The sequence below is a fragment of the Corynebacterium sp. genome (genome assembly GCF_030532715.1).
Lineage (GTDB): Bacteria > Actinomycetota > Actinomycetes > Mycobacteriales > Mycobacteriaceae > Corynebacterium.
The window spans coordinates 115,344-280,406 of record NZ_JAUNKO010000005.1 but is presented as its reverse complement, the minus strand read 5'-3'; the positions used below and the strand labels follow the sequence as shown (position 1 = coordinate 280,406).

The following is a 165,063-nucleotide window of genomic DNA, read 5'->3' as shown; positions in this document are numbered from 1 at the left end:
GGCGAAACTGGCTTGTTGACCGCCCCGAGCGCCACAGGCGTGTTCGTCCACCGACCCGAGGTGGCGCGCCGACTAGGTCACCAATTCCGCAACCAACCCACACAACCTCCGGGCATACCTGGCCCAGGACCGCGCCTGTTTTGCCGCGCTTGCCGCGCCGTATGCTGCCTTGTCGCGCCTGGTTGATTCGCCCCGCATCGCACCCCGTTTATTGCGGCTGGGCACCACCTGCCTGCCCCATAGAATCGGCTTGCCCCGTACAATCTGCCTGCCTGTAGAATCTGCCTGACCGCACCACCTACCCGGCTGCCGAATCGGATTCATCCTGGGCAAACACCGCTCGTGCTGAATCTGCCTCAGGCACATTCAACACGGCCACCAACCCAGGCAAATCACGCACGAGGCACATCACGCACAGGCAGATCACGCCTGAGCCGGCCACACAAGCAACACACGCATACACGCGATAGCTACCCGATCACCCACAACCGCCACCCAAAAAAGGCAGCCGCCAACAAAGGCCGCCACCACCAACGCTCATCAACCACCGCCAACCCACACCACACACCCCCACACAATCTGCCGGACCCGCACAATCTGCCTGACCACACACCATCAGCCTGACCCCAGAACCACACACATCCTGCGAAAACACACCCCACGCAACATCTGCCTCAGGCACATTCGACATAGCCGGCGTCCTAACGCAACCTAGGAACCCCCGTAACCAAACCCCCGGCACCTTATCAAGGAGTTTTCGCAGAAAAGTAACTCGATTCGGTCCTATTTTGCTTGCTCAGTAGTTCGATGTCTTGCGGCACGGCAGTTCGGCTTGCCGCGAGTAGTCCGGTTAGAATTTAGGCCGATGTAACCTGTGCCGCCCCAGCCCCGGCACTTGCCTTGTGCTCGCCTAATCGCTGCTGGGTGTGGTGAGTTTCCGGCGGGGCGTGTGTCACCTACAACGAACCTTGCTTTGAGGATGGAGCGATTGTATGAATTTGGAGGGCTTGCGGGTCATGGGTATTGATCCTGGCCTGACGCGTTGTGGTTTGTCGGTGGTGCAGGCGGGTCGGGGTCGCGCGGTGTTGCCGGTGGCTGTTGGTGTGGTGCGTACTCCTAGTGGTGCGGAGCTTGCTGAGCGATTGTTGCGGTTGAGCGAAGCGGTGAAGGACTGGATGGGTGATTATGACCCAGACGTCGTTGCTATTGAGCGTATTTTCGAACGCGGCAATGTGTCTACGGTGATGCATACTGCCCACGCGGTGGGGGTGCTTGCGTTGGCGGCGGCGGAGCGGGGTATTCCGGTGCATATGTATACCCCCAGTGAGGTGAAGAAGGCGATTTCGGGCAATGGTCGCGCTGATAAGAAGCAGATGACGGCAATGATTACTCGTATCCTTGGTCTTGGTGAGCCACCGAAGCCTGCGGATGCGGCGGATGCGTTGGCGTTGGCTGTGTGTCATTGTTGGCGTGCGCCGTTGCTTGAGCGCCAGGCGGCGGCGTTGCAGCAGGTGGAGGCGGCGCGGCGGCAGCAGGAGGGTAAGCTTGGCCAGGCGAAGGCGCAGCAGTTGCGGGCGCGGTCGCGGGCGGCGAGTCATCACCGTGGTAGGGGTGCGGTTGCACCTGATGTGTTCCCTGGTAGTAGGAGTAGTAGATGATTGCTTCGTTGCGCGGCATTGTGCTGAGCATCGGGTTAAACAGCGCTGTTATTGAGTGTGCTGGCGTTGGTTATGTGGTGACTGCGACGCCGCAAACGTTGGGTACGCTGCGCCGCGGTGAGGAGAGCCTTGTGCTTACCACTATGGTGGTGCGTGAGGACGCCATGAGTTTGTATGGTTTTACCGATGACACGAGCCGCGAGATGTTTGGTTTGTTGCAGACGGTGTCTGGATTGGGGCCGCGGTTGGCGTTGGCTGCGCAGTCTGTGATGAATCCCGCGGAGTTGAGCAATGCGATTGCCGGCGGGGATGCGAAGGCGTTGCAGCGAATCCCCGGCGTGGGCAAACGTATGGCCGAACGCATGATAGTGGATTTGAAGGATAAGGTGCTTGCGTTTACCACCGGCCCGCAATCGCTTGCCGACGCCCCAGCTGGCGTCGCCGTGCCGCCCGCCGGCGTGGCTGTGGATCAGGTGACTGAGGCGCTTGTTGGTTTAGGCTTCCCGGAGCGTACTGCTACGGCTGCGGTGACGGCGGTGCTGTCCGCCACGCCAGAGTTGGATACGTCCGCGACATTGCGTGCCGCCCTTGCATACTTGGGAAAGAAGTAGCTTGGAGGCGGTATGGGAGATATTGAGAAAACGGAGTTTCAACTTCCTGATGGCCTGCCGGATCGGCGCCGCGGGCCGGATTCTGCTGTGGAGCCCAACCGCCAGGAGACGGATCGTGACGCTGAGGCGGGGTTGCGGCCGAAAAGTTTGGATGAGTTCATTGGTCAGCCGAAGGTGCGTAACCAGCTGAGTTTGGTGCTCACGGGTGCGAAAAACCGCGGCGCCACCCCGGATCACGTGTTGTTGTCGGGCCCGCCGGGGTTGGGTAAGACGACGATGGCGATGATTATTGCCCAGGAGTTGGGTTCTAGCCTCCGCATGACTTCCGGCCCCGCGTTGGAACGCGCGGGCGATCTCGCGGCCATGCTTTCGAATCTGATGGAGGGGGATGTGTTGTTTATTGATGAGATTCACCGCATCGCCCGCCCCGCGGAGGAAATGTTGTACATGGCGATGGAGGATTTCCGCATTGACGTTATCGTGGGCAAGGGGCCTGGCGCGACGTCGATACCTTTGGAGCTTGCGCCGTTTACGCTGGTGGGGGCTACGACGCGCTCGGGTATGCTCACTGGCCCGTTGCGTGACCGCTTTGGGTTTACCGCGCAAATGGAGTTTTACGACGTCCCGGACTTGACGCGGGTGGTCACGCGCGCCGCCCGCATTCTGGGCGTTGGGGTCGATGAGGATGCGGCCACTGAAATCGCTTCGCGTTCGCGCGGGACGCCGCGTATTGCTAACCGGTTGCTCCGAAGGGTGCGCGATTTCGCGGAGGTGTATTCGGACGGCCACATTGATTTGGGTGCGGCGAAGGCAGCGCTGATTGTGTTCGATGTGGACGAGATGGGTCTGGATCGGCTGGATCGTGCGGTGCTGGGCGCGTTGGTGAAAAACCACGGCGGCGGCCCGGTTGGTGTGAGCACGCTGGCGGTGGCCGTGGGGGAGGAACCTTCCACGGTGGAGGAGGTGTGCGAGCCGTATTTGGTGCGTGCGGGAATGATGGCGCGCACGGGTCGCGGTCGGGTGGCAACGGCGGCGGCGTGGCGGCACTTGGGGTTCGAACCTCCGGTTGGTACCCCGGGGGATCACCAGCCAACCTTGTTGTAGGCCAAAAATCTGGCACACTAAGGCAATGCCGGAAATTCTCATTCTTGTTGTTGTCCTTATTGTTTTCCTGCTGCCGCCGGTGCTGCAACTGCGGCGGCAGCAGCGGTTGCTCGCCGAGCGGCGTGCCCTGCAGGCGGATCTCAAGCCGGGGGACATGGTGGTCACCACCGCTGGTGTTCACGGTGTTGTGGCGGCGCTGGGGGATTCGACCGTGGATTTGGAGATTGCTCCGTCTGTTGTCACGGTGTGGGATGTGGCGGCGGTGGTGCGTCGTGTGGAGCGCGCCCAGGATGCGCCCGAGGGCTAAAAGCGCATGCTGTTCATGGCGTACCATGTCGTTTGGACTAGATTTGAATAAGTCTTTTTAAAGATTAAGCACACCGTTGGCGGCTGTGCTTTATCGTCCTGTACATCAATCCTCGAGGAGATAAACCCAGTGGCATCGTCATCCGCGCGCTCACGCGTCGGACTCGCCAACTGGCCCAAACTTGCAATGTCTTCGTTTGTGGCCATCCTGGTGATCATCTACGCGCTGATCTTTTTTACTGGTGACCGCACCGCCAAACCCAATCTTGGCATTGATTTGCAAGGCGGTACCCGTGTCACCTTGGTGCCGCAGGGGGAGGAACCCACCCAGGAGCAATTGGCGCAGGCCCGCACGATTTTGGAAAACCGCGTCAATGGTATGGGTGTGACGGGGGCGAGCGTGATCACTGACGGCAATACCCTTGTGATTACGGTTCCTGGTGAGGACACTTCCCAGGCGCGTGCTCTCGGTCAGACCTCGCAATTGTTGTTCCGCCCCGTGGCCCAGCCTGGCATGCCTGACACGGCTGCCTTGTTGGATACTGCCGAAGGTATGGCGAACCGTTGGGTGGAGCTGGGCGTCGTCACGCCGGAGCAGGCGAATACGTCGCTGCAGGAATTGGCCACCACAATGAGTACCACGTTTGATGAGCAGGGCAAGCCTGTGCAGGACGAGGCGAACAAGGTGGAAGCCCCCAAAGTGTCGGCCAAAGCACCGGCCGAGCCGAAAAACTCTCTCGACGCCGCGGACCGCCGCCAGAAAATCACCGAAATGTTGCGCGCCGACCGGCAATCCGACGACCCCACCTTGCAAATCGCGGCGGCGAACCTGCTGCAATGCGGCCAAGAGCTCGACCCTATCGCAGGCAGCGACGAGCCGGGCAAACCACTGGTTGCGTGCGACGCCGCCAGCGACGAAAAGTACATTTTGGGCCCCGCGCCATTGTTGGTGGGCCAAACCGACGAAGCACACGGCAAACGGCTCACCGGTAACGAAATTGATACCAATCGCCCCATTACGGGCGGGTTGAACCCGGAGACGGGCCAGATGGAAATCAATTTTGCGTTCAAGTCGGAAGGTGAGGAGCAGGGCGGCGCTACCTGGTACGAGCTCACCCAGCAATATCTGCAACAGCAGGTGGCCATCACTCTTGATTCGCAGGTGCTGTCCGCCCCGCAGATTCAATCTCCGACCCCGCCCGGTTCTGGCACGTCCATTACCGGCCAGTTTTCCCAGCAGGAAGCGACTGAGCTCGCCAATAACTTGCGTTATGGTGCGTTGCCGTTGAGCTTCGCCGGGGAAAACGGTGAGCGCGGTGGTACTGCCACGACGGTGCCCGCATCGTTGGGTATCGCCTCGTTAAAGGCTGGCCTCATCGCCGGCATGGTGGGTTTGGCGCTGGTGGCATTGTTCGCCTTCGCTTACTACCGGATTTTCGGTTTCGCGGCGGTGTTTTCGCTGTTTGCTTCCGGCGCGCTGGTGTACGGTTCGCTGGTGCTGCTCGGCCGCTGGATCGGCTATTCGCTGGACTTGGCGGGCGTGGCCGGCTTGATCATTGGTATCGGTACGACCGCGGACTCCTTCGTGGTGTTTTACGAGCGTATTAAAGATGAGGTGCGGGAGGGCCGCACCTTCCGTTCCGCAGTGCCGCGGGCGTGGGAGCGCGCCAAGCAAACCATTATTTCCGGTAACTTTGTGTCCTTGATTGCCGCCGTGGTGCTGTACATCTTGGCGGTCGGCGACGTGAAGGGTTTCGCGTTTACCCTCGGCTTGACCACGGTGTTTGACCTGCTGGTGACCTTCCTTGTGACTGCGCCGCTGGTGGTGCTGGCGTCGCGCGTCCCGTGGTTCGCTCAGCCCGGCGTCAACGGATTGGGCAGCGTGATGAAGGTAGCGCGGCAACAGCGCGCGGAGTCCCACCACGGTGTGGTGGCCGCCGACGACACAGAACAGGAGAACTAGGATGAGCTCCACCGGAGTTTTGAAACGCCTCTACACAGGCGAAGGCGGCGTGGACTTCGTGGGTCGCCGCCGCATCTGGTACACCATCACCGGCGTGGTGCTTGCGGTGAGTATCCTCATGGTGCTTATCCGCGGATTCACGTTGGGGATTGATTTCCAGGGTGGGACGAAGATCAATATGCCCGCAGGCGACCTCGATCCGGTGCGTGTGGAGCAGGTGTTTACCCAAGCAACCGATGTGGAACCCGTGATGGTACAGGTCGTCGGCGCCGGGGACTCCCGCGTTCTAGAAATCAACTCGGAGCGGCTGAGCGACGAGCAGATTTCCAAGGCTCGCGAGGCGCTGTTTGACGAGTTCCAGCCGAAGGACGGCACTGGCGGCGTTTCGCCGGACGCTATCGGCGATTCGACGGTGTCGGAGTCGTGGGGTTCCACTATTACGAACCGGATGCTGATTTCGCTTGGCGTGTTCCTTGTGTTGATCTTCGGCTACATTGCCTTCCGCTTCGAGCGTGACATGGCGATCTCCGCCATCGCCGCCTTGGGTGTCGACGCCGTGGTAATCGCCGGCGTCTACGCGCTCATCGGTTTCGAGGTCACCCCAGCGACGATTATTGGTTTGCTGACCGTGTTGGCCTTCTCGTTGTATGACACGGTGGTGGTGTTTGACAAGGTCAAGGAGAATACCGCCGGGTTTACCGCCACGACGCGGCGGACCTATGCGGAGCTGTCTAACTTGGCGATCAACCAGACCGTGATGCGTTCCATCTCTACGACGGTGATTTCCGCACTGCCGATCGCGGCGCTGATGGTTATTGCGGTCTGGTTGATGGGCGTGGGCACCTTGAAGGATCTCGCATTGGTGCAGCTCATTGGCGTGATTGAGGGGACGTTCTCCTCGGTGTTCCTCGCCACGCCGGTGCTGGTCAGCTTGAAGAGCCGGCAGCGCAAGGTGCGGGAACACACCGCCCGCGTGGAGGCGTTGCGGGCCGGCGGCCACGATACTGAGGAGGGTGGCGAACATGCTGTCGGTGAGGGTGAATTCACCCGAAATGCTGATGGCAAGCGCATTATATCCGTGCCAACAGCACCTGCGCCGCAGCGTAGCGGACAAAATGCATCTGGAAAGAGCTGGCGCCCAGGCTCTGAATAGGAATTCAATTCGATAACTAAAACGTCGCATTTGTATTACGCAAAGGCGGCGTTTTGTTTATATTTAGGGCGATGGAGCGAATGTGAGGCACGCGTGCGGGAAAAAGCCCGTATACCTGCGTTTTCTGAAAAATCCTTCATAATTGCCCCCAATTTGGGTGGCGGCAAGTACCCCCAAATTTGGGGATGCATATTTCTATATCTGTCCAATCAGTCACAATTTTCGTAGAAATCCCTTGTGTGCGAATGAAGTTTAGTGAAGTATCGCAATTAGTGCGGCTCTGGCTATTGTCCTATTCCGGTTGCTATTGCTAGTGTCGTACCGCTCAGACTTATTCAGAGTTTTCACTATCATTTTTCAGTTTTGTCTCACCCAAGGAGTTCAGAAGTTATGAAACGTTCTCGCTTACTTGTTGGTGCTGTTGCTACCGGCCTCGCGGCCACCGTAATTCCGGCACCTGCGTACGCGTGTGACTACGCGTGTGAAGAACCCCAGCCGGAGACCCCCAACCTGGGTATCCAGCACACCGACGAGATCCTTGACGGTGTCATGGGTAGCGCGCAGCTGGCCACCAACGTCCTCAAGATCAACGAGACGGTCCCAGTACTTTCCTCCGGCGGTGACACCGCTGCATCCTCTTCCGTGGTGGCCCCGAGCTCCCCGGCATCCGGTTCCAGCGCAGCGCTCGGCTCTGCTGAGCTGGCAGCAACCTCTGGTGCTGGGTCCGCATTGGGCTCCGCCGAATTGGCTGCGGGCTCCGCAGCAGGGAGTGCTGTCGGCTCCGCCGAGTTGGCGGCCGGTGCTGCACTCAGCGGCCCCGCAGGCTCCGCAGCGCTGAGCGGCCCGGCTGCCGTCGGCTCCGCTGAAATCGCTGACGGTGCTGCCATCCTCGGCGCCACCGGAGAAATCGCCGATGGTGCGGTTGTTGCGGGTTCCTCCGAAATTCTCGATGGTGCCGTCGTTGGCGCCACCGGTGAGATCATCGACGGCGCCGTGGCAGGTTCCGGCAGCGGCTCCCTGATTCCCGACATGAGCCTGGCTGTGGGCGTGCCTTTCAGCTACCAGGTTCCGTTGTCGGCTGGTTCCTCGGCTCCGCTGCTCAGCGGTCTGCCCGCTGGCCTGTCCTACGATCCCTACACCGGGTTGATTTCGGGTGTTCCGCTGTCCGGCCCGGCCCGCATCTGTGATGTCGGAATCATCGGCAACGGCGGCTCGCACTTGGGCAGCTTCTCCATGAGCCTGGCTGATTCCTCTGCTGCTGGTTCCATCGGCTCCAGCGAGCTGGCCGCTGGTTCATTGGGCTCCGGTGGCATCGGCTCCACCGCGGGCTCCAGCTCCGCCGGCTCCGCAGCGTTCGGCGGCCTCCTGTCCAGCGTGGCTGCGTTGGCGATCGGCGCGGGCGTGCTCGGCGCACTGTCTGCGGGTTCGAGCGCATCCGGCGGCGGGGAAGACACCACCGCTCCCGACAAGCCCGCTGAGAACGCTCCTGGCGGCATGGGCGGCGGGGCACCGCAAGATCAGGCCCAGCCTGGCGGCAAGGGCATCCCGAAGAACGACGGCATGGGTGGCGGCGCACCGCAAGACCAGACCCAGCCTGGCGGCAAGGGCACCCCGAAGAACGACGGCATGGGTGGCGGCGCACCTGAGGGCAAGACTCAGGCAGCGGCAGCTCCGCAGCAGCTGGCTAACACCGGTGCTGACAGCATCAACGCCTTCCTGCTTTCCCTCGTTGCATTCGCGGCTGGCGGTTCGCTATTGCTGGTTCAGCGTAAGCGTCGTTAGGTTTTAGCAAACTGGTACCAACGAGCGCCATTGTTTGTGGGCAATATTCCCGCAGGCAGTGGCGCTTTTTGTGTGGTACACATATGGAGAGGTTCGCAAACAGTTGGCGTAGCTTTCGGTTTCGTGGTGCAAGATCGGTGCCTGAGTATCGGGCGGCGTGATACCCCCGTCAGGGGGTTCTTCGTGCGCTATCGTTCCTAGTGATATCAGATACCACTTTTATCACTTGCGTAACAGGTGTTTCTGCGGAAGTATCGAAGGTGGTGCAAGTTTCCATGTGTTCATTAAATCTTCATATTGATCTTGTATCCTTCTGGCAGCGAACGAATAATAATCTCCGTGTCCGTCAACTAAGAGAAGTCCACCTAGGAGGACCTCCGCCATGAGATCTTTCCGAGTGTTAGCGGTGCTCACCGCCGCTAGCCTGACGGTTGTGTTGGTGCCTCCTGCCGGTGCAGCCGAGGCGGTGGACACCCCAGTGTTTGAGATTCAAGAGCCCCCAAGCCCGACCGCGGAGGCGATTCAAGAGCCGCTGCCAGCGCCGGAGGTTGCCCCCGCGCCAGCTCCTGAAGCGACCCCTGGGCAGAGTTTTGAGGTTTCCCCGGCCCCGGCGCCTGTGGAGGAGCCGCAATCCCGCCAGCAGCAGGCTGCGGTGCCGGATGTTCCGGACATGCAGGTGCAGGTGGGTAGGGCATTTCGGTATCACATCGAGGCGCCACCGGATACGTATGTTGCGGTGGTCAGCGGGCTGCCGGCGGGGCTGGTGTTCCACCCCTTGACCAGTGAGATTATGGGCACACCCGCGGACAGCCCCGAGGGCGAGTACGTTGTCGGAGTGACTACGTACAATCGGCGCGGGGAAATTGGCAACGGTAGTTTTGTGATGACCCTCATGCGTGCCGACGCCTCGGCATCGCTGTTGCAGGAACTCTTAACCAGCCCTCAGCGCGGCGTTGAGAAGGTCAAGGAACTCGTGGATAAAGTTCTTGGGACGAAGCTGGCAAAACCTGCTGAGCCGGTCAAGGTTGCCGAATAGACTGCGCTGTTTGCGGATGTCGCTTAGGCGGTGGGGGCGCCGGATGCGGGGGAGGGCGAGGCGTCGAAAAGCACTGGGAGTGCACCAGATATACTTTGCAGATCACTTCAAATCTGTGGAGGTAGATGTTTCTGTGTCAGGTTGGCAAAGTGTACGGCGCCGGGTGGCTAGTGTCGCCGCAGTGGTCTCCGTAGCGGGCGTAGTGGCGGCGTGCTCGACTCAGGAGCAAGCGCCAGCCGTGGAATTCGGTTATGTAGCGGCAAGCCCGTTGGCCACAACCAATGCTGGGAGCCTGTTTGGAGTATCCACGCAAGCTGAAGCGTTGGCTGGTCGCCTATACCCCTCGTTGTTTGTGGTGGGGCAGCGGGGGCAACTCATACCCAATCGGGACTTCGCAGTGGCGCAATCGTTACCTGGCAAAAACCGCCAAGTTGCGTACACAATTTCGAAGACGGCGAAGTATTCGGATGGCACGGAAGTCACCTGCGCCGACTTCCTCCTCGCCTACAAAGCCGGCGCAATGCCGGATCTGTTCGATTCCTACATTCCGCTCATGGAGCAGGTGGAGGCGTTGGAATGCCGCCCCAACAACAAACAATTCACGGTGTTTTTTAAAGACCGCGTCGGGGCACGCTGGCGGCAACTCTTCGCCCCCGGCACCGTGCTGCCTGCGCACGCCATCGCCAAGAAAGCCGGGCTGAGCCTCGAGGAGTTGACCAAGCGGCTGATGGAAAATGACCGTGAGGGGCTCCAAGACGTGGCGCAAATCTGGCGCGATGGCTTTAAACTCGACTTGTTTGACCCTGAGCTGCAGGTTTCTTCGGGTCCGTTCCGCATCGATCGCGTCGACGAAGTTGGCGCCGTGCACCTGGTACGCAACCAGCACTTCGTGGGGGACAAAAGCAATATCGGCACCATTACGCTGTGGCCGGACACGGTGAACGTGAAGGAGCGCGCGGAGGCTGGGGAAGTGGAAATCGCCGACCTTGTGGGGGTGTCCCAGCCGGAGTGGGTGAATCGTGATGATCCAGCCAACCCGTACGACATCACGCCGGTGGCGGGGGACCTCAACGAGGTGCTCATGCTGGGCACCAGCGGCGTGTTGGAAACGAAGGAAGCGCGGCAGGCGTTCGCGGCGTGCGTGGACCAACACGCGGTGGCCACCGCCTCGGCGCACAAAGCGGGAGTGCCGGTGGCCCCGATGGGCACACGCCTTACCAGTGTGGACGACCCCGCAAACGCCCAAACCGCGCATATCGCGGAGGCGCACCTGGGGGTGGATATTGCGCGCGCCGAGGAATTGCGCGGGCAGACCATTCGAATTGGTTACCGGGGTCCGGACGCGCGGAAACAAGCCATGATTGATGCGATCAAGCGTTCGTGTGAACCTGCGGGGGTAACCATCGAGGATGCGTCAGCTGACGCCCAGTATTTGCAGGATGTTCGGCATGTTCACTTCGACGGCGAGGACCGCGAATCCGTGGGTAAAGTCGACGCTATTTTGCTTGCGATAGATCCAATGTTGAACTATGGAAATAGCGATGCAACCGGTTCGAATGCGGAGGCCCTTCGCGCGACCGAGGAGTTTCTGTGGGACCTGGTGCCCACGATCCCGCTCGCGCCGCAGCCGCGCACGTTCGTGGTGGATCGGACCGTGCGCAACGTGGTGTTGAATTCTTCCGGTTCCGGCATTGGCTGGAACATGGAACGCTGGCAGGAGAGTGAGAACTAATGAGCTACACCACCGCGCGGGAAGCGCTTGCGCACCGCATGAGGTACGTCGAAGGTTTCCCCGTGGAGGGCGTGCTGTTTGAAGACCTCACCCCCGTGCTGGCAGACGCCGAAGCATTCAAACTTGTTATCGACGAACTCGCTGCGGCGTGTGAAGCGTTCGGGGCGGACATGATCGCCGGCCTCGATGCGCGCGGTTTCTTGCTGGGTTCGGCTGTGGCCTACAAGATGGGCCTTGGCATCCTCGCCGTGCGCAAACAGGGAAAGCTGCCGCCACCTGTGCATACTCAGGAATATGCGCTGGAGTATGGGACGGCGGCGCTGCAGGTGCCCGCCTCCGGCATTCCGTTGGAGGGGCGTCGCATCGTGCTTGTCGACGACGTGCTGGCCACCGGCGGCACCCTCATTGCGGCCCGTAAGCTCCTCGAACGTTGTGGCGCATCGGTGGTTGGTCACGCGGTGGCGTTGGAGGTACAGGGGCTGGGGGGTAGGCAAGCGCTTGCTGGGTTACCGCTCACCGTGATTAACTCGCAGGAAGATTCTTCACCGAGGGGCTAGAGCGCACATGAGCTTTGACCGCAAACCACCAAAGCAGCAGGTAAACATGCGTAGCATGTCCGCGCGGCTAGCCCGCAGCCTCACCGGCTCGCGGGTGAAACTTGATCCTGTGTTGAGCCCGTTGGTGAGTATCCACCGGCAGATTCACCCCAAGGCTGATATTGCGGTTTTGCAAAAAGCGTACGATACCGCGGAACGCCTCCATGACGGCGTGTTCCGCAAATCGGGGGATCCGTACATTACCCACCCGTTGGCGGTGGCAACCATCGCTGCGGAAATCGGCATGGACACCACCACGCTGGTGGCGGCGCTGCTGCATGACACCGTCGAAGACACGAACTATTCGCTGGCGGATTTGGAGGCGGATTTCGGCGCCGAAGTCGCCCGGTTGGTCGACGGTGTGACCAAGTTGGATAAGGTGGCGCTCGGGGCGGCGGCCGAGGCGGAAACCATCCGCAAGATGATCGTAGCCATGAGCCAAGACCCCCGCGTGCTGGTGGTGAAGGTGGCGGACCGGCTGCACAACATGCGCACCATGCGATTCTTGCCGCCGGAAAAGCAGGCAAAGAAGGCCCGCCAAACCCTTGAGGTGATCGCCCCGCTCGCGCACCGCTTGGGCATGGCCTCAATCAAATGGGAGTTGGAAGACCTTTCCTTTGCCATCCTGTATCCGAAAAAGTACGAGGAGATTGTGCGGCTGGTGGCGGACCGGGCGCCCTCGCGGGACCGGTACCTCCAGGAGATTATTTCCAGTGTTACCGCCTCGATGAAGGAAAACCACATTCCGGCAGAGGTGATGGGGCGGCCGAAACACTATTGGTCCATCTACCAAAAGATGATCGTCCGCGGTCGCGACTTCGACGAGATTTTTGATCTCGTGGGGATCCGCATCCTCGTGGATAACGTCCCCAATTGTTACGCCGCAATCGGCACGGTGCACGCCCTGTATTCGGCTATGCCCGGCCGGTTTAAGGATTACATTTCCGCGCCTAGGTTTGGCGTGTATCAGTCGTTGCATACCACTGTGATGGGGCCCGGCGGGAAGCCGCTGGAAGTCCAGGTGCGTACCAATGAAATGCACTATAACGCGGAGTACGGTATTGCCGCGCACTGGCGTTATAAGGAGACCAAGGGCAGCCACAGCGGGGAGCAGTCTGAGGTGGATCAAATGGCGTGGATGCGCCAATTGCTCGACTGGCAAAAGGAAGCCGCCGATCCAAACGAATTTTTGGATAGCCTGCGGTACGACCTCACTTCCAAACAAATATTCGTGTTTACCCCGAAGGGTGATGTGATTAACCTGCCGGTGAACGCCACCCCGGTGGACTTCGCCTACGCCGTGCACACGGAGGTGGGGCATCGCTGTATCGGGGCGAAAGTCAACGGCAAACTCGTGGCGTTGGAATCGCCGCTGAAGTCTGGGGATAGGGTGGAGGTGTTCACCTCGAAGGACCCAGCCGCCGGCCCTAGCAAAGACTGGCAGAAGTTTGTGGTGTCCCCGCGTGCGAAGGCGAAGATTCGCCAGTGGTTTGCCAAAGAGCGCCGCGAGGAGTCCATTGAGGCCGGCCGGGATGCGTTGGCCGCCGAGGTGCAGCGCGGTGGGCTGCCCATGCACCGGCTGTTCACCTCGCACTCCATGAAGGCCGTGGCCGCGGAATTGCACTACGCGGATGTTGATGCCTTATACACCGCCATCGGGGCTGGCACAGTGTCCGCGCAACACGTGGCGAACCGGTTGGTTGCTATGTTCGGCGGCCAGGAGGATGCTACGGACGCGCTCGTAGCACGCACCCCGTTCAGCGAGCTCGTGGGTCAGCGCCGCAAGCCCGCCGCTACGCAAGACAGCGCTGGCGTGTTGGTGGAAGGCAGCCCGGACATCATGGCGAAACTCGCGCGCTGCTGCATGCCCGTGCCGGGTGATGCGATTTTCGGCTTTGTTACCCGCGGTGGCGGGGTGTCCGTGCACCGTACCGATTGCACCAACGCCGACAAGCTCCGCGAAGAACCCGAACGGCTTATCGACGTCCAGTGGGTTGCGCAAGGCCACAGCGCATTCGCCGCGACCCTACAGCTGGAAGCGTTGGACCGTCACGGATTGCTATTTGAGCTCACCCGCGTGATCAATGAGCAAAAGGTTGCCGTGGTGGCCATGAACTCCCATTCGGCGGAAGACCACGTTGCGGTGGCGCGGTTTACATTTGAGGTTTCCGATACGAAGCAGCTTGGCTCCCTGATGACACAACTACGCAATATTGAAGGCGTTTTTGACGTCTATCGGGTCACTTCGGGCGGCTAGCCTGCACGAATAGTCGTGCGGGGGTCGGTGTGCTCCCGCAGGGACCGCGGGGCGACACTGTTGGCGCGTCGATCACACGCACCGCAATATTATGACCCATTTAACATTTTGTGGTGGGATGGTGGTTTTCTCGCGGCCGATGATGAAGCTGGCGATCGTTAGCCGATTCGGTGATAACGAGCGTAAATGCCGCATGTGTCCGTGGCACTCAAACTAGTTTGCCAACGTGACAACAAGTGTGAAAATAGTTGCCAAAATATCGCTATTTGGCGGGTGTGGGGCGGAATGTTGAGGCGTTTTCGGTAGGCTCGGTTCTGCGGGGGCGCTAAGGAAAGAGTTCTTCGCATCGCGGAATAATCCTGAGGAATGATTTGTAATGTGGCACTTTATTTCCGATCGATGGCAACAAATAGCCGCAGCGGCCTGGCAACACATGAGCCTTGTCGTACAATGCCTCATTCTGGCAACCGCGCTCGCCATTATCGTGGCCGCAGTTTGTTATCGCAGTGATCGTCTTACAGCGGCCGCAAATGGTATTTCTGCGATCGGATTAACCATCCCATCGTTCGCGCTCATTGGGTTGTTGATTATTCCGCTGGGATTCGGCGTGGCGCCAGCGGTAGCCGTTGTGACATTTTTCGCGGTGCTGCCCATACTGCGGAATGCCGTGGTGGGTTTGTCAGAAGTGGACTCGGCCATTGTTGAATCCGCGCGGGGCATAGGTATGAGCCGTATTGCCACGTTTCTTACCGTCGAGTTGCCGCTCGCCTGGCCGGTCATTCTCGCTGGCATGCGAGTGTCAGCCCAAATGACCATGGGTATCGCGGCGGTTGCTGCCTACGCCTTGGGCCCCGGTTTGGGCAGCTACATCTTTTCCGGTTTGTCGCGGCTGGGCGGGGCCAATGCTTTCGAGTCAGTGGCAACGGGTGTCATTGCCGTTGTGATATTGGCTCTTATTCTTGATGCGGCTTTACTTGCCGTGGGCCGCTTCACTACCTCAAGGGGTATTCGTGTCTGAGCAGAATGTACACATTGAAGGAGAATTTACCACCCAAGGCGCTGGCCAAGGCGGTGCCGCCATTCTGATTGAAAATGTAACAAAGCGTTATGGGAATAAAAAGCCCGCAGTTGACAATTTAACCATGGAAATTCCCGCGGGAAATATTGTGGTGTTTGTTGGGCCATCTGGTTGCGGGAAAACCACAACGCTGAAAATGGTGAATCGCCTTATTGAGCCCACCGAAGGGCGGATTGTCATTCATGGCCAAGATGTGACCAAAATGAATGGCGATAAACTTCGCCGTGGGATTGGCTATGTGATTCAAGGGGGCGGATTGCTGCCGCATTTCACCGTGGGCGCGAATATCGCCATGGTTCCCAAGATGCTGAAATGGGACAAACAGCGCATAGCGGCTCGCGTGGACGAACTCCTCGAATTAGTGAACCTTGACCCGGAAGTGTATCGCGACCGCTACCCAAAGGAACTCTCCGGGGGTCAGCAACAACGAGTGGGCGTTGCTCGCGCCTTGGCAGCCGACCCGCCGATCATGCTCATGGATGAACCCTTCGGGGCGGTGGATCCCATCACGCGGCAGCATTTACAAGATGAGCTGATCAGCATCCAGTCGGAACTGCACAAAACGATCGTGTGCGTGACACACGATTTCGATGAGGCGCTGAAACTTGGGGACTGGATCGCCATTTTTAACGATGGCGCCCGCATCGTTCAGTACGACACACCCGAACGCATCCTCGCCGAACCAGCCGATGAGTTCGTGGAAGATTTTATTGGCTCCGGTGCTGGGTTGAAGCAACTCAACCTGAAACGAGTCAAGGATGTAGCGCTGCTGTCGGCTACTGTCGGCACACCGGGTGATGATCCCCGCCAACTTACGCGCTCAGCTGAAGCTGCGGGCCATGACCATGTGGTCATCGTGGATCACAAATACCGGCCGCTGGCGTGGCTGTCCTGCGAGCAACTTCGCACTATGCGTGCGATCGCGAACCGTCGCGTGAAAGAACTGCCGGTGGTATCCACACTGTCAACGCTAAACGATGCGCTCGATACCATGCTGGTGTCGAGTAGCGGATCAGCCCTTGTGGTTGGACCCCGTCACGTGCTCCGCGGCGTGATTGATGTGGAAACAGTGATGCATGCAATCGCGGAGTTGCGTCAAACTTCGAGCCAAGCTTCCGCCCCGGTAGGCACGAATGCGGATGTGGAATCATCATGACTCGCCCAGGGAACAGCGGATGGAAGCTGTTGATTCAGCCACTGGCCATAATCGTTGCGTTGGGGTGGATCGCGTGGTGGATTTCTCGGGCTCAACTCACCTCCACGGAACAGGTAACCCTGACGGTTCCGTACCTTTGGGAACTCACCATCCAGCACCTTTCACTTACGTTCGTTGCCGCCCTCGTGGTGTTGGTAACGGCTATCCCGTTGGGAGTGTTGCTCACAAGAAGGCCGTTTCGCTGGTTCATTACGCCGGTGATGATGCTGGCAAATGTGGGCCAAGCCGCGCCTGTGATTGGGTTGGTGGTGCTGTTTGCGTTTTGGCTGGGTTTTGGTTTCCGGGCGGCGGTGTCCGCGCTCATCCTGTACGCCTTTTTGCCGGTATTGAAAAACACCATGGTGGGTTTGGATACGGTTGATCAAGGCATCATTGAAGCCGGCAGGGGAATGGGCATGAGCGCGCTCGCTGTGCTGTTTCGGATTGAATTGCCGCTTGCAATCCCCATCATGCTGGCTGGTATTCGTACTGCGTTGGTCCTCTTGGTGGGGACTGCCACGCTTGCCACTTTTGTGGATGGCGGCGGATTGGGGCTGCTCATCACCACAGGCGTGAACCTTGCATTGGATCGGGTGCTGATTACTGGGTCACTGCTCGTTGCCCTGCTGGCGTTGTTCATCGATTGGATTGCCCGCGTTTTTGAACAGGTTCTGCGGCCGAAAGGACAGTGATTTCCATGCGGCGGACTTCTGCGATGCACACCGTAGCGTTACTCATGACACTGCTTGTCGCCTTGTGTGGTTGTGGGCTGCGCCCCTCGGCAACACCGGTCCCGCCAATCAGCGAGGGCAGCCTCAAACCCGTCCCCAACGCGGCGGGGCAAACGTTGGTGGTGACCTCGAAAAGCTTTACCGAGCAACTCATTTTAGGAAAGATTGCGGTGCTCATTGGGCAGGCCGCTGGCTTTGATGTGGTGGACATGACCAATGTTCCTGGCTCACAACCGGCGCGCAATCTCATGGTGTCTGGGCAGGCGGATGTGTTCTTCGAGTACACCGGTACCGCGTGGCTGACGTACCTCAACCACGAGAATGGCATTCCGGACCAGCGGCAACAGTGGGAAGCGGTGCGGGATGAGGATGCTGAAAATGGTTTGACCTGGGGTGAGCCGGCGCCCTTGAATAACACCTACGCGTTCGCCGTCCGAGCCGATTACGCGACCGAACACGGGATCGCTACGTTGTCGGATATGGCGAAGGTGCCGGTGGCGGACCGTACCTTGTGTGTGGAATCAGAATTCAATTCTCGAACTGATGGTCTGAACCCAATGCTGCAGGCGTATGATCTGCCGCGGGGGGATACCAACGGGGTGCCGGAGGCAAACATTTCGCTCATGGATACTGGCACCGTGTATCAAGCAACCGCGGACGGCACCTGCAATTTCGGCGAGGTGTTCACCACGGATGGGCGGATCCAATCACTGAACTTGGTGGTATTGCGGGATGATAAACAGTTCTTCCCTGCCTACAACGCCGCCCCCGTGTTTCGCACCGAGCTGGTGCATACGTACCCAGAGCTGCAGCAACGCTTTGCGGAAGTTGCGGCATTGCTTGACGACGACGCTATGCGCAACCTCAACTACAAAGTCGACGTTGAAGGCGCCGACCCAAGCCAAGTCGCTGTTGATTGGATGCGGGAGCAGGGATTTATTGGTGAACCTGATACGCGATAATTGGGGTGCGTAGCGGAGGCTGTGCCACTGATAGTGGGGGCGCAGGCATTCCGGGCTGGGGATGTGTCAACAATGAATTGTAAGCGTGTAATTCAGCCAATTAAAAGAATGCTTTCCCACTGTGAACTGCACCTCCAAACCGGGGTAGCGTAATCGCTATGCGGTTTGGTTCGGGGAACCGGAACGAGCGGGAGGGTGCCCGCGGGGAGCGGGCGGACGGGGCGTCGTAAAGAAAAAACCACCCCGCATTGGTGAGCGGGGTGGCGGAAAAGTCTAGTTGTGCTAGGCGGGCGGAAATCCTAGGAGGAGCCCATGTTCTTGAAGAACTTATCGAAGTTGCCCTGCAGTTTGGTAATTCCGCCGAAGAGTCGAGCAACGAGTTCGATGGCGTCAACGATGCTTTCAAGTGCGTTGGTGTCGCCCTTGTCGCCCTTGTCGTCGTTGGTGGTGGAGCTCTGAGCAAACGCCACCGGGGCCGCAGTAACGGAGGTCATGGAGATGGCGACGGCAGCCATCGCAGCGGTGAGACCTTTGCGGGTGAGAAGCTTCATGAACGCGCCTTTCGTCTGGAATGTTTAACGAGCTGACCTCAAGGTAGTCCCGTTTTCAAGAAAAAGCAAGAAAATTTTCTGAAAACCTTGAGGGATATGTCCGAAAATACATACGCAAGCACGGATAAATTGTGCGCTACTAGCACGAGCCGCCTGAGATAATTATGAGACAAATGTTCGTAGCGCGAGTGAAGCCTACTTCACAACGGCAGTTTTGATCTTCACTTCCTTAGCGGGCGGCCCGTCCGGAGCGCCATCTTTGACGCCAGCTTCGGCGATCGCGTCCAAGGTTTTCAGGCCCTCGTCGTTGATCTGCCCGAAGTAGGTGTAATCGGTGGGCAGCGGGGAATCCCCATAGTTGAGGAAGAATTGTGAACCGTTGGTGTCTTTACCAGCATTCGCCATGGCGATAGTGCCGCGCCCGTAGTTCACAGTGGCCGCTTGCGTAGCGCTATCGGTGGGGTGCTCATTGGGGAACTGGAAGCCAGGGCCGCCTCTGCCGGTGCCGCTCGGGTCGCCGCACTGCAACACGTGCAGGCCGGAATTGGTAATGCGGTGGCAAATCGTATCGTCAAAGTACTTTTCTTTAGCCATGTGTTCGATGGCGTTCACGGTACAAGGGGACACGGACCTATCGAGCGTCATGCCAATCTTGCCCGCGCTGGTGTCCAATTCCACGTCCACGGTGCCCTTGGTGGAAATGTTCTCCGTGGCGGGTTTGCTCACCTCGCGGGCGGGTGCCTCGGCGTCGTTGTAGGTACAGGTGACGGTTTCCGGCAGTGCGGTGGGGCGTTTCGTGCTCACCGGCTCAAAGTTCGTTTCGGGGGCGGTGCTCTCGGTGCTGGAGCTGGCGGTGGTTTCCTCGTCGCCGCTGCCGCTGGTGGTAGCCCACCAGATGCCGCCGACGATGCACAGGATGACGGCTACGGAGGCGGCCACCACGCCAAGCGGCTTGGTTATTTCGGCGCGGTCGCGGGATTTGAGTTCTCGTTCGAGTTCGCGCAGTGCTTCCTCGCGGCGTTGGTTTTTGCTCACCTTGTAACTAGTCCTTATTGTTCGGTGTTGAGCTCTTACTGGCAGTTCATTGTATTGCCGAGGCTATTGTAGCGGTGGCCGCGACTCAACCTTTAGTGTGGTCTTCATGGAGATTCAGGGCTTCGCCGCCGGGCCGTTCAAAACGAATTGTTATTTGATTGTCAACGAGGGGCACGTAGTTGTCATCGACCCCGGCATGTATGCCGAGCCGCGCATTTCGGCGCTGGTGGAAGAGCAGGGTTTAGTGGTGGACAAGGTGCTGCTCACCCACGGGCACATCGACCATACGCGCGACGCTTCGAAGGTGGGCCGGAAGTTCCAGGCACCCGTGTTCATTCACGAAGACGACGCGTTTATGATTACAGACCCGGATATTGGCGTCGCCCCGCACACCGCCATGCTTTTCGACGCCGCGAACATGGCCGCCGTCGCCGACCTGCGGTACTACGCCGATGGGGACGTCATTGACCTTGTGGGTGCCGAATACGTGGTACGCCACGCCCCCGGGCATTCTCCGGGCAGCGTGCTGCTCGTTGGTGATGAAGTGTGCTTTACCGGTGATGTGGTGTTTTTAGGTTCGGTGGGGCGCACCGATATTCTGCATTCCGATCCGGAGGCGATGCAGCAAAGCCTCGCAGGTCCGGTGTGGGAACTTGCCGATTCGCTGCACCTTTTGCCGGGTCACGGCCCTGTGACCACCATGCGCGCGGAGCGCTCGCGGAATCCGTTTCTGAAAGGTTTGGCCGTATAATCTCCATTCGTGACTCAAGCCAAAAAGATTCAGCCGTTTGCTGCCCCCAAGGGGGTGCCGGATTATGTGCCCCCGACTTCGCCCGAGTTCCTAGCGGTGCGTGATGGTTTCACCCATCAAGCTCACCTCGCGGGCTACGAGCACATTGAGCTGCCCATCTTTGAGGATACGGCGCTGTTTGCCCGCGGGGTTGGTGAATCCACCGATGTGGTGAGCAAAGAAATGTACAGCTTCGCCGACCGTGGGGATCGCTCCGTCACCCTGCGCCCCGAAGGCACCGCAGGGGTGATGCGCGCGGTGATCGAACACGGCTTGGATCGTGGCCAGCTGCCCGTGAAATTGGTGTACGCTGGCCCGTTTTTCCGCTATGAACGCCCCCAAGCTGGCCGCTACCGCCAACTACAGCAAGTCGGCGTGGAATCTATTGGCGTGGACGATCCGGCACTGGATGCGGAGGTTATCGCCCTCGCGGATCGTTGTTTCCGCTCCGTCGGCTTGACTGGCTACCGCCTCGAGCTCACGAGCCTCGGCGACGAAACCTGCCGCCCCGCATACCGCCAAAAACTCCAAGAATTCTTGTTCAAACTTCCGCTCGATGAGCAGACGCGGCACCGCGCGAACATAAATCCGCTGCGTGTCCTCGATGACAAGCGCTCCGAAGTGCGCGAAATGACCGCCGACGCGCCGCTGATGCTCGACTACTTATCGGCGGAAACCCGCGACCATTTCGAAACCGTCACCGGCCTACTCACCGATCTTGGGGTGCGCTTTGACATTAACCCCCGTATGGTCCGGGGCCTCGATTATTACACCAAAACCTGCTTCGAATTCGTCCATGACGGACTCGGCGCCCAGTCCGGCATCGGCGGTGGCGGCCGTTACGATGGGCTGATGTCACAGCTCGGCGGCCAGGAACTCTCCGGCATTGGGTTCGGCCTCGGTGTGGATCGCACCTTGCTGGCTATGCAGGCGGAGGGCGTCACCGCTGGCGCGAGCAATCGCGTAGACGTGTATGGGGTGCCGTTGGGGGCGGAGGCGAAACGCGCGATGGTTCGCATTATTGATCAGCTGCGCGCGGCCGGGGTGCGTGCTGACATGGCCTACGGGAATCGAGGCTTAAAAGGCGCGATGAAGGGCGCTGACCGCGCTGGCTCTCGATTCGCCCTCGTCCTCGGGGATCGCGAACTGGAAGCAGGCGAAATCGCCGTGAAAGACCTGCTCGCCCACGAACAATCCAACGTCCCCCTCGCCGAAGTGCACACCCACATCACCGCGCGGCTCTAGCCGTCTCCGCGTCACCTGCCAGCCCCGCGGTTCGCGGACTAAAAGTCGAGCGCTTGGACGAGTTTCGGCAGTTCGGAGCGGTCGATGACTCGCATCGGGTATTGCTTTGGGCTGCCTTTGGCCGTGATGATGATCGCGCGGGGTAGGAGGCCGGAGTGGCCGGGGTCGGTGAAGTGTTGGATGGCGGTGGCGGCGCTCAAGTCTGGACGCGAGAAGTAGGCCAAGTCTGCGGGGGAGACGTAGGGGGCGAGATCGCCGACGGTGTGGGCGTTGAGGCGGCCGTCGTCGTCGAGGTCTTCGGCGACCCAGCGCACAATCATGTCCGTGGTTAAGAGGAATACGAAGTGTTTCCGGTAGACGGGTAACACGGAGAGCTGGTCGCCGTGCAGGAGTTTCAGGGCGTCGTTAATTGTGGTCCCGGTGGTAACGATGTCGGGGGAGCGTTCGCCAAGTACGCCGAGTGCACTTGGGGGTTGGGTAATCAGGTCGCGCAGTGCTTCAATCTCCGTCACGGTGTTTTCGAAGGGTTCGGCGATGGGGCGGCCCGCGTTGTAGGTGCCGTGGCTAATGGCGTTGCGGAGGTCTGCGAATGCGAAGAGGGCGTCCGCCTGGGGCTGCGGCAGCGCTTGCTCCTTCATAGCGATGCGCACTAATGTTCGGAAGCCTTCGGAGTTGTGGGTTCCGTAGTTGCGGCGGAGATATTGCTCAATATCGTTAAAGGCTGCAATGAATTGGGTGGCGCGGTTCATGCTTTTCCAGCGTAGCGCCGCCCGCTTCCCGCGGCAGTTAATGAGTTGCCTGCGATGGGAGGTGACACGCGTGCCCAGGTGCGGTTGTGGGAAAATTGGTAACCATGATTCGTGAGCAGATTCCCGCATTGTTGCAACGCGCCGATGTTGTTCTCGCGCACGCTGCGGAAGCTAGCGTTCTTTGGGACACGCTCCACCAAACCCCGGTGACCGTCGCGGCGCACCCCTGTCTTGGGGCGGCGCACGTATTGCCGCCGGGGGTGGTGCAGTGGCATGACGTGTATCTGCATGCGGAAATGCAGCGGCACCCTGGGGTGGAGGATGTGCTGCAGTCTTTCGCCCGCTATTCCCAACGCGTGGCTCGGCTGCGCGGTGAAGCCGCACAAGCCACCGCCGGGTTCTTTAAACGTTTGTTCGGTGCGGTGAGCGTTGCGGACGGTTTGGAAGCTGGCATCAAACTCGAAAAGCTGCTCGATTCTCCGGAGGCGGATCATATCCGCCCGATCCTCCAGGCGGCCCGGCAACCGCTGGGCTATTCCACTGTGGATACCTTGGGGGTGGCCGGGCACCCTGAGGAATACACCACGTTTGCCGCCCGCAGTCTGACTCGCGCGTTAGGTTTGGAAGCCGCGGATCAAGAGTCGTTGGATACGAGCATCGTGGCGGGGTTGCGGGAGATTACCCACGTGGCGTTGCAGCACCCCGATGGGGAGCCGCGCCTGCGGGCAGCGGCGGAATTGGCGTTGCGGGAGCTCACGGAACAACGCGTTACCGAACTTATGGCGCAAATGCCGGTGGAGATGCTGAAGCAAGCCACCAGCGGGCAGCTGCGTTTCGCCGGGTTGGAAAGCATCCAGGTGGCTACCGTCGCGGACGTGCTTACCGTGCCGACGAGCACGCTCACCGCGGTGCGCGGCATCGGGGAGCAGACCGCGCGCCGGATGAAAGCCGCCGCGCAGACCCTGCTCAATGAGGCGAAGTCCGCCAATTCCACCCGCATCGGGGATGTGCCGACCGCCCCGGCGATGAGTTTGGTGCGGATTCTATACCGGTTTAGTCAACTGGTGGAGCTTGACCCTGCGGAGCGGGCCCGCAAGAAGCGCATTTTGGAGTATGCGCAGGCGTTGCCTGATGCGTTGCCGGGGCAGGAACCGTGGCCGGTGTTTGTGCCGCGCGGGGACACCAGCTTTCACACGTTTCTTGATGATGCGCAGTGGGCGCTTGCCACCCCAGGGCTGTTTCGCCCGCGCGACGTTACGGATCTTGGCGACGGCGCTTGGGAGGACTACATGCGCCGCCCCGCGCATTACCAAGGGTTGCTGTCCACCCTGCTGGATTTGGACGTGGAGGTGTCCGATGACCTCCTCGATACCAGCATCATCGAACGTATTCGCGCGCTGCGGCTCGACACCACGCTGCTGCGTGAACTGCATTTGCGTGGCTACCAATCCTTCGGCGCGCGTTTCGCGTTGGTGCAACGCAAAACCATCCTCGGTGACGAGATGGGCCTCGGTAAGACCATTCAGGCGATAGCCATGCTGGCGCATCTGCATGCGAAAAGCACCACCCATAGCCTGGTGATTTGCCCGGCCTCCCTGGTGGTGAACTGGGTGCGCGAATTGCGTGCGTTTTCCACGCTTCCGGTGTTTGTAGCTCACGGGGCGGCGAAGCAGGACGCCGTCAACGCGTGGCAATCCGAGGGCGGGGTGGTGGTGTGCACGTATGACGGTGCGCGGAGCCTCCACTTTGGCACCCAGCCCCAGGCGATCATCGCCGACGAGGCGCACTTTTTGAAAAACCCCCATACCAGGCGCAGTGTTGCTGTCTCCGCGCTCATTGAGGCAGCGGAGTATGCGTTGCTGCTCACCGGTACGCCACTGGAAAATAAAGTCTCCGAGTTTTTAACCCTTGTTGGCTATCTACAGCCCGCCCTCGTGCCCAAGAGCACCGGCAGCGCGGTGGCGGTGCGGCGCGCGATCGCCCCGGCATACTTGCGCCGAAATCAAGCCGAAGTGCTTGACGAACTCCCGGAGCGCCTCGAACATATCGACTGGGTGGAGTTGAGTGAACACGATGCCGATCATTACCGGGCCGCCGTGCGCAGCGGTAACTGGATGGAGATTCGCCGCGCGCCGATGCTCACCCCACATGCGTCGCCCGCGAAGCTGGAACGCATCCGCGGCATCGTAGAACACGCCGCCGAGAATGGGGATCGTGTTCTGATTTTTTCCTATTTCCTTCCCGTTCTGGAACGTATCGCACAGGAATTCGGCGACCAGGTTGTTGGCACTATTACGGGCCAGGTACCGCCAGCTGCGCGCCAAGAACTTGTGGATGCCCTTGGGCGCACCGAACCCGGCAGCTGCTTGCTCGCGCAAATCACCGCCGCCGGTGTGGGGTTGAACATTCAGGCCGCCACCGTTGTGATTTTGGTGGAGCCGCAAGTCAAGCCGACGATCGAGGATCAGGCGATAGCCCGCGCCCATCGCATGGGGCAAACTCGCGTGGTCCAAGTGCATCGGTTGATTGCGGATGACACCGCCGACGAACGCCTTATGGAAATCCTTGCGACGAAACGTTCCATTTTCGATGCCTACGCCCGGCCCAGTGAGTCCGCCAATGTGGACGACGCGGTGGACGTGACGGAAAGCGAGCTCGCCGCGCGAATTATTGCCGAGGAACGTGCCCGCTGGAACATGGATGCTTAACACCGACCTGTTTACAAACCTGGGTGGTTGTTCTTACGGTAGTGAAGTGTTGCGCTAAGGTTGCAGTTTCGCTCTTATTGTAGTGTTTGGTGCATATTCACTTATGACGAGGAAATATTATGAATGTAGCCCGTACGGTGGCGGCAGTGGCCTCGGCGATCGGCCTGGGGGCGTTGCTCGCCCCACCAACCGTAACGGCACAACCAAGCATGGATCCCACGGTGATTGTTCTCGACGCGTCCGTGGCGATGCTCGACGTTGACGATTCGGGCCGCACACGCATCGACACCGTGAAAACCGCCGTGCGAAACTTTCTCGACGCCGCGCCTGCCGCCAGCGAACTAGGACTCGTGGCGTACGGCACGGGGACCGGTGTCAGCGAGGAGGAACGCGCCGCCGGTTGCGGGGATGCGACCGTGCTTGGCCATCGTGGTGATGATGCCACCGCGGATTTGAAGCGCGCCGTCAACACGTTGGCGCCGCGCGGGTTCGCGCCGATCGGAAACGCTTTGCTGCGGGCCGCTGAGCTGCTGCCTGCCAGTGGCGCCCGCAGCATGGTGCTGGTGGCTGGTGGCGCGGACTCGTGTGCCCCGCCGCCGGCGTGCGAGGTGGCGGCGCAGCTTAAGCAGCAGCACCCCGAATTGGCGATCCACACGATAGGTTTCTTCGCTGATGACACCGCACGGGAAGAATTGAGCTGTATTGCACAAGCCACCCAAGGCAGCGCAGTAGAAGCTGATTCTGAGGAGGGGCTGGAGGCGGCGCTGCGGCGGATCACCACCCGCGAAGACCAGCCGCGCTACCAATTTCCCGATGAGGTGGTGGAGTTCGGTAAAAACCGCACAGACGCACCCCACGTGCGATTGGGCACGTGGGAGCACCCCACCCGGATTACTGCCCGCACGTTGAGCGAATCCGAAGAAGAAGACAACCAGAATATGCTGAAGCTTTCCATCCCGAAGGGGCATCGGGTGCAGGTGGGCTACACGGCGGTACCGAAGGCCTCCGCGGGGGCCGCGCCCAGCGGCTTCGTGTTCTCGCCGAAGTTGCAATACGAGCGCGATGGTTCAATGGTGGATTGCCCGGCGCACGGAGGTTCCGGGCGAGGTAATTTCCGCGATACCCAAGCACCCACCACCGGCTATTTGGTGGGGGACCATTACGACGGCGACTCCCCGTGTTATAGCGAGGACGTGTTTTTGGATATTGGGCTCATGCGGGCGAGCGATTTCCACGATGCGGTAGACATTGATATGTCGCTTGCGGCGGTGCCGGAGCCGGAGCAGCACGGGGACGATTTCAACACCCTGGCGGCGCAACCACGCCAGGACGCTGACCTGCCGCAACTGTCCCCGCAGGAAAACGTGGTGGCGGTAACGCCGGCCACGCAACCTGACGGCGCGGAGGAGCTCGTGGGTACCACGTATGGGGAACTCGCCGACGGGCAAACCCACTTCTATGCGGTGCCGGTCGGTTGGGGCCAGGCCCTCGACGGAACGTTTGAGGTGTTGGGCGCGCCGCCGCCGGAACCACCCGCCGAACCAACGGAAGCCACGGAAGAACAGCCGCAGGAGGCGGGCGAGGAAACGTCGGGTACGGAGGCGTCGAGAATCGTGGAAATTCAGGCGATGAACGCGCTGGGGCAGTCGCAGCAGCTCATCGGCGCGGAAGAAGTCGACGTTGCGCGCGCGGCGGAACCAGCCACGTTTGGCACCCTGTACCCAGTCTCGTACGCAAACGTGGACGCTCAGGAAAGCAACGCAACCTCGTTTTGGTTGGGCGGCACCCACTACATTGCGGTGAGCTTAAGCAGCGTTTCAACCGCCGACAATCACCCCGCCCCGTTGAAATACCGGCTCACGCTGAAACCCTACGGTAAGCCGGTGGCCGGGCCGAAGTTTCCAAGCAATGCCGATGCGGAACAATCCGGCGCGAAGGAAACCGCGAACACGAAATCATCCACCAAAGCCTCACCCGTGGCGCGCACCACCGGCGCCAGCCCGGCGCTGAAAATCGTCGGCGGTACGGTGGCGGCGTCCGCGGTGCTGATCACCGCGTTCATTGTGTTAGTGAAGACGCGGAAACACTAGCGTTCTACTTGTAGGCGCCGCGCTCCAGCGTGTCACACGAGGACATTCGCCCGGTATTGTAGCCAGCCAGGAACGATTCCGCGCGCTGTGCGGATGAACCGTGCGTCCAGGTGTCGGGTCGCACTTCGCCGCCGGAGCGTTGCTGAATATTGTCGTCGCCAACGGCTTGGGCTGCGGTAATCGCGCTGCGCACCTCCTCTTCGGTGAGTTGCTTCAGCCACGCGTCCTCGCCGTCGTCCGCGTGATGCGCCCATACGCCGGCGTAACAATCTGCCTGCAATTCAATTTTCACCGCATTGGAATCTTCGCCGGGGTCGTTGTAGTTGCTCAGCCCCAGGGTGCCCTCCACTTTCTGCAAATGATGCCCGAACTCGTGGGCCACAATGTACTGCTGGGCGAAGGGCGTATTCTTCGCGCCCAGCTGGCTGAGTTGGTCAAAAAACGAGGTATCAAAATACACGGTTTCATCCCGTGGGCAGTAAAACGGGCCAGTGGCGGAGGAAGCCCGGCCGCACCCGGAATTCGTGGTGCCGTTAAACATCACTACCTGTGGCAGCGTGTACTCCAGGTTCGCCTGTTGCGGCAGCTCCCGCTGCCACACCTGGTCGAGGGATTGCGCCGTGAAGTCGATACGGCAATCCACGTTTGCATTCGCGTCCGCGCCGGTTTTACAGTGCTCTAACCCAGAGGTGCCCTCCCCGCCAGGCAGGGCGGGTTGCTCCTGCTGGTTTTGCTGCCCGAGCATTTCGTTCAGCTGCTCCGGGTTGCCGCCCATGAGCATAAACAGGGCCACTAATACGAGTGTGCCAATGCCGCCGCCGATGGCCACGGGTCCGCCAGCGCCGCGTTTCTGGGCTCTGGGCCCGGAGCTGGTTACGTCATCGCGAAAGGTCATGGGCACATTATCGCACACGTCAAATGTGAAAATGCGGGGTCGCACACTAAGAATGTTGATAAATCCCGCATGAAGTCGATCAGCACATGCATACGTTTATTTGGTTGGGTAGGGGTGGGGCGGCGCGCTGGGCGTGGTGGCAACGCGGTAGGATCGTGCGGAGAGTTTTTCATATTCCCGTTCACGGAAGGATTCAAGGAACGTGCTGCGCACTCATTTAGCGGGCGATCTGCGAGCAGAAACCGCAGGCGAAACCGTCACGCTGACTGGCTGGGTTTCCCGCCGACGTGACCATGGTGGCGTGATCTTTATAGATTTACGCGACCGTTCCGGTATCGCCCAGGTTGTGTTCCGCAACAGTGAGGTCGCAGAGCGCGCGCACCACCTGCGCAGCGAGTTTTGCATCCGCGTCACCGGCGTGGTGGAAATCCGCCCCGAAGGCTCCGAAAACCCCAACCTCGCTTCGGGCGCGGTAGAGGTAAACGTCGCCGAGTTGGAAGTACTTAACGAATCCGCCCCGCTGCCGTTCCAGATTGATGACGCTGCTTCCGGTGGCGAAGTCGGCGAGGAAACCCGCCTGCGCTACCGCTACCTGGATTTGCGGCGTACCGCGCAGGGCAATGCGTTGCGGTTGCGTTCCGCCGCGAACCGGGCGGCGCGCACCGTGTTGGACGCGCATGATTTCACCGAAATTGAAACGCCGACGCTGACGCGTTCCACGCCGGAAGGTGCCCGCGATTTCTTGGTGCCGGCGCGGTTGAAGCCCGGCACGTTTTACGCGTTGCCGCAATCCCCGCAGCTGTTTAAGCAGCTGCTCATGGTGGGGGGCATGGAGCGCTACTATCAGATTGCGCGCTGCTACCGGGATGAGGATTTCCGGGCGGACCGGCAGCCGGAGTTCACCCAGCTTGATCTGGAGATGAGCTTTGTGGACCAGGATGACGTTATCGCGTTGGCTGAGGAGATCCTGGTGGCGCTGTGGGAGTTGATCGGCTACACCATCCCCACGCCGATCCCGCGGATGACCTATAACGAGGCGATGCGCCTGTACGGTTCCGACAAGCCGGACCTGCGTTTTGATATTCAGATCACCGAGTGCACCGAATTTTTCGCGAACACTTCGTTCCGGGTGTTCCAGAACGAGTATGTTGGCGCGGTGGTGATGGAAGGCGGGGCGTCGCAACCCCGGCGTCAGTTGGACGCGTGGCAGGAGTGGGCGAAGCAGCGCGGGGCGAAAGGTTTGGCGTATATCCTCGTCGGCGAGGACGGCGAACTGTCCGGCCCGGTGGCCAAGAATATTACCGAGCAGGAACGCGCAGGCATCGCCGCACACGTTGGCGCAAAGCCGGGGGACTGCATCTTTTTCGCGGCTGGCGAAACCAAGAGCGCGCGCGCATTGCTCGGCGCTGCTCGCAGCGAAATCGCCAACAAGCTCGGCCTCATCGAGGAAGGGCAGTGGGCATTCACCTGGATTGTCGACGCCCCGCTGTTCGAACCCGCAGCCGACGCCCAAGCGTCCGGGGATGTGGCGCTCGGGCACTCCGCATGGACTGCGGTGCACCACGCGTTTACCTCGCCGAAGCCCGAATGCCTGGATACTTTTGATGAGCAACCGGGGGACGCGCTGGCCTACGCTTACGACATTGTGTGCAACGGCAACGAAATCGGTGGCGGTTCGATCCGTATTCATCGCCGCGACGTGCAAGAGCGCGTGTTTAAGGTGATGGGCATTTCTGAGGAGGAGGCGCAGGAGAAATTCGGCTTCCTGCTGGACGCGTTCGCCTTCGGGGCACCCCCACATGGCGGTATTGCGTTTGGTTGGGATCGGATTGTTTCCCTGTTGGGCGGCTTCGAATCTATCCGCGATGTGATCGCGTTCCCGAAGTCCGGTGGCGGCGTGGACCCGCTGACGGATGCCCCAGCGGCGATTACGCCCGAGCAGCGTAAAGAGTCCGGCATCGATGCCAAACCCGTGAAAAAGAAGGCTGAATCCGCGTCCTAGGAGCCGCTGTTTAATGCGCACGCCTCAAGAAATCATTTCCGTCGCCGAAGAGCTGCTTTCCCAACGCTTCGGCGGCAATCAGGTGTTGCAAGAATACGAGCAGTTGGGCGGCTCCGGCACCGCAACTGTTTTGCGGGCGCGGGTGGCGCCGTCGCCGCTGTTGCAACAACGCTCGGTGGTGATCAAGTTTGTGCCCGCGACCGGCGACCGGATTGATGACGCCGCGCTGATTCGGGAAGTAGTGTCCTACCAGTTCACTACGTCACTGCCGGAGGACGTGCGGCCCGGCCCGATCTTGCTGGCGTACGACATTGACCGCCGAATGGTGGTGATTTCCGATTGCGGCGATGGGGAGACGTTTGCGGAACTGTTGGAAAACGACGACGCGCAGCACCGGCTGCATGTGTTGCGCACCCTTGGCCAAGCTATTGGGAAGATGCACGCCGGCACTGCGCACCGCGAGCCCCATTTTGATATTTTGCTTAACCGCATGTTGGGCCGGTATCCGACGTCCGCGGACGTCCACGAACTGCGCGATACCACGCTTACCAGTTCGATTGATCGAGGGGTGACCCTGCTGGAATCCGCCGGGCTGCGCATTCCGGACGTTGTGCACGCGTTTGCGCGCGACGCCCAGCGGCGCCTGGCTTCCGGGCAGCACCGCGCGTTCACGCCGTTTGATATCTCGCCGGACAATATTTTGTTGGCGGATGGCACGCAGTTTTTGGATTATGAATGGGCCGGGTTCCGCGATGCGACGTTCGACGTGGCGTGCGTGGTTGCCGGATTCCCGCAATACCTCTCCGCGCGGCCGATCACTGATGAGGAAGCCGATGTGTTTATCGACGCATGGGTGCAGGAAGTGCGTTCGATGTGGCCGAACGTGAACAACGCTGTGCGGCTGCAAGCGCGCATTGTTACCGCCCTGATCGGCTGGGCCATGGCCAGCGTCGCATACCTGTACTACGGCTCGATGAGTCAGGCGGTGGCGGGCGCGGTTGAAGGGCCGAGCGCCGAGGAAACCGCGCTGGTGACCGCGTCACTAGAAGAAGATTTCGACGTGTTGGGCGCGGTGCTGCGCCATGCGGACGAAGCGCGACGCGATTTGTTGGAAACCTTCGAGGCGCTCGCCCGGTTTGCGGCGCGGGGTGCGGACTCGCGGTTCCCGGCAGTCGAGGAGTTCGCCGGCGCGGTGGTGGCGAGGCTTTCGCAACAGTGACGCAGGATTCCCTGTTCGAACAGCAGAAGCCGCAGGCAGCCGACTACTTTCACCCAGGTGCCCACGCCCCACTCGCCGCGCGCATGCGGCCCCGCACCCTAGACGAGGTGGTGGGGCAGCAGCATCTCCTCGGCCCGGGCACGCCTCTGCGGCGCTTAATCGAAGGCCGTGGCGAAGCGTCCGTGATTTTGTACGGCCCGCCGGGGACCGGGAAGACAACCATCGCTTCGCTCATGAGTGCGGATACGGACGATAGGTTTGTGGCGTTATCCGCGCTTGACTCCGGGGTGAAACAAGTCCGCGAGGTGATTGATCGGGCGCGCCGAGACCTTGTGCACGGGCACCGCACCGTCCTGTTTATCGACGAAGTGCACAGATTTTCCAAAACGCAACAGGATGCGTTGCTTGCGGCGGTAGAAAACCGCACCGTATTGCTCGTAGCCGCCACCACCGAAAACCCCTCCTTTTCTGTGGTTTCCCCGTTGCTTTCGCGCTCTTTAATGTTGCAATTGCAGCCATTGGATGATGCGGCGATTAGGACACTGCTCGAACGTGCATTGGAGGATGAACGTGGACTTGGTGGGCGGATCAGCGCCACCGACGAAGCGATCGCGCAACTCGTCGCACTCGCTGGGGGAGACGCGCGGCGTGCGCTGACGTACATCGAAGCAACCGCCGAAGCGATCGAAGACGGAGGCGAACTTACCGTAGAGGCGGTGCGCGCAAATGTGCACCGTGCGGTCGTGCAATACGACCGCGACGGCGGCCAACACTACGACATCACCAGCGCGTACATAAAGTCGATTCGCGGTTCGGACGTGGACGCCGCCTTGCATTATCTGGCGCGCATGATCGAAGCGGGGGAGGACCCCCGGTTTATCGCCCGCAGATTGGTCATTCACGCTAGCGAAGACATCGGCATGGCCGACCCCACTGCGCTGCAAGTCGCCGTCGCCGCCGCCCAAGCGGTACAGCTCATTGGCATGCCGGAGGCGCGACTCAACCTCGCGCAGGCAACAATTCACCTGGCTACCGCGCCGAAGTCCAACGCGGTGTATGCCGCCATCGATGCCGCCCAAGCCGATGTTCGCGCCGGCCGGATCGGCCCCGTTCCCGCACACCTGCGCGACGGGCATTATGCGGGCGCACGGGAACTCGGGCATGCTGTGGGTTACCGTTACCCCCACGACGACCCGCGTGGAATCGTTCAGCAGCGCTACCTTCCCGAAGGTTTAGATGATGCGGTGTATTACCAACCGACCACCCACGGATCCGAGAAACGCCTCCACGAATTTCTGGGAAGGCTTCGTAGGATCGTGCGGGGGAGCTAACGAGTGAGTCGCGCCGTGAGGTGCGGCAACCTGTGGCGTGCCCACTGCCAGCTGAGAAACGTTTGTGCGAGTTCTTGGGGTGGCTTGCTGTGATTGTAAGCGGTGCCTGCGCCTAGGTATTTGTCCCGCACAAGGTAAAGTGATGCGCTGGAACTGTTGACTTTACCCAAAGCGAGGGATTACTGCCGTGCAGACTCATGAGATCAGGGAGCGCTTTATTCAGCACTTTGTTGCCGCTGGCCACCAGGAAGTGCCCAGCGCGTCACTGATCCTCGACGACCCTAACTTGTTGTTTGTGAACGCCGGCATGGTCCCGTTTAAACCGTATTTTTTGGGCCAGCAAACCCCGCCTTTTCCCAGCGGAACTGCAACTTCCATTCAGAAATGCGTGCGTACTCTGGATATTGAAGAGGTGGGCATTACCACCCGCCACAATACGTTTTTCCAAATGGCGGGTAATTTCTCCTTTGGCCAGTATTTCAAGCAGGGTGCGATCGAGCATGCGTGGGCGTTGCTGACCAACCCGGTGGAAGAGGGCGGTTACGGCCTTGACCGGGAGAAATTGTGGGTGACGGTGTACCTTGATGACGACGAAGCCGCGGAAATTTGGCAGCGCGTGGCGGGGTTGCCTGCGGAGCGTATTCAGCGGTTGGGCATGGCCGATAACTATTGGTCGATGGGGGTGCCGGGCCCGTGTGGTCCGTGTTCCGAGATTTACTACGACCGCGGCCCAGCGTACGGCAAGGAAGGCGGGCCGATTGTTGACGATTCGCGGTACTTAGAAATCTGGAACCTCGTGTTTATGGAAAAGGAACGCGGGGAAGGCATCGGTAAAGATAACTTCGAAATTCTTGGTGACTTGCCAAAGAAGAATATTGATACGGGCCTCGGCGTGGAGCGCGTCGCTTGCATCCTGCAGGGCGTCGATAATGTGTACGAAACGGATTTGCTGCGACCGGTGATCGACGAGGCCGAAAAACTCACCGGGGCGACCTATGGGCGCCGCGACTCAGACGACGTGCGCTTCCGGGTGATCGCTGACCACTCGCGCACCGGCATGATGCTCATCCTCGACGGCGTGACACCGGGCAACGAGGGGCGCGGCTATATCCTGCGCCGGTTGCTGCGCCGCATCATTCGCTCCGCACGCTTGCTGGGTGCGACGGGGGAAACCATGGGCCGTTTCATGACCACCATCATGGACACCATGACCCCGTCCTACCCGGAGATTGCGACGCACCGTGAGCGCATTTTGCAGGTGGCGATTGCAGAGGAGAAGTCCTTCCTGCACACCCTCGAGTCCGGCACACGCTTGTTCGAAGAGGCGGCGGAGTCGGTGAAGGCTTCCGGCGCATCGACGTTGGCGGGGGCGCAGGCGTTCGCCCTGCACGATACGTACGGGTTCCCCATCGACCTGACGTTGGAAATGGCCGCCGAAGCTGGGCTTGATGTGGACCAAGAGGGCTTCAACAAGCTCATGGCCGAGCAGCGCGCGCGGGCGAAGGCGGACAACCAGGCGAAGAAGCATGGGCACGCGGACCTGTCCGTCTACCGCGAGTTTGTGGACGAACACCCGACCGAATTCACCGGTTTTACTGAGCTTGCTTCGGGCGCCAGAGTCCTCGGCTTGCTTGCCGACGGCCAGCAGCTCACCGAAGTCAGCGAAGGACAAGAGGTGGAGGTCATCCTCGACGTCACCCCGTTGTATGCCGAGTCCGGCGGCCAGCTTGGTGACCGCGGCCTGATCAGCACCGAAGACACGGTGCTGCGCGTCAACGATGTGCAAAAGATCGGTAAGAAACTGTGGGTACACAAGGCGACCGTAGAATCCGGTGGCCTGGCCGTCGGAGCTGATGTGGTGGCCAGCGTGGACCCGAAATGGCGGCACGCCGCCCGCCAAGCGCACACCGCAACCCACCTCATCCACGCCGCGTTGCGCGAGGTATTGGGGCCAACAGCAGTACAGGCGGGTTCCATGAACAAACCCGGCTACCTGCGTTTTGACTTTCAGTGGACTCAAGCGCTCACCCCCGAACAATTGCAGCGCATCGAAACCGTGACCAACGAGGCCGTGGACCACGACTGGGCGGTCAATACGATCGAAACGTCCCTGGACGAGGCGAAAGCGATGGGCGCAATGGCCTTGTTCGGTGAAAACTACGGCGATCAGGTGCGCGTGGTGGAAATCGGCGGCCCGTTCTCTATGGAACTCTGCGGCGGTACCCACGTCAGCCACTCCTCCCAAATTGGCCCCGTGGCAGTGTTGGGTGAAGCATCCATTGGCTCCGGCGCCCGCCGCATCGAGGCGTACTCCGGCTTGGATTCCTTCAGCTACCTGTCCCGGGAACGCGCCTTAGCCGCCGGGTTGGCCACCGCCCTGAAAGCCCCTTCCGAGGAGCTGCCCGACCGGATCGCCGCGCTGACCGAGAAGCTGAAGGATGCGGAAAAGGAAATCGCGCAGCTGCGCCGCCAACAGCTCCTCGCCGGCAGCGCGGAGTACATGGCTTCGGCGCGCACCATAGGCGGCGTGGAAGTGATCGCCACAAAGCTCCCCGAGGGCACCCCCGCAGGCGACTTGCGGACACTGGCAATGGATCTGAAAAGTCGATTTGGCAACAAACCGGGTGTAGTGGTGTTGGCAGCGTCGGCGGCAGGCAACAAGGTCCCGTTTGTGGTCGCGGCAACGAAGGATGCCATCGCCAAAGGTGTGGCATCGGGCCACCTTGTGGGCGTTTTTGGTGCGCACGTGGGTGGTCGCGGTGGCGGGAAACCTGATATGGCACAAGGCTCCGGCAGTGACGCCTCGGGCCTAGATGCCGCGTTTGCCGCGGTGGTCAAGGAACTAGAGAACCTGTAGCCTGCGCCTTATGAAAGTTTTAGCTGATACCCCTGGTGAAGATGATCCCGGGCTGGGGCGTCGCCTTGGCCTCGATGTGGGTACCGTAAGGATCGGGGTGGCGGTGTCAGACCGCAGCGCCATGCTCGCCACCCCGGTTGAGACGGTTCGCCGTCTCAGCCGTTTTAAGGGTCGAGACCAAGGCGACATTGACCGCATCGTGGAGCTTGCGAACTCCTACGAAGTGGTTGAAATTGTGGTGGGGTTGCCGCGCGATCTTCAGGGCAACGGTTCCAAAAGCGTTCGGCACGCGGAGGAAATTGCATTTCGGGTTCGACGTCGCACTGGGCTCCCAGTTCGAATGTGTGATGAGCGACTCACCACCGCTGTGGCTACCCGGGCTTTGCAGGCTTCCGGCGTAAACTCTCGTAAAGGTCGTAGTGTGGTCGATCAGGCTGCGGCGGTGGAAATCCTACAATCTTGGCTGGATGGAAGGGCTGCAAACCTCCGACAGCAGGAAGGCGATCATGAGGCTACGTAAGGAACCAACGTACGCGAAACGCCGGCAGCGCGGCATCGCAATTCTCATTGCTACGTTGATTCTAATCATCAGTGCAGTGGTGTACATCGGGTACATGCGCACCAACCCACCAAGCACACGCGATTTCGTGGGTACCGGCAACGGCGAACAGGTGTCGGTGGAGATCCCAGAAGGGTCCAGCATTTCCGAACTTGGCCCCAAACTGGTGGAACTCGGCGTGGTGCAAACCAACGGCGCTTTCCAAATGGCGGCTAATAGCAACCCCGACGCAGGCAGTGTGAAACCTGGTGTGTACCGGGTGCAGAAAGAAATGAGCGCTGAGTCCGCGGTAGCGGCCCTCTTAGATCCCGCTAACCGGGTGCCTACGCTGCACGTACCTGGCGGCGCAACACTCATGGACGTCAAAGTTGTTGGTGGGCAAACCAGGCTGGGAATTTTGCGTCAAATTTCTGATGCAACCTGTACGGAAGGCAGCAAAAACTGCATTCAGGTTGCTGAGTTGCAACGAGTCGCTGCGCAAACCCCGCCTACTGAACTCGGCGTCCCGGATTGGGCGTTGCAGCAGGTGACCGCCCGCGGCGACGATCCGAAACGACTGGAGGGCATGATCTCCCCAGGCGAGTACGTGATCAACCCGGAAGACGACGCGCTCTCGTTGCTTACCCGCCTGATTTCTGATTCGGCGAAAGAGTACAACAAGACTGGCATCGTCGAGCGCGCACAGGCGGTCGGGTTGTCGCCGTACGAGCTGCTGACCGCGGCGTCGCTCATCGAGCGGGAAGCGCCGAAAAATGATTTTGCCAAGGTGGCGCGCGTCATTTTGAACCGCCTGCACAAGCCGATGCGCTTGGAGTTTGACTCCACGGTGAACTATGACGTCACCGAGCAGGAAATCGCCACCACGGACGAAGACCGACAGCGCGTCACGCCTTGGAATACCTATGCCAAGGATGGGCTGCCGGAAACTCCGATTGCCTCGCCCTCCATCGAAGCCATCGAAGCGATGGAGAATCCGGAACAGGGTGATTGGTTGTTCTTCGTCACCATCGACAAGGACGGCACCACGGTGTTTAACAACACCTTCGAGGAGCATATCGCCGACACCGATCAGGCAATCCACAACGGCGTGTTGGACAGTAATCGATGATCACCCACCGCGCCGCAGTGCTGGGCAAGCCGATCGAGCATTCCTTGTCGCCGGTGCTGCACAACGCCGGCTACGCCGCGTTGGGCCTGACGCACTGGGATTACGGCCGGATCGAATGCGACGCAGCCGCTCTGTCGCGGGTGGTGGCCGGAGCCGACGATGCCTACGTCGGGCTTTCCGTGACCATGCCCGGAAAGTTCGCGGCCCTGCAATTCGCTGACGCCGCTACGGAGCGGGCGCGCGCCATCGGCAGCGCAAACACCCTCGTGCGAACCGCGAGCGGGTGGCGGGCGGACAACACCGATTGTGAGGGTGTTGCCGGAGCGTTCGCGGAGCTTGGGGTGAGCGCACGGGAGCACGCGATCGTAGTCGGCGGCGGCGGTACCGCCCGCCCCGCGTTGTGGGCCCTCGCACAGCTTGGATTTCGCAACATCACGGTGTTGAACCGTTCCGATAAAACCGCCGAGCTACAGCCGTTGGTGCCGGGGGTGGGGTTTGCATTGCGCCCGCTGTCGGCTGCGGCTGCTGCGCAAGTGGCAGGTGCCGATGTGGTGATTTCTACCGTGCCCTCGGCGGCGATCCAAGGCATGGAAGACGAGCTGGCAGCCCAACCCGTGCTGGATGTGATTTATGATCCATGGCCCACACCACTGGTGCGTGCCGCCCAGCGACGTGGGGTGCCTGCGGTGGGTGGGCACGTGATGCTGGCACACCAGGCGTTCTGCCAGTTTGAGCAGTTCACCGGGCATGCCGCTCCGCGGGGAGCTATGCTGAAAGCGTTGGAAGAGGCGCGGTAGCTAGCAGCAAAACCAAGGGGATGCATCGGGGTGTGGGTGGCCATCATTGTGTGGGCCGTGATCCTGTCCGGGATTGACACTTGTTTTCGTAGATTGCCGGACGTGTTCACGGTGCCGGCCATCGTGGCCGTCACGGTGTGGGCGGTCTCCGAACAACCGTGGTGGCTGCTCGGTGGTGTGGCGTGGGCGGGCATCTATCTGGTCTTGCCGGGGTTCGGTGGCGGAGATATTAAGCTGGCCGCATCGCTCGGCGTTGTTGCCGCGGCGAACGGGGTGTTGGGGTGGTGTGTGGCGGTAGGTGGGGCGTCGCTAGTCACGGTGGTGGTCGGTGTGGCCACAGGCCAGCGGGTTGTCGCGCACGGGCCGGGCATGCTTGCCGCAACGTTTGGGGTTTGTTTGTGCGGCTTTTAATTGGGGGGTCGTGTTTTATTGGGCGGTGTGTTCGTGACACAATACACAACATGCTTCGATGGACAACAGCTGGTGAATCCCACGGTCAGGCGCTCGTCGCAATGGTTGAGCATATGCCCGCGGGGGTACCGCTCACTCGTGCGGACATTTCCGCCCAGCTTGCGCGGCGGCGCCTCGGCTACGGCCGTGGGGCGCGCATGAAGTTCGAGGCCGACGAGGTGACGGTGCTCGGGGGCGTGCGCCACGGGTTCACCATGGGCGGCCCGGTAGCAATCATGATCGGAAACACGGAGTGGCCGAAGTGGACCACCCTGATGAACTCCGATCCCGTGGACACCGATGATCCCGAGGTTGCCGCGGCGTTTAGCTCCGGCCGCGGTGCCCAGTTGACGCGTCCGCGCCCCGGCCACGCCGACTTTGCCGGCATGATCAAATACGGGTTTGCGGAGGCGCGTCCCGTGCTGGAGCGGGCTTCTGCCCGGGAAACCGCCGCCCGCACCGCCGCGGCGACGCTGGCCCGTAACTTCCTGCGGGAGGCGCTCGGCGTCGAGGTGGTTTCGCACGTAGTTTCCATCGGTGATTCGGATCCTTACACTGGCCCGTTGCCCGAGTTCGCCGACCTTGAGCGCATCGACGCCTCCCCAGTGCGCGCGTTCGGCGCCGACGCCGAGGCCAGCATGATTGCCGAGATTGAAGCCGCGAAAAAGGCCGGGGACACCCTCGGCGGTGTGGTTGAGGTAGTGGTGCATGGCCTGCCCATCGGATTGGGCTCCCACGTATCCGGGGAGGATCGCCTCGACGCGCAGCTCGCGGCCGCCGTCATGGGCATTCAGGCGATTAAGGGTGTGGAAATCGGCGAAGGGTTTGCCAACGCGCGCCGCCGCGGCTCCCAAGCGCATGACGAAATGGTCCGTGATGAAGCCGGTGAGATTGCGCGGCTGAGCAATCGTGCGGGTGGCCTGGAAGGTGGCATGACCAACGGCCAGGCGCTGGTGGTGCGGGCCGCTATGAAACCGATTTCCACGGTGCCGCGCGCGCTGAAAACGGTGGATTTGGCCACGGGGGCTGCGGCCAATGCAATCCACCAGCGTTCGGATGTGTGTGCGGTGCCTGCGGCGGGTGTGGTGGCGGAAGCTATGGTTGCGCTCGTCCTCGCCCGCGCCGTCTTGGCAAAGTTCGGCGGTGACAGCCTCGCCGAAACCAAATGCAATATTGATTGCTACCTTCAACAGGTGCACCACCGTTTGGAGTTTTAATGTCGCCACGCGTAGTTCTGGTAGGGCCCCCCGGGGCTGGAAAATCCACCATTGGGCGGCGACTGGCGCACGCCCTCAACACCACGCTGGTGGATTCCGATCATCTTATTGAGGAGGCAACCGGGCGCCCGTGCGGCGAAGTGTACGCCGACCTTGGGGAAGAAGGTTTCCGCGAGTTGGAGGCCGGCAAGGTTGCCGAAGCGCTGGGCACGAGTGGTGTGGTCAGTTTGGGGGGCGGGGCGGTGGTCACCGAAGCCAACCGCGACCTGCTCGCTGAGCATTGCGTAGTGTGGGTGGACGTGTCCGCGGAGGAAGGCGTGCGGCGCACCTCGGCGGATGATTCGCGGCCCGTGTTGGCCGCGGCCGACCCCGAACAACGGTACCGGCAGCTGCTGCAGGAGCGCACACCGCTGTACCGTGAAGTTGCGGGGTACCGTGCGCGCACCGACGGGCGCACCCCCCGACAGGTGGTTACGGACGTACTGAACTACCTGGAAACGCACATGGATACCCCCGGAAAGGACACTTAACCCATGACCGTGATCTCCGTGACCGGAGCCTCCCCTTACGACGTCACGATCGATCACGGGGTGACCCCGCAGATCGTGGCTGCGGTGCGCGCCGAATGCCGCAATGTGTTGATCATCCACCAAGAGCCCCTGGCTGCCGCGGCTGACCAGCTTGCAGACGCGCTGCGGGCTACGGGCCGCTCGGTGTATGCGGCGGAGGTGCCGGACGCGGAGGCTGGGAAAACCCTCACCGTCGCCGGCGAGCTGTGGGAACAATGTGGTGAACTCGGCATGGGGCGGCGCGATGTCATCATCGGGCTTGGCGGGGGAGCGGTAACGGATTTGGCGGGGTTCGTCGCTGCGTGTTGGATGCGCGGCATTGACGTGATTCAGGTGCCCACGACGCTGTTGGCGATGGTTGACGCGGCGGTCGGCGGGAAAACCGGCATCAATACCGATGCTGGGAAAAACCTGGTGGGGGCCTTCCACGAGCCCGCCGCAGTATGCATTGACCTGGACTTTTTGCGGACCTTGCCGGCGGAGGAATTGATTGCTGGTTCCGCGGAGATCATCAAAACTGGTTTCATCGCGGATCCCGTGATCCTCGAATTGTATGAGTCGGACCCCGCTGCCTGCCTGCGTGTGGACGGGTACCTGCCGGAGCTGATCGCTCGTTCCGTCGCCGTCAAGGCTCGCGTGGTGGCCGCCGATCTCCAGGAGTCCGGCCTCCGCGAAATCCTCAATTACGGACACACGTTCGGGCACGCGGTTGAGTTGCGGGAGGCGTTCCGCTGGCGTCACGGCAACGCGGTGGCGGTGGGGATGATGTTCATCGCCGAACTCGCCAACGTCCACGGGCTTATCGACGCCGCGTTCGTCGACCGCCACCGCAACATTCTGCGTTCCATTGGGTTACCGGTGAACTATGAGGCAGGTTGCTTCGACGAACTCTTGGTTGGCATGGGGCGCGATAAGAAAAACCGGGAGGGCAAGCTGCGCTTCGTGGCGCTTACTGGCCCCGGCGATACCACCCGCTTGGAGGATCCCAGCGTGGCCAGCCTCCAGGAAGCCTACGAACGGATTAGCAAACCATGCATGTTGTAGTGTTAAACGGCCCCAACCTGGATCGCCTGGGTAAGCGGCAACCCGAAATTTACGGCGCCGACACCCTCGCCGACGTGGAGGCGAGCGTGCGCGCCAAAGCGGCGGAGTTGGGCGTGGAGGTCAGCTTCCTGCAATCCAATTACGAGGGGCAGCTCATCGAGTGGGTGCACGACGCTGCGGACCACGGTCGGCCCGTGATTATCAACCCTGGCGGCTGGACACACACCTCAGTAGCGTTGCGTGACGCCCTCGTGGAATTAGACCTGGTGATTGAGGTCCACATTTCGAACGTGCATGCGCGGGAACCTTTCCGTCAACACAGCTACATTTCCCCCATCGCGCGGGGTGTTATCGCAGGCCTTGGCGTGCGCGGATACCTGCTGGCATTAGAGTACGTGTGCGGCGAGAAGCCGGTACAGTAAAAACATGACACTTCTTGCCGATACCCGTTTTGCCACCCGCCGCCGCACCCTTGCCGCGGCGTTGGCCGGTCAGCGCATCGATTCGATGTTGATTACCCACTTAACGCATGTCCGATACTTGTCCGGGTTTTCCGGCTCGAACGCAGCGCTGCTGGTGAACAAGGATTTGAGCGCGTCGATTGCCACCGACGGCCGCTACACCACGCAAATCGCGGAGGAAGTGCCGGACATTAAGGCCATCATCGAGCGGCCAAGCGCCGCGGCGTTGCTGCAAAAAATCACCGGCCCGCGGCGAGTCGGATACGAGGCGGCGTACGTGTCCGTGGCGGAGCTCGACGCCCTGCAACAAGCGTGTGGCGAGGACGTCACCCTAGTACCAGTGACGGACGTGGTGGAAAACATCCGCCTGATCAAAGACCCCGTGGAGCTTGATCGCTTGCGTGAAGTGGCGCAATTAGCCGTGACAGCGTTTGAAGATCTCCTGGCTGCGGGGGAAATCGCCGTGGGCCGTACGGAACTCGACGTGGCCGCCGACCTGGAGTATCGGATGCGCAAGCTCGGCGCTGAACGCCCCAGCTTTGACACGATTGTTGCCTCCGGGCCGAATTCTGCGAAGCCGCATCACGGGGCAAGCCGACGGGTACTCGAGCCGGGGGATCTGGTCACCATCGATTTTGGTGCGCACATGGCTGGGTTTAATTCCGACATGACCCGCACCGTGATCATGGATCACACCACGGACTTCACCGCCGAGATCTACAACATTGTGTTGGAGGCGCAGCTGGCAGGTGTCGCCGCGGCGACACCGGGTACGGCGTTGGTGGATGTGGATCGTGCCTGTCGGGACGTGATTACCGCCGCGGGCTACGGGGAGTATTTTGTGCATTCCACGGGCCATGGGATTGGTTTGGATGTGCACGAGCCCCCAACGGCGGCGGTGACCGGCACGGGAACGTTGGAACCCGGTATGACACTGACGATCGAACCGGGTATTTACGTACCTGGTAAAGGTGGGGTTCGAATCGAAGATACGTTGATCATTACAAACGGGGCGCCGGAGATTATCACCAAAATAAGTAAACAGCTGCTTGTGGTGTAGGATTGGGGGGGGCTCAATTGCACCATTGTTATGTAGGGAGAAAGACCCAGTGGCAACCACCGCTGATTTTAAAAACGGCCTTGTGCTCAAGCTTGAGGGCAAGCTCCAGCAAATCATAGAGTTCCAGCACGTGAAGCCGGGTAAAGGTCCCGCCTTTGTACGCACGAAGCTAAAGGACGTCGTCTCCGGCAAGGTTGTGGACAAGACTTTTAACGCTGGCGTCAAGGTTGAAACCGCGACGGTGGATCGCCGCGACATGACTTACCTGTATAACGACGGCACCAACTACGTGCTCATGGACGATAAAACCTATGACCAGATCGAGGTTGCCCCGCACCTCATGGGTGCCGGTGCGAAGTTCCTCCTGGAGAACACTGTGGTGCAGGTTTCGTTCCATGAGGGCGAACCGCTGTTCGCCGAACTGCCGGTGTCTGTGGAGTTGAAGGTGGAGCACACCGATCCTGGTTTGCAAGGCGACCGTTCTACCGGTGGCACCAAGCCCGCGACCTTGGAAACCGGTGCCGAGATTCAGGTGCCGCTGTTTATTGAGACCGGCAACGTGCTCAAGGTTGACACCCGCGACGGTTCTTATATCTCGCGCGTCAACAACTAGGCAGGGGTGGCGTGAGTACTTCCCGTCAAGATCCCGCGAAACGTCGCGGCAGCCGCTACCGCGCCCGCCGCAGGGCGGTAGACATCTTGTTCGAGGCGGAGTTTCGTGATGTTGACCCCGTGGCGATCGTCCAAGACCGCATCGAACTATCGCAGCAGCCCGATCCGCTTGTAGCGCCAGTGGCGGAATACACGCAACAGATCGTCGGCGGCGTCGCCGTCGAACTGGACAGCATCGACGACACCGTTGGCCGCTACTTGGCCGACAATTGGGTGCTCGAGCGCATTCCCGCCGTCGATCGGGCAATCCTGCGCATCGCGGTATGGGAAATGCTGTTCAATCCGGATGTTCCCGTGAAGACCGCCGTGGTTGAAGGCGTGGAACTCGGCAGCGAATACTCCACCGACTTCGCCGCACCATACATCAACGCCGTGCTCGACGCGGTGGCCAAAAACATTGAGGAACTCCGCGCCGAAGCACTCGCCGCGATCAACGCCCTCGAAGCAGACGAGGCGATCGTGGTGCTTGGCGAAGAGGCCGCCGAACCTGACGGAGACATCCACGCACCGTAATCGGGGAGCATGGGTGAGATGGGGCGGCGTCGTCAAACGCGGGGGCTAGACGCCGCCCCATTCACCCGTGGGAGCTGGGCTTACATCGGCGCCAGGAATCTGGGAGCTGAGCTCATATGCGGCGTGAATCAGCCCGCCCAGGCTTCGTTGCAGTGTCAATTCCAGGAGGGTATCGCTCAGGCCCGGGTGGCAGGACAGCACGTCGGTCAGCGCAAGCACAGCGTGCTCACGTTCTGGGTCCACCGCAATTTTGATGCGGGAGTATTTTCGATGAAAATCGTTGATGCGGAAAAACAGGTCCCGTTGCAGCTCCGGCGTGTTATCCAGCTCCAAATCCCAATCCGAGGCGAGCACCAGTAGTTGCCCGGACTCCACGGACACAGCGGTAGGCAAACGCAGCTGCAAAATATTGAGCTGGTCGGGTTCCGCCTCGGTTTCCACGCCAATATTTTGAAACGCGGCGGCTACCCGGTCCAAGGTGAGCGCCCTCATGAGGTGCGCCCCATTTTGCGCAGCGCCTCCGGCTGGATCAAAAAGGGATGCGTGTTGGCCAGACCAACCTTGCCGCCGGGGAGCGTGCGCTCCGCGGTGAACATCAATTGGCGGGACACCACCCACGCCACCGCGGCAAACGCCTCAATGTTCGGCGCGGGCAGTAGGGAAGCGTTCGGTAGGGAGGTCCGCCCCCGCAGCTCCATCGTGGTGGGTGTGGGGGTTTCCAGGATTGCTATCGGTTGGAGGAATTCGAAGTTCCACTCGGCGATAAAAGTGATGAATTCTTCCAAGTCTTGGTAGCTCGGTTTCCCCTCCCACGTGCACAACGCTTTCAGCTGATCGAAGGTCGCATCATAGGAATAATCCAGATGCCACCGTTGTGCGCGCACGCGAAGGGTTTCGCCGACCATTTCAAACGGCAAATTTGCGTGGTTTAGCCAGGCAACGACACGGGAGAGAGGATTTGGGCTAAGCATTAAGACATTGAATCCACGAGTTGGGTGATGGCTTCTTGGGCTTGGAGAACGTTATCCACCGCCTCTTTCAGCGCGGCGCGCAACTGATCGTCGGTCATGCCGGCGGCCACCATGAGCTCGCATTCGGTGCGCACAACCAGGTTTTCAAGGCGGTCCATCACCACCGCCTTGCATTGAAAGTTGAACGCGTTGAAGTGGTTGCAAGCCAAAAACGTCGCGGGGTTACCGTCCGCAACCGGTTCCTCCAAGCTATGATCCGCGCGCACAATCAACACCGCGGTGTTGAGCACGGCGAAGGTCACTGGGAAACCATTGAGGTTTGCCGTGGCCACCTCTTCATGCGGGGCGAGTTCAATATCGAACTCCTGCATGGTGCTGCGAACCCGGTCCAGGGTTACGGCGCTGATCATTGTGCTTCCTTCCACGTCACGTATTGCGGGAACTCGGTCTCCAGCCATTCAAAGCACGCCAGGGTGGTTTGAATCGCGGACATGATAAACGCGCCGATTTGATTATGGGTAGCGCCGTGGCCCACATACAGCGCGCGATGCGCCCGAATATTCAGGGTGCCTTCAGAGATTTCATTGAAACTCACGCTTGGCATCACACGCGTTAAGTTCCACTCGTTCATCGCGCCGAGCACCTTCGGCGCGTCCGCGCTGGGAGGGGCGCCGCGCCAGGCGGCGTCGAAAAGCAAATGGTCGCCTTCGATGACCACACCAATCGCAGCATTGGGAAACCCGGTGCGCAACAAATCATTGTCCTCGCGGACGTATTCAAGCTTCTCAGCTTCCAAGATTTCCACGACGCGATCAAGGGTCATGGGAGTAGGTTCGGAATCAGTCACAGGTTTAGCCTATCGTGTCCGACCCGTCGCGGAAGCCTTCGCCACCCAACTCATGGGCCAGCGCACAGTCGATTGTTGGGTGTCTGAATTCGCTCGTCAGTACGGATGAGCACACATTGTGATCAGCTAACACCAATTCTTGAGCGCCCTGAGAACCAAGCAAGAGACGCGGGCCAAAACTGGGAATTGGAATGATAGAAGGGCGTCCCATCTGGGATCCGAGTTCCCGGGAAAAGGCGCGGTGCGTGATGGGGCTGGGGGCTACCGCGTTGATCGGCCCAGCCAAGGATTCGTCCAAAATTGCGAGACGATAAATATCTGTTAAATCGTCCAAAGAAATCCATGACAATCGGTGTTCCCCCGACCCAACATGGCCGCCAAGGCCCGTTGAGAACAACGTCCGCACGATCGGCAGAATGCCGCCCCAACTACTCAACGTCACCCCAGTGCGCACGTTGACCACTCGCACACCGGCGTCACTCGCGGGGGCGCAGGCCGCCTCCCAATCCGCCGTCACGTCCGCCAAAAACCCGTCGCCCTTTGGCGCCGTCTCGTCGATGGGATCCTCGGAATGCTCGTGCCCGTAGAAGCCGATCGAGGAAGCACACACAAAGGTGGCGCATGTCGACGACGCGGCCGCGCGACGCGCCAGCGCAGCCGTCGGACCCACCCGGGAAGTACGAATAGCGCCCCGGTGTTCCTCATTGAACCGCCCAACCAGGGGCTCCCCGGCGAGGTGCACGACGCAATCCACGCCCTCCAACAGATCCAACGCCGGCGACACCGGATCCCACAGGCGCTGGTCCGCAGCCGTGCGATTCACCGCCCCCGGCGTGGTGGCCGGCTCCTCCAACTCCCGCACCAAGGAAATCACCCGGTGCCCCGAAGTGGTCAGCAGCGCCCGCAGCGAGCGCCCCACCAGCCCGTGCGTGCCCGTCATGGCAATCACCTTCGGTTGCGCATTGAGCTCGCCCAAGCCGGCGAGCGTATCCAAATCCGCAGCCAGTTGGTGCTGCCGGTACGCCAACAACGCCGCCACGGACGTTGCGGGCAAATTGGTGTGCACTTCTTCAGTGATGGTGGTGCCGCCCTCGTGTGCGGCAAGCTCGTGGGTGTGCCGCCAATGTGACAGGGCCTTTAGCGGGGCCTTAATGCACTGATTGGAGTAACTTTTTCCCGGCACATAATCCACTAGGTTGTGGCGCGTCACCCACCGCAACCCCGCCGGCAGTGAGAACACGGTCGTGCCATCGGAGAGGCGGGTCGGCTCCTCAATCGGGATCATGGGCACAAATTTCGGCGCAAGGCGGACAGGCGCCCCGGGCCGGGACAACCAATCCCAAACCAGTTCTGGCGCGTGTGGAACGAAGTGTTGCGCGGTGTGACTCACGGCAATGGTCCCCTTCGGGGTTGGCGCTTCGGTGCCATTTAAGCATAGACGGTACGCCGTTACGCCCGTGCGACAGCACTCCAACAGCCCCAATGAATCCGGGGAAAATGCCAGCTTACAAGCGCCTGTGTGCGCGGTGCCGTGACGGCGGGCGCGGCGTGGAAATGCGCGGCGAGCCGGGGGAGCAGCCGGGGTAATCGCGGCGGGTAAGGGGGTAATGCTAAGGTTGTTCCCAGTTCTCGCAATGGGAGACATCCTTTAACGAGCCGCACTGAGAGGCGGAGAAGGAGGTCACGATGGATCAAGACAATTTGGCCACAACCGAACTGCTGAGCGCAGACGATGTTGGTCGAACTGTTGCACGCATCGCGCACCAGATTATTGAAAAAACAGCGTTGGATTCCGCCGCAGCCGACACCGTAGTGTTGCTTGGTATTCCCTCCGGAGGGGTGCCACTCGCGCGCAGGCTCGCGGAGAAAATCCGGGAGTTTTCGGGGGTTGAGGTCGCAGTAGGGGAGCTGGACATCACACTGTACCGCGACGATTTACGCACGCACCCACGGCGCGCATTGCGCCCCACCAATATCCCTGATTCGGGGATTGATGGTGCCACTGTCATCTTGGTGGATGATGTGCTGTATTCGGGGCGAACCATTCGCGCCGCGCTGGACGCATTGCGCGATATTGGCCGGCCGGAGCAAATACAACTCGCGGTATTTGTAGACCGTGGCCACCGCCAATTGCCGATCCGCGCCGACTATGTAGGCAAGAATCTGCCGACGTCACGGGCGGAGGAAATTACGGTGCTGTTCGACGAAATCGACGGCCGCGACGCAGTGACGTTAACCCGAAGCGAATAGGAAACTGTTGTGAAACATTTGCTGTCAATCTCGGATTTAACCAAAGACGAGATTGTTCACATCATGGACGAGGCGGACCGGTTCCGTGAGGCGCTTCTGGGCCGGGAGGTGAAAAAACTCCCTACGCTGCGCGGGCGCACAGTGTTTACCATGTTCTACGAAAACTCCACCCGTACCCGCGCTTCGTTCGAAACCGCCGGCAAGTGGATGAGCGCCGACGTGATCAACATTTCGGCTTCTTCTTCGAGCGTGAAAAAGGGCGAATCTTTGCGCGATACGGCGGCGACCTTGCACGCCATTGGGGCTGACGCGATCGTGATGCGCCACCCCAGTTCGGGCGCCGCGCAGCAGGTCGCCGGGTGGTTGGACGGGCCCAGCGTGATCAACGCCGGCGACGGTTCGCACCAGCACCCCACCCAAGCGCTTCTCGACGCCGTGACGATGCGCCAGCGCCTTGGCAGCATTGCCGGCCGAAAAGTGGTGATCGTGGGTGACTGTCTGCACTCCCGCGTCGTTCGTTCGAACGTGGATTTGTTGTCGGCGTTGGGGGCAGAGGTGGTGCTGGTGGCGCCGCCGACTCTCCTGCCCATCGGCGTGGAGCACTGGCCCGTGCGGGCGGCGTATTCCATGGATGAAGAAATCCGTGACGCCGACGTGGTGATGATGCTACGCGTGCAACAAGAACGTATGTTGGGTGGGTTCTTCCCCTCGCACCGGGAATACGCCACCTTGTACGGCCTTTCGAAGCAGCGGTTGGCGAGCCTACCGGACCATGCAATCGTGATGCACCCCGGCCCGATGCTGCGCGGCATGGAAATTAACGACGCCGTGGCTGACGCCCCGCAAACCGCGATTTTGCAACAGGTGTCCAACGGAGTACACGTGCGAATGGCCGTTCTATTTAACTTGATTATCGGTGTCGGTTCCCCCGCACTGTAATGACCGCAAACTTCCAAGGGGAAAAGATGATTGAATATCCCGAAACCGGGACGCTTGCACCGGCGGCAACTGGCACCCTCGTGATCCGCAACGTTCGCCCGTACGGGGAGGGCGAGGCCACCAACGTGCTGATCACCGACGGCGTGATCACCTCACTCGACGCGGGCGACCACGACGCCGACCGCGTCATCGACGGCAACGGTGGGGTGCTGCTGCCCGGGTTGGTAGACATCCATGTGCACCTTCGGGAGCCTGGCCGCGAAGATACCGAAACCATCGCGTCCGGTTCCGCCGCCGCAGCGCAGGGCGGGTTTACCGCCGTGTTCACCATGGCGAATACACAGCCGGTGATGGACCAGCCGGTGATCGCGGAATCCGTGTGGTACAAGGGGCAGGCGATTGGCCTGTGCGACGTGCACCCCGTGGGGTCCATTACCAAAGGGCTGGACGGCAAGGAGCTCACCGAATTTGGCATGATGGCGAATTCGGCCGCGAAAGTGCGCATGTTTTCTGATGATGGAAAATGCGTGGCAAACCCACAGATTATGCGCCGTGCAATCGAATATTCGCGCGGCCAGGATGTATTGCTGGCGCAGCATTGCGAAGAACCCCGCCTCACCGAAGGCGCGGTAGCGCACGAAGGCGAACGCGCGGCACGGTTGGGGCTGCGCGGGTGGCCCCGGGCGGCGGAAGAATCCATCGTCGCGCGGGATGCGTTGCTTGCCCGCGACTACGGTGGCCGCGTACACATTTGCCACGCCTCGACGGTGGGGTCCGTGGAGTTGGTGACGTGGGCGAAGGAGCGGGGCATTCCCATGACCGCCGAAGTGACTCCCCACCATTTGATCCTTACCGACGAGCGCCTGGAAACCTACGATGGTGTCAACCGCGTGAACCCGCCGCTACGGGAGGCGCACGACACGGTGGCGCTGCGCCAAGCGTTGCTCGACGGCGTGATCGATTGCGTGGCTACCGATCACGCGCCGCATGGGTCTGAAGAAAAATGTTGCGAGTTCGAGCACGCGCGGCCCGGGATGTTGGGGTTGGAAACTTCCCTGGCGATCATCGCCGATACGTTCGTGCGTACGGGGCTTGCGGATTGGCGTTGGGTAGCCAAGGTAATGAGCGAACGCCCATGCGAAATCGTGCGTTTGCCGGGGCACGGTCGGCCGATCGCCGTTGGGGAGCCCGCAAACCTCACCGTGGTGGATCCGGACCATCCCTGGGTGGCTAGCGGTGACGCCATGGCCTCGAAATCCGAAAACACGCCGTACGAGGGTATGGAGTTTCACACTAAGGTCACGCACACGGTGCTGCGCGGGCATATCACCTGCGCCGACGGTGTGGCGGTGCCGCGGACCGAGGCAGGTAAGTAAATGAATATTCCTTTGAAAGGCGACATTGTGACACCTTCCAGCAGCAACCAGCCGGCCGTCCTCGTATTGGCGGACGGCCGTGTGTTCGAAGGGCAAGCGGTTGGAGCGGTGGGGACTCGCCTCGGCGAGGCAGTGTTCACCACCGCGATGACCGGCTACCAGGAAACCATGACCGATCCCTCGTTCCACCGCCAATTAGTCACGTTTACCGCGCCGCAAATTGGCAACACTGGGTGGAACGACGAGGATAACGAATCCCACGGGGATCGCATTTGGGCCGCTGGCATTATCATCCGTGACCTTGCACATAGGGTGTCCAATTGGCGTGCGGCCCGCACGCTGGAGGAGGAAATGATCGCCCAATCCGTGGTGGGGATCCGCGGCGTGGACACTCGGGCACTGGTCCGCCACCTGCGTGACCACGGCTCCGTGGCCGCCGGCATTTTCTCCGGCCCGGCGGCGCTCCGCCCGCGGGAGGAATTGCTCGCCGAAGTGCAGGCGCAACCGGCGATGGCAGGCGCAGATCTCGCCCGCGAGGTGACTACCAGCACCGTGTATGAAGTCGCCGCTGAAGGCGAGGAACGGTACACCGTCGTGGTGTATGACATGGGTGTGAAAACCAATTCGCTGCGCAATCTTCGGGCCCGGGGCGTGCGCTGTGTGGTGGTGCCGGCGAACACTCCGTTCGCGGATATCGCCCGCTACCAGCCCGATGGGGTGTTTGTATCTAATGGTCCCGGTGACCCTGCCACCGCAGACGAGATGGTTGCGGTCGTGCGCGACGTGATCGCCGCGGGTGTGCCGTTCTTTGGCATCTGCTTTGGCAATCAGATTCTCGGGCGTGCGCTCGGCCTCGAAACCTACAAAATGAAGTTCGGTCACCGGGGAATCAATGTGCCCGTGCTCGATCTGGAACGAGGCAAAGTAGAGATAACTTCACAAAACCACGGGTTTGCGCTGAAAGGGGAGCGCGGGCAGCGCTTCGCCACCGATTTCGGCCCAGCAAGGGTTACGCACGTTTGTTTGAACGATGAAGTGGTTGAAGGGGTCGCCCTCGACAGCGGCATGGCTTACTCGGTGCAATACCATCCGGAGGCCGCCGCCGGACCGCACGACGCGAACCCGCTGTTTGATCGTTTTATTGAAACCATGGCCGCCGCTCACGCCGCACGGGCCGCCAAGTAGGAAGACCAGGAAAGGTACATCACCATGCCGAAGCGCACAGATATTTCACATGTCCTGGTCATTGGTTCCGGCCCGATTGTCATCGGACAGGCGTGCGAATTTGACTATTCCGGGACGCAGGCGTGCCGGGTGCTCAAAGAGGAGGGCATGCGCGTCACGCTCATCAACTCCAATCCCGCGACGATCATGACCGACCCGGAGTTTGCGGACCACACCTATGTGGAACCCATCCAACCCGAATACATCGAAAAAATCTTCGAGGCTGAGATTGCGGCGGGACACCCGATCGACGCCGTGCTCGCGACACTTGGCGGCCAAACCGCCCTCAACACCGCGATCGCGCTTGATCGCCGCGGCTCGTTGGAAAAGTACAACGTTGAGCTCATCGGCGCAGACATCGAAGCCATCGAACGCGGCGAAGACCGCCAAAAATTCAAAGACATCGTGGCGAACGTGGGCGGCGAATCTGCCCGGTCGCGCGTGTGCCACAACATGGACGAAGTCCGCGAAACCGTCGCCGAACTCGGGTTGCCGGTGGTGGTTCGCCCGTCGTTCACCATGGGCGGCCTCGGGTCCGGGCTCGCGTATACCGACGAAGACCTCGAGCGCATCGCCGGCGGCGGTTTGGCCGCCTCCCCAGAGGCGAATGTCCTCATCGAGGAATCCATCCTTGGGTGGAAAGAATTCGAGCTCGAGCTGATGCGTGATGCGAAAGACAACGTCGTCGTTGTGTGTTCGATCGAAAACGTTGACGCTCTCGGCGTGCACACCGGCGACTCCGTGACCGTCGCGCCCGCCATGACCTTGACCGACCGTGAGTTCCAAAAACTACGCACCCAAGGCATCGCCATCCTGCGCGAGGTTGGCGTGGACACCGGCGGCTGTAACATCCAATTCGCTATTAACCCGCGTGACGGCCGAATCATCACCATCGAAATGAATCCTCGGGTATCTCGATCCTCCGCGTTGGCATCGAAAGCCACTGGTTTCCCCATTGCTAAGATCGCCGCGAAACTGGCTATTGGGTACACACTCGACGAGATCACCAATGACATCACCGGCGTCACCCCAGCCGCTTTCGAACCGACGCTCGATTACGTCGTGGTGAAGGCGCCGCGCTTCGCATTCGAAAAGTTCTCCGGTGCCGATGACACCCTGACCACCACGATGAAATCCGTTGGCGAAGCAATGTCGCTGGGCCGCAACTATATCGCCGCGCTCGGTAAAGTGCTGCGTTCGTTGGAGAATAAACAGGCGGGTTTTTGGACCGTCCCCGACGAGGCCTTTGCGGGGGAGCGCGCCACCGATGTTGCCGCGATCCTTGAAGACCTCCGCCGCCCGACTGAGGGGCGCCTCTACGACGCGGAACTCGCCCTCCGGCTCGGCGCTACCGTCGAAGAAGTGTGCGAAGCTTCGGGTATTGATCCCTGGTTCCTCGCCGAATTGCAGGCACTCGTTGACTTCCGCACTGAGCTTGTCGAAGCCCCCGTGCTCAGCGAACAATTGCTGCGCCGCGCTAAGTTCTTTGGCCTGTCGGACCGTCAAATCGCGGTGCTGCGCCCAGAGTTCGCCGGCGAGGACGGGGTGCGTCGACTGCGCTGGTCGCTCGGCATCCGACCCGTCTTTAAAACCGTGGACACATGCGCCGCTGAGTTCGAGGCTAAGACCCCGTACCACTATTCCGCGTACGAGCTCGACCCCGCCGCCGAATCCGAAGTGACCCCACAGACCGAAAAGGAAAAGGTCATCATTTTGGGTTCCGGGCCGAACCGCATCGGCCAGGGCATCGAGTTTGACTATTCGTGTGTGCACGCCGCCCTCGAATTGTCGCGCGTGGGTTATGAGACTGTCATGGTCAACTGCAACCCGGAGACGGTTTCCACCGACTACGACACCGCTGACCGCCTCTATTTCGAACCGTTGACGTTTGAAGATGTCATGGAGGTGTACCACGCGGAGTCGCAGTCCGGCACCGTCGCCGGCGTCATTGTTCAGCTTGGCGGCCAAACCCCTCTCGGCCTAGCCGAACGTTTACGCGATGCGGGTGTTCCGGTAGTAGGCACCACACCGGAGGCAATCAACCTCGCCGAAGATCGCGGCGAGTTCGGTGAAGTGTTGCGCCAGGCCCAGCTTCCCGCTCCCGCGTTTGGTACCGCGACCAGCTACGAGCAAGCCCGCGATGTCGCCGAGCGCATTGGGTACCCGGTGCTTGTGCGGCCGTCGTATGTGCTCGGTGGCCGCGGCATGGAAATCGTGTATGACCAAGCCTCGCTGCGCAACTACATCGAACGTGCAACGGAAATTACGAGTGATCATCCGGTGTTGGTGGATCGCTTCCTCGACAACGCCATCGAAATCGACGTCGACGCGTTGTGCGACGGCACCGAGGTGTACCTTGCCGGCGTGATGGAGCACATCGAGGAGGCGGGCATCCACTCCGGCGATTCCGCCTGCGCGCTGCCGCCGATGACCCTGGGTGCGGAAGACATTGAAAAGGTGCGCAAGTCCACCACCGCGCTCGCACATGGTATCGGCGTTAAAGGGCTGATGAACGTGCAATTCGCACTCAAGGACGACATCCTCTACGTGATCGAAGCGAACCCGCGCGCATCCCGCACCGTGCCGTTCGTGTCCAAGGCGACGGGGACACCGCTGGCCAAGGCCGCCGCCCGCATCATGCTGGGTGCCACCCTCGCCGAGTTGCGCGAGGAGGGGATGATCCCCGCCGGTTATGACGGCGGTTCGCTGCCTCTCGACGCCCCGATCGCCGTCAAGGAAGCCGTACTGCCGTTCCACCGGTTCCGTCGCCCGGATGGCAGCATGCTGGATTCCCTGCTCACCCCGGAGATGAAGTCAACGGGCGAGGTCATGGGGTTGGCCGATAATTTTGGCGCCGCATATGCGAAGGCGGAAGCCGGTGCGTTCGGGGCCTTGCCCACGGCCGGAACTGTGTTCGTTTCCGTGGCCAATCGTGATAAGCGTACGCTGATCTTCCCAATCCAGCGCCTCGCGTCGCTTGGGTTCACAATGTTGGCTACGGCGGGTACGGCGGGCATGCTGCGCCGCAATGGCGTGCCGTGCGAGACGGTGTTTAAGCACTCCGACGTGAAAAACGAAGGCGAGGGCGTATCGATCATCGATCGCATCCGCAACGGTGAGGTGGACCTTATTTTGAACACACCTGCGGGTTCTGCCGGGGCTCGGCACGATGGTTACGATATCCGCGCCGCCGCGGTCCATATGGGCATTCCGCTGGTGACCACGGTGCAGGGTGTGACCGCCGCTGTGCAGGGCATTGAGGCGTTGCGCGCCGGCGAACTCACCGTCTGTCCCCTCCAAGAACTGGATTACACATGACCTTCGGCGAACAGCTTCTCGACGTCGCGGCCGCCCGCAGCCGCCTGTGCGTCGGTATTGACCCGCACCCCGCGCTCCTCGAGCAGTGGTCGTTGCCAGTGAATGTGCATGGCCTGGCAGAGTTTTCGCGCGTGTGTGTGGAAGCGTTTGGGGATACCGTCGCCCTGGTCAAGCCGCAGGTAGCCTTCTATGAGGCCTTCGGTTCCGCCGGCTTCGAAATCCTCGAACAGACGATCGCGGCCCTGCGCGCGCAGGGGGCGTTGGTGGTCGCCGACGCCAAGCGGGGCGATATTGGGTCCACCATGGCCGCGTATGCCACCGCTTGGTTGGACGACGATTCCCCGTTGGTTTCCGATGCGGTCACAGTATCCCCTTACCTGGGTTATGGTGCGTTGGCGCCTGCGTTAACGCTGGCTGAACGTACGGGTAGAGGAGTGTTTGTGTTGGCTGCTACCTCGAACCCGGAGGGCCGTCAGGTGCAGGATTGCGTGGACGCTTCCGGGGTGTCGCTTAGCCAACAAATAGTGGATTGCGCAGCTGCCGATAATGCTCGCCACAGTGGCGTTGGCAATGTCGGCGTCGTGGTTGGCGCGACGCTGTCCGACACGCCCGAGCTGAAACATCTTTGTGGCCCAGTGCTCATGCCCGGTGTTGGGGCGCAGGGCGCGACCGCAGCGGATGTGAGCGAACTCGCTCAAGGCATCGAACATTTGGTCTTCCCGAACATGTCTCGAGGGATTTTGTTGGCAGGCCCACATGTGGCTGACCTGCGGAAATCTGTGGCGCGGGAAGCGTTGAGCTTTCCGGGTTTTCCCAGGTAACTGTCGGCATAAAAACGTGCTTTCTCAAGGCTCGCGACGTGGGATTTCGACGCGCCCACCTTTGACTTTTCCGAGATAGTGCTATGCTGATCCCGGCTCGGTTGTCTGCAGGTGTTCTGTAGGCCGCCGAAATCTGGTAGACATTACCGAAAGAACATTGACCGTTTATTTGAATCGGAGGAACCCCGTGGCCCTTCCCAAGTTGACCGACGAGCAGCGCAAGGAAGCCCTCGCGAAGGCCGCTGAGGCCCGCAAGGCACGTGCAGAGCTGAAGGAAAAGCTCAAGCGCGGTGGCACCAACCTCAAGGAGGTATTGGCCCAGGCTCAAACCGACGAAATCATCGGTAAGACTAAGGTTTCGGCGTTGCTTGAAGCAATGCCGAAGGTAGGCAAAGTGAAGGCTAAGGAGATTATGGACGAGTTGGAGATCGCCCAGACTCGTCGCCTTCGCGGCTTAGGTGACCGTCAGCGTCGCGCGTTGTTGGAGCGTTTCGGTTTCAGCGACGAAGACTAAGACAGGGACGTCGTAATTGTCTGCAGCTAGTTCGTTGGGTCGCCTCGTAGTGTTGGTCGGCCCTTCTGCCGTAGGAAAATCTACGGTTGTTGCGCGGTTGCGCGATGAGGTTCCGGACCTGTACTTCAGCGTCTCCATGACGACCCGCGACCCGCGTCCTGGTGAGGTGGATGGTCGGGACTACTTCTTTGTAACGTGGGAGCAGTTCCAAGACACCATTGACCGTGGTGAAATGCTCGAGTGGGCGGACATTCACGGTGGGTTGCAGCGTTCTGGAACTCCTGCCGGGCCTGTGCGCGAGGCCTTGTCTGAGGGTCGGCCTGTCCTTGTTGAGGTTGATCTGGTCGGCGCCCGTAATGTGGTCCGCGAAATGCCGGAAGCTCATTCGGTGTTTCTTGCGCCCCCGTCATGGGAGGTGCTGGTGCAGCGGTTGACTGGCCGTGGCACTGAATCCGAGGACGTCATTGCTCGTCGTTTGGAAACTGCCCGCGGTGAATTGGCCGCCCAAGACGAGTTCGACCATATTGTGGTCAACGACGACATCGAACAAACGGTTGCCGATATTCGTGCGATTTTGCTCGGTGCGTAACATTTTTATTATTGAAACACTGCTGAAAAGGTGTATGTGACTAACGTGACTGCCAATAACCAGGACGTTTTTGATCCTCCGATCGGGATTACTGACCCCCCGATCGACGATCTGCTTGACAAAGTGTCCTCCAAGTATGCTTTGGTGATTTTTGCCGCGAAGCGCGCCCGCCAGATTAATAGCTACTACCAGCAGGCAGATGAAGGTGTGTTCGAGTTTGTGGGCCCGCTGGTGACGCCCGTCGGGCAGCAGAAACCACTGACGATCGCGTTGAGCGAAATCAACGCGCGCATGTTGGACCACACTGAGGGATAAAGGAACCCACACACCGCCGTGAGTAAGAACATCGTCGTCGGCGTCTCCGGCGGTATCGCGGCCTACAAGGCCTGCCACCTGGTGCGTTTGTTTACGGAACAGGGGCACCGCGTGCACGTGGTTCCTACCCCAACCGCACTGAAGTTCGTTGGTGCGGCGACGTTTGAAGCGCTGTCTGGCAACCCTGTTTCCACATCCGTGTTCGACGCCGTGGATGAGGTTCGGCACGTGAATCTTGGGCAGCAGGCGGATTTGGTGGTGATCGCGCCCGCGACCGCCGATTTGCTCGCCCGTTTGGTCGCGGGCAGGGCTGATGATTTGCTGACGGCCACTTGTTTGGTAGCGACCTGTCCCATCGTGGTGGCGCCGGCGATGCACACCGAAATGTGGCATCATGCGGCGACTCGCGCGAACGTCGAAACGCTGCGGCACCGGGGGATCGTCGTGCTGGAGCCTGCGCACGGACGTCTGACCGGCAAGGATACCGGTCCGGGGCGCTTGCCGGAACCCGAACAAATCGCCGCAATGGCGCAATTGGCTATGTCGGGGCATGCGCTGCAACGTTCGCTGGCGGGCACGCGCGTAGTAATCAGCGCGGGGGGAACACAGGAAGACCTCGACCCAGTGCGTTACCTCGGTAATCGATCGTCTGGTCGGCAGGGTTTTGCGCTAGCCGAAGTTGCTGTGCAGCGCGGGGCGGACGTTACCGTCGTGGCCGGCGCTACGGATAGCTTGCCGACGCCGCCCGGGGCCAGGATCATCCGCGTCGGATCTGCCGTGCAGATGCAGGAAGCTATCGAAGAGTCCTCCGCGGACGCCGATATCATTGTGATGGCCGCGGCGGTGGCTGATGTTCGCCCGGCTCAGGCCGCGACTGTGAAGTTGAAAAAAGGCAAGGATTCGCACGCGCTTTCGCGCTTGGAGTTGGTGGAAAACCCCGATATTCTCGCCGGGCTGGTCGCTGACCGGCGGCCGGGGCAAACCATCGTCGGCTTCGCGGCCGAAACCGGAGATTCGAAACACAGCGCCCTCGAACATGGCAAAGATAAATTGCGACGCAAGGGCTGCGACGTTCTTATGTGTAATGAGGTCGGCAACGGAAAAGTGTTCGGCCAAGCCACGAACGCAGGTTGGGTGCTGACCGCCGACGGTGACGTCATTGAGGTAGCGCCCGGCACCAAGTTTGAGGTGGCGGCGCAAATTTGGGATGTGATTGAGGCAGTGGGGCGCTGACGCGGCGCGTGGTGGGGGTGTGGTGCGCAGTTGCTCATTTAGACCGCTTAGTCTAGATTGATGTTGTCTGGCGCATCTTCGCGCGCGTTTGAAGCATAAGGATTTGAAGTAATGGAGCTACCTGAGGCGCAGTACCGCCTATTCACCAGCGAATCTGTGACCGAAGGCCACCCGGACAAGATTTGCGACGCCATTTCGGACACCATTTTGGACGCCATGCTGAGCGTGGATCCGTGTTCCCGAGTTGCCGTGGAAACCGTGGTGACCACTGGTTTGGTGCACATCGTAGGTGAAGTTCGGTGCGGTGGTTACGTAGAAATCCCGCAGTTGGTTCGCAACAAGCTGCGGGATATTGGTTTTACTTCATCTGAAGTTGGTTTCGACGGCACTACGTGCGGCGTGACGGTGGCGATTGGTGAGCAAAGCCAGGAGATTGGCGCGGGTGTCGATAATTCACATGAGGTGCGCTCCGGCGGCGAGGTTGAAGAGGATGACCGCAGCGGCGCCGGCGACCAGGGACTCATGTTCGGGTATGCCACCAACGAAACCCCAGAGTACATGCCGCTGCCGATTTCTGTAGCCCATCAACTTGCGCGCCGGCTCACCCAGGTGCGCAAGGAGGGCATTGTCCCGCATTTGCGTCCTGACGGCAAAACCCAGGTGACGTTCGCTTACACTAGCGATAATCTTCCCAGCCATTTGAACACAGTGGTGATTTCTACCCAGCACGATCCGGACGTGACTCAAGCTTGGCTGGCGCAACAGCTGCGCGAGCATGTGGTCGATTGGGTGATTGCGGAGGCCGGGCTTGAACAGTATGTCGGGGATGATTTGCAGCTGCTGGTGAACCCGTCCGGTTCGTTCATCCTTGGTGGCCCGATGGGGGACGCGGGTTTGACCGGCCGCAAAATCATCGTGGACACCTATGGCGGGATGGCTCGTCACGGTGGTGGAGCATTCTCCGGCAAAGACCCCAGCAAGGTGGACCGGTCTGCGGCGTACGCCATGCGGTGGGTGGCCAAAAACGTGGTTGCCGCGGGCCTTGCCGACCGTGTGGAGGTGCAGGTCGCATACGCAATTGGGCGCGCGAAGCCAGTGGGGCTGTATGTGGAAACCTTCGGTACTGCGGCGGACGGCTTGGATGACCAAGCAATCCAAGCAGCCGTAGCCAAGGTGTTCGACTTGCGCCCGGCTGCGATCATTCGCGAGTTGGATCTGCGCCGCCCAATCTATGCGCAAACAGCCGCCTACGGTCATTTTGGACGCCCCGATTTGGACTTGCCGTGGGAGCGTGCCAACCGCGTGGCGGAGTTGCGGCAGGCCGCCGGCCTCGACACGTGAGGCCAGCGCACACAGCTCAACCCCGAGCGGCTGCCGCCTAGATCAAATATTGACAAGCGCCTCGATGGAGGTAGTTGCCGTGGCCTTTGGAGCCGACGTATTCGTTATCACGAATGAGCACGCGCCCGCGGGAAAGCACGGTATCCACATGGCCTTGGATTTCAAAGCCTTCCCAGGCGGAGTGATCCATGTTCATGTGGTGGGTGTCATTGATGCCGATTTTGGTGTGACCATTGGGGTTGTACAGCACAATATCGGCGTCCGCGCCCGGCGCGATCACGCCCTTCTTGCCGTATAAGCCGAACATTCGCGCAGGCGTGGTTGCCGTGATTTCCACCCAGCGCTCGAGGGAAATATTGCCATTGACCACGCCCTGGTACATCAAGTCCATCCGATGCTCCACCGAACCGATACCGTTTGGAATTTTAGAGAAGTCACCAAGGCCGAGTTCCTTTTGCTCTTTGAAGCAGAACGGGCAGTGATCCGTGGATACCATTTGGATGTCGTTGGTGCGTAGCGCCTGCCACATGTGATCTTGGTGGTGCTCATGCTTGGAGCGCAACGGCGTGGAGCATACCCATTTCGCCCCCTCGAAGCCGGGCGCGCCGAGTTGATCTTCGAGGGAAAGATATAGGTATTGGGGGCAGGTTTCACCAAACACGTTGTGCCCGCCGTCGCGCGCGGCTGCGAGTTGATGCACCGCTTGCTTGGCAGACACATGCACCACATACAGCGGCGCCCCCGTGAGATTCGCAAGCATGATCGCACGGTGCGTGGCTTCTTCCTCCATTTGCCAGGCGCGGGCGACGCCGTGATAGTACGGGTCCGTTTTTCCTTGGGCGAGCAGTTCGGCCACCATCGCATCGATGGCAGGTCCGTTTTCGGCGTGCATCATGGTGAGCAGCCCGGTGTCGGCGGCTTTTCGCATCGCTTGGTAAATCTGGGCGTCGTCACTGTAAAACACGCCGGGGTATGCCATGAACATTTTGTAGCTGGACACGCCTTCATCGGGCAGACGTTCCATGGCCTGAAGGGAGTCGACGTTCACTTCGCCGATGATCTGGTGGAAGCCGTAGTCGATCGCGCATTCGCCGCGGGCTTTGTTGTGCCACGCTTCCAAACCATCAAATACGCGTTCGCCATAGCGTTGGATGGCGAAGTCGATGATCGTGGTGGTGCCGCCCCACGCTGCCGCGCGGGTGCCCGTTTCAAACGTGTCCGCGGCGGTAGTCCCGCCGAACGGCATCTCCATGTGCGTGTGGGCGTCGATGCCGCCCGGTACTACATACATCCCTGTCGCGTCGATGGCCTGGTCGGCGGATTCTTTGAGATCGTGTCCCAGCAACACTGAGTTTGGGTCGAGGACTGCGGCGATGGTCTCACCGTCGATAAGCACATCTGCGCGATGCTTGCCGGTGGCCGAAACCACGGTCCCGCCGTGAATAAACGTGGTGGTCATGCGTGCAAACTCTCCTTCGAATGGTTGGCCGTGGTGGTGGTCGCTGTGGGGTGAGGCTGGGTTAGGATTCCGTGTGGGGTTCGCCGGGCGCAACATCGTCGAGCGCCCCAGTAACCATGCGTAGGGCGATGTCAGTGAGTACTTCAACACCGGTGACCATGTCCTCATCGGTAGTGAACTCGCGTTCGCAGTGGGAGATACCGCCAATGGAAGGGATAAACACCATCACTGCCGGTACGATCCGGTTCATCACCACGGAGTCGTGGCCCGCCATGGTGCGCATTCGGCGTACCGACGCCCGCGCATCCGCGCACGCCTTTTCCGTCAATTCCATGCCTTCGACGGGGTAATGCTGAATATCGCGAATATCAAAATCCTCGGCCGTGATGGTGAGCTCGCGCCGCTGCGCAACCTCTTGAATCTGCTCTTTGAGCAGGTCGCGAGCTTTCTCCACGTCCGCGCGCTCATTGGCACGGATATCAATGACAAGGTCCACCTGGCGCGGTACCACGATCGGGGAATTGGGCAGCACATCGAATTTGCCTACAGAAGTGACGATTTGCTCGGGTTCGAAGCCGGCAACAACCCGTTCTGCAAGCAGTACGATCTCGGAGGCTGCGACGAGTGCGTCATGCCGATCCGCCATGATGGTCGCCCCAGTGTGCGATTGTTCGCCAAGCACCTGCACCACTAGTTTTTGGGTGTACCAGGATTGATCCACCGCGCCGATGGTAATGCCCTCACGTTCCAGCACCCGCCCCTGCTCGATGTGCAGCTCCGCGTAGCTGCCGATCGGCGGGGGAGTGTCCGCGCCGAGGTAGCCGATTTGTTCGAGCGCTTCGCGGACGGTAACTCCCTTGGGGTCTTTGGTTTCCAGTGTCGCCTGCAAATCCCAAAACCCCGCGAACACGTTTGAACCCATCAGCGAGGGAACGAACCGAGCGCCTTCCTCGTTAAACCAATCCACAACCGTAATGTTGTGGGTGGGGGTGAGTTCCGCGGCGTCGGCAAGCGCTTTGATGCGGGCGGCCGCGTAGAGGGCGGCCATCACCCCGTACGTACCGTCGAACCTGCCGCCCAGTGGTTGGCTATCGAGGTGCGAGCCGAGGTATACGTGATCGGCGCCCGGCACAAACTCCAAAGATGCGAACACATTTCCTATTTCATCGACCTTGATGGTGAAACCTAAATCGCGCGCGCGGGCGGTAAACCAATCGCGGATTGCGCCATGCTCGGCGGTTCCGGCTTGGCGGTCCACCCCGTTCGCGGCAGTCGCGCCGAACCTGGTGGTGTAGTGAAAGTCCGCTAAAAACGTCGCCTCGTCGAACGCGTCGGCGGTTGCGTGATGGTCGGTCATGTCGAACTCCTTTGTGCCTGGTCGGTGGGGGTGTCGCTGGCTGTTGGTGTGCTGCGTTGACCCCGTTGACACCATTGAACCGCGCGTGAAAGAAGCCAGACAAGGTACAGAATGTCAACATTGTTGGGTTTTGTGCACAGAATGCAGCTATCGGAAGTGACACTCCAATGCTTGAGTGTGACCTAAGACATAAATTTCTTCGTGTTTGTGAGGGGATGATGCCATGTTCGGCTTACCCACGTTTACTGTTGTCGCCGTCGTCGGCGTGTCAGTGTTTTGGATTCTCTATACGGCGGCCTTTTGGGTGATCAGCAAAGACTGGCACCTCGCCGACGAGGTTGAAACAGGGGCGAACGCATGAGCCTGCCGCTGGTATTTTTGATTATCTACTTCGCCGCCATGGCCGGCATCGGGGTGTGGACGGCGAAGCGTTCCTCCAGTGACTCTGAAAGCTATTTGCTCGGGGATCGCTCGCTCGGGCCGGCGGTGACGGCGCTGCGCCTGCAATCTTCCTCAATGTCGGGGTATATGTTCCTCGGGGCCGGTTCGCTCGCGTATACGCAGGGCTATTTCAGCATGTGGTACGCCCTCGGCGACATCGGCGGCGGCATCATTAACCTCTCCGTGTTGGGGCGCCGGATGCGCAAACTTTCACAAAAGCTCGGCTCGTTAACATCCATCGAATACCTCGAACACCGATATGAAAGTAAGTGGGTTCGGATCGTTGCCGCGCCAGTGGCGCTCATCTGCCTGTTTTTGTACGTGCTTTCGCAATTCATAGCGGGCGGTTCTGGGCTTGCCTCCGTCACTGGGTTTAGCTTCGAAATATCGCTGCTAATCGCTGTGGGTGTCATTGTGTTGTACACCTTTCTCGGCGGGTACCTCGCCGTGGCATATACGGATTTTGTGCAAGCGATTGTGATGTTGATCGGCATGGTGTGGATTTTCATAGCCACATTGCAACACGTCGGTGGCTTTACTTCTGGCAATGAGCAGGTGGGCAATATGAACCCGAATTTGCTCACCATGTGGGGCGCGGAATTAAGCTATCAGGGGCAATGGGGCGTGATCCTCGGCGCATTGTTGCTGTTTTCCATTGGCTATATGGGGTGGCCGCACGTGGTGGTGTCACACATGGCCATGAAACAACCTTCCGTGGCCCGCAGCGCCGGCGTGTATTCCACGGTGTTTAACCTTCTGTTTATCCCCGCGCCCTACATTATCGGGGTGTTTGCGTTGCTGATTCTGCCGAATTTGGATGATCCCCAACAGGCCATTTTTGAAACTGCGAAGATCGTGCTGCCGAGCGCGGGGGTGGGGATAGTGATGGCCGCGGTGATGGCGGCGATCATGTCCACCGCAGACGCGTTGTTGCTCCAAGCCTCTACGATCGCCTCTCGCGATATTTTCGGCCGGTTTTTCATCACCGATATGAGCGAACGCCACGCGGTGTGGATTTCTCGAATTTCAGTGCTCGTACTCGCCTTCGGGGGCATTGTACTGGCGTTTTGGCAGCCTCCTGCGGTGTTTGAACTGGTAGTTTTCGCCACCTCCATTCTTGGCGGCGCCTTCGTGCCTGCCTATGTGTGTGCGGTGTGGTGGAGGAAAGCGAACGCGGTGGGCGCGGTGGCGTCCATGCTTGCGGGCACTGTCATGGTGGTGTTGTGGCAGCAAAGCGGGCTTACGGAAAGCACCGGTTTGGACCCACTGTTGGCTGGTTTAGCCTCCTCGACGTTGGCGATGATCATCGGCTCATTGGCCACTCAGCGTAGCCATCCCGTCTCGGAGCGGGTGCAGCTCGCTATCGCGGACACCGCGCGGCTCACACCCGCGAATTTTCGTTCAGATATTTCGACCGACCCGACGTTGCTCAACCAATTTCCGCCGGAACAAGGGGCTCGATGATCACACCCGAGGAACACTTTTCCGCGGCGTTGCCGGTGCGCATTCCTGCCGCGCAGGCGGCTCAACTTGCCGAAGATGCGTGGCGGCAGCCGCTGCCGGTGGCCGACCCAATGTTGACGTATTTTCCGTTGTTCGGCGTGGTGTTTGAGGTGCAGGCCGATGGGTTGTTCGCTGGCCCGGCAAAGTCGTTGCAGGGGCGTCAGTATCAGGTGGTGGTTGATCGTAGTTCATCAACACCCTTGATTACCGCTTGGGAGGCGGCTGAATTGCTCCCAGAGATTCCGCTACCGCAGGAATTGGACGGTGTTTGTGTGCAGCTCGTAGCGCCGGAAAATCCGGCATGGCGCGCAACCGAGCAGCAGGCAATCAATATTGCACACCGCGCGGTGGTTACCGTGTTGCTTCGAAGACTCAAGCTAGGCGCGCAATTTCAATTGCGGTGTGTGCAGTCCGTTTGGCCGCTGTGGAAACCGAACTGGCGTTTTACCACGTCATCGGTCCGTGCGCTGGTCGACGCTCGCAACGGCAATGTTGTGTTTCAACGTTGATGCGTCCGCGCTGCCACGCATGCTTTTCAATGCGAGCGACAGGCTGAATATGGTTTCTCCATCGCTCAAATCCATGTCCAATAAACGTTCGATTGTGGCGATGCGACCGTAGAGCGCGGTGCGGGACAGGTGCAATCGTTGCGCCGCGGCGGTCCGGGAAGTCGGGTGTGCCAGCACCGCCGTGAGCGTTTCCACTAGGTCCCCGTGGTGGTTTTTGTCGTACATGAGGAGCGGATCGAGCGTGGAGTTGACATAGTGCTGCACGCGCACGTCGTCGCGCAAGGTGAGCAGCAGGTTTTCCAACGGGGTGCGGCTTAATGGCACGATGGTCACCCGGGCGCGCGGCATGGGGGTAGGCGTGGCCAAGGAAAGCTGGCGGATGAGTGCAGAGAGTTGCAACGTTGTCTCGCTCGCGCTTGAACAAATGATTCGCAATTTCGCGTCGTGGCTGTCGCAGATGCGCTCGGCCATGGCGTGGAGCGGTTCCGTGATGTTGTGGTGCACCGGATCCGCGGGAATGGACAGTGCCGCGATGACCAAGCGTGGGTTTGATTCCAGCTCAGTAGCCAGAAAATCCGCATCTTGAAACGTTTTTCGGATTTCCTTGCGGTACACCGTGGGTTCGATGTAGCTACCGTGGTGTTCCATCAGCAGTGCGAAAAGGTGCCTGCCTTCCATGCGGAACCCGGATGCGGATAGCACCTCCTGCACGCCGTGGACGGTGGTGTACTTATTGTGTACCAGCCGCTCAATCGCGGTTTTTTCAATCAGGTCCACCCATGAATATGGGTTTGTGGATCCAAGTCGCTCCATGGCAAGCGTGATGGCCGCCTGGCTTAAAATATGGTCGCCGCCGGCGTCGCTGAGGCTGCGACCTCGGTAGAACAAACGACCCCACGCTACGCCGCGTGCTTGCACGTCGATCATGGTCCACAATTCGGCGTCGTGGTGCTGGTGTTTGTTGGGGGTACTGGTGAGGGCGCGGACCACAGCCCGCGCGCCGATGGCGTTGTCGGCGTCCACGGTGACGCATTGCGTGAGCGTGCCGTAGTTGCCGATCGCGGCGGACCACCGTCGGGATTTCTCGCTCCAATTATGCAGCAGGGTGCTGGGCGGCATGTGCCCCTCCGCGTACGCAACCACCTGGTGGGACAGGTCTTCCAGTACCACCGGGCATTGCAGCAGCCGGCTAGCGTGCGCCAAAATTTGGGTGGTTGGGGCGCCGTTGACCATGAGCGAGGTAAACGACTCTGTAACGTCGTGGATCGCGTTGACCTGCCGAACCTTGTGTTCCAGCAACAGCGTGTGAATGTACTCCGTCAATTCCACGTATTTCACTTCGTCGTGGATGGCCAGCAGCGGAATGTCGTAGTGCTGGCACGCGTTGACCACGTCGGCCGGCACTTGCCGCCAATGGGAGCCAAGCTCGAGCACGATTGCCGCCACGGATCTTTGTGCGAATGTTGCGATCATGCCAATTCGCTCGTCAGCTCGATCGCTCCACGCGATACCGGTGGTAAGGAGCAGCTCGCTACCCTGCAAGAGGGCGCCGGTGCGCACGGCGTCGGCAACGTGCACCCACCGCACTGGCCGGTCGAGCGCTTCCGGCGGGCAGAACGCCTCTACTCGCGCTTTCGCTAAGGTGGGCGAATCGAGGACATCCCGGATGGTGAGGTAGTGCCCGTATTGCCACTCGTCGATGCGTTCGTTCGAAGCCATTGGTGTGTCCTTGTCGCCGGGTGCAGGACTGCTGCTACGATCACCGTACCAAGTGCAAGGTTAACAGTGTGTCCACTTTCCGATTCTTCGGTGACATTACGAGCCTATTGCCGCCCGTTGTGCGCCTTTAGCATGGGCGGAGAAGCTCGTAATGCCGCAGTTCAACGCGGTATTCGTACAGTACGTCACAGGAGGTTGCGATATGCTCGTACAACACGTTATCGGGGGAGAACTCACGCACGATTCCGACCGCACCGGCGCGATTATGAATCCGTCGACCGGGGTCGAGATCGGCCGCGTCGCCTTCGCCAGCCCCACCACCCTCGAAAAGGCTATCGACGCCGCGGAAGAGGCGTTTCCCGCCTGGCGCGCCACCGGCATGGCCAAGCGTGCGAACATCATGTTCCGGCTGCGCGAGATTATTTCCGCACGCGCGGACGAACTGGCACGCATTATTTCCCAGGAACATGGCAAGGTGTTGTCGGATGCCGCCGGGGAAATCACCCGCGGCTTAGAAAACGTGGAGTTCTGCGCGGGCTTGGTGCACCACATGAAAGGCGAGCATTTGGAACAGGCGGCCGGAGGTATTGACGTGCACCAAACGCGTCAGCCCCTCGGCGTGGTCGCCTGCATCACCCCGTTCAATTTTCCGGCGATGGTGCCGCTGTGGATGATTACCACCGCGATCGCCGCTGGCAATACCGTGATCCTCAAACCCAGTGAACGGGACCCGTCGGCGGCGAATTGGATTGCGCAAGCGTTTGCAGATGCCGGGTTGCCGCCGGGCGTGCTGAACGTGGTGCACGGCGATAAGGCGGTGGTGGACCAACTGCTGGATTCCCCGCGTGTTCGAGCGGTAAGTTTTGTGGGTTCCACGCCAGTGGCGAAAGCGATCTATACCCGCGCGGCGGGCAATGGTAAGCGCGTGCAGGCGCTTGGCGGGGCGAAAAACCACATGGTGGTGATGCCCGACGCGGATCTCGACGCCGCAGCCGACGCCGCAGTTTCCGCAGGTTACGGCTCCGCGGGGGAGCGTTGCATGGCGATCTCGGTGGTGGTCGCCGTCGGTGATATCGCCGATGAGCTCGTGGCGAAAATCGTGGCGCGAACCAACGCCCTCAAGGTCGGTGCCTTCGACGATCCGGACGCCGAAATGGGCCCGGTGATCACCAAAGATTCGCTCGAACGAATCACCGGATTTGTGGCGGACGCGGAGCGGCACGGCGCGAAACTGCTTGTTGATGGCAGGAGTTGGGACTTCGGGGATTCGCAAGGATTTTTCATTGGGCCGTCCATTATTGACAATGTCCGCCCCGGCATGCCGTGCTACGACGAGGAAATCTTCGGCCCAGTGCTATGCATCGCGCGGGTGGGCACCTACGATGAAGCAGTGTCGCTGATCAACGCAAATCGCTACGCCAACGGCACGGCGCTGTTTACCCGCGACGGCCGAACTGCCCGCGAATTCGAGTTCGCCATCGAGGTCGGCATGGTGGGCATCAATGTGCCAATTCCGGTACCAATCGGCGCGTTTTCCTTCGGCGGCTGGAAGGAGTCCCTCTTTGGTGATACGCACATGTACGGTCCAGAATCGTTCAATTTCTACACCCGCCGCAAGGTGGTGACCAGCCGTTGGCCGCTGCCGAACGAGTCCCAAATCAACCTGGGTTTTCCCACCCACTAATCGCCCCATCATCTCATTGAAAGTTGGATCCGATGACAACAAACGCTGACGTTGTAGGCCTTGACCGGTCTTATGTGTTTCATTCTTGGTCGGCCCAAGACCTGATTTCGCCCGTGCCGGTGGCGTCCGGCAGCGGGAGCTATTTCTGGGATCACGATGGGAACAAGTACTTGGACTTCACCTCACAATTGGTGAACCTTAACCTCGGGCACCAGCATCCGCGGCTCGTGGCGGCTATCAAACGTCAAGCCGAACGCCTTGCTACGGTGGCGCCGAGCTTTGCGGAGGAAACTCGTTCGAAGTTGGCGCAAGGCATCGTCGAAGCCGCCGGCAGCGATCATTTTGCCAATGTGTTCTTTACCAACGGTGGCACGGATGCGGTGGAGCACGCGGTGCGGATGGCGCGCCTGCACACGGGGCGACGAAAAGTTATGTCGATGTACCGGTCGTACCACGGGGCCACCGCCACCGCCATCAGCCTCACCGGCGACCCACGGCGTTGGGCGAACGAACCCAGCGACACCTCCGTCGTACACTTCTTCGGCCCGTACCTGTATCGCAGCGTGTTTTACGCCACCACCCCGGAGGAGGAATCTGCCCGCGCGCTCGCGCACCTCGAGCAGCAAATCCTGTTGGAGGGGCCGGAGACGATTGCTGCGATCATCATCGAAAGCGTGGTTGGCACCAACGGTATCCTGGTGCCGCCGCCGGGCTACCTTCAAGGCGTTCGGGAATTGTGTGACAGGCACGGCATCGTGTACATCGCCGACGAGGTGATGGCGGGCTTCGGCCGCACGGGAGCGTTGTTCGCCTACCAACATTTCGATGTGCTTCCGGACCTCGTCACCTTTGCCAAGGGCGTGAATTCGGGCTATGTGCCGCTTGGCGGGGTGTTGATTTCACACGAGATTCGCGCGACGTTTGGCACTCGCGCATTCCCCGGCGGGTTGACCTATTCCGGGCACCCGCTTGCGTGCGCGCCCGGCGTGGAAACCTTGCAGATTTTCGAAGAGGAACAAACCTTCAAACACGTCAACGACCTCGCGGAGCGAATCATCCGTCCGCGCCTGGAAGCGATGCGCGACACCTATGATTGTGTCGGTGACGTCCGTGGCGTCGGCATGTTCTGGGCGATTGAGTTTGTCAAAGACAAGGACACGCGCGAGCCATTGGTGCCGTTCAACCCAACCGCGGAACAAAACGCCCCGATGGCTGCGTTGGCTACGGCATGTAAGCAACGCGGGTTGTGGCCGTTTACGCATTTCAACCGCATGCATGTGGTTCCGCCGTTGAACATCAGCGCCGCCGAGCTTGAGGAAGGCTTAAGCATTATCGACGCCGCGATCGCCGAAGCGCTGTAGCGTCGTCCCGGTTGGCGGTTGCCACCGGCTCCGTCAACCGGAAAATATTGCAGCCAAACCTATGGATGTGAAAACAATCATAGAAATATCTTTGAAACGTTGCTAGCGTGGTTGGGGTGGCGCTTGAAGTGGCGCCTCATCACCCAAAAGCCTTGCGTCACGCCCGGAGGAACCCTCGTGTTGCTTCCATTGATCATGCCAATGTTTTCCCTATCCGCCCTGCTGCCATTTTTGATGGCAAATATTCGGGACCCGCTGCAGCGGCGGCTGCTTGCCGCCATGCTGCTCACCACCGGTGTGATCGGGTTTTCAGTGCTCACGGTGCTGGTGGAGCACAAAGACCTCCTCGGGTTTATCGCATCAATGTGCGTGGCGGTTGTGGTGGTGTCGATGCAGATTGCGCAGCATTACAATCCGTTCCTCACGGACGACCGCCGCCAGCCTAAGCGAATAATTTTTCAACCATCGCTTCATAGATAAACACCGTTACCTCGGGTGCGAGGTTGAGTTCGGTGTCGATCTTGTTCGCGGCGTCGAGAAGCGCCTCGAGGAATTCCTGCGAGCAGTCGTGGGGGATGAGCCCCGCGTCCCGCCAGCGTTGTGATTGTTCGGTGAGGAACGCCTGGAATTCGGAGGTCTCGCACCGATCGGAGCCAGCGGCTTGCAGTGCAGGGCCGATCTGCGGGTCATTCCACGCGCCCAAAATCTTGTTGCGCGCTGTCGCCTGAGAAAGCTGGGACATGAATTCGAGCATCGCCGCCCGCGGAAACCCCCAATCGATCCGCTTGGCGATGTCGCGCTTCATGCGGGCGTTTTCGGCGAAGTAAACCTCGAAAAACAGTTCCTTTTTTGAAGGGTAGAACTTGTATACGCTGCCCACCGCCACGCCCGCCGTAGCCGCAATGTCTGCCACCGAGGTCTTCTTGTAACCGTTGCGTGCGAATTGGGTGTGGGCTGCGTCGAGCAGGCGTTGGTTGGCAGCGTCCATGGGTGTCCATCCTACTATGGATCCAACCCGCCCACGACGCGAAGCTTCTGTAGTATCTGCTTGTCGTGGACGGATTGCACGAAGGCTTCCGTGGCATCTGTGCCAGCGCTGACGCCGTGGTGCATGCCTTTCGCCCACGATGGAGCGCCCGAGAGATCGTAGACCACGTTGTCGATTGCAACGTACGCTTCCGTGCCGTCGGTGCCGTTGTGCTTGGCTAGGTCTTCGATGGTGAAGCGGTTGGTGCGGATGATTTGTTCCTCCTCCGTAGTGAACGTACGTTCGAGTTTTGTGTGATCGCCGACGTGGGGGTTGGGCGACACGATCGACTTCACTGTGTAGTACCCGACGACCGTGAGGATGATGGCTGCGACGATGACGAAGGCGGTGATCAACGCTACTTTCATGGCTTCTCCTTGTGAAATTGGCCGGTAAGACGGCAAAATCCCGGCGTGAATGAATGGTTTGAATATTCATTCACAGCCTAACTCGGTAGTTTCCCTGTGTCAATGGCCTGCGCCGCGGTTGGGTACGATGGCAGCATGTCCACAGCTCGAGTGCCTGCGCCCGCGGTTCCAGTGGCCCGAGTGCTCCCGCTACTTGGCCTTCCGCACCTTGATCGGCTGTTCGATTATCGGGTGGATTCTGAGCAGCACGAGCAAGCCCAACCCGGGGTGCGTGTGCGCGTGCGGTTCGCGGGCCGACTTGTCGACGCCGTGCTGATTTCCCGCTCTTCCCACACTGACCATCAAGGTGACCTCGCGTGGTTGGAACGAGTGATCTCCCCGGATGTGGTGTATCCGTTGCCCACACGCGAACTCGTTGAGGCGCTGGCGGACCGGTATGCCGGCGTTCGAAGCGACCTCATTCGGGCGGCAATCCCCGCGCGCCATGCAGGCGCCGAGCAGTCCGATTTCGCTACCCCATGGGAGGAACTCGGGGCAGCGGAGGAACCGGACCTTTCGCAATGGTCTTCGTATGCTTACGGGGAGTCGTTTGTGGACGCCGTGCTTTCCGGCGCCAAGGCACGCGCGGCGTGGCAGATTGCCCCGGGTGAGGATTGGGCGCGGGCGCTTGCCGCATTGGCGATCAAAACGGTGATGGATGGGGGCGGTGCGCTGATCGTGGTGCCGGATCAGCGGGATGTCGATACGCTGGAGTCGGCGTGCCGGCAGTGGGTTTCCGCCAAGCAGATTACGGTGTTGGGCGCGGCGCTTGGCCCGCAGGCGCGCTATCGACGCTTTCTATCTGTGTTGCACGGGCAGGGGCGATTGGTGATTGGCACCCGCAGCGCCGCATTCGCCCCGCTGCCGAACTTGCGTTTGGCGGTGATCGTGAACGATGGAGACGAAAACTTGTCCGACCCGCGCGCACCGTATGTGCATGCCCGCGAGGTATTGACGATGCGCAGCGCCAAGCAGCATTGCGCGCTGATTATCGCGGGACATTCGCGGACCGCGGAAACCCAATTGTTGGTGGCCCGCGGCTGGATGCACAACCTCGTCGCGCCGCGCGAGGTGATTCGAACTCGCATGCCTCATGTGTTCGCGGCTGCCGATTCCAGCTTCGCCTTGGAACGGGACCCGCGCGCGGGCGTGGCCAGACTGCCAAGTGCGGCGTTTGCAGCCGTGCGCAAAGCCTTCGGCCGTGGGCAGCCCGTGCTGGTGCAGGTTCCCCGCGTTGGCTACATACCAACCTTGGCGTGCGGTTCGTGCGGTGCGCCCGCGCGCTGCCGACACTGCAACGGGCCATTGGGTTTACCCACGGGTGGTGAGGCCGCGGTGCCCACCTGCCGGTGGTGCGGCCGCCCAGATTCGCGCTACCGCTGCGGGGCGTGCGGATCGGTGAAGCTCCGCGCCGTGGTGTTGGGCGCCGGGCGTACCGCGGAGGAACTTGGGCGGGCGTTCCCCGGCGTCAAGGTGGTCACCTCGGGTGGCGCACACATTGTCGATGCCATCGACGACGGCCCGCAATTGGTGGTGGCCACTCCGGGCGCGGAGCCGCAGGGGAGTTACGGTGCGCTCGTGCTGCTGGACACCTGGGCGTTGTTGGGGCGGCCCGACTTGCGGGCAGCGGAGGAAACCCTTGCCAAGTGGACAGCTGCGGCAACCTTGGTGCGCCGGGACGGGGAAGTGGTGGTGATGGCTGATCCGGGGCTGCCTGTGGTGCAGGCGCTGATCCGGTGGGACATGATCGGCGCGGCCGCCGCGGAACTCGCGCAACGCGCGGAAGTCGGCTTTCCTCCATCCGTTCGAATGGCAGCGGTGGATGCGCCCTCGGAAACGCTCGAAAACTTTATTGAACTTTTGGAGGTGCCTGAGGGTGGGGAAATCCTCGGCCCGGTGGATCTGCCGCCCGGGGTGACACTCCCCGGGGAATACGACGAACAGCGTTACGGCCCCCCGCAGCGAATCCTTGTTCGGGTGCCGGTGGCCCAGGGCTTGGCGTTGGGGCGTGCGTTGCGGGCCGCGCAGGTTGCCCGCGCCACGCGGAAAGAGTTGTTGCCGTTGCGTGTGCAGATCGACCCGCTGCACATCGGTTAACAAATCTCGGGTTTTGTGCCTGTTCCAGCTACTATGGGTGGGATGCGCAACGCCGCGTCGTGGTTGTCAGACGGTTGTCGCGGTGTCAAGTTGTCTAGGTGTTGTCTAGGTGTTGTTCAGGTAAGGAGTGCCCCGAGGTTATGGCTGTTCGCGATGTTCGTTTGTTTGGAGACCCAGTCTTGCTTATCAAGGCAGACGAGGTTACAGAGTTTGACGCCGCGTTAGCGACCCTTGTCAGCGACATGCTCGACACCATGGACGAATTCGAGGGCGTGGGGCTTGCGGCCAACCAAGTGGGTGTTACCCGCCGCGTGTTTGTGTTCGATTGCTCGGATGAGCATGAGGTGCGGCGCGGGCACGTGGTCAACCCGGTGTGGGAGCCGATATCCGAAGACACGGTGACAGCAATCGAAGGGTGTTTATCCATTCCTGGAGTGCGGAAGGATACTGAGCGTTTCGCCCGCGTGCGGGTGACCGGTCAGGATATCCACGGCGACGACGTCGAGTTTGAGGCCGAGGGGCTGCTGGCGCGGTGCGTGCAGCATGAGACAGATCATTTGGACGGCGTGTTGTTTGTCAAACGTCTTGCGCCCGCGCTGCGGAAAGAAGCAATGGCCGAGATTCGAACATCAGAGTGGTTCCAGCAATAGCAACCTAGAGCAACAACCTAGAGGAAGAGGTCGTACACACAATGCGGTTAGTTTTCGCGGGCACCCCAGAGCCCGCCGTGGTGGCACTGGAAAAACTCCTTGCTTCCGACCATGAAATCGTGGCGGTGCTCACCCGCCCAGACGCCAAGCAGGGCCGCGGCAGGTCGCTGAAAGCCTCGCCGGTGGCGCAGCTCGCGCGGCAGCACAACATTGAGGTGCTCACGCCCACCAGTTTGAAACCGGACACGGAGGACGGGCAACTGATACGCCAGCGATTGCGGGAGCTTGCCCCGGATTGCATCCCGGTTGTAGCGTACGGCAATTTGATCACCCCGGATTTATTGGATGTGGCCCCGCACGGTTGGGTGAACCTGCACTTTTCGTTGCTGCCGGCGTGGCGCGGTGCGGCACCTGTGCAGGCGGCGATTCGGGCGGGGGATCACCGCACAGGCGCCTCGGTGTTTCGCATTGCGGAAGGCCTGGATACCGGCGACGTGCTCGCCACGGTGACGGAGGATATCGCGCCTAGCGACACCGCGGACGACCTGCTGACCCGGCTAGCCTATGTTGGCGGCGACTTGCTCGTGCACACGATGGACGGATTGCAGGCCGGTACGGTGGTTGCGACACCGCAGGTAGGTGACGCGACCTATGCCCCGAAGATTCGCAAGGAGGACGCGCGGGTTGCTTGGGCGCAGCCGGCGGAGGCGATCGAACGTGCGATCAGGGCGCACACTCCAGGGCCTGGCGCATGGACGCAGGCGGGCGAACAGCGCTTCAAGTTGGGCCCCGTCGCGCTGACTGATGGTGAAGACCTCGCACCGGGCGCGTTGCGTGTAACAAGGGACGGTGTGTTGGTGGGCACCGGCACCCAAGCGGTGCGTCTCAGTTGGGTGCAACCTCCGGGCAAGACGAAAATGCAAGCCGATGCGTGGGCGCGCGGCGCGAAGGATATTGAAGGAATGGTGTGGCAATGAGCGGTTTCCGATCCCGGAGTCGAAGGTACGTTCAAAAAGAGGAAGAGCAAGCCCGTGAGCGATCAGCACGGCAGCAAAGCGCGCAGCGCGCCGCCGCGGAACGCCCGGATGTGGATGCCGCACGGCTGGCCGCCTTCGACGTGCTCACCCAGGTGCGTGTGGACGATGCGTACGCGAATCTAGTGTTGCCGAAGATGCTGCGCGACCGCGGTATTCGAGGCCGCGACGCCGCGTTTGCCACTGAGATTACGTACGGTACGTTGCGCAACCTGGGGGTGCTGGATGCGGTGATCGATGTGGCGTCGACACGCCCGCTGGATCGCATCGACCCGCAGCTGTTGGATGCGTTGCGCCTAGGTGCTTACCAGGTGTTGTATACCCGCGTGGAGCCGCACGCCGCCGTGGATACGACCGTACGTTTGACCACCGAAAAGCTGAAAGGTTTTGCGAATGCGGTCATGCGTACGCTGACACGTTCCTCGCGTGAATCGTGGTTTGAGCAGGCGACACCGCCCGGGGAGATTCCGGCGTTGGCGTTCCGGCACTCTCACCCGGAGTGGATCGCCGAAAGCTTCGCACGCACGATCGGCATTGAGGAGCTGGGGGAGGCGCTCGAAGCTGATTCTGAACGTCCGAAAGTGCATTTGGCTGCGCGCCCGGGTGAGATGAGCGCGGAGGAGCTCGCATTGATTACTGGTGGGCAGGAAGGAAAATATTCCCCGTACGCCGTGTATTTGGATGGCGGCGACCCCGGCGAGCTCGAACCCGTGCGCGAAGGCTTGGCCGCCGTGCAAGACGAGGGCAGCCAGCTCATCGCCCGCGCCGTCGCGGAAGCCCCGCTTAGCGGTGAGGACACCGGCCGCTGGCTGGATCTCTGCGCAGGTCCAGGCGGTAAAGCCGCGCTCCTTGCCGCGCTGGCGCGGATCGACGGCGCGCACGTCGACGCCGTGGAAATCGCCCCGCACCGGGCCCGCTTGGTGGAAAACTTGACGCGTGGTTTGCCGGTGACGGTGCACATTGCGGACGGCAAGCAGTCCGGCCTTGAGCCCGGATTCGATCGCGTGTTGGTGGATGCACCGTGCTCCGGTTTGGGCGCCTTGCGCCGCCGCCCAGAAGCCCGGTGGCGCAAGCAGGAGTCCGATATCGCCGAGCTCAGCGTTCTACAATTCGAACTGTTGAGTGCCGCGTATGAGCTTGTGCGACCGGGCGGCATTGTGGTCTATTCCACCTGTTCGCCGGACCTCCGGGAAACCCGCGAGGTGGTGGACCGCGCGGTCGCCGACCTTGGTGCCACAGAGCTCGATGCTCACCCGCTGGTGCTGGGCATGGAGCGCGTGGGTACTGAGAAGTCCGTCCAGATGTGGCCGCACCGACACGGCACCGATGCCATGTTCTTTGCGGTGCTGCAAAAACCGGTGACGTAAACTCACAAGTATGTTCATCGCACCTTCTATTTTGGCCGCTGATTTCGCTCGTTTAGGGGAGGAGATCGGCGCGGTGCCCAGCGCCGATTGGATCCACGTGGACATCATGGATGGACACTTTGTTCCAAACCTGTCCTTCGGCCCGAGCATTACCGCAGATGTGCACAAGGTCACGGACAAACCGCTCGATGTGCACCTCATGATTGAAAAGCCCCAGCTGTGGGTGGACGAATACATCAAGGCCGGCGCCACAGGGATTACCTTCCATGTGGAGGCCGTTGATGACCACGTGGCGTTGGCTAACTACCTGCGTGAGCAGGGGGTGCGCGCCGGGTTCTCGCTGCGGCCGGGCACCGCGATTGAGCCGTACCTGAAGGATCTGGAGCATTTCGACCTCGTTTTGGTCATGAGCGTGGAGCCCGGTTTCGGCGGGCAGTCCTTCATGCCGGATCAATTGGAAAAGGTGCGTCTGCTGCGCGCGGAAATCGATTCGCGTGGTTTAGACACTTTGATCGAAATCGATGGTGGAATTTCCGCCGCGACGATTGAGCAGGCGGCGGCCGCTGGCTGCGACGCGTTCGTCGCAGGCTCCGCGGTATTCGGTGCCGCCGATAAGGATGCGGCGGTGCGCGAGTTGGCGGAGCTCGCTGGTCGCGCCGGCCGCCGGTGTGCTTGACAATGAATGAAACGGCTAGACTTATGCCCGTGAACGCCTCGCAACCCGCATCGGATACTGATCACCTCGCTAAGGAACACGCCCAACAAGCCAAGGAAAAGGCGACGGAACGCCTCGTCGCCGCAGATGCTGCTACCACCACGGAGAAACCGTGGGATTTGGTAGTCACTTCTCGTCGCATGAGACTCATCGCCTGGGTTGCCGCGATCCTCGTGCTGGCATTGCATGTTTTCATGGCGCTGGTCGTCGCCGTTGGGGACACGGGCGCCGCCGTGACCACGGTGGATCAGTGGGCCTTCGTGGGCGTGGGTATCGTCTTCGCCGTGGTTGCCCTCGGGTTGCAGCGCCCCCGCGTGCGCGCCAACGCCGACGGGGTGGAGGTGCGGAATTTTATTGGCACGCGGTTCTACCCGTGGGAAGTGGTGTACGGGTTGTCGTTTCCGAAGTCGGACCGTTGGGCGCGCCTCGAGTTGCCTGATTTTGAGTTTGTTCCCATGTGGGCATTTCAATCCGCCGACGGGAGCGATGTTGTGACTGCGGTGGCGAAGTTCCGGGAGTTGGAAGACCGCTACATGCCGGAGGACTAGCCGCATGGCAGATCCCGCCACCTACCGCCCGAAAGCCGGCAGCATTCCGTCGGAGCCGGGCGTGTACACCTTTCGCGACTCCGACGGGCGCGTTATTTACGTGGGGAAGGCGAAAAACCTGCGTGCGCGACTGTCCAACTATTTTCAGGACGTTACCCAACTGCATCCCCGCACCCGCACCATGGTGACCACCGCCAACCGGGTGGATTGGACCGTGGTGTCCAGCGAGGTGGAGGCGTTGCAGCTGGAGTACACCTGGATCAAACGCTTCGATCCGCGTTTCAACGTCAAGTATCGGGACGACAAGTCCTATCCCATGCTTGCGGTTTCCACCGGCCAGGAGTTTCCCCGGGCCTTTGTGTACCGCGGTCCGCGGCGGCGCGGGGTGCGCTACTTCGGCCCATATTCGCACGCTTGGGCGATTCGCGAAACGCTGGATTTGATTACTCGCGTGTTTCCGGTCCGGACGTGTTCGCAAGGCGTGTTTCGGCGCCATGAGCAGCTGGGCCGCCCCTGCCTGCTCGGCTACATTGAAAAGTGCTGCGCACCGTGCGTGGGCAAGGTGAGTGCCGCTGAGCACCGCGAATTGGTGGACGGTTTTTGTAGCTTTATGGCGGGGCATACCGACGTCGTGGTCAAGCAACTCACAGCGGACATGCATGCGGCGGCCGAGGAGCTGGATTTCGAGCGGGCCGCCCGGCTGCGGGACGATCTTGCGGCGATCACGAAGGTGATGGAGCGCCAAGCCGTGGTGTTGGGTGATGGCACCGACGCCGACATCATTGCCGCCGCCGCCGATGACCTTGAGGCAGCGGTGCATATTTTCCATATTCGCGGTGGGCGGATTCGCGGCCAGCGTGGCTGGGTGGTGGAAAATACGGGGTCGTTGCCGCGCATGTTGCAGGACTTCCTGGTGCAATTCTACGGTGATGCCAGTGAGCACGCGGCTACCAATGAGGACGCCGGCGCCACCCCGATCCCGCGGGAAGTGCTGGTGCCTGAGTTGCCCGAGGATCGGGACCACCTTGAGGCGTGGTTGTCGCAATTGCGGGGGAGCAAGGTGCGGGTGCGGGTCCCGCAGCGCGGCGATAAACGTGACCTTGCGGCGACGGTGGAGCGCAATGCCCAGGAGGCGTTGAAACAGCACAAGTTGAAGCGCGTTGGGGATCTCACGGCGCGTTCCGCAGCGCTGAATGAGCTGCAGGAGGCGCTGATGCTGGACCAGCCGATCCTGCGCATCGAATGTACGGATGTGTCCCACATTCAGGGCACGGACGTGGTGGCGTCGCTGGTGGTATTCGAGGATGGGCTTGCCAAAAAGGCGGACTATCGGCGGTACAAGATTCAGCAGGCGGCGGGCGATGGGCATTCCAACGATGTGGCGTCGATCGCGGAGGTGGTGCGGCGGCGGTTCCAGCGCTACCACGAGGATCAGCGCGCCGTGCCGGACGCGGAAGCGTTCGAAGATGAGCCCACGAAGGCGCGCTTCGCTTACCCGCCGCAATTGTTTATCGTGGACGGCGGCTTGCCGCAGGTGAACGCCGCCCAAGAAGTGTTTGATTCGCTGGGCATTGTGGATGTCACGTTGATTGGATTGGCCAAGCGCTTGGAGGAAGTGTGGTTGCCGGGGGAGGAAGATCCGCTGATTTTGTCCCGCACCTCCCCGGCGTTGTTTTTGTTGCAACAGATCCGCGATGAGGCGCACCGCTTCGCTATCACATTCCACCGGCAGCAACGGTCGAAGCGGATGCGTACGTCTGTGCTGGACTCGGTGAAGGGGTTGGGGGAGGCGCGGCGTCGAGAATTGGTGAAGCATTTTGGTTCGGTGGCGAAGATGAAGGAGGCGAGTGTTGAGGAGCTTGCCGCGGTGAAGGGTTTCGGCCCGAAGCTCGCCCAATCAGTTTTCGCGGCGCTGCATCAAAATTCTTGAGGATAGTATGGGGCGTATGAGTGAGCGTTCCATTGAAACCGCACCGGTGTTGATCACCGGCATGTCGGGCGCAGGGTTAAGCACCGCGGCCCGCGTCCTTGAAGATTTAGGCTGGTATGTGGCCCATAATCTGCCCCCGGAGTTGATTATTAGCTTCGTGGAAATGTGCGACGCGAAGACCTCCCCGGTGGACAAGATTGCGGTGGTATCCGATGTGCGCTCCCGGGAGTTTTGCGGCAGCCTGCCGGAGGTTATTTCGGTGCTGCGCGACCACGACATCAACCCCACGGTGCTGTTTATGGAGGCGCGCGACGACGTCCTGATTAAGCGTTTCGACACCGTGCGCCGCACCCATCCGTTGCAGGGGAGCGCGACGCTGCAAGTGGGCATCGAGCGCGAACGAACGCTGCTGTCCGCGATGAAGGAAATGGCCGATATTGTCATCGATACTTCGGATTTGTCGATCCACGACCTGCGCCGCGCTATCGAAACCAGTTTCGCCACCATCGCGAAGAAGCGGCAGCACGTGACGGTGCAATCCTTCGGGTTTAAGCACGGCGCGCCACGGGACGCGGACATCGTGGTGGATGTGCGGTTTTTGCCGAACCCGTTCTGGGAGCCGGAGCTGCGCCCGTTCCGCGGCACGGATAAACCTGTGAGCGATTTCGTGTTGGCCCAGCCGGCAGCCGAGCCGTTTATTGCAAACTTTGTGGACATGCTCAGCACGATGACGGCGGGCTACCGCAGAGAAGGTAAGAACTTTATTACCGTGGGCGTGGGCTGTACCGGCGGGCACCACCGCTCCGTGGCGGTGTCGGAGGAGATTGCGCGCCGGCTGGCCGAGCAGGACGGGTTGGACGTATCCATCAACCATCGCGACATTAACCGCGGTTAGCGTGCAAGGGGATAGGACTCATGATGAAAATTCGTAAGATGACTTCGCTGGGGGGCGGCCATGGGCTCTTTCAAACTTTGCGCTCCGCTCGCGTACTCAACGTGGAAACCATCAACGCGGTGGTCACGGTGGCAGACGACGGGGGCTCCTCGGGTCGCATCCGCCGCGAACTGGGGCAATCCCCACCCGGCGATTTGCGCATGGCGCTGGCGGCGCTCACGCGCGACGAGCCGGAAGGCGCACTGTGGGAGGGGGTGCTTCAGCATCGCTTCGGTGGCACTGGGGCGCTGGCGGGGCATGCGCTTGGCAATCTCCTGCTGTCCGGCCTGACCGAATTTTTTGGCAACCAGGTTGCGGCGCTGGATTTTGTGGCGCGAACGGCGAACTGTCAGGGGCGGGTGCTGCCGGTGAGCGAGCAACCCCTCGACATTGAGGCGGACGTGTCTGGGTTGGACGATGATCCCCGCATCATGCTCCCCGTGCGCGGCCAGGTGTCCGTGGCCACCACGCCGGGCAGTGTGCGCCGGGTGCGGTTATTGCCGGATAACCCGGAGGCGTGCCGGGACGCCGTCGCGGCGATTTTGGATGCGGATGTGGTGACCTTGGGCCCGGGTTCGTGGTTTACCAGCGTGATTCCGAATTTGTTGGTGCCCGGCATCGTCGACGCGCTTGCGAATACTAGTGCGAAGAAGATTGTGGTGTTGAATTTGACGGCGGAGCCGGGGGAGACCGCCGGGTTTTCCGCCGAGCGGCACATTCATATGCTTTCCCAACACGCGCCGTTGCTTCAGGTGGATCGGATTATCGTGGATGCTGCTACTATTCCCACCCAGCGGGAACGCGCGCAATTGGCGCGTGCCGCTGCTTCGCTTGGGGCGGAGGTTGCGTTCCACGACGTGCAGGACGGCAACACCCACCGGCATGATCCGGCGAAGCTCGCAGCCGCGCTCGTATCTGAGTGCGAGAAAGGATAGGCTTCCCCGGTGGCATTAACGTCGAAGGTCAAGGATGAACTCGCCCGCGTGACCGTAACTAAACAAAGCGCGCGCATGGCTGAGGTGGCCGCGCTGCTGCGGTTCGGCGGCGGCTTCCACCTCGTGGCAGGCAACTTGGTAATTGAAGCGGAGCTTGATTCCGCAGTGGTGGCGCGCCGGCTGCGCCAAGAGCTGATCGACCTGTTTCATTGCGAGGTGGCCATCCACGCCATCAGCCCCGGCGGGATCCGGAAGTCCACGCGCTACGTGCTGCGGGTGACGGAAAACACGGAGGATATTGTGCGCCGCCTGGGATTGGTCACGCGTTCGGGGCACCCGGTGTGGGGGTTGCCGCCGCAGGTGGTGTCCGGCACGGTCGTGGACGCGGAGGCCGCGTGGCGTGGGGCGTTCCTCGTGCATGGTTCGCTGACGGAGCCGGGGCGTTCGTCCTCGCTGGAGGTGACCTGCCCGTGCCCTGAGGCTGCGTTGGCGTTGGTGGGGTGTGCGCGCCGTTTGGGTATTGCGGCAAAGACGAAGGAGACCCGCGGGCACGACCGGGTGGTGATCCGCGACGGGGAAGCTATCGGCGCGTTGTTGACTCGCATGGGTGCGCAGCAGGTGCGGTTGGAGTGGGAGGAGCAGCGCATGCGCCGGGAGGTGCGCGCGACCGCCAATCGGTTGGCAAATTTTGATGATGCCAACTTGCGGCGTTCCGCTCGGGCAGCCGTCGCCGCCGCCGCCCGTGTCGAACGGGCGTTGGAAATTTTGGGTGACGACGTCCCGGAGCACCTCGCCGAAGCCGGCAATTTGCGGGTGCAGCACCGGCAGGCTTCGCTGGAGGAATTGGGGCGCCTTGCGGATCCGCAAATTACCAAGGATGCGGTGGCTGGACGGATCCGTCGGCTGCTGTCTATGGCGGATAAACAGGCTGAAGAACTCGGTATTCCGGACACGCATTCCGCCGTCACGGATGAGCTGCTCGAAGAAGAACCCTAGATTGTGTCCAATGTCACTGTTTGGCCTGGTTGTTGTGGGTAAGTGCAGTACATGTCCCTCACGTGGGGGTGTTGGGTTTCATTCAGCCCGTTGAACGCACGGAAGTGCGAACGGCGCGGCGACCGTCAGCACCCCCGATCGGACAGGTCAGATGTCCGATCGGGCGGTGTGGTGGGTGTACTACACACTGCGCGGAGGGGCGTGTCTCGGTACACTCAACAGTACTGCGGGCGAAAGTTCTTGCCCGCCAATTTCACACAGTGCCAACAACACAAGGAGAACCTCGTGACTATTCGTGTAGGTATTAACGGCTTCGGTCGTATTGGTCGCAACTTCTTCCGTGCCATCGAAGAGCGTGGCGCGGACATTGAGGTCGTGGCAGTCAATGACCTCACCGACAACAAGACTCTGGCACACCTGCTGAAGTACGACTCCATCCTCGGCCGCCTGGGCAAGGATGTGGAATTCGACGATGAGTCCATCACCGTCGACGGCAAGAAGATCATCGTTACTGCCGAACGCGATCCCAAGAACCTCAACTGGGGTGACCTGGGCGTTGACATCGTTGTGGAATCCACCGGGTTCTTCACCGACGCTGAGGCTGCGAAGGCTCACCTCGATGCCGGTGCCAAGAAGGTGATTATTTCCGCTCCCGCCAAGAACGAAGACGCAACCTTCGTCGTGGGTGTGAACCACACCGACTACGACCCGGAGAAGCACAACATTATCTCCAACGCGTCCTGCACCACGAACTGCTTGGCTCCGATGGCCAAGGCCCTCAACGATGCGCTCGGCATTGAGCGCGGTTTGATGACCACCATCCACGCCTACACCGGTGACCAGCGTCTGCACGACGCCCCGCACCGTGACCTGCGCCGCGCCCGCGCCGCCGCCCAGAACATTGTGCCCACCTCCACCGGTGCCGCCAAGGCCGTGGCCCTCGTGCTGCCGGAACTCAAGGGCAAGCTTGACGGTTTTGCTATGCGCGTGCCGGTGATCACCGGTTCCGCAACCGACTTGACCTTCACCGCTTCCCGCGAAACCACCGTGGAAGAGGTCAATGAGATTGTGAAGAAGGCTGCCGAGGGCGCCCTGAAGGGCATCCTTGCGTACTCCGAGGATCCGCTGGTGTCCACCGACATTGTCACCGACCCGCACGCCTCCATTTTCGACGCCGGCCTGACCAAGGTCATGGGCGACCAGGTGAAGGTAGTGTCCTGGTACGACAACGAGTGGGGTTACTCCAACCAGCTTGTCTCCATCACCGAATACGTTGGCGAGCGCCTCTAAGCGAGCTCGGCTAGACTCAAATCCCTGACCAGCCCGGGGTGTGCCTCGTGGCACACCGGGCTGGTTTTTTGTTGCACTACTTTTAAAAACCGCTACGTTTCCATAAATCCAGGAGAATCAATGACTGTAAAGAACTTGACGGACTTGCTCGCCGAAGGCGTTGACGGCCGTTACGTCCTCGTCCGCTCTGACTTCAACGTCCCGCTCAACGACGCCCGCGAAATCACCGACGCGGGACGCATTAAGGCCTCCCTGCCCACGCTCAAGGCGCTCACCGAAGCCGGCGCCAAAGTTGTGGTGATGGCTCACCTCGGGCGCCCAAAGGGTGAAGTCAACGAAAAGTTCTCGCTAGCACCAGTCGCGGAAGCACTATCCGAGGAACTCGGCCAGTATGTTGCACTCGCCGCGGACGTTGTCGGTGAAGACGCACACGAGCGCGCCAACGGCCTCACCGAGGGGGACGTATTGCTGCTGGAAAACGTGCGCTTTGACCCGCGCGAAACCTCCAAGGATGAGGCGGAACGCGGCGAATTCGCCGACCAGCTCGTGGCACTGGTGCCCGGCGGCGCATTCGTCTCCGATGGTTTCGGCGTGGTCCACCGCGCGCAAACCTCCGTCTACGACGTGGCCAAGCGCCTGCCGCACTACGCTGGCGGGCTGGTTGAAAAAGAAATCGAGGTGCTGGAAAAGGTTGCCACCGCGCCCGCAAAGCCGTACGTGGTGGTGCTCGGCGGCTCCAAGGTTTCCGACAAGCTCGGCGTGATCGAAGCGCTCGCCCCGAAGACGGATGCGCTCATCATCGGCGGCGGCATGTGCTACACCTTCCTCGCCGCGCAGGGCTACGATGTGCAAAAGTCCCTGCTGCAGGAAGAAATGATCGATACCTGCAAGGACCTGCTCGCCCGCTACGGCGACAGCATCGTGCTCCCCGTGGACCTCGTGGCCGCTTCCGAGTTCGCCCCAGACGCGGAAAAGAAGATCGTGGGCCTGGACGGCATTCCGGAAGGTTGGATGAGCTTGGACATCGGGCCGGAATCCGTAGCCAAGTTCGCGGAAACCCTCGCCACCGCCAAGACCGTGTTCTGGAACGGCCCCATGGGCGTGTTCGAAATGCCGGCCTTCGCCGACGGCACCCGCGGGGTAGCGCAAGCCATCATTGACGCCACCGCGAACGGGTGCTTCTCCGTGGTCGGCGGCGGCGACTCCGCGGCGTCGGTACGCGTGCTCGGTTTGGACGAGGACGGGTTCTCCCACATCTCCACCGGCGGCGGCGCCTCCCTCGAATTCCTCGAGGGCAAGCAGCTGCCGGGCGTGGCGATCCTGCAAGACTAACCCCCTCATCCACTGCAAACTCCCTGACGAAAGGACGTGTCCCCATGGCACGTAAGCCACTGATCGCTGGCAACTGGAAGATGAACCTCAATCACCTTGAGGCAACCGCAACCGTGCAAAAACTGGCGTTCGCACTGCCGAAGGAATACTACGAAAAGGTCGACGTTGCGGTCACTGTGCCGTTCACCGACCTGCGCTCCGTGCAAACCCTCATCGAGGGCGACAAATTGCAGATCACGTACGGCGCCCAAGACGTTTCCCAGCATGAATCCGGCGCCTACACCGGCGAAATCTCCGCCGAAATGTTGGCCAAACTCGGCTGCACCTGGGTGGTTGTTGGCCACTCCGAACGCCGCGAATACCACGGCGAAACCGACGCTCTCGTCGCCGCAAAAGCAAAAGCGGCTCTCGGAAAAGGCATCAGCCCAATCGTCTGTGTTGGCGAAGCCCTCGAAGTGCGCGAGGCAGGCAACCACGTCGAATTCGTAGTCGATCAAACTCGCGCCTCTTTGGCTGGTCTCAGCGAGGAAGAACTTGCCCGCACCGTCATCGCCTATGAGCCGGTATGGGCCATTGGCACCGGCAAAGTCGCTTCCGCAGCCGACGCCCAAGAAGTATGTGCGGCCATCCGGAAAACCATCCGCGAACTCGCCACTGATGAGATCGCTGATAATATGCGCATCCTCTACGGCGGCTCCGTCAAGGAAGATTCCGTTGGGGAAATCGTAGGCCAGCCAGATGTAGACGGTGGTCTCGTGGGTGGTGCTTCGCTCAACGGTGAGGCATTCGCTAAACTTTGCGCGAACGCAGTAGCGTAAAACACCCCACTACTTAACGACGCACGGTGAACATAAACACCGTGCGTTTTGTGGTTTTACGAGTGGTAGATCGATATCCAACATTGAATTGATTCAATCATTCTATAAATTTCTGTGAAACGTTCCTGAATTTACGTATGCGAGGCACTTATCGGGGTATAGGTGAAAGTATGCGTATACTCTTACATTGTGCACGTCAGTTTTTAGGGGCTGTTGTTCTAGCGCTTTTGCTGATTGGGTTGGGGGTTTCCGTGAAGGCGCCTAAGGCATCCGCGCAGGAGCAGCCTGCAACCGCAGTGATTATCGACGCCTCAGGATCGATGTTGGCTGCTGATGCTGGCGGTCAAACGCGCATGGATGCAGCAAAACAAGCAACAGAGGGGCTGCTCAACGAACTTCCACAACAGCAGAAACTTACGCTGATGACATATGGTACCGAAACCGGCAGCAGTGAAGAGGAGAAAGAAGCAGGCTGTAGAGATGTTCGCACATTGGTGCCGCTTGGTGGGGAACGCCAAGCAATGGTGGATGAGGTGAAAGGATTACACCCACGTGGATATACGCCAATCGGCGCGTCGCTACTGCAGGCAGAACGGGAACTACCAAGACAAGGTGCTCGTCAGATAGTGCTGATTTCTGATGGGATTGATACCTGTGCGCCGCCGCCGGTGTGTGAAGTTGCTAAGGAAATCAAGCAGCGCGGCGTTGATGTGGTGATTAACGTCATTGGGCTCAATGTGGATGCGCAGGCCCGCGCCGAGTTGGAGTGCATTGCGAAAGAAGGTGGGGGCAGTTATGCCGATGCGGGGGATGCAGACTCCTTAAAGCTTCAACTCGTGCAGAAATCGACCCGCACTCTCAATGCGGGTGTGATCAGTGGAGAGAAAATCGAAGGCACCCCAACTGGCAACGATGCGCCGTTGATTCACGCGGGTGGCGTGGTTGATGGCAAACCTGTGCCAAAGCACTACCAGGATGTACTGCCGAAACAGGGGGAAGTTCATTGGAAAATCAACGTGAATGAGGGCGAACAGCTCATGTTGAGTGCACTGGTTCCACCGCCGCCCTCGTCTGGCGAGGACATCGGAGCCGTGATGGAAGCAAAGATACATGCTATTGATGCCAATGGAGATCGTTGTTTTCCCGACTTCACTATGGGCCACGATTATCAAGCGAACTCTTTTGAAACTCCGCTCGCTCTGTGGGGAGTCACTGATCCTGCTGCTCACGATGGCGAATCAGGGAAATGCGAGCCTGGCTCATATGACGTATTTATAGAACGCGAACCAGGAATGTTGAACGATCGTGAATTGCCGTTCGAGTTGATGGTTTGGAAGATCCCGGAAGTAGAAAATGCTGATACTTTAGCGCCGGCGTCGGATCAACCAACTGCCAATGGCGTTGAGATTAGCACTCCGCAGGGCGAGTTACTTTACGCTTTGGGATTAGAGGAGGCCCCAATAGTGCAGCCAGGAACCTACACAACATCAATTGTTCCTGGGGAGATGCAATGGTTGAAAGTTTTGGTGAAGGAAGGCCAACGCTTGCAGGTATCAGTAAAGAATTTGCCTTACCAAGTTGAGGATCCTGATTCTGTAACTTCTGGTATTGGACGCAAGGTGCGTATCGCCGCTTTTTCACCTACGTTACAGCCGCTTGGTATGGGGAAGGTGGGTGCTTCGAGTGAAGACGAGAGCGAACCAGTGTTGGAGATGGAGGAGGACGGCGGGGCAGAAGTTGCTACTGTGAGCAAGCCAGTCCGCTGGAAGAACATTCAACAGTTAGACTCTGGTGCATTAGTTTCTGGTGAGCAGTATGTAGGTATTCGTTATGATTCTTTCTTCCGCGAAGCTGACCAGAACACACAGTCCAATCCGGTTGACTTAGAAATTGCAATTGGCACTCAAGGTGATGAGGAAACCTCCCCGAAGTTTGTCGACGCCCCCGCCTCCACAGGTGGCACCGACACGTCCGCGAGTCCAGCCGCAACGGGCGATAATGCATCACGTTCGATGCTGCTGCCCATCGGTATCGCTGCTGGTATCATGGTACTACTTGCTCTGATACTTGCTGTGATCTTCCGATCATATAAACGGCGCTAAGCTGGTACGCTGCAACCTGCAACGAGCTCACGTAGACAACGAACGCACGGTGCGTGTTTCGAATCGCCGTGCGTTTTGCGCTGTATGAAAGGAATTCAACAGTGATAGATAACCTCCGGGATGACATCCGTTACCTGGGAAGGATCCTCGGCAATGTTATTCGCGAACAGGAGGGGATTGAAACATTTGATCGTGTTGAGACTGCCCGTCGCATGTCGATTGCCGGCGAGATTGATGCGCTTGTTGAGCTCTTCCGAAACGCCGAACCGGCGAAACTCACCCCCGTGGTGCGTGCGTTTAGCCATTTCGCACTCTTGGCGAATCTCGCGGAAGACCTCCACGATGAGGCGGCAATCGAGGCCCGCGATTACGCGATTGACTCCACATTAGAAGCAACCTGGGAAAAACTCTCGCAGGCCGACGTCCAGCTTCACGACGTCCAGCGCATGCTCCGCTTTGCAGAAGTTGCGCCCGTGCTTACCGCGCACCCCACAGAGACACGTCGCCGTACAGTCTTCGATGCGCAGAAGCACATTACGGAGTTGATGAAGGAACGCCGAAACCTGCTGGAAAACCGTCCGAATTCGAAACGTCTTGCGGGAATTGAGCGGGATATTACTCGGCGAATCACCATGCTTTGGCAGACCGCATTGATCCGTGCAGTGCGACCGCGGATCGAAGATGAAATCGAAGTAGGGTTGCGGTATTACTCGTTAAGCTTGCTGCAGGAAATCCCGGCGATAAACCACGACGTGATTACCGAACTGAAATCCCGATTCGGTGATGAAATCCCGCAGGTTGCCATGTTGAAACCAGGCTCGTGGATTGGTGGCGACCACGACGGCAACCCATACGTCACCGCAACTACCTTGAACTATGCCACAACCCGTGCGGCGGAAACCGTGCTGCGCTATTACATCAAACAATTACATTCGCTGGAACACGAACTTAGCCTTTCCGACCGGCTGAGCGAAGTAACCGTAGAGCTGGTGGCGCTGGCATCGAAGGGGCACAACGACGTCCCAAGTCGCGTGGATGAGCCGTATAGGCGTGCGGTACATGGGCTTCGTGGCCGCATGATGTCAACCATGGCAACACTGGTAAGTGAAGATGCGGTGGAAGGCACCTGGTTTAAAGTCCACGAGCCATACGCGACTCCAGAAGAATTCGCGGCGGACTTGGAAACTATTGATGCCTCGCTGCGGCACTCCCACGATGACATCATCGCCGATGATCGGCTCAGTATGCTCCGGTCGGCAGTGGAAAGCTTTGGGTTCCATTTGTACTCAATGGATATTCGGCAAAACTCCGAATCATACGAAGAAATCCTTACCGAGATATTCCGTGCCGCACGAATCCACCCGAACTACGCTTCGCTCAATGAGCAAGAAAAGCGTGAACTGCTTATTGCAGAACTTGCATCACCAAGGCCTATCATCCCTGCTCGAGCGGCGAAGTTTAGCGAAGCAACCCAACGGGAGCTCGAGTATTTCGCCCAAGCAGCACGCGCTGTTGAACAATTTGGTGCGCGCATGATTCCGCATTGCATAATCTCCATGGCAACATCCGTAAGCGATGTACTTGAACCGATGATTCTGCTGAAAGAATTCGGCCTGATCCATGCAAATGGGGATATGCCTACCGGAACTGTCGATGTGATTCCATTATTTGAAACCATCGAGGATCTACAGGCTGGCGCGCGTATTCTACGGGAACTTTGGCAAGTGCCGCTCTACCGCAACTACCTGAAACAACGAGACAATGTCCAAGAGGTGATGTTGGGGTATTCGGATTCAAATAAAGACGGCGGATACTTCGCGGCAAACTGGGCATTATATGATGCGGAACTCGACATTGTTCGAGCATGCCGAGACAATGGAATCACTTTGCGATTCTTCCACGGACGTGGCGGCACCGTAGGCCGCGGCGGCGGGCCATCCTACGATGCAATCCTGGCGCAACCCAATGGCGCAGTACAAGGGGCCGTACGCATTACGGAACAAGGAGAAATTATCTCCGCGAAGTACGGAAGCCCAGCATCAGCACGACGCAACCTGGAAGCGCTTGTGGCGGCGACGGTCGAGGCCTCGCTACTCAATGTTGAAGAGCTCGCACAGCCGGAACGCGCCTACGCAGTGATGCGCGAAATCGCCTCCTTGAGCCAAGAAAAATACTCGTCACTTGTGCATAAAGAACCAGGTTTCATTGAGTACTTCACAGCATCGACGCCGCTCCATGAAATCGGTGCATTGAATATCGGCTCCCGCCCCTCAAGCCGCAAACAAACCGAAACAATTAGCGATCTTCGGGCAATACCCTGGGTGCTGTCCTGGTCGCAATCACGAGTAATGCTCCCCGGCTGGTTCGGAGTAGGTTCCGCACTCGAACAATGGATCGGAGACGATGAGACGCGCCTCGCCGAACTCCAAGAACTCTATCGGACCTGGCCATTCTTTACGTCTGTGCTTTCGAATATGGCCCAAGTAATGAGCAAAGCCGACCTTGGACTTGCCAGGCTCTACGCCGAACTCGTGGACAATACAGAAGTTTCGCAACGAGTAGCCAACACGATCGCCGAAGAATACCGCCTCACCCAAGAAATGTATCTACAAATCACCAAAGCGGAAAGCTTGCTGGCAGACAACCCCAAATTGCAGCGAAGTGTAAAAAGCCGCTTCCCGTACCTTGTGCCGTTGAATATTATCCAACTCGAACTCCTCCGCCGCTACCGCGCCGGGGACAGCAGGGAAGTGGTATCCAGCGGCATCCAACTCACCATGAACGGACTTTCCACCGCATTACGCAACTCCGGCTAGTGTATACTGAGCCAAGTTATCCAACGTCACGTAGAAGAATCTTAGGAACACAATGGTAATTGCACTGCAAATCGTCCTCGTGCTGTCTTGCCTGCTGATGACGATGTTTGTCCTCCTACACAAGGGCAAAGGCGGAGGCCTCTCCAGCCTCTTCGGCGGCGGTGTGCAATCAAACCTCTCCGGCTCCACCGTGGTAGAAAAAAACCTCAACCGCATGACCATCCTCATGGCAATCATCTGGGTGGCATGCATCGTAGGCCTCAACCTCATTCAGGTCTACGCAAACTAGAATGAGCCCCCGAACGGCTGGTACATAGCGGATCCCGCTGGTGCCAGCCGTTTCTCGTATGCCCGTGCCAAAGCACTCAGCTAAGCTGGGCCCCATGAGTACCACAATCACACCTGGCATGATAACCACCGATTGTTCAGATGCCCGAGCCCTGGCAAAGTTCTGGTCCCAAGCAACCGGCGCACCGATTTCCACTGATTACGACGGGTTTTTCGTCATGGTGGACACCACCCCCACGCTCGGCTTTCAGCTAGTAGAAGACCCAACCCCGGGCAAAAACCGCATTCATATCGATTTCCACGCCGAAGACCGCGAAGCCGCCGTGAAACGCCTCGAAGAACTCGGCGCCACAGTGAAATCCGTGGAATCCCTACCGGACGGCAGCTTCACCTGGACCGTCATGGCCGACCCCGAAGGAAACCTCTTCTGCGTCGCCGAAGAATAACCACACTGGGCACACCCTGCCAGTGTTTAATCAGCAGACCGGTGGGTGGGGTGGCAACGAGTGTTCACTCACGGCGCCGAAATTGCTGCCGACGGAGTAAAAGAGCAATTGTGTCGAATGCTCCGGAAGCGGGGAAACCAATCTAGGCCGTACTTTCAGCGGTGTTGGAGAGGTCAACTGGATTCAGGCACGAAACACCGAATTTCGCAGCGGATTTAGGGTATATCCGCGGGGTTCGTTTGATTGAATTGGAATACTGCCGCGAGTTTTGGTGCGCCGTTATGTAGTGATGCATTTGGTTAGGGATTGCTTCGGTGCTGGGCTCGACAGGCGTTAGTCGGGCTATGAGAAAAGGGCGCGTCGGGTATTATCCCGCATGATTCATTCGCGTGACCAGGCTCCGCATGATTGTCCGCGTCTGACCTGCCAGGGTTTGTAGGCGTGTTAAATCTGCCTGAGGCAGATTCAGCACGAGAGGTGTTTGCTCAGGATGAATCAGGTTCGGCGGCCAGGCAGGTGGTGTGCGGTCAGGCAGATTCTACAGGCAGGCAGGTGGTGCGCAGCCGCAGCAAACACGGGGTGCGATGCGGGGTAAATTAACCAGGCATCGCAGTATGCGTCGCGGTTGGACAGGCACAGTCTGGGGCGGTCAAGCCCGGATCCTGTTGTGGGTTGTGTGCGGAATTGGTGGCCTGGTCGGGGCGCGCCACAGATGGCAAGGTTTACGGGCAGGGCAGTGTCTGATGGTTTGTGTGCGCGGAATCCATTAACTGCCGGCGAAACCCTTATTTAGCTTAGTTTGCGCCGAGACCCATACCCGCAAACACCTGTTGCTCGCGCAGAAATCGGCACATTCGTAAGCTCTCTGGTGCTGCCCAAATTGGGGCTAGACCAGCAGCTATTCCTGTTGCTGTATATACTGACCTTCGTTACCCGCCCCACAGCATAAAGGAACAGCGCCAATGATTACAGGTTCTTTAAAGAACCAAGTTGACCGAGTATGGGACACCTTCTGGTCAGGCGGAATCTCCAACCCAATGGATGTGATCGAGCAATTCACGTACCTGTTGTTCGTCCGCCAGTTGGACGAGCGGCAGAACGAAATTGACCAAAAGAAACTCATTGGCATCAAAGTCCACGATGAGGAAAACATCTTCTCCGACCAGCAAGATGACCTCCGCTGGAAGAACCTCATGCAGATCGGCGACCCAGAGCAGCTGCACATCACCATCGCCACCCAAGTTTTCCCATTCCTGAAGACCATCGGCACCGGCACGCTTTCCGCGCTTTTCCAGGACGCCACGTTTGGAATCAGTAGCCCTTCCACCTTGCGGAAAGCAATGGAGCTGATCAACGATCTCGACATTAAAAACCGCGACATCACCGGCGACCTGTACGAATACATGCTTTCCAAGCTGGCCACCTCAGGTACGAACGGTCAGTTCCGCACCCCACAGCACATTATTGACCTTCTGGTAGAACTCATGGCGCCACAACTCGGCGAGAAAATCGTTGACCCCGCCTGCGGAACCGCCGGTTTCCTCATCAATGCTTCCGAATGGATGAAGCGCACGCACAAAGAAGAACTGTACAAACCTGCCGCCCGCGAGCAGTTCTATCGCGACACCTTTACGGGCTACGATTTTGACCGCGCCATGATTCGCATCGCCGCCATGAATAGCTACATGCACGGCTTCGACGAGCCCAACATCACCTACCGCGACTCCCTCGGCGAACTACCCGCCCACGAGCAGGAGCTTTACGACGTCGTGCTTGCCAACCCGCCGTTCGCAGGCAGCCTCGACGCCGAGCGTGTAGATCCAGTCATCCGAAAAATTGCCAACACCAAAAAGACCGAGCTGCTGTTCCTCGCGCGCTTCCTCACTTTGCTGAAAGTTGGTGGCCGCGCGGCGGTCATTGTCCCCGAGGGTGTGCTTTTCGGCTCTACCAAAGCCCACAAAGCACTGCGCAAAGAGCTGGTAGAAAACCAAAAGCTCGACGCGGTAATCAAACTCCCCTCTGGCGTGTTCAAACCCTATTCAGGTGTTTCCACCGCCGTTCTGTGCTTCACCAAAACCAACTCCGGCGGCACCGACGAAGTCTGGTTCTACGACATGCTTGCCGACGGCCGCAGCCTCGACGACAAGCGCACCCCACTCCTTCCGGAAAACCTCCTTGGACCAGCACCGCACGAAGTGGTTACGGAAGAAAACCAGTTTGCTGATCCAGTCCCAGTTCAATTGACTGCAGAACAGCTTGAGAAAAACAACCTTCCCGACCTGCTCGCTAGATTCCGTGACCGCAACACAAGCGAACGCGAACGAGGGCGCACTGACCAAAGCTTCACCGTTACCATCGACGACATCCGCGCCACCGACTACGAACTGTCGATGAACCGCTACAAAGAAATAGTCTTTGAAGACGAAGAAACCCGTGACCCCCAAGAAATCCTCGACGAAATCGCCGCTCTTGATATCGAAATCGCCGAAGCCCTCGCCAAGGTACGTAGCCTGATTGGAGGTACCAAGTGAGCAGGTGGCCGATGGTGAAGCTGGGGGAGGTTTGTGAAATAAAGTATGGAAAAGCACTCAAAAAAGAGGCAAGAGTACCTGGTGATGTACAGGTTTTTGGCTCATCTGGTGTGATCGGTTCTCACGTCACGCCAAATTTTGACGGGCCGGTTTGTGTCATCGGTAGAAAGGGCAGCGCAGGGCAGGTTTCTTGGTCTGAAAAAAGCTGTTGGGTAATTGATACGGCATTTGCGGCAATGCCGTTGTCTGATGAAACAGATTCCCGATGGCTTTTTTACATGCTGCGAACATTAGATCTTGCGAAGCTGGAGAAGCATGCGGCTGTTCCAGGAATTTCAAAGTCTGACTTAGTTCAAGAGTCGATCCCCCTTCCGCCTCTCGACGAGCAAAAACGGATCGCGAAGGTCCTGGGTGAGATTGCTTTTGCAATCGAATTGGTTTCTAAGCAGATTGGTGCGGTTGATGAATCTTTGAGGGTTGGACTATGGAATGTAAGTGAAGAAGGCGAATCGGTCTCTTTGTCGCATTATGTTCAGAAAATTACTTCAGGAAAGAGCCTCAAAGAAGGCGATTCCGATGATTGTCGAAATGCTGTTTTGAAAATTAGCGCAGTCACTTCTGGATACTTCGACGAAGCGGAGACTAAGCCGTTGCCGAATTCATACATACCTTCAGTTTTGCATCGTGCAAATTGCGGAGACATATTACTCAGTCGCGCAAATACTACGGAGCTGGTTGGGGCCTGCGCGATTGTGGAGACTTCGAAAGCTAATTTATATTTACCTGATAAGCTGTGGAAACTTCATATAAATGAAGGCGTGAACGAGTATTTTTTCTGGCATTTGTTGCAAACTAGGGGTGTTCGATCAAGGATAAGCAAAGCGTCTTCGGGAAGTGGCGGTAGTATGAAGAATATTTCCCAGAAGGCATTCCTTGGGATTTCGGTACCTAATTTTTCTGATGAAACGCAGCTTCGAGTGGGAAATTTAGTAGTGGAAAAACGGAGACTTCGCCAACTCCTTCACCAAAAACTTGCTTTGCTTCAGGAGCTGCAACGTTCACTTTCCGCACGTGCGTTCGAAGGTTCGCTGTAGGTGTTTGGGTGGTCTGTTAGGGTAGCTCTTATCAAGATGTAAGGGAGGATCGTTGATGATTGCGCCACAGCCAACGAACTTTGCATTTGTGGGGCGGGTATGGCCGGAGTTGTTGATTCATTGCCGCAATGTGGAGCAATCGGCGGTCAGCAACCCTCGCGCGGCCGGCGTCGAGGCGCGTTTTACTCTGGAGCGGCTAGTAGATCACATTATCGAGGCGTATGGTTTGCGTTCTATTGGTGGCTGGTCGCTGAATGACAAGCTCAATCATCGTTCCTTTAAGGATCGGATTAATCCGATCATTCATAGCAAGATGAATGTGCTGCGTCGTTTTGGTAACGACGCGGCTCATGGCTCTGATCATATTGATCCTGAGCGCGCGGTCCGCGCCACCGGACAGCTTTTCGATATCCTCTGTTGGGCAGTGGTGAATGTGGCGAATAGGCCAATCAATCGAGCGCAGCTACCCGAGTTTAATCGTGGCATTGTTGTAAATGCGCCCAAGCAGCGAGCCCAAAGTCAGGCGGAGATTGTTAAGCTTAATCACCAGCTGCGCCGTGCGGTGGAATCGGCTGAATCCACAAAAATGCTGCTTAGTGAGCAGGAAGAAGCCTGGCGGAAGGAACGCGAACAGCATCTTGAGCAGATTGCGGCATTCCAAGGTGAGAAAGATGAGTTAGAAAAACGCCTGGAAGACGAGCGGGCCCGTTTCGAGGCTGAGCTTGCGAAGATGCGGGAGGAGATTGCTGCTAGGCAGCAGGTGGATACCAGCGCCAGCTTTGCCATCAGCGAGGCGGAAACTCGCCGCGATCTGATTGATCCCGCGCTCGCTGAGGCGGGTTTCAGTGTGGAACGTGGGAATTTACTGGTCGAATTTCCGGTCGAAGACGGTCGAGTGGACTATGTTTTGCTCGGCGATGGTGGGAAACCATATGCCATCGTGGAGGCGAAGAAGACCAGTAAATCTATTGATGCTGGGCGTCAGCAAGCTGAATATTATGCCAATGAATTGGAAAAGCAGTTCGGCATGCGTCCGATCATTTACTATACCAATGGGTACGAAATCCGGTTGTGGGACGACGCTGCCAATATTCCGGGTGTAGGAGGTTGTCCGCCGCGAGCCGTGGAGGGATATGCCACCAAGGATGAACTTTATGCGATGATTCGGCGGCGGAGTCAGCGGCAACGGTTGGATGAGGTGGGTGTCGATAAGCAAATTGCGGGGCGGCCGTATCAAACGATCATGCTGCAAGCTGTGGGGGAGCGGTTTGGCGCCGGGCATCGGCGAGCGTTGTTGGTCATGGCGACCGGTACGGGGAAGACTCGGACGGCGATCGCGCTGGCGAAAAAGCTGATGCAGGCCGGGTGGGTGAAAAACGTGTTGTTTTTGGCGGATCGGAAATCCTTAGTCAAACAAGCAGCCGATGCCTTTAAAGAACACTTGGAGAATATTCCCGTTGTCGATTTGTTGAATAACCCTCATGGTGAAGGGCAAGTATTCTGCTCCACGTACCAAACCATGATTAATATGCTCGGTGGGGAGGAAGGCAAAGCACGGAGTTTTAGCCCGTATCATTTCGACCTGATTATTGTTGATGAAGCGCACCGTACGATTTATCGACGGTACAGTCGGATCTTTGACTATTTTGATTCGCTCTTGCTGGGGCTAACGGCGACACCTCGGCAAGAGGTGGATCACAATACATACGCCATGTTCCATTTGGAGAACGGAAATCCCACCGCGGACTATACGCTGGAGGTAGCGGTGGAAGATGGGTATTTGGTGCCGTTTAAATCCTTCCAATGCTCCTCGGTAATTCTGCGGGAGGGGGTGGCATATCGGGACCTCAGCCCGGAAGAGCAGCTCGAGTGGGAAAATCAAAACTGGGGCGTGGACGAAAACGGTGAACCAGTCGAAATGCCTGCGGAAGCAAATTCCGCGGAAATCAACGCCAAGCTGTACAACAAAGACACCATTAGGCAGGTTGTGGGACAGGTGCTGCAATACGGCATTAAAGTTTCCGGGGCGGATCGCATTGGTAAAACCATCTTCTTCACCCGCAACAAGAAGCATGCGGAGCTGGTATTTGAAATCATTTGTGAGACGAATCCACAGATCCGGGCCGCTATTATCACGCACGATGCCTACAACAGTCTTGGATTGATCGATCGATTTAGGTCCACGGGGAAAGATGCCATCGATATTGCGGTGAGCGTGGACATGCTCGATACCGGGGTGGATGTGCCAGATGTGGTGAATTTGGTGTTTTTCCGGCCGGTGTATTCAAATGTGAAATTCTGGCAGATGATTGGTCGTGGCACTCGGCTCTGCGAAAACCTTTTCGGGGAAGGGCTGCATAAAACCGAGTTCTTTATCTTTGACTATTGCGACAATTTGTCGCGTTTTAATGGGACCGATGGAGTGCCGCCAACCGAGGGCAGCTCGCAGCGGTCCTTGTCCGAGCGCACATTCCTAAGACGGTTGGAACTGGTGGAATTGCTACCGGACGATGATGAGGTGCGTACCGGGGTGGTAGACAAACTACGCACCCAATTGGAATCCGTGCCAAAACGCAGCGTGCTGATCCGCCCCGAAAACCGAGAAGCACTAGAGCGGCATTGCGGGGCACAAGCGTGGGAGGCGATTGATGTCAATTCGCTGAAAGAACTGGCTTATTTGCCTTTTGCCGATGCGCCCGAAGACGAAGAACACGCGAAACGGTTTGACTATTTAGTACTGAGTTTGCAGCTTGACGTGGCGCGAGGAGACGCGCTCGCTGAACGCAACCGTGATCGGCTAACTGCAATATGTTCGCATTTGCTGGGTAAGACCAATGTTCCACGGGTTGCGGCAGCAGCCGAGTTGTTGGAGCGCTACAGCGCGGCCCTCTGGTGGGAGGGGATAACAGTAGTGGAACTGGAAAACGTGCGCCGTCAACTGCGCACCTTAGTTCAGTTCATGGACCGAGGTTCCCGAAACGCGGTTGTCATGGATCTGCAAGACGAACTCGTTGAGCCAGAGGAGCTGGCGCTACTGCCGGAATACGCTGGACGGTACCGCAGCAGCGTCGAAGACCGAATCAGGAGGGTACTGGAGGAACACATCGATGACCTTGCGGTGCAGCGAGTGCGAAAGTTAAAACCGCTCACGGCTATCGACCTGCAAGCATTGGAAGAAATCGTTGCCGAAGCAGGACAGGAATCAGTTCCGGAAATGCGTCAACGCATCCATGGACAATCAGTAGTGGGATACGTTCGCGGACTTGTTGGGCTGGACGAGTCCGCAGTGGAGTTAGCTTTCGCTGATTTGCTAAATGGTTCCCGGTTGAACTCCGTGCAGATGGAATTTATGCGTCGAATTACCCGAGTTTTGTGCAAAACTGGGTCGCTGACTATGGATCAGCTGTTTGAGGAACCGTTTAATGAGCTGGGAACCGTAATGGACGTGTTCGATGGTGACATGGCGGTGGTGCTAGATCTGAAGGCGCGGATTGAGCAGGTGAATCAGGTGGGGTGAGGAGGTGGTTGTTTTCTGCCAGAAGATTCTGATAATCGAGTTCGTGCGGGTTACTTAGGATCCGTTGGACGTGGACGGGTACGAATGCTCCTACTATTGCAAGGGCTGATGCGGTCGATTGTTTAGTGTTTCTTTCACGGTGCTAGTGCTATGAATATGATCAGCTAATTCCGGAAGCAGCATAGCAGCCAGATCAACGATGGCTTTGTTGGCCCTAATGAGTTCTTCGCACCTAGTGGGAGAAAATTGTGGTTCGTGATGAGAAGCACGATTACGTACAAGGTTGATCAAAGCCAGTCCACGTTCGACTTGTTTGCGGTTGGTGCCTTTAGGGAACGCGTGGTTGAGGTAGGGCACCCACAGCGTCTTCTCGTGGGCCGCATTGGTGAGGTGCCGCCAGAATCCAAAAGGTAGCTCGGCTATCACTTGTCCTGGTTCTGGAGACTTACTTCGGACGCGACGCCTTGCTTCGTCGATGCTCCTCCGGTTCCTCGTATTTAGATCAAGCTGTCGCCCATTCTTTGAACGAATAAGGGGGATAACAACTGGTGAGTGGGTATCAAATAGCCAGTGGTTTTCCCCTCCCCAATAGGTTGTAAGTGTTTGGTCGTAAATGTTACGAATGCCAACCTCAATGTGTGAAATATCATGCATGACGGCTTGGGCTAGACGCAGGTTCCATTCGTACAGTTCAAGCGCCAACTTCGTATCACTATCCGCTGCTACAAGGTATGAGTTCCACCGAGGCGTAGACAACCATGTCTGCACCCATGTGGAGCCAATTTGCACGCCAACCCCCTTCGTCTCTGGAGAGAAACATCAATGCCTCGGCGAGAATACCTGCCGGATTACTCCAACAGATAGCGCTCCACCGAGGCTTCGGGATTAATAGTACCAGAACGGGAGTGGTAGAGCACGTGTGATTTAGCGCTTCCGGGTTCATCAGCAGTGGGGTGGGCCCTTGAACTGAGTGCCCACCAGCACGATCGTTCGGGATGGGGCCTCGGAAAACAACCTCGCCTTGAAGCGTGTCAGGTTGTTTGTGTGTGGGAGTTGAAAATGGGGGTAGTTCGGGGTGCTCAATGTATGGTTCGAAGCGGTCGAGGTAGGCCACTGCCATGTGGTGTATAGCCTGTTTCCATTGAGGGACTTTTCGACCTTCAACGAGTCGGCCGACGGTAGCAGCAACGCGTTGTTGTGTTCTTGTTTGTGTGGTGTGGCGCGTCGATCTTCGATAGTGCAGATCATCAGCGAAAGTGTGTTGATTGCCGAATCGTGATTGGGGAATTGCACACGATAACTTTGCTTGCTTCCGGCGGGAATTTTCAACAACGGGATGAATCGGTCCTAGGTGTGGCGCTAGGCTTTGACGGATTGGGGATATTTTTTCCCAACGCCGCTGGATTCGAACCGCTGTCACGTGGTGTTGGCTTCATCGACACTTGGGGGCGTTGTAGATTTCCCGGAGTTGCTTGGTGGCCCCTCCTGCGGTCGGTGGAGGACACCTATCGGGTGGCCGCCCGGATGAGATGGACCACTGAATGTCTGCACCATCGACTTCGGCCAGGTCGCCTCACATGGCCTTTTGTAAAGCCGTTGAGCCCATCAAAGCCAAACGATGAAGACGTCCTTTGGCTGCCTCGGTTGACACGTTTAAGCGCACACCGATGCCCAAAACCAAGCGCCCTGTTTGGGGATCCATGGTCCTAAGGCATGTGCTTTTGATACCTCCCATATTCATGCCGATGGCAATATGGCAGCCGCCATATTCATGATGCGGGTTCATCATGCGTCCGCCGTCGCGGACTTGAATCCGTAGGGCGTCGAGGAAGCTCACCGGGTGAGAGGTCATCAAGCTCACGTTGCTGGCAGACCAAGGCTCCCTCAAGCACCGCATCGGTGATTGCGGAGATGGTATCCGGCGAGATATCCACCCGCAAGCTTGTAGTGAGGTGGTGTTGGATATCTCGGACGGTCATACCGCCGGCTGCCACAAACCGACAATCATATCGTCGAAGTCAGTCAGCCGGCGGCTGCCCTCCAAAAACCATCTGCGGCGAGCACAAACCATCACGATCCCGTGGAATGTGAATGTCCAACGTACCGTCAATCGATTCGACTTTTTTCTTGGAGGAACCATTTTCGGGAATGATCCGCGTCTACCGCCGCTGTGCCTTCGCAAATCGGTTTGCTCATAGCCGACATGGGGCATCCATTTCCGCCTGCAGCCCACGGTTCATTGATGCATGGCACACAAACCCCGGACTAAATCGCCTGTGTCGTGCGTGGAAATAGCAAGATCATCAATCAATGACGCAAGTTGAAGGATTCGCCAGCAGCCACACTTCGATAGATTTGATCCGTGCAAGGTCACCCGCGTCGTGCTTCGCCATGAAGTTCATTGAAGATTTATCCTTCGGTGCCAGTGGTGGATCCCTCGCACACAAACCATCAGACACAGCCGGATGGAAGTTTAGCTGCTAATCTTTTGTTTGATGCTTGGCAAATGACTAGCCGTTTACTCGGCGAGAACGACGAAGTAGTGTTTACCAGTGGTGGGACAGAATCTATTATTTAGGGATTCTTGGTTCGCTCGAAGAGTCGTGGACCCAATCGTTAGTGGTAGTAACCGGTATTGAACACTCAGCAGCGTTGCGTATGCTTCAAAGGATGGTGTAGGCCGGCGTTGCGGAAACGTTGGTTAACCTACAATCAAATGGGGTCAGTTCTCCTAATCATGTGGCAAACGCACTTCACTCGAACACACGATAGGTGTGTATGCGGCAACCCAACAATGAGACTGATGTGATTCAACCTCTGCACAAGGTTGCAGAACTCTTTTTGGGGCGCGACGTACCTAAGTTTGTTGATACAGTTCAAACTGCAGGCAAATTGCATTTACCAAATATAGATGCGGATTTGCCGGCCGTTTCCGCACGTAAATTTAGTAGACCAAGAGGTGTGGGTGCATTACGGATTTGACCTGGTCTAGCCTTGCGTGCTTTAATCACTGGGGAATCCCATGAAAATGGTTTTCGTGCAGGCACCCAAAACGTAGGAGGTGTTATTGCTGCTGTAGCACAGCAATGCATGAATAACGAATTAACTCCAGCCAGTCGTCATCACCTTCGAAGGCTTCGAGGACATTGGGATGATAGAACTTCTCGTCTATTATTTGAGGTGCGTCGCATCTCAAATGCACCAACACTGTTTGAGCCATTGCGCATTCTAATCCCGCGGCTGCGCGAAGCCACCGTGGCAGAAAATCTTGATTTATTGGGAATCAGTGTAAGTACTGGGTCAACTTGTCACTTTTCGGAAAAGGATCGTCTCATGTATTGTCGGCTATGGGATTAGATAAAGACATTTTGATGTCAGCGATACGTATCTCGTTCGGTTGGGAACGGTAGCGGGCTTTCACTGACAAGGAACACAATATTGAAGGAGTGGTGAGATGCTCATTGCAGTAAAAAATCTCATCAATGAGCGGTCAAGATTCTTGACTTCATTATTTGGTGTAACTTTCGCAGTCATACTTATTTTAGTGATGTCAGGAATTTATATAGGGACTCTGAAACAAGTAACAACATACATCGATCACCACGACGATAAAGTTTGGGTGGTGCAGCCCGGAGTTGATCAAATGTTTCGTTCTGTTTCTTGGCTCGACGCCACAGTTGAAGACAAAATTTCAGCGCTTCCTGAGGCCGGAAGTGTTTCAAGTATTTTGGGAGTACCGTCTTCGTTTGCCCACAATGGAACGCAAACTGCTTACTACCTGATTGGTTATGATCCAAATAATTCGGACGGTGGGCCTTGGGCTCTTGCGGATGGTCGAAATATTGAAAATTCTGATGAGACAGTTCTCGACAGTGTTTTAGCGAAGAAAAATAACATTCAACTCGGCGATCGTGTGACTCTAATAGATGAAGAATTCACCGTTGTGGGGCTATCTGAAGAGACGGCTGCAGTAGGAAATTTTTATGCGTTTATTTCAGCGGATGCGGCTGCAACGCAACTACGTGCTGGTAATCGTCTTTCTTTTGTACTTGCTGAACCTTCAAGCGGAGTCAACAAGGAGGAATTGCGAGACGCTATCAACCGCAATATCGACGGAGTAGATGCATTAACTGCACAGGAATTTTCTGAAAATAGTAGAGAAATAGTCCGCTCAATGGTCGGCAGGCCGCTCATTACAATGATCCTCATTGGTGTCATAGTTGGCCTCGCACTTATTGCGCTATCGGTGTTAAGCGTTGCCAGTGAGCAAATGCATGAGTTCGGTACCTTGCGTGCATTAGGAGTGCGTCCAAAGCAGCTGTATTTTATTGTTATTATCCAAGCGCTCATATTGGGAATTGGAGGATACGTACTTGGGGTTGGGGCTACTTACTTAGTGCAGCGGTTAATTCAGGGACGGGTGGGAGATGTTGTGGTGGCAATTCCAATTGACTTAGTAATCTCTATGGCAATTGGGTCAGTAGTTATGGCTATCCTTTCATGTTTAGTGCCCGCGCGTAGAGTTGCAAGTTTAGATCCAGCCGCGGCATTTCGTCAATAAAAGTATTTTCTAGAACAGGAACAATATGTTACCGATCAATACGTGTCCTGTATGTGGTTGTTCATTCGAGGGCATTAAATCGCGATTAACTTTAAGTAAATGTCCGCGTTGCGCTCGACCGATTACCGCGCGCTTTGAAGGTCCGGTCCTCGAAGTAGAAAACCTTAAACATCAATATGGAACAGGTTCAAATGTAGTTTATGCAGTTAGGGAACTCAATTTAAGGGTAGATGTTGGCGAAATAGTCCTGGTTGTAGGGCCTTCTGGTGGTGGAAAGACAACAGCGTTGCTTTCGATGGGGTTGTTACTCACGCCGACATCGGGAGTCGTCCGAATAAATGGGGAAGATACTGCATCGATGCGTGAAGTTGATCGTGCGAAGATGCGGTTGCTTAATCTAGGATTTGTATTTCAGCACTTCAATCTTATGAATTCGCTGACAGCGCAAGAAAACGTTGCGCTGCCGATGCGTTATGCGGGAGTGAAATCTACGTTTGCGAATGCGCGTGCAGCTGAATTGCTTGCATATTTTGGGCTTGAAGATCACCTTTCTAAACGACCGACAGACCTGTCAGGTGGAGAAAAGCAACGCGTGTCTATTGCTCGTGCCCTAGCGTTAGGTCCTCGGTTAATTTTGGCAGATGAGCCTACCGCAAATCTTGATTCTAAAGCTGGTAAAGCCGTCATTAAACAAATGGTGGTAGCATCACGGAATGAAGGTGCTGGAGTCGTAATTGTTACCCACGACGTACGGCTTTCCAAAATCGCAGATAGGCTAGTCGTGCTTGAAGACGGCGTATTAAGAGTCGGCGATCAATCTGATTTCAATTCGTAGCTTGGTTGTTGATCGAATGTGAAATTTATGTGGTTTTAGGCGCAATTCAACAAGAACCCAATGTTGAAGTTTAAATTGATGGCAGGTGTGTCATCTTACTAAGCTTGAGTTGCATCAACGTGCCGGAGTTGAGGTGGTACATTCAAGTGTAGTAGCTTCGCGAGGTGAGGATTCAGTTTTGATTCGTTACCTGTTATTCGTGCGAGCAATGTAGTATTTCATCAGCGATTGATCTAGGTGTTCCATCTGTTATTGTTGGTTTGCTGAATTCTTTACGCATTGCGGCTAGGTCAACTGAAGGTACTGGTGTTAAACTCTCGCTGGTCTTGTCAGAGGAGTTTCAATAATTCGAATGGTGAAGCATGTAACAGGAGAAGATGATGATAGGATCATTACACCGCTGGAGTTTTTACTGCCGTAAATTCAAAAGATTAAAATTGCCTAAAGGTTTGCAATTGAGCTTTCAGAATACCTCGCTTCAGGTGTGAATGCGGCTTGCGGTTGGTTTTCTGACATTCCTGTGGATCACTCGCACGTAAACCATCAGACACAGCGTATCCAGACTCATTTGTGCGTCTAATCCCAAAAATCCCTCAGTCTTGTCAATCAACGTATGCAAAATCAGATCATCATGCGCAGTACCCATATGGGACAACACAACGGTGCGGCCACGGACTTTGCGCACAACTTAAAAACTCACCCCCAAAATGCACCACCGTAACAACAAACCACCAGGTCGGAAATGCGACACCCAACAATCCACAAAACAGTTATGGAAGTCAGGATTACCGCGAACGCTTCTCCGCTTTTGGATAAGATTTCTGCTTGTTACTGCTTTCAATCAGGCCGTTGAGCTCGTCTGGGTGGCCGATGCACACCGATTCGGTAGTGCGGCTGAGCGTTGACATGGCTGTTGAAGTAGGGTGAACAGGTGGCCGATGAATCATTAAGACCTGTGTCTGAGTTGCCTCGTGGAGAGTTCGGTTTCCCGGGGCCGCTTCGGGATGCTTTGGTGTCGGCGATCCTTTCTGAGGTGAAAACTGCGACCTCATCCCTCTTGGTCGAGTATCCAAGTGGTTATGACCTGCAGGATGAGGTAGGAGCCCTCGAGGCTGTTGTCGACTCATACGACAACGTAGTGTGTGTTATCCGTACAACGGAGATTCGCGTGTGCCGACTGGCCGATGTCGATGATGCCCATGCCACCGCAGAGGGCGAGGGATACACCGACGCATCCGCCTGGCGCGTCGAGCATGAGCGGTTTTGGAACTCACCGCAGTATGTCGACAGCGTTGGGGCTCTGGATATCGGTGACGATACTCAGGTTGTGTGCCAGCGTTTTATTGTTGATTCGCGCTACCCAACCTTGACCTCTTAAGAGGTTGCTTGAGTAACTGCCCTATATATCTCACCACTAGGGTGGTGCCGGAATCGTTGGTTTGCGCGCGGGCCGTTAAGACCCGATGTGGATTGTTGCCTGCTGAGCTCTGCTAACTTCTTGCTGTTTCTGCTGTATTCCAAGCTGTGAGTTGGAGGTGTCGGCCGTGCCAGTGTTCGATGAGCCAGCGGTCGTGGCTGGCTACGATGAGTGTTCCTTGCCAGTTGCGTAGTGCTTCTTCTAGGGCTTGCATGGTGTCGAGGTCGAGGTAGTTCGTGGGTTCATCAAGAACGAGTAGGGCAGGGTGGCTTGAGAGTGCGATTGCGAGTTGGGCTCGGCGTTGATTTCCGGCAGACAGGTGTGCAATTGGGGTTGTCCACAATGAAGGATGCAGTATTCCTTTGCCTTGCACACCAATACCGCTGTTCCAGATGTTTGCATTAAACCCAGGATCCTGTTCGGTGGGAAGATGTTGCGGGACGTAGCCGATTGTTTCTATACGGGTGATAGTCCCGTCGCTGTTCGTGGAACTAGGTGGAGCGCCGGTGGCAATACATTTCAGCAGGGTTGATTTGCCTGCCCCATTGCTCCCTGTAAGTAGTAGGTGTTCGCCTCGATCCAGATCGAAACTCACCGGCTTCAACCGACCGTACACAGTTGCTTGACGCGCTGTTACTGCCAGTCCTGCCCCAAAGCTTGGATCTTGGGCGGGGAATTTCAGCTGGTAGTTACGGGGTTTTCGGACTTCGTGCGCTTCGAGGCGTTTAAGCCGGACATCGTCATTGCGGGTTCGTTTTACCGATGTTGCAGCTGCTCGGTCTGCGAAGAACTTTTTCTCAATGCCTGTCGCGGTTTCTACGCGAACCCCGCCCTGGGCAATTTTCATGCTGTCGTGCCGATGTTTGCGTATCCGGCGTTTTTGTTCCTGCTGCATGGCGTGTAGTTGCCGGTGTTGTTCTTGAGCGGCTGCCTTTGCGGCTAAGTAGTCAGTGTAGTTTCCGGTGTTTTTGTATATGCCGGTAATCTCTTGGCCGTCGGCCCTTGCCAATTCCGCCCAGACTGTGATGTCCATATCGTAGATTGTGGTTGCGGTGTCTTCGATAAAGGCCCGGTCGTGGCTCGTCGCTAGTATGGGGCCTTCCCAGTTCTTGATAGTTTGGGTCAGAAAGTTGATTGCCTGGGAATCTAGGTGGTTTGTTGGCTCATCAAGTATCAGTACGTGAGGGCGCACAACAAGCATTGCGGCTAATTTCAGTCTCGCCCGTTGCCCAGGCGATAGGCTACCAAGATCCCGCTCATCATTTGATGCAGCGAGCTCCGCTAGACCGAGCCCGTTGAGCGTTGTTTTTACACGGGCGTCCAATGACCATACGTCGAGCGCTCCCATTCGCGTAAGAACTTTGTCGTACTCAGATTCGATTCCTGTCTTGCCGGCCGCCAGGGCGGCCGTAAGCTGCTCGAACCGGGCAACTAGCTGCTTGAATGGCGCGAGCGTTGCATCAAGGAATTCGCCTATAGTCCCGTCAAACGATTCTGGATCCGGAATGTACGAATCAGCTGCGCTGGAAACGATCCTCCCAGAATCAGGCGGCAAGTCACCAGAAACGATTTTTAAGAGCGTGGATTTGCCAATTCCGTTCGGGCCAATGAGGAAGGCGCGTTCCCTGTTTCCAACGTGGATACTAACGTTGTCAAGGATTGTTTGGGAACCGTATGAAAATGACGCGTTTTCGAGCACAATTGCGGGCACGGTGATCTCCGGGGCGTAGAGCTAGCTGCGGTCGCGTCTCAGCGGTGCTGAGTGGAGATCACATGAACACCGGAACCACCTTGTCATTTATCCCAACCATCAGTCGATGGTGCCATTTTTACCACACAATGCGTTTTGGCGGCTCAGTGGCCGGGGCCACGCTTGGGCTGTCGAGCTCCCGCGTGCGTTGTTGTACGAGCAATGTTCCGTTTGTGCGATCGGCTTTGAAATCGACCCGTCCGCCCAGCTTTTCGTTGAACACGAATGGTAAGGCACCGTGACCATGGGTGTGTTTGCGGTGCTAAATCGGCGAATTGAACGGGCTATTGGGTCCCGTTGTCGCCAAAATTCCCGCCTTCAACAGGTATTCGATTGTGAGTTCGGTGGAGTTCCAATTCCAACCCGAGTGCTCTTTGCGTTTAGCGTCTCTAATGCTGAAAAACCGGTGTCGCTCTCGCGGGATGAGAGGGTTTCAGGCTGATCGTATTCAGCTCAGTTCGCGTCGATAATGCTGGGGTGCGGGCAGAACGTCAGGTGGTGGGCGCGCGGCAGCACGTTCACTGATTGCACCTGCATGCAGGTCGGTTCTTGCGTCCAGCGGTCGACCAGTTTGTATAGGTTTGGCTATTTCCTGCGGATGATGATGGTAATCCCGATTCCGATCAGGGCGAGAATGAATGCCCCGATGTCAATGGGCAGTAGCCAGTTGGTTTGGTTGTTGTCCGATGCTGGCTCGGTGCGTTCGGTTGGCTCGGTGGCGGTTGCGCTTGGCCCCATTTGATGGGAACGACGAGGCATTGGGTTTCACCTTCCACAATTTCGGCCTCAATGGTGTCATCGCCAGCTTCAGTTGGGGCTGGGACTGCGGCGATGGTGAGGTCGCTTGCGCTCACAATGTCACCAGTACAGTTTCCTGCGGAGAAACTGATACCGTAATGATCCTCTAAAAATGTTTTGGTGCCAAGGGGCGGTACGGTATTAAACCCAACGTGGAGCCAGTGGCCTTCCGGAACTGTAATTTTGGCGTAGGCGTTTTCGTTTTCGGGTGTTGTAATCTCCGCGTGATAGTGGGCGGAATTATCCAAGGTGCCAACGTCTAATGATGGCGCCTTCGTTGTATCGGCGGAAAACTCCACCCGTTGCGCAGGCAACTGGAAGCTGACCGCTGTGCGGGTGGTGGCTGTGGTTAAGGATGCCGTTAAACCTTCAGAACTAGCGGCGTCTGAATAGGTGCCACCGGTTGCTTGAGCGATGCCCTGCTGCGAGTGCGGTTTCATTGTTGTTCAAATAGTAAATGGGTTCTTTTCTGGGTGTTTCAGAAAAGAACCCTTGTGTGCCTTAGTTGCTGTTACACGGCAATCTTCGGGGCGATGATGTCAAGCAGACCTTCGACGTCCACGTCGTACCACCAGTGCCAGGCGTAGCTACCGAACGGGAAATCCAAGAACCAGGACATGAAATCCTCCAATGTCAATCGATGAACAATAGCGACGCCAATTCTAATCGAAATCTAACAGTTACACAAGATTCACAGATTCTACATGTAGTGCTTTTCTCGGGGCGCCTGTTGCTGCGGAGGCGGATGGCGCCCACGGGCCACCTGTGCGCATTCACTGTACAAGCGGTTTACATTCGGGGCGGCGTGACCCGCAGGTGCCAAGGTCGGCCAAACAGGCCCACCCCTTGATGTAGTGGGTCTGTCCCTGAGTGCGCCGCAGTATGCCGGCGCCGCGGTTGATGAAAGCTGAGTGTTTCTAGCGTTGCGCGTCGGCGGCGAGGAACAGGAGTGTTTCTTGTTTGCCGTGTGCCCCGGCGGCGGGCCAGTCTTCAGCAGGTGCGCCGGCGATCACTTGGGCGGCGGCTTCGGCTTTTTCGGCGCCGCTGACGAGGAGCCACACATGGTTGGCTTGGGCGACGGCGGGCAGGGTGAGGGTGCCGCGTTCGGCTGGAGGTTTCGGGGAATCAGTGACGGCGAGGGTGAGGGCTTGTTGTTCGCGGACGGCGGCGGTGTGGGGGAATAGGGAGTTAATGTGGCCTTCTCCCCCCATGCCGAGGAAGTGTAGGTCGAAGCCTTGTGGTGCGAATTCGGCGAGGGTTTCGGCGTAGGCTGTTACGGCGGCGTCGAGAGGCAGTTCGCCGAGCTGCCAGCTGTGGATGTGTTCCTCGGGGATGCCAACGTGGTCGAGCAATGCCTCGCGGGCCTGGCCTTCATTCGAATCTGAGTGCGATGCTGGGACGTTGCGTTCGTCTCCGAAAAAGACGTGGACGCGGGACCAATCGACGTTGTCTAGTTCGCGAAGTTTGCGTAAGGTGCCGATGCCGGCGCCGCCGCCGGTGAGGACGATGCGGGCGTAGCCGTCGCCGGCGGTTTGTGCGGCGCTGATGACGTCGCGGGTGTGTTCGGCCGCGCGGGTGGTAAGTTCTTCGAGATCGGGGACGGGGATGACGGTGACCATGGGGTTCCTCAGGCGGGTTAGTGTTCGAATGCGTCGACGTAGCGGACGCGGGAAAGTCCGCGGAGGGCGCGCGCATAGGCGCGGTCGGGGTCGAGATGGCGGAGTTCTTCGGCCAAGCAATCCGCGGTGCTGCGGGGGCCGAGCGCGACGAGGGCTTCTGTATGCCCTGGTACCTGCACCGCGAGGGTTTGGGAGTCCCGGACGGTGATGGTGATCGTGGAGTTGTCGTCGCGGATTAGGTCTACGCGGAGGACGGGGAGGCATTCGTTGCCGGATTCGTCACGGGGGATCATGTCCTGCGGGGTGGATTCGCGGACGATGTTCACGTCGAGCCGATCGGCTAGCCAACCCGCGGCGAGGTCGGCGCTGGGGCTGTCCGCGGGGCCGTGGACCACTGCGTCGATGATTTTTTTATAGGGGGGTTGGTTGAGGCTGGCGGCGACAATGCCGCGCCACGGCGTGATGCGGGCCCACGCCATGTCGGAGTCGCCGGGAGTGTATTGGGTGCGCCGCCGGTAGATCGAATCTTCCGGTGGGTCGAAGCGAGCATCGGTGATGCGGCGCTGCGCGATGTGGCCGATCGGATCCACCGCGGGGTTCATGGGCGCGATCGATGGCCACCACGCCACAATGGGGGTGTCGGGCAAAAGCAGGGGGGTAGCCACCGCGGCCATGTGGTCCGCGACTTCGCCCTGCAGGCGCAGCACAACGATTTCGGCGGCGCCGGCGTCGCCGCCCATGCGGATCTGGGCGTCAAGGCGGGACTCGGTGTCGCCGTTGGTGCCGTCGGCGATGAGCAGCAGGACGCGGGACGGGTGTTCCCGCGTCGCCACCGTGAGGCAGTCGACGAGTTGTTCAATATCGTCGTCGGCGTTGGCTACGACGATGAGGGTGAGCACGCGGCCGGTGGCCACCTGGGTGCCGGTTTCCCGAATGGCAACGAGCTGCCGGGCTATTTCCCGGGTGCCGGTATCGGGGAGATCAAAGATCATGGTTGCCTTTCAAACAAGTGTTACGGGCGGCGCCACGTGCGGTCGTTGCGGGCCAGCATACGCTCCGCGCTTTCGGGGCCCCAGGTGCCCGCGGCGTAGTCGTCGGGGCGGCCGTGGGCGGCCCAGTATTCCAGGATGGGGTCCAAGATTTTCCAGCTGAGTTCCACTTCCTCGTTGGTGGGGAACAGGCTGGATTCATCGAGGAGCGCGTCGAGGATGAGGCGTTCGTAGGCTTCGGGGGATTCCTCGGTGAAGGATTCGGAGTAGGAGAAGTCCATGTTTACGTCGCGGACTTCCATGGTGGATCCGGGCACTTTGGAGCCGAAGCGCATGAGTACGCCCTCGTCTGGCTGCACACGGATCACCACGGCGTTGGGGCCGAGTGCGGCGGTCATGCCGTCTTCGAATGGCAGGTGCGGGGCGGGTTTGAACACCAACGCGATTTCCGTGACGCGGCGGCCGAGGCGTTTGCCGGTGCGGAGGTAGAACGGCACACCCGCCCAGCGGCGCGAATTGATTTGGAGGGTGCAGGCGGCGAAGGTTTCCGTTTCGGAGTTTTCATCAAAGCCGTCTTCTTCCCGCAGGCCGCGAACCTTTTCGCTGCCTTGCCAGCCGGCGGTGTATTGGCCGCGGGCGGTGGTTTTCGCCAGCGGATACATTGGGGAGGTGGCGCGCAGTACCTTGACCTTCTCGGCCTGAAGCTCGTGGGGGGTAAAGGCGATGGGTTCTTCCATGGCCACCAGCGCCAGCAATTGCAGCAGGTGGTTTTGGATCACGTCGCGGGCGGCGCCGATGCCGTCGTAGTAGCCGGCGCGGCCGCCCAGGCCGATGTCTTCCGCCATGGTGATTTGCACGTGGTCGATGTAGTGCGCATTCCACAGCGGGTCGAACAATTGGTTGGCAAAGCGTAAGGCCATGATGTTTTGCACGGTTTCTTTGCCAAGGTAGTGGTCGATGCGGAACACCGAGGATTCCGGGAACACCGAATTCACAATGTGGTTGAGGTGCCGTGCAGACTCCAGGTCGTGCCCGAATGGTTTTTCAATGATCACGCGGCGCCACGTGCCGTCCGGGCCTTGAGCCAGCCCGGAGCGTTGCAATTGGTGGCACACGTCGGCGAAGAAGTCGGGGGGTACGGAAAGGTAGTAGGCCCAGTTTCCGGCCGCCGCTTGGATGCCGGCGAGAGTGTCCGCCAGGGCATCGAAGTCGGCGTCGCGGTCGAAGGTTCCGGTGACAAACTCCATGCCTTCGGCAAGCCGATCCCACACGTGCTCGCGGAATTCCGTGCGGGCGCCGGCGGTGACGGCGGCGCGCACATAGTCTTGGAATTCAGCTTTGGACCAGTCCCGCCGCCCGTAGCCAACCAGTGCGAATCCCGGCGGAAGCAGGCCGCGGTTTGCAAGGTCGTAGATGGCGGGCAGGAGTTTTTTGCGGGCCAGGTCGCCGGTGACGCCGAAGATGACCATCCCGGACGGCCCGGCGATGCGCGGGAGCCGCTTGTCGGTGCTATCGCGGAGCGGGTTATCCGGCATGCCGAAGTGTGCGTGTGTCACGTAACTCTCTCTTAGAACTGTTCGTTAGCGTGGTAGGTTGCGCTCGTCGGCGAGGCGGCTGGTCATGGAGTCCAGCAATTCGGTCCAGCTTGCCACAAACTTTTCCACGCCTTCACGCTCCAGGACCTCGAACACATCGGCGAGGTCTACGCCGACGGTGTCCAAGTCTTTGAGCACCTGCTGGGCGCGCTCGCCGGCGCCGGTCAGCGTGTCGCCGTGGAGGCCGCCCGCGGCGAGCACCGCGTCAATGGTGGCTTCCGGCATGGTGTTCACCGTGTTCGGGCCAGCCAGCTCCGTCACGTACAGGGTGGCGGGATAGTCCGGGTTCTTCACCCCGGTGGAGGCCCACAGGGGGCGCTGGACGTTGCCCGGCGCGTCGTCGAAAAGCTCGGTGAAGGCTTGGTACGCCAGCTGCGCGTTTGCCACACCGGCCTTGCCGCGCAACGCCAAGGCTTCCGGGGTGCCAATGTCCTCGAGGCGGCGATCCACTTCCGTATCCAGCCGCGACACAAAGAACGAGGCCACCGAATGAATCTTTGAAATATCGACGCCGTTTTCGGCGGCGCGGGTGAGCCCCTCAAGGTAGGCGGCAACCACCTCGCGGTAGCGGCTCACCGAGAAAATCAACGTCACATTCACGCTGATGCCTTCGGCGGTAACGTCGGTGACCGCCTGCAGCGATTCCGGCGTGGCCGGGATCTTAATCATCACGTTGGGGCGGTCCACGCGTTCCCACAGTTGCCGCGCCTGGGCTACCGTAGCGTCCCGGTCCGCGGCGATTCGCGGATCCACCTCGATGGATACTCGGCCATCGCTGCCGCCGGAGGCTTCGTAGATATCCATGAAGATGTCGCAGGCACGGCGGACGTCCTCGATCGCCATGGCGTACACGGCGCGTTCCGCTTTCGCGCCGTCGGCACGCAGGTGGGCGATTTGCTCGTCGTAGGCGGTGCCTTGCGTCATCGCCGCCGCGAAAATCGCCGGATTGGTGGTCACGCCGACAATCGCCTTGGTGCGAATCAGCTCCTCCAAATTCCCAGAGTCCAGCCGGTCGCGTGACAAATCGTCCAACCAGCACGAAGTGCCCAATTCGCGCAGCTTCTCGAGGTGGTTCATAGCGTTACTCTTCCTGGTAGGGGTTGCCTGGTGTGCGGTTACACTGCTGCGATCGAGTCGCGCGCAGCAGCGACAACAGCATCCACGGTAATACCGAATTCGTCATAAAGCTTCTGGTACGGTGCGGACGCGCCGAAATGCTCCAGCGACACCGGCCGGCCAGCAGTACCCAGCAGGCGGTACCACGGCATGGCAATGCCCGCCTCCACGGACACCCGCGCGGCAACCTGCGGCGGCAGCACGGAATCGATGTAGGCCTGGTCCTGCTCCAAGAACCAGTCCAGGCACGGCATGGACACCACACGCGCCGCCACCCCGTCGGCGGCGAGTTCGGCGGCCGCCGCCACCGCAAGCTGCACCTCGGAGCCGGTGGCCATGAGGATCACATCCGGGGTTTCGGCGCCCTCGACGAGCACGTACCCGCCGCGAGCTACCCCTGCTGCGGCACGTTCCTTCGTGCCCTCAAGCACGGGAACATTTTGTCGGGTAAGCGCAAGGCCTTTCGGCCCGGCAGGGTATTCCAAGGCGGCCTTCCACGCGGCGGCGGTTTCGTTGGCGTCCGCGGGGCGCAGCATGGACATTTCGGGGATGGCGCGCAGCGTGGCCAGCTGTTCCACCGGCTGGTGCGTCGGGCCGTCCTCGCCCAGGCCAATGGAGTCGTGTGTCCACACGTAGTACGCGTCCGTGCCCATAAGTGCGGCCAGCCGCACCGCGGGGCGCATGTAGTCGGAGAAAATGAGGAACGTGCCGCCGTAAACGCGGGTGCCGCCGTGCAGGGCGATGCCGTTCATGATCGCACCCATGGCGTGCTCCCGGATGCCAAAGTGCAGGTTGCGGCCGTATGGTTCCGCCGTCCACGTGGCTGTGGTGATGTCTTCGGGGCCAAACGAGGGGGAGCCTTTGATCACAGTGTTGTTCGAACCTGCAAGGTCCGCGGAACCGCCCCACAGTTCCGGCATGGTGGCCGCCAGCGCCTGCAGGGTGGCTTCGGAAGCCTTTCGGGTGGCCACGGATTCACCGGCGTCCCAGGTGGGAAGCTCGTCCGCGAATCCTGCGGGCAGTTCGCGCGCCGCAAGCCGCTCGAATAGTGCCTTGCGCTCGGGGTTGGCCTGCGCCCACGCGTCGAACTTTTGCTGCCACACGGCGTGCTTATCCGCGCCGCGTTCCGTTAGCTTGCGCGTGTGCGCAATGAGTTCGTCCGTCATGGGGAAGTCCACCTCGGGATCGAAGCCCAGTTCGCGTTTGGTGGCGGCGACTTCCGCAGCCCCGAGGGCGGCGCCGTGTACGCTGCCGGTGTTCATCATGCTCGGCGCCGGGAAGCCGATAATGGTGCGCAGTCGAATAAAGGTAGGCCGCGGGTCCGCCTTGGCCGCGGCCACCGCCTCCTCGATCGCGGTGACGTTTTCGCCGCCTTCGATTTCCAAGACCTGCCAGCCGTAGGCGCGGTAGCGTGCGCACACATCCTCGGTAAACGCGATGGCCGTGTCTTCCTCGATGGAGATGCGGTTGTCGTCCCAGAACACGATCAGGTTGCCCAGTTGCTGAGTACCGGCCAGGGAGCAGGCTTCCGCCGTGACGCCTTCCTGCAGGTCACCGTCCGAGGCGATCACATAAATGTAGTGGTCGAATGGGGATTCGCCGGCCGGGGCGGTGGGGTCGAACAGGCCACGCTCGCGGCGGGAGGCCATGGCCATGCCCACGGCGGAGGCGAGGCCCTGACCTAGGGGGCCGGTGGTGATTTCCACACCGTCGGTGTGCCCATACTCGGGGTGGCCGGGGGTTTTCGCACCCCACGTGCGGAGCGCCTTGAGGTCATCCATTTCCAACCCGAAGCCGCCGTAGTACAGCTGAATGTACTGCGTGAGCGAGGAGTGGCCGCAGGACAATACGAACCGGTCGCGCCCAGCCCACCTGGGGTCGGTGGGGTCTAGGTTCATGACGCGCTGGAACAGCGTGTAGGCCAGTGGGGCCAAGCTCATTGCGGTGCCGGGGTGGCCGGAACCGCACTTTTGCACGGCGTCGGCGGCGAGGATACGGGCGGTATCCACGGCGAGGGTATCAAGCTCATCCCAATCGCCTGGGTAGCTGCGAGTGGTCAGGGCCTTGAGTTCGGGCGACAGAGTCACGGTGGCCATCCTTGCTTCTGGTAATAGAAAATATGGTTGGTGCGCAGCCTGCCTGTGGCGTACGTCCGTCACAATTCTAGTGCGATTATTCGAATGGTGCCCGATTGGGTGAACCACCTTGTGAGGGATACCATGGCCTAGTTGCGTATTCTTGATACGAATTCCCTTACTTGAAAAACTGTGCTGGAGGAAAACCCTTGGAGACGATCAAGGCCTACATCGCGCTGACGAAACCAAGGGTTATTGAACTCCTGCTGGTGGCCACGATTCCAGCGATGCTGCAGGCAGATCGCGGCGAAAACCAGATTGGGTTAATCCTGTTAACGCTCATCGGCGGCTGGATGGGGGCTGCCGCCGCAAACACGTTCAACATGGTGGCCGATTCCGATATTGACAAGGTGATGAAGCGCACGGAGCGCCGCCCCTTGGCCAAGAAAACCGTTTCGGATCGGCAGGCCACCGTATTCGCTTGGACGCTTACTGTGGTGAGCTTTTTGTGGCTGTGGCTGCTCTGTAATTCGTTGCTGGCGGCGCTGTTTGTAATGGCAACCATCGCGTTTTACATTTTCATTTACACAAAGTGGTTGAAGCGGAGCACCCCGCAAAATGTGGTGTGGGGCGGCGCCGCCGGGTGTATGCCAGTCATGGTCGGCTGGGCGGTGATCACCGATAATGCGGATGTGCCAGGTCAATGGTGGCAGGCCATTGTGTTGTTTTTGGTGATCTTCTTCTGGACGCCCCCGCACACCTGGGCGTTGGCCATGCGCTACCGGGAGGATTATGAGGCCGCCGGCGTGCCCATGATGCCGGTGGTGCGGAAACCCGCGCAGGTGACGGCCCAGATTGTGTGGTACACGCTGGCCACTGTGGCGGCCACGTTTGCGCTGATCCCCGCCGCAGGTTGGGTGTACGCCGTGGCTGCGGTGGGGGCTGGATTGTGGTTTTTGATCGCCGCGATTCGCCTGCATTTGGCGGTGAAGGATGGTGCGGAAGTCAAGCCGATGCGGTTGTTCTTCCTGTCCAACAACTACCTTTCGCTGGTGTTTGTCGCCCTCTCTGTGGACGCCGTGCTGGGCCTAGACACCATGGCGCAGCTGCTCTAACTCGCGGCTTGGGTAGCCGGGTTAGATTTCGAGGACGATGGAGCCCATGGTGCGGCGGGCTTCTAGGTCGCGGTGGGCTTGGGCGGCGTCGGCAAGCGGGTAGGTGCCGCCGATGGTGATGGTGAGGGTGCCGTCCAGCACCGCCTGGGTGACGGCTTGGGCCCGCTTTGCAAATTCGCCTTCCTGTGCGGTCCACGCGCCGATGGAGGGGCGGGTGAGGAAGATGGAACCGTGGGTGTTCAAAAGTTGGGGGTCGAACGGCTCGACCGGCCCCGACGCTGCGCCGAACAAGCATACGATTCCGCGGGGGCGGACGGCCTCCAGTGATTCCATAAACGTGGCCTTGCCAACGCCGTCATACACAACGTCGACGCCTATGCCACCGTTGTGGCGGCGCACTTGTTCGGCCAGGTTATCGGAATAACGGAACACCTCGTAGGCGCCCGCAGCGCGCGCCGCGGCTTCCTTTTCGTCGGAGGACACCACGCTGTACACGCGCGCGCCCTGGGACGCCGCCATTTGGGTGGCCATGAGCCCCACTCCGCCCGCGCCGGCGGTAATCAGGCACGTGTCCCCGGCCTTGAGTTCGGCCACCCCGTTGGTGAGGTAGTGGGCGGTAATACCTTGCAGCAGCATGGAGGCCGCCTCCGCCGGGCTAATGCCTTGCGGGACCGCCACGATGCGATCTCGCGGAACGCAAACTTGTTCGGCGTAGGAGCCGAATCCGTCGCACCAAGCGACGAGCGTGCCGGGGGAAATCTCGCCGCGGGGGTCCGCGAGGACGCGGCCGGTTCCCTCCAACCCTGGGATAAAGGGGGTGGCGGCGTGGTAAATGCCTTCCCGATAATAGGTGTCAATGTAGTTGACACCCGCGACGTGAACTTCGACGAGGACTTCGTCGTCTTGCGGGGTGGGGGCGGGGACCTCCACAAGCTGCAAAACGTCCGGTCCGCCGGTTTGGGCTACATGTATGGCTCGCATACCTGCCCATGGTAGTTGGAGTTACACGGACGGCGCTTTGATTCGGGCGTCACCGGCGGGGGAACCTGTGAGCGTATCCATCGGGGTGCGGGTCTGATGGCGCGCGTACAGCATGCCGGTAAACGCGCACACCACCCCGGAGAGGCCTACGTGCACGGGCACCGTCCACCGTGGCACACCCCAGTTGTATTGGATAATGCCGATTGCAGCCTGCACCACGATAAAACCGATGAGCAACAACCCGATCCGCAACGCGCGTTTATCCGCGGCGACGGTGATCAGTGCCACCACCAAGCCAATGGTTAAACCCAAGTACAGGTACATCGAATGCGCGTGCAAATGTGCGATTTCCGCGATGTCTACCTGGAGGCGGCCGTCCATACCCACTCCCTCGTCGCCGGAGTGGGGGCCCGCGCCGGTAACCATCGTGCCGGTGGCCAGCACCACCGCGAGCGCGGCGCCGGAGCCGGCGGCCAGCCATCGCAGCGGTGCGGGGTAGAGCGGGATCACCGCACCCTCATCCGGTTCGGACACGCGTACTACCAGGATTGCGGCCAGCCACACCAACAACATCGACGGCAAAAAGTGCAGTGCAACCGCCCACCATTGCAGGTCAAGGAGCACGGACAGCCCGCCGATGACGGCTTGGACGATAATGCCCAAACCTTGGATGAACGCGTGGTTGACTACCTCTTTGCGCCGTTTGGCAAAAAACACCGACAGAAACAGGGCCAGCGCGAGCGCGACGAGGACGAAGGTGAGCAGCCGGTTGCCAAACTCGATGGCCTGGTGGATCGCTGGCGCGGCCCCCGCCACGGGGACGAGGGAGCCTTCGTGGCAGGTTGGCCACGTGGGGCAACCCAACCCGGAGCCGGTCACACGAACGATCGAACCGGTGACGGTGATACCGGCCTGTGCGATGAGCAGGAGAATGGCTAACAAGCGCTGCGTTTTCAGCAGCAGCAAGCGTGGGGGGTTCGGTGCAGTCACAGTGGTTATCTTAAGCCGTGAACCGGAAGAAACGCGACGCGCCGAGGCCACCGGCAACGAACCAGCACGCCAGCATCCCAATTTCGAGGGTGGGGATGTGTCCTTCCAGCGCGTGCGCAAGCCCCTGCGCAAGGGCGACCGAGGGCACCCATTCGAAGCCGCCACCGCCGCGGAGCATGACGTAACTGGCGGTGCCCAACAGGATAAACCACAGGAGGTTTGCCAGCGCCAGCACCAGTTCGGAGCCGAGGGTTCCCCCAACGAGCAGGCCGAGGGAAGCGAACGCCGCCACCCCGAACGCCAGTGTGATTACTACCGCGGGTATCGACGTCACTGGCGCCGACCACCCCAGCAGCAGCGCCGTGGTGGTGAGCAGCAGCGTTTGCAAAGTCACCACCGCCAACACCGCCACGATCTTGCCACTGATGATGGTCCAGGCGGGCACCCCGGAGGCGCCGACTCGTTTCAGGGCGCCGTAGCGGCGATCAAACGCTACCCCGATCGCCTGCCCGGTGAACCCCGAACTCATCGCCGAAATTGCAAGGGTGAGGGGGAAGACTTTTGGCAGCGGATCCGCAATGAGCGGCAGCAATGAAAGCGCCACCAGCATGGTCATGGGAATCACCAAGCTGAGTAGCTGCTGCTCGCCGTGCCGCAAAAACAGCATGGATTCGATGCGCGCCTGGGCTAACACCATGCTGACGGTGGGGGCGCGCCCGGTGTCCGGCCGGAACGTGCCAGCGGGGAATTCCATTTTTTAGTTCCTCATCTCTCGGCCGGTGATGTCCAAGAACACGTCCTCAAGGCTGAGCCGGTTCACCTCAAGCGAATGGATCAGCACCCGCTGCTCCGCCGCGGATTGCGCCAACGCGTGCACCACCGCCGGGGTGGCGGCGGCCTCAACGCGATAGCTCAACGGCCGGTTGGCGGTGATGGTGGCGCCGAAGGGGGCGAGCGCGGCGTCGATAAGCGCGGTGTCGAGTTCGGCATTGGTTTCGATGCTGATGGAGGTGCGTTCCGCGCGGGCCGTCAACTCCGCGGTGGTGCCTTGGGCGACGGTCACGCCGCGGTCGATGATCATGACGCGGTCCGCCAGCGCCTCCGCCTCGTCCATCAAATGCGTGGTGAGCACCACGGTGACGCCGTCGCGCCGCAGGCTGCGGATGAGATCCCACACCGTGAGGCGGGACTGGGCATCGAGGCCCGCGGTCGGCTCATCAAGGAACACCAGTTCGGGTCGGCCCACAAGCGCACACGCGAGCGACAACCGCTGCTGCTGGCCGCCGGAAAGCCGCCGGTAGGACGTCCTCTCGTGGCGTTGCAACCCCACCAAATCCAACAACCAATCCACATCCAACGGGTTGCGGCTAAAGGAAGCAACCAGCTGCAACATCTCCCGTACCCGGATACCCGGATACGCCCCGCCGCCCTGCAACATAATGCCCACGCGGCGTCGCAGCTCATCGGTCTGCGTCACCGGATCGAGGCCGAGCACGCGAATGCTGCCCGAAGTGGGCTTTTGAAAGCCCTCACACATCTCAATGGTGGTGGTTTTGCCGGCGCCGTTCGGCCCCAGCAGCGCAAACACCGACGCTTCCGGAACGGTCAACGAAAGCCCGTTCACCGCCGTTGTCGGCCCGAAGGTCTTGACCACGTCTTGCAGCTCGAGGGAGTGGTAAGTCACGGCTTACAAGTGTACGCGGCGCCGCAGGAACAACCACAACAGGCCCAACGCGGCGAGGAAGCACAGCAACGAGGTGAGATAAATCGACACCACCGTGCCCGGCTGCAAGGCCAACCCCCGCGGGAGTACAAAAAAACTCATGAGCGAGCAATACACCATCGCCGGGGCGCGAAACAGTTTGCGGTTCGCCCAGGCCGCGAGCGGCACAATCGCCCACAGCACATACCACGGGTGCACCACCGGAAACAGCACCACCAGCAGCAGGGTGGCCACACCGAGCCCACCCACCGGGTGAATCGCGCCGCGGTACGTGGCAAACAACATGCGCACGAGGAACCCCGAGGCGACCAACACCCCCACGCCGCGGGTGACTACGAGGATGGAGTCGGTGTGATCGCCAAGCCCGAGCTGCATCCCCAACGCGCCCGCGCCAATACCAATATCCGTGGTAATGGACATCCAACTGCGGATCTTCGCGGCCCCGCCCTGGCCCGTGATCCAGCCAAGCCCGATGCCGGTGACCACGGTGACCACCGCGACCGTCGTGATGAGGATGGCCGTTTGCGCCAGGGCGGCAGTAGCGATTGCCCGCAGGTGCCCCCACGTGCGGTACCGCAAACCCCGGGCGAGCGCCATACCAATAAATCCAAGCGCCAAAAAGCCCGTCACCTTCACCAATCCCGCGCAGGAAATACACACCCCGCTGCCAATGAGCAGGCCGGCCGCGCGGTGGGAATACCCCAGGATGGAAATCCAATCCACGGCGCGTAACCCCAGTTCAAGGCCCACCATGACAAAGCCCAACATGATCGCCTCGTTATGGATGCCGCCCACCAAATGTAGCAACGTGAGCGGGTTGAGCAACCCCAACCACAACGCCGCCTGCACGCTGACGTGGCAGCGGCGCGCAAGCTTGACCAACGCCCAGCCCACCGCAACAAGCCCCAGCACGGACAGTGCGCGGTGCGCCAACACCCCCCACACAATGGAATCCTGGGTGAGCCAACTCACCGCGGCGGCCAGCCCGAGGGCGACGGGGCCATATGGGGAAGGGGAATGGGACCAAATATAGGGCACCGAGCGGGCCAGCACGTTGTCGGAGGAGAGCAAATCCACCGGGCCCGCCGAGTAGGGGTCCAGGCCTTGGGCGACGATGGAACCTTGCGCGAGGTAGGAGTAAATATCCTGGGTAAACAGCGGCGCGGTAAACAGCAAGGGTGCGGTCCATGCCACGAAGGTGCGGCGCAGCATCGACACCGAGATTCGACGGTTTGTGCCAATGCCGACGAAGGGGGCCATGAGCACCCAGGCGGTGACGAACAGCCCGACGCCGACCAGCACCACCACGGAGGAGGTTTGGAGCATGCGGCCCATAATGGAGCCGCCGGGGAACTCGCCGTAGGGGTTGTCGATGACAGGTAGTGCGCCGGCGCCCAGCGCGCCCAACCCCAACATGAGGGTGCCGATGGTGCCTAACCAGCGCAGCGCCGCAAACCTGCTGATCTCAGAAAACGTGAGCTCGTCTTTGCGTCCGACGGGCAGCAAGTCCATGCCGCTGGCTACCGTGATCACCCGGGATCTGGTGAGCTCAACATCCTGCGGCGCTTGTCCCTCATGCAGGGCTGCGGATCGCGATCCAGGGGCGCCAAGCCGCGGAAGTTCGGCAATCAGCGACTGAAAGAATCGGAACACATAAGACATCCTACGCAAGCGAACTTGCACCAATGGAATGAATTAGGGAACATAAGTGTTGTCAAATACTGCATCGGCTATGTAGTCGTCGAGGTTTTCAAAGGAGGTGCCAACAGTGGAACCAGCTCGTTCCGCCGAGGGTGATACCCGCCGGCAAATCATGTTTTCCCTGCTTGAGCGCGGTCCGGAAAGCGCGTCCGACTTGGCTGAACAGCTCGGCCTGTCGGCCGCTGGTGTGAGACGGCACCTGGACATCCTGGTCGAAGAAGGCCTTGCGGAAGTCGCCCCGGCGCGCGGAAACCAACAGCGCGGCAGGGGCCGGCCCGCAAAAGCCTTTCGGCTCACTGATCAAGGCCGAGCACAATTCGGCCATGGTTATGACGCTCTGGCAACGCTCGCTTTGGAAGCTCTCAGGGAAACCGGAGGCGACGACGCGGTGCGAGAGTTCGCCCGCAAACGTATTTCGGCCATCGTGGAGGGCATCGCGCCCGCGGCGGTGACCGAGGCATCCATCGAGGACACAGCCCGCGCCTTGGTGGAGGCGTTCGCGGCGCATGGCTACGCGGCCACCGTGCACAGCGCGGCGGGCGGCGTGCAAATTTGCCAACACCATTGCCCGATTGCTCACGTGGCGTCCGAATTTCCGGAACTGTGTGAGGCGGAGCATCAGGTGATTGCAGAATTGCTTGGCCAGCACGTGCAACCTTTGGCTTCTATTCCCAGCGGCCACGGTATTTGTACCACCAATATTCCTTTGACTCCCATACAACACACTCCTGATGAAAGGAGCGGCACATGACTCAGGCAACTGACCGGGCTGTTGTCCGCACCGATGAAGAAATCATCGAATCCATCGGTGCGTATAGCTACGGCTGGCACGACTCCGACGCCGCCGGCGCAGCCGCAAAACGTGGCCTGAACGAAGCCGTGGTCGCAGATATTTCCGCCAAGAAAGACGAGCCGGAATGGATGCTGCAAACACGGCTGAAGGCGCTGGATATCTTTACCAAGAAACCGATGCCCACCTGGGGCGCGGACTTGAGCGGCATTGACTTCGACAATATTAAATACTTTGTGCGCTCCACCGAGCGCCAGGCCACCACGTGGGAAGAGTTGCCCGAGGACATTAAAAACACCTACGACAAGCTGGGCATCCCCGAGGCAGAAAAGCAGCGCCTAGTCGCGGGCGTGGCCGCCCAATACGAATCCGAGGTGGTCTACCACCAGATCCGCGAGGACTTGGAATCCAAGGGCGTGATCTTCCTCGATACCGATACCGCGCTGAAGGAACACCCCGAATTGTTCCGCGAGTACTTCGGCACGGTTATCCCCGCGGGCGACAATAAGTTTTCCGCGCTGAACACCGCGGTGTGGTCCGGTGGTTCCTTTATTTACGTGCCCAAGGGCGTGCACGTGGATATTCCGTTGCAGGCGTACTTCCGTATTAATACGGAAAACATGGGCCAGTTTGAGCGCACCCTGATTATCGTGGACGAGGACGCGTACGTGCACTACGTGGAGGGTTGCACCGCGCCGATCTACAAGTCGGATTCGCTGCACTCCGCGGTGGTGGAGATCATTGTGAAAAAGGGCGGCCGGTGCCGCTACACCACCATCCAAAACTGGTCGAACAACGTATACAACCTGGTGACCAAGCGCACGAAGTGTGAGGAAGGCGCCACCATGGAGTGGGTTGATGGCAACATCGGCTCCAAGGTGACCATGAAGTACCCGGCGGTGTGGCTGACCGGCCCGCACGCGAAGGGCGAGGTGCTCTCCGTGGCGTTTGCGGGGGAGGGGCAGTTCCAGGATACGGGCGCGAAGATGGTGCATCTCGCCCCCCACACATCCTCGAATATTGTGTCGAAGTCGGTGGCGCGTGGCGGTGGCCGTGCGGCCTACCGCGGGCTGGTGCAGATCAACGCCGCCGCGCACCATTCCACCTCGAACGTGGAGTGCGATGCGTTGCTGGTGGATAATATTTCCCGCTCGGATACCTACCCGTACAACGACATCCGCAACGACCACGTTTCGCTCGGCCACGAGGCGACCGTGTCGCAGGTTTCGGAAGACCAATTGTTCTACCTAATGAGTCGCGGCGTGGCGGAAGACGAGGCGATGGCCATGATTGTCCGCGGTTTCGTGGAACCCATTGCGAAAGAACTGCCCATGGAATACGCGCTGGAGCTCAACCGACTCATTGAGCTGCAGATGGAAGGATCGGTGGGCTAGCATGACCGCCCCTGTAAAAAACGCTACGTACCACAACAATAAGGGCGATCTGTTTACGTCCTTCGACGTCGCGGATTTCGAGGTGCCGAAGGGCCGCGACGAGGTGTGGCGTTTCGTACCGCTGCGCCGGTTGCGAGGATTGCACGACGGCAGCTTTGCGCCGGCGGTGACCCCGGATGTTCGCATCGACCTCCCAGACAACGCCGACGGTATTACCGTGGAACGCGTCGCGCGTGACGACGCCCGCCTCGGCCGCTCTGGAGCCCCCGTCGACCGTGTCGGCGCGCAAGCGTGGACCTCCATGGAGGGCGGTTGGGTCGTGAACTTCCGGCGCGGCTCCAGCAACCCCGAACCCGTCACCATTACTGTCACGGGCCGCGGCGCGGATGTGACTTCCTTCGGCGCCCTCGTCATTGACGTGGAGGAAGGCGCCGAAGCCATGGTGAACCTGCATTTCGTGGGTTCCGGCACGCACGCGGACAACCACGAATACCTCGTCGGCGACAATGCCCGCCTCACGGTGGTGGTGCACGAGGATTGGAACGATGACGCGGTGCATCTTGCCAACGAGCGCGCGCTGTTGGGCCGTGATGCGGTGTTCCGCCACAATGTCGCCTGCTTCGGCGGCGGCGTGGTGCGGCTCGTGCCGCAGGTGAAGTTCACCGCCCCCGGCGGTGACGCGGAGCTGCTGGGCGTGTACTTCGCCGACGACGGTCAGTTCTTTGAACAGCGCCTCCTCGTCGACCACGCCGTGCCGAATTGCCGTTCGAACGTCCTGTATAAGGGCGCGTTGCAGGGCGACCCGACGAGTGACCTGCCGGATGCCCGCACCGCGTGGATCGGCGATGTGCTGATCCGCTCCAATGCCCAAGGCACCGATACCTACGAGGCGAACCGTAACCTAGTGCTCACTGAAGGCGCCCGTGCTGACGCGGTGCCGAACTTGGAGATTGAAACCGGCGAGATCGCCGGGGCTGGGCACGCCGCCACCGTCGGCCGTTTCGACGATGAGCAAGTTTTCTATCTCCTTTCCCGCGGTATTACCAAAGACCAGGCCCGCCGCTTGATTGTGCGCGGTTTCTTCTCCGAGGTGATTAACCGCATCCCCGTCCCTGCCGTGCGCGAAGAGTTGGAACACCGCATCGCCACCGAGCTGGAAAACATCGAACTCTAAACCAAGGAAAACTTCATGAGCACTCTGGAAATCCGCAACCTTTCCGCCCAGGTCCGCCCCGCCGACGAATCCGCCGAGCCGAAGCAGATCCTCAAGGGCGTCAACCTGACCATCAAGTCCGGCGAAACCCACGCCATTATGGGCCCCAACGGCTCCGGCAAGTCCACCTTGTCCTACACCTTGGCCGGCCACCCGAAGTACGAGGTCACCGGGGGTGAAGTGCTGCTTGATGGCGAAAACCTGCTCGACATGGAAGTTGATGAGCGGGCCCGCGCCGGGCTGTTTTTGGCCATGCAGTACCCCGTTGAGGTGCCCGGCGTCTCCATGTCCAACTTCCTGCGCACCGCCGCTACCGCCGTGCGGGGGGAGGCCCCGAAGCTGCGCGAGTGGGTCAAGGAAGTCCGCGCCGCGCAGGAGGAACTTGCCATTGACAAGGCCTTCGCCGAGCGCAGCGTGAACGAGGGCTTCTCCGGCGGCGAGAAGAAGCGCCACGAGGTGCTGCAGCTTGGGCTGCTGCACCCGAAGTTCGCCGTGTTGGATGAGACCGACTCCGGCCTGGATGTGGACGCGCTCCGCGTGGTATCCAAAGGCATCAATAACTATAAGGAGCGCGACAACGGCGGCGTGCTGATGATCACGCACTACAAGCGCATCCTCGAATACGTCAAGCCGGACTTCGTCCACGTGTTCGCCGACGGTAAGATCGTCACCTCCGGCGGCCCCGAACTCGCCGACGAACTCGAAGAATACGGATACGATCGCTTCCTGTGATGACCACCTTCGTTCATGCTGACGGTTCGCTCAACACCGACGCCATCCGCGCGGAGTTTCCCATTCTTTCGCGCAGCGTGCGGGGCGGCGCCGAGCTGACCTACTTGGATTCGGGCGCGACGTCGCAACGCCCCGAGCGCGTGTGGCGTGCCGAAGAGGAGTTCGTTTTGCGGACGTTCGCTCCCGTGCACCGGGGCGCGTACTCCTTGGCGGAGGAAGCCACCGACGCGTACGAGTCCGCCCGCCGTCGCATCGCCGAATTTGTCGGCGCCGACACGGACGAACTAGCGTTCACTAAAAACGCTACGGAAGCCCTCAACCTTGTCGCCTACACGCTTGGCGACGCCCGCGCCAACGTCGTTTCCGCCGGCGACACCGTCGTAGTCACCGAGCTGGAACATCACGCGAATCTGGTGCCCTGGCAGGAGCTTTGCCGCCGCACGGGTGCCACCTTGCGGTGGTATTCCGCCACCTCCGACGGCCGTATCGATCTGGATTCGCTCGAACTCGACGACACCGTCAAGGTGGTTGCCTTCACACACCAGTCCAATGTTACCGGTGCTATCACGGACGTCCCTGAGCTGGTGCGCCGTGCCCGCAAGGTCGGTGCCTTGACGGTGCTGGACGCCTGCCAATCCGTGCCTCACATGCCCGTAAACTTCCACGAACTGGGTGTCGATTTCGCCGCCTTTTCCGGGCATAAAATGCTGGGTCCCACTGGTGTCGGCGTGCTGTACGGGCGCGCCGAAATCCTCCGCGAACTACCGCCGTTTCTTACCGGCGGTTCCATGATCGAGGTGGTCACCATGGATGGTTCTACGTACGCGCCCCCGCCGCAGCGTTTTGAGGCGGGCACCCAGATGACCAGTCAAGTGGTTGGCCTTGGCGCGGCTGTGGATTTTCTCCGCGAGGTTGGCATGGAGAACATCCGTAACCACGACCACCAACTCACCGAATATGCGATCGAGCGTTTGCAAGAGATTTCGGGGCTGCGTATTGTCGGGCCAACGGATCCCGCAGACCGCGGCAGCGTGGTGAGCTTTACCGTCGACGGCATTCACCCGCACGACCTTGGCCAAGTGCTTGACGAGCATGGCGTGGCCATCCGCGTCGGACACCACTGCGCGTGGCCTATCCACCGCAGCTTGGATGCGCGGGCGACGGCGCGGGCGTCGTTTTACTTGTACAACACGCGGTCCGAGGTGGATCGGTTGGTTGCCGGAATCCGTGCAGCGCAAGAATTTTTTGGAGTGTAAGTGAAACTCGAGCAGATGTACCAGGAAGTGATTCTTGATCACTACCGCCACCCGCAGCACAGCGGTTTGCGCGAGCCTTTCGACGCCGAAGTGCACCACGTGAATACGTCTTGCGGTGACGAGCTCACACTTCGAGTGCGGCTTTCCGCGGATGGCACCACCGTCGAAGACGTGTCCTACGAGGCGGAAGGGTGTTCGATTAGTCAGGCGTCGACGTCCGTGATGGCCGACGAAATCGTTGGCTGTTCGGTGGCGGAAGCGCTGGAAAAACTCGCCGCGTTTGAAACGATGATTACTAGCCGCGGCCAAGAAGAAGGGGATGAGGATTTGATCGGTGACGGTATCGCGTTTGCCGGCGTGTCCAAATACCCAGCCCGCGTGAAGTGCGCCCTCTTGGGGTGGAAAGCATTTCAGGCCGCGACTGCTGAAGCAATGGAGAATTCATGAGTGACCAGGCGGAAGATTTTGTGGAAAACGACGCGGAGGTTCGCGTCAAGCCGGAACAATCCGAGGCGGATATTGCGCTTGCCTCGGATGTTGAGGAGTACCTGCGCGACGTGATCGACCCTGAGCTTGGCATCAACGTGGTGGACCTAGGCTTGGTGTACGACGTTTGGATTGAAAACGGCACCGAGGCCGTGGTGGACATGACCTTGACCTCGCCGGCTTGCCCGCTTACGGATGTGCTGGAAGATCAAGCGCAATCCGCCGTCGTTGGCAACGGCATTGCCACAAAGTTGACGCTCAATTGGGTGTGGCTTCCACCGTGGGGCCCGCACATGATTACGGAAGACGGCCGCGACCAACTCCGCGCCCTAGGCTTTTCCGTGTAGCCCAATCCGCTGCTCACGCCCGCCTCGCTACCGCCTCTGCGTTGACGTTGAAAACATGGCGCGGATGCAGGCGCGGCGGAGCCAGGGGGCTTGGCGGAACAATGGCCACATGCCCCGCACAGTGCCGGTGAGGTTTCCGAGTTGGAGGAGTTGGCGGAGGGTGCCATCGTCCAATCGGAACACTTCTTCAAAGAAGCGTTCGTTATCAACATTGAGCAGTAATTGTTGGCCACGCCGCAGGAGTGCTTGTTCGATGCGCCAGCGCGGGCGTTGCCAAGGATAGTTGCCGTCGAGGACGTCGTCGACGGAGTTCCACGCAGTGGTGACAGAGTACCCGGAGATCGGATTGAGCATGCCGGCCCGCACCCCGAAGGGGATGGCAGGGCCGGTGTAGCGTGGGACACGCATGGGGAACAAGACGCGCTCCACCGCCGGATACTCGCATTCCAATTCGGGCCAGGGGAGGGGATTTTCGCTGATAAGGAGCGTTTTTTCAACAAGCCAGCGATCGCCCACGGGGATACTGTAGGTGAAAAAGTCACCCGTGACATCCATCCACCACGCCTCGCCGTCGTCCGCAAGGTACCCGGCAGCCTGCTGCACCGGCCCCGTGGGGTGCTGCCAGCCGCGGGCATCCACAACGCGTTGTGCTTGCAACAATTCTCTGGTGGGGCCGGTGTGTACAGAGTGTGCATCGACGATAGTTGCGCTGTGCCGGATCACCGGAAACGTGGTGTAACGCGCGCGGAAAGCCTTCGAATCTACGGTCACATAGTCCCGCGCCAGCTCCCGCGTCACACCGTTGGCGCGCACGCGTGGGCGGCAGCGGCCCCGTTCCGGCACATCCAGCCACTCCGGCACCTCATCCGCCCACACCCCGATGGTGTGATCCCACTCTGGGTTGGGGTCGACGCCCACGACCTGCAGCCCGCGCTGGTCGGCGCGGTGCGCTAGGGCCAGCCCCGCCGGCCCCAACCCCACCACAATGAGGTCTAGCACAATGCTTGCCGCACACCCTCGTGCACGATTTCGCCCCCTGCGATGTTCACGCCAGCCGCCAAATGCGGGTTGGCTGCCAGTGCTTGCTCAGTGCCCAAGTTAGCGAGCTGTTGCACAAACGGCAAAGTTTCCGCGGAGAGCGCTTTCGTGGCGGTGACCTGTGCGGATCCCGGCATGTTGGTCACACAATACATGGTGACGTTGCCGTGTTGGAACGTGGGATTGCTGTGGCTGGTCGGCCGCGAAACTTCCGTGCACCCGCCTTGGTCAATCGCAATATCCACAAACACGGAACCGGGCCGCATGGCTTCAAGGTGCTTGGCGGTGACCACTCGCGGCGCCCGCGCACCTGGTACTAGGACCGCGCCGATGACCATGTGGGAGCGTGAAAGCGCTTCCGCGATGGTGGTGGGCGAGGAGCTCACGCAGTGCACGCGCCCCTTGTAGCGTTCCATGAAGCGACGCAGCGTGGTGGTGTTGATGTCCAGCACGGTCACCTGTGCGCCGAGGCCGACGGCGACGTCGACAGCCTGTGCGCCGGAGATGCCGCCGCCGATCACGGTGACATTCACGGGTGCCACGCCGGAGATGCCGCCGAGCAGGACACCCGGCCCGCCCTCAGGGTTGGTGAGGAGCTGCGCGCCGATTTGTACGCTAAGGCGGCCGGCGATCTCACTCATCGGGGTAAGGAGCGGCAGCCCGCCCTGCGGCCCCGTCACGGTTTCGAACGCGATTGCGGTAGTCCCGGCGGTTTTCAGCGCTTCCGCAAGCTCCGGTTCCGCGGCGAGATGCAGGTAGCAGAACAACGTCAGGTTTTCGTGCAGGAACTTGTATTCGTCCGGAGTTGGTTCCTTCACTTTGACTACGAGTTCGCACGCCCAGGCGTCAGCGGCCGTGCCGAGCTGCGCGCCGGCTTCCTCGTAGAGTTCGTCGGGAAACCCTGCCCCCGCGCCTGCTCCGCGTTCGACGATGACGGTGTGCCCAGCTTCGTACAGCGTGTGCACCCCCTCCGGCGTCATACCGACCCGCTGTTCGTGGTCTTTCACTTCTGCTGGCACACCTACACGCATGAGCGCTCCTCACATTATTGCTTGTGATCACACAGCATAAACGCTGTTCGAAGGTGCTGTCAGGCGAATCAGCAATCTTATCAGGGATTCATTATAAAACCAGACCATTGGGAATTCATGCAGCACCGGTGCGACCATCGCGACGTTCGCCGATGGGCGTGTGCTTCTCCGGCCCGCGAACCACTAGGATATGTGTTCGTGATTGTCACAGAAGACTTTGAGGTTCGCGTCGGCGCTCGGACATTGCTAAACGCCCCTGGCCAGCAGCTGCGGGTGCAGCCCGGCGACCGGATTGGGCTGGTGGGCCGCAATGGCGCCGGAAAAACCACCACCATGCGGATTTTGGCAGGGGAAAGCGAACCTTACGGTGGGAAGATTGTGCGCTCTGGGACGGTGGGGTACCTGCCGCAGGATTCCCGCGAGGGCAACATCGAACAAACCGCGCGAGATAGGGTGCTGTCCGCGCGGGGTTTGGATCGCATTTTGGCCTCCATGGAGCGGCAGCAGGAGATCATGGAAACTGCCTCCGAGGAGGGCAAACGTAACGCCGCGATTGGGAAGTACTCGCGGTTGGAGGAGCAGTACCATCAGCTGGGCGGCTATGAAGCCGCCTCCGAGGCCGCACAGATTTGCGACGCCTTGGGTTTGCCCTCGCGCGTCCTCGATCAGCCGCTCCACACCTTGTCCGGCGGGCAACGTCGACGCGTCGAGCTCGCCCAAATCCTGTTCGTTGCGTCCAACGCGTCGGGTAAGTCTGATGTGACATTGCTGCTGGACGAGCCCACCAACCACCTCGACTCTGACTCCATTGCCTGGCTGCGTGGCTTTTTAGCCAAGCACGAGGGCGGGCTCGTGATGATTTCCCACGACGTGGAGCTTCTCGACGCCGTGTGCAACAAGGTTTGGTTCCTCGACGCTGTCCGCGGCGAAGCCGACGTATATAACATGGGTTGGAAAAAATACTTGCATGCCCGCGCCACGGACGAGGCGCGGCGGCGGCGAGAACGAGCCAACGCGGAAAAGAAGGCCGCTGCGCTGCAACAGCAAGCTACCCGTTTGGGCGCGAAAGCTACGAAGGCGGCGGCGGCGAAACAGATGGCGGCACGCGCGGAACGCCTGCTGAGCTCCCTGGATGACGTCCGCGTTGCAGACAAAGTGGCCCATATTTCCTTCCCAGAGCCCGCGCCCTGTGGCAAAACCCCGCTGCTGGCAACCGGGCTGACCAAAATGTACGGTTCGTTGGAGGTGTTTGCGGGCGTCGATCTCGCCATTGATAAAGGCTCCCGTGTGGTGATCCTCGGCTTCAACGGCGCCGGAAAAACCACGCTGTTGAAACTTCTTGCCGGTGTGGAACGCACCGATGGGGAAGGCGGTGTTGTCAGCGGACACGGCTTGAAAATCGGGTACTTTGCCCAAGAGCATGACACCATCTCCCCGGAGAAAACCGTGTGGCAAAACACCATTGAAGCTTGCCCGGATGCCGGGGACCAAGATCTTCGATCCCTGCTTGGTGCGTTCATGTTTTCGGGGGACCAATTGCAGCAGCCAGCGGGCACCTTGTCCGGTGGGGAGAAAACCCGCCTTGCGCTCGCCGCGCTGGTGTCTTCGCGGGCAAACGTGCTGTTGTTGGACGAGCCGACCAATAACCTCGACCCAGTGTCCCGCGAGCAAGTGCTCGACGCGTTGCGCACCTACACCGGTGCGGTGGTGCTGGTCACCCACGATCCGGGTGCGGTGACTGCTCTCAACCCGGAGCGCGTCATCGTGCTGCCCGACGGGGTGGAGGACCTATGGAGTGAGGACTATATGGAGCTGGTGGAGCTGGCCTAAGGCTCCAGCTCGTTACGCTTCTCAATTGCCTGAAGGAGGCGCTGGCGGCGTTGGTCAAGCTGTTGGTGTTCCAAAGATTCGAGCAATTCCGCCTCATCCTCTGAGAGCCCCACGGCTTTGTACAGGGCAGCGGATGCGACACCGGCGATGGGGAACACAACCCAAAACCAAGCTACATTGAATAAAAACAGCAACAGGAAAAAGGCAATCATTGTTGATGACCACAAGTAGGATTGCATGGACTTCAACCGTCGCCCACGGCGCATTAATTCCGCTAATTCATCTTGCTGGGCAGAAATCGTGGAAAGGGCGGAAGCCTGTGACGTAACCGCCGGCAAATCTTCAAAAATTGGTTCGAGATCACCCCGGGTGATTGCGTACGTAATCGCCTCACTACGTTCATCAAACTCCGCGATGGATAATCGTCCTTCTGCGAGATGCTGACTCAACGTCTCCAATGCTGTGGTACGTTCCTGATCGCTCAGCCTGATCTTCGCATCATCCATGGTGCCAATTTTAGCCCTTTGTTAGGTGCGACTGCTCGGTACATCGATCCAGCCACTAAAATTACGGGCCGTGGTGGCCAACGCCACGCGCGGACCCAGTTGCTATTTTCCGGCGCCGGGGACGGGCGAGCCAGGACGATTCTCGTTCCATTCCTGAAGCGCTTCAGCGTCCCACACGCGTAGGTTTTCAAATCGGGCCGCGGCGGCGGGGGCTTGCCCCCGCGAAACATACGATGTGAACGTGTCGCGGGCTATGCCAAGAAACTTTGCGCATTGGTGGGCCGTCCAATACTCGCGCCCCGTCGACTTATCAATAATGGCGAGTTTCATGAATCTGCTCATCTCCTCGATGATGGACGTGGGATCGTCTCGCGGTACGCGCCGCAGCTGACACCGAGGCGCACTATGAGGTAGGCGGAAAATTTTGAAGACGTAACCGTGCATGGTCCTTTCTGCACAATGTGGCGAGTCACTATCACGCACCGCAAAGATGTTGTGTTGTCAAAATGGTTGCAAGAATTCCTTCACCTGAGTCACCAGAATCACCGCACAGAGGCGGGCGGCAACAACCATCGCGGTGGCTCAAACCCCGACTTCGGTCACGCGGCACCGGGAAGGTGGCTACTGGTACGGGCGCATCCGGAGGATCAACAACCATTGGGTTACGTTGGTTCGTGGTGTTCGTATTCATGATGGTGAATACGTGACAATCAAACTCCGATAATGTCAGCCGCCCCTTCGCAACATGTACGCCCACACATTCCAAAGGCCTTTCTCGGTAGAGATCTTCGGCCTGGAAGTTAGAACCGTCCATCAAGTTGCTCACCTTATGAGCGTAATTGAAGTTACACATCGAAGGCAGGCCCCTAAATTCGGGGGTATGTAAAGCGAACATCCTCGGTGAAGGTAACACCGGTAACTCTATTCGGTTGTTCTGAATATGATTCTAAACTATCGGTTCTTCGTCACCTCCAAGTGGTTACTCAGGAATGTTGTGTATGGAACAAGCGGGCAGAATAGCGAAATGCCGTTTGGTGCGCTGATACTATTCCGAGTGGCTGTAGTAATTCGGTTTCCAATGCAAGGCTGTATAGGAATACCAATGTACTCAAAAATCGTCAGATCTGCAGTGTATTTTTTCGTTCGCATTCTTTGCAGCATCCCGTCCACGGGGACGTTCGCAGGGGTGGGGTGGGGGTGTAATCATGCCGCTCCCGACCGGTTTCGCACAAGGGCTATCGTGTAGAGGAACGTAGCGCGGGGCGCGGCGATCCGGTACACAGCATGTAAATTGGCATACAATTGCGACTAGCGATCGTGCTGTTTGTTGTGATGGCAAGAAAAACTCCCAGAATGATAATTCTGGGAGTCGAAAAAGCGATTACCAAATGGAGATTTTCTCGGCGGCAATGCTTACGCTTAGCGGTACGCGATGCCGGAATTGAGTCATTGGAACTCTGTTTTTGTTCATGTATCCGCGTTTGAAAACTCAATCGCGTTTGGGGCCACTCGGGCAATCAGCCGACAATACAATGTGAGTCGTGTACAGCGTATAGGGGCCGTGAATAGCTTTTAAGAATGTGGGTCCGTGGGTCCGGGCAACCAACCGTCTTCCAGCGCGCGTTGATACAGCTCTATCTTCGTGCTCGCCGCACGGTTCGCAAGGGCGTATTTCAAACGGATGCGCGTGAGGTAATCATTCACCGTTTCTTGCGATAAACCGGTGAGGCTGGCCACCCGTTTCGCTGGTTCACCTGAACCGTAGAGCTCGAGTACTTCACGCTGACGGTCTGAGAGCTGCACGGCGTCGAGAAGCGGATCGGAGTCGATTGCGGAGGCCCATTCCGCGGTGTGAACGTCGTGCCCGTCCGCGGCTAAGCGAATCGCCTCGACGATCTTTTCGGGGTCCGTAGTCTTCGGAATCATCCCCAGCACCTGCGCGTGGCTGGCGTCGCGAACCAAATATGGGCTTTCCAACGACGAAAAAACCAACACGTGGCGCGTGATAGACTTTAATGCCTCAACATTCGCGGCCGGTTTGGAACCGTCCGACAGGCGCAGGTCCAACAGCACGAGATCGAGCATTTCTCCGGCGGGTAATTTTTCCTTTAACTCGTCGACCGTAGCGGCGGTAGCCACAAGGTGGATATCGTCGACCCCGGAGGTAAGACTAGCTAAGCCGCGCAAAGATAACGCGTGGTCGTCGATGGCTGCTATTCGTCTGATCATTGAAAAGCTCATATACTTTACGCTACCCTGAGTCCGCCGCCGAGGTCGGTGTGCGCAGCTCATTACCGTAATGGTCAAAGCGATGAATTCCATCCTCGTCGCTGATGGTTGCAAACCACTTGCGGCCCGGCGGGCTAATTCGCACCGTGATCGTGCCATGCTTCGCGTTGGCGATGGCCTCCACCGCCGCCCGAATCACCCGCGCGATCGCAAGCTTGTGCGCCGATTCCATTACGGGGTTTTCGCGGGTGGAAAGATCATCCAATAATCGCACCTCAACACCGCGCTCGCGCGCATCCCACACGTTCGCGTGAAGCGTCGCGTCGTCGAGAAGCGGGGCGCGAAGCGTGTCGCGGATTCGGGCCTCCGTAAGCATCGCCCGCTGCTGCAACGCAGGGGTCACTTTTTGGAGTACCTGCACGGATTCGAAAATCGGGCGCACCTGATTCTCCACCCATTGGTAGCGGCCCTTCCGCAAGGATTCGGCGGCGAGCGCCTCAGCGGTGCGGGAGGCTGCGTGTCGGCGATGCTCGCGAGCTCGCGGCAGGCGCTGTACAAAGAAGTGAATGCAAAAACGAACAATGAGCGCGACAACCACCAAGAGCGACCGCCGCAAGAGCATGAACCCGGAAATTTGCTCGGCACCAGAAAGACCCAACAAGTGTTCTATTTGCAGGAGGCCGGCGCAGATTAGCAAGGTGGATAGGGCAATGGTGATGCGGCCGCGCAAAATGAGCAGGCTCACCATAAACGCCGTGAAATTCAGGATCCAATAGTCCTGCCACATGCCGGTGTACTGGATGCCTTGGTGCCGTTCAAACGCCACCAGCATCACGATGCCGGTGGACACCACCAGCGCGCGCGGGACGGTGATGGTGGGCTCGCCGGGGATAAACAAAATGGCTAAGGAAATGCACGCCACAATCGCCGCGCTGAACACCACCATGTGGTTTGCGGCGTTCACGGATAGCACAACGAATTCAATGACGATGACCAGCACCACGAAAATCGGCAGCGAAAACAGGATATTAATGCCCAAGATGTGCGCAATGGGGCTGTCATCTTCGTCGTTGTTCGGGGTGAAAATTGGTGGCGCTTCGTCCGTCCAACTCAGCACGTATTTCAAACCCTTATTCGGTGCTGTTTCAATGATCGCTTCGCCACCGTCCAAGTTGCGGATTCGCCCCAGCACGGAAACCTGGATTCCGGCGCGCCGCGGATCCAGCGTGCGGGGGTCCAGCCCGCGGCCGTCGTCACCATAGTTCACGATGAGCTGATGCCTTGTTACCACCACGCGGCACCATGAGTGGGCCTCTTCGCCGGCGTGCTGACGGGTGTTGAGCGCGGCCTCAGCCACGGCCATCGCCATTGCGGTGGCTACCTCGCCGGGGACTGTTGCGGTGCGTAAATCGATCTTGCTTTCTACGGAGAACTCGCAGTGCTGGTTGTGGGTGACCTGACGCTGCAACTCTTCAATGAGCGTTTGAATGCTGGTTTCATTCGCCGAATCGGTGAGCGTGAGCAGCGCTTCCGTAGAAAGCTTCTGCGGCACAATACCTTGCGCTATGCCGTTTAAGGTGGACAGCACGCGATCATGCACCAGCCCGGAAAATGCCAACAAGGTTTTCGAACGTGCGTTGATTTCGGCGGCGCGCGCCTCCTCGCGGGCGGCTTTCGCCTCGGTGGCGTCGATGATTTTCGACGCCGCTACGGAACCGCCCGCCAGCAGCACAAACGGAAACGAATTTGCCAGGGCGAACCCTACCTCGGCGATGACTTCGAAGCCGGCGTGCCGCCCACTGAGCACCGCGCTGGACAGGGCGGCACAACCCACGAGCGCGATAAACGCTTGGATGCTCACCCGCAGCGGCACAGTCAACGCGAGCGCGGTGGCGCCGATGCCGGAAAACGCCGTCACCGACATCACTGCCGCCGGATTACCCACGTGCTCGGATTGAAAAAGTACGCTCAACAGCACGCCGGCGGCGACGGTGATATAGACGCCGCGCAGGCATTTCACCACTTGGTTTCGCTTGCCCGTCACGGCGGCGAAAATGAGTGCCAATTCCGCCACACAGTACAAGCCGAACGCAACGAAGTGGGCTTTCGTGTTCACCAGGTTCGGGCGGTCGTCGATAAGTATTTGCCACAGCCAGTATGGCCACATGATGGCCGCAGCGGTCACACCCATGCGCTGCGCGAGCGCTTCCGTAGAACTGGAATCGCCCTGCATAAAGGCGGGAAGGCGCCAGTCTGGCTTGAAGTGCATGCTCCTCCTAGTTCCGGAATCCGTGAATCGGCGCCGGAATGCTGCCACCGCGGCCAATAAACGCGGCGTTATCGGCACGGTGCACGGGAATCACCGGTGCGTACCCGAGGAGCCCGCCGAAATCCACTTCGTCGCCAACGTTGGCGCCCGGTACTGGGATCACCCGCACCGCGGTGGTCTTGTGGTTCATCACACCGATCGCGGCTTCGTCGGCGATCATGCCAGCGATAAGGTTGGCGTCCGTATCCCCAGGAACCGCAATCATGTCCAACCCCACTGAGCAGATTGCCGTCATCGCCTCCAGCTTGTCAATGGTGATCGCCCCGGCGCGCACGGCATCGATCATCCGTTGATCTTCAGAGACCGGAATGAAGGATCCGGAAAGGCCGCCCACCCGCGAGCACGCCATCATGCCGCCCTTCTTTACGGCGTCGTTGAGCAACGCCAGCGCAGCAGTCGTACCGTGGGTGCCCACCTGGGCCAACCCCATGTGCTCTAGAATCGCCGCGACGGAATCACCGACCTCGGCCGTGGGCGCCAACGAAAGATCCACAATGCCAAACGGCACCCCCAGCCGTTCCGCCGCAAGCGCACCCACCAGCTGCCCGGTGCGCGTGATTTTAAACGCCGCTTTTTTAATTTCCTCCGCCACGTCCGTGAGACTCGCGCCCTCGAGGTCGCCGAGCGCGCGGTCCACCACCCCGGGGCCGGAAACGCCGACGCTGACCACGCAATCAGGTTCGGACACACCGTGGTAAGCACCCGCCATGAAGGGGTTATCGTCCACCGAATTGGCAAACACCACCAGCTTCGCGCACGCAATAGCGTTTCGATTAGCTGTTCGTTCGGCGCATTCGCGAATGGTGCGACCCATGAGCGCCACCGCATCCATATTGATTCCTGCGCGGGACGACGCAACATTGACCGAAGAGCACACAAGATCGGTCGTGGACAGCGCCTCCGGAATGGATTCAATGAGCCGCAAATCCGCCGCCGTCAACCCTTTCTCAACGAGTGCGGAAAACCCTCCGATGAAGTTCACGCCGACGTTTTTCGCCGCCCTGTCCAGCGACTTTGCCGCGCCCACCGGTTCCGGCATATCCAGCAGCGCGACGGGAGTAACCGCGAGGCGCTTATTCACAATCGGGATGCCCAGCTCCTGCTCAATACCCTCACACACCTCCACGAGGCGCGCTGCGCGAGAGACGCAGCGGGCGTAGATTTCCTCCGGGGTGCGGCAGCCCAGCAAATTCAAACCCATTGTCACGGTTCGAATATCCAGGCGGTATTTTTCCACCATGGCGATGGTGTCCAGGATGGAGCTTGGGCTCACATGATGCAAGGTCATGGCAGGGGACAGTCCTTAAACTCTGGTCTAAATATCGTTGACGGCGCGGAAAATAGCTTCCGATTGAATGCGGATCACCAGGCGTTGTTGCTCCTCCACGCGCTTCATGCGCTCCTGGATCATGGCGATGGTCACGTCGTCCCCGAACGACACATGCAAAATCATGGTAAAGAAATCATCCATAATCGTTTGGGAAACGTTGTGGATATTCACATTCATATCCGCCAATTCCGTGGCCACCGCGGCGATGATCCCCGTGTGATCAAGGCCTGTCACAGTCATAATCGCAAACATAACTTCGATGCTACCTGTGGGGCTACACTGGGTTTCATGAGGAACTCCTGCACCCACACGTGCTCCTGCGGCCCCACCCCGAAAGCCTTGCTAAAAGGGCTGGTCATTGCGTACGCCAGCGCCGATATCGTAGGCAAGCTGGCGGCGTGGCATGTGCTGTACCACCGGCCGTCCAGACAGTTTCGAGGGCCAAAATGGGCATGGTTTTTGGCAACGCTTGTCAATGGCATTGGCCCGTACGCGCTGTTTAAGTACGGGCGTGTAGCGCACCGCGGCGTCGAGAAGCGGCCTTAGGACGTCACCGGCGTTAACGCCCGTTCGAACCGCTTCCGGAAGTTCAACAGCAACTGGTTATCTACCGTAAGGTCGGCGGCGCGGGCTTCATCAACGATTCGCTGATACTCTTCCGGCGGGTAGTAGCCGTTGTCGCGGTAAATCCGCAAGCGCTGCGCAAACGTCTCCACCTCCAACTCGGGGTGAAACTGCGTGGCGTACACATTGCGCCCAACGCGGTACATCTGCACCGGGCAGGCGGCGCCTTGCAGCAACACCGTCGCGTTATCCGGCAGCTCCGTGCATGCTTCGGTGTGTCCGACAATCGAGGTAAAACTGTTCGGCATGCCTTCCAACAATGGGTCTTGCGCCCCAGCCTCCGTGGCTTCGATGGTGATGCAGCCGGGGGCTTCGCCGTACGTACGGTCGACTACGCCGCCGAGGGCGAGGCCGAACAACCCAATGCCGTAACACGCGGCGAACAACGGAAAATCCTGCTTTACGACGTCGCGAATCAGCTCAGCCAACTCACGTTCCACGCGCACCTGCAGGTTACTCTTTTCAGGAGACGTTGTATTAAACGGGCCGCCGCCAATAACAATGCCCGAATATTCTTCCAATCGGATCTGGGGCAGCGGGGCCTGATCGACCCGAATATGGTGCAGCTGATCCGCCTCCAGCTCCATCATGGACAAAAAGGAGTTGTACTCTGCTTGAGACGCTTCGAGTTCTGGGCGGGTGCTAAGAAGCAAAAACGGGGCAGACATGTAGTGGGCTCCTCAAATGATCCACGCTACGGGCGAGCGAGTGTGTTACGGGTTACGTCGCGTAATGCATGGTTACAAATTGTAAACTAGCCGCAATCCTAGCAAACGCAAGTTCATGCGAAATTGTTGCGGTAAGTCACACAACGAAACCGCACCGAGCTCATTGCTTCGGTGCGGTGTCATTTTCTGGGGCGTTCTGGGGCGGGGGAGGGAAACGTTACTTCGGGGCCCGGATGGAATCCTCCACAACGTCCAGCACTTCGCTCAGGCCACGGGTTGGTGCCCCGGTGGCCAGCCGGGAGATGAACCCGTCCATCATGGTCTCGAGGTATAAATGCAACACCTCAACAGGAACGTCTGTTCGCATTCGGCCAGCGTCGGAATTGGCTTGCAGGCGTTGCTGAACGGCTTCATCAAGAACCGCCTGGTGCTCCTGCCAGCGTGCTTTGAACGCGGCGTCGGTACGCAACAGCCGAGCAATTTCCAGCCGGGTGGAAAACCATTCATAGCGGTCCGGGTGGGCGAGCATGTCGCGCATCACCTCAACCAAGCCTTCCTGAGCAACCACATCGGCCATGCGCGCCGCATCTTCGCGGGCAAGCGCTAAAAACAGGCTTTCCTTATCGCCGAAGTGGTGGAAGATGGCTCCCCGCGACTTGCGGGTCGCCTCCTCCAAACGGCGAACCGTGGCCCCTTCGTAGCCATACTCCGCAAAGCACCTCCGTGCCCCTTCGAGGATGTCCCGTCTGCGCTGAGACAGGTCAGCGTGGCTGACTCTAGGCACAGTCTTGCTCCTTCGAGGCAAAATGAGGCGACAACCGCGAGCTAGCTCTTCGCCATGTTACGCAGAACGAATTGCAAAATGCCGCCGTTGCGGTAGTAATCCGCCTCACCGGGGGTGTCAATCCGCACCACGGCGTCGAACTCGACCTTGGAGCCGTCTTCCTTGGTAGCCATCACGTGGACGGTCTTCGGGGTGACGCCCTTGTTCAGCTCTTCGATACCAACGATGTCGAAGGTTTCGGTGCCGTCCAAGCCCAAGGATTCGTGGGACTCGCCCTCGGGGAACTGCAGCGGAATCACGCCCATGCCGATGAGGTTGGAGCGGTGAATACGCTCGAAGGACTCCGTGATCACGGCCTTGACGCCGAGCAGGTTGGTGCCCTTCGCAGCCCAGTCGCGGGACGAACCGGTGCCGTACTCCTTGCCACCAAGCACAACCAGCGGAATGCCGGCTGCCTTGTAGTTTTCGCATGCGTCGAAAATAAACGCTTGCGGTGCGCCTTCTTGGGTGAAGTCGCGGGTGTAGCCACCAGCAACATCCACCAGCTGGTTTTGCAGGCGAATGTTGGCGAACGTGCCGCGCATCATTACCTCGTGGTTACCACGGCGGGAACCCAAGGAGTTGTAGTCCTGGCGGGCAACACCGTTGGCGTCCAAGTATTGCGCGGCGGGGGTGCCGGGCTTAATGGACGAGGCAGGGGAGATGTGGTCGGTGGTCACCGAGTCGCCGAGCTTGGCCAGCACGCGGGCGCCCTTGATGTCCGATACCGGCTCCGGATCCATGGTCATGCCATCGAAATACGGCGCCTTGCGGATGTACGTGGACGCATCGTCCCAATCGAAAGTCTTGCCGGTTGGGATTTGCAGCGCTTGCCACTGCGCATCGCCCTTGAACACATCGGCGTAGTCCGCCTCGTAGAGTTCGCGCGAAATCGCGGAGTTGATGGTGTCCTCGATCTCCTTGGTGGAGGGCCAAATGTCCGTGAGGAACACATCGTTGCCGTCTTGATCCTTACCAAGCGGCTGGGTGGCAAAGTCGAAGTCCATGGTGCCGGCGATAGCGTACGCGATCACCATGATCGGCGACGCCAGGTAGTTCATCTTCACATCGGGGGAGATACGGCCCTCGAAGTTACGGTTACCCGACAATACGGCGGTGGCGGTCAAATCGTGCTCGTTGATTGCCGCGGAAACCTCGTCCGGCAGCGGGCCGGAGTTGCCGATGCAGGAGGTGCAGCCGAAGCCCGCGAGATAGAAGCCCAGCGCTTCCAGATCCTTCCACAGGTCGGCGCGCTTGTAGTAGCCGTCCACTACCTGCGAACCAGGGGCGCAAATGGTCTTCACCCAGGGCTTTGCCTTCAGGCCCTTTTCCGCAGCCTTGCGGGCAATCAAACCAGCACCGACCATGACGGACGGGTTCGAGGTGTTCGTGCAGGAGGTGATGGAGGCGATGGCGACCATGCCGTGGTCAAGGGTGTATTCGCCACCCTGTGGGGACTCCACGATCACGGGGCGGGACACGCGGCCTTCCGCACTTTCGGCCGCGGACTCGCCATTGCCGGGACGGGAAGAATTGAAGTTGTGTTCGAACTTGCCCGCGAGCTTGACGGGGGCCACAGATTCGGTGTCGTTGCAGTAGTTCGGCAGGTCCTTGCGGAACTGCTCCTTCGCCTCGGACTGCAGGATGCGGTCCTGCGGGCGCTTCGGGCCAGCCAGCGACGGGACCACGGTGGACAGGTCCAGCTCGAGGTACTCGGAGTACTCCGCCTCCGGAGCGTCCTGCTCCAGCCACATGCCCTGGGCCTTGGCGTACGCCTCCACGAGGGCGATCTGCTCCTCAGGGCGGCCGGTGAGGTGCATGTACTTGGTGGTTTCCTCGTCGATCGGGAAGATCGCACAGGTGGAACCGAACTCCGGCGACATGTTGCCGATGGTGGCGCGGTTGGCCAGCGGAATGGACTTCACGCCGTTACCGTAGAACTCCACGAACTTCTGTACCACGCCGTGCTCACGCAGCATTTCAGTAATGGTGAGCACCACGTCGGTGGCGGTCACGCCGGCGGGGATTTCGCCGGTGAGCTTAAAGCCCACCACCTTCGGGATGAGCATGGATACCGGCTGGCCGAGCATGGCAGCCTCGGCTTCGATGCCACCCACACCCCAGCCCAGGATGCCCAGGCCGTTTTCCATGGTGGTGTGGGAGTCGGTGCCGATACAGGTATCCGGGTAGGCTAGGCCCTCGTTGTCGAAGACGACGCGCGCCAAGTATTCGATGTTCACCTGGTGTACGATGCCGGTTCCGGGGGGCACGACGCGGAAGTTGGAGAAGTTTTCGGCACCCCAACGCAGGAATTGGTAGCGCTCCTCATTGCGCTCGTATTCGATGTCCACGTTTTGCTTGAGGGCATCGGAGGTGCCGAAGGCTTCGACGATCACGGAGTGGTCAATAACCATCTCGGCAGGGTTGAGGGGGTTCACCTTGTCCGGGTCGCCGCCCAGCGTTTTCACTGCCTCGCGCATGGTGGCCAAGTCCACCACGCAGGGCACGCCGGTGAAGTCCTGCATGAGCACACGGGCTGGGGTGAACTGGATTTCGATAGCGGGTTCAGCGCTGGGATCCCAGTTGGCAATAGCCTCGATATGTTCGGTGGTGATGTTGGCACCGTCTTCGGTGCGCAGGAGGTTCTCGCCGAGAACCTTCAGGGAGTATGGCAGCTTCTCCATGCCAGGCACGGCGCTGAGCGCGAAATAGTCGTAAGACTTTTCGCCAACCTTCAGGGTGCTCTTGGCGTTAAAGGAGTTCTTGCTTTCAGTCACAGTGAGCTCCACTTCCTAAATTTTCAAGGGTGATAGTCGTCGACACATAAAGCACGGGCTGGGGCCGACGCATCAGACAAACGCGTGGTACGCGGTCAGAACACAGCTTAACAGTACGGGCGTTCTGTTGCTGAATTTTCGCCAGCCCGGTGTGTTCAGCACCCCCGTGTAGGTACCATCTGCTAGAGATGAAGTGCAGCTATTCGCCGCAGCGCCCGCAGTGATTACCCCCGCGGTTGGGGCGCGGTGTGTGCGGCGAGTGACACGACACGAGACGATATTGTACCCCTGAGGACGGCCATGATTCCACCTGATGTTGACCTTGACGCGCTGGCAGCGGACCTAAAGGAGGATTCCGTGGCTGTTGGGGCGCTCGGGCAGGAGTACCCCGATTTGGAGGGGTACTTGCATGAGGTTGTCCAAGAGGCGGCTGAGAATGGCCGTGGGGATTACGCCTTTGTTGTGTTGGATAAGATGCCAGAAATGCCTGCCGATATGCGGGATATTGCCCAAGAACTATTGCATCGCACTGACGCGGATACCGTGGTATTGCGGACCCCGCAGTACGGGACGATCGTGAGCTCCGAGCATTCGCGCGCAGAGATTGAGGCCGCTGAGCTGGTAATTTTCCAGGATAATGATTATGTGGCCAGCTTCCGGTGGCTCACGGAGACGCTTGGGCAGCAGCCGGTTGCGTGGGGTTGGGTGCATGTGTTGCTGCTTGTTGTGGTGGTCGCGGCGGTGGTGTTCGCCGCGTTGTCATTCCGTTCAGTCAAGTCTCAGGAACTGACTCCCGCCCGCTAGTTCTGCCACATATTCATTCGCACGTAGGCGCGACTCGCCGCAAAACCCGCAGAGTGTGACAAACCTCACATAACAAATTCATATCGACGTCTCCGCAGGCCAGCCCCGCAGCAAAACTTGGGGCTGGCTTTTCCTTATGTCTACCTCTGCATCAAAAGTATCCTCAAGTGGCAATTGTGACTTATGGTTCAAATATTGGCTCACGAGTTAAGTTTCGCACTTCTGGTACCAACTGTAACAGTGGTAGCTCGTGAGCATGTTCGAGCCGCGTCGTGAAGGAGAGCCTGTGAACCGTCGCTTCCACAATGTTGCGACCAAGATCGTTGCCACCGCGATCTGCGCCTCAGGTTTGACACTGAGCGCCCCCGTAGCGGCCCAGCCCACGAACCCGGATGATGCGGCGATCGCCGAGGCGGACCGCGAGGTAAACGCAAACACTGGTGAAGTATCCAAGCTGGTTACCTCCATTTCGGAAACGGACGCCGAGGTAAACCGGCTGGAAAACGAAATGGGTGGCCTCCGCGAGGCCGTGAACAAGGCAGTGGTAGACCTGCACGATGCGCAAAACGCTGCGGAAACCGCACGGCAGGAATCGCGCCAGGCGCGCGATCGGTTGCAGGGTACTCAGGACGACATTACGGCTGCGCAAGCGGTGCTCGACGAGATTTCCCGCGCAGCATATCGCCGCGGCGCGTCCGCCCCTGGTGTTGCGGGCGCGGCGGGGAACACGACCACCGACGATGCACTCGACAGGCAAACCTACTTACGAACAAGTGCGGAGAAGCAGCGGAAGGCAATCGAGCGTCTCGAGCAATTGCGCACCCAAGCTGCCAACGAGGAATCGACGCTGCGGCGCGCCCGTCAAAACGCCGAGCAGCGGGAGGCGGAAGCGCAACAGGCCCGTGATCTAGCCGAACAAAATATCGCACGCAACACCAGCTTGTTGCAGGCGAAACATCAGGAGCGAGCCGGGCTGATTGCCGCACGTACGGACGCAGAACGCCGGCTTGCGATCGCCCGCGCAAACGTGGATGAATTGGGCCGCCAGCGCGCCGAGTATCAGGAGTTCCTCAAAGCGGAGGAAGAGCGTAAGGCCGCGGCGGAACGTGCGGAGGCTGCACGCCGGGAGGCGGAGGTCCAAGCGGAAGAACAGCGACGTCGAGAAGCTGAGGCGAAGCAAGCCCAAGAGCAGGCGGATGCGACGCAGGCGGCGGCCGACCGGGAAGCGGCCCAGCAGCGCGCGCAGGATGCCGCTGCGGCGGCCGCGGAAGCGAAACAACGTGCCGAGGAGGAAAACGCACAAGCTATCGACGCCGAGGCCCTCCAGCAAGCGGCCCTCGCAGCCGCAGCGCTGGCGGCGGAAGCGCTCATACAGGCGAACACCCCGCAGCACCAAACTTTAGACAATCCGTATCCGACGACCGAGGATGCAGACGACACGCTCACCTTCGCGTCTGAAACCGACGGCACCTATCAAACGCTGAGCCAGCAAGCGAGCGCCGGAATCTCCGGTTCCCGGGAAGAAAAAATCGAACTGGTGATCAGCCGCGGATTGGCGCAAGTGGGCACACCCTATGCGTGGGGCGGCGGCGACGCCAGTGGACCCACCCAAGGTATCCGCGACGGCGGCGTGGCGGATTCGCACGGGGATTTCAATAAAGTCGGTTTCGACTGCTCCGGGCTCGTGGTGTACGCCTTCGCCGGCGCCGGAATATCGTTGCCGCACTATACCGGCTACCAGTACTCCCACGGCACGAAGATCGACCCCAGTTCCATGCAGCGCGGTGATCTTATTTTCTACGGCCCGAATGCGGAGCACCACGTGGCCATCTATCTTGGCGACGGCACCATGCTCGAGGCGCCGCAATCCGGCTCCGCGGTGCAGGTTTCGCCCGTACGGTGGTCTGGGATGAGCCCGTATGCGGTTCGCCTGATCTAGTGCACTCAGGGTAATCTTTGCCGCATGAGTAGTGCTACGTACGATGCTCTGGTCCTCCTCTCATTCGGAGGGCCGGAAGGTCACGCGGACGTTCGACCGTTTTTGGAAAACGTCACTCGCGGTCGCGGCATCCCCCCGGAACGCCTCGACGAGGTGGAGGTTCATTACCACCATTTCGGTGGCGTGAGCCCGCTGAACGAGCTGAACCGTGAGATCATGAGCAACGTCGAGCAGGAACTGCGCGCTCACCAATTGCCGCTCAAGATGTATTTTGCCAACCGTAACTGGCATCCCATGGCGGAGGACACGGCGATACGAATGGCGGAAGACGGGGTGCGTAACGCACTTGTGTTCGCCACTTCCGCTTGGGCGGGGTACTCCGGCTGCCGCCAATACGATGAGGATATCGTGCGCATGCGGGAAGCCGTCGCAGCGGCCGGGCTGGCGGAAATTACGTTTACCAAACTGCGGCACTTTTACGATCATCCGCTGTATATCCAGGCAATGACTGAAGCCGTCCTGGAATCCCGCGCCAAGTTGCCCGCTTGGGCGCGCGGCGAGGCACGCTTAGTGTTTACGGCACACTCTATTCCAATGGTTGCGGACCTCGCCTCCGGCATCCAGGAGAACCTGTACTCCCGGCAGGTGCAGGAAGCCTCCAAACTGGTGGCCGAAGCGGCGGGATATCGCGAATGGGATGTGGTGTGGCAATCGCGCTCTGGGGACCCGCGCGTGCCGTGGCTGGAGCCGGACATCGTGGACCACATTACGCAGGTGCACAAGCAGGGGGTGCGCGCCGCCATTGTGTGCCCCATCGGTTTTGTTTCTGACCACATCGAGGTGGTGTGGGACCTAGACTCGGAGCTTGCCGATGAGGCGAAACTTCTCAGCATGCCAATCGAACGCACCCGGACCGCCGGCCCCACCCGTGAATTCGCCCGTATGGTCGTGGAACTCGTCCGCGAACACACGAACGGTGTGCCTGCCCGCAGGCTGGGGGAGGAACCGGCGCGCGGCTGCACCGTCAATGGCGCCCCCTGCGCCCCAGATTGTTGCGTGTCCGCCCGGCCCGGCGCGCTCCCTAGGCGCGCGAAAATTCACTAATCGCGTAGTCCACGCCGGCGATGCGGGCGTGCCGAATATGCCGCCACAACCCAATGAGCTGCGGATCAAAGCGGTGGTCGCGGTAGCGTTCGTGCACCGCTTCCACGATGGCGGCGACACTATCTGCCCGCGCAAACAGTTTCTCTGCGCGTTGCGGGGTGCAAGCCGGCAGGCCGGGCACGTCGTAGTGGTCCCCTAATGAACGCACCAGCTGTCGCGGGTTGCTGTTGCCCGCCGCGATCGGCGCGTCGGTGCGCGAAATGATCTCAGCGGCGGCGCGGGTGGCTTCCATAAGCGCTCGTTCCGCCTCGCCGGGGGAGCAATACGGTACCGAGACTGGTCCGCTGTGTTCCCGCCAATTCCATGCGCTAGCCACGCCGTTGGTGTCCGTGATGGGGGAAAGCACAACTCGCCCGACTAACAGAGCGGCGCCTTCGGCGAGGCCGGTAGGCTCGCCGGGGCCGGAAAGCGCGAGCCGCAGCGCAGGTTCCCCACGCGGCGCCACCGCGCGAATTTCGCGCAGTAATTCGATATCCATAGCGGCGCCGAACAGTTCGACAAAGGCGCCGGTAAGGTCGTCGAAAGCGACGCGACCATGAAGCCAACCGCCAAGCCAAACGGCGGCGTGTTGCAGCGGCGAGTATACGGGGGTCCGAAAATCCATAGCTGGTTCAGTATAGGCTGTGTGACCATGAGAGATCCCTACGCAGGCGATATTTTCGCCGGTCATTCCCGCAACGCCCGCCCAGAATACCCGCACGTTCCGGCGCAGCCCGGGCTGGTGGTGGAGGTGAAAGCCACCGGGTATGTGGGCGCCGTGACCGGTTTCGAACGTACCTATGACGGGGATTTCGTCCGCCTCGAGGATCGCCGCGGCAACGAACACTTGTTTAAATTGCGCCCTGGGGCGTTTCTTATCGACGGCCGCCCCGTCACCCTCACCAGATACGTCGCCCCCCAAGCGCCCCAGCGCTCTAACTCCGGTTCGAAACGAGTGGCCAATGTGCAGGCGAAGGTGGCGGCCCCATCGCGCATCTGGGTGGAGGGCGTCCACGACGCCGCCATCGTTGAGAAAGTCTGGGGCCATGACTTGCGCGTTGAGGGCGTGGTGGTGGAGTATTTGGAAGGTTTGGATAATCTGCCGGAGCGTCTCGCGGAGTTCCAGCCCGGGGTGGGGCGGCGAGTTGGTGTGCTCGCCGATCACCTGGTCACCGGCTCAAAGGAGACCCGCCTGACCGCCAGCGTGGGGCCGCACGTGCTGGTGACGGGCCACCCGTTTATTGATATTTGGGCTGCGGTGAAACCAGAGCGGTTGGGCATGCGCGCCTGGCCCGAAGTGCCTCGCGGGGAGGATTGGAAAACCGGGGTGTGCCAGCGGCTCGGCTGGTCGGATCCGAAGGAAGGTTGGAACCGTGTTTACAACGCGGTTGGTTCATTCCGTGACCTTGACGCCACACTCATTGGTGCGGTGGAACGCCTGGTCGATTTTGTGACCGTGCCGGAGCTCGATAAGTCCGACCTGATGTAACCGGACAGAACCGGATCAGATCAGGCTCGTTCCAGCATGTGTACTGCGAGCTCCCAGCCTGCGGTTTCGGCCTGCCACCCAGCCGCCTGCAAACGCTGCGACATGGCCTGTTTGGAAATGCCCAGCTCGCGGGCGGCCTCGTTTTGGTTCAACCCGGATCGCATAAGCGCGGTGGCCTCCCGCCCTTCGGGGGAGCGTTTGGCCAGCACATGGCCCAATAAGGTGAATACTGCGGCGACGTCGGTGGCGCGTGCCGCGGCTTCGCCGCCGCGGGCGTCGATACGCACTTTGACGGTGCCGGAGCGCGCGTGCTTACCTAGGGCGGCGCCGGCAATATCTTTGGCGCGTTCGGCGCGTGCGCTAATGCCGATGCCTACGGCCCAATCCCCAGCGGCCAACAATGCCATGGTGGTGTCGGTGGCGGCCTGCGCGGACGCAATCACCGCGCAAATGTCCTCCACGCCCAAAAGTTCGAACTCGCCGACGCCTTCGAGCGTGGACAAGGCTGCGGCGGAGCGGCGCACCAAGTCAGCGCGCCGGACTTCCCGGCCGCGGTACCGAGCATGAATAGCAAACACAACAATCCTTTATGAGTAGATGCTTAGAATCTACCTTGGGTGCTTGATGTTTTGCACAGGCAAGCGGGCATCGAGGGTTAACCCCGCCACGCCGAGAGCACACAACAACAGGGTAATTATCAGCACTTTCGGATCAGCGTCGCCTGTCAGCGCCGCGCCAAACACCACCGTGGCGATCGTGCCCGGCGCGGAACCAATCGCGGTGGCCGCGGAAAAGGGCAGGAGCTTGACGGAGGTCAAGGCTGCAACATAGTTCAGCACCGAAAACGGTACGGCGGCGATCATACGCAGCGACAACACGGCAAGCCAACCGCGTTCCCGCAGGCGGGCGTCGATACCCGCCACGGCGGGGTGGGTGAGCCGGGGCCGCATCCAATCGCCCAGCAGCCGGCGAACAATAGTTAAGGAAAGCGCCGCGGAAATCGTCGTGGCGGCTAGGGCAACCCCAATGCCCAACCCAGCGCCAAAGAACACGCCGGCGCTGAGCGTGAAAATGGTACGGGGGATAGGTAATTGCGTCACCCCCACATAGAGGCAGAAAAAGAGTACGGGAAACCACGGCCCCGCCTGTTCTGACCATGCGCGCAGGAGCGGCAAATCAATATCTGTCACGGTAACAATCACCAGCAACGCTACCGCTGCGCATCCAAAACCTATTTTCTTCCACGCAGGCCAGGCACTGATGGCAGTGTAGGCGTCCCGGGCCACGCCGCGGAGGAAATCCCAAAGCATATCGTCTAGCGTAGTCTGTCCCAACACCGCCAAAGAACACACAATCGGGCATTGTTTCTGTTGCTTCGCCCCGTTTTGGGCGTAACAGGCCCGCTCACAACGTATCCCGCGTTACACTGAGACACAGATTGTGAGCCCTTGTCGCACGGGGCGGGCAATTGACTGTTTATTTTCAGACACATAACCGAAGGGGAGCACTGTGACCAACACGCAGTCCAGCGCGCCGGTACCCTTGCCTGAGGATTTTGAGGCACGCCAACAAGCTTGGTACAAGTCCGTGGCAGGGGTATTTGCACGCACTCAGAAAAAGGATGTGGCTGACATCCCGTTGGACGTGTGGAAGAAGCTGATCCGCACGAACTATGACGGTATTGATGTCAATCCGCTGTACACACGCGCCGACGAGGCGGGGGAGAACGTCGTGCCGGGCGCTTTCCCGTTTGTGCGCGGTACAACTGCCGAGCGCTACGGCTGGGGCGTGACCGAAACTTTTGGCGGTTCTTCCGCGGAGCAGGCGAATAAGGACATTCTGCACGCACTGAACAACGGCACCACGGATTTGGTGCTGGACTTCACCGAAGGCTTGACCGCCGCCGACCTTCCCGCCGTGCTGCGCGACGTACTGCTTGACCTAGCGCCGGTGCACTTGCGGGCGGGCTCGAAGCTCCCCGAAGTTGCGGCTGCACTGTACCAGCGTATCGACGCCGCGGGTGTCACCCCGACCGTCACCCTCGGCGCCACCCCGCTGACCTCGAGCGTTGATGGCAGCGAGACGGTCTCGCTGGCGCAGGCCGTAGAACTTGCTGTCGCCGCGCCAGCTGGCGTCCGCGCCATCACGGTGGATGCGGTGTCGTTTTCCAACCAGGGTGCAACCGACGCCCAGGAAATCGGCTTCGCGCTGGCCGCAGGCGTGGAGTACCTGCGGGCACTCACCGACGCCGGGATGAGTGTTGCGGACGCGCTGGGCCAGGTGGCGTTCCGCTTTGCCACCAACGACGACCAGTTCTCCCAGATTGCTAAGTTCCGCGCCGCCCGCGAATTGTGGGCGCGCGTGGCAGAAGTATTGGGTGCACCGGATGCGGGTGCCGCCCCGCAATATGCGGTCACCGCGCCCGTGATGTTCAGCCAGCGCGACCCATGGGTCAACATGTTGCGCGTCACCGTCGCCGCGTTCGCCGCCGGCGTGGGTGGGGCCACCGCCGTGGAGGTACTCCCGTTCGATTACGCCGTGCCGGGCGGATTGCCGAACACTTCCCGCGCGTTCGCGCACCGTATCGCCCGCAACACTAACCTGTTGCTGTTGGAGGAATCGCACTTAGGTCATGTCATTGACCCGGCAGGCGGCTCCTACTTTGTGGAGGACTTCACCGACAAGCTCGCCGACAAGGCGTGGGCCGTATTCACCGAGGTGGAAGCCAAGGGCGGGTTGACCGCCGCAGCGGACTTTGTCCGGGAAACCTTGGATGCGGCGCACGAGGCCACGCGCGTGGATATCGCGCACCGCCGCAAGCAACTCACCGGTATTAACGAGTTCCCGAACCTGCTGGAGCGTCCGCTGTCGGCCGAATTGCGCGTGGAGCCCGCCGGGGTGCGCCGTTGGGCCGCTGAATTCGAGGCGCTGCGTGATCGTTCGGACGCCTTCCTTGAGGCTCAGGGCGCTCGCCCGCAGGCAGTGCTGATCCCGCTGGGGCCGCTGGCCAAGCACAACATCCGCACCGGTTTTGCCACCAACCTGTTGGCATCCGGCGGCATTGAGGCGCTCAACCCTGGCCAGGTGGTACCGGGCACGGAGGAGTTCACCGCCGCCGCGAAATCTGCCCCCATTGCGGTGATCTGCGGCACCGACCCCGAGTACGGGGAGTCCGGCGCGGACGCGTTGGCTGCCTTGCGGGACGCCGGGGTGGGTACCGTGCTGGTTGCTGGTGCTTCGAGCGCGCTCGAAGGCGCCGACGGTTATCTGAACATGAAGATCGACGCCGCAAAGACCCTGTCTGAGCTGCTGACCACGTTGGGAGCGTAGGAGCGATGACCACCATCCCGAATTTTGCAGACGTCGAGCGCACTGTTGCAACCGACGCACAGCCCGTGGCTGCCGAAGAGCAGATCTGGGCCACCCCCGAAGGCATCGACGTTAAACGCGTGTTTACGCGCGCGGATCGTGACGCCGCCGCGGAAGGCACCGATGAGCGTCCGCCGCACCCGCTGGATTCATTCCCGGGTATGCCGCCGTTTATGCGCGGGCCGTACCCCACGATGTACACCAACCAGCCGTGGACCATCCGCCAGTACGCTGGTTTCTCCACCGCCGCCGAGTCCAATGCTTTCTACCGCCGCAACCTTGCGGCCGGCCAGAAGGGCTTGTCGGTGGCGTTCGACTTGGCCACCCACCGCGGTTACGACTCCGACAACGAGCGCGTCGTCGGTGACGTCGGCATGGCAGGCGTGGCCATCGACTCCATCCTGGACATGCGCCAGCTTTTCGAGGGCATTGACTTGGGCAGTGTGTCCGTGTCCATGACCATGAACGGCGCGGTGCTGCCCGTGCTGGCGCTGTACATTGTTGCGGCTGAGGAACAAGGCGTGACGCCGGACCGGCTTGCGGGCACCATTCAGAATGACATTCTGAAGGAGTTCATGGTCCGCAACACCTATATCTATCCACCGAAGCCGTCCATGCGCATCATCTCGAATATCTTTGAGTACACCTCGTTGATGATGCCGCGCTTTAACTCCATTTCGATCTCCGGGTACCACATCCAGGAGGCCGGCGCGACCGCTGACCTGGAGTTGGCGTACACGCTTGCGGACGGCGTGGAGTACATCCGCGCGGGCATGGACGTGGGCTTGGACGTGGACAAGTTCGCCCCTCGCTTGTCGTTCTTCTGGGGTATTTCCATGTACACGTTTATGGAGATTGCCAAGATGCGCGCCGGCCGCCTCCTGTGGAGTGAGCTGGTGGCAAAGTTTGGCAATAAGAGCCCGAAGTCGCAGTCACTGCGCACGCACTCCCAGACCTCCGGTTGGTCCCTGACCGCCCAAGACGTGTTTAACAACGTGCCGCGTACCTGCATCGAGGCCATGGCCGCCACGCAGGGCCACACCCAGTCGCTGCACACGAACGCCCTCGACGAGGCGTTGGCACTACCCACCGACTTCTCCGCACGAATTGCGCGTAACACGCAGCTGTTGTTGCAGCAAGAATCCGGCACAGTGCGCCCGGTGGATCCGTGGGCGGGCTCGTACTATATCGAGTGGTTGACCAATGAGCTGGCTAACCGCGCTCGCGCCCACATCGAGGAAGTCGAGGCAGCTGGCGGCATGGCCCAGGCCACGGTGGAGGGTATTCCGAAGCTGCGCATTGAGGAATCCGCCGCCCGCACCCAGGCCCGTATTGATTCGGGCCGCCAGGCGCTCATTGGCGTGAACAAGTACATCGTCGCCGAAGACGAGCAGATCGAAGTGCTGAAGGTGGACAACACCAAGGTGCGCGCCGAGCAGTTGGAGAAGCTGGAACGCTTGCGCGCCGAACGCGACGAGGAAGCGTGCCAGGCCGCCCTCGACGCCCTGACTGAGGCAGCCCGCCGCGAAGACAAGGAGGCAGGGGACCTGTCCCAAAATCTGCTGAAGCTGTCCGTGGACGCGGCCCGTGCGAAGGCCACCGTCGGCGAAATCTCCTACGCGCTTGAAAAGGTGTTCGGCCGCCACGAGGCTGAGATCCGCACCCTGTCCGGCGTGTATAAGGACGAGGTTGGGAAGGAAGGCACCGTGTCCAACGTGCAGAAGGCGATCGCCATGGCGGATGCTTTCGAGGCTGAGGAAGGTCGCCGCCCCCGCATCTTCATTGCAAAGATGGGCCAGGACGGTCACGACCGCGGCCAGAAGGTCGTCGCCTCCGCCTACGCTGACTTGGGCATGGACGTCGACGTCGGACCGTTGTTCCAAACCCCCGCCGAGGCCGCGCGTTCCGCGGTGGATGCCGACGTCCACGTGGTCGGCGTTTCCTCCCTCGCTGCCGGTCACCTCACCTTGGTGCCCGCCCTGAAGGAGGAGCTGAAGAAGCTGGGGCGTGAGGATATTCTGATCGTGGTCGGTGGCGTGATCCCGCCCGGCGACTTCCAGGAACTCTACGATTTCGGCGCTGCGGCGATTTACCCGCCCGGCACGGTGATCGCGGATTCTGCGATTGATATGCTCACGAAGCTAGCCGCAAACCTGGGCTTTGACCTGCCCATTCCTGAGGATTAACCAGAAGTTGTGAGGGAAGCGAAATGACGGGTGATTCCGAATACCTCGAGCACCACTTGGGGTCACTGATGACCACATCCGGCACCGACCTCGGCGAATTGACTGCCGTGGCGCCGGAGATTGTCAAACGCGCGCGCCGCAGGATCGACGTCGATGAGCTTTTCGACGCCGTCCGCAACGGCGATCGCACCCGCATTTCGCGCGCCATCACCCTGCTGGAATCCACCGCCCCGGCACACCGCGTGCTGGCCCAAGAACTCCTCGTGAAATTGTTGCCGTTCTCCGGCAACGCACTCCGAGTGGGCATTACCGGTGTGCCGGGTGTGGGCAAGTCCACCTTTATTGAGGCACTGGGCATGAAGCTGATCGGGGAGGGCCATAAGGTGGCCGTGCTGGCGATCGACCCGTCCTCGACCAAAACCCGCGGATCCATCCTTGGCGATAAGACCCGCATGGCGAAATTGTCCGCCGAGGACAATGCGTTTATCCGCCCTTCGCCTTCGGCCGGCACCCTCGGCGGCGTGGCGAAAGCCACCCGCGAATCAATGGTGGTGTTCGAAGCCGCAGGGTACGACGTCATCCTCGTGGAAACCGTCGGCGTCGGCCAATCCGAGGTGGCGGTAGCCCAAATGGTGGACTGCTTCACATTCCTTGCGCTCGCCGGGGCCGGCGACCAGCTCCAAGGAATCAAAAAAGGCGTGTTGGAAATGGCCGACCTCGTCGCCATCAACAAAGCAGACGGCCCCAACCTTAAAAACGCCAAGCGTGCCGCCCGTGAACTCGCCGCCGCGATGCGCATGGTCCGCCCAGAGGATGCCATTTGGCATCCGCCTACAATGACCATGTCCGCCGTCGAGCACGAAGGTATCGACGAATTCTGGGAAACCGTCAACAACCATCACAAAGCGATGCTTGCCAGCGGCAGATTCGACCACAATCGCCGCGAACAACAGGTCGGTTGGATGTGGTCCATGGTCCACGAAACCATCCTGCAACGCCTCAACACCAAGCCTGAAGTGTTGGAAGTCAAGCAGCTGGTGGAAAGCCAATTGCGCGACGGGCAAATTACCCCGACGCTGGCCGCCGAGCGAATACTCACCGCTTTCGATACCGAATAACTCAATCCTTCCACCAAGGGGACCCGAGTGTGGGATTGAGGGTCCTTTTGAATGACATCAATGACAGGACCGCAACACACGTGAACGCTTTTGTACGTTTCAGCACGTTCGTAGTCTTCGGTGCCGTGGCATTAGGTGCGGTGGTGTGCGCCACCGACTCCTCCGCGGCGTGCCCCAACTGGCCAGGATGCTACGAAGGGCAAATCACCCCAGAAATCCAACTCAACCCCATTATCGAATTCGTCCACCGCGTGTTCTCAGTATCGTGCGCCCCGGTGATTATCATCAGCGCGATACTGCTCCGCAAACATCCGGACCCCCGAGTGCGGTGGCTTCCCTGGGTGGCGCTCCTAGGCGCCTTCGGCGCCGGCATCTTCGGCATGATGACCATCTGGTGGGGGCTCACCCCATTCCAAGGCATGCTCGACCTGTGGTGCGCATTCACCTCGTTAATCTGCATGACCATCGTGTGCGCGCAGCTCGGCCAGCCAAAGCCCAATGCCACCCGCGCCCGCGTCGCCGGCATCACCATCGGAGGACTCGCCCTCCTTCACGGGACCGGCATCCTCGTCGCGGGCGCCAGCTCCTTCACCCGTTGCATTGGTTGGCCACTCGGCATCACGCTTGAGGCGGACCATAACGCACCGCTGCAAATCGCGCGGGTCGTCCTTGCGGTTGCGCTCATCGGCTTGTTTATCTGGTTGCGTTCGATTCCGATCTTCGTCGCCGTCATCGTGGAACTCGTGATCGGTATCGTTATTCGCACAACCGCACTCAATGACTTCAATGGTTCACTCTATGGTGTCGTCGCCGTAGTCATTCTCACGGCCGTTGCCTGGGAATGGGGCAATGCGTGGCAGCCTCGGAAATCCAAAGTCCTACAGAAGGTGTAAACGTGGAATTCCTCGTGAAACCTACCACTGGCTCGGCTTGAAATCCTTGAGGAAGCAGCCGTAAAGGTCTACACCGTGTTCGCCTTGAACAATCGGATCGTAGACTCGAGCGGCTCCATCCACGAGGTCAAGCGGCGCGTGAAACCCCGCTTCCGCGAGGCGTTCCTTGGTGGTGTGGGGGCGCTCATCGGTGATCCACCCGGTATCCACGGCCGTCATCAAGATCCCATGCGAGAAGAGTTCACCGGCGGCGGTGCGGGTGAGCATATTCAGTGCGGCTTTCGCCATGTTGGTGTGGGGATGCCCCGGCCCTTTATAGCCGCGCCCAAACACACCTTCCATGGCGGAAACATTGACAATGTACTTGCGCCGCGCGGGGGAGGCCTCCATGGCGGGCCGCAGCCGGTTGATCAGGATGAACGGCGCCACCGAGTTGCATAGTTGCACCTCCAGTAGTTCCATTTCGTCTACTTCGCCGACTTTCGCCACCCACGAGTTGTGGCTGACTTGGTCTGGGATCAGCCCGCCGGCATCTACGGCGATGCCGTCTCGGACTTTGTCCAAGGACGCGGAGCCGCCGGTGAGTGCGAGTGCGGCGAGGCGCGCGGCGTGGACTTGGGCGAGTGCGCGGTCCGTGTCGCCGGTTTCCAACTCGGGGGTTTCAAATGCTTGCCCCAACGCGAGGTAATCAACTTTGCGTTCGATGCTGTCGAGGGGTGCGGACTCAGCTTCGATAAGACCGGAGTAGGCGGCGCGTGACCGGCGAACAGTTTGGGCGGCGTTGTTGATCAGGATGTCGAGCGGTTGTTCGGACATGCGATCGGCGAGGGCGACTACCTGGGCGGGGTCGCGCAGGTCGATTCCCACGATGTGGAGGCGATGGAGCCAGTCCGAGGAGTCCTCGATCGCGCTAAACCGGCGCACGGCGTCTTTGGGGAACCGCGTGGTGATGGTGAGGTCGGCGCCATCGCGCAGGAGTTTTAACGCGATATACATGCCGATTTTGGCGCGGCCCCCAGTGAGCAAAGCACGCTTGCCGGAAAGGTCGACGCGTGCTTCGCGGCGCCGCCGATTGTCTTGCGCGCACTCGGGGCATAGTTGGTGATGGAACGAATCCACTAGGGTGTAGGGGGCTTTGCAAATGTAGCAATTTTGGGCGCGTTGGAGTCGGCCCGCAAATCCATGCGAAGGCCGCGGCAGCGCGGGGGCGGGCAGCAGGCCGGCGGTTTCATCATCAATGCGTTGTGGGTTCGCCGTCGCGGTGGCCGCCAGCACCTCGGCGTCCCGCGCCTGGCGCTCGGCTTTAGCTTTCGCGCGCCGCGCCCGTTTGACCGCTTTAAACAGCCCGCTGATGGCGTGTTGAAGTTGGACGGATTGGGGGTCGTTGTCGGGTAGCGTTTCCGCCTGCTTGAGCACCTTCAAACAAACTTCCAATTCAGTGGCATCAATCGGCACGGCTTCCCACCTTGAAACTTCACAATCATTGCTGTTTATCGTTGCATACATTGCGATTGGCGCTGCATGCAACACAAAAACCCTGACGCTTGCAAAGAAGCAATCAGGGTTTTCTACTGTCTCAACACAGTGTGTCCGGAGGGGGACTTGAACCCCCACGTCCGTTAATAGGACACTAGCACCTCAAGCTAGCGCGTCTGCCATTCCGCCACCCGGACCGGGTTTGCGTACCAACCTTGCGGCTGGGCACTCACATACTGTAGACCGAAACGAGGTTGCGCCACAAATCTGCACGTCAGGAGTGGTTTTGCGGGGCCCTGTGTTAGAGTGTTTCGCGTGAAGTACAGACGTTTGCCCACCTGGTCGTGGACTGTTCCCGCGCGGCCACCAGCTGATGACGCCGTGCTTGGCGCATCGAGGGGAACGTTCCGGCTGACGTGGTCGATGCTGTGGGCGCACCGCCGCATCACCGTGTGCGGCGCGTTATTGGCGTTTTTGAACCCCATGCTTTCCGCGGCGTTTTCCAAAATTTTGGGCTCCACAACCGATGTTGTGTTCGGGGAGTTGCCGGTGTCTGCGATTGTGTGGCCGGCGGCGGTGTTGGCGGGGCTGTTGTTGTGCATGTGGCTGATTGAGGCCAGCGCGGACGCCCTGCTCACAATTGCGAATGTGCGCATGGTGCATTCCTTGCGCCTGGATCTTGCGAGCTTGCTGATGCGGGCTTCGCCACGGTCGTTGACGCCGGGGGAGTTGCTCAGCACGGTTGACGAGGATTCCAGCCAGTTGGGTGATTTGAAAGAGGTTTTGAATTTCCCCATGGCGATGCTGGGGTTTCTGATCGGCTCCGTCGCCGTACTCGCGCCTATTTCGATCACGCTTGCGGTGTTGTTGCCGGTGGGTGGGTTGGCTACGGCGTGGGTATCGTCGCTTACGGCGCGGCCGGTGACGCGGGTTGCCGCGAAGCGGCGCGCGGCGGAGTCCGCAGCAGTGTCCCTGGCCACCGATTTGGCGCAGGGTAATCGCGTGGTGAAGGGTTTGGGCGCGGTCGATGAAAGCGAAGCGCGTTTCGACGCCGCGACCTCCCGCACCCTCGACCTCATGCTCGCCGATGCGCGCGTGGTCGCCTACACGACCTTTATCCGCCAGATTGTTCCCGTGGTGTTCATTATTGGGATCTTGGGGTACGCGGCATCGTTGCTGCTCGCCGGGGAGATTACCCGCGGCGACTTGGTGAGCGTGACGTTGCTGGTGCCGCCGTCACTTCAGGTGCTTGGCTTCGCCCTCGGGTTCCTCACGGATTATTGGGCACGCGGCACCGCCGCATCCGAACGTGTGTTGCGCGTGATAGATGATTTGCACGCCGCCGAGACCACCTATGACACGCCGGTCTCCCCAGCCGCGGGCCTCGAGGTGTGGGCGCCGCGTACGACTGCGGGTCGGGCGGCCGCGCGGCAGCGGGCGGAGGCGCTCGTGGCGCATGAGGACGCGCTGTTCCCGCCGCACGCCGTATCCGTGTTCGAAGGCACCTTGGCCGATAATGTGGGCGAAGGCCTCGACGTCACCGGCGCGTTAGCGGCGGCGAATTGCGGGGATATTATCCGCCGCCTCGGCGGTTTCGGCCCCCACGGGGAGCTTCCCGACGCCCCAATCGGCGAGGCTGGGCTGAACCTGTCCGGCGGCCAGCGGCAACGTTTGGCGCTGGCCCGGGTGCTCGCCATGGACCCCGAATTGTTGATCTTGGACGAACCAACCACAGGCTTGGACGCTGTGACATTGCACAACGTGGCGAGCGATATCGCGCAGCTGCGCCAACATCGTCGCACCGTGGTGATCACGACTTCCCGCGCTTGGCGCGCGGTGGCGGATCGCGTGCTGGAAGATGAGGAGTTGCTCGATGCAAGCTGACATGCTCGCACCCGCATCAGTGAAGGAGTCGGTGCGCTATTTGGGGACGCTTCCGGCGCGCCCCCGGTTGCGCTGGTGGCTGCTCACATTCCTCGCCTTCGGCATTGTCATCGTCTCCATGGTGGGTTCGTCGACGTTGCTCGGCCGTAGCATCGACCAGGTGGGGCGGCCCGCCACGTTCGCCACCATGCTGATCGTGGTGGCGGCCGCCATGCTCATCGAAACCGCGTTCCGTTCGTATGCGGGGTATTTGCTGCAATCGCGGGCGCGCATGTTGAGCGTGAATTTGCGCCGAGCGTGTTTGTCGGCGGCGCTGCGGGCACCGATTCCGGAGATTGCCCAATTGGGCACCGGCAATGTGATCACCCGGCTCACCAAGGACATTGATACAACCATTCGAGTGTTTCAGGCGATTGGGGTGCGCCTTGTGCTCACGGTGCTGATGTTCCCGTTCACCATCGCGGCGCTAGTACTGATTCACTGGGCGTATGCGCTCGTGTTTTTCGGGGTGGCGGCGTTGATGTACCCGGCCGTTCAACAAGTGGTCCACACCATGCCCGAAGCTTCAAACATAGTGTCGTCTCAGGAGGCGCGGCGCAATAACCTGCTGTTAGATACCATCCGCGGTTTGCCCACGATTCGCGCACTTGGATGGCAGCAATGGGCCGTGCGACGCATCGAACAGGCGAGTTGGGACGCGGTAGCGGCGCACGCCAACCGGATACCGTTGATTACCCGATTGATGGGGCTTGGAAACCTATCGTTCGGTGCGCTCACCTTGGGGTGTTTGGTCGTATCCACCTGGATGTCGTACTACGGTTACATTTCGGTCGGCGAAGCCAGCGCGGCGGTGATCCTGGTGAATCGCATGGAGATTCACGTGTTTAACGTGTTGTTTTTCGCCGGAGAAATTCAGTACGCGGTGACCGCGTTGGGGCGCGCCGTGGCCTTGGCGCAATTAAACACCGCGCAATCGTCGCCGGAGCCTGCGGATTGCCTCGACGCGCCGGATGTTGAGGTGGACACGCTGTCTTACGCGTACCCGGGCGGTTCCCCAATCCTGAGCGGGTTAACATTGACGTTCGAGGCGGGGACGACGACAGCGCTCGTGGGCGCTTCGGGCGCCGGCAAGTCTACGTTGGCGGCCTTGATTGCCGGATTGCAGCGGCCGACTGCCGGGGCGGTGCGCATCGGGGGCGTCGATACGCGGGCGGTGCCAGACACGTGGACGGCGCGCCAAGTATCCCTAATTAGCCAACATGTTCACCTGTTTTCGGGGACGCTGCGGGAGGATTTGCGCATGGCCGCCCCCGTTGATGATGCCGCGCTTTACGACGCCCTCGCAGCCGTTGGGCTGCACGGGGCTGTCTTCGAACGTTGGTTGCCCCAAGGGTTGGATACGCGCATCGGTGCTGGTGCCGACGAACTCGCCCCCGAGGTCCAGCAGCAGATCGCGCTGGCGCGGGTCATTCTCAAGGACCCGCCGGTGTTAATCATGGATGAGGCGACGAGCGAAGCCGGCTCCGATAACGCCGTATTGCTCGAACAGGCGGCCACCCGGGTGGCGCGGGGGAGGACCTCGCTGGTGGTGGCGCACCGCCTTGACCAAGTGATGTTTGCGGACCGCATTATTTTGATGGACGATGGCCGCATCGTAGAGGATGGCACACATGAAGCGCTGCTCGCTGCTGGTGGAAAATACGCGAATCTCTTCGAGCGGTGGCAGAATCCGGTACAAAAGGAGGCATGAGTACCTACATTGATCCTCGTTTTCCCGGCCCCGATCCGTACGCGGCGATGCCGAAGCCTTCCTTCCCGCTGCACTCGGCGGATTTCAGCGACGGTGACGAACTGCCCAAAGGTGACGTATCCCCGCATTTGAGCTGGACGCCGCCGGAGGGCACCAAGTCGATCGCCATCACCTGCTTCGACCCAGACGCCCCAACCGCCAGCGGGTACTGGCACTGGGCCGTATTCAACATTCCCGCCACGATCACAGAGATTCCGCGCGGCGCCGGCAGCATCGAAGATTTGGGCATTTCCGGTGTGGTCACGTTGAAGGGCGATTCCGGTATCCGGGGCTTCTACGGCCCGAACCCGCCGGCGGGCCACGCCCCGCACCGCTACCTGTTTGCGGTGCACGCGGTGGATGTGGAAACGCTGGACATTGACCCCGACGCTACCCCCACTGTGCTGGGCTTCAACCTGTTTTTCCACTCGTTGGGACGTGCGATTCTTTGGGGCTGGCACGAGAATCAGTAGACTGCCACATTTATGAGCGAGAATCGTGTTCCGGCCGCCATTCGAATTGGTGGCGCCTTCGCCGCGTTGGGGATTGTGCTACTTATTTTCACCTTCGTGGAGGTCACCACAGTCGGCTGGCTGGTGCCCTTCGAAGTCACCCCGCGGTTCCTCATGATTCTTCTCGCGGCCGTCCTGCTTGGCGGTTTCGCCACCGCCGGAGTAGCCAACTCGCGCGGCATCGGACAAGTAGCCGCGCTCGTGTTGGCACTGCTGTTGGTGGTGTTGGGTCGGCTGGTACCCAACCCTGCGCTTATGGCCATGGACCAGTGGTGGCTACCCGCCTACGGGCTGCTCGCGCTGGCGTGTTCGCTGGTGTTGCGCCGCGTGGCCACCTAGTCTTTCCAGCCAAGCCCGCTGCCGATGGCTTCGCTGATATTGCTCAGACCGTGGGCGCGGATTTGATCGGCAATGCCGAGGTGGATGTCACGAATCCAATCCGGGCCGCCGTAAATCAGGGGAGTGTAACCCTGCAACAGGGTGGCGCCATGGGTGATGCGTTCCCACGCTTGCTGCGGAGTGACAATGCCACCGACGCTAATCAACACCAGCCGATCACCCACACGTTCGTATAGGCGGTTGAGTATTTCTAGGCTGCGGGCAGCCACTGGGGGTCCGGAGATTCCGCCGTCGCCCATGGCCGCCACCTCCGCGGCGGGGGTGGCAAGCCCCGCGCGTGAAATGGTGGTATTGGTGGCCACAATGCCCGCCAAGCCGAGCTCCACCGCAAGGTCCGCTACGGCGTCGACGTCCTCATCGGAAAGATCGGGGGCGATTTTCACCAGCACGGGCATGGTGGTGACCTCTTGCACCGCCACCAGGATCGGCCGCAGGGATTCCACCGCCTGCAGGTCCCGCAACCCAGGCGTGTTCGGGGAGGACACATTCACCACGAGGTAGTCGGCGAGGCTGCCCAAAAACCGCGCGGAACGCCGGTAGTCTTCCACCGCATCCGAGGCTGGAACTACCTTGGTTTTGCCGATGTTGATACCAATCACATCGCGGGTTTTGCGCCGCCGCAGGTTATCCGCCACGGCCGCCGCGCCGTCGTTGTTAAACCCCATGCGGTTCAAAATCGCCTTGTCCAGCGGCAGGCGGAACAACCGCGGGGTAGGGTTGCCGGATTGCGGGGAAGCGGTCACAGTGCCCAATTCCGCATACCCGAACCCGATGCTCGCCCACACGTCCGGGGCGACGGCGTTTTTATCAAACCCGGCCGCCAACCCCAGCGGCCGCGGCACCGTCACCCCGAACACTTCCTGCGACAGGATGGGGTCATTCACAGGCAAGATTTTGCGCAAGGCTAGGTTGACGGGGTGGGCGAATTGTAATGCCCCGAGACCATCGGTGAGCAGGTGGTGGATGCGTTCCGGCCGGAGCATAAACATGCCTTTGAGGGCCGTTTCGTAGGCTTTGATTCGAAGGGGATGTGCCATGTTAAGACGTCCTAGCGCAGTGCGTTGTGTACGGTGTCGGCATCCAAAACCTGCAATTCGGTGTCGCTGCCCACGAGAAGATTACCGTCGGCGTCGAACGCTACCGCGCGGACATCGGCGATAGTTGGCAACGTCCCCTTCGCTTCGGGAACACCCGTGCTGATGCTGTATGCGGTGATCGTGTTCGTACCGGTGGAGGCCACCCATACTACCTTGTGTTCTGCGTCCCACGTCACACCCCACGGGCTGTCCGCGACCGGCGCCGTCTGATGCAGGCGAATCACCGGATCCAGCGTGTATACGGCCAGTTGATCGCCGCTGGTGTCAGTAGCAAACACCACGTCATTATCGCCGGCGGCAGCGCGGCCCACCCCGATACCAATGCGCAACGCAGCGCCATGGGTGCGGTCTTTCCACAACACGCCCTGGATGGCGGTTTCCTCCCGATTAACCGTGGCCACCGAATCACTCGGGGTGACCACCAGTTGGTCGCTGTGATAACCAACCGCGATGGTGTGAGCCTGGCCATCCGAAAATAAGGTGAGGTCCCCGCGATCCGACCCACCCGCCAGCACCTCACCGGTGGAAGTTTCCACGGCACTGTCAAACGGTCGATCCCCGGTGAGCTTGGTGTCGAGGTTGGGGTCCGCGGCGTCGATACGAAACACGTCCAAACCGCACGGGAGTACGAACGATGAGGGGCCGGCGGAAGGTTCCCCGCACTCGCCGGGCAAGTCGAGCGACTTCGCATCCCCAGCGATGATGTCAGCGAGCGAACCCACCCGCAACGTAGTTCCCTGGCGAATGGCCACCCTGCCACCCGCCGTCGCGATATTGTTTGCGGCGATGTCGTGTACGTCCCCCGCTGGTTCCGCCTTTGGGGAGGCCACAGGCGTTGCGTTCCCCATCGCCGCCGCCTGCTCCTCGCTCGCTTTGAGGGTTTCCACGCTAGAGCATCCGGCGAGCATTGCTGCCAAGAGTGCCACTGTTACTCGCATCTTCACACTGCGTAATACTACAAGGAGATATCGTCTAAAGCCGCCCGGATTGCGCGCGGCACAGTTAAATCCTCACTGGTATAGATTTCGTCCCACTGTTCGGGGGTGCGGGCGCCCACAATCACCGCCGTCACCTTCTCGCGCGCCCACGCCACCGCCACCGCCGCCGGGGTAGCCTTCAAACCCGCAGCCGCCGTGACCAACGCCTCCACAATTATCGACGCCCTGGCATCCAGGTATCCCTGCACCTCCGCGTTGCGGTCCGGGGACGCCCCCCGTGAGTCCTTTGGAATATTTGTGCGGTACTTGCCGGTGAGCACACCCTGGGCGAGTGGGGCGCCCGCGAACACACCAACGCCTAAATGTTGGGCTGCTGGCAACAACTCCTCCTCCGGGCGCCGCATGAGCAAACTGTATTCCGTCTGTGCCGCCACCAGCGGAACCTCTGCTTCGGCAGCCGCCACAGCCAGCTGCCACGCCGTGTAGCTGCGCACCCCCGCATAGCGCACGCGTCCGGTGCGCACCGCCCAATCCAGCGTGTCCGCCACCTCTGCTGGCGGCGTGCGCGAATCCCAAAAGCCGACATTCCACAGGTCGATGTAATCGGTGCCCAGGTTTTTCAAGGTTT

General features: G+C 59.9%; 144 protein-coding genes and 1 tRNA gene (1 of these 145 cut by a window edge). 97 read left to right on the top strand and 48 right to left on the bottom strand.

What is annotated here, in order from left to right; genetic code table 11:
- Positions 1–992: 992 nt before the first annotated feature.
- The 15 genes from ruvC to Q4D83_RS09715 all read left to right on the top strand — a co-directional run bounded on the left by ruvC (position 993) and on the right by Q4D83_RS09715 (position 18,164).
- Positions 993–1,658, top strand: a complete 666-nt coding sequence (gene ruvC / locus Q4D83_RS09785; RefSeq protein WP_303175117.1) for a crossover junction endodeoxyribonuclease RuvC — start codon at positions 993–995, stop codon at positions 1,656–1,658.
- Positions 1,655–2,269 (top strand): Holliday junction branch migration protein RuvA, encoded by a 615-nt coding sequence (gene ruvA, locus Q4D83_RS09780; RefSeq protein ID WP_303175116.1) that lies wholly within the window; start codon positions 1,655–1,657, stop codon positions 2,267–2,269. Before ruvC ends, ruvA begins: the two co-directional genes overlap by 4 nt.
- 12 nt (positions 2,270–2,281) lie before the next feature.
- Positions 2,282–3,373, top strand: coding sequence for a Holliday junction branch migration DNA helicase RuvB (gene ruvB, locus Q4D83_RS09775; RefSeq protein WP_303175115.1), 1,092 nt, complete (start codon positions 2,282–2,284; stop codon positions 3,371–3,373).
- A 25-nt stretch (positions 3,374–3,398) separates the two neighbouring features.
- The gene (yajC, locus tag Q4D83_RS09770; RefSeq protein ID WP_303175114.1) at positions 3,399–3,680 is read left to right on the top strand and encodes a preprotein translocase subunit YajC; all 282 of its coding nucleotides are present in this window, start codon (positions 3,399–3,401) and stop codon (positions 3,678–3,680) included.
- A 186-nt stretch (positions 3,681–3,866) separates the two neighbouring features.
- On the top strand, positions 3,867–5,642 hold the full coding sequence (gene secD, locus Q4D83_RS09765; protein WP_303175132.1) for a protein translocase subunit SecD: 1,776 nt from the start codon (positions 3,867–3,869) through the stop codon (positions 5,640–5,642).
- 1 nt (position 5,643) lies between these two features.
- Positions 5,644–6,795, top strand: a complete 1,152-nt coding sequence (gene secF / locus Q4D83_RS09760) for a protein translocase subunit SecF (RefSeq protein WP_303175113.1) — start codon at positions 5,644–5,646, stop codon at positions 6,793–6,795.
- A 390-nt stretch (positions 6,796–7,185) separates the two neighbouring features.
- Entirely contained in the window at positions 7,186–8,577 is a 1,392-nt protein-coding gene (locus Q4D83_RS09755) for an LPXTG cell wall anchor domain-containing protein (RefSeq protein WP_303175112.1), read from the top strand.
- A 382-nt stretch (positions 8,578–8,959) separates the two neighbouring features.
- Positions 8,960–9,613: a putative Ig domain-containing protein gene (locus tag Q4D83_RS09750; RefSeq protein WP_303175111.1), complete on the top strand. Its 654-nt coding sequence runs from the start codon at positions 8,960–8,962 to the stop codon at positions 9,611–9,613.
- Between the two features lie 163 nt (positions 9,614–9,776).
- Positions 9,777–11,345: an ABC transporter substrate-binding protein gene (locus Q4D83_RS09745; RefSeq protein WP_303175110.1), complete on the top strand. Its 1,569-nt coding sequence runs from the start codon at positions 9,777–9,779 to the stop codon at positions 11,343–11,345.
- Positions 11,345–11,902 (top strand): adenine phosphoribosyltransferase, encoded by a 558-nt coding sequence (locus Q4D83_RS09740; protein ID WP_303175109.1) that lies wholly within the window; start codon positions 11,345–11,347, stop codon positions 11,900–11,902. Before Q4D83_RS09745 ends, Q4D83_RS09740 begins: the two co-directional genes overlap by 1 nt.
- A 7-nt stretch (positions 11,903–11,909) precedes the next feature.
- Positions 11,910–14,198, top strand: coding sequence for a bifunctional (p)ppGpp synthetase/guanosine-3',5'-bis(diphosphate) 3'-pyrophosphohydrolase (locus tag Q4D83_RS09735; RefSeq protein WP_303175108.1), 2,289 nt, complete (start codon positions 11,910–11,912; stop codon positions 14,196–14,198).
- Positions 14,199–14,574: 376 nt separating this feature from the next.
- A complete protein-coding gene (locus Q4D83_RS09730) occupies positions 14,575–15,216 on the top strand; it encodes an ABC transporter permease (RefSeq protein ID WP_303175107.1) in 642 nt (213 codons plus the stop codon).
- A gap of 13 nt (positions 15,217–15,229) precedes the next feature.
- The gene (locus Q4D83_RS09725) at positions 15,230–16,432 is read left to right on the top strand and encodes an ABC transporter ATP-binding protein (RefSeq protein ID WP_303175131.1); all 1,203 of its coding nucleotides are present in this window, start codon (positions 15,230–15,232) and stop codon (positions 16,430–16,432) included.
- Positions 16,429–17,163, top strand: coding sequence for an ABC transporter permease (locus Q4D83_RS09720; protein WP_303175106.1), 735 nt, complete (start codon positions 16,429–16,431; stop codon positions 17,161–17,163). The genes Q4D83_RS09725 and Q4D83_RS09720 overlap by 4 nt, the downstream gene beginning before the upstream one ends.
- A gap of 5 nt (positions 17,164–17,168) precedes the next feature.
- A complete protein-coding gene (locus Q4D83_RS09715) occupies positions 17,169–18,164 on the top strand; it encodes a glycine betaine ABC transporter substrate-binding protein (protein WP_303175105.1) in 996 nt (331 codons plus the stop codon).
- A gap of 299 nt (positions 18,165–18,463) precedes the next feature.
- Here the strand turns inward: Q4D83_RS09715 and Q4D83_RS09710 are convergent, their stop codons facing one another.
- Positions 18,464–18,715 (bottom strand): hypothetical protein, encoded by a 252-nt coding sequence (locus Q4D83_RS09710; protein ID WP_303175104.1) that lies wholly within the window; start codon positions 18,713–18,715, stop codon positions 18,464–18,466.
- Between the two features lie 195 nt (positions 18,716–18,910).
- Entirely contained in the window at positions 18,911–19,750 is an 840-nt protein-coding gene (locus tag Q4D83_RS09705; RefSeq protein WP_303175103.1) for a peptidylprolyl isomerase, read from the bottom strand.
- 106 nt (positions 19,751–19,856) lie between these two features.
- Here Q4D83_RS09705 and Q4D83_RS09700 point away from each other — a divergent pair, with 106 nt between their 5' ends.
- Together Q4D83_RS09700 and hisS are read left to right on the top strand one after the other, a co-directional pair.
- The gene (locus tag Q4D83_RS09700) at positions 19,857–20,501 is read left to right on the top strand and encodes an MBL fold metallo-hydrolase (RefSeq protein WP_303175102.1); all 645 of its coding nucleotides are present in this window, start codon (positions 19,857–19,859) and stop codon (positions 20,499–20,501) included.
- Between the two features lie 9 nt (positions 20,502–20,510).
- Complete coding sequence (gene hisS / locus Q4D83_RS09695; RefSeq protein ID WP_303175101.1) at positions 20,511–21,785, top strand: histidine--tRNA ligase; 1,275 nt, start codon at positions 20,511–20,513, stop codon at positions 21,783–21,785.
- 38 nt (positions 21,786–21,823) lie between these two features.
- Here hisS and Q4D83_RS09690 read toward each other — a convergent pair whose 3' ends face one another.
- Complete coding sequence (locus Q4D83_RS09690) at positions 21,824–22,534, bottom strand: hypothetical protein (protein ID WP_303175100.1); 711 nt, start codon at positions 22,532–22,534, stop codon at positions 21,824–21,826.
- Between the two features lie 86 nt (positions 22,535–22,620).
- On the opposite strand from Q4D83_RS09690, the gene Q4D83_RS09685 reads away from it, so the two are divergent.
- Entirely contained in the window at positions 22,621–25,242 is a 2,622-nt protein-coding gene (locus Q4D83_RS09685; protein WP_303175099.1) for a DEAD/DEAH box helicase, read from the top strand.
- A gap of 119 nt (positions 25,243–25,361) precedes the next feature.
- On the top strand, positions 25,362–27,332 hold the full coding sequence (locus Q4D83_RS09680; protein ID WP_303175098.1) for a VWA domain-containing protein: 1,971 nt from the start codon (positions 25,362–25,364) through the stop codon (positions 27,330–27,332).
- 4 nt (positions 27,333–27,336) lie between these two features.
- Here the strand turns inward: Q4D83_RS09680 and Q4D83_RS09675 are convergent, their stop codons facing one another.
- On the bottom strand, positions 27,337–28,227 hold the full coding sequence (locus Q4D83_RS09675) for a neutral zinc metallopeptidase (RefSeq protein ID WP_303175097.1): 891 nt from the start codon (positions 28,225–28,227) through the stop codon (positions 27,337–27,339).
- Between the two features lie 202 nt (positions 28,228–28,429).
- On the opposite strand from Q4D83_RS09675, the gene aspS reads away from it, so the two are divergent.
- The 15 genes from aspS (at position 28,430) to nusB (ending at position 44,086) form a co-directional block, all read left to right on the top strand.
- On the top strand, positions 28,430–30,229 hold the full coding sequence (gene aspS, locus Q4D83_RS09670; protein WP_303175096.1) for an aspartate--tRNA ligase: 1,800 nt from the start codon (positions 28,430–28,432) through the stop codon (positions 30,227–30,229).
- A gap of 13 nt (positions 30,230–30,242) precedes the next feature.
- Positions 30,243–31,448 carry a phosphotransferase gene (locus Q4D83_RS09665; RefSeq protein ID WP_303175095.1) on the top strand — a complete coding sequence of 402 codons (1,206 nt, stop codon included), beginning with the start codon at positions 30,243–30,245 and terminating at the stop codon, positions 31,446–31,448.
- The gene (locus Q4D83_RS09660) at positions 31,445–32,779 is read left to right on the top strand and encodes a replication-associated recombination protein A (RefSeq protein ID WP_303175093.1); all 1,335 of its coding nucleotides are present in this window, start codon (positions 31,445–31,447) and stop codon (positions 32,777–32,779) included. Before Q4D83_RS09665 ends, Q4D83_RS09660 begins: the two co-directional genes overlap by 4 nt.
- A 187-nt stretch (positions 32,780–32,966) precedes the next feature.
- Positions 32,967–35,636: an alanine--tRNA ligase gene (alaS, locus tag Q4D83_RS09655; RefSeq protein ID WP_303175091.1), complete on the top strand. Its 2,670-nt coding sequence runs from the start codon at positions 32,967–32,969 to the stop codon at positions 35,634–35,636.
- A 10-nt stretch (positions 35,637–35,646) separates the two neighbouring features.
- A complete protein-coding gene (ruvX, locus tag Q4D83_RS09650; RefSeq protein ID WP_303175089.1) occupies positions 35,647–36,156 on the top strand; it encodes a Holliday junction resolvase RuvX in 510 nt (169 codons plus the stop codon).
- Entirely contained in the window at positions 36,143–37,303 is a 1,161-nt protein-coding gene (gene mltG / locus Q4D83_RS09645) for an endolytic transglycosylase MltG (RefSeq protein ID WP_303175088.1), read from the top strand. The genes ruvX and mltG overlap by 14 nt, the downstream gene beginning before the upstream one ends.
- Positions 37,300–38,100: a shikimate dehydrogenase gene (locus tag Q4D83_RS09640; protein WP_303175086.1), complete on the top strand. Its 801-nt coding sequence runs from the start codon at positions 37,300–37,302 to the stop codon at positions 38,098–38,100. The genes mltG and Q4D83_RS09640 overlap by 4 nt, the downstream gene beginning before the upstream one ends.
- A 30-nt stretch (positions 38,101–38,130) precedes the next feature.
- The gene (locus Q4D83_RS09635) at positions 38,131–38,511 is read left to right on the top strand and encodes a prepilin peptidase (RefSeq protein WP_368502210.1); all 381 of its coding nucleotides are present in this window, start codon (positions 38,131–38,133) and stop codon (positions 38,509–38,511) included.
- A 50-nt stretch (positions 38,512–38,561) separates the two neighbouring features.
- A complete protein-coding gene (gene aroC / locus Q4D83_RS09630; RefSeq protein WP_303175084.1) occupies positions 38,562–39,767 on the top strand; it encodes a chorismate synthase in 1,206 nt (401 codons plus the stop codon).
- On the top strand, positions 39,767–40,297 hold the full coding sequence (locus tag Q4D83_RS09625; RefSeq protein WP_303175082.1) for a shikimate kinase: 531 nt from the start codon (positions 39,767–39,769) through the stop codon (positions 40,295–40,297). Before aroC ends, Q4D83_RS09625 begins: the two co-directional genes overlap by 1 nt.
- Before the next feature lie 3 nt (positions 40,298–40,300).
- A complete protein-coding gene (gene aroB / locus Q4D83_RS09620) occupies positions 40,301–41,380 on the top strand; it encodes a 3-dehydroquinate synthase (RefSeq protein WP_303175080.1) in 1,080 nt (359 codons plus the stop codon).
- A complete protein-coding gene (aroQ, locus tag Q4D83_RS09615; protein ID WP_303175079.1) occupies positions 41,368–41,802 on the top strand; it encodes a type II 3-dehydroquinate dehydratase in 435 nt (144 codons plus the stop codon). The genes aroB and aroQ overlap by 13 nt, the downstream gene beginning before the upstream one ends.
- Positions 41,803–41,806: 4 nt before the next feature.
- On the top strand, positions 41,807–42,901 hold the full coding sequence (locus Q4D83_RS09610; protein WP_303175077.1) for a Xaa-Pro peptidase family protein: 1,095 nt from the start codon (positions 41,807–41,809) through the stop codon (positions 42,899–42,901).
- A gap of 49 nt (positions 42,902–42,950) precedes the next feature.
- Positions 42,951–43,514: an elongation factor P gene (gene efp, locus Q4D83_RS09605; RefSeq protein ID WP_303175075.1), complete on the top strand. Its 564-nt coding sequence runs from the start codon at positions 42,951–42,953 to the stop codon at positions 43,512–43,514.
- Positions 43,515–43,525: 11 nt separating this feature from the next.
- Complete coding sequence (nusB, locus tag Q4D83_RS09600; RefSeq protein WP_303175073.1) at positions 43,526–44,086, top strand: transcription antitermination factor NusB; 561 nt, start codon at positions 43,526–43,528, stop codon at positions 44,084–44,086.
- Between the two features lie 45 nt (positions 44,087–44,131).
- Here nusB and Q4D83_RS09595 read toward each other — a convergent pair whose 3' ends face one another.
- From Q4D83_RS09595 to Q4D83_RS09575, 5 genes are read right to left on the bottom strand one after another with little or no spacing between them, the layout of a single operon-like run.
- Positions 44,132–44,578, bottom strand: a complete 447-nt coding sequence (locus tag Q4D83_RS09595; protein WP_303175071.1) for a hypothetical protein — start codon at positions 44,576–44,578, stop codon at positions 44,132–44,134.
- The gene (locus Q4D83_RS09590; protein ID WP_303175069.1) at positions 44,575–45,003 is read right to left on the bottom strand and encodes a hypothetical protein; all 429 of its coding nucleotides are present in this window, start codon (positions 45,001–45,003) and stop codon (positions 44,575–44,577) included. The genes Q4D83_RS09595 and Q4D83_RS09590 overlap by 4 nt, the downstream gene beginning before the upstream one ends.
- Positions 45,004–45,056: 53 nt before the next feature.
- Positions 45,057–45,467 carry a YbjN domain-containing protein gene (locus Q4D83_RS09585; RefSeq protein ID WP_303175067.1) on the bottom strand — a complete coding sequence of 137 codons (411 nt, stop codon included), beginning with the start codon at positions 45,465–45,467 and terminating at the stop codon, positions 45,057–45,059.
- On the bottom strand, positions 45,464–45,904 hold the full coding sequence (locus Q4D83_RS09580) for a YbjN domain-containing protein (RefSeq protein ID WP_303175065.1): 441 nt from the start codon (positions 45,902–45,904) through the stop codon (positions 45,464–45,466). The genes Q4D83_RS09585 and Q4D83_RS09580 overlap by 4 nt, the downstream gene beginning before the upstream one ends.
- Positions 45,905–45,908: 4 nt before the next feature.
- Positions 45,909–47,189 (bottom strand): TIGR01777 family oxidoreductase, encoded by a 1,281-nt coding sequence (locus Q4D83_RS09575; protein WP_303175063.1) that lies wholly within the window; start codon positions 47,187–47,189, stop codon positions 45,909–45,911.
- Positions 47,190–47,590: 401 nt separating this feature from the next.
- Here Q4D83_RS09575 and pyrR point away from each other — a divergent pair, with 401 nt between their 5' ends.
- From pyrR to metK, 11 genes are all read left to right on the top strand, one after another.
- Positions 47,591–48,154 (top strand): bifunctional pyr operon transcriptional regulator/uracil phosphoribosyltransferase PyrR, encoded by a 564-nt coding sequence (gene pyrR, locus Q4D83_RS09570; protein ID WP_303175061.1) that lies wholly within the window; start codon positions 47,591–47,593, stop codon positions 48,152–48,154.
- Between the two features lie 9 nt (positions 48,155–48,163).
- Positions 48,164–49,093 carry an aspartate carbamoyltransferase catalytic subunit gene (locus tag Q4D83_RS09565; RefSeq protein ID WP_303175059.1) on the top strand — a complete coding sequence of 310 codons (930 nt, stop codon included), beginning with the start codon at positions 48,164–48,166 and terminating at the stop codon, positions 49,091–49,093.
- Between the two features lie 26 nt (positions 49,094–49,119).
- The gene (locus Q4D83_RS09560; RefSeq protein ID WP_303175057.1) at positions 49,120–50,469 is read left to right on the top strand and encodes a dihydroorotase; all 1,350 of its coding nucleotides are present in this window, start codon (positions 49,120–49,122) and stop codon (positions 50,467–50,469) included.
- Complete coding sequence (carA, locus tag Q4D83_RS09555; protein ID WP_303175056.1) at positions 50,470–51,654, top strand: glutamine-hydrolyzing carbamoyl-phosphate synthase small subunit; 1,185 nt, start codon at positions 50,470–50,472, stop codon at positions 51,652–51,654.
- Between the two features lie 24 nt (positions 51,655–51,678).
- A complete protein-coding gene (gene carB, locus Q4D83_RS09550) occupies positions 51,679–55,011 on the top strand; it encodes a carbamoyl-phosphate synthase large subunit (protein ID WP_303175055.1) in 3,333 nt (1,110 codons plus the stop codon).
- Positions 55,008–55,832: an orotidine-5'-phosphate decarboxylase gene (pyrF, locus tag Q4D83_RS09545; protein WP_303175053.1), complete on the top strand. Its 825-nt coding sequence runs from the start codon at positions 55,008–55,010 to the stop codon at positions 55,830–55,832. Before carB ends, pyrF begins: the two co-directional genes overlap by 4 nt.
- Positions 55,833–56,019: 187 nt before the next feature.
- Positions 56,020–56,346: an integration host factor, actinobacterial type gene (gene mihF / locus Q4D83_RS09540; protein WP_027012248.1), complete on the top strand. Its 327-nt coding sequence runs from the start codon at positions 56,020–56,022 to the stop codon at positions 56,344–56,346.
- Between the two features lie 16 nt (positions 56,347–56,362).
- Positions 56,363–56,935 (top strand): guanylate kinase, encoded by a 573-nt coding sequence (gene gmk / locus Q4D83_RS09535; RefSeq protein WP_303175049.1) that lies wholly within the window; start codon positions 56,363–56,365, stop codon positions 56,933–56,935.
- A 36-nt stretch (positions 56,936–56,971) separates the two neighbouring features.
- Positions 56,972–57,250: a DNA-directed RNA polymerase subunit omega gene (rpoZ, locus tag Q4D83_RS09530; protein ID WP_303175047.1), complete on the top strand. Its 279-nt coding sequence runs from the start codon at positions 56,972–56,974 to the stop codon at positions 57,248–57,250.
- A gap of 18 nt (positions 57,251–57,268) precedes the next feature.
- Positions 57,269–58,483, top strand: a complete 1,215-nt coding sequence (gene coaBC / locus Q4D83_RS09525; RefSeq protein WP_303175045.1) for a bifunctional phosphopantothenoylcysteine decarboxylase/phosphopantothenate--cysteine ligase CoaBC — start codon at positions 57,269–57,271, stop codon at positions 58,481–58,483.
- A 111-nt stretch (positions 58,484–58,594) separates the two neighbouring features.
- Positions 58,595–59,824, top strand: coding sequence for a methionine adenosyltransferase (gene metK / locus Q4D83_RS09520; protein ID WP_303175043.1), 1,230 nt, complete (start codon positions 58,595–58,597; stop codon positions 59,822–59,824).
- Positions 59,825–59,861: 37 nt separating this feature from the next.
- On the opposite strand, the gene hydA is transcribed toward metK, so the two are convergent.
- Entirely contained in the window at positions 59,862–61,283 is a 1,422-nt protein-coding gene (gene hydA, locus Q4D83_RS09515; protein WP_303175040.1) for a dihydropyrimidinase, read from the bottom strand.
- A gap of 61 nt (positions 61,284–61,344) precedes the next feature.
- Entirely contained in the window at positions 61,345–62,640 is a 1,296-nt protein-coding gene (locus Q4D83_RS09510) for a M20 family metallo-hydrolase (protein WP_303175038.1), read from the bottom strand.
- 223 nt (positions 62,641–62,863) lie between these two features.
- Between Q4D83_RS09510 and Q4D83_RS09505 the strand changes: the two genes are divergently transcribed.
- From Q4D83_RS09505 to Q4D83_RS09495, 3 genes are read left to right on the top strand one after another with little or no spacing between them, the layout of a single operon-like run.
- Positions 62,864–63,001, top strand: a complete 138-nt coding sequence (locus tag Q4D83_RS09505; protein ID WP_303175036.1) for a hypothetical protein — start codon at positions 62,864–62,866, stop codon at positions 62,999–63,001.
- Positions 62,998–64,545, top strand: a complete 1,548-nt coding sequence (locus tag Q4D83_RS09500; RefSeq protein ID WP_303175034.1) for a sodium/proline symporter — start codon at positions 62,998–63,000, stop codon at positions 64,543–64,545. Before Q4D83_RS09505 ends, Q4D83_RS09500 begins: the two co-directional genes overlap by 4 nt.
- The gene (locus Q4D83_RS09495) at positions 64,542–65,093 is read left to right on the top strand and encodes a hypothetical protein (RefSeq protein ID WP_303175033.1); all 552 of its coding nucleotides are present in this window, start codon (positions 64,542–64,544) and stop codon (positions 65,091–65,093) included. The genes Q4D83_RS09500 and Q4D83_RS09495 overlap by 4 nt, the downstream gene beginning before the upstream one ends.
- Here Q4D83_RS09495 and Q4D83_RS09490 read toward each other — a convergent pair.
- Positions 65,037–66,812: a PucR family transcriptional regulator gene (locus Q4D83_RS09490; RefSeq protein WP_303175031.1), complete on the bottom strand. Its 1,776-nt coding sequence runs from the start codon at positions 66,810–66,812 to the stop codon at positions 65,037–65,039. The genes Q4D83_RS09495 and Q4D83_RS09490 overlap by 57 nt on opposite strands.
- A 202-nt stretch (positions 66,813–67,014) precedes the next feature.
- Between Q4D83_RS09490 and Q4D83_RS09485 the strand changes: the two genes are divergently transcribed.
- The 3 genes from Q4D83_RS09485 (at position 67,015) to Q4D83_RS09475 (ending at position 70,337) form a co-directional block, all read left to right on the top strand.
- A complete protein-coding gene (locus Q4D83_RS09485) occupies positions 67,015–68,496 on the top strand; it encodes a CoA-acylating methylmalonate-semialdehyde dehydrogenase (RefSeq protein WP_303175030.1) in 1,482 nt (493 codons plus the stop codon).
- Between the two features lie 32 nt (positions 68,497–68,528).
- Positions 68,529–69,857 (top strand): aspartate aminotransferase family protein, encoded by a 1,329-nt coding sequence (locus Q4D83_RS09480; protein ID WP_303175029.1) that lies wholly within the window; start codon positions 68,529–68,531, stop codon positions 69,855–69,857.
- A 177-nt stretch (positions 69,858–70,034) separates the two neighbouring features.
- Positions 70,035–70,337, top strand: a complete 303-nt coding sequence (locus tag Q4D83_RS09475) for a hypothetical protein (protein WP_303175028.1) — start codon at positions 70,035–70,037, stop codon at positions 70,335–70,337.
- Here the strand turns inward: Q4D83_RS09475 and Q4D83_RS09470 are convergent.
- Positions 70,300–70,845 (bottom strand): TetR/AcrR family transcriptional regulator, encoded by a 546-nt coding sequence (locus Q4D83_RS09470; protein WP_303175026.1) that lies wholly within the window; start codon positions 70,843–70,845, stop codon positions 70,300–70,302. The two genes, Q4D83_RS09475 and Q4D83_RS09470, sit on opposite strands and share 38 nt — an antisense overlap.
- A 14-nt stretch (positions 70,846–70,859) precedes the next feature.
- Positions 70,860–71,252: a cytochrome b5 domain-containing protein gene (locus Q4D83_RS09465; RefSeq protein WP_303175023.1), complete on the bottom strand. Its 393-nt coding sequence runs from the start codon at positions 71,250–71,252 to the stop codon at positions 70,860–70,862.
- Positions 71,253–71,387: 135 nt separating this feature from the next.
- Here Q4D83_RS09465 and Q4D83_RS09460 point away from each other — a divergent pair, with 135 nt between their 5' ends.
- The 20 genes from Q4D83_RS09460 to Q4D83_RS09365 all read left to right on the top strand — a co-directional run bounded on the left by Q4D83_RS09460 (position 71,388) and on the right by Q4D83_RS09365 (position 98,731).
- Positions 71,388–73,388 carry a primosomal protein N' gene (locus tag Q4D83_RS09460; protein ID WP_303175021.1) on the top strand — a complete coding sequence of 667 codons (2,001 nt, stop codon included), beginning with the start codon at positions 71,388–71,390 and terminating at the stop codon, positions 73,386–73,388.
- 140 nt (positions 73,389–73,528) lie between these two features.
- Entirely contained in the window at positions 73,529–74,038 is a 510-nt protein-coding gene (gene def, locus Q4D83_RS09455) for a peptide deformylase (protein WP_303175019.1), read from the top strand.
- 41 nt (positions 74,039–74,079) lie between these two features.
- Entirely contained in the window at positions 74,080–75,015 is a 936-nt protein-coding gene (fmt, locus tag Q4D83_RS09450) for a methionyl-tRNA formyltransferase (RefSeq protein ID WP_303175016.1), read from the top strand.
- Positions 75,012–76,439, top strand: coding sequence for an RsmB/NOP family class I SAM-dependent RNA methyltransferase (locus tag Q4D83_RS09445; RefSeq protein WP_303175013.1), 1,428 nt, complete (start codon positions 75,012–75,014; stop codon positions 76,437–76,439). The genes fmt and Q4D83_RS09445 overlap by 4 nt, the downstream gene beginning before the upstream one ends.
- 10 nt (positions 76,440–76,449) lie before the next feature.
- Positions 76,450–77,115 carry a ribulose-phosphate 3-epimerase gene (gene rpe, locus Q4D83_RS09440; RefSeq protein ID WP_303175011.1) on the top strand — a complete coding sequence of 222 codons (666 nt, stop codon included), beginning with the start codon at positions 76,450–76,452 and terminating at the stop codon, positions 77,113–77,115.
- A 23-nt stretch (positions 77,116–77,138) separates the two neighbouring features.
- The gene (locus Q4D83_RS09435; protein WP_303175009.1) at positions 77,139–77,702 is read left to right on the top strand and encodes a PH domain-containing protein; all 564 of its coding nucleotides are present in this window, start codon (positions 77,139–77,141) and stop codon (positions 77,700–77,702) included.
- A gap of 4 nt (positions 77,703–77,706) precedes the next feature.
- Positions 77,707–79,632: an excinuclease ABC subunit UvrC gene (uvrC, locus tag Q4D83_RS09430; protein WP_303175006.1), complete on the top strand. Its 1,926-nt coding sequence runs from the start codon at positions 77,707–77,709 to the stop codon at positions 79,630–79,632.
- Between the two features lie 16 nt (positions 79,633–79,648).
- Positions 79,649–80,527: an RNase adapter RapZ gene (gene rapZ, locus Q4D83_RS09425; RefSeq protein ID WP_303175003.1), complete on the top strand. Its 879-nt coding sequence runs from the start codon at positions 79,649–79,651 to the stop codon at positions 80,525–80,527.
- A gap of 20 nt (positions 80,528–80,547) precedes the next feature.
- Entirely contained in the window at positions 80,548–81,501 is a 954-nt protein-coding gene (gene yvcK, locus Q4D83_RS09420) for a uridine diphosphate-N-acetylglucosamine-binding protein YvcK (RefSeq protein ID WP_303175000.1), read from the top strand.
- Positions 81,502–81,510: 9 nt separating this feature from the next.
- Positions 81,511–82,497: a DNA-binding protein WhiA gene (whiA, locus tag Q4D83_RS09415; protein WP_303174998.1), complete on the top strand. Its 987-nt coding sequence runs from the start codon at positions 81,511–81,513 to the stop codon at positions 82,495–82,497.
- Between the two features lie 285 nt (positions 82,498–82,782).
- A complete protein-coding gene (gene gap, locus Q4D83_RS09410; RefSeq protein WP_303174996.1) occupies positions 82,783–83,787 on the top strand; it encodes a type I glyceraldehyde-3-phosphate dehydrogenase in 1,005 nt (334 codons plus the stop codon).
- 120 nt (positions 83,788–83,907) lie between these two features.
- Positions 83,908–85,119, top strand: coding sequence for a phosphoglycerate kinase (gene pgk, locus Q4D83_RS09405; protein WP_303174994.1), 1,212 nt, complete (start codon positions 83,908–83,910; stop codon positions 85,117–85,119).
- 44 nt (positions 85,120–85,163) lie between these two features.
- Positions 85,164–85,937 (top strand): triose-phosphate isomerase, encoded by a 774-nt coding sequence (gene tpiA, locus Q4D83_RS09400; protein ID WP_303174992.1) that lies wholly within the window; start codon positions 85,164–85,166, stop codon positions 85,935–85,937.
- 170 nt (positions 85,938–86,107) lie between these two features.
- Positions 86,108–88,039, top strand: a complete 1,932-nt coding sequence (locus tag Q4D83_RS09395; RefSeq protein ID WP_303174990.1) for a VWA domain-containing protein — start codon at positions 86,108–86,110, stop codon at positions 88,037–88,039.
- A gap of 101 nt (positions 88,040–88,140) precedes the next feature.
- Positions 88,141–90,855 (top strand): phosphoenolpyruvate carboxylase, encoded by a 2,715-nt coding sequence (ppc, locus tag Q4D83_RS09390; RefSeq protein WP_303174989.1) that lies wholly within the window; start codon positions 88,141–88,143, stop codon positions 90,853–90,855.
- A gap of 52 nt (positions 90,856–90,907) precedes the next feature.
- On the top strand, positions 90,908–91,144 hold the full coding sequence (gene secG, locus Q4D83_RS09385; protein WP_303174987.1) for a preprotein translocase subunit SecG: 237 nt from the start codon (positions 90,908–90,910) through the stop codon (positions 91,142–91,144).
- Between the two features lie 94 nt (positions 91,145–91,238).
- Entirely contained in the window at positions 91,239–91,589 is a 351-nt protein-coding gene (locus Q4D83_RS09380; RefSeq protein ID WP_303174985.1) for a VOC family protein, read from the top strand.
- Between the two features lie 962 nt (positions 91,590–92,551).
- On the top strand, positions 92,552–94,120 hold the full coding sequence (locus tag Q4D83_RS09375; protein ID WP_303174983.1) for a class I SAM-dependent DNA methyltransferase: 1,569 nt from the start codon (positions 92,552–92,554) through the stop codon (positions 94,118–94,120).
- Positions 94,121–94,131: 11 nt separating this feature from the next.
- A complete protein-coding gene (locus Q4D83_RS09370) occupies positions 94,132–95,214 on the top strand; it encodes a restriction endonuclease subunit S (protein ID WP_303174981.1) in 1,083 nt (360 codons plus the stop codon).
- A gap of 55 nt (positions 95,215–95,269) precedes the next feature.
- Complete coding sequence (locus tag Q4D83_RS09365) at positions 95,270–98,731, top strand: DEAD/DEAH box helicase family protein (protein ID WP_303174979.1); 3,462 nt, start codon at positions 95,270–95,272, stop codon at positions 98,729–98,731.
- A gap of 93 nt (positions 98,732–98,824) precedes the next feature.
- Here Q4D83_RS09365 and Q4D83_RS09360 read toward each other — a convergent pair whose 3' ends face one another.
- From Q4D83_RS09360 to Q4D83_RS09350, 3 genes are all read right to left on the bottom strand, one after another.
- Positions 98,825–99,520: a hypothetical protein gene (locus tag Q4D83_RS09360; protein WP_303174977.1), complete on the bottom strand. Its 696-nt coding sequence runs from the start codon at positions 99,518–99,520 to the stop codon at positions 98,825–98,827.
- Between the two features lie 784 nt (positions 99,521–100,304).
- Positions 100,305–100,583 carry a hypothetical protein gene (locus Q4D83_RS09355; protein WP_303174975.1) on the bottom strand — a complete coding sequence of 93 codons (279 nt, stop codon included), beginning with the start codon at positions 100,581–100,583 and terminating at the stop codon, positions 100,305–100,307.
- 166 nt (positions 100,584–100,749) lie between these two features.
- Positions 100,750–100,830, bottom strand: coding sequence for a hypothetical protein (locus Q4D83_RS09350; protein ID WP_303175129.1), 81 nt, complete (start codon positions 100,828–100,830; stop codon positions 100,750–100,752).
- Positions 100,831–101,509: 679 nt separating this feature from the next.
- On the opposite strand from Q4D83_RS09350, the gene Q4D83_RS12065 reads away from it, so the two are divergent.
- From Q4D83_RS12065 to Q4D83_RS09335, 4 genes are all read left to right on the top strand, one after another.
- Entirely contained in the window at positions 101,510–101,713 is a 204-nt protein-coding gene (locus Q4D83_RS12065; RefSeq protein ID WP_368502209.1) for an aminotransferase class V-fold PLP-dependent enzyme, read from the top strand.
- Between the two features lie 472 nt (positions 101,714–102,185).
- Complete coding sequence (locus Q4D83_RS09345; protein ID WP_303174974.1) at positions 102,186–103,292, top strand: ABC transporter permease; 1,107 nt, start codon at positions 102,186–102,188, stop codon at positions 103,290–103,292.
- A 121-nt stretch (positions 103,293–103,413) separates the two neighbouring features.
- Positions 103,414–104,127 (top strand): ABC transporter ATP-binding protein, encoded by a 714-nt coding sequence (locus Q4D83_RS09340; protein ID WP_368502211.1) that lies wholly within the window; start codon positions 103,414–103,416, stop codon positions 104,125–104,127.
- A gap of 955 nt (positions 104,128–105,082) precedes the next feature.
- On the top strand, positions 105,083–105,505 hold the full coding sequence (locus Q4D83_RS09335; RefSeq protein WP_303174970.1) for an ASCH domain-containing protein: 423 nt from the start codon (positions 105,083–105,085) through the stop codon (positions 105,503–105,505).
- A gap of 112 nt (positions 105,506–105,617) precedes the next feature.
- On the opposite strand, the gene Q4D83_RS09330 is transcribed toward Q4D83_RS09335, so the two are convergent.
- The 7 genes from Q4D83_RS09330 to tkt form a co-directional block, all read right to left on the bottom strand.
- Positions 105,618–107,255, bottom strand: a complete 1,638-nt coding sequence (locus Q4D83_RS09330; RefSeq protein WP_303174969.1) for an ABC-F family ATP-binding cassette domain-containing protein — start codon at positions 107,253–107,255, stop codon at positions 105,618–105,620.
- Between the two features lie 662 nt (positions 107,256–107,917).
- Positions 107,918–108,532 carry a hypothetical protein gene (locus Q4D83_RS09325; protein ID WP_303174968.1) on the bottom strand — a complete coding sequence of 205 codons (615 nt, stop codon included), beginning with the start codon at positions 108,530–108,532 and terminating at the stop codon, positions 107,918–107,920.
- Between the two features lie 477 nt (positions 108,533–109,009).
- Positions 109,010–109,711, bottom strand: a complete 702-nt coding sequence (gene pgl, locus Q4D83_RS09320; RefSeq protein ID WP_303174966.1) for a 6-phosphogluconolactonase — start codon at positions 109,709–109,711, stop codon at positions 109,010–109,012.
- 17 nt (positions 109,712–109,728) lie between these two features.
- Entirely contained in the window at positions 109,729–110,703 is a 975-nt protein-coding gene (locus tag Q4D83_RS09315; RefSeq protein ID WP_303174964.1) for a glucose-6-phosphate dehydrogenase assembly protein OpcA, read from the bottom strand.
- A 20-nt stretch (positions 110,704–110,723) separates the two neighbouring features.
- A complete protein-coding gene (gene zwf, locus Q4D83_RS09310) occupies positions 110,724–112,235 on the bottom strand; it encodes a glucose-6-phosphate dehydrogenase (RefSeq protein ID WP_303175128.1) in 1,512 nt (503 codons plus the stop codon).
- A 45-nt stretch (positions 112,236–112,280) separates the two neighbouring features.
- Positions 112,281–113,372, bottom strand: coding sequence for a transaldolase (gene tal / locus Q4D83_RS09305; protein ID WP_303174963.1), 1,092 nt, complete (start codon positions 113,370–113,372; stop codon positions 112,281–112,283).
- A gap of 38 nt (positions 113,373–113,410) precedes the next feature.
- Positions 113,411–115,498: a transketolase gene (gene tkt / locus Q4D83_RS09300; RefSeq protein WP_303174961.1), complete on the bottom strand. Its 2,088-nt coding sequence runs from the start codon at positions 115,496–115,498 to the stop codon at positions 113,411–113,413.
- A gap of 197 nt (positions 115,499–115,695) precedes the next feature.
- On the opposite strand from tkt, the gene Q4D83_RS09295 reads away from it, so the two are divergent.
- Positions 115,696–116,601: a heme o synthase gene (locus tag Q4D83_RS09295; protein ID WP_303174959.1), complete on the top strand. Its 906-nt coding sequence runs from the start codon at positions 115,696–115,698 to the stop codon at positions 116,599–116,601.
- Positions 116,602–116,622: 21 nt separating this feature from the next.
- Here Q4D83_RS09295 and Q4D83_RS09290 read toward each other — a convergent pair whose 3' ends face one another.
- Genes Q4D83_RS09290 through mptB form a run of 5 tightly spaced genes read right to left on the bottom strand, consistent with a single transcriptional unit; the run spans position 116,623 to position 121,957 of the window.
- Positions 116,623–117,582: a quinone oxidoreductase gene (locus Q4D83_RS09290; RefSeq protein WP_303174958.1), complete on the bottom strand. Its 960-nt coding sequence runs from the start codon at positions 117,580–117,582 to the stop codon at positions 116,623–116,625.
- A 21-nt stretch (positions 117,583–117,603) separates the two neighbouring features.
- The gene (locus Q4D83_RS09285; protein WP_303174956.1) at positions 117,604–118,572 is read right to left on the bottom strand and encodes a heme A synthase; all 969 of its coding nucleotides are present in this window, start codon (positions 118,570–118,572) and stop codon (positions 117,604–117,606) included.
- Between the two features lie 10 nt (positions 118,573–118,582).
- Positions 118,583–119,326: a multidrug ABC transporter permease gene (locus Q4D83_RS09280; RefSeq protein ID WP_303174954.1), complete on the bottom strand. Its 744-nt coding sequence runs from the start codon at positions 119,324–119,326 to the stop codon at positions 118,583–118,585.
- A 3-nt stretch (positions 119,327–119,329) separates the two neighbouring features.
- Complete coding sequence (locus Q4D83_RS09275; protein WP_303174953.1) at positions 119,330–120,256, bottom strand: ABC transporter ATP-binding protein; 927 nt, start codon at positions 120,254–120,256, stop codon at positions 119,330–119,332.
- A 3-nt stretch (positions 120,257–120,259) separates the two neighbouring features.
- Positions 120,260–121,957 carry a polyprenol phosphomannose-dependent alpha 1,6 mannosyltransferase MptB gene (mptB, locus tag Q4D83_RS09270; protein WP_303174951.1) on the bottom strand — a complete coding sequence of 566 codons (1,698 nt, stop codon included), beginning with the start codon at positions 121,955–121,957 and terminating at the stop codon, positions 120,260–120,262.
- Positions 121,958–122,063: 106 nt separating this feature from the next.
- On the opposite strand from mptB, the gene Q4D83_RS09265 reads away from it, so the two are divergent.
- From Q4D83_RS09265 to Q4D83_RS09235, 7 genes are read left to right on the top strand one after another with little or no spacing between them, the layout of a single operon-like run.
- Positions 122,064–122,747 (top strand): metalloregulator ArsR/SmtB family transcription factor, encoded by a 684-nt coding sequence (locus Q4D83_RS09265; RefSeq protein WP_303174949.1) that lies wholly within the window; start codon positions 122,064–122,066, stop codon positions 122,745–122,747.
- Complete coding sequence (gene sufB / locus Q4D83_RS09260; protein WP_303174947.1) at positions 122,744–124,180, top strand: Fe-S cluster assembly protein SufB; 1,437 nt, start codon at positions 122,744–122,746, stop codon at positions 124,178–124,180. Before Q4D83_RS09265 ends, sufB begins: the two co-directional genes overlap by 4 nt.
- A gap of 1 nt (position 124,181) precedes the next feature.
- A complete protein-coding gene (sufD, locus tag Q4D83_RS09255; protein ID WP_303174945.1) occupies positions 124,182–125,354 on the top strand; it encodes a Fe-S cluster assembly protein SufD in 1,173 nt (390 codons plus the stop codon).
- A gap of 15 nt (positions 125,355–125,369) precedes the next feature.
- Positions 125,370–126,125, top strand: a complete 756-nt coding sequence (gene sufC, locus Q4D83_RS09250; RefSeq protein ID WP_303174943.1) for a Fe-S cluster assembly ATPase SufC — start codon at positions 125,370–125,372, stop codon at positions 126,123–126,125.
- Positions 126,125–127,381 (top strand): cysteine desulfurase, encoded by a 1,257-nt coding sequence (locus tag Q4D83_RS09245; RefSeq protein WP_303174941.1) that lies wholly within the window; start codon positions 126,125–126,127, stop codon positions 127,379–127,381. Before sufC ends, Q4D83_RS09245 begins: the two co-directional genes overlap by 1 nt.
- Positions 127,382–127,828, top strand: a complete 447-nt coding sequence (sufU, locus tag Q4D83_RS09240; protein ID WP_303174939.1) for a Fe-S cluster assembly sulfur transfer protein SufU — start codon at positions 127,382–127,384, stop codon at positions 127,826–127,828.
- Positions 127,825–128,214, top strand: a complete 390-nt coding sequence (locus tag Q4D83_RS09235) for a metal-sulfur cluster assembly factor (protein WP_303174938.1) — start codon at positions 127,825–127,827, stop codon at positions 128,212–128,214. The genes sufU and Q4D83_RS09235 overlap by 4 nt, the downstream gene beginning before the upstream one ends.
- 27 nt (positions 128,215–128,241) lie before the next feature.
- Here the strand turns inward: Q4D83_RS09235 and Q4D83_RS09230 are convergent, their stop codons facing one another.
- The gene (locus Q4D83_RS09230; protein WP_303174937.1) at positions 128,242–129,213 is read right to left on the bottom strand and encodes a lycopene cyclase family protein; all 972 of its coding nucleotides are present in this window, start codon (positions 129,211–129,213) and stop codon (positions 128,242–128,244) included.
- A complete protein-coding gene (gene ald / locus Q4D83_RS09225; RefSeq protein WP_303174936.1) occupies positions 129,207–130,283 on the bottom strand; it encodes an alanine dehydrogenase in 1,077 nt (358 codons plus the stop codon). The genes Q4D83_RS09230 and ald overlap by 7 nt, the downstream gene beginning before the upstream one ends.
- Positions 130,284–130,481: 198 nt before the next feature.
- On the opposite strand from ald, the gene Q4D83_RS09220 reads away from it, so the two are divergent.
- Positions 130,482–132,113, top strand: a complete 1,632-nt coding sequence (locus tag Q4D83_RS09220; protein ID WP_303174933.1) for an ABC-F family ATP-binding cassette domain-containing protein — start codon at positions 130,482–130,484, stop codon at positions 132,111–132,113.
- Here Q4D83_RS09220 and Q4D83_RS09215 read toward each other — a convergent pair.
- From Q4D83_RS09215 to Q4D83_RS09190, 6 genes are all read right to left on the bottom strand, one after another.
- Positions 132,110–132,619 (bottom strand): DUF1707 domain-containing protein, encoded by a 510-nt coding sequence (locus Q4D83_RS09215; RefSeq protein WP_303174931.1) that lies wholly within the window; start codon positions 132,617–132,619, stop codon positions 132,110–132,112. The two genes, Q4D83_RS09220 and Q4D83_RS09215, sit on opposite strands and share 4 nt — an antisense overlap.
- 102 nt (positions 132,620–132,721) lie before the next feature.
- Entirely contained in the window at positions 132,722–132,949 is a 228-nt protein-coding gene (locus Q4D83_RS09210; protein WP_303174930.1) for an AlpA family transcriptional regulator, read from the bottom strand.
- 1,242 nt (positions 132,950–134,191) lie between these two features.
- Positions 134,192–134,860: a LuxR C-terminal-related transcriptional regulator gene (locus tag Q4D83_RS09205; RefSeq protein WP_303174928.1), complete on the bottom strand. Its 669-nt coding sequence runs from the start codon at positions 134,858–134,860 to the stop codon at positions 134,192–134,194.
- Positions 134,861–134,870: 10 nt separating this feature from the next.
- Entirely contained in the window at positions 134,871–137,117 is a 2,247-nt protein-coding gene (locus Q4D83_RS09200) for a hypothetical protein (protein ID WP_303174926.1), read from the bottom strand.
- A 7-nt stretch (positions 137,118–137,124) separates the two neighbouring features.
- Positions 137,125–138,465 (bottom strand): PFL family protein, encoded by a 1,341-nt coding sequence (locus Q4D83_RS09195; RefSeq protein WP_303174924.1) that lies wholly within the window; start codon positions 138,463–138,465, stop codon positions 137,125–137,127.
- Positions 138,466–138,492: 27 nt separating this feature from the next.
- The gene (locus tag Q4D83_RS09190) at positions 138,493–138,759 is read right to left on the bottom strand and encodes an ACT domain-containing protein (RefSeq protein ID WP_303174922.1); all 267 of its coding nucleotides are present in this window, start codon (positions 138,757–138,759) and stop codon (positions 138,493–138,495) included.
- Positions 138,760–138,795: 36 nt separating this feature from the next.
- Here Q4D83_RS09190 and Q4D83_RS09185 point away from each other — a divergent pair, with 36 nt between their 5' ends.
- Positions 138,796–139,053, top strand: a complete 258-nt coding sequence (locus Q4D83_RS09185; protein WP_303174920.1) for a hypothetical protein — start codon at positions 138,796–138,798, stop codon at positions 139,051–139,053.
- Here the strand turns inward: Q4D83_RS09185 and Q4D83_RS09180 are convergent.
- The 3 genes from Q4D83_RS09180 to acnA all read right to left on the bottom strand — a co-directional run bounded on the left by Q4D83_RS09180 (position 139,050) and on the right by acnA (position 143,399).
- On the bottom strand, positions 139,050–139,799 hold the full coding sequence (locus Q4D83_RS09180; RefSeq protein WP_303174918.1) for a glutamine amidotransferase: 750 nt from the start codon (positions 139,797–139,799) through the stop codon (positions 139,050–139,052). The genes Q4D83_RS09185 and Q4D83_RS09180 overlap by 4 nt on opposite strands.
- Before the next feature lie 217 nt (positions 139,800–140,016).
- Positions 140,017–140,583: a TetR/AcrR family transcriptional regulator gene (locus tag Q4D83_RS09175; protein ID WP_303174916.1), complete on the bottom strand. Its 567-nt coding sequence runs from the start codon at positions 140,581–140,583 to the stop codon at positions 140,017–140,019.
- 41 nt (positions 140,584–140,624) lie between these two features.
- Positions 140,625–143,399, bottom strand: coding sequence for an aconitate hydratase AcnA (gene acnA, locus Q4D83_RS09170; protein WP_303174915.1), 2,775 nt, complete (start codon positions 143,397–143,399; stop codon positions 140,625–140,627).
- Positions 143,400–143,699: 300 nt separating this feature from the next.
- On the opposite strand from acnA, the gene Q4D83_RS09165 reads away from it, so the two are divergent.
- The 3 genes from Q4D83_RS09165 to Q4D83_RS09155 all read left to right on the top strand — a co-directional run bounded on the left by Q4D83_RS09165 (position 143,700) and on the right by Q4D83_RS09155 (position 147,246).
- Positions 143,700–144,203, top strand: coding sequence for a DUF6676 family protein (locus Q4D83_RS09165; protein ID WP_303174913.1), 504 nt, complete (start codon positions 143,700–143,702; stop codon positions 144,201–144,203).
- Between the two features lie 286 nt (positions 144,204–144,489).
- Positions 144,490–146,142, top strand: a complete 1,653-nt coding sequence (locus tag Q4D83_RS09160) for a DIP1281 family NlpC/P60 protein (RefSeq protein ID WP_303174911.1) — start codon at positions 144,490–144,492, stop codon at positions 146,140–146,142.
- Positions 146,143–146,166: 24 nt separating this feature from the next.
- Complete coding sequence (locus tag Q4D83_RS09155) at positions 146,167–147,246, top strand: ferrochelatase (RefSeq protein WP_303174910.1); 1,080 nt, start codon at positions 146,167–146,169, stop codon at positions 147,244–147,246.
- Here Q4D83_RS09155 and Q4D83_RS09150 read toward each other — a convergent pair.
- A complete protein-coding gene (locus Q4D83_RS09150; protein ID WP_303174908.1) occupies positions 147,224–147,910 on the bottom strand; it encodes a hypothetical protein in 687 nt (228 codons plus the stop codon). The two genes, Q4D83_RS09155 and Q4D83_RS09150, sit on opposite strands and share 23 nt — an antisense overlap.
- Before the next feature lie 21 nt (positions 147,911–147,931).
- Here Q4D83_RS09150 and Q4D83_RS09145 point away from each other — a divergent pair, with 21 nt between their 5' ends.
- Positions 147,932–148,774 carry a DUF3097 domain-containing protein gene (locus tag Q4D83_RS09145; RefSeq protein WP_303174906.1) on the top strand — a complete coding sequence of 281 codons (843 nt, stop codon included), beginning with the start codon at positions 147,932–147,934 and terminating at the stop codon, positions 148,772–148,774.
- Positions 148,775–148,794: 20 nt separating this feature from the next.
- Here Q4D83_RS09145 and Q4D83_RS09140 read toward each other — a convergent pair whose 3' ends face one another.
- Together Q4D83_RS09140 and Q4D83_RS09135 are read right to left on the bottom strand one after the other, a co-directional pair.
- On the bottom strand, positions 148,795–149,352 hold the full coding sequence (locus tag Q4D83_RS09140) for a MarR family transcriptional regulator (protein ID WP_303174904.1): 558 nt from the start codon (positions 149,350–149,352) through the stop codon (positions 148,795–148,797).
- A gap of 30 nt (positions 149,353–149,382) precedes the next feature.
- Complete coding sequence (locus Q4D83_RS09135; protein WP_303174903.1) at positions 149,383–150,084, bottom strand: TVP38/TMEM64 family protein; 702 nt, start codon at positions 150,082–150,084, stop codon at positions 149,383–149,385.
- Positions 150,085–150,283: 199 nt separating this feature from the next.
- On the opposite strand from Q4D83_RS09135, the gene Q4D83_RS09130 reads away from it, so the two are divergent.
- From Q4D83_RS09130 to Q4D83_RS09115, 4 genes are all read left to right on the top strand, one after another.
- The gene (locus Q4D83_RS09130; protein ID WP_303174901.1) at positions 150,284–152,104 is read left to right on the top strand and encodes a methylmalonyl-CoA mutase family protein; all 1,821 of its coding nucleotides are present in this window, start codon (positions 150,284–150,286) and stop codon (positions 152,102–152,104) included.
- A 5-nt stretch (positions 152,105–152,109) separates the two neighbouring features.
- On the top strand, positions 152,110–154,329 hold the full coding sequence (scpA, locus tag Q4D83_RS09125; RefSeq protein ID WP_303174898.1) for a methylmalonyl-CoA mutase: 2,220 nt from the start codon (positions 152,110–152,112) through the stop codon (positions 154,327–154,329).
- 23 nt (positions 154,330–154,352) lie between these two features.
- A complete protein-coding gene (gene meaB, locus Q4D83_RS09120; protein WP_303174897.1) occupies positions 154,353–155,447 on the top strand; it encodes a methylmalonyl Co-A mutase-associated GTPase MeaB in 1,095 nt (364 codons plus the stop codon).
- A gap of 80 nt (positions 155,448–155,527) precedes the next feature.
- On the top strand, positions 155,528–156,340 hold the full coding sequence (locus tag Q4D83_RS09115; RefSeq protein ID WP_303174896.1) for a heme A synthase: 813 nt from the start codon (positions 155,528–155,530) through the stop codon (positions 156,338–156,340).
- Positions 156,341–156,361: 21 nt separating this feature from the next.
- Here Q4D83_RS09115 and Q4D83_RS09110 read toward each other — a convergent pair whose 3' ends face one another.
- Entirely contained in the window at positions 156,362–157,846 is a 1,485-nt protein-coding gene (locus tag Q4D83_RS09110; RefSeq protein ID WP_303174894.1) for an SDR family NAD(P)-dependent oxidoreductase, read from the bottom strand.
- 81 nt (positions 157,847–157,927) lie between these two features.
- Positions 157,928–158,013 (bottom strand) — tRNA-Leu (locus tag Q4D83_RS09105).
- A gap of 118 nt (positions 158,014–158,131) precedes the next feature.
- Between Q4D83_RS09105 and Q4D83_RS09100 the strand changes: the two genes are divergently transcribed.
- Genes Q4D83_RS09100 through Q4D83_RS09085 form a run of 4 tightly spaced genes read left to right on the top strand, consistent with a single transcriptional unit; the run spans position 158,132 to position 162,340 of the window.
- Positions 158,132–159,700, top strand: coding sequence for an ABC transporter ATP-binding protein (locus tag Q4D83_RS09100; RefSeq protein WP_303174892.1), 1,569 nt, complete (start codon positions 158,132–158,134; stop codon positions 159,698–159,700).
- Entirely contained in the window at positions 159,690–161,450 is a 1,761-nt protein-coding gene (locus tag Q4D83_RS09095; protein ID WP_303174889.1) for an ABC transporter ATP-binding protein, read from the top strand. The genes Q4D83_RS09100 and Q4D83_RS09095 overlap by 11 nt, the downstream gene beginning before the upstream one ends.
- The gene (locus tag Q4D83_RS09090; protein ID WP_303174888.1) at positions 161,447–161,962 is read left to right on the top strand and encodes a YbhB/YbcL family Raf kinase inhibitor-like protein; all 516 of its coding nucleotides are present in this window, start codon (positions 161,447–161,449) and stop codon (positions 161,960–161,962) included. Before Q4D83_RS09095 ends, Q4D83_RS09090 begins: the two co-directional genes overlap by 4 nt.
- A 12-nt stretch (positions 161,963–161,974) precedes the next feature.
- Positions 161,975–162,340, top strand: a complete 366-nt coding sequence (locus tag Q4D83_RS09085) for a hypothetical protein (RefSeq protein WP_303174887.1) — start codon at positions 161,975–161,977, stop codon at positions 162,338–162,340.
- Here Q4D83_RS09085 and Q4D83_RS09080 read toward each other — a convergent pair.
- The 3 genes in view from Q4D83_RS09080 to Q4D83_RS09070 are tightly spaced (at most 11 nt apart) and all read right to left on the bottom strand, a layout consistent with a single transcriptional unit that may run on beyond the window.
- Positions 162,337–163,437 (bottom strand): quinone-dependent dihydroorotate dehydrogenase, encoded by a 1,101-nt coding sequence (locus tag Q4D83_RS09080; protein ID WP_303174884.1) that lies wholly within the window; start codon positions 163,435–163,437, stop codon positions 162,337–162,339. The two genes, Q4D83_RS09085 and Q4D83_RS09080, sit on opposite strands and share 4 nt — an antisense overlap.
- Positions 163,438–163,448: 11 nt before the next feature.
- Positions 163,449–164,441, bottom strand: coding sequence for a hypothetical protein (locus tag Q4D83_RS09075; RefSeq protein WP_303174882.1), 993 nt, complete (start codon positions 164,439–164,441; stop codon positions 163,449–163,451).
- Positions 164,442–164,452: 11 nt separating this feature from the next.
- Positions 164,453–165,063, bottom strand: partial view of an aldo/keto reductase gene (locus Q4D83_RS09070; RefSeq protein WP_303174880.1) — the 3' portion only. 289 nt of this gene lie beyond the right edge of the window; only the last 611 of its 900 coding nucleotides appear in the window; its start codon lies off the right edge, out of view — the gene reads right to left on this strand; it ends in the stop codon at positions 164,453–164,455.

Bases quoted from the DNA above. Each gene is read 5' to 3' on its own strand.
- ruvC (WP_303175117.1), top strand. From the start codon at position 993: ATGAATTTGGAGGGCTTGCGGGTCATGGGTATTGATCCTGGCCTGACG.
- ruvA (WP_303175116.1), top strand. From the start codon at position 1,655: ATGATTGCTTCGTTGCGCGGCATTGTGCTGAGCATCGGGTTAAACAGC.
- ruvB (WP_303175115.1), top strand. From the start codon at position 2,282: ATGGGAGATATTGAGAAAACGGAGTTTCAACTTCCTGATGGCCTGCCG.
- yajC (WP_303175114.1), top strand. From the start codon at position 3,399: ATGCCGGAAATTCTCATTCTTGTTGTTGTCCTTATTGTTTTCCTGCTG.
- secD (WP_303175132.1), top strand. From the start codon at position 3,867: ATGTCTTCGTTTGTGGCCATCCTGGTGATCATCTACGCGCTGATCTTT.
- secF (WP_303175113.1), top strand. From the start codon at position 5,644: ATGAGCTCCACCGGAGTTTTGAAACGCCTCTACACAGGCGAAGGCGGC.
- Q4D83_RS09755 (WP_303175112.1), top strand. From the start codon at position 7,186: ATGAAACGTTCTCGCTTACTTGTTGGTGCTGTTGCTACCGGCCTCGCG.
- Q4D83_RS09750 (WP_303175111.1), top strand. From the start codon at position 8,960: ATGAGATCTTTCCGAGTGTTAGCGGTGCTCACCGCCGCTAGCCTGACG.
- Q4D83_RS09740 (WP_303175109.1), top strand. From the start codon at position 11,345: ATGAGCTACACCACCGCGCGGGAAGCGCTTGCGCACCGCATGAGGTAC.
- Q4D83_RS09735 (WP_303175108.1), top strand. From the start codon at position 11,910: ATGAGCTTTGACCGCAAACCACCAAAGCAGCAGGTAAACATGCGTAGC.
- Q4D83_RS09730 (WP_303175107.1), top strand. From the start codon at position 14,575: ATGTGGCACTTTATTTCCGATCGATGGCAACAAATAGCCGCAGCGGCC.
- Q4D83_RS09720 (WP_303175106.1), top strand. From the start codon at position 16,429: ATGACTCGCCCAGGGAACAGCGGATGGAAGCTGTTGATTCAGCCACTG.
- Q4D83_RS09715 (WP_303175105.1), top strand. From the start codon at position 17,169: ATGCGGCGGACTTCTGCGATGCACACCGTAGCGTTACTCATGACACTG.
- Q4D83_RS09710 (WP_303175104.1), bottom strand. From the start codon at position 18,715: ATGAAGCTTCTCACCCGCAAAGGTCTCACCGCTGCGATGGCTGCCGTC.
- Q4D83_RS09700 (WP_303175102.1), top strand. From the start codon at position 19,857: ATGGAGATTCAGGGCTTCGCCGCCGGGCCGTTCAAAACGAATTGTTAT.
- Q4D83_RS09690 (WP_303175100.1), bottom strand. From the start codon at position 22,534: ATGAACCGCGCCACCCAATTCATTGCAGCCTTTAACGATATTGAGCAA.
- Q4D83_RS09680 (WP_303175098.1), top strand. From the start codon at position 25,362: ATGAATGTAGCCCGTACGGTGGCGGCAGTGGCCTCGGCGATCGGCCTG.
- Q4D83_RS09675 (WP_303175097.1), bottom strand. From the start codon at position 28,227: ATGACCTTTCGCGATGACGTAACCAGCTCCGGGCCCAGAGCCCAGAAA.
- Q4D83_RS09665 (WP_303175095.1), top strand. From the start codon at position 30,243: ATGCGCACGCCTCAAGAAATCATTTCCGTCGCCGAAGAGCTGCTTTCC.
- ruvX (WP_303175089.1), top strand. From the start codon at position 35,647: ATGAAAGTTTTAGCTGATACCCCTGGTGAAGATGATCCCGGGCTGGGG.
- mltG (WP_303175088.1), top strand. From the start codon at position 36,143: ATGAGGCTACGTAAGGAACCAACGTACGCGAAACGCCGGCAGCGCGGC.
- Q4D83_RS09640 (WP_303175086.1), top strand. From the start codon at position 37,300: ATGATCACCCACCGCGCCGCAGTGCTGGGCAAGCCGATCGAGCATTCC.
- aroC (WP_303175084.1), top strand. From the start codon at position 38,562: ATGCTTCGATGGACAACAGCTGGTGAATCCCACGGTCAGGCGCTCGTC.
- Q4D83_RS09625 (WP_303175082.1), top strand. From the start codon at position 39,767: ATGTCGCCACGCGTAGTTCTGGTAGGGCCCCCCGGGGCTGGAAAATCC.
- aroB (WP_303175080.1), top strand. From the start codon at position 40,301: ATGACCGTGATCTCCGTGACCGGAGCCTCCCCTTACGACGTCACGATC.
- aroQ (WP_303175079.1), top strand. From the start codon at position 41,368: ATGCATGTTGTAGTGTTAAACGGCCCCAACCTGGATCGCCTGGGTAAG.
- Q4D83_RS09610 (WP_303175077.1), top strand. From the start codon at position 41,807: ATGACACTTCTTGCCGATACCCGTTTTGCCACCCGCCGCCGCACCCTT.
- Q4D83_RS09595 (WP_303175071.1), bottom strand. From the start codon at position 44,578: ATGAGGGCGCTCACCTTGGACCGGGTAGCCGCCGCGTTTCAAAATATT.
- Q4D83_RS09585 (WP_303175067.1), bottom strand. From the start codon at position 45,467: ATGATCAGCGCCGTAACCCTGGACCGGGTTCGCAGCACCATGCAGGAG.
- Q4D83_RS09575 (WP_303175063.1), bottom strand. From the start codon at position 47,189: ATGATCCCGATTGAGGAGCCGACCCGCCTCTCCGATGGCACGACCGTG.
- pyrR (WP_303175061.1), top strand. From the start codon at position 47,591: ATGGATCAAGACAATTTGGCCACAACCGAACTGCTGAGCGCAGACGAT.
- Q4D83_RS09560 (WP_303175057.1), top strand. From the start codon at position 49,120: ATGATTGAATATCCCGAAACCGGGACGCTTGCACCGGCGGCAACTGGC.
- carA (WP_303175056.1), top strand. From the start codon at position 50,470: ATGAATATTCCTTTGAAAGGCGACATTGTGACACCTTCCAGCAGCAAC.
- carB (WP_303175055.1), top strand. From the start codon at position 51,679: ATGCCGAAGCGCACAGATATTTCACATGTCCTGGTCATTGGTTCCGGC.
- pyrF (WP_303175053.1), top strand. From the start codon at position 55,008: ATGACCTTCGGCGAACAGCTTCTCGACGTCGCGGCCGCCCGCAGCCGC.
- metK (WP_303175043.1), top strand. From the start codon at position 58,595: ATGGAGCTACCTGAGGCGCAGTACCGCCTATTCACCAGCGAATCTGTG.
- hydA (WP_303175040.1), bottom strand. From the start codon at position 61,283: ATGACCACCACGTTTATTCACGGCGGGACCGTGGTTTCGGCCACCGGC.
- Q4D83_RS09510 (WP_303175038.1), bottom strand. From the start codon at position 62,640: ATGACCGACCATCACGCAACCGCCGACGCGTTCGACGAGGCGACGTTT.
- Q4D83_RS09505 (WP_303175036.1), top strand. From the start codon at position 62,864: ATGTTCGGCTTACCCACGTTTACTGTTGTCGCCGTCGTCGGCGTGTCA.
- Q4D83_RS09500 (WP_303175034.1), top strand. From the start codon at position 62,998: ATGAGCCTGCCGCTGGTATTTTTGATTATCTACTTCGCCGCCATGGCC.
- Q4D83_RS09495 (WP_303175033.1), top strand. From the start codon at position 64,542: ATGATCACACCCGAGGAACACTTTTCCGCGGCGTTGCCGGTGCGCATT.
- Q4D83_RS09490 (WP_303175031.1), bottom strand. From the start codon at position 66,812: ATGGCTTCGAACGAACGCATCGACGAGTGGCAATACGGGCACTACCTC.
- Q4D83_RS09485 (WP_303175030.1), top strand. From the start codon at position 67,015: ATGCTCGTACAACACGTTATCGGGGGAGAACTCACGCACGATTCCGAC.
- Q4D83_RS09480 (WP_303175029.1), top strand. From the start codon at position 68,529: ATGACAACAAACGCTGACGTTGTAGGCCTTGACCGGTCTTATGTGTTT.
- Q4D83_RS09470 (WP_303175026.1), bottom strand. From the start codon at position 70,845: ATGGACGCTGCCAACCAACGCCTGCTCGACGCAGCCCACACCCAATTC.
- Q4D83_RS09465 (WP_303175023.1), bottom strand. From the start codon at position 71,252: ATGAAAGTAGCGTTGATCACCGCCTTCGTCATCGTCGCAGCCATCATC.
- Q4D83_RS09460 (WP_303175021.1), top strand. From the start codon at position 71,388: ATGTCCACAGCTCGAGTGCCTGCGCCCGCGGTTCCAGTGGCCCGAGTG.
- def (WP_303175019.1), top strand. From the start codon at position 73,529: ATGGCTGTTCGCGATGTTCGTTTGTTTGGAGACCCAGTCTTGCTTATC.
- fmt (WP_303175016.1), top strand. From the start codon at position 74,080: ATGCGGTTAGTTTTCGCGGGCACCCCAGAGCCCGCCGTGGTGGCACTG.
- Q4D83_RS09445 (WP_303175013.1), top strand. From the start codon at position 75,012: ATGAGCGGTTTCCGATCCCGGAGTCGAAGGTACGTTCAAAAAGAGGAA.
- rpe (WP_303175011.1), top strand. From the start codon at position 76,450: ATGTTCATCGCACCTTCTATTTTGGCCGCTGATTTCGCTCGTTTAGGG.
- Q4D83_RS09435 (WP_303175009.1), top strand. From the start codon at position 77,139: ATGCCCGTGAACGCCTCGCAACCCGCATCGGATACTGATCACCTCGCT.
- uvrC (WP_303175006.1), top strand. From the start codon at position 77,707: ATGGCAGATCCCGCCACCTACCGCCCGAAAGCCGGCAGCATTCCGTCG.
- rapZ (WP_303175003.1), top strand. From the start codon at position 79,649: ATGAGTGAGCGTTCCATTGAAACCGCACCGGTGTTGATCACCGGCATG.
- yvcK (WP_303175000.1), top strand. From the start codon at position 80,548: ATGATGAAAATTCGTAAGATGACTTCGCTGGGGGGCGGCCATGGGCTC.
- pgk (WP_303174994.1), top strand. From the start codon at position 83,908: ATGACTGTAAAGAACTTGACGGACTTGCTCGCCGAAGGCGTTGACGGC.
- tpiA (WP_303174992.1), top strand. From the start codon at position 85,164: ATGGCACGTAAGCCACTGATCGCTGGCAACTGGAAGATGAACCTCAAT.
- Q4D83_RS09395 (WP_303174990.1), top strand. From the start codon at position 86,108: ATGCGTATACTCTTACATTGTGCACGTCAGTTTTTAGGGGCTGTTGTT.
- secG (WP_303174987.1), top strand. From the start codon at position 90,908: ATGGTAATTGCACTGCAAATCGTCCTCGTGCTGTCTTGCCTGCTGATG.
- Q4D83_RS09380 (WP_303174985.1), top strand. From the start codon at position 91,239: ATGAGTACCACAATCACACCTGGCATGATAACCACCGATTGTTCAGAT.
- Q4D83_RS09375 (WP_303174983.1), top strand. From the start codon at position 92,552: ATGATTACAGGTTCTTTAAAGAACCAAGTTGACCGAGTATGGGACACC.
- Q4D83_RS09370 (WP_303174981.1), top strand. From the start codon at position 94,132: ATGGTGAAGCTGGGGGAGGTTTGTGAAATAAAGTATGGAAAAGCACTC.
- Q4D83_RS09365 (WP_303174979.1), top strand. From the start codon at position 95,270: ATGATTGCGCCACAGCCAACGAACTTTGCATTTGTGGGGCGGGTATGG.
- Q4D83_RS09355 (WP_303174975.1), bottom strand. From the start codon at position 100,583: ATGACCTCTCACCCGGTGAGCTTCCTCGACGCCCTACGGATTCAAGTC.
- Q4D83_RS12065 (WP_368502209.1), top strand. From the start codon at position 101,510: ATGCGGCAACCCAACAATGAGACTGATGTGATTCAACCTCTGCACAAG.
- Q4D83_RS09345 (WP_303174974.1), top strand. From the start codon at position 102,186: ATGCTCATTGCAGTAAAAAATCTCATCAATGAGCGGTCAAGATTCTTG.
- Q4D83_RS09325 (WP_303174968.1), bottom strand. From the start codon at position 108,532: ATGAAACCGCACTCGCAGCAGGGCATCGCTCAAGCAACCGGTGGCACC.
- pgl (WP_303174966.1), bottom strand. From the start codon at position 109,711: ATGGTCACCGTCATCCCCGTCCCCGATCTCGAAGAACTTACCACCCGC.
- Q4D83_RS09315 (WP_303174964.1), bottom strand. From the start codon at position 110,703: ATGATCTTTGATCTCCCCGATACCGGCACCCGGGAAATAGCCCGGCAG.
- zwf (WP_303175128.1), bottom strand. From the start codon at position 112,235: ATGCCGGATAACCCGCTCCGCGATAGCACCGACAAGCGGCTCCCGCGC.
- tal (WP_303174963.1), bottom strand. From the start codon at position 113,372: ATGAACCACCTCGAGAAGCTGCGCGAATTGGGCACTTCGTGCTGGTTG.
- Q4D83_RS09290 (WP_303174958.1), bottom strand. From the start codon at position 117,582: ATGCGAGCCATACATGTAGCCCAAACCGGCGGACCGGACGTTTTGCAG.
- Q4D83_RS09280 (WP_303174954.1), bottom strand. From the start codon at position 119,326: ATGGAATTCCCCGCTGGCACGTTCCGGCCGGACACCGGGCGCGCCCCC.
- mptB (WP_303174951.1), bottom strand. From the start codon at position 121,957: ATGTCTTATGTGTTCCGATTCTTTCAGTCGCTGATTGCCGAACTTCCG.
- sufB (WP_303174947.1), top strand. From the start codon at position 122,744: ATGACTCAGGCAACTGACCGGGCTGTTGTCCGCACCGATGAAGAAATC.
- sufD (WP_303174945.1), top strand. From the start codon at position 124,182: ATGACCGCCCCTGTAAAAAACGCTACGTACCACAACAATAAGGGCGAT.
- sufC (WP_303174943.1), top strand. From the start codon at position 125,370: ATGAGCACTCTGGAAATCCGCAACCTTTCCGCCCAGGTCCGCCCCGCC.
- Q4D83_RS09245 (WP_303174941.1), top strand. From the start codon at position 126,125: ATGACCACCTTCGTTCATGCTGACGGTTCGCTCAACACCGACGCCATC.
- Q4D83_RS09235 (WP_303174938.1), top strand. From the start codon at position 127,825: ATGAGTGACCAGGCGGAAGATTTTGTGGAAAACGACGCGGAGGTTCGC.
- ald (WP_303174936.1), bottom strand. From the start codon at position 130,283: ATGCGTGTAGGTGTGCCAGCAGAAGTGAAAGACCACGAACAGCGGGTC.
- Q4D83_RS09215 (WP_303174931.1), bottom strand. From the start codon at position 132,619: ATGGATGATGCGAAGATCAGGCTGAGCGATCAGGAACGTACCACAGCA.
- Q4D83_RS09210 (WP_303174930.1), bottom strand. From the start codon at position 132,949: ATGAAACTCGCCATTATTGATAAGTCGACGGGGCGCGAGTATTGGACG.
- Q4D83_RS09205 (WP_303174928.1), bottom strand. From the start codon at position 134,860: ATGAGCTTTTCAATGATCAGACGAATAGCAGCCATCGACGACCACGCG.
- Q4D83_RS09200 (WP_303174926.1), bottom strand. From the start codon at position 137,117: ATGCACTTCAAGCCAGACTGGCGCCTTCCCGCCTTTATGCAGGGCGAT.
- Q4D83_RS09195 (WP_303174924.1), bottom strand. From the start codon at position 138,465: ATGACCTTGCATCATGTGAGCCCAAGCTCCATCCTGGACACCATCGCC.
- Q4D83_RS09190 (WP_303174922.1), bottom strand. From the start codon at position 138,759: ATGTTTGCGATTATGACTGTGACAGGCCTTGATCACACGGGGATCATC.
- Q4D83_RS09185 (WP_303174920.1), top strand. From the start codon at position 138,796: ATGAGGAACTCCTGCACCCACACGTGCTCCTGCGGCCCCACCCCGAAA.
- Q4D83_RS09180 (WP_303174918.1), bottom strand. From the start codon at position 139,799: ATGTCTGCCCCGTTTTTGCTTCTTAGCACCCGCCCAGAACTCGAAGCG.
- Q4D83_RS09165 (WP_303174913.1), top strand. From the start codon at position 143,700: ATGATTCCACCTGATGTTGACCTTGACGCGCTGGCAGCGGACCTAAAG.
- Q4D83_RS09155 (WP_303174910.1), top strand. From the start codon at position 146,167: ATGAGTAGTGCTACGTACGATGCTCTGGTCCTCCTCTCATTCGGAGGG.
- Q4D83_RS09150 (WP_303174908.1), bottom strand. From the start codon at position 147,910: ATGGATTTTCGGACCCCCGTATACTCGCCGCTGCAACACGCCGCCGTT.
- Q4D83_RS09135 (WP_303174903.1), bottom strand. From the start codon at position 150,084: ATGCTTTGGGATTTCCTCCGCGGCGTGGCCCGGGACGCCTACACTGCC.
- scpA (WP_303174898.1), top strand. From the start codon at position 152,110: ATGACCACCATCCCGAATTTTGCAGACGTCGAGCGCACTGTTGCAACC.
- meaB (WP_303174897.1), top strand. From the start codon at position 154,353: ATGACGGGTGATTCCGAATACCTCGAGCACCACTTGGGGTCACTGATG.
- Q4D83_RS09110 (WP_303174894.1), bottom strand. From the start codon at position 157,846: ATGTATGCAACGATAAACAGCAATGATTGTGAAGTTTCAAGGTGGGAA.
- Q4D83_RS09095 (WP_303174889.1), top strand. From the start codon at position 159,690: ATGCAAGCTGACATGCTCGCACCCGCATCAGTGAAGGAGTCGGTGCGC.
- Q4D83_RS09090 (WP_303174888.1), top strand. From the start codon at position 161,447: ATGAGTACCTACATTGATCCTCGTTTTCCCGGCCCCGATCCGTACGCG.
- Q4D83_RS09085 (WP_303174887.1), top strand. From the start codon at position 161,975: ATGAGCGAGAATCGTGTTCCGGCCGCCATTCGAATTGGTGGCGCCTTC.
- Q4D83_RS09080 (WP_303174884.1), bottom strand. From the start codon at position 163,437: ATGGCACATCCCCTTCGAATCAAAGCCTACGAAACGGCCCTCAAAGGC.